Annotated in this window: 184 protein-coding genes, 5 pseudogenes and 2 riboswitches (1 of these 191 cut by a window edge); of the genes and pseudogenes, 36 read left to right on the top strand and 153 right to left on the bottom strand. The window is 44.8% G+C overall.

Annotated features, from left to right (window positions below):
• Nucleotides 1-116: 116 nt before the first annotated feature.
• Nucleotides 117-1,031, bottom strand: coding sequence for an arginase family protein (locus tag AC3ITG_RS15565; protein WP_489254294.1), 915 nt, complete (start codon nt 1,029-1,031; stop codon nt 117-119).
• 105 nt (nt 1,032-1,136) lie between these two features.
• Here AC3ITG_RS15565 and AC3ITG_RS15560 point away from each other — a divergent pair, with 105 nt between their 5' ends.
• Nucleotides 1,137-1,499, top strand: a complete 363-nt coding sequence (locus AC3ITG_RS15560) for a winged helix-turn-helix transcriptional regulator (protein WP_489254293.1) — start codon at nt 1,137-1,139, stop codon at nt 1,497-1,499.
• Between the two features lie 40 nt (nt 1,500-1,539).
• Nucleotides 1,540-1,875 (top strand): winged helix-turn-helix transcriptional regulator, encoded by a 336-nt coding sequence (locus AC3ITG_RS15555; protein WP_489254292.1) that lies wholly within the window; start codon nt 1,540-1,542, stop codon nt 1,873-1,875.
• Between the two features lie 80 nt (nt 1,876-1,955).
• Here the strand turns inward: AC3ITG_RS15555 and AC3ITG_RS15550 are convergent, their stop codons facing one another.
• The 5 genes from AC3ITG_RS15550 to AC3ITG_RS15530 all read right to left on the bottom strand — a co-directional run bounded on the left by AC3ITG_RS15550 (nt 1,956) and on the right by AC3ITG_RS15530 (nt 7,724).
• Nucleotides 1,956-3,398, bottom strand: a complete 1,443-nt coding sequence (locus tag AC3ITG_RS15550; protein ID WP_489254291.1) for a hypothetical protein — start codon at nt 3,396-3,398, stop codon at nt 1,956-1,958.
• 342 nt (nt 3,399-3,740) lie between these two features.
• Complete coding sequence (locus AC3ITG_RS15545; RefSeq protein WP_489254290.1) at nt 3,741-4,580, bottom strand: formylglycine-generating enzyme family protein; 840 nt, start codon at nt 4,578-4,580, stop codon at nt 3,741-3,743.
• Between the two features lie 203 nt (nt 4,581-4,783).
• The gene (locus AC3ITG_RS15540) at nt 4,784-5,419 is read right to left on the bottom strand and encodes a glycoside hydrolase family 11 protein (RefSeq protein ID WP_489254289.1); all 636 of its coding nucleotides are present in this window, start codon (nt 5,417-5,419) and stop codon (nt 4,784-4,786) included.
• Nucleotides 5,420-5,737: 318 nt separating this feature from the next.
• Nucleotides 5,738-7,210, bottom strand: a complete 1,473-nt coding sequence (locus AC3ITG_RS15535) for a DUF4179 domain-containing protein (protein WP_489254288.1) — start codon at nt 7,208-7,210, stop codon at nt 5,738-5,740.
• Nucleotides 7,197-7,724 carry a sigma-70 family RNA polymerase sigma factor gene (locus tag AC3ITG_RS15530; protein WP_413378747.1) on the bottom strand — a complete coding sequence of 176 codons (528 nt, stop codon included), beginning with the start codon at nt 7,722-7,724 and terminating at the stop codon, nt 7,197-7,199. The genes AC3ITG_RS15535 and AC3ITG_RS15530 overlap by 14 nt, the downstream gene beginning before the upstream one ends.
• Before the next feature lie 165 nt (nt 7,725-7,889).
• Between AC3ITG_RS15530 and AC3ITG_RS15525 the strand changes: the two genes are divergently transcribed.
• From AC3ITG_RS15525 to AC3ITG_RS15515, 3 genes are all read left to right on the top strand, one after another.
• Nucleotides 7,890-8,552: an MBL fold metallo-hydrolase gene (locus AC3ITG_RS15525; RefSeq protein WP_489254287.1), complete on the top strand. Its 663-nt coding sequence runs from the start codon at nt 7,890-7,892 to the stop codon at nt 8,550-8,552.
• Between the two features lie 248 nt (nt 8,553-8,800).
• Nucleotides 8,801-9,706, top strand: coding sequence for an ArsR/SmtB family transcription factor (locus AC3ITG_RS15520; protein WP_489254286.1), 906 nt, complete (start codon nt 8,801-8,803; stop codon nt 9,704-9,706).
• A 39-nt stretch (nt 9,707-9,745) separates the two neighbouring features.
• Nucleotides 9,746-11,008 (top strand): MFS transporter, encoded by a 1,263-nt coding sequence (locus AC3ITG_RS15515; protein ID WP_489254285.1) that lies wholly within the window; start codon nt 9,746-9,748, stop codon nt 11,006-11,008.
• Between the two features lie 170 nt (nt 11,009-11,178).
• Here the strand turns inward: AC3ITG_RS15515 and AC3ITG_RS15510 are convergent, their stop codons facing one another.
• The 3 genes from AC3ITG_RS15510 to AC3ITG_RS15500 are packed head-to-tail and all read right to left on the bottom strand — an operon-like array spanning nt 11,179 to nt 12,759.
• Nucleotides 11,179-11,664 (bottom strand): nitroreductase family protein, encoded by a 486-nt coding sequence (locus tag AC3ITG_RS15510; protein ID WP_489254284.1) that lies wholly within the window; start codon nt 11,662-11,664, stop codon nt 11,179-11,181.
• 16 nt (nt 11,665-11,680) lie between these two features.
• On the bottom strand, nt 11,681-12,265 hold the full coding sequence (locus AC3ITG_RS15505) for a nitroreductase family protein (RefSeq protein WP_489254283.1): 585 nt from the start codon (nt 12,263-12,265) through the stop codon (nt 11,681-11,683).
• Nucleotides 12,262-12,759, bottom strand: a complete 498-nt coding sequence (locus tag AC3ITG_RS15500; RefSeq protein ID WP_489254282.1) for a MarR family transcriptional regulator — start codon at nt 12,757-12,759, stop codon at nt 12,262-12,264. The genes AC3ITG_RS15505 and AC3ITG_RS15500 overlap by 4 nt, the downstream gene beginning before the upstream one ends.
• 241 nt (nt 12,760-13,000) lie before the next feature.
• A riboswitch (ZMP/ZTP riboswitch) is annotated at nt 13,001-13,082 on the top strand.
• Nucleotides 13,083-13,133: 51 nt separating this feature from the next.
• Between AC3ITG_RS15500 and AC3ITG_RS15495 the strand changes: the two genes are divergently transcribed.
• From AC3ITG_RS15495 to AC3ITG_RS15480, 4 genes are all read left to right on the top strand, one after another.
• On the top strand, nt 13,134-13,985 hold the full coding sequence (locus AC3ITG_RS15495) for a bifunctional 5,10-methylenetetrahydrofolate dehydrogenase/5,10-methenyltetrahydrofolate cyclohydrolase (RefSeq protein ID WP_489254281.1): 852 nt from the start codon (nt 13,134-13,136) through the stop codon (nt 13,983-13,985).
• Nucleotides 13,986-14,152: 167 nt separating this feature from the next.
• Nucleotides 14,153-14,920: a DUF817 domain-containing protein gene (locus AC3ITG_RS15490; RefSeq protein WP_489254280.1), complete on the top strand. Its 768-nt coding sequence runs from the start codon at nt 14,153-14,155 to the stop codon at nt 14,918-14,920.
• A gap of 13 nt (nt 14,921-14,933) precedes the next feature.
• A complete protein-coding gene (locus AC3ITG_RS15485; RefSeq protein WP_489254279.1) occupies nt 14,934-15,746 on the top strand; it encodes an undecaprenyl-diphosphate phosphatase in 813 nt (270 codons plus the stop codon).
• Between the two features lie 136 nt (nt 15,747-15,882).
• Nucleotides 15,883-17,210, top strand: a protein-coding gene (locus AC3ITG_RS15480) for an IS3 family transposase (protein ID WP_489252704.1) whose coding sequence is annotated in 2 segments (ribosomal slippage) — nt 15,883-16,252 and nt 16,252-17,210 — 1,329 coding nt in all. Because the reading frame shifts where the segments join, the coding sequence is not laid out codon by codon here.
• Between the two features lie 115 nt (nt 17,211-17,325).
• On the opposite strand, the gene AC3ITG_RS15475 is transcribed toward AC3ITG_RS15480, so the two are convergent.
• The 15 genes and pseudogenes from AC3ITG_RS15475 to AC3ITG_RS15405 form a co-directional block, all read right to left on the bottom strand.
• The gene (locus tag AC3ITG_RS15475; protein ID WP_413378729.1) at nt 17,326-18,027 is read right to left on the bottom strand and encodes a hypothetical protein; all 702 of its coding nucleotides are present in this window, start codon (nt 18,025-18,027) and stop codon (nt 17,326-17,328) included.
• 34 nt (nt 18,028-18,061) lie between these two features.
• Nucleotides 18,062-18,511 (bottom strand): annotated as a pseudogene (locus AC3ITG_RS15470) (hypothetical protein); the annotation flags it as partial.
• 362 nt (nt 18,512-18,873) lie between these two features.
• Nucleotides 18,874-19,548, bottom strand: coding sequence for a bacillithiol biosynthesis deacetylase BshB2 (gene bshB2 / locus AC3ITG_RS15465; protein WP_053781932.1), 675 nt, complete (start codon nt 19,546-19,548; stop codon nt 18,874-18,876).
• Nucleotides 19,549-19,571: 23 nt separating this feature from the next.
• Entirely contained in the window at nt 19,572-19,916 is a 345-nt protein-coding gene (locus tag AC3ITG_RS15460) for a YojF family protein (RefSeq protein WP_024631702.1), read from the bottom strand.
• A gap of 101 nt (nt 19,917-20,017) precedes the next feature.
• Nucleotides 20,018-20,935, bottom strand: a complete 918-nt coding sequence (locus AC3ITG_RS15455) for a deoxyribonuclease IV (protein ID WP_489254278.1) — start codon at nt 20,933-20,935, stop codon at nt 20,018-20,020.
• Between the two features lie 218 nt (nt 20,936-21,153).
• Nucleotides 21,154-23,625, bottom strand: a complete 2,472-nt coding sequence (locus tag AC3ITG_RS15450) for a family 43 glycosylhydrolase (protein ID WP_489254277.1) — start codon at nt 23,623-23,625, stop codon at nt 21,154-21,156.
• A 261-nt stretch (nt 23,626-23,886) separates the two neighbouring features.
• The gene (locus AC3ITG_RS15445) at nt 23,887-25,215 is read right to left on the bottom strand and encodes a family 43 glycosylhydrolase (RefSeq protein ID WP_489254276.1); all 1,329 of its coding nucleotides are present in this window, start codon (nt 25,213-25,215) and stop codon (nt 23,887-23,889) included.
• 52 nt (nt 25,216-25,267) lie between these two features.
• Nucleotides 25,268-26,959, bottom strand: a complete 1,692-nt coding sequence (locus AC3ITG_RS15440) for a carbohydrate-binding protein (protein ID WP_489254275.1) — start codon at nt 26,957-26,959, stop codon at nt 25,268-25,270.
• Between the two features lie 33 nt (nt 26,960-26,992).
• Nucleotides 26,993-27,835 carry an NAD-dependent epimerase/dehydratase family protein gene (locus AC3ITG_RS15435; protein ID WP_489254274.1) on the bottom strand — a complete coding sequence of 281 codons (843 nt, stop codon included), beginning with the start codon at nt 27,833-27,835 and terminating at the stop codon, nt 26,993-26,995.
• 34 nt (nt 27,836-27,869) lie between these two features.
• Entirely contained in the window at nt 27,870-29,093 is a 1,224-nt protein-coding gene (locus AC3ITG_RS15430; RefSeq protein WP_413378714.1) for an enolase C-terminal domain-like protein, read from the bottom strand.
• A gap of 45 nt (nt 29,094-29,138) precedes the next feature.
• Entirely contained in the window at nt 29,139-34,694 is a 5,556-nt protein-coding gene (locus AC3ITG_RS15425; RefSeq protein ID WP_489254273.1) for a glycosyl hydrolase family 28-related protein, read from the bottom strand.
• 123 nt (nt 34,695-34,817) lie between these two features.
• Entirely contained in the window at nt 34,818-37,577 is a 2,760-nt protein-coding gene (locus AC3ITG_RS15420) for an alpha-mannosidase (RefSeq protein ID WP_489254272.1), read from the bottom strand.
• A 39-nt stretch (nt 37,578-37,616) separates the two neighbouring features.
• Nucleotides 37,617-38,435 (bottom strand): carbohydrate ABC transporter permease, encoded by an 819-nt coding sequence (locus tag AC3ITG_RS15415; RefSeq protein WP_062319098.1) that lies wholly within the window; start codon nt 38,433-38,435, stop codon nt 37,617-37,619.
• A gap of 12 nt (nt 38,436-38,447) precedes the next feature.
• Complete coding sequence (locus tag AC3ITG_RS15410; RefSeq protein WP_024631712.1) at nt 38,448-39,341, bottom strand: carbohydrate ABC transporter permease; 894 nt, start codon at nt 39,339-39,341, stop codon at nt 38,448-38,450.
• A 71-nt stretch (nt 39,342-39,412) separates the two neighbouring features.
• The gene (locus AC3ITG_RS15405) at nt 39,413-40,792 is read right to left on the bottom strand and encodes an ABC transporter substrate-binding protein (RefSeq protein ID WP_076288522.1); all 1,380 of its coding nucleotides are present in this window, start codon (nt 40,790-40,792) and stop codon (nt 39,413-39,415) included.
• A gap of 407 nt (nt 40,793-41,199) precedes the next feature.
• Between AC3ITG_RS15405 and AC3ITG_RS15400 the strand changes: the two genes are divergently transcribed.
• Entirely contained in the window at nt 41,200-42,315 is a 1,116-nt protein-coding gene (locus AC3ITG_RS15400; protein WP_489254271.1) for a GntR family transcriptional regulator, read from the top strand.
• A gap of 155 nt (nt 42,316-42,470) precedes the next feature.
• On the opposite strand, the gene AC3ITG_RS15395 is transcribed toward AC3ITG_RS15400, so the two are convergent.
• The 4 genes from AC3ITG_RS15395 to AC3ITG_RS15380 all read right to left on the bottom strand — a co-directional run bounded on the left by AC3ITG_RS15395 (nt 42,471) and on the right by AC3ITG_RS15380 (nt 46,693).
• The gene (locus AC3ITG_RS15395; protein WP_489254270.1) at nt 42,471-43,385 is read right to left on the bottom strand and encodes a poly(ethylene terephthalate) hydrolase family protein; all 915 of its coding nucleotides are present in this window, start codon (nt 43,383-43,385) and stop codon (nt 42,471-42,473) included.
• Between the two features lie 248 nt (nt 43,386-43,633).
• On the bottom strand, nt 43,634-44,467 hold the full coding sequence (locus AC3ITG_RS15390; protein WP_413378701.1) for a carbohydrate ABC transporter permease: 834 nt from the start codon (nt 44,465-44,467) through the stop codon (nt 43,634-43,636).
• The gene (locus tag AC3ITG_RS15385) at nt 44,464-45,336 is read right to left on the bottom strand and encodes a carbohydrate ABC transporter permease (protein WP_489254269.1); all 873 of its coding nucleotides are present in this window, start codon (nt 45,334-45,336) and stop codon (nt 44,464-44,466) included. The genes AC3ITG_RS15390 and AC3ITG_RS15385 overlap by 4 nt, the downstream gene beginning before the upstream one ends.
• A 67-nt stretch (nt 45,337-45,403) precedes the next feature.
• The gene (locus AC3ITG_RS15380) at nt 45,404-46,693 is read right to left on the bottom strand and encodes an ABC transporter substrate-binding protein (protein WP_489254268.1); all 1,290 of its coding nucleotides are present in this window, start codon (nt 46,691-46,693) and stop codon (nt 45,404-45,406) included.
• Between the two features lie 252 nt (nt 46,694-46,945).
• On the opposite strand from AC3ITG_RS15380, the gene AC3ITG_RS15375 reads away from it, so the two are divergent.
• Together AC3ITG_RS15375 and AC3ITG_RS15370 are read left to right on the top strand one after the other, a co-directional pair.
• Complete coding sequence (locus tag AC3ITG_RS15375; RefSeq protein WP_489254267.1) at nt 46,946-48,694, top strand: sensor histidine kinase; 1,749 nt, start codon at nt 46,946-46,948, stop codon at nt 48,692-48,694.
• A 23-nt stretch (nt 48,695-48,717) separates the two neighbouring features.
• Nucleotides 48,718-49,953: a response regulator transcription factor gene (locus tag AC3ITG_RS15370; RefSeq protein ID WP_489254266.1), complete on the top strand. Its 1,236-nt coding sequence runs from the start codon at nt 48,718-48,720 to the stop codon at nt 49,951-49,953.
• Between the two features lie 44 nt (nt 49,954-49,997).
• Here the strand turns inward: AC3ITG_RS15370 and AC3ITG_RS15365 are convergent, their stop codons facing one another.
• The 10 genes and pseudogenes from AC3ITG_RS15365 to AC3ITG_RS15320 form a co-directional block, all read right to left on the bottom strand.
• Nucleotides 49,998-54,662, bottom strand: coding sequence for a X2-like carbohydrate binding domain-containing protein (locus AC3ITG_RS15365; protein WP_489254265.1), 4,665 nt, complete (start codon nt 54,660-54,662; stop codon nt 49,998-50,000).
• Between the two features lie 362 nt (nt 54,663-55,024).
• Nucleotides 55,025-56,056, bottom strand: coding sequence for a phosphotransferase enzyme family protein (locus AC3ITG_RS15360; RefSeq protein WP_489254264.1), 1,032 nt, complete (start codon nt 56,054-56,056; stop codon nt 55,025-55,027).
• Nucleotides 56,057-56,240: 184 nt separating this feature from the next.
• Nucleotides 56,241-57,464 carry an RNA polymerase sigma factor gene (locus AC3ITG_RS15355; RefSeq protein WP_489254263.1) on the bottom strand — a complete coding sequence of 408 codons (1,224 nt, stop codon included), beginning with the start codon at nt 57,462-57,464 and terminating at the stop codon, nt 56,241-56,243.
• 207 nt (nt 57,465-57,671) lie between these two features.
• Entirely contained in the window at nt 57,672-59,078 is a 1,407-nt protein-coding gene (locus tag AC3ITG_RS15350) for an outer membrane protein assembly factor BamB family protein (RefSeq protein ID WP_489254262.1), read from the bottom strand.
• Nucleotides 59,079-59,259: 181 nt separating this feature from the next.
• Nucleotides 59,260-59,808 (bottom strand): NADPH-dependent FMN reductase, encoded by a 549-nt coding sequence (locus tag AC3ITG_RS15345; protein WP_489254261.1) that lies wholly within the window; start codon nt 59,806-59,808, stop codon nt 59,260-59,262.
• Nucleotides 59,809-60,012: 204 nt separating this feature from the next.
• Nucleotides 60,013-60,903, bottom strand: a complete 891-nt coding sequence (gene murB / locus AC3ITG_RS15340) for a UDP-N-acetylmuramate dehydrogenase (RefSeq protein WP_489254260.1) — start codon at nt 60,901-60,903, stop codon at nt 60,013-60,015.
• Nucleotides 60,904-61,016: 113 nt separating this feature from the next.
• A complete protein-coding gene (locus tag AC3ITG_RS15335) occupies nt 61,017-61,373 on the bottom strand; it encodes a HesB/IscA family protein (protein WP_489254259.1) in 357 nt (118 codons plus the stop codon).
• A 45-nt stretch (nt 61,374-61,418) separates the two neighbouring features.
• The gene (locus tag AC3ITG_RS15330) at nt 61,419-61,757 is read right to left on the bottom strand and encodes a hypothetical protein (protein WP_413378675.1); all 339 of its coding nucleotides are present in this window, start codon (nt 61,755-61,757) and stop codon (nt 61,419-61,421) included.
• Between the two features lie 50 nt (nt 61,758-61,807).
• A complete protein-coding gene (locus AC3ITG_RS15325) occupies nt 61,808-62,113 on the bottom strand; it encodes a winged helix-turn-helix transcriptional regulator (RefSeq protein WP_072732816.1) in 306 nt (101 codons plus the stop codon).
• A 33-nt stretch (nt 62,114-62,146) separates the two neighbouring features.
• Nucleotides 62,147-63,479, bottom strand: a pseudogene (locus AC3ITG_RS15320) (MFS transporter).
• A gap of 238 nt (nt 63,480-63,717) precedes the next feature.
• Here AC3ITG_RS15320 and AC3ITG_RS15315 point away from each other — a divergent pair.
• On the top strand, nt 63,718-64,380 hold the full coding sequence (locus AC3ITG_RS15315) for a helix-turn-helix transcriptional regulator (RefSeq protein ID WP_489254258.1): 663 nt from the start codon (nt 63,718-63,720) through the stop codon (nt 64,378-64,380).
• Nucleotides 64,381-64,496: 116 nt separating this feature from the next.
• Here AC3ITG_RS15315 and AC3ITG_RS15310 read toward each other — a convergent pair whose 3' ends face one another.
• From AC3ITG_RS15310 to AC3ITG_RS15295, 4 genes are all read right to left on the bottom strand, one after another.
• Nucleotides 64,497-65,291, bottom strand: a complete 795-nt coding sequence (locus tag AC3ITG_RS15310) for an SDR family NAD(P)-dependent oxidoreductase (RefSeq protein WP_489254257.1) — start codon at nt 65,289-65,291, stop codon at nt 64,497-64,499.
• A gap of 168 nt (nt 65,292-65,459) precedes the next feature.
• A complete protein-coding gene (locus AC3ITG_RS15305) occupies nt 65,460-66,509 on the bottom strand; it encodes a helix-turn-helix transcriptional regulator (RefSeq protein ID WP_489254256.1) in 1,050 nt (349 codons plus the stop codon).
• 161 nt (nt 66,510-66,670) lie between these two features.
• Nucleotides 66,671-70,306: an S-layer homology domain-containing protein gene (locus AC3ITG_RS15300; protein WP_489254255.1), complete on the bottom strand. Its 3,636-nt coding sequence runs from the start codon at nt 70,304-70,306 to the stop codon at nt 66,671-66,673.
• 237 nt (nt 70,307-70,543) lie between these two features.
• On the bottom strand, nt 70,544-70,732 hold the full coding sequence (locus tag AC3ITG_RS15295; RefSeq protein ID WP_489254254.1) for a hypothetical protein: 189 nt from the start codon (nt 70,730-70,732) through the stop codon (nt 70,544-70,546).
• 297 nt (nt 70,733-71,029) lie between these two features.
• Here AC3ITG_RS15295 and AC3ITG_RS15290 point away from each other — a divergent pair, with 297 nt between their 5' ends.
• Nucleotides 71,030-71,833: a MurR/RpiR family transcriptional regulator gene (locus tag AC3ITG_RS15290; RefSeq protein ID WP_489254253.1), complete on the top strand. Its 804-nt coding sequence runs from the start codon at nt 71,030-71,032 to the stop codon at nt 71,831-71,833.
• Nucleotides 71,834-71,882: 49 nt separating this feature from the next.
• Here the strand turns inward: AC3ITG_RS15290 and AC3ITG_RS15285 are convergent, their stop codons facing one another.
• The 5 genes from AC3ITG_RS15285 to AC3ITG_RS15265 form a co-directional block, all read right to left on the bottom strand.
• Entirely contained in the window at nt 71,883-72,596 is a 714-nt protein-coding gene (locus AC3ITG_RS15285; protein WP_489254252.1) for an N-acetylmannosamine-6-phosphate 2-epimerase, read from the bottom strand.
• A 5-nt stretch (nt 72,597-72,601) separates the two neighbouring features.
• Nucleotides 72,602-74,176 (bottom strand): glucose-specific PTS transporter subunit IIBC, encoded by a 1,575-nt coding sequence (gene ptsG / locus AC3ITG_RS15280; protein WP_489254251.1) that lies wholly within the window; start codon nt 74,174-74,176, stop codon nt 72,602-72,604.
• A gap of 263 nt (nt 74,177-74,439) precedes the next feature.
• Nucleotides 74,440-74,793 (bottom strand): hypothetical protein, encoded by a 354-nt coding sequence (locus tag AC3ITG_RS15275; RefSeq protein WP_489254250.1) that lies wholly within the window; start codon nt 74,791-74,793, stop codon nt 74,440-74,442.
• Between the two features lie 91 nt (nt 74,794-74,884).
• Nucleotides 74,885-75,073, bottom strand: a complete 189-nt coding sequence (locus tag AC3ITG_RS15270) for a hypothetical protein (protein ID WP_489254249.1) — start codon at nt 75,071-75,073, stop codon at nt 74,885-74,887.
• Between the two features lie 167 nt (nt 75,074-75,240).
• Nucleotides 75,241-76,389: a GntR family transcriptional regulator gene (locus AC3ITG_RS15265; protein ID WP_489254248.1), complete on the bottom strand. Its 1,149-nt coding sequence runs from the start codon at nt 76,387-76,389 to the stop codon at nt 75,241-75,243.
• Between the two features lie 306 nt (nt 76,390-76,695).
• Between AC3ITG_RS15265 and AC3ITG_RS15260 the strand changes: the two genes are divergently transcribed.
• A complete protein-coding gene (locus AC3ITG_RS15260) occupies nt 76,696-78,750 on the top strand; it encodes a GxGYxYP domain-containing protein (protein WP_489254247.1) in 2,055 nt (684 codons plus the stop codon).
• Between the two features lie 96 nt (nt 78,751-78,846).
• Here the strand turns inward: AC3ITG_RS15260 and AC3ITG_RS15255 are convergent.
• The 11 genes and pseudogenes from AC3ITG_RS15255 to AC3ITG_RS15205 form a co-directional block, all read right to left on the bottom strand.
• Nucleotides 78,847-80,129, bottom strand: a pseudogene (locus AC3ITG_RS15255) (glycoside hydrolase family 125 protein).
• A gap of 163 nt (nt 80,130-80,292) precedes the next feature.
• Nucleotides 80,293-81,441 (bottom strand): glycoside hydrolase family 76 protein, encoded by a 1,149-nt coding sequence (locus AC3ITG_RS15250; RefSeq protein ID WP_489254246.1) that lies wholly within the window; start codon nt 81,439-81,441, stop codon nt 80,293-80,295.
• A 149-nt stretch (nt 81,442-81,590) separates the two neighbouring features.
• Nucleotides 81,591-82,478 (bottom strand): carbohydrate ABC transporter permease, encoded by an 888-nt coding sequence (locus tag AC3ITG_RS15245; protein WP_163754563.1) that lies wholly within the window; start codon nt 82,476-82,478, stop codon nt 81,591-81,593.
• A 10-nt stretch (nt 82,479-82,488) separates the two neighbouring features.
• Nucleotides 82,489-83,430 carry an ABC transporter permease gene (locus AC3ITG_RS15240; protein ID WP_163754780.1) on the bottom strand — a complete coding sequence of 314 codons (942 nt, stop codon included), beginning with the start codon at nt 83,428-83,430 and terminating at the stop codon, nt 82,489-82,491.
• A 112-nt stretch (nt 83,431-83,542) separates the two neighbouring features.
• Nucleotides 83,543-85,180: an extracellular solute-binding protein gene (locus tag AC3ITG_RS15235; protein WP_489254245.1), complete on the bottom strand. Its 1,638-nt coding sequence runs from the start codon at nt 85,178-85,180 to the stop codon at nt 83,543-83,545.
• A gap of 217 nt (nt 85,181-85,397) precedes the next feature.
• On the bottom strand, nt 85,398-87,050 hold the full coding sequence (locus AC3ITG_RS15230; protein WP_489254244.1) for a sensor histidine kinase: 1,653 nt from the start codon (nt 87,048-87,050) through the stop codon (nt 85,398-85,400).
• Nucleotides 87,019-87,774, bottom strand: coding sequence for a response regulator transcription factor (locus tag AC3ITG_RS15225; RefSeq protein WP_413378639.1), 756 nt, complete (start codon nt 87,772-87,774; stop codon nt 87,019-87,021). The genes AC3ITG_RS15230 and AC3ITG_RS15225 overlap by 32 nt, the downstream gene beginning before the upstream one ends.
• 224 nt (nt 87,775-87,998) lie before the next feature.
• Entirely contained in the window at nt 87,999-88,880 is an 882-nt protein-coding gene (locus tag AC3ITG_RS15220) for a carbohydrate ABC transporter permease (RefSeq protein ID WP_413378637.1), read from the bottom strand.
• Between the two features lie 15 nt (nt 88,881-88,895).
• Complete coding sequence (locus tag AC3ITG_RS15215) at nt 88,896-89,786, bottom strand: carbohydrate ABC transporter permease (protein ID WP_413378635.1); 891 nt, start codon at nt 89,784-89,786, stop codon at nt 88,896-88,898.
• 52 nt (nt 89,787-89,838) lie between these two features.
• Nucleotides 89,839-91,113 (bottom strand): ABC transporter substrate-binding protein, encoded by a 1,275-nt coding sequence (locus AC3ITG_RS15210; RefSeq protein WP_489254243.1) that lies wholly within the window; start codon nt 91,111-91,113, stop codon nt 89,839-89,841.
• A gap of 85 nt (nt 91,114-91,198) precedes the next feature.
• Complete coding sequence (locus tag AC3ITG_RS15205) at nt 91,199-92,077, bottom strand: AraC family transcriptional regulator (RefSeq protein ID WP_413378629.1); 879 nt, start codon at nt 92,075-92,077, stop codon at nt 91,199-91,201.
• A 653-nt stretch (nt 92,078-92,730) separates the two neighbouring features.
• On the opposite strand from AC3ITG_RS15205, the gene metE reads away from it, so the two are divergent.
• Nucleotides 92,731-95,022, top strand: a complete 2,292-nt coding sequence (metE, locus tag AC3ITG_RS15200; protein ID WP_489254242.1) for a 5-methyltetrahydropteroyltriglutamate--homocysteine S-methyltransferase — start codon at nt 92,731-92,733, stop codon at nt 95,020-95,022.
• 78 nt (nt 95,023-95,100) lie between these two features.
• On the opposite strand, the gene AC3ITG_RS15195 is transcribed toward metE, so the two are convergent.
• From AC3ITG_RS15195 to AC3ITG_RS15125, 15 genes and pseudogenes are all read right to left on the bottom strand, one after another.
• Complete coding sequence (locus tag AC3ITG_RS15195; RefSeq protein WP_489254241.1) at nt 95,101-95,313, bottom strand: alpha/beta hydrolase fold domain-containing protein; 213 nt, start codon at nt 95,311-95,313, stop codon at nt 95,101-95,103.
• The gene (locus AC3ITG_RS15190; RefSeq protein WP_489254471.1) at nt 95,277-95,819 is read right to left on the bottom strand and encodes an alpha/beta hydrolase fold domain-containing protein; all 543 of its coding nucleotides are present in this window, start codon (nt 95,817-95,819) and stop codon (nt 95,277-95,279) included. Before AC3ITG_RS15190 ends, AC3ITG_RS15195 begins: the two co-directional genes overlap by 37 nt.
• Nucleotides 95,820-96,111: 292 nt before the next feature.
• Nucleotides 96,112-96,726, bottom strand: coding sequence for a TetR/AcrR family transcriptional regulator (locus AC3ITG_RS15185; protein WP_489254240.1), 615 nt, complete (start codon nt 96,724-96,726; stop codon nt 96,112-96,114).
• A gap of 138 nt (nt 96,727-96,864) precedes the next feature.
• Complete coding sequence (vanG, locus tag AC3ITG_RS15180) at nt 96,865-97,917, bottom strand: D-alanine--D-serine ligase VanG (protein WP_489254239.1); 1,053 nt, start codon at nt 97,915-97,917, stop codon at nt 96,865-96,867.
• Nucleotides 97,918-97,971: 54 nt separating this feature from the next.
• Nucleotides 97,972-98,778 carry a D-alanyl-D-alanine carboxypeptidase family protein gene (locus AC3ITG_RS15175; protein ID WP_489254238.1) on the bottom strand — a complete coding sequence of 269 codons (807 nt, stop codon included), beginning with the start codon at nt 98,776-98,778 and terminating at the stop codon, nt 97,972-97,974.
• A complete protein-coding gene (gene alr / locus AC3ITG_RS15170) occupies nt 98,744-99,898 on the bottom strand; it encodes an alanine racemase (RefSeq protein WP_489254237.1) in 1,155 nt (384 codons plus the stop codon). Before alr ends, AC3ITG_RS15175 begins: the two co-directional genes overlap by 35 nt.
• A 252-nt stretch (nt 99,899-100,150) precedes the next feature.
• Nucleotides 100,151-101,002: a hypothetical protein gene (locus AC3ITG_RS15165; RefSeq protein WP_489254236.1), complete on the bottom strand. Its 852-nt coding sequence runs from the start codon at nt 101,000-101,002 to the stop codon at nt 100,151-100,153.
• Nucleotides 100,999-101,505 carry a sigma-70 family RNA polymerase sigma factor gene (locus tag AC3ITG_RS15160; RefSeq protein ID WP_489254235.1) on the bottom strand — a complete coding sequence of 169 codons (507 nt, stop codon included), beginning with the start codon at nt 101,503-101,505 and terminating at the stop codon, nt 100,999-101,001. The genes AC3ITG_RS15165 and AC3ITG_RS15160 overlap by 4 nt, the downstream gene beginning before the upstream one ends.
• A gap of 254 nt (nt 101,506-101,759) precedes the next feature.
• A complete protein-coding gene (locus tag AC3ITG_RS15155; protein WP_489254234.1) occupies nt 101,760-103,121 on the bottom strand; it encodes an LLM class flavin-dependent oxidoreductase in 1,362 nt (453 codons plus the stop codon).
• Nucleotides 103,122-103,153: 32 nt separating this feature from the next.
• Nucleotides 103,154-103,966 carry an ABC transporter permease gene (locus tag AC3ITG_RS15150; RefSeq protein WP_489254233.1) on the bottom strand — a complete coding sequence of 271 codons (813 nt, stop codon included), beginning with the start codon at nt 103,964-103,966 and terminating at the stop codon, nt 103,154-103,156.
• The gene (locus tag AC3ITG_RS15145) at nt 103,963-104,808 is read right to left on the bottom strand and encodes an ABC transporter permease (RefSeq protein ID WP_413379657.1); all 846 of its coding nucleotides are present in this window, start codon (nt 104,806-104,808) and stop codon (nt 103,963-103,965) included. Before AC3ITG_RS15145 ends, AC3ITG_RS15150 begins: the two co-directional genes overlap by 4 nt.
• Nucleotides 104,809-104,850: 42 nt before the next feature.
• Nucleotides 104,851-105,861 (bottom strand): aliphatic sulfonate ABC transporter substrate-binding protein, encoded by a 1,011-nt coding sequence (locus tag AC3ITG_RS15140; protein ID WP_489254232.1) that lies wholly within the window; start codon nt 105,859-105,861, stop codon nt 104,851-104,853.
• A gap of 54 nt (nt 105,862-105,915) precedes the next feature.
• Nucleotides 105,916-106,692, bottom strand: coding sequence for an ABC transporter ATP-binding protein (locus AC3ITG_RS15135; RefSeq protein WP_489254231.1), 777 nt, complete (start codon nt 106,690-106,692; stop codon nt 105,916-105,918).
• 182 nt (nt 106,693-106,874) lie between these two features.
• The gene (locus AC3ITG_RS15130) at nt 106,875-107,549 is read right to left on the bottom strand and encodes a TetR/AcrR family transcriptional regulator (RefSeq protein WP_489254230.1); all 675 of its coding nucleotides are present in this window, start codon (nt 107,547-107,549) and stop codon (nt 106,875-106,877) included.
• A gap of 50 nt (nt 107,550-107,599) precedes the next feature.
• Nucleotides 107,600-108,834, bottom strand: a pseudogene (locus AC3ITG_RS15125) (aminopeptidase).
• Nucleotides 108,835-109,132: 298 nt separating this feature from the next.
• Here AC3ITG_RS15125 and AC3ITG_RS15120 point away from each other — a divergent pair.
• Together AC3ITG_RS15120 and AC3ITG_RS15115 are read left to right on the top strand one after the other, a co-directional pair.
• Nucleotides 109,133-109,273, top strand: coding sequence for a hypothetical protein (locus AC3ITG_RS15120; protein ID WP_157258453.1), 141 nt, complete (start codon nt 109,133-109,135; stop codon nt 109,271-109,273).
• 230 nt (nt 109,274-109,503) lie between these two features.
• Nucleotides 109,504-110,778: a stalk domain-containing protein gene (locus tag AC3ITG_RS15115; protein ID WP_489254229.1), complete on the top strand. Its 1,275-nt coding sequence runs from the start codon at nt 109,504-109,506 to the stop codon at nt 110,776-110,778.
• A gap of 106 nt (nt 110,779-110,884) precedes the next feature.
• Here the strand turns inward: AC3ITG_RS15115 and AC3ITG_RS15110 are convergent, their stop codons facing one another.
• The 9 genes from AC3ITG_RS15110 to AC3ITG_RS15070 all read right to left on the bottom strand — a co-directional run bounded on the left by AC3ITG_RS15110 (nt 110,885) and on the right by AC3ITG_RS15070 (nt 120,725).
• Complete coding sequence (locus AC3ITG_RS15110) at nt 110,885-111,385, bottom strand: GNAT family N-acetyltransferase (protein ID WP_413378597.1); 501 nt, start codon at nt 111,383-111,385, stop codon at nt 110,885-110,887.
• A gap of 213 nt (nt 111,386-111,598) precedes the next feature.
• On the bottom strand, nt 111,599-111,907 hold the full coding sequence (locus AC3ITG_RS15105; protein WP_413378595.1) for a hypothetical protein: 309 nt from the start codon (nt 111,905-111,907) through the stop codon (nt 111,599-111,601).
• 15 nt (nt 111,908-111,922) lie between these two features.
• Nucleotides 111,923-113,107: an aminotransferase-like domain-containing protein gene (locus AC3ITG_RS15100; protein WP_489254228.1), complete on the bottom strand. Its 1,185-nt coding sequence runs from the start codon at nt 113,105-113,107 to the stop codon at nt 111,923-111,925.
• A 191-nt stretch (nt 113,108-113,298) separates the two neighbouring features.
• Complete coding sequence (locus AC3ITG_RS15095) at nt 113,299-114,453, bottom strand: NAD(P)/FAD-dependent oxidoreductase (RefSeq protein ID WP_489254227.1); 1,155 nt, start codon at nt 114,451-114,453, stop codon at nt 113,299-113,301.
• 57 nt (nt 114,454-114,510) lie between these two features.
• Nucleotides 114,511-115,236: a methyltransferase domain-containing protein gene (locus AC3ITG_RS15090; RefSeq protein ID WP_489254226.1), complete on the bottom strand. Its 726-nt coding sequence runs from the start codon at nt 115,234-115,236 to the stop codon at nt 114,511-114,513.
• A 280-nt stretch (nt 115,237-115,516) separates the two neighbouring features.
• Complete coding sequence (locus AC3ITG_RS15085) at nt 115,517-116,497, bottom strand: aldo/keto reductase (RefSeq protein WP_489254225.1); 981 nt, start codon at nt 116,495-116,497, stop codon at nt 115,517-115,519.
• 727 nt (nt 116,498-117,224) lie between these two features.
• A complete protein-coding gene (locus AC3ITG_RS15080; RefSeq protein WP_413378585.1) occupies nt 117,225-118,319 on the bottom strand; it encodes a Ger(x)C family spore germination protein in 1,095 nt (364 codons plus the stop codon).
• Nucleotides 118,316-119,386, bottom strand: a complete 1,071-nt coding sequence (locus AC3ITG_RS15075; RefSeq protein WP_413378583.1) for a GerAB/ArcD/ProY family transporter — start codon at nt 119,384-119,386, stop codon at nt 118,316-118,318. The genes AC3ITG_RS15080 and AC3ITG_RS15075 overlap by 4 nt, the downstream gene beginning before the upstream one ends.
• The gene (locus AC3ITG_RS15070) at nt 119,379-120,725 is read right to left on the bottom strand and encodes a spore germination protein (RefSeq protein ID WP_413378581.1); all 1,347 of its coding nucleotides are present in this window, start codon (nt 120,723-120,725) and stop codon (nt 119,379-119,381) included. Before AC3ITG_RS15070 ends, AC3ITG_RS15075 begins: the two co-directional genes overlap by 8 nt.
• A gap of 205 nt (nt 120,726-120,930) precedes the next feature.
• Here AC3ITG_RS15070 and AC3ITG_RS15065 point away from each other — a divergent pair, with 205 nt between their 5' ends.
• The gene (locus tag AC3ITG_RS15065) at nt 120,931-121,404 is read left to right on the top strand and encodes a MarR family transcriptional regulator (protein WP_489254224.1); all 474 of its coding nucleotides are present in this window, start codon (nt 120,931-120,933) and stop codon (nt 121,402-121,404) included.
• Between the two features lie 154 nt (nt 121,405-121,558).
• Complete coding sequence (locus tag AC3ITG_RS15060) at nt 121,559-122,800, top strand: MFS transporter (protein ID WP_489254223.1); 1,242 nt, start codon at nt 121,559-121,561, stop codon at nt 122,798-122,800.
• A 123-nt stretch (nt 122,801-122,923) separates the two neighbouring features.
• Here AC3ITG_RS15060 and AC3ITG_RS15055 read toward each other — a convergent pair whose 3' ends face one another.
• The 7 genes from AC3ITG_RS15055 to AC3ITG_RS15025 form a co-directional block, all read right to left on the bottom strand.
• Complete coding sequence (locus AC3ITG_RS15055; RefSeq protein WP_489254470.1) at nt 122,924-124,948, bottom strand: alpha-L-arabinofuranosidase C-terminal domain-containing protein; 2,025 nt, start codon at nt 124,946-124,948, stop codon at nt 122,924-122,926.
• Nucleotides 124,949-124,981: 33 nt separating this feature from the next.
• The gene (locus AC3ITG_RS15050; protein WP_489254222.1) at nt 124,982-125,875 is read right to left on the bottom strand and encodes a carbohydrate ABC transporter permease; all 894 of its coding nucleotides are present in this window, start codon (nt 125,873-125,875) and stop codon (nt 124,982-124,984) included.
• 15 nt (nt 125,876-125,890) lie between these two features.
• Nucleotides 125,891-126,853, bottom strand: a complete 963-nt coding sequence (locus AC3ITG_RS15045) for an ABC transporter permease (protein ID WP_489254221.1) — start codon at nt 126,851-126,853, stop codon at nt 125,891-125,893.
• 33 nt (nt 126,854-126,886) lie between these two features.
• Nucleotides 126,887-128,455: a type 2 periplasmic-binding domain-containing protein gene (locus AC3ITG_RS15040; RefSeq protein ID WP_489254220.1), complete on the bottom strand. Its 1,569-nt coding sequence runs from the start codon at nt 128,453-128,455 to the stop codon at nt 126,887-126,889.
• Between the two features lie 158 nt (nt 128,456-128,613).
• Nucleotides 128,614-130,305 (bottom strand): response regulator, encoded by a 1,692-nt coding sequence (locus tag AC3ITG_RS15035; protein ID WP_489254219.1) that lies wholly within the window; start codon nt 130,303-130,305, stop codon nt 128,614-128,616.
• Nucleotides 130,306-130,308: 3 nt separating this feature from the next.
• Entirely contained in the window at nt 130,309-132,108 is a 1,800-nt protein-coding gene (locus AC3ITG_RS15030; protein WP_489254218.1) for a sensor histidine kinase, read from the bottom strand.
• A 75-nt stretch (nt 132,109-132,183) separates the two neighbouring features.
• Nucleotides 132,184-133,038 (bottom strand): AraC family transcriptional regulator, encoded by an 855-nt coding sequence (locus AC3ITG_RS15025; protein WP_413378564.1) that lies wholly within the window; start codon nt 133,036-133,038, stop codon nt 132,184-132,186.
• Nucleotides 133,039-133,161: 123 nt separating this feature from the next.
• Between AC3ITG_RS15025 and AC3ITG_RS15020 the strand changes: the two genes are divergently transcribed.
• Genes AC3ITG_RS15020 through AC3ITG_RS15010 form a run of 3 tightly spaced genes read left to right on the top strand, consistent with a single transcriptional unit; the run spans nt 133,162 to nt 135,901 of the window.
• Entirely contained in the window at nt 133,162-134,700 is a 1,539-nt protein-coding gene (locus tag AC3ITG_RS15020) for a sulfatase family protein (RefSeq protein ID WP_489254217.1), read from the top strand.
• Nucleotides 134,693-135,346: a chromate transporter gene (locus AC3ITG_RS15015; protein ID WP_489254216.1), complete on the top strand. Its 654-nt coding sequence runs from the start codon at nt 134,693-134,695 to the stop codon at nt 135,344-135,346. The genes AC3ITG_RS15020 and AC3ITG_RS15015 overlap by 8 nt, the downstream gene beginning before the upstream one ends.
• Before the next feature lie 24 nt (nt 135,347-135,370).
• Nucleotides 135,371-135,901, top strand: a complete 531-nt coding sequence (locus AC3ITG_RS15010) for a chromate transporter (protein ID WP_489254215.1) — start codon at nt 135,371-135,373, stop codon at nt 135,899-135,901.
• A 103-nt stretch (nt 135,902-136,004) separates the two neighbouring features.
• Here the strand turns inward: AC3ITG_RS15010 and AC3ITG_RS15005 are convergent, their stop codons facing one another.
• The 9 genes from AC3ITG_RS15005 to AC3ITG_RS14965 all read right to left on the bottom strand — a co-directional run bounded on the left by AC3ITG_RS15005 (nt 136,005) and on the right by AC3ITG_RS14965 (nt 147,278).
• Nucleotides 136,005-137,015: an aldose 1-epimerase gene (locus AC3ITG_RS15005; RefSeq protein WP_489254214.1), complete on the bottom strand. Its 1,011-nt coding sequence runs from the start codon at nt 137,013-137,015 to the stop codon at nt 136,005-136,007.
• Nucleotides 137,016-137,027: 12 nt separating this feature from the next.
• Nucleotides 137,028-138,812, bottom strand: coding sequence for a glycoside hydrolase family 2 protein (locus tag AC3ITG_RS15000; protein ID WP_489254213.1), 1,785 nt, complete (start codon nt 138,810-138,812; stop codon nt 137,028-137,030).
• Between the two features lie 17 nt (nt 138,813-138,829).
• Nucleotides 138,830-140,596, bottom strand: coding sequence for a glycoside hydrolase family 2 protein (locus AC3ITG_RS14995; protein WP_489254212.1), 1,767 nt, complete (start codon nt 140,594-140,596; stop codon nt 138,830-138,832).
• A gap of 50 nt (nt 140,597-140,646) precedes the next feature.
• Entirely contained in the window at nt 140,647-141,453 is an 807-nt protein-coding gene (locus AC3ITG_RS14990) for a carbohydrate ABC transporter permease (protein ID WP_413378550.1), read from the bottom strand.
• Nucleotides 141,453-142,343, bottom strand: coding sequence for a carbohydrate ABC transporter permease (locus AC3ITG_RS14985; RefSeq protein ID WP_413378548.1), 891 nt, complete (start codon nt 142,341-142,343; stop codon nt 141,453-141,455). Before AC3ITG_RS14985 ends, AC3ITG_RS14990 begins: the two co-directional genes overlap by 1 nt.
• 87 nt (nt 142,344-142,430) lie before the next feature.
• A complete protein-coding gene (locus AC3ITG_RS14980; RefSeq protein ID WP_489254211.1) occupies nt 142,431-143,723 on the bottom strand; it encodes an ABC transporter substrate-binding protein in 1,293 nt (430 codons plus the stop codon).
• 198 nt (nt 143,724-143,921) lie between these two features.
• Nucleotides 143,922-144,851, bottom strand: coding sequence for an ArsR/SmtB family transcription factor (locus tag AC3ITG_RS14975; RefSeq protein WP_489254210.1), 930 nt, complete (start codon nt 144,849-144,851; stop codon nt 143,922-143,924).
• A gap of 547 nt (nt 144,852-145,398) precedes the next feature.
• On the bottom strand, nt 145,399-146,661 hold the full coding sequence (locus AC3ITG_RS14970) for a cytochrome P450 family protein (protein ID WP_489254209.1): 1,263 nt from the start codon (nt 146,659-146,661) through the stop codon (nt 145,399-145,401).
• A gap of 35 nt (nt 146,662-146,696) precedes the next feature.
• Complete coding sequence (locus AC3ITG_RS14965; RefSeq protein ID WP_489254208.1) at nt 146,697-147,278, bottom strand: cysteine hydrolase family protein; 582 nt, start codon at nt 147,276-147,278, stop codon at nt 146,697-146,699.
• 129 nt (nt 147,279-147,407) lie between these two features.
• Between AC3ITG_RS14965 and AC3ITG_RS14960 the strand changes: the two genes are divergently transcribed.
• Nucleotides 147,408-148,004 (top strand): TetR/AcrR family transcriptional regulator, encoded by a 597-nt coding sequence (locus AC3ITG_RS14960; RefSeq protein ID WP_489254207.1) that lies wholly within the window; start codon nt 147,408-147,410, stop codon nt 148,002-148,004.
• Between the two features lie 92 nt (nt 148,005-148,096).
• On the opposite strand, the gene AC3ITG_RS14955 is transcribed toward AC3ITG_RS14960, so the two are convergent.
• Entirely contained in the window at nt 148,097-148,567 is a 471-nt protein-coding gene (locus AC3ITG_RS14955) for a GNAT family N-acetyltransferase (protein ID WP_076288448.1), read from the bottom strand.
• Nucleotides 148,568-148,653: 86 nt separating this feature from the next.
• Nucleotides 148,654-149,829, bottom strand: a complete 1,176-nt coding sequence (locus tag AC3ITG_RS14950) for an MFS transporter (RefSeq protein WP_489254206.1) — start codon at nt 149,827-149,829, stop codon at nt 148,654-148,656.
• Nucleotides 149,830-150,033: 204 nt separating this feature from the next.
• Between AC3ITG_RS14950 and AC3ITG_RS14945 the strand changes: the two genes are divergently transcribed.
• Entirely contained in the window at nt 150,034-150,582 is a 549-nt protein-coding gene (locus AC3ITG_RS14945) for a TetR/AcrR family transcriptional regulator (RefSeq protein ID WP_489254205.1), read from the top strand.
• 157 nt (nt 150,583-150,739) lie between these two features.
• On the opposite strand, the gene AC3ITG_RS14940 is transcribed toward AC3ITG_RS14945, so the two are convergent.
• The 9 genes and pseudogenes from AC3ITG_RS14940 to AC3ITG_RS14900 form a co-directional block, all read right to left on the bottom strand.
• Nucleotides 150,740-151,090 (bottom strand): MmcQ/YjbR family DNA-binding protein, encoded by a 351-nt coding sequence (locus AC3ITG_RS14940; protein ID WP_489254204.1) that lies wholly within the window; start codon nt 151,088-151,090, stop codon nt 150,740-150,742.
• Nucleotides 151,091-151,214: 124 nt separating this feature from the next.
• Nucleotides 151,215-151,991 (bottom strand): class I SAM-dependent methyltransferase, encoded by a 777-nt coding sequence (locus AC3ITG_RS14935; RefSeq protein ID WP_489254203.1) that lies wholly within the window; start codon nt 151,989-151,991, stop codon nt 151,215-151,217.
• A gap of 198 nt (nt 151,992-152,189) precedes the next feature.
• The gene (locus tag AC3ITG_RS14930; RefSeq protein ID WP_413378527.1) at nt 152,190-152,519 is read right to left on the bottom strand and encodes an antibiotic biosynthesis monooxygenase; all 330 of its coding nucleotides are present in this window, start codon (nt 152,517-152,519) and stop codon (nt 152,190-152,192) included.
• Nucleotides 152,520-152,695: 176 nt separating this feature from the next.
• The gene (locus AC3ITG_RS14925; protein ID WP_413378525.1) at nt 152,696-154,075 is read right to left on the bottom strand and encodes a DEAD/DEAH box helicase; all 1,380 of its coding nucleotides are present in this window, start codon (nt 154,073-154,075) and stop codon (nt 152,696-152,698) included.
• Between the two features lie 131 nt (nt 154,076-154,206).
• Complete coding sequence (locus tag AC3ITG_RS14920) at nt 154,207-154,521, bottom strand: DMT family transporter (RefSeq protein WP_413025997.1); 315 nt, start codon at nt 154,519-154,521, stop codon at nt 154,207-154,209.
• Nucleotides 154,518-154,859 carry a DMT family transporter gene (locus AC3ITG_RS14915; protein ID WP_063565132.1) on the bottom strand — a complete coding sequence of 114 codons (342 nt, stop codon included), beginning with the start codon at nt 154,857-154,859 and terminating at the stop codon, nt 154,518-154,520. Before AC3ITG_RS14915 ends, AC3ITG_RS14920 begins: the two co-directional genes overlap by 4 nt.
• A gap of 97 nt (nt 154,860-154,956) precedes the next feature.
• Nucleotides 154,957-155,057: riboswitch (guanidine-I (ykkC/yxkD leader) on the bottom strand.
• A 76-nt stretch (nt 155,058-155,133) separates the two neighbouring features.
• A pseudogene (locus tag AC3ITG_RS14910) lies at nt 155,134-156,110 on the bottom strand (aldo/keto reductase).
• Nucleotides 156,111-156,369: 259 nt separating this feature from the next.
• Entirely contained in the window at nt 156,370-157,356 is a 987-nt protein-coding gene (locus tag AC3ITG_RS14905; RefSeq protein WP_489254469.1) for an aldo/keto reductase, read from the bottom strand.
• 85 nt (nt 157,357-157,441) lie between these two features.
• Nucleotides 157,442-158,029: an NAD(P)H-binding protein gene (locus tag AC3ITG_RS14900; RefSeq protein WP_489254202.1), complete on the bottom strand. Its 588-nt coding sequence runs from the start codon at nt 158,027-158,029 to the stop codon at nt 157,442-157,444.
• Between the two features lie 244 nt (nt 158,030-158,273).
• Here AC3ITG_RS14900 and AC3ITG_RS14895 point away from each other — a divergent pair, with 244 nt between their 5' ends.
• Both AC3ITG_RS14895 and AC3ITG_RS14890 read left to right on the top strand, forming a co-directional pair.
• The gene (locus AC3ITG_RS14895) at nt 158,274-159,191 is read left to right on the top strand and encodes an AraC family transcriptional regulator (protein WP_413378514.1); all 918 of its coding nucleotides are present in this window, start codon (nt 158,274-158,276) and stop codon (nt 159,189-159,191) included.
• A 182-nt stretch (nt 159,192-159,373) separates the two neighbouring features.
• Entirely contained in the window at nt 159,374-159,832 is a 459-nt protein-coding gene (locus AC3ITG_RS14890; protein ID WP_192266975.1) for an OsmC family protein, read from the top strand.
• Nucleotides 159,833-159,933: 101 nt separating this feature from the next.
• On the opposite strand, the gene AC3ITG_RS14885 is transcribed toward AC3ITG_RS14890, so the two are convergent.
• Together AC3ITG_RS14885 and AC3ITG_RS14880 are read right to left on the bottom strand one after the other, a co-directional pair.
• On the bottom strand, nt 159,934-161,169 hold the full coding sequence (locus AC3ITG_RS14885) for an S-layer homology domain-containing protein (RefSeq protein ID WP_489254201.1): 1,236 nt from the start codon (nt 161,167-161,169) through the stop codon (nt 159,934-159,936).
• Between the two features lie 229 nt (nt 161,170-161,398).
• Nucleotides 161,399-162,910, bottom strand: coding sequence for a glycoside hydrolase family 30 protein (locus AC3ITG_RS14880; protein ID WP_489254200.1), 1,512 nt, complete (start codon nt 162,908-162,910; stop codon nt 161,399-161,401).
• Between the two features lie 353 nt (nt 162,911-163,263).
• Here AC3ITG_RS14880 and shc point away from each other — a divergent pair, with 353 nt between their 5' ends.
• Complete coding sequence (shc, locus tag AC3ITG_RS14875; protein ID WP_489254199.1) at nt 163,264-165,159, top strand: squalene--hopene cyclase; 1,896 nt, start codon at nt 163,264-163,266, stop codon at nt 165,157-165,159.
• Nucleotides 165,160-165,284: 125 nt separating this feature from the next.
• On the opposite strand, the gene AC3ITG_RS14870 is transcribed toward shc, so the two are convergent.
• Nucleotides 165,285-168,629, bottom strand: a complete 3,345-nt coding sequence (locus AC3ITG_RS14870) for a discoidin domain-containing protein (RefSeq protein WP_489254468.1) — start codon at nt 168,627-168,629, stop codon at nt 165,285-165,287.
• A gap of 619 nt (nt 168,630-169,248) precedes the next feature.
• A complete protein-coding gene (locus AC3ITG_RS14865; RefSeq protein ID WP_489254198.1) occupies nt 169,249-170,304 on the bottom strand; it encodes a YeiH family protein in 1,056 nt (351 codons plus the stop codon).
• Nucleotides 170,305-170,486: 182 nt separating this feature from the next.
• Between AC3ITG_RS14865 and AC3ITG_RS14860 the strand changes: the two genes are divergently transcribed.
• On the top strand, nt 170,487-171,380 hold the full coding sequence (locus AC3ITG_RS14860) for a LysR family transcriptional regulator (protein ID WP_489254197.1): 894 nt from the start codon (nt 170,487-170,489) through the stop codon (nt 171,378-171,380).
• 29 nt (nt 171,381-171,409) lie between these two features.
• On the opposite strand, the gene AC3ITG_RS14855 is transcribed toward AC3ITG_RS14860, so the two are convergent.
• From AC3ITG_RS14855 to AC3ITG_RS14770, 18 genes are all read right to left on the bottom strand, one after another.
• The gene (locus tag AC3ITG_RS14855) at nt 171,410-173,032 is read right to left on the bottom strand and encodes a glycoside hydrolase family 13 protein (protein WP_489254196.1); all 1,623 of its coding nucleotides are present in this window, start codon (nt 173,030-173,032) and stop codon (nt 171,410-171,412) included.
• A 59-nt stretch (nt 173,033-173,091) separates the two neighbouring features.
• Nucleotides 173,092-173,985 (bottom strand): carbohydrate ABC transporter permease, encoded by an 894-nt coding sequence (locus AC3ITG_RS14850; RefSeq protein WP_113054902.1) that lies wholly within the window; start codon nt 173,983-173,985, stop codon nt 173,092-173,094.
• A 13-nt stretch (nt 173,986-173,998) separates the two neighbouring features.
• Complete coding sequence (locus AC3ITG_RS14845; protein ID WP_063565144.1) at nt 173,999-174,913, bottom strand: ABC transporter permease; 915 nt, start codon at nt 174,911-174,913, stop codon at nt 173,999-174,001.
• Between the two features lie 61 nt (nt 174,914-174,974).
• Complete coding sequence (locus AC3ITG_RS14840; RefSeq protein WP_163752918.1) at nt 174,975-176,711, bottom strand: extracellular solute-binding protein; 1,737 nt, start codon at nt 176,709-176,711, stop codon at nt 174,975-174,977.
• Between the two features lie 333 nt (nt 176,712-177,044).
• Nucleotides 177,045-178,703: an extracellular solute-binding protein gene (locus AC3ITG_RS14835; protein WP_489254195.1), complete on the bottom strand. Its 1,659-nt coding sequence runs from the start codon at nt 178,701-178,703 to the stop codon at nt 177,045-177,047.
• A gap of 49 nt (nt 178,704-178,752) precedes the next feature.
• Nucleotides 178,753-180,159: a response regulator transcription factor gene (locus AC3ITG_RS14830; protein WP_163752919.1), complete on the bottom strand. Its 1,407-nt coding sequence runs from the start codon at nt 180,157-180,159 to the stop codon at nt 178,753-178,755.
• A complete protein-coding gene (locus tag AC3ITG_RS14825) occupies nt 180,156-181,868 on the bottom strand; it encodes a sensor histidine kinase (RefSeq protein WP_449009013.1) in 1,713 nt (570 codons plus the stop codon). Before AC3ITG_RS14825 ends, AC3ITG_RS14830 begins: the two co-directional genes overlap by 4 nt.
• A gap of 158 nt (nt 181,869-182,026) precedes the next feature.
• On the bottom strand, nt 182,027-182,149 hold the full coding sequence (locus AC3ITG_RS14820; protein ID WP_079697598.1) for a sporulation protein YjcZ: 123 nt from the start codon (nt 182,147-182,149) through the stop codon (nt 182,027-182,029).
• 134 nt (nt 182,150-182,283) lie between these two features.
• On the bottom strand, nt 182,284-183,126 hold the full coding sequence (locus AC3ITG_RS14815; RefSeq protein ID WP_413378488.1) for a DUF427 domain-containing protein: 843 nt from the start codon (nt 183,124-183,126) through the stop codon (nt 182,284-182,286).
• A gap of 1 nt (nt 183,127) precedes the next feature.
• The gene (locus tag AC3ITG_RS14810) at nt 183,128-183,955 is read right to left on the bottom strand and encodes a DUF427 domain-containing protein (protein ID WP_489254194.1); all 828 of its coding nucleotides are present in this window, start codon (nt 183,953-183,955) and stop codon (nt 183,128-183,130) included.
• 35 nt (nt 183,956-183,990) lie between these two features.
• The gene (locus tag AC3ITG_RS14805; RefSeq protein WP_489254193.1) at nt 183,991-185,535 is read right to left on the bottom strand and encodes an HAL/PAL/TAL family ammonia-lyase; all 1,545 of its coding nucleotides are present in this window, start codon (nt 185,533-185,535) and stop codon (nt 183,991-183,993) included.
• Nucleotides 185,528-186,634: a thiohydantoin desulfurase gene (gene ertC, locus AC3ITG_RS14800; RefSeq protein ID WP_489254192.1), complete on the bottom strand. Its 1,107-nt coding sequence runs from the start codon at nt 186,632-186,634 to the stop codon at nt 185,528-185,530. Before ertC ends, AC3ITG_RS14805 begins: the two co-directional genes overlap by 8 nt.
• A 45-nt stretch (nt 186,635-186,679) precedes the next feature.
• Entirely contained in the window at nt 186,680-188,356 is a 1,677-nt protein-coding gene (gene ertB / locus AC3ITG_RS14795) for a thiourocanate hydratase (RefSeq protein WP_489254191.1), read from the bottom strand.
• Nucleotides 188,357-188,417: 61 nt separating this feature from the next.
• A complete protein-coding gene (locus AC3ITG_RS14790; RefSeq protein ID WP_489254190.1) occupies nt 188,418-189,779 on the bottom strand; it encodes an LLM class flavin-dependent oxidoreductase in 1,362 nt (453 codons plus the stop codon).
• A gap of 74 nt (nt 189,780-189,853) precedes the next feature.
• Nucleotides 189,854-190,792, bottom strand: coding sequence for an ABC transporter substrate-binding protein (locus AC3ITG_RS14785; RefSeq protein WP_489254189.1), 939 nt, complete (start codon nt 190,790-190,792; stop codon nt 189,854-189,856).
• A gap of 29 nt (nt 190,793-190,821) precedes the next feature.
• Nucleotides 190,822-191,472: an ABC transporter permease gene (locus AC3ITG_RS14780; RefSeq protein WP_489254188.1), complete on the bottom strand. Its 651-nt coding sequence runs from the start codon at nt 191,470-191,472 to the stop codon at nt 190,822-190,824.
• The gene (locus AC3ITG_RS14775) at nt 191,469-192,608 is read right to left on the bottom strand and encodes an ABC transporter ATP-binding protein (protein WP_489254187.1); all 1,140 of its coding nucleotides are present in this window, start codon (nt 192,606-192,608) and stop codon (nt 191,469-191,471) included. The genes AC3ITG_RS14780 and AC3ITG_RS14775 overlap by 4 nt, the downstream gene beginning before the upstream one ends.
• 297 nt (nt 192,609-192,905) lie before the next feature.
• Nucleotides 192,906-193,652: an IclR family transcriptional regulator gene (locus tag AC3ITG_RS14770; RefSeq protein WP_489254186.1), complete on the bottom strand. Its 747-nt coding sequence runs from the start codon at nt 193,650-193,652 to the stop codon at nt 192,906-192,908.
• 146 nt (nt 193,653-193,798) lie between these two features.
• Between AC3ITG_RS14770 and AC3ITG_RS14765 the strand changes: the two genes are divergently transcribed.
• The gene (locus AC3ITG_RS14765) at nt 193,799-195,325 is read left to right on the top strand and encodes a multicopper oxidase family protein (protein ID WP_489254185.1); all 1,527 of its coding nucleotides are present in this window, start codon (nt 193,799-193,801) and stop codon (nt 195,323-195,325) included.
• 153 nt (nt 195,326-195,478) lie between these two features.
• On the opposite strand, the gene AC3ITG_RS14760 is transcribed toward AC3ITG_RS14765, so the two are convergent.
• From AC3ITG_RS14760 to AC3ITG_RS14740, 5 genes are read right to left on the bottom strand one after another with little or no spacing between them, the layout of a single operon-like run.
• A complete protein-coding gene (locus AC3ITG_RS14760) occupies nt 195,479-196,867 on the bottom strand; it encodes an MGH1-like glycoside hydrolase domain-containing protein (RefSeq protein WP_489254184.1) in 1,389 nt (462 codons plus the stop codon).
• Nucleotides 196,868-196,895: 28 nt separating this feature from the next.
• Nucleotides 196,896-197,747, bottom strand: a complete 852-nt coding sequence (locus AC3ITG_RS14755; protein WP_489254183.1) for a carbohydrate ABC transporter permease — start codon at nt 197,745-197,747, stop codon at nt 196,896-196,898.
• On the bottom strand, nt 197,725-198,783 hold the full coding sequence (locus AC3ITG_RS14750) for a carbohydrate ABC transporter permease (RefSeq protein WP_413378464.1): 1,059 nt from the start codon (nt 198,781-198,783) through the stop codon (nt 197,725-197,727). Before AC3ITG_RS14750 ends, AC3ITG_RS14755 begins: the two co-directional genes overlap by 23 nt.
• Nucleotides 198,784-198,795: 12 nt before the next feature.
• Complete coding sequence (locus AC3ITG_RS14745) at nt 198,796-200,046, bottom strand: ABC transporter substrate-binding protein (protein WP_489254182.1); 1,251 nt, start codon at nt 200,044-200,046, stop codon at nt 198,796-198,798.
• Between the two features lie 35 nt (nt 200,047-200,081).
• Complete coding sequence (locus tag AC3ITG_RS14740; protein WP_489254181.1) at nt 200,082-201,137, bottom strand: LacI family DNA-binding transcriptional regulator; 1,056 nt, start codon at nt 201,135-201,137, stop codon at nt 200,082-200,084.
• Between the two features lie 317 nt (nt 201,138-201,454).
• Between AC3ITG_RS14740 and AC3ITG_RS14735 the strand changes: the two genes are divergently transcribed.
• The 3 genes from AC3ITG_RS14735 to AC3ITG_RS14725 all read left to right on the top strand — a co-directional run bounded on the left by AC3ITG_RS14735 (nt 201,455) and on the right by AC3ITG_RS14725 (nt 205,405).
• Nucleotides 201,455-203,242 (top strand): glycoside hydrolase family 36 protein, encoded by a 1,788-nt coding sequence (locus AC3ITG_RS14735; protein WP_489254180.1) that lies wholly within the window; start codon nt 201,455-201,457, stop codon nt 203,240-203,242.
• A gap of 271 nt (nt 203,243-203,513) precedes the next feature.
• Nucleotides 203,514-203,999, top strand: coding sequence for a CcdC protein domain-containing protein (locus AC3ITG_RS14730; protein WP_489254179.1), 486 nt, complete (start codon nt 203,514-203,516; stop codon nt 203,997-203,999).
• A 224-nt stretch (nt 204,000-204,223) separates the two neighbouring features.
• Nucleotides 204,224-205,405 carry a multidrug effflux MFS transporter gene (locus AC3ITG_RS14725; protein WP_489254178.1) on the top strand — a complete coding sequence of 394 codons (1,182 nt, stop codon included), beginning with the start codon at nt 204,224-204,226 and terminating at the stop codon, nt 205,403-205,405.
• 163 nt (nt 205,406-205,568) lie between these two features.
• Here AC3ITG_RS14725 and AC3ITG_RS14720 read toward each other — a convergent pair whose 3' ends face one another.
• Nucleotides 205,569-206,738, bottom strand: coding sequence for an MFS transporter (locus AC3ITG_RS14720; protein WP_489254177.1), 1,170 nt, complete (start codon nt 206,736-206,738; stop codon nt 205,569-205,571).
• Nucleotides 206,739-206,828: 90 nt separating this feature from the next.
• Entirely contained in the window at nt 206,829-207,419 is a 591-nt protein-coding gene (locus AC3ITG_RS14715; protein ID WP_413378450.1) for a TetR/AcrR family transcriptional regulator, read from the bottom strand.
• Between the two features lie 145 nt (nt 207,420-207,564).
• Here AC3ITG_RS14715 and AC3ITG_RS14710 point away from each other — a divergent pair, with 145 nt between their 5' ends.
• The gene (locus tag AC3ITG_RS14710) at nt 207,565-208,221 is read left to right on the top strand and encodes an NADPH-dependent F420 reductase (RefSeq protein ID WP_489254176.1); all 657 of its coding nucleotides are present in this window, start codon (nt 207,565-207,567) and stop codon (nt 208,219-208,221) included.
• Between the two features lie 74 nt (nt 208,222-208,295).
• On the opposite strand, the gene AC3ITG_RS14705 is transcribed toward AC3ITG_RS14710, so the two are convergent.
• A complete protein-coding gene (locus AC3ITG_RS14705) occupies nt 208,296-209,174 on the bottom strand; it encodes an AraC family transcriptional regulator (protein ID WP_413378446.1) in 879 nt (292 codons plus the stop codon).
• Between the two features lie 135 nt (nt 209,175-209,309).
• Here AC3ITG_RS14705 and AC3ITG_RS14700 point away from each other — a divergent pair, with 135 nt between their 5' ends.
• Nucleotides 209,310-211,286, top strand: coding sequence for an alpha-amylase family protein (locus AC3ITG_RS14700; protein ID WP_489254175.1), 1,977 nt, complete (start codon nt 209,310-209,312; stop codon nt 211,284-211,286).
• A 113-nt stretch (nt 211,287-211,399) separates the two neighbouring features.
• Here the strand turns inward: AC3ITG_RS14700 and AC3ITG_RS14695 are convergent, their stop codons facing one another.
• The 4 genes from AC3ITG_RS14695 to AC3ITG_RS14680 form a co-directional block, all read right to left on the bottom strand.
• Nucleotides 211,400-212,458, bottom strand: a complete 1,059-nt coding sequence (locus tag AC3ITG_RS14695) for a threonine aldolase family protein (RefSeq protein ID WP_489254174.1) — start codon at nt 212,456-212,458, stop codon at nt 211,400-211,402.
• Nucleotides 212,455-212,889, bottom strand: a complete 435-nt coding sequence (locus AC3ITG_RS14690; RefSeq protein ID WP_231952523.1) for a MarR family winged helix-turn-helix transcriptional regulator — start codon at nt 212,887-212,889, stop codon at nt 212,455-212,457. The genes AC3ITG_RS14695 and AC3ITG_RS14690 overlap by 4 nt, the downstream gene beginning before the upstream one ends.
• 201 nt (nt 212,890-213,090) lie before the next feature.
• Nucleotides 213,091-214,809 carry an ABC transporter ATP-binding protein gene (locus tag AC3ITG_RS14685; protein WP_489254173.1) on the bottom strand — a complete coding sequence of 573 codons (1,719 nt, stop codon included), beginning with the start codon at nt 214,807-214,809 and terminating at the stop codon, nt 213,091-213,093.
• Between the two features lie 2 nt (nt 214,810-214,811).
• Nucleotides 214,812-215,180 (bottom strand): hypothetical protein, encoded by a 369-nt coding sequence (locus AC3ITG_RS14680; protein ID WP_489254172.1) that lies wholly within the window; start codon nt 215,178-215,180, stop codon nt 214,812-214,814.
• 198 nt (nt 215,181-215,378) lie between these two features.
• On the opposite strand from AC3ITG_RS14680, the gene AC3ITG_RS14675 reads away from it, so the two are divergent.
• On the top strand, nt 215,379-217,478 hold the full coding sequence (locus AC3ITG_RS14675) for a serine hydrolase domain-containing protein (RefSeq protein ID WP_489254171.1): 2,100 nt from the start codon (nt 215,379-215,381) through the stop codon (nt 217,476-217,478).
• Between the two features lie 103 nt (nt 217,479-217,581).
• Here the strand turns inward: AC3ITG_RS14675 and AC3ITG_RS14670 are convergent, their stop codons facing one another.
• The 10 genes from AC3ITG_RS14670 to AC3ITG_RS14625 all read right to left on the bottom strand — a co-directional run.
• A complete protein-coding gene (locus AC3ITG_RS14670; protein WP_489254170.1) occupies nt 217,582-218,523 on the bottom strand; it encodes an alpha/beta hydrolase in 942 nt (313 codons plus the stop codon).
• A 57-nt stretch (nt 218,524-218,580) separates the two neighbouring features.
• Nucleotides 218,581-220,704: a serine hydrolase domain-containing protein gene (locus AC3ITG_RS14665; RefSeq protein ID WP_489254169.1), complete on the bottom strand. Its 2,124-nt coding sequence runs from the start codon at nt 220,702-220,704 to the stop codon at nt 218,581-218,583.
• A 220-nt stretch (nt 220,705-220,924) separates the two neighbouring features.
• Nucleotides 220,925-223,015, bottom strand: a complete 2,091-nt coding sequence (locus tag AC3ITG_RS14660; RefSeq protein WP_489254168.1) for a serine hydrolase domain-containing protein — start codon at nt 223,013-223,015, stop codon at nt 220,925-220,927.
• A 34-nt stretch (nt 223,016-223,049) separates the two neighbouring features.
• On the bottom strand, nt 223,050-224,504 hold the full coding sequence (locus AC3ITG_RS14655) for an alpha/beta hydrolase family protein (RefSeq protein WP_489254167.1): 1,455 nt from the start codon (nt 224,502-224,504) through the stop codon (nt 223,050-223,052).
• A 130-nt stretch (nt 224,505-224,634) separates the two neighbouring features.
• A complete protein-coding gene (locus AC3ITG_RS14650; RefSeq protein WP_489254166.1) occupies nt 224,635-225,615 on the bottom strand; it encodes an alpha/beta fold hydrolase in 981 nt (326 codons plus the stop codon).
• Nucleotides 225,616-225,745: 130 nt separating this feature from the next.
• Complete coding sequence (locus AC3ITG_RS14645) at nt 225,746-226,732, bottom strand: alpha/beta fold hydrolase (protein ID WP_489254165.1); 987 nt, start codon at nt 226,730-226,732, stop codon at nt 225,746-225,748.
• A gap of 222 nt (nt 226,733-226,954) precedes the next feature.
• Nucleotides 226,955-228,322 (bottom strand): sensor histidine kinase, encoded by a 1,368-nt coding sequence (locus AC3ITG_RS14640; RefSeq protein WP_489254164.1) that lies wholly within the window; start codon nt 228,320-228,322, stop codon nt 226,955-226,957.
• Nucleotides 228,319-228,993: a response regulator transcription factor gene (locus AC3ITG_RS14635; protein ID WP_094938571.1), complete on the bottom strand. Its 675-nt coding sequence runs from the start codon at nt 228,991-228,993 to the stop codon at nt 228,319-228,321. The genes AC3ITG_RS14640 and AC3ITG_RS14635 overlap by 4 nt, the downstream gene beginning before the upstream one ends.
• A gap of 89 nt (nt 228,994-229,082) precedes the next feature.
• Nucleotides 229,083-229,826: a hypothetical protein gene (locus tag AC3ITG_RS14630; RefSeq protein ID WP_489254163.1), complete on the bottom strand. Its 744-nt coding sequence runs from the start codon at nt 229,824-229,826 to the stop codon at nt 229,083-229,085.
• A 141-nt stretch (nt 229,827-229,967) separates the two neighbouring features.
• Nucleotides 229,968-230,686, bottom strand: the 3' portion of a protein-coding gene (locus AC3ITG_RS14625) for a sensor histidine kinase (RefSeq protein WP_489254162.1). The gene runs 355 nt beyond the window's last position; only the last 719 of its 1,074 coding nucleotides appear in the window; the start codon falls outside the window, past its right edge; the stop codon is at nt 229,968-229,970.

Here is a 230,686-nt window from a genome sequence, read left to right as displayed (position 1 = left end):
GAGGCAAGCAATAAGAAATATAACCAAAAGGAGCCGAAGTAATATACGGCCCTTTTTTGCTTCGGTGAGATAAATCAGTTATTGTTCAACGATGATTGCCACTCGTATATGTTATTTTATTTATTTAAAATAGGTATTTCCCCCAGTAGGTTCTTCAAGTTAATTGAATCCCATGGCATATGCTCAGTTATACCCAATCCCACGACATCTGTTTCTTCGGACAGTTCTTTGAGCAGATGAAGGAGCTGAGGGATTTGCAAGCTTCCTGCAGGAGAGAAAGTATAAGGTCCTTCAGGATTCGCGAATAATAACGAGCGAAAAGCCTTAGGATCAAGCACATCTAGATCCAGATGAATAGCCAGGTGCTTAATACCGCTTTCTTTGATCCACTCTTTGATGGATTCTGTACTTTTCGTTAATTCTTCGGCTCCGGCAGTTTTAATGCCAAGTCTTTGAATCATTTCTGTATCTGATTCTGCAGTCGTTATACCTAATCGTTCAAACGCTTCTGAGATTAATTCGCTTTCCTGTTCTGTAGGTGTTGCCAACCCTGCGATAAAGACATTTTCAGGTTTTAGAGGGATTTTTACATGTTTTGCAAACTCTTCATCCCCTTCTCCCAAAAGATTGCCCAGAGGTAGCGTATGTCCGTTATCATAACCCACGTAACCAACCAAATCACTGTGCGCGTCGATCCAGATCAAGCCTAATTCTCCATTATATCGTTCATTTAAATAGGCAAACGGAGCTTGTTCGACCAAGCAGTCCCCACCAAACATGACGATGCGGTCAGGCTTGTGAGCATGAATAATATGCTGGGCTGCTTCCAATTGTTCAATGAGCTGTTTTCTCCCATTTACACCATTCTCGTTTTCCAGTGGAGTTCCATCATATGCTTGTACAGGAACTTGAATCAGTGGTTGATCATTATCAGGAGCCAGCCAGGCAAGCAGTTCCGCCCCAAAAGAGTAGTTAGGGTTATTTCCCCCTTGCCATTGTGGCATTAACAGACGTATTGTTTTTTGATTCATGTTTTTCTCTCCTTTACTTCAAAGTAAGGTTAGTATAAACTGAACGCAAATCAAAAAGTAGTACGCACTATTATGACAGGTACTACCCGAAAGGATAGCATAAATATGAGCATGGCTGAATATCAAGGTAAGGTTAAACATATTCAAGATACGCCTTTTGGCTATACATTGTCTGTCATTGGCGGCAAATGGAAAATGGTCATCATTTATCTTTTGGCAGAAAACCAACCTGTACGCTTTAATGAACTGAAAAGACAAATTGGAGCGATTACGTTTAAAACACTGAGTTCACAACTAAAAGAATTGGAAGCGGATGGTATGGTCGAACGCAAAGAGTATCCTCAAGTCCCTCCTAAAGTGGAGTACAGTCTGACCGATAAAGCGGAAACGTTATTGCCCGTTCTGGAAGGTTTATGTGAGTGGGGTGTACAAAATCAAGGTGAAAGAGGTGTGTCGGAGGATGATTAACTTTAGAAATAAAACCTATCGCTGTACCTCGGAAATTGTCATGAGCTTACTTAGCGGTAAATGGAAAATTTCTATACTCAATCACTTAACTAAAGGTCCCATTCGGTTTAATGAGCTACAGCGACTTCTTCCTGACGCAACCCAACGCATGATTACGATGCAGCTCAGAATGCTTGAAAGTGACGGTCTGATTATTCGCAAGGTCTATCCGGTTGCACCGCCAAAAGTAGAATATTATTTGTCCGATCTGGGCGAGGAACTGGCCCCCATGCTACAGATGTTGTGCAAGTTTGGCACGACTTATATCGAGAAATTCCCCGACGAAGTATCTTGCGACAATAATGACTCTCGCTGCGACATCGCTAATGTAAATTAAAATAGTCGTAATTAGACGGCAGCAGCTCTGTACGAATACGCTGCCGCCGTCATATCATCTGTCACAAATGGTTTAAGGCATTACAACACCAGAAATTGCGTTCCATACCCCTTGCCCGAAACCAAAGCTGTTTCCAGCTCCTCTTGATCTCCTTTGTCCAATAACACCACATTTTCGGGATACAGCTTGCCTAACAAAGCCCATTGTACAAGTTCATTTCCGCCTGTTGAAATGACATGGACTCCATTATCCGTATTTGTCACCAATCCGGAATGCGACAGAATGTCTGCTACCTGATGAATGCTGGTCGATGTTCGCTTCACAGTAGCATCCTTGGAATGGTTGTTCTTTTCAGGCCGATATGAAAATCGATGTCCCCTGAAGAGCTGACCGAGATCCACACTAGATTCTACACTAGTTGATACATGACCTTCCCTCTCCAGTCTGAAACGCAAGGTCGTTCGATCTGAATCTGTATTCTGAAGCAACCGAGCGATGGATGGAAGATCACTGTGATCTTCTGAAATGTGAAAGTGATCCTTGCTGCCAAGTATACCCGTTCCTGCTTCGTCGCGTGGTGCAGCATAATAATCGTCATATTCATATTCGAAAGAGATGGCAACTATATCTTTTGTATCTTCAGTCTCAATGGTTTGTACCGAATGCCACTTCAGAAGATAACGTGCAGCCGTACCAGCCGACTCTCCCAAGCCAGCTGGCAACACGGTTCCCAAAGGATATTGAAAGCCATAACCTGCAGAGGTCAAACCCGAGCTAAGCACACTCTGTGCATATTGAACAATCGCCTTGTGAGTTAATTCCTTCCCGAGCAATTGAGTTAAAAAGACCTTACGGGCAGGCTCCAGAAAACGTAATCCCTTGAATTGCGTGTGTTCCTTGACTTCAAACGGTACTTGTTCCCAATTGGAAAAAGGAAGTAATGCATCCCGCAGCAAAACAAATTGGTGCAAGTATTCATTATATAACTGCATAACTCTTGGTCCCCCATCTGGACCCCAAACCTGAGCAATAGCTTCCGGTATCAGGGTATGACCGTAGCAATGGCTTCTAAATTCCAGCTCTCCAAGGGTTTTCGATCCATATTGCGCCAGTGCCTTCTTATCAGAATTAATCTCTCGTGCCCAGAGAACCAATTGTTCACCAATGCGTGCCGCCTGTGCTGTAAGTTCAACACCCGCTTTATCCTTCAAAGCCAACGGTCCAAGCGGTAGTGATGAAAGATCACCGGAGATCGCCAAATTGGCCTGAAGGCTGTCCAATAACACCGAAGGATTACCATCTATCGGTTCGCCAAGCTGAACCAGTATGGCCTCAAGCAATTTATCCAGCTCTATGACGACCTCTTTTGCTCTATATATTCCGTCGGGCAATTTCCAATCCAAAGCCGCATTCTCGCCTGGTCCAATCGAGTCTTGTGGATATGTGCCAATGAGAGTCTCTACATCTATTGCGTTTCCCCATACGATCCGTTTATCTTTCAAGTGAAGTTGATACTCTGGCATTTTTCCCACCCCTTCAGTACGATTTTTATATTGAATGACAATTCAACATGCCGTTCGAATGTTAGATTATCAGGTTCTCTAATCGTTGAATAGTACGCACTTTTTTGTATGATCCGATCATTTTTGTGTCGTAGGATACTTTTTGATCCTGCAAAATAAAGGTTCAAATTGTACGACAATGCATCAAGTTTCCGATCCTGTGCACTAGAATGAAATACAAGCATTTCAAAAAGAGATGCCCTGGCTAATCTACATTAGCGTGGGCATCTCTTTTTGTTCAACGACCTACTTTACAGCTTATGAGGCCGTCTTAAACTATTTGGGTACTTTACAACGTTTCGACTATTCTCCGCGAACAACACGAAAACCCTGATCCGGACCAAAACCATTTGCATCGAATTTGCCTCGAAAAGCGATCTCGTTATTGTTAACACCGCCGATCCAGCCCCCGCCCTTCACAACCCGAAATGAAGCAATTTGGCTCTCAGCATCGCTGTACCAGTCCCAGCACCATTCTCGTACATTGCCAGACATATCGTAAATTCCAAGCTCGTTGGGCTTTTGGGTACCAATCCATTTGGTTTTGGTTTTGTTGCTCTCTATGGCAGGCCAGTTCCAGTCTCCAGTTAAGATTTTGTCCCCGGCGTTCTTCCAATACCATGCGACTTCGTCGGCGTTGTTGCTGCCGCTGTATGTGTAATTCTTGCTCTCCTGACCTCCACTTGCGGCATATTCCCATTCCGCTTCTGTAGGCAGTCGGTAACCGTTAGCTCCCTCATTAATCGTTACTGTCCATTTTATATTATCGTTATCATTCTTATTATTCAGGTCTTGGGTATCCTTATCTATGTTGTAATGAGGCTTCAAGCCCTCTTGTATACTACTTTGATTGCAATACTCTACCGCGTCATACCAACTCACCATTTCTACCGGTAATTGATCTCCTTTGAATCCAGAGGGGTTATTTCCCATGATATCTTCCCACTCTTTTTGAGTTACCTCATATTTCCCGATATAAAAGTTCGACAGGGTCGCATTTCTTCCAGCAAAATTGGACTTGTTGTTCTTAAACGTACCACCTCGCACGAATACAAGGTTATCCTTCGGTTCGGGTTTATCCTGCGAACAAGCACTAATCACTAGCATTGTTGCTATTAAAAAGAACATTACTAGCTTTCTCATTGAACAATCTCCTTTAAGCTTATGGGAAAATGATTGGCTATGATACCTGTCTTTCACATCCGGCAACGTCGAAGACCGTTTGTCTGACTGAAACGGCCTTCAACATATCCGGACTGTTGGTAGAACTGAGGAAAAGGCATTGAGCCAGTCCCTAATGTATAAAAATCTGTTTTACTTTCATTAAACGAATCACCGTGGTTTGCTTACCACACCGTTACGTTGGAACTTCCGCTACTTTGATATCCTTCTGTCGCTAACACCTGGTATGACCAGCTGCTACCCAGATTCATTCCTTTGCTTGCCCATGCGTTCACATGGTTGCTGAATGTAATAGCAGAGTTAACCCCAGTCGCTCTCTTCGACTGCCTTACGCTCCAGTACTGGGCAAAGGTTTGTGTGCCGTCAATAGAAGGTGCGTTGTATCGCATTGTTGTATAGATGTCATAGGTTCCTCCGTCACTGGTGACGGTACCTTGAAGCGTTCCCGTTGGTCGATACGTGCCCCAGCTATCTACGACGTAATATTCAATGAGTGCATTTCTTGTCCACCCGTAAAGTGTCAAATATCCATTACCGGATGGAGACCAAACCCCAGCATTATAGTTAATTGTCCGGTTTGGAGATCCGACATTCCAGCCTTTACCGACAACAAAATTACCGCTATTTTGCCATGTCACACTGTAATTTCCACCTGATCCATTCACGGCATTGACCGTGCCGCCGCCATCGGTCCAATTTTGCCAATAATCTGTCGCTGCACTTGAGGTTGCTGCAAACACGCCAAAACTCATGGAAGCCGCAAGAATGACCGTCAACATTTTTTTACTAAATTTAAACATACTCTACCTCCCAATATGATTATATTTGCCCGTTCTACTGTTTTCGTCTGATTCTCGGTTGAAGTTCTCAATTACCATTTGATTCAATTCTTTTTTTTACTTTTACCTCCTTTATGACTAAATTATAGAATGATAGCGGTTACATATAAACCTGACAAACTAAAGATTAATCTCTAATATGTTTAGATTTATGTCTCCTCTCCTTCTAAAAATCGACCTGTACCTACAAGAAAACAATATGCAAAAAGCCGCCCAGAAGGGCGGCAGAGAAAGTAATAATGAGGGTATTAGTGGTCGATAGACCACACATTTAAAAAATCATTTTAGCAATACAGACCAGTCAGGGTCTTTGTACCTTTTATCTACAACTCGTCTTACCAGGATAAGTTCCTCCGGGATGTGGTCTAACCCCGTGATCCGGAATTCATAAGGCTGCTGCGTATCGCGATTTCCCATACTAATAAATCCCTCTCTCCAATTATCAGTAAGCGTATTTTTTAAGGTTGAGACCCCCCTCTTACTAACGTCATACTGCTTGCCTGCTGAATCGTATGCTTTCCATTCTTCATTGTTTATTTCATTATCCATTTCCCCGTAGAACGATACGGCCGTTTCATATGTGGCATCAGGGTTTTGTGAGTCCTCAAGCGACGTCCCAACCAACTCTATGCGATCTGTTAATATTTTAAAAGATTTGGGTTCTATCAGCTCCGATGGGCTAAAGGAAATTTTGCTGCCGTCTATTTCGGCGACCGAGTAACCATCCAAAATAAAACGATACGGTTCATGCTCTGGCAAGTACTTGAAAATATAACTCCAACGAATCTTCCCGTCTCCAATGACTGCATAATCAGTAGACATCAGACTAACCATGTCACCATTCTTTCTCGAATTTACCGAATGAATTTCTTCATTCTCTATGGTTTCAAAGTGAAAGCTCAACATCTGCTTTTCCCATAAATCATCGGGTGACCTTGCCATTGCAGCATCATTAAGTTCAGTCTCCAGTTCAAAACGGACTCCTTGCACCATTCTTGTTAACCTCTTTAAAGTGACAGTCATTCCGTGTGGCGTTGAGTAGCTACCTGACAATTCTTCTATTTTCGTTTGCTGGTTAGCCTCTCTCATATCTATATCAAAGCTAAAGTTCCAATCTCCTTTAACAGAAGGCTCGTTCCTGTTGCCAAGCGTCCCAATATTCCCTTCTATTGTAATCTTGTCTGTTTGCAATGGCTCATTGAAGAAAGCAACCATATAATAAAAATCATTTGTGTACCCCATATCGTACATGGTGTCTAATTCTTTACCGTTAGCATCTTTGATTGTAATGTTGTTCAGATCTCCAAGGAGTAACTTATCGCGATCGTGCTTACCTTTTTTATCAAAGAGTTGAAGAGCCATCGTCACTCGTGTAGGATCTGCAACAGCTTCATCAATTACCAGCGTATAACCTTTGTCCTTTACTTTGATATGAGGATTATGCACTAGTCCCAATTCTTGTGCCCGCAAAAGTCCAATATCTGGGTTATCCTTAGCAAATAAAGACCGGATCATCTCACCAAATGTTGGCACGGAATAAATCGAAACCGCTCCTAGGATGAAAAAGAGTGCTATAACTGCTGCTACCCATCTCCATCGTTTATGAGGATATCTCTTTTTTACATTCTGCTCAGAAATGGAGGAAAGTGCGTTCTCCATAGCAAGTTGTACTGTATCAGGAATGATCAGGTCTTTTCTTTTAGTATTAAATAATTGCTTGAGCTCACCGTCAACCGGATCATGAAAATTCATATTTGCCCTCTCCTTCCCCTAGAACGAGCTCGGATAATTGTCGTCTGGCCCTGAATAATCTTGACTTTACTGTTCCTTCAGAAACTTCAAGCACTCTAGATATTTCCTTGACCGATAAATCCTCGATATAAAAAAGTGTCACGATGGTTTGAAGCTGTTCCTCCAATTCGTCAATTACCTCAAACAGCTCAATTTGTTCAAAATCCCCCTTATATGATGTCTTTCTCATATCATAAGGGACAAGGGATACTCGCTTTTTTTTCTTAATAATCCGATTACACTCATTGATTAAAATCCGGATAATCCAAGTTTTAAAATAAGTGGGCTCTTTCAGTGTATGTACATTAGAAAAAGCTTTGGCAATGGTCTCCTGTATCGCATCTGCACAATCTTCATCCGTTTTAACAATTGATCTTCCTATAACAAATAGGCTTTGTTGAACAGCACGTATTAAAAATACAAAAGCTTCCTTATCTCCTTGTCTTGCAAGTTCTGCTTTTTCTGATAAATCCACCAATGCTCCCCCTTTCCTCTCATTCCTTCTATTCATTAGATCATCCTATACTCGGTTTGGTTCACAGGAAAACACAAATCTATTTTCCAATTCTACCCCGTATCTTTTTACGAAGTTGATTCGTTTACAAAGAGATACTATTTCTTTCTACGGAGGACTAATATTATGGAAATTTCAAAGGGAGTCGAAATGCTCCATCTGGACTATCATGGGAATGTGATACACCCTATTCTTTTAAAGGGTCAAGAAATGACTATTCTAATAGACACTGGTTTTCCAGGTCAATATGAGGATTTACGTGTGGCAATGGATAAAGTTGGCGTCTCGTTAGACAAACTAAAGGCGGTGATTTTGACCCATCAGGATGTCGATCATATAGGGAATCTACCGGAGATTTTGCAGACGCATGGTAACGCTATTAAAGTATATGCACACGAACTGGATAAGCCGTACATCCAAGGGGAACTGCCTCTTATAAAAGATGGTCACCTGGAGAATCCGCCAAAGGGCACAGTGAACCATACCCTAATAGATGGTCAGGAACTACCGTTTTGCGGCGGAATTCGCGTTATTCACACGCCTGGGCATACACCTGGTCATATCAGTCTTTATTTGAAGGAAAGTAAAACTCTCATTGCCGGGGATTCAATGTACAGTGTAGACGGTATGCTTGGGGGAATTCACGCCCCGACTACACCGGATATGAACGCAGCAAAACTCTCGTTAAGAAAGTATGCAGATCTCGACATTACATCTGTCGTTTGTTACCACGGGGGATTGAGTGATGTCAATGTGAAAGATCAGATAGCAGCACTCATCCAAGATTAAAGTTTCAATATACACTTTTGGAGAGTATCATTCGGTTATTCTAAAACCAGTCTGCTCATTTTGCTGTCAGTATAAATCATAAAGACGATTCTTCAGGTGCTCGCCACCCGTGGAACGTCTTTTTTCGTTGAAGAGAATAAGTAAATCATTGGACATTTTTGTTGCAAACCCATAATTGTTCGTATACAATAAAACAAATTAGTTGTTCTATAAATATAGAACAAGAAAGACGAGGGAAAATTCGAGCTATGAACTACAAAGTGGAAGTTGATTTCGCACCCATTTATGAATGTGTAAGTAGCCTGACGGTTTTCATGAGCAAACAGAATCATAATGCTCTGGATGCTGGAAAACTATGGGTCAGAGAAGTGCAAGATCGGTTCGCACCTGCCAAACTGCAACAAATGCGGGAGACGATGAAACTTGTAGATGATTTTAGCCTTGCACCTTATATTTGGAGTTGTCCTGGTGAACGCTCAGTGAGTGGTTTTTTGGATTGGCTTGAAGACCTAACCACAGGCCAGCTATATGACATCGCTGCTAATGTGAAGTTGTCCGTTCCCTCCAATCTCCCGGAACTGCGAAGCCGGACATCCGAAGCGCTTCGTGAATGGAATACCCACTATTTCAGCCAAATTGATTCGTCGATTATCGAAGGTCTCGCCTTAGAAGCTGAAACCAGACAGTCCAGTCTGAACGGAACCAATGACCTAGTGGTCTATGAGGAGGCAACGGAAGGTATGCGTCTATACCCCACCCCTCTGCTCAAACAAGTGATTCTAATCCCTCAATATCATGCTCGTCCCTTTGTCACCTCAGCCATCTTTGATGAAGTGATCTTCACCAGTTACTCTGCCGATATTCTCCCACCAGCAACGGGCCGTCCTGAACATCGGTTGTTGCGCCTAACACGAGCATTGTCCGACGAGACCAGATTATACATCCTCCGTCTGTTGGCTGGAAGGCAGTTAACATTCACTGAGATCGTTAGCGAGGTTAAACTTTCTAAGAGCACAGTACACTACCACCTGATTTCATTGAGGGCAGCGGGGCTTGTCATCGTGCATTATAATCAGAAAACTACCTCTTACAGCTTGCGTCTGGAAGCACTCAACAAGCTTTCGGAACAGATTTCAGCTTATATTGAAGAATGATGATAGTGCCCTTTAACTTACGCACACGGAGGAACATCCATGCTTAAGCGCAGTTATTATGGTTTACTAGCTACTGTCACTCTGAGTTCATTTGGTGACGTATTTGGTCTTCTGGCTATGGAATGGCTTGTCTATGAAATAACCGCATCTAAGATGGCCATGGGTGCGATGGCACTAAGCTTTAGCATTCCAGAAGTGGCCATTCGGTTGCTCGGCTCGCCGTTATCCGATCGGTTACACCGAGGGCGGTTCATGGCAGTCCTTGCTTCTGTTAGGTTGCTTGCTCTCTTATTACCGCTGAGTCTGGGACTCGCAGGCCACTTGCAATTATGGCACCTTTTTCTGGCCGCAGGACTAAGCGGGGCATGTTCTGCCCTGTTCATGCCCACCGCAATGGCAATTGTTCCGGGAGTATCAGATGAACGCAAACTGGTGCGTGCATTCGCGGTAATCGACGGCTGCCGTAATGCAGCTGCTTTGTTGGGCCCAGCCTTAGCCGGAGCTCTTACTGCCGCCGCCGGGGCGTTGCCAACGCTTGGCATCAACGCCGTTTGTTACACCGCCGCCATTGCCACGTTACTCTATCTGCCCACAATGCAGAAGCCAGTAGCAGCTAAGGCGTCCTTTTCAATTAAGGCTTATCTCAGAGATATTCACGAAGGTTTCTCCTTTTATCGTAGTTTCCCGGCCATGCTCTCGATTATGGGAATGGTTTCGATCAGCAACATGTCTTCTGTAGCGATCTGGACGATGATGATTCCTTTTGTTCGTGAAGTGTTAGATCGGGATGCCGCTGCAATGGGCACACTCACCACTGCTTCTGCATGTGGAACATTAGTAGGACTATTGATCATCTCGTGGATGGGTGAAATCAAAAGACGACGGACAGTCATGCTGTGCAGCCTAGCCGCCATTGGGCTTTTTAACGCCTTACTGGGCCTATTCCCGAGTTACCCGTTTGCACTCGTTGCCTTATGTGCCGCTGGTGCAGCAGGACCTTTCTTTGGTTCTCTCAGTTCATCTTTACATGGCACACTTGTCCCCGGACCCCTGCAAGGCCGAGTTAACTCAATACGGTTCCTCATTGGTGGCGGACTGCAGCCTGTAGGTGCTTTTGTAGGTGCAGCGGTTGCAGAACTATATGGTATTCCTTTTTTATTCTTGTCTTTGGGTCTGCTCCCCTTGCTTTGTTCGGCCGCCGCAGCTTTCCTTCCAAACCTGAAGAATTTAGATGGTGATTTATCTACTTTACAGAATAGAACACAAATTAATTCTCATAACAAGGAAATTAACACATTATAGGAACATCATTTTTTTTAAAGAGGTGAATCTCTGGATTAGTTGTGTGTATCCGCTTTAGCTGATTTTTAATCTGCCAATCGGATACATACCGCATAAAAAAAGAACGACAATCCCTGCTAAGGTTTTGTCGTTCCTCTTTCAATTGAAATCTCTTCCCTACATCTTACAAGCTACAGCAGTTCGAACTGAAGCTGAGGCTCAGCTATCTCAGCTTTCCCTTCCGGCTGTTCGGCGCCATATCCCAATTCTAGTACCGCAGCAATCCGCTCGTTGCCCAGTACGCCAAGAGTTTCAGTACGACTCCTGTCATACATCCAGTCATGCAACGTGCTGCGCACACCCAGGCCCTGTTCATGGGCAAGCAAACGAAAATTTTGGATCAGACAGCAGACTGCTGCAAAGTCCTCTTCCCGCTTATGATGATCCGCCTCTTCCTTCACCAAGACCAGAAGATAGGCTGGAGCGTGCTCCTGCAATCCCTGCATGAGTTTCCCATTACGGTTATCGGCAAAAATAAATCGCCACGGCTCACGAAGTCCATCATTTGGCGCCCACACGGCGTGATTGAGCAATTCAAGGATTAGCTCCTGCGATACCGGTCGATCCAAAAAATCTTTTGGACTGTGTATGCCTCCTTGCAGATCGGACAATTCCATTTTTACATCCTCCCCTCTACGTAGTCTGACCCTGAAATACAGTCCACTTTTGCTCAGCTGGTGTTCTTTTCCGGCTTCTTGGCGCTTTGTCGTAATATCCCATATGAAGAATGCCAACAAATCTTTCATCCTCACGCAGTCCAATTCCTTTGAAAAAGCCTTTATTCTGAATCATGGACTCTGTATCCCACAGCATTCCTAACCCTTGTTCCCATCCCAGCAGTTGGAAGCTCTGCATCACCCCGCAGGCTGCCGCATAATTGCGGTCATTGGTCAGACGATCCGGTCCTACAGTCGACATAACAATGACGTGAGCAGGAATATCGGTAAACCTCTTTTTAAACACATCCAGCAGTTTTCCCGGAATCAACTTGCCGAGCTTGCTCTGCGACATCTGTTCCAGCATGCAGTCAACCAACCGTTTGCGTGCTTCGGGAGTTCCGGCATAAACAACACGCCATGAGCCAGCTTCAACAGTTGGTTGAAGCCGTGTGGCCTTGTGCAGCAATTCAACCACCAACTCCTGTTCCACCGGTGTAGAATTACATTTACGAATACTTCTGCGTTCCCTGATCAATTCTGCCAGACTCAAGTGTTTCACTCTCCTTCAGTTTTTCTGGATTCCATATCCATGCTGCTGTCTTGAAGAAATTGATGTATTATTTTCAGCTCCGGTTCCGAATATTTGTCCAAAGAACGATAGAACCGTTCAGCCTCAAGTACATGTAAACGTTCATGCAGTTCAAAGATCTTTTTGCCTTGCGGTGACAACCGGAAATAGCTCTCCTTCTTGTTGTCATTCATTTTCGTACGTTTGACGAATCCTTCCTCCAGCAGTTTGTTGCCGATCTTGGTAATACTTGCTTTGGACAAATTCATCGCCTCAGCAATACCCGTGTTGTTAATAGGCTCATGCTTGCCAATGCAATCTATCATATGAACCGCGGTCAAATGCTGAGGGATTTTGTCCATGCTTTCCCGCTGGGCGATACTTAGAAAATGTTCAATTTCCGTATCTTTGTGATTCTCGTATACATGTAAAAACCGAATAAATTGGTCATACAGTAACTGTTTTGTTCGATCGTTTGAATCCATTCAGCTATCGCTCCTTATTTACTTATAAACAATAAAAAACCCTTAAATGATCAGTTTTGTTCACTAATTAAACATTAAATGATTTACTAGTTAACAATATATCACGAGTGATAACAGTTATCAACTATATAACGAAGATTGGGGCTACCAGGGAAACTAATAACCCATACAAATCAAAGAGAGATCCATTAACTATTGAACAATTCTGCTTTTTCAAGTACTATCAATCTAAACAATTTAAACGATCATATGTAACTGGCGAACACGGTGAACCGTGAGGGAGCATATGGTTTTGTAATAAGCCGTACGCCTGGGCAGAGGTAAGGAATATTTATTTCCTTGCCTCTTTTTTATGTTGAAAGGGCGATGTGAAAATGAGTACTGACAAACTGATCTTGAATGGACAAACGGTAGCGGATTTTATGAAGGAAGACATGGCCTCGAAGGTTGCCATTCTTAAGGAAAAAGGCATTCAGCCTAGTCTCGCTACAATTCTCGTCGGAGATGATCCTTCTTCAGCGACCTATGTGCGGATGAAAGGAAATGCTTGTGCTCGTTTAGGCATGCATTCCATTAAGGTCGTTCTTTCTGCGGATACCACCACGGATGAATTGATTCAAGAAATTAACAAGCTAAATGATGACCCTTCCGTACACGGTATTTTGCTTCAGCACCCTGTCCCGAATCATATCGATGAAAGAGCAGCTTTTGATGCCATTAGTATCGAGAAGGACGTTGACGGTGTAACGACCCTCGGTTTTGCACTTAATGCTTTTGGAGACGCAGAATTCCCTTCCTGTACACCACAGGCTATTATGCGAATTCTGGATTTCTACAATATTCAGATCGAGGGCAAACATGCGGTTGTCATCGGAAGAAGTCCAATTCTGGGCAAGCCTGTCTCAGCCATGCTGCTAAACCGGAATGCAACGGTGACGACTTGCCACTCCAAAACCGTGAATCTGGAGGAAATTGTGAAGCTTGGCGATATCATAATTGCAGCCGTGGGCAAACCGCTCTTTGTTAAAGGCGACTGGATTAAACCAGGTGCTGTCGTTATTGATGCAGGTTATAACAAAGGCAACGTCGGAGATGTGGACTACGAAGCTTGCTTTGTTCCTTCTTCAGCAATTACACCTGTACCGGGCGGTGTTGGTCCTGTAACGATTGCGACGCTCATCGAACATACGATTAAATCTGCCTACAAGCTATCTGAAAATGCATAAATGGATTAGCCAAAAAACAAGGTCCCTCCAGTTGACGAGGGGCCTTATTTGTCTTCGAATAAGCTCGAATTGAAAATAAGAAAATATATATATCTTTTTTTCTCTTTTTACAAACGGACCATATCTATATTATTATGAACAAGGCTTAGGAAGGAGATAAACATAACTTGAAACCTTTAGTACAGTTCCTGCATTTCGGTTATCATCAGGCGATGAGTTGCATTTTTCCTGTGGCGATCTTTGGAACGTTGGCCCTTTCTAGCGTAATTCAGATACCCTTTCTTTATCGCTATGATGCCATTCTGCTTGTATTATTAGCAGTACAATACCTTATGCACCGGAGCGGATTGGAAACACGTGATGAAATCAAAGTCATATGTATATTTCACGTGATTGGGTTGGTACTGGAGATGTATAAGGTATGGATGGGTTCCTGGTCATACCCTGAGCCTGGGTATACCAAGCTCTTTGGTGTCCCCCTTTATAGCGGATTTATGTATGCAAGTGTAGCAAGTTTTATGTGTCAAATATGGCGCAGATTGCGTATGGACATGACGGGCTGGCCTGGGTTTGCATCTTCAGTTCTGTTAGGTGGAGCTATCTATATCAACTTTTTCACACATCATTTTATTCCCGATTTTCGTTGGTGGTTGACCGCTCTTGTATTTATTGTTTTTCGAAAAACATGGATTATCTATCGGGTACGATTAACTACCTATCGAATGCCGTTAACACTCGCTTTTATCATCGTAGGTTTTTTCATCTGGACCGCTGAAAATATAGCTACATTTTTTAACGGCTGGAAATACCCTGACCAGCATGACTCCTGGCAACTGGTCAGTTTTAGCAAGATCAGTTCGTGGTTCCTTTTGGTGATTATTAGTGTCATCATTGTTGCCCAACTGAAATATGTCAAAGCCAATCGAAAATCATGAGTAGGAGGATACAATGGAAGACTTTATTTTGTGGTTGAAATATGTGTTATTAGGTATCGTACAAGGGGCTACAGAGCCTATTCCGGTTTCTTCAAGCGGACATTTGATTATCGTTCAACGATTGCTTGGCATGGAGCAGAACGGATTATCCTTTGAAATTTTGACGAACACCGCCTCACTGATTGCCATTATGTTTATCTTTCGGGAAGATATCAAAAAAATTATTGTAGGAGGCTGGCGGTTCCTAGTCTCTCGCAATGCGGAGTACAGAGCAGATTTTATGTTTTGTCTATACATAATCATTGGTACCCTCCCTGCTGCGATCGGGGCTGTGCTATTCAAGGATAAAATTGAAGAAATATTCACTTCTGTTTATACGGTTGCGATTAGTTTACTGATCACAGGAATTGCGCTGTGGCTCATTCGAAACCTTCGCGGGCGCAAAAGAGATGGAGATTTGTCTGCGAAAGACGCAGTACTGGTGGGTCTGGCTCAAGCGGTGGCTCTTATTCCGGGAATAAGCCGCTCAGGTGCAACAGTCATTGCATCTATTGCTGTCGGGATGAAACAAGAAACAGCGTTGAAATTTTCCTTTATGCTCTACATTCCGATTAGCATCGGCGGGGTAATTTTAGGTGCATCTGACATCGTAACCGATCCGCACCGCGCGCAGTTGGCTATACCTTACATTTTAGCGTTCATTACGACCCTTATCGTAACCTACTTTTCAATGAGATGGTTCATGGGAATTATGGCTAGAGGGAACTTGATTTACTTTTCATACTATTGCTTCGTAGTCGGAATTCTTTTACTTATTTTTTTGTAAACCGGAATTTCCTTGTAACGTATAAGGGAACAACCCCTAAACTAAAATGTACCCTATAAGATGGACACTTTAAAAAAGGTCATCTTGTAGGGTCTTTTTGTGTACAATGAATAAAAAACGAGCGGTGGTCAAGCGGATGTCAAAGAAATGCTTTACAACTCAAGAGCAAGATCAGTTAAGAAGAAATCCCTATGTGAAAAATGTCAGCGCTAAAGCTATTACGTACACGGATGCGTTCAAAGAACGATTTATTCAAGAATACAGTCAAGGTACGCTTCCCCGTGAGATTTTTCAGGAAGCAGGCTTTCCCATTGACGTCTTGGGTGCAACCCGAATTCGAAAGGCTTCCAATCGATGGCGTGCGGCTTTTCAAGAACAAGGACCTGCTGGATTAACAGACGGTAGAATACACGCTTCAGGCCGTTCTCTGACCCGTGAATTAAGTCTTGAAGAAAAATATGCCCGTTTGGAAGCGAAAATGAAATGGCTTGAAGCGGAGAATGAATTCTTAAAAAAGCTCGATCAACTCGAAAGGCAGATGAGAAAAAAGAAATCCAACTAAGTACGCGGCAAAAATTCGAACTGATTCAACAGATGATGCATACATACCCTTTCCAACGCAAGGTGCATGTTCTTTGTGAAATTGCTGGAGTTTCACGTTCGGGCTATTACCAATATTGTAGCGAAGATGCCAGGTTACATCGTCAAAATCAGGAACAAGACGATCAGAAAGTGAAAGCGATCGTTCTGAAAGCCTACCATTACCGTGGAAGAAAGAAAGGCGCCCGTCAAATCAAAATGACGCTGGAGCACCAATATGGAGTCATATACAATCTCAAGCGAATTCGTCGTGTCATGCAAAAGTACAACATCGTTTGTCCGATTCGAAAAGCTAATCCCGCACGTCGTATGGCCAAAGCGACCCAAGAGCATCGAACCTGTCCTAACACGTTAAATCGAGCTTTTAAGCAAGGGATTGCAGGCAAGGTACTATTAACGGACATCACGTATTTAACTTATGGGAAAAATAAGCGAGCCTACTTATCGACCATTAAAGATGCTGAAACGAATGAGATTTTAGCTTATGAAGTCTCTGCTTCACTCGGTTTGGACATTGCGATTGAGACGTTGAATCAACTCAAAAAGCATCGTCACCTCACCTCAGATGCGTTGATTCATTCAGATCAAGGATTTCACTATACGAACCCAAAGTTCCAAAAGATTGTGAAGAATATGGGGCTGGGACAATCCATGTCGCGTCGAGGAAACTGTTGGGATAACGCTCCACAAGAATCATTTTTTGGGCATTTTAAAGATGAAACGAACTTTAAAACGTGTATGACCTTGGAAGAGGTCAAGCAAGAAGTGAAAAGCTACATGATTTATTACAATCATTATCGAGGTCAATGGAACTTAAACAAGCTGCCGCCTGCACGATACAGACAGCAGCTTGAAGTTGCCTAACCTTTTTAAATTGTCCTTTACAAGGGGTACATTTTAAACAATGGGTTGTTCCCTTTTTATTGTATTCCAAACTTGGCTATCCCTACCCTACTCACAGGTTCCGTACGAACACTCATTAACGTTCTCCCAGAACCATGGAACCCATGCCATTCGGATCATCAATTTGTTTATGGGTTACGAGCTCTCCTTTATCGTTGAATCCCTTCATTTCATACGGGATAGTTGCAGATGAGGGCAAGTATACAAACCAGATTATGCTTTCCGGTCCCACCTCAACCAGCTTGGCTTCGGTAACTACTGGTTTCTCATCCCCCTCGAACTCGACAGTTACACGCTGAATAGCCGGGTCTAATATATGTCCAAACAGCATAGGGAAAGGTGTCGATATATGACTCAATCCAGGTATGCTCATATAATCCATTGCAGACGTGAACTGAGATGATTCACCGATGGAATATCCGCCACCCCATGCCCACTTCCATCCTAATATTATTTTCCGAGCATACTCCATCTGAAGATTGCTGTTATTTTCCTGACCCGTTTTTTGTTTAAACAAAATTATGCCGCCGTCTACCGGTTCTTGATGAATGATTTGTAATGAATCATCATTATTTCTAAACTTCTGGATCGCTTCTTCAGCAGTTTTTCCTATAGGAATATGCATGGTTTCACTCATTCCCATTGCTTTGGACATGCGCCGATCGGCTAGTCCGCCAGGTCTGTCATTAACATAAACAAATGCGATGCACGTTATGAGCAAAAGTAAAATGACTATCGCAGTAATTCGAATGAATTGTTTGCTTCGCATTTTTGGCATTACGATGTCCACTCACTCCTTAAGATGATGATGACTATTCGTCCTGAACCGTGGATAAAGACACAAGGACCGGACCAGCGAAATCAGAGGCTTCGTCACCTTTGGGATTGTGAAGACGGAATAAAAAAACGTCACCTTTTTCTGATTTCCAGACCATATAATCGTTTATCCCTTTTTCAGATGAAGCTTGAAGATAAAGCTCAGCAAAACCAAGCGGGTGCTCAATCAACTCGCCACTATAATCAGTCACCGCGCTGAATTTTTCCAATTCTTCTCGCCCCGCTGTCTCAAGCTTTTTCAAATCATAATCAGAGGGCAGCGGTTCAATATCCACATAGTAGTCCGGATTGCTTGTCAGCGACAAGCGGCCTTTGGCAGCATCAAAAGAAAACTTCTCGAACACGTACAATGTAAAACCCTCTCCTTGATGCAAGGTTGCCGTTTGTGATGAATTCCCCTCCCCTGTCATCAAATCAAAACTTTCTGTTTGCGGTCGTGTCGTTTCAGATGTTTCTACATTCTCTGTGGTGGGAGCTGTAACCGACTCATTTGTTGGTGCTCACGGTTCAGAGGTTGCAGGCGGCTCTGTTTCTCCAGAGCAAGCTGTAATTGCAAGAAACATAACGAATATCGGGATTTTAATAAAAACAGAACGAAGTTCTTTCAATTGTATCACTCCTTACGAGTTTAATGGTCAATATGTTATTACCCATGGAAGCGCATAGAAACCATACGCTCTCCCCTTCCCACTCCATTCACCACCTGAACAATATGGTATGTCTAAAACAAAAAAAAGTCGCCATAATGGCGACTTTTTACGCAAATTAGATTCTACAGATTGTAAAATCAATCGAACTTATAGGTCCAAAATGCTTCTCTTCCAAACCGATTTCGGATTTGTTCATCATCCATTTCCCGCTTGCCGACAAGTTCCGGCGCTTGGAATTGTGAACGGTGAGCTCGAATCGACGCCATTTTCTTGGCAAGGAACCCGCTCACATCTTCAATCACATCCGCTTTCCCGATGCTCTCTTCGTGATTGTTCGAGAATGCGCAGCAGTACACAATAGGTCTTTCCTCTGCGGGCAATCGACCAATCGTTCGCGTAACTGCGGCTCCGGTTGCATCATGATCGGGATGCACACTATATCCCGGATAGAAAGTAATGACCAGTGATGGGTTAAGCTCCTTGATCAGCGCCAAGATGTGGCCATCTAGCAGCTCAGGGTCTTCAAACTCGATCATTTTATCATGAAAACCCAGCATCCTTAAGTCTTGAATACCAATCGCATTGGAGGACTCTATGAGTTCATCCTTACGGATTATTGGCAAGGTGACCCGGTTGGCAAATGGAGGGATGCCCATATTACGTCCCATCTCCCCTAGAGTCAGGCAAGCATAAGTGACTTGAGCACCGCCTTCTATGTACTTCGCCAACGTTCCCGAAGCAGTGAATGCTTCATCATCGGGATGGGGAAACACAACTAAAATGCGCTGATGTTCAATCTGTTTGTTATTCATGCTTATTTGATCCTCCGCTTTCATCAGAACAATTCCCGACTAAGTTGTAAAGCTACAACCAGCTTTCCTTGACTATCGTGACCAGCCAGAATGAGTCGTTCTTGTTCCAGCTCGTCAATGTGTGTAAGTCCCTCAGCGTATATCCAGCCGTGAGTGGTCTTTAAGCCAACTCGGTATGGGCCCGTGCCCGAGATAGATCCTTGCGTATATCGTATGACCGCATTGGAAATGAATGCCGACCCCGGGTGCCTGGTGCTATCGAAGTGACTGGCGTAAGCACCTGACGTGAGTTCGAGGTGTAAATATAGGTCCTGATCGAGAAGTTGATTGATCCGGTGTTGGATGTCTTGAGGCTCTATTGGCTGCATGGCGGCCTCCTTTTTAGTAAAAAGTAACGTTCTACATCCATTTTAACATATGTCCCGTGAGAATAAACATGGAATGAGTGAGCGAATATTTGTAATACTCTCTATTTACTGTTTTCTAAAGAATCCTCTTCCTTCTGCACGGGTTCAGAGCACTCTCTTCTTAACAGGGCAATTTCATGTCGATAAGGTGCACTTTTATATTTTATTTTGCCAATCGACGGCGTCTCAAGCAGTTTCGGAAGTGACACGAGTTCGGGATGATGTACGATATAATCCAAAGCCTGAAGTCCGATATGTCCGTGCCCGATGTTCTCATGGCGATCTTTCCTCGATCCCCGCACATTCTTAGAATCATTGATATGCAGTACTTTTAATCGATCAAGGCCAATTACCTTGTTAAACTGCTCAAGTACCCCATCAAAATTATGAACAATATCGTATCCGGCATCATGAACATGACAAGTATCCAGACATATGGAAATCCGTTCATTCCGTTGCACGCCATCGACAATCTGTGCCAGTTCTTCAAAGCTTGTTCCGCACTCTGTTCCCTTTCCGGCCATCGTCTCCAACGAAATCTGTACCTCCGGGTGATTATCGTCTTGTAATACTTCGTTTAATCCCCGGATTATTTGTCGAATACCGATGTCCAATCCAGCGTTTACGTGGGCCCCAGGGTGAAGAACAAGCTGATTTGATCCAAGCGATGCCGTTCGTTCGATCTCATCCCGTAGAAATTGTACGCTAAAATCAAACACCTCTCGCTTGTAACTATTGGCCAGATTTATCAGAAATGGAGCATGCACAACTATATTGGAAATGCCCTGATGCTTCATATGCAATTGTCCTGCTTCTATATTATATTGCGAAATAGGTTTTCGTTTCGAATTCTGCGGTGCGCCGGTATACATCAGAAAAGTAGATGCGCCGTAAGAAGCAGCTTCTTTACTAGCCTGGAGAAGCATCTCTTTTCCTCCAAAGGATACATGCGATCCAATTAGCAGATCACTACTTTTCATTACCAACCACCCTCTCCTGTCGAATCCATTATTCAATTATCAATGAAATGGGTTGGATTGGCTAATGGGAAATGACGGTGGTGAAGGAGATCAGAGGAAGGCACCACTGGGTTATAATAGCTTATATCGTTTAAGGCAAAAAAGCCGCCAATTGGCGGCTTGATATGCATTTCAGTTCTCGTTACAACCATTTTCATTCTCAACGCTTAGCTTCCGGTTCAAGGAGTAACCGATACGTTATCGAAATGCGTATGCTTGTTTGCCGTTCTAACACCGATTTTGCCATGCGTGAACGGATTCAAGCTGTTGTCGGTATAATCGATCTTCGGAGTGACCATATCATCCACATAAACTTTGATGTTTGTACCATTAACGGCAACTTTCATATGATACCAGGTATTGGTGGAATATGACTGCGCGTTGCTCTTGAGGAGCGCCCAATTATAATTCATCTTGCCCAGACTGACTCCGCTTGTGGTCAGATAGGCGTAATATCCTTGTAAAGCATCATAATTGTTTTGGCCTCGCTCAGTGCCGTGGGATGGATTGGACACTCTGACAAGCAAGCCCCCATCTCCCCCCGAGTCAATCATCTTGATATCTGCCTCGACCGTATAATCCGCCCATCCCGAATCCCCAAATGTAGATTTGGCAGGTCCGGTGCTCGCTGCACTGTATTCTCCGTTCTCCACCGCCCAGGTTCCTTCAAACCGGGTCCATCCATTGTCATCGCCGTCGTTAAAATTATCGCTTACGCTTGTCACATCAACATTTTTCTGAAACGTCATTCTTGAGAAATCGGCCTCACCTGTTACGAACTCAACCTTTAATTCCCGTTGTCCGGCGTTTAAATAGACCTTTTTCTTCGATATGTTTTTCCAATTATCCCATCCGCCCGTATTAGGTACATTGACGATACCCGTTAAGTCGGTCGCACCATCCCACACTCGGATCTGAGCCCCGTCCAACGAGGTAGCCATGCGAAAATCAATATCGTAATATCCACTTGACTCTACGTTTACTTTGTATTTATACCATTCTCCAGTCTGATTCCAGCCTAAGTTGAACAGTCCATCGTTATTCAGGCGAATATCCCCGGCATCGGTCCGATAAGCCCCGCCCAGGTTCCCGGCCGTTGTATCGTGATAAGCGACACCTTCGCCTCCTTTCATATAATGAACTGCCTCGATTGTGCCTGGAATCGGTTTGGAGGCATTCCATGCGCTGCTTCCGTTCACATCGTTGTTAAAAGCAGTATAGCCGAAGTCCGCATGCGTATCCTCTGTCAGAACACCAATTTTGCCTGCTCCTACATTGGCGGTACGCGTTGCTTTGAACATACCATCTACGTAGTATTTAAACGTTGATCCCGATTTTTCTATCCGTATGTTATGCCATTTCGAATAATTGAAGTCGGCAGGCAGATCGAATGTTTGCCAAGCCTGATCCACTCCGTTAATTCGGAAAAATGTCTCAAGTCTTTTGTTTTTCGAACTAATCAGCGCAACACCGTAATTGTTCTCATTCGTATAGGAGAATGTAGCGCCGTATCTCGGATTGGTGGACGTCCCCCGATTCATTTCCTTCATGTTAAATTCAGCCGTATAATCGGATGCGCTGCTCGAAGCGGTAACTTGTTTATACCAAGTTGAGCTGCCCATTGAATTTTGCCACATGAGTTCCTGATTGTAGATGCCCCAATTACCACCGTTCACGTTGGACCAATTGCTCCCGATTGCAGAACGATCGAAGTAATCATAGAAAACAGGCATTTCTGGATTGGGTTGATCCGTTGAAGTCGGACCTTGCACGATCATCTTGTCGTTGTTCCATACAATTCGGTCCATGTTCAGATGCCGTAGAGGTCCAATTATTCCGTTACCTTCCAAATTATGATACATCATATAGTGAGTGTCCAGATTAGGTCCTGTTACTACGGTATTGTGTCCCAATCCCACGGTTGGGCCCTCTGTACGAATCAATACCGGGTTTGTGCTATCAGTAACATAACCTGACCTCGGACCTGTGGTGCTAACTGCTACATCCACCCGATATCCTTTACTAAATACGTGGTTACCTGTATAGGTCATATAGTATTTTCCATTTCGTTTGAAGACGGTTGAACCCTCAGTCCAGCCTCCCATCCCCACTCCTGTTGACGCACTCACTCCGATCTCAGTCGGACTGCTCATCGGTGCTGCATCTATGCGGCCCTGTGCGGCGTGATAGAAGCTGAACGAGCCATCATCGTCAATGAATACATTACCGTCAATCGACTTTCCAAGGTTGCCAGTTACTACATTGAAGGGTCCGGTAGGACTTGTGCTGCTCAGCACGTAATGACCTTTTCCGGCAGGTGATGTATACATGTAGAACATGCCATTCCAGTAAACGACTTCAGGAGCATAAGCTCCGTGCGTAATAGGATCTGTTGCAGCTAATCCACGGTACGACCAATTCACCAGGTCTTTGGAGCTCCAGACTTTGACACCGTCGTCCGTATCTCTTGTGCTTACATACAGGTAATAATATCCATTAAATTTCAATACATAGGGGTCCCCGAGTCCATATTGTCCCCATTCATCCGGTAACGTTTGCGGATTTTGATAGGCTTTGGCAGGGAGTGGCACCGACGAAACCATTAATAAAATAACCAACAGCGTGAACATGAATCGACGACTCTTCCTCACATGATTTCCTCCTAGTCTGTTTTTTGTTACCGCTTACAAATACATCAAGGTTCTCTACGTGCGCTTCTGTCTTACATCTGGTGTTGAAATCTAGCATAAAGTAAGCAGTTACAAATAGAAATAACATTTCGTTGTCATTTATTTGGCATTTTGTTGGAAAAAAGTGCTTATCTTTTTTTAGAACTCACTCGTTCATATAAACAAGAAAAAACCTCAGGAAAACTCTCCTGAGGTTTAGACGTATATCCCGTTTCTTACGTATTAATCCAACAGCGGGATAACGGTGAGGCATAAAAGATTGATCTCTCCATGTCCACCTGAAATTTTGATTGTGTTAACATTGCCTGGCTCCAAAGGAACGGTGATATTTGTGATCCCGTTAAATTCTTGCAAACCGCCAGTGGATAACGCATTCAGCAAGGAATAGTCCTGGTCATTAATCGTCAGATGCAATTTGGCTAGTCGTTCGCCTGTGGCATAATGAAGCTCAACTGATGCTCTTCCGCCTTCGCCTCCATCTATATTTTTAAACAAGGCGAAAGCTTCTGAGGATTGAAGATTCCCGACCACGGTTTGCCCGGATTGCAATTCCCTGATTTCAGCTCCACCAAAGACCTGGCTGGCTGCGCCCGCATAAACCTTCCGTTGCTGGACAGGAACTGGGGCTGGACCGACGGAGGACACACCTTCCCTTGTCTGAACCACAGGCTTGATGGAACCATCTTCATCGAACTCCAGATAGTCGATACATACGCTGCGCAGCGTACCTTCTCCAGAGATCGCTTGATTGTGATAAAAAAGATACCATTGCCCATTGAATTTCACTACAGAACCATGGGTAGTGGAACAGCCGGTCGGCTCCAGGAAGATGCCTCGGTACGTCCATGGACCAAGCGGATTCTCGCTTGTTGCGTATCTCATACGGTTGTTATTTTCCAAATTATCCGCATAGGTAAGGTAATAAAGATTGTTTCTTTTGAATACCCAGGCCGCCTCGTGAAAATCCTCGAGACCTTGCATTTCTGTCATACCGTTTTCCAGAGACATCATATCTTCATTGAGCTTACCTCCTAGACAGACACTGCCGCCACCATAATAGATATAGGTGCTGTTGTCATCGTCTACAAGTACACACGGGTCAATTAGTGCAAACCCGCCAAGTCCCTCGATATACCCTTGATCCGTAAAGCCATGCGCTGGGTTGCGACTGGTGGCAACCCCAATTTTCCAGGAATCGTTCCAGTTCGAATCACTTGGATGCGGATAATAGAAGTAATATGTCCCATTCTTGTATGCACAGTCAGGCGCCCACATGAAGCCGCCCTCCGGTCTGCCCCAGGAAACGTCGTCCGAACGGAGTATTTCCCCTTCGTCCAACCAGTGAACCATATCCTCCGAGGAGAAAACATGATATCTGTCCATGAGATCACAGCCTCGGGCTGGGTCCATGTCATGAGAAGCGTAAATATAAATTTTACCGTCATTCCATACATGTGCCGAAGGGTCTGCTGTGTATATGGATGTAATTACTGGATTCATGGATGTAGTCTTTTGGCGTGTGGTTTCAAAGTCAATATCATTAGTAGTCATTTTAAATCCTCCTGAACGTATACTTACTTGTTAAAATCATGCCCTTTGGGCTCTATTGATGACTCGTTGGATGGTTTGCAGTCACTGGAATCTGGTTTTTGAACATGCGATTGATATCCCCTGCAAGTCGGAGATAAAAGTCCGAAGATACGGCAACACCGTCGGCATCCAGCGTCAGAAAATATTGATTGGTTGGAATCATGGAGCTGTTCTCTGCCATCTTGGCAATAGCTGTGCCTTCATCGTACTCGTCAAACATTGCGATATATCCAGTATTAATGCCGATGCTCTTCAGATTGTAGGCCTGCCTCCACATGAAGTCACCATGCAGACGCGGATTTTCGTTTCTTGGGCCACCGGTCATGTTCGACCAGGCCGAACCCGGCCAGATAACTGGCTGATAGTCAATTCCATTCTGCTGGGTGAAGGTCAGGTCGGGCTGAAGTTGATTGCTTTTGAAGCTGTCCGCTTGCTGAATATTGCCGAAGCGTGCAACGGACCAAGGCGAGATCATATCTAACGACTTGTAGACATTCATAAAGTCAGATCGGGAGTCGTTGTTACCTGTTCTCCAATACGTAGGCACACCGCCGATGACATAGATCCCCTGGTTTTTGAACCAACCGATCAAATCGGCCGACTCTGCTGCAGTACCCGGCCGATCCGTGAAGCCAATACCCCAGATACAAACAACCATTTTGCCGTTCTGCTTCGCATAAGCTGAAGATGATGGAAGGTGCATATTGTTCACGACATTAGTCGACCAGTCATGCTTGACTGCCTGTACCCAATTGCTCGTATTCATTCCCGTAATGTCATACATGACATAGAACTTGCGATTATAGGATTCCGCGGCATTCTTAACCTTGACGGCCACGCTGTCCCGGTTGCTTTTCCAGTTGTTAGGTGTGTCACTCTCATCTGCGCCGAACCGTTGCAATGCTGCACCGTCGATATTGTAGGTTTGCATCCACTCAAAATGTTTGTTGACCGTCTCCTGATCGTATGAGGAGAACAGTTTGGCAGGAGAACCATTGCCGAGGTTCGCCAAACTTGTCTGATACAGCTTGGAATATTCGCGAAGGTCTGGATACAACTCGAAATTCTCGTTGCCATTTGCTGATGGTGCACTGCTATTTTTGGACCAGTGCACCCAGCCCCCGTTCGGTGAACCGTCTCCGGCTGCGTTGAACCAGCCTTGATATCCGGCATACAGTTTGCCTACGACATCGCCTCCGCTACCTGCGGCGGATGCACTGAACTTGAACCAGAGTAGATTGAACAAATTTCCGGTTCCGCCAGTGAATTTAAGATAGACCGTGTGTACACCAGTGGCACCACTGATCGACCCGGAATTGGTTTGCCAGGATTGCCACCCGCCCGTACTTGGAACAGCAACAGTTCCCGCGAGTGTCCCGTTTAGGCTATCCAGACGGACCTCAATGGTACCGCCACTGTTATTGCTTGCAGCTCTCACGTCGATTGAATTGGCACCGCTGCCAAAATCCACATTGTTGAATACAATGTAATCGCCGTTGTCGATAAATGCGACATTTTGCCCGCCCTCGCTGGAACTTTCCAGCTGGACTCCAGATTGACTATTGTAACTGGAAGCCTGCGTTTGATTAAACGCGGAAGCTGCCGATACGATGGAAGGAGAAATAGACAAACACAACGTAAGAATCAATAATGCCGCACTTGCAAAAGCCAAAACCCTCTTGTTTTTTTGCATGAAATTTAGCATAGTATCCCCCTATTCATTTTAGTTGCGTGTGAACTACTCCTGTTCTTCATCCGTCCACGAATGCCTCGGTCCCCAGGATAGAACTTCTTTTACCATTCCATTACTGACAATTGCTTCTCGATTAGAGAAACGTGTCCGTAGATCTTTTACATCGGGATAAAAGGTGGCGAGCAAGTCTGTCGTTTGGCGATCGCTTAACGTATCATTAGCGGTAACATTAACATGAACAGCCCCATCATAATCGGCGTGCAGAGCAGCCAAACAAGCATCCACGGCATCCCTGATATCAATGTAACTCCACAATATGTGCTTGAACGTTTCCGCCTTCGCAATAGCCAGATGTCTGTACTCTCCCGGTCCCACAATCATTGAAAAACGGAGGGAAATCACCTGCATCCCACTTCTCCGATGAAACATCTCTGCAGTGAGCTCATTAACGATCTTGGACAGGCCGTAACATTCCTGCGGCTGTTGCGGATGCTGTTCATCCACCGGGAAATAATCGGGAGAGAAGGGGGTGTTGGCCCAGGCAAATCCGTAGGATGATTCGCTAGAGCCCATGACCACCTTTTTTATACCCAGCAAAGAGGCTGCTTCCAGCACATGGTATCCGGAAAGTGTATTATTAGCGAAAATGTAGCTGTGAGGGTAGTGAAGCGGCGCAGGAATCGCGGCCAGATGGATGATCGCATCCACTCCGGCAAGCGCTCCCACGACTTGACCATAATCGTTCAGATCGACAATGATCTGTCTGCAACGGACCCGGTCAGACAGGTGTTTATCCAGCGATACGACATCATGACCCTGTAATTGCAGCTTCTCAATGACCTGTGAACCCAGCTTTCCGCCTCCGCCTGTAACTGCAATAGTCTTCATTCCTTTATCTCTCCTGTCTGTTCTTGTCACTTCGTTATGGTCGCACCAATGTCCCATCCGCTTTACGGTCCAGAGGATACGGCCGATGATATTTGTTGGGATCCCACGAGTCGTTAAGTAATGATTTGGCCTTCACTTCATCCAATTCAATGCCCAGTCCCGGTTTGTTGGAAGGATATAGATATCCGCCCTCTCTGACGATATGTCCTGGGAAAGCCTCCAACTCATGAGGTTTAAAATGATTGATTTCCTGGATACCAAAGTTCCACAGGGCCATATCCAGATGGACAGCAGCTGCCTGGTTAACGGGATCATTCTCCCCACCCTCCTGCCAGGCTGTTCGTACTCCGTAGGCTTCGCCCAGCGTAGCGATCTTGCGGCAAGCGCTGATTCCGCCTGCTTTCGATACCCGAACTCTAATGAAATCGATCAACTTCTCTTGAATCAAATCGGTCCACTCCTGAGGATTAACAAATAATTCTCCTACTGCCTGCGGCGTAGCACTCTGTTGACGAAGCTGTCGATACCATCCGATCTGTTCCGGAGCAAGTGCATCTTCCAGAAAGAAAAGATGATAAGGCTCAAGTCGCTTCGACAGCTGAATGGCATGAATTGGAGACAAATGTTCATGCACATCATGGGTAAACTGAATCCCATTACCAAATTCCAAGCGCAACTTCTCGAACATGTCAGGGATGGCATGCAGATACGCATGTTCATCGAATACAGGACCGCTGCTCCAGGGCTCGCGCGGCAAATTCGCGTCCTTGCCGCTGACAAATCCCCCGCCACCGTAGCCTCCCATCTGCACTCGAATGACCGTGTATCCTTCTTCCATAAAACGAGATACATCTTCTTTCAGCTCGCTGATATCAGCACCTCCGGCATGGCCGTAACAGGGAACTGCCGAACGGCAGGCCCCTCCTAACAATTGATATACCGGCAGATTCGCTTCCTTGCCCTTGATATCCCACAGGGCCATGTCAATTCCACCAATGGCCGTGTTAAGCATTGCCCCATTTCTCCAATATCCGCTCATATGCATGAGATGCCACAAATCTTCAATTTGGGATGCATCCCTTCCCATAAGTAATGGTGCCAGCAGTTGTTCTATGACCTGTACCACCGCTTCGGGATTATAAAGATCGGAAGCAGAACCCAATCCGTAAAGACCATCCTGATCCGTCGAAATCTTCACAATTGTCCAGCTTCCGTCGTGTCTTGTACGTAGGCATTCTATCCGTGTAATTTTAGCCATGCGTTCACTCTCCTCATTTGCTCCATTGTGATCATACTAGTGGATTTAAGGCAAACGGTTGTATAAACGATACAGCAACACTGCGGTCTCAGCACGTGTAAGTGTAGCTTCCGGATGGAAGCTGTCATTACTACCTTCCATAATTGTTGATCTGGTTAACGAATCAATCGCATCACGGGCATATGCCTTAATCAAATGAGTATCTTTATAGTCATCCAGACTGGATTCACCTTCAGGAAGAGGCTGCATCCCGATAACTTGCATAGCTCGGTAGATCATAACCGCTGCTTCTTCCCGGGTAATTGGAGACGCTGGCGAGAATAGATCGGCGCCTGCCCCTTGAATGATGCCCAGCGTTCTTGCGGTATTCACGGACTGTTCGTAATAAACATGCTCAGGTACATCCGCGAAGCGTTCCACCTTGGTTCCCTGATCAGTTTGTAATTCTAAGGCATTGGTAAGCAGGGTTACGAAATCCGCTCGGCGGATCATGGATCGAGGCTGATATTCTGCCTTTGACATTCCACGAATAACCCCTTTGGACACTAGAACTTCGATGGCATGGCGGGCCCATGATAGCTGCTGTATATCCTGGAATGTTTGATTATCCTGAGTAATTGCATAAACTCCGTTTTGCCGTGTTTTGAAAATCATTTGTTCCGATTTTTTATTGAATTTCCCATTTGGAATGGAGATCATTTGCCCGTCTTCCGCTATAAGTTGTACTGCAAGTTTTTCCGGGTCCAGCAGTTCAGTTACATTAGGCTGATAAGGTAAACTTACTGTGATTGGCGTAATGGAATTTTGCCATGTAACGGATTTGCCATCCGATATCACAGATAATGAAATCGCAGGCCGCTCTCCTAAATCTGATTTCATCTTGGCATTCCAAGTGCTTCGGTCAGCCTTGCTTAACACCAAGGTACTACGCTCTCCAATCGTTCCTTGGGTATTGGCCAGCAAATTGCTCGGAACCAGCAGCACTCCCCCTGCTGTTCGAATCTCCAGCCAATGGGTAGATGGTGTTTCCTGCAAAAAGCTCGATGGAAGTGTCAAAGCGTATCCTTCAGCACCATCCACGGACTCGATGTCCACAATCAGCTTCTTTTTCCCGTCCTGATCAGGGGTGATGCGATTGAATGCATCCTCCATCATCTTGTTGGTGAGCTCGGCTGTTGCCAATGCAGCAGCTTTATCCAGCTTGGGCTGTAGCTGCATTGTAGCACCAGGAGCGGCAGGTGTTGCTTCATTCTTCCCTCCAGTCGTAGAGCCCCCTCCAGCACTTGGCTCCGAACCAGAACCCGAGCCTGGATGTGGATTGGGTCCCTCGGGATTCGGATTGGAACCTGATGTAAGAGCAGCGAGTCTCACGAGTAATGAGGACTTCAACGTGCCGCCCGGTAGCAGATTAACGAAGTTGGTTGCTGTATCTATAGAGGTAACATCTTTCTTTTGCTCCGCAATACGAACACTCGCCTCAGCCGATTGCTCCAACAATGTCACATAATCACCCGTAAGCAGATACAAGTTTCCGAATAATCGCGCATCTTTACTTGTACCGATCCCTCCATTAAACTCCATAAAGCCTGATCGTCCTTCGCCATCGTTTTCATTGACAAGCAATGCAAAACCGATAGGTTTGTCAGCTTGGAACGAATATCCTTCCTGATGAAGTGCTGCAAAAGGCAGCGTAATTTGATAATGAGTAATATGGGTCGTCTCGTCCCGGGTAATGTTTGCTGAAGCGGATTCCAATAATCCTGTAGCAACACCTTCTGGAGCTCTCCATCTCCATTTCGTGATGACACCTTCCTGATTCAGTGCAAAACCAAGCTCATTCACCTGTTTGCTGGCCGCACCATCCTCTTTGCCAAGGTCAATACCGAGCTGTAAACTGTCTCCTTGCCATATATCGCCATTAGTATTGGATTGATGGTGAATATCGTCCTTGACGTCCACCTTGAGAACCAAATTTTCCGCATCCCAACTTGCTTTAGCTTGAATGCTGAGGTCATTCGGACCTCCCCAGCTTCCACCGACGCTGTTGTAATGCTCCGGACTGGAAACCTCAATGAATGGCAGCGTTCCAACAGCATCTTTTTGTGCCGCAAAGGATTGTGACAGCTTGACTGAAGTCTCATAACGGAACCCGCTCTCAAGCGTTACTCTGAATTTGAGCAAGTCACTTGATATATAGGGAAGCGCCACTTCCATGCTTTTTCCAATGCCCAGCCCTTCAAATCGCACTGGCTTAAACATCGCATGATACACACTCGGCTCAATCAGTTCGATCTGCCCTTTAAGCAAAGCCGCACCTGCAACATTAGTCAAAGTCAGCGTGCTTCCAAGTTCACCTGGTCTGGATGGATCATACCCAAGCTGGTTCAGTTTGAGTGCCAAAGGAAACAGATTGGTACCCGTCACTTTTCCAGGAGGTGCCTCATTCTCAATCTGAAAACCGCCATTAAACAGGTTGTTGGATATCACCATCTTCTCTACGTTTGGACCTGCAACCACATGATTCGTACGAGGCTGTTGAACATAGGAATTGTAGAGGGTAATATCACCACCGATTGCGTTAATACCGATTTCACCAACGTTCGTGAAGTTTCCCTGCTGTATGCGGATATCTCCTCCATGAATATCAAAGGACCTTGTTGTATCTCCCCACATGGACGTATTGAAGAACACCGCTTTAGAGCCAAAGTCTGGCCCAACCTCCACGTACACCTTGTCTGTTGTACTCATGGAAACAAGCTCTGTGTTGATAAACGAAAGACCTGCTGTTCCCGCATGTTGCAATACGGCTCCCTTTTTGCTGCCATCGGTGCCATGACCAATAACGACAGCTTCGGGTCCTCTTCCATTCTGTTCTTCAAAATGAATACCGTACTTTGAACCGTATACGAATGTATTGAAAATAACCTGATTGGTGACATCCCCAATACGGAAGGCGTCCAGATTCTCTTTTTGATAATTCCAAATTTGATTAAATTCTTCATCATTCGATGGATGATTCGGATAATTGTTCCGTCCATAGTAATGCGGATTGAACTGCACATTCCGCATATATCCTCCGTCTGACCCGCCACCAAGATATATGCCTTCCTTGAGCGGTGATCCCGCTACATAATCGATATAATGACCACTTGTATCATGGGTGCCGAAGTCAACAGCCTGATAGGGATTAACCAAGGTTGTATCGATTAGGTATACATTCTTCCCTTGACCTTGCACAGTCCAGGCATAAGGCTTCACCGGATTGGCATCAGACCATGTTTGTTGATCGTAATAGACAGATAATCCGCGTAATCCTGCTGCTTCCTCTAGCTGAATGAAGGCATCGGCATCCGGAGCATTTTCTCCATAGTTCGTAAAAATAACGGTTCCATTCCCGATCGTATGATGAGGTACATCATAATTGCCCCGCAGTTCTACTGCAGTCGGGACCACCAAAGCCTGCTCAACGCGGTATATGCCAGCCGGCATATAGACCGTACCTCCACCTGCCGCTTCGGCATCATTCAATGCCTGTTGTATTGCTTGGGATGAATCCGTGTTCCCTGTGTTATCAGCCAAGTAGGGCTGGCTCACTATGTTAAACAATTCGCGTGTACCCGGCTTGGGCTGCACAGCAATATCCACTGAAGGAACGTCAGGGATGGCTTCCAACATCAAACCTTCTTCCTGATGGATATTCAGTTCCGCCGAGGTACTTTCATCGTTCACCGCAAGGTTGCCTTCGTGTCCGGAATGTATGGCATTGATTGTTGCCACATCTCCCTGAAGAAGCAGGTGCCGATCCGGCTTTGCGAAGGTAGAACTGCCCAGTATAAGCGAACCACTTTTGGCAACAATGGCATAATCTCCGCTTCCTTCACCCCAATTCTCGAAAGAGCTGCTCTCAAAGGACAATGTTCCACGCCCTTCATTCACAACCCCATGTTTGGGCTCCCCGCCCACCGTAACACTGTTAAACTGGGCAATGGAGTGAAAGCCTTCAGTTGCATAAATGGCAACAGGATTCGGACCAGCACTCGCTTCGAATTGACTGTCCGTTACCAGCAATCCATAATCATTGACGCCTTCAATCTTTAGCGCTACGTTGCAGTCGTCGATCTGGATTTTGTACAGCTGCGCATTGGCTGTTTCAAGGCTTCCTGTTCTTGTCGTGATTCGTATCCCTGTCTTATAACCCGAGATATGAATATTCGACATATACTCCCAATCCGAGCGCCCCATTACGATACCTTCTGATTGCTGTATCATATATTCACGCAGTTGAGATTGCTCAGGTGCTCCTGGCAAACCTGAGTTAGCCCATACATCCGGGGACAGGTGAAGCTCTTCCAGTCTCCCAATGTCTGTTGTGAAATCCAGAAAAATACCGGTTTTCAGTGTGGTACCATATACATCCTTCACGTAATGAAGTTCGTTCCATTCCGGGCCAATCTTAATCCCCTGGTACGCATTGACGAGTGTTACATTTTTCACCGTGGCACTGTCACCTGGAAGTTGTTCCATCGTCCATGGATAAGCCACCGGGTTATTCATATTCTGTTCCGGATACCAGATCGACAAATGTGTTACCCCACTGGAAGGCTCCATCTTTATGAAGCTGTTCCCGTTAGCTTGACCTTTGCCGCTGTATACAGCAAGGATCGTTCCTTTGACTAGCCCGTCATGCTCTTCGGGATTCCCCCAATCTCCGCGAAGCGTAACGCCTGTCGGAATAACCAGCTCTCCGGTTAATTTATAGGTTCCGGATGGCACGAACACAACTCCGCCGCCTTGATTTCCGGCTATTGCAAGGGCTTCTTTGAAAGCTTGAGTATCGTCCGAGACACCATCCCCTATTGCTCCATAATCGGTTACGCTCCGATCTGCAATGACGATATCTGATGTAGGGAATTCCGGATCATAGACCTTGGTCTGAGTACCCGCCTGCTGCTGAGGTTGCTTATGGACAGTTACTTTCGCCAGATGAAGTTCCGGATTGTTGGCTGGTGCCCCTGCGCCGCTAACCCCGATTCGGAAATCCGCATCATGGGTGCGGTTACCGAAATTGGCATCGCTGAGCTTGAAGGTATGTTTCTTCCAGGTTCCCGTATTTTCATACCGGAACAAAGGAGCATCTTTGAAATTGGATTGCTTCGAATCGTATTGCAGAGACATCGCTCCACTATCGCTATCGTAATATTCAACAGTGACGAACACGTCCTGATCGGTATTTTCAAACAAATATTCATCCGCAACATTAAAGTAAAAATACAGGATGTTATCGGCTGAATTTGTTGGATTCACCGTCTGGTTGGTTTTCCAATATCCCTTGCCGTCAGACGTCCCCACTTGAAGTCCTGCTGGAGGTCCATCGCCGGGACGAGCAGTTATGCCCTGCTGCACAGGAGTTTCCCCCAACGTAATACTTACTGAGTCAGGTGACACATCATTTAGATGGACTTCTCCCTGTTCAGTACTATCTTCCCTCTCTGCTGCCGCGTGTGTGGTTGCTGGTGTGATGTATAGCCCTGAACAAAACATGACAATAGTCAACAGCATTGAAATGGTACACCTGGCACCTAACCATAATCGTTTGTTCACAATCGTACCTCCCATTAACTTGATCATGTAATCAAGCTGCACGAAAACAGGGTTGTCGTATGTGGAACATGATGCATCCGTTTTCAATCCGCAGCAGTGGAGAGAACTCCAAGACTGAATTGTTTATATTAAACGTGTTGTGGGTTGAATGCCGATCGTCTGAATTTTTGCCGATCCCACATTCAAAACATAACTTCCCTCATCCGCTACCTTCATGGCTTCACCTTGATCTTCAACAATTGTACTTTCGTATACTTCCTTAGCCTCAAACGAAGGCGTTACCTTCAGTGAAGTCGTCTCCGATGATACATTGAACACCCTGAACAGCATGTCATCATTTGCCTCGCCCCGTTTAAGCGCACTAAAAGCGAGATGATCACCCTCCCATTGCAAAAACTCGTGGGTAGCGGGTAACGTTCCACCATGTAACCCTGTCTGTTGAACGGTCCAGGGAACCGGGAACTGATACGCCTGCACATAAGCATCGGACTTAATAACATCCAGATCATGTGAGATGAGCTCCATTTCCAGAATGTGCTGTCCGAGACATTGGGCCTCCGGCGTCGCAAATACTCCCCAATCCCCAAGCTCGCGTACCCCACGCAGCAGTGTCACAGCAATGGTATTCTGATTAGCCAATACTTCGTACTCATTAAGACCTTTATTCGCAATCGTCAGCCCTTCACGACCATTGCTGATACTGACAAATGCATTTTGATGCTGCGCATTGCTGGGATTTCTCCATTCTGCTTCCGGCTGTATCGGGCGTTGCGCCAGTTCGTAAATAGAGTCAACGGTAACATGACTTGCTTCGAGTCCCGTTTGGAACAACATGCGGATACGATGATCCTGAACCGTGTTATCGATATAGCTTTTAATGCCAACCGAACGTCCCGTTTTTTCAAGGATTAGCTCTGTACGAATACTCACTTCTCTAGTTTCGTCCAGCCGCCGGGATTTCCGGTAACGAAATGGAACCATGGAACGGATCTCTTCATCCAGCAGTTCATCTGCGCCTATCGGGAGCTCCCAGTTATGCACGATCTCATAAACAGCTTTCAGTGGTGTATGATGTACCAGCTTAATCTGGGCAGGCAGCCCCTGCGTAGTTAACGGAGCTTCCTGATCCGGTTGTCTGTACATATACTCATTTCCGATATCCCCCGTATCCTCATAAATGCCAAGCCCTGCATAATTACGACCGTTTACTTTATCCAACATGGTAAACGATCCATCCCCCGCAATCTCGATCCGCACGTAATCGTTCTCCATCACTTGCTCTTCTGTAACAAGTTCAGTGGTAGTCAGTTCGCTAAGCGCACTCTCTCCAGAAACACTCTTAGGTACAAGAGCAAAAGTATGATATCCAAAACCCGAGATGTTCTGGACATGAAGCTCTACATCCACTTGATATGCCCAGTAAGGTTGACGGAATCGATTATCCGGCAAATCATATCCAAATGTCGGTCCAACGGGTGTAATAACGGCTTCCACTTGCTTGCCTTCCGCGTTCATTACAACCCAATCGTTTGAGTCAAAGGTTTCATATTCGCGCTTAAATTCCTGATACTTTTCATGCGGAGGCTGGTGGTCAAAGTACCGTCGCTCAACATCCATTCTAGTTACAATCACATTGGATCGACGATGTCCCGAAGTGTTAAACACTACAAAAGGCAACGCACAATCTGCGTCAAAGCCTGATGTATCAACGGATTCGGCTATTGTACGAGCACTCTGAACGGATATGGCTTCAGCCACTTCTTGCGATTTGGCAAACCGGGTCATCATCTCCCTGTGGACTTCGTCAACACTGCACCCGCAGATACTGTCATGGGGATGATTCTTCAGTAACGTCTTCCAGGCATATAACAGCTCATGCCGTGGATAAATGCCTGTGGACAGAGAGGCCATGACTGCCAGCGGCTCAGCCACTTTTTCCAGCAACGTCTGGCTTTTTACATTTTGCTGTTTGATATACACCCTTGCTGAAGCAGTATTTACAAGTGTGATCCAGCCGTCGGTCCATTGGCTTCGAAGTTCACCGCGAATGACGTCCAAGGATTGTGGTTTCGCTTTTTGTAAAGCCTGAATGTACTCGGGAAAGCTGGAATGACGAAACGTCACATTTGGCATAATCTCGGTGGCTGTTTTTAACGCTTGCGTCAGATCCTTCTGGAGCGGCTGATGATCACATCCGTTCATGAACAGGAGTTCCGAACTTGAAGCAAACTCTTCTGCTGCAGCCAGCTTCTCGGCCCAGTAAGCTTTTGCCTTCTCCGGTTCCACCGGAATTTCCATGCCATTGTTGTACCAATTGGCGAACAAGATCGCCAGTACACGAGTACCATCGGGTGATTCCCAATACATCTCCGAGTATTTCGAGGTATGTTCGTTGCCAGACTGAATTTCGTTATTGAATCCAACTGGCTTCACTCCACGTCCATATACAGCTACCTCAATGCCCGCCTGACTAATGAGCTGCGGTGCCTGGCCCATATTGCCGAAGGAATCCGGGAAATATCCGATTTTCGCATATCCTCCCATTTGTTCAGAGGCTTGAATACCAATTAACAGATTGCGTGCATTGGCTTCACTGCTGACGAGGAATTCATCTTGAAGGATATACCATGGACCAACGATCAGCTTGCCATCTTCAATTAACTTGCGGACCTGGTTCGACCTGTGCGGCATGATTTCCAGGTAATCCTCCAGTACAATAAACTGCCCATCCAGATGGAAATTCGTAAATTCTGGGTCATTTTCAAACGTCTCGATTAAATCCTCCATAAGCTGAACAAGCAACATTCGGTGCTTCTCGAAGGATAGATACCACTCCCTGTCCCAGTGAGAATGTGCGACAATATGCGCGGTTTTTGTAGTCATTCATTTCATTCCAATCTTGTATGATTTAGTTGTTGTGTATTACATTTTCACTGAACCTACGGTCATGCCCTTGACATACATCTTCTGCATGAACGGGAAGGCAAGCAGGATTGGAATGACCGTAATCAAAGCCCCTGCCATGAGTTCATTCCATTTCTTGAATGAAGATGAATCCAGATACATGAGTCCCATCGGTAACGTAAACATATCCCGGCTATCCACGATGATCATCGGCCACAAAATATTGTTCCAGCTTCCGATAAAGTTCAGAATCGCAATGGTTCCGATGGCTGGCAACGCCAATGGCAGATAGATTCTGTAGTAGATTTTGAAATTGTTGCATCCATCCAGTACGGCGCTCTCGTATAACTCATGTGAGATTGTGCGGAAGTAACTGGTGAATAGGAAAATGGCGAAGGGCGCAGCACCATTAATCATGGGCAGAATCATGCCAATATACGTGTTTTGCAGCCCCAGATTGGTCATGTTGATATATAGCGGAATCAATGTGGTTACACCTGGAACGAGCAGCAAGGCAATAAACGTGTAGTAGATAAACTTTTTGCCCCGATAGACAAATTTGGCAAACGAATAGGCCATCATGGTATAGATGAGAATAACGCCTATAATCACGACTGCACTTACGATCACGCTGTTGATGAAAAACTGATAGAAGTTCAATTTGTTCCATACGTCACCAAATGTGGACCACAATGGTGCAGCTTGTGGAAACGGACTCTGTGGATTGGCTAGTGCATCCTGTGATGTCTTCAGCGAAGTGCCGATCATCCAGACAAAAGGATACAGGCAGGTCAATCCGTACAAGATTAGAATGATATGCTTAATATATTTGACCATGTGCTCCTCCTTTTAGATGTCTGCCTTGAATGAGCGAATACTGAATATAGCAATGGCACCTGTAATCAGAAATGATACCCATCCGATAGCGCTGGCCAGACCATAATCATTGTTTAGAAAAGCTGTACGGTACACGAGCGTACCAATAACCTCCGAACTGCCAGCCGGTCCGCCGCCTGTCATGATGAACACATTCTCAAAGGCCTGAAAGGCTCCGTTCACCATCTGAATGACGGCAATAAGCGTGATTGGCTTCAGTAACGGCCAGGTAATTTTCAATATCATGGTTGTTTTCTTGGCACCATCCACACTTGCTGCTTCATACAGTGTCGGATCAATGGAAGTCAGACCAGCGTAGTACAGAATCAGCGTTCCAGGCAGACCGCCCCAGATTGATGTCAAAATAATACCGAGTAAAGAAGTAGACGAACTCCCCAGCATTCCACCAGGTACAGCAAGGAAATCCAAGCCCATCCATAAGAAGAGTGAGTTGAATGCTCCACTAGGTTCAAACAAACCTTTCCATACATAAAAGATAGCTACGCCAGATGCGATCATCGGCAGAAAATAAATCGTCCGGTACCAAGTAGCTGCCTTCGTATTTTGCAGCACAAATGCCAGCACAAGTGCGATTGGAACGACGACCACAACCTGTGAAACCGCAATAATCAAATTGTGCAGAACGGCATTATAGAAATTCCGGGTTACGATCGGATCATCACCGAGCAGGAACTGACGAAAATTCGCCAGACCTTCAAACCTTGCGGTGGAAAAATCGATCCCGGACCAGTTATAAAAGCTGAGCATGATCGAGAATCCGACCGAATACACGCCGATGGCAAGAAACAAAAGCACGCCAGGCAGTAAAAAGAGATACGGCATCCACTTATTTCGACTTTTTATCATGATCAATCACCTTTTGCTCTCAATTTGGCAATCGACAGCCCCTTACGGGGCTTGCCAATTGCTTTGGTGTTCTAGTTCCCGCTCGCTTTCAGACTTTCCATGGTGTCGTCGAACTTCTTGGCGACTTGTTCAGCAGTCATCTTTTTCTCGATCATGGATTGCATGGACTGAGCATACACTTCCCACTCTTTGTGCTTGCCACGATACGTATTGATTGCTGGTGAAGCTTGACTGTAAGGACCAGGTTCGGCAGCGAATGCATCTGAAATTGATTTCAGGTTCGGGTCCAGATCATTTGCACGATCGCCCAGATTCAGCGCAGGTACTGTATACGCCGCATTAGCAAAAGCAACAGCAGCATCCGGATCACCGGTCAGGAATTTAATGAAATCGAGCGCTTCAGCCTTGTTCTGCGAATCTTTATTTACTGACAACATCGTTAACGTGAATGGATCAGTCGTCCAGCTGTTAATTTTCGATCCTTCAAGCGGCGGTACCGGGAAGGTGAAAATATCGTCAGGACTCATTCCCATAGCCAGCAGCGTAGACATTGTGAAGGAACCACCGAGATCGAAAGCGGCTTTGCCAGCAGCAAACGCCTGGTCTGCTCCATCAATATCCGTTGACAAAATTCCCGGCATAAGCAGATCTTTGTTTGCCAGAGTTTCCATCGCTTTCACTACCGGCAGATTTGAAGGGTCGCTTAGTTTGGACTTTCTTTCGAGTAGATCGATATAGCCTTGAGGTTCGTTCAGCATGATGGACAGTGCCGAACCGGCCCAGTTCTCCCACAGATCAGGCAGCTTTGCACCAAACACAAGCCCAGGAGTACCTGTTTTCTCTTTGACAGTCTCCATCATTGTGACGAATTCTTCCCACGTTTTGGGCGCTTCCGCTGTCAGCCCTGCTTCTTCGATCAGCTTCTTGTTTCCATAGAAAGTAAAGAATCCTCCGATATCGAGCGGCAGCCCGTAGAACTGGCCAGTCTTCAGTGACTTTTGAATTGTGGTGGCATTCTTGTCTTCTTTCCAGGAATCAACCTGACTCTGTGTAACAATGATCGGGTCCATTGCAGCACTGTAGTAGCTGTTCAACAGATCATCACTCACTTCACCAGACAGCTCGAGCACCGAGTTCTCGATGGAATCGCCTGCCGTTGCCCACCAGTTCACGATATCCGGCAAATTTTTGGAGTTGGCTGCTGCCTGGAATTTTTGGCGATACGTATCATCCGGTGTAAAGGTCTCGAGTTTGACTTTGATTCCTGTTTTCTCCTCATACAATTTCGCGGCTGCTTCAATTCCTGGCGTGTAAGCAACCTTCCACGTCCACATCGTCAGCTCTTTACTCGCTTTGGGTTCCGTTCCCCCGGACTGGGCATCACCGCAAGCGCTTACAATGAGTGAGAAAACAGTTAACAAAGTAACGATCATGCCTGCTCTTTTTTTCATCCCGTAACCACCCTTATCTTTAATTTTGGTTCGTTTCTGGCTTAATGAATATTCCACGACAACAAATTGGCGTTAAAAACCGCTGCACCCCCTTTTTCAATTAAGGAACCATTGAGACAAAATTTGTGACATAGATAAGATTTTGAAGGCTCGTTGGAAACGCTTTATCCAACCAACTTTAAAAACAATATAAACAACATACTTTTACTTGTAAATGTTTATTTTTAGATACAACTTAACAGAACGTATTTCGAATAAATTGTTTATACATAAGGTTTTTTTATCATATTTGTTCGTAAATTAAATCTTCTTGTCTTACTCACTTGATATTGATTTTTAGCACTTGTATATGTTGTATTAATATAATATATTTAGAACGAACTAATAGTGAATGGAGATAAAATGCGATGGTGAGAACCTTCAAGCCAATGTACAAGAAAATCGAGACATATATCATTGACCAGATTCGAAGCGGAAATTGGAAACCGGGCAGCCGAATCCCTTCCGAAAATGAACTGGCTGAACAATTCAGTGTGAGCCGTATCACGGTGAAAAATGCCCTTACTGCTCTGGTCGATAAAGGAGTTGTCTACCGACTTCAAGGCAAAGGCACCTTTGTTAACGATCACAGCCCGGAGGAAATTCGTAACATTACTTCAGCGGTAAAAGAGCAACTCACAGCACCAACAATCGGGTTCCTTCTCCCCCGTCTCGACAATCGGTTCACCGCCAATCTACTGAGCGGAATTGAGGACACCCTTTCAGAGAATGGCTATCAATTGTTATTTGCCAAGACAAATGATTCACAAGAGACGGAGATTCTCAAAATTCAGGAAATGAAACAGGCAGGCGTCAGAGGACTAATTATCTATCCCGTTGAGGGTGAGCACTATAACAATGAGATTCTTGCGCTTACGCTAAATCGCTTCCCACTTGTCCTTCTGGACCGCAATCTAAAAGGGGTGGAGACCAACTCCATCAGCTCGGACAACCATGAGGCAGCTATTCAGGCGGTTAAGCATCTTCATGAGCTTGGGCACAGTCGAATTGGCTTTATTTCCACTCTTGCTGAGGGTACATCAAGTATTGAGGACAGATTGCATGGGTATGAGAAGGCCTTGGAGGAGCGTCATATTCTGATTGATCGCAGTATACAGATGACACGCCTGGCCATGAGTGACAGCAATGAAGAGGTTATCATGATGATTCAGAAGTTTTTACAGGCAAATCCGCAGATGACGGCCCTTCTGTCCTCCAATTTCAGCCCTCATGTTATTCAAGCGGCGATGCAGATGGGGATCTCTGTACCCGAAGATTTATCTGTCGTGTTCTTCGATGATGTGGAATTTCCGGAGTTCTGTATCATTCCGCCCACGGCTGTTCTCCAGCAGGAACTTGAACTCGGGCGAGAAGCTGGCAGAGTCATCCTGAAGCAAGTTGAGAATCCAAGCAGTGAGTACCTTCAGGTTAAGTTACCCACGATGCTTATTCCCAGACAGTCAACAGCAAAGGCGAAATCATAGCTACCGTTACTTTTGGTGTTCAACAGGATGCCTTTACTGAAAACGTTTATAGTGGCATTAAATAACGCCATTTCAATGCCTCAAAATGTTTTCACGTAATTACGAAGAAGGACCCTTCCATTTCAGAAGGGTCCTTCGATTTATGTGAACCATGACTATTGTAAATTTGCGGAAGTAACATCCTTCCAATGTTTATTCATTCCTATTTCAGCATGCTTTCCAACAAAGGCCATTCTTGCCTCCGAATCATTCATTAATTGATATCTCATCCAAGCTGTCAAATAACCTCTATGCTGTCCTCCATCCTGCTCTATAGCTGTATGTGCAGCGCCCTTAGCCATGGCCATTAAGACCGGAAGATCCGAGTTGGTATTATTCAAGGCCAACTTGTTGGAGTCTGACGGGGAGATGATGAAATCTCGGGTCCCCCCTATAACAAAAAATGGAACCTTCAGCGCTGATGTATCATACACGTCCTCTGGATCACAATATTTCAGCTCAGGCAGAGCAATTGATACAACCGTTTTGATGAGAGCCCCGTTTTCAAAATTCGTATGAGCGTTAATTACACCCGTTGATCCCTGCGAATGCCCTGCCGCACCGACCCGATCTTTTTGAATCCTGTGATAGAACGGGCTGGCCGTCGCTTCATTTTCACTAAGTATATATTGAATCGCAGCCATAATTTCTTTTCCTGTACCCGTGGTTTGGCTATATGTATCAATGACAATAAATCCCCAACCGGCCAGGTGTCTTAACAACTGATCATAATTGTCAGGTAATGCCCCAGTTCCGTTGCCCCAAGCGATGAGCGGGTGCAAGACATCCGTTGATTGCGGAGAATAAATCCTGTAGAGCTTCTCCCCTTGTTCGTCCTTGATCTCCAGCATGTCTACCTTGTACGTGCCGGGTAGAGCATATTTCTCTTCAACACTTCCGGTTTCGAAGGTAGCCGACACCGAATTTACAAGGATGAAGGATAGTACGCAAAATGCAGCCATCAAAATGAAGACAACACCTGTCATCCATAGAAACCACTTGCTTCGAATTACTCTTTTCACTTGTCGCATACAATCTCCTCTCACATTGAAGCGGGATATTCGTAGGTAAAACATACCACAGGTATAACGGCTTTTGTTTAGAGATATTTTTTTTTACATCAACCTTTCCGCATTCATAAGAAAACACCCGCGAATACGGGTGTCTCAATTGATATGAATCCGTGTGAACTCCTTAACAATTTCAAATTGTTCGCATCATAGCATCAGAGCAACTGCGCCAAGTTACCGTTGCGAAATGCAGGTTCGATACGACACGATTATCCCTTAACCGAGCCTTCCGTAAGACCAGAGATAAATTGTCGTTGCATAAATAAATAGAGTAGAAATATAGGTGCAGAAGCCAGTACAACGAGCGCAAAAATGTCCTCCCAGTTTGTGCTGTACTGCCCCACTGCCTGAAAGATCCCTGTCGTTACGGTGTAGCTTTTGGTGGAACCCAGAATAATGACAGGGTTAATAAAGTCATTCCAAATCCATAGGCACAGAAAGATTACAGCAGAAGCTGTAGCAGGTCGCAGTAATGGGAATATGATTCTCCAAAAAATGGTCAACTGGCTGGCACCGTCCATTTTCGCTGATTCATCGAGCTCTTTGGACAATGTACGGATAAAGCCCACAAATATAAATACAGTAAAGGGGACATAAAACCCAATATTATAGAGAATCAATCCCTGTGGTGTAAACATCAGCCCCAGCTTCGACAGCACTTGAACAAGTGGAATTAATATAACCTGAGGTGGAATCATTAAGCCTGACAGAAGAAGCAAATAACATACAGATAAGAATCGATTGTTCACACGCGCAAAGACGAAGGACATCATTGAACATAAAAAGATGAGAAGCACAACCGAGACGGAAGTAATCATAATCGACGTCCAGTAGGCTTTGAAAATATTAAAAGAAGGTGTCACTGCCGAGCGAATAAAATTATCAAAGGTCATGTTGCTCAGCGGGAAAGAAAACGGGTTGGATAATATATCTGCTTTTTTCTTAAATGCATTGACGACTGCGATATAAAATGGCACTAACAATACAAGTGATAATGGGATCAGAAATACATGTCTGATATATTGCGAGAGATTATTCTTCATAGCAGCCTCTCCTCTCTTCTACGTAAATAAACGGTTAGAGAAACAGCCAGAATACTTACGATAACGAGCATATATACGGCAAGGCTAGCAGAGTAACTCAGACGGTTGGCATTCAAACCAATCTTGACCACTTGATAGGCGATCGTTTCGGTTGCTCCTGCCGGTCCACCATATGTAAGAACCGCGACACGGTCATATTCTCGCATGGAGCCAGTAAACATAAATATGATGCTCATTGTAAAGGCCGGTGCCAGCATTGGAAACGTAATATGCCTAAACTGCTGCCATCTGTTCGCGCCATCTATTTTCACTGCCTCATACAAGCTTGACGAAATAGATTGGAGACCTGCCAAATAAATAACAATAACAAAGCCCGTAGACTGCCAAATTGCAAGAAAGGTAATGGTCAACACAGCCAAGTTCGGATTACCAAAGAACTCGATGCGTTCAACTCCTATCCTTTCCAGTAGGTTATTCAACAACCCGTTATAGCTTAAAATGCTCTTCCATATGAAGCCGACGGATACGGTACTTAACAGCAGCGGAAAGAAAAAGATTGATCTATAGAAATTTGTCATCCGCCCTTTTTTATTCAAAAGCACCGCAAAGCCAATTCCGAGTATATTGACAACTGTTGTTGCAACAATAGTGATAAATAAGGTGACGACCAACGCCCGTCCAAATGCTTTGTCATGAAAGGCTTCAATATAATTACTTAGTCCGGCAAACTGATAGGATGGACTAACGCCATCCCAGTTATAAAATGAATAATAGACTAGCAGAATAATCGGAATAAACAGAAAACAGAAGTAGATAATAATGCCTGGTGAAAACATTAAGGTATACGACCATCGATCATTTTTATTCAAACGTATCACCGCCAGATTAGCTTAATGGTGTCTTTTTAGAGACATTTGTCTGTCCCTTTTCACAATTTTATTTGTTATTTTTGTCCCAATACTCATCAAGTGTTTTCATATTATTCTCTACGTCTGTATCACCGAGCAAAATACTTTGCGCTACTTTATTGTATTGGTCCTGGATGCCTGCCACCGGTACTTTACCAACTTTATTGTTCATATGGCCAACCATTGGGGGATTGTTAAGAAGCAGCTCATAAATTTCAGTTTGCAATGGGGACATATCCCATTTCAGCGGTACCTTCAAATTGGAGAAGAGTGCATCTGCTTGCAAATAGCCTTTGTGAGCTTCAGGATCAAGCATCATGAATTTGGCGAATTTGAGTGCTTCTTCCGGGTGATTGCTATTTTTGGCTACTGCATAACCGCCTGCATTCTCGCCACCAAGCAAATATTGTGTCCCATCCTTGGTAGGGGTTGCAAAGACACCTACTTCAAAATCTTTGTCTGCAGTTGCCTCAGCTGCACTGAACCATGATCCCATTGGATACATCGCTCCCTTGCCCTTTAAGAACTCCTGCTCAGCTGCCGTGTAATCGATGCTTAAAGCGCCTTTATTAAAGTAGCCCTTTTTCACCAAATCGGTGTAATAACTTGCGCTCTCAATCCAGTCCGCATCCGTAAACTTCACTTTATTATCGAAGCGATCAGCGTACCAGTTCCTATTTTCTTTGTATATGTTTGAAGATGTCATAACCGAGAAGGTAAATCCGGCGGTCCAATCCCCTGCTGTTAGAATTGGTGTAATATTTTTGGCTTTTAGCTTCTCGGCAGCAGTTTCCAGCTCCGCCCAAGTTTTAGGTGTAGCTTCAATGCCTGCCTCGTCGAACAGCTTCTTATTGTAGAAGATCAATGATTGCGGCTGTCTAATCGCAGAAATATTGTACAGTTTGCCGTCTATCATCTCCGCTTCATAGTTGTTAATGTTTTTAATATCATCATCAATCGGTACTTCAAGCAACGCGTCTGCGTCTACGAACATTTGGATCGTGGCGTTCTGGACAACGTCAGGAAAATCTCCGGATGCCAGCAATGCTTTCAAATAGCTGTCAGGTGAGCCCTCATTTGCAGGGGGCTGAATACGCTTTACTTTGATACCAGGGTTCTCGCTCTCAAATCGTTGAATCAATTGATCATAGTAGTCGACTGTCAGGTTCGGTGTCACCCAGGATTGAAAGACGATTTCTATGTCCTTGCCAGCTTCTTTGTTCGTTTGGTTTCCTTCGCTCCCCTCACTGCCGCTACAAGCAGCCAATACCGTGCCCAGTATGAGGAGTGTCATGCACATGGTAAACCATTTTTTCATTTCGCCCACCTCTTCAGTTCAATTAGTAACTTCAAAATCTATTATAGGAATGTTTGAATTAAAGGAGCTACAGCATAAATTTTACTTTAGCTAGAACAATTAAACTTCTTTTTTGCATTAGAAATGAAATGAATCCTGACGGTAGTTGCGACAGCAAAAACCAAACTTTTACTGGAAAAACTATATCTATGTTGACAGCGCTTTAATGGAGTACATAAAATGACATTAAACGAACATCAAAGGGGTCGCTGGATGCCAATAGTTTCCTTTTACCGCAAATGGATTGGCCGATACATATTTCGCAAACTTAATATTGCGATTGGCACAGCCCTGCTTCTTGTATTCTTGCTGTTAGGCATGGCTATTTATAATAACTTCTATTCTATTCTGGAGAAAAAAGAGATCGAGATGCTTTCCATTCGTACCGAAAAGTTAAAAATCCAACTCGTCGATATGATTGAGCGGTTTCAGTATGATACATTAAGCATCTATCAAGGTATGGGAAGCAACATGCAGACCAGTGTATCCGAGATGTTTCTACCCGGTAACATTCCTACTGACATGGAGGATCGGGAAGCGATAACCCAGCAAAATTATATCAAAAACGTATTGACGCATATGCTGTCGCGCAATCCCTACACTTCGGCAGTTTTATTGTATCGGCTGCAAGATGGACAACTGTTCATTGAATCGCAGCAGCAAAAATACCGTATTAATGAAGCATTTGCTTTACAGCCATTTTTTGAAACTTTTCCAAAAGCGTATCAACACCCCTATTTTGGAAGTTCGGATGAATTGCTAACACCTGCGGAACACATCCTTTATATTGCTAATCCAATTTATAATCCACTTCGTATTCGTCCCGAGGATGTATACGGCTACCAACTTGCTGTCTTGAACACAGGGGTTATTACAAACGAATTTGATTCCCAGAACTCGGATTATCGGCTCATTATCAAGCAAAGAAACAATTTGCTGTTGGACAGCAAACCAAATGAACCATTTGATCTAAGTACATCTACTGATTTGATTTCTCGGATCACAATTGACAAGAACCATCTCGAAATTATCGGTATTAGCTCCAAGTCTAATATAGAGAGCAAGCTAGCCAACACCATGATACGTATCCTCATCACACTTGGCATAAGCTGGTTGGTCTGCATCATGATAATTCATATCATCCAGCGGCTGATCGTCGGACGCTTTAATCAGATGAGCAAACATTTCAAGAAGGTGCAGCGCAATCCCTTCACCACTCTGATGCCAGTGAACGGAGACGATGAAATCAGTGATCTGATTATGCGCTTCAACCGGATGACAGAGGAATTGCAAAATCATATCAATCAAGTGTATGTAGCAGAAATTAGAAAGCGAGATGCCGAGTTTATCGCATTAAAGACACAGATTCACCCTCATTTCCTGTACAATACGTTGGAATCACTGCGAATGCAGGCCGTCATCAGCGAGCAACCTTTTCTGGCAGAAAAAATATACCATCTGGGACTGCTATACCGCTGGATGCTGCAGCCGACTGATGACCTCATCTCGGTGCAGGAGGAACTGGCACATACGAACTACTATCTGGAGCTGCTAATGCTTGGCAAGTCCAACCGCATTGAACTGAGAGTGATCTCCGAGCTAAATCTTGAAAATTGCTTCATGCTCAAATTCACATTGCAACCTGTTATCGAAAATGCGATCCAGCATGGGAGGCTGGAGCAATATGATGAACCAATCATTTCAATCGAAATTAAGAAAGAAACCAATCTGCTTACGATTGAAATTTGCAATAACGGTCAATGTATAACTGCAGAAGATTACAGCCGATTGCAGGAGCTGCTGCAAACGCCAAATACTTTCCCTGACCAGCATCTTGGACTAAAGAATATACATGAGAGGATCAAGCATTATTACGGCAATGAATATGGTTTGTCTTTACCTGAGATGCAACAGGATACCGAATTGTTCCGTCTTATCATGATTTTCCCACATAAACGCTAGCAAGCTTCTTAAGGAGGTACTCTATGACCACTCTATTAATTGTTGATGATGATCAATTTATTAGAGAAGGCTTGAAACGGCTAATCAATTGGAAAGCGCTTAATATCGATGTGAAACTCGAGGCTGGAGGCTCTTATGAAGCGCTTGAGCTTATGGAACTCCATAAACCACATATCGTGCTTACTGACATTCGCATGCCTAAGGGTAACGGTCTGCATCTGATTGAGCAGATCCGATTGAGAAAATGGAAAACCTTTATCGTTGTCTTGAGTGGTTACAATGAATATGCATATGTAAGGCAAGCAATGAAGTTCCAGGTGGAAGATTACTTGCTCAAGCCTATTGATGCCTCCGAGCTGACCCAGATTATCGTTTCTTGTACCGAACGTGTTGAGGGGCAATTCATTGCCGAGCAAATGCAGAGAGAATCATTCCAACTATTAAAAAATAACATTCTCCTTCGCTGGGCACAAAATCGGATTCAAAACGATCAGCTCCGGGAGAAGCTGAAATTTTTGCAGCTACCACTTCTCATGAATGAAAACTACCAAATATGTCTTATTGACTGGAGCAATCTGCAGGAAGGTGAGCTATCCCATATGGAGGAACAATTCCGCTCCTTTGCCATCCTCAATAGCATGGAAGAAGCACTTCATGAAACTGGACGTGGTATCACTTTCCTGAATGAACAAAGACAAATCATTGTCTTATTCGCAGATGAAGGCACTGAAACAGAGAAATTCAACATAATTAACCAGCGTTGGATGGATGATATTGCCCAGCGGTACGGAGAGATATTAAAAACACCCTGGAACAATTATTTCGGCAAGGTGATCACCCTCCCCCAACAATTACATGAGTCTTACAGCGAAGCGCTAGCAAGCTGTAATCATGTAGTGTTGGATGATGCGGGGCAAGATGCTGGTATCCTGTCCCAGAATCCTATTACGAGGAAAGTAGAAAGTTACATACTCAAAAACTATAGTGAGGAATTGTCCTTACAGTTGCTGTCGATGCGCTTCAACGTAAATAATGTCTATCTCGGCAGATTGTTCAAGGAAGAGACGGGACAATACTTCAACGATTATCTCAATCGTATACGGCTAGGTAATGCCAAAAAAATGCTGGTATCAACAGCACTAAAAGCATCGGAGATTGCTAACGCAGTCGGGTTTCTGGATCCCAACTATTTCTTCCGCAAATTTAAACAAGTGCACGGCATCTCTCCCTCAGACTATCGTATGTCTGAAAAAAAATAGGCCGCCCTTTTGCTTTGTGGGCGGCCTATTTTTTATTTTCCCAATCACTGATCTATAGACATCAGCTTAATAATAATGGTAATCACTTCGGCTCTAGTCGCTAATGCATTCGGCATAAATTTGTTCCCTGAACTTCCCTTCAAAATGTCTGCTTCTTTCAAAGCGAATACCGAGCTCTTTGCCCATGCCGGTATGTCGTTATCGTCTGCGAAACCCGTCGTCTCCACATCTGCAATCTTCACTTTACCAGCCCTGGCGACCATAACCGCCAGTTCCGCACGTGAAACGCTCGCGGATGGACGGAAACTTCCGTCTTTATACCCGTTCACGATACCTGCCTGGACAGCTTGAGCAACAGCTTGCTGTGCCCACGAACCGATCTTACCAGCATCGGTAAAACTTAGTTCACTTTCGCTATCAGCGAGCTTTAACGCCTTCATTAGCATAACTGTAAACTCCGCACGCGTAACCGTGCTGTTTGGTTTAAAGGTGCCATTATTATAACCATTAACGATGCCTAACTTCGCTGCTTTATAGATATTGGCTTCCGCCCAATGATTAGCAACATCCGAAAACGTAGGAACGACTACACCATTCTCCCCACCCGCTTCACCATCGGACTTACCCTCTGTGTTTCCATTATTACCGTTATTTTCGTTACCAGATTTAGTGGTGCTCTCAGTCCCCCCATTATTTGGGTTACCGGCACTGTTCCCGTTCCCACTGCCATGGTTACCACCACTATTACCGCCATTGTTGCCAGTACCCTGGGTGTTCATTACTTTCACTTCGAGCTTAGCATCATTTCCTTGGTCAAATACTAGGGTGAGCGTCGCTGTACCTATCCCTAAGGAAGCTAAATAGGATTTGTGCACAGTCAGTTTCTCACCTGCAAAGGTGTAATCACTACTCAAATTCAACAATTGGTTTCCATTGTTCACACTTTTCAATACATTGCCGTTTAATTGAACATTAGTCACGACGTCTTGCTGTTGTGAAGGATTTTTGTCGAACGTAACTGCAACGGGATTAATAGTTGCATCGGTTACAGTAGTTTCCTTTACGGTGTATACGCTAAATTCGTGTACGCTTGCTCCATTCCCACTCGAATCTGTAATATTCAATCGTACATACCGTGTTTCGGCATCTTTACGATCTTCATTAACTTGTTCTGTGGTCGCAACGCTTGTTTTGTCCACATATTTAGTCCAGTTGAAGCCGTCAATGGAGTACTCGATGTTGTATTTGTAGCCAGAACTTAATTCGAATATCGTTTTTGTGCCTGATATTGAATACACATCGCCTAGATCGACTTTCAACCATTGAGAAGTAGTCAGGCCTTCCTGCTGAGCCCATCTGGTGTCTGGATCACCATCTACTGTGAACAATGGATCTTTACTTTGCGATGAAGCAACGACCGCTTTGCTCAGGGCAATATTGATTTCTTCACCACTTACATCCGTTACATTTAACTCAAGCAAGCTATTTTCACCCGAGCTAAATTCAAATGTCAGGTGGTTCTTGCCCTCACCCAGCTTTGTTAGATAATCACGATGAATCGTTACCTTATTCCCTGCAACGGTATAATCTGTGTCAGGCTTCAAGTGTAAAGAACGATTCTTAATGCCTGTGAGCGTATTCCCCTGAAGATTCATTTCAACAATTATATCGTCTTGTTTGTTCGGGTGCTTGTTGAAAGCAGCTGTTGCAAGATTTATAGATGAGTTTGATCCTACGGGTACACCATATACACTAAATTCATAAATACTTGGCCCCATACTATAAAGAGCCTTTATCCTCATGTATCTGGAGATAATCTCACTCGAATGGTGATCTTGATACGTCTGTTTCGTCGTTTCACTCTCTGTCCGATCGGCATAGGTTTGCCAGTTTTGCCCGTCCATAGAGTACTCAATTTTGTATTTATACCCACTGGACAATTCAAACATGGTCGTAACAGATTTAATGGCATACACACCCTGCAAATCGACCATCAGCCAGCCTTCGGTGTGCCAGAGACCTTCCTGCTGCGCCCACCTTGTCCTCGGATTGCCATCAACAGCCAAGGCAGGGTCTAAACTCTGCGAAGAAGCCGTCGCCGGCTTGTTCAGTGAAATTACTGTTGCGCCGTCATTTTCCATAACGGTTACCTTGAACACAGGGTCTACACCTGTAGCAAAATCAAACGTGAGGTGGTTCTCTCCGATTGGCAATGTGTCCAGATACGCCTTTTGAATAATCACTTGATCCCAGAACAACTTATAATCCCGGTCTGCAACCAAGTACGTATCACCAAGCTTGATGCCATTGAGCGTCCCACCGTTGAAAATCATTTTCACACGAATGTCATCTTGCTTGGTTGGATTTTTTTCAAAAGTGGCTCCATTGATTTTAAGTAACGAGTTTGATTCCGGGAGCGTTGTGCCTTCTCCAGGGAAAACGCTTAATTCATAGATACTTCCTCCCCAATCATGTGTCATCGTAATTTTAATATAACGGGCCTCTACAGCTTTTAGATCAAGATTCGTCTGCTGGGTAGTTACATTCGCTGTCTTGTTTACGTACATATCCCATACATCACCATCGGTGGAGTATTCAATTTTGTACGTGTAACCATTTTCAAGTTCGAACATGGTACTTGTAGATGCAATAGGGTAAACGTCCCCGAGATCTACCATCAGCCATTGCGGGTCTGCTCTTCCTTCCTCCTGCGCCCATCTCGTAGTCGGATCGCCATCAACCGCAAATGCCGGATCTTTACTCTGTGAAGAAGCTGTTACAGGCTTCATTAAAGCAAGATTGGTCGGTTCTTTCGGTGCCGGAAGCGGTTCTTTACCCGGGCCAGCAGCTGCCATAATGTCCAATGCTTCCTGTGGCCAATTCGATCCCGCAACTTCCACATTTCCATATGCGGTGTTTGAAGCATTATTGTTGCCAAAATCAACATTGTAATAATTGTATCTGAAAATATTATCGTGATCTGACCCTGAAAAAGCATGCTCAGTGTTGTCAATTACATTTTGTTCAACCATGCGGTAGCTGGTCCTGCCATCCAGATATACACCCATAATGTGGTTCCAGGCAGCGTATTTCCCTTGCCGCATATTTTTGATGTAGTTATGGTAGATATTTGATTTGCCATCCATTCGGCCCAAGGTATAGATGCCTGCTCCATCCTGAATCAGTTTGACAGAATCATGGAGATAGTTGTTATGCACCTGATTGTTCGTCATGCCATGATCCAAGTCAGACCAGTTCCAGCCAATGCTAATCGCAGAATATGGTAGATTGCTTATCTCGTTATTTGCAATAGTCATATGCTGCGGTAACATTGCTCCGATCCCCACCATATCACCGTAGTCCAGGGCAACACGATCAATCGTGTTATGTGTAATGCTATCGTGCTGGCTTTGACCATCAGGTAGCGTATACGAAGGGTTCTGACCTTCATCGTCATCCCATAGATCGCCTACGATTCCCATAGCTATTCCTCCGCCAGCGTTTTGGGTAAAGGTGTTCCAGGTTATATCGGTGTGTTCTGTTCCTTCATAACCCATAATACCCCAGCTACCTGCGTGCTGGAATGTGTTACGTGCAATCCTAATGTCGCCCGAATATTTTAATTCCAGCATCGCATTGGCTGCAGTATAACGCGCTGTATTGCGAATTTCTGTGTTATTACCTCCAGTAACCGACTGATACCTGAACCCGGCCTGAACATCTACATATCCGTAGCTTGAAGGCGCGAGCCAATTGCTGTGTTTGAAGGTAAGTCCGGAAAATTCCAGATTGCGAACCTTACTATCTTCAGTCCCTTCAATCTTTACAATAGTCTCTAGCCTAGGTGCAATGATGCGCGTCGTATTCATCGTTTCATTGCTTCTCGGTTTGTAATATACCGTTTGATCATCGGTATCAAGAAACCATTCTCCCTCTGCATCCAACAAGGATAAAGCGTTTTCAAAAAAGAATGGTGAATTTCCCTGGCCATGATGATTATAAGAAAACCCGCTTTCCGGGAATTTAAAATCAATCTGACCCGTTGTGGTATTAATCGTATCAATTCTTCCGCGCACCTGGCTCCAACTTTGCAGCACGACCATCTCAGCATTGGTGCCGTTTAGTATATTCCCCCATTCACGTGCATCCTCACCTATCACATAAGGATATTCCCCGTTTTTGGCTCTGAAATATGGACCCTGGAGATCTGCGTCTGCCTCGGTAAGATTCGGTTGCCGCGCCCTTATACCCCGATCTTCACCGATGTATAACTGTCTGAAATTCCAATTCACCCCTGTTCTTTTGTAAATGTTTTTTTCAGTATCGTATAATTCCCACCCATCACTAATATCCACACCTCCGCTGATGACAGGTTTTGCTCCTGTATCCGCTGTGTAAATAATGTTGTAGCCATTGCTTCCAGAATCCTCACTGTTAAAAACCAAGGTGTCATCTAACATGTATTCACCATCCTGCAAATACACATAGATATCCTCTGTCATGGCACCGTTAATTCCACGTACCGCTTGCTTTACCTTTTCAATTGTCCTGAATGGCGATTCCGCAGTCCCAGCATTGTCGTCATTTCCTTCATGCGATACATAAAAGTTATGCGAACTAGCTGCATGAATCGGTTTCATCGTACCTGGCATGATCAAACTGGTTACTGTCATCAAAATAGCAGTAATTAATGCCAGCCTACTCTTCATAAACATTCCTCCTTTGACCTTTGCGTTTTTTGTCTTCCCTCCCTCATTATCAAATAATCTTTATCCATCATCTACAGCAAAAACTCTACTTTTAAGTAGAAAAATTATACTACTTTGCAGTAGAGTGAACTTTAATGACGTGCCAAAATAAGGGAAGCCGTTAATTTTGAATTAAACATTCTATATAAATTGAACTAAACATTTACACGATAACGGAGAGGACAGAAATAACCTGAAGAAGCGGAGCGTTCGCCTTTATCCCCGGATTTTCCCCTTTAAATAAGGGAATCAAAAAATCTGGGGATAACAGCGATCGGAAGGTTGTTCTGTCATCGGAGTGGCAAGTGTAAATATTCTTTAGTTCAATTTATATAGGTGACTTCCTGTACTTCTATCCCATTGAAAAGAAATGGAGCATTCATTAAATATTCTCTGATACACGCTTGTGCGTACGGCTGCTCATCTATTAATCGTGATGTTTCTCTCGGGTCGGATGAGTGGTGGCTGTAATTCTCAATCATGCACATGATAAAGAAACTTTCCAGAACCTCAACATAATCTGTTGGCAGTGTCCTTACACTTTCATAACCTCTGATGAACTCCAAACGTTGTGCGGGGAAAAGCCCTAATATTGTGTTTGCTATATCGTAAAGATAATATCCGTAGCCACATCGGCCAAAATCAATTGGATTAGGTTGTTCATCGTTGAATACGATGTTGCCAATATGTAAATCTCCGTGGATGATTCCGTAATGCTGTGGATTCTGATCCAAGTCTGCAAGTTGGGACAATATTTTATGGGATGCTTTCAGATACGTCTTCCATGCCTGAACGGATAAAAACCTTGTGTAATAACGTCTCAGTTTGGTCATATCCACTTTAAAACTCTCTTCGCCCCATGTGGGCCGAGCAAAATCAAGAGATGGTACAAAACGGGCAGTTGCTTCATGGAGCTTTGCGGCCATAGAGCCCATACGGTATGCACAACGTTCATTAACCTCATTTCCATCCATATGCTCTCCGTCCACCCAATTCATCATCGTGACATCAAAGTACTGTCCCTCTTCTTCTGTGTCCATGGACAAAACATACGAGCCGCCGCGGCTCGCCACACCCTGAGGTACGTGGAGATCATCGGATGTGCCCAATGATTGAAGCAAAGTAAGTTCTGAACGGATAGCCTCTTTACTTAGCCGATTGGAATGAATGCGAAGCAAATAGCTTTTCGATGGAGCTGTATCGATTTTGTACGTGATGGTATCTGACAACTGAATAAAATGTATACAATCCCATGCTAATTCATACTGATCTAATGCCCTTAGACAAACACTTCTTGCCTGAACGAGCAAACATTGAAGTTCTTCATGTGTCCCATTTTGAAAAAAAGTCATCATTGTCCTCCTCGTTCATCATCCGCAAGTGAATCCAGATGTACAACGAATTATACAGAACAGACCATTGGAGGCGTATATAACAAACGATTATAAAACATCTTTTACATACGAGGTTGTTCACGAAGGGCATTTCCAACACAAAAAAGCCCGGTTCATCACCGGGCCTACAATCAACAGTATAAGGTTATATTTTTATATACTTCACCCATTGCTCATGCAGTTCAGTCTCACTACATTGAAAGATCCCTTCAAAATCTTGAGGACTGCGGATTAGTTTGTTCAATGCATCTACTCCGTATCGCTCAACCACAAATTCCACCATCATATAAGAGAACTGAAAACCTTTCATCGTTTCAAAATCCCACGTATCGTTATTTAATTCATCAAAAGATGGAATCGAATGATTGCGTATGCTATCTTCCGTTGATCCTTTAATGAAATCTTGGGACATCTGTTTCGCCTCATATCCACCAATGCCCTGTCTGATCCATTTGGGAGCTGCAGGATTAATATCGCTGATTAGCCACATGGCGAACAAGTGGACTGTGCCTTTCAGAATGGATTGATACGTATGCTCCGGTCCCGGCTCCAATGGAGAGACAATTTTCAGAGTACGCCCTTCATATGTGCCCATAAACCAATTCGGGGCATCTGTTTCGCCGACAGCTTGATGGAACGTTGGCAGATCAGGATAAATTTCAATAACCACCTTTTGTGATGGATGATGTTTATATTTGGTCGACACTCGTTCAACACTATTGTTGAGCTCATCGAACAAATCTTGATGCACTTTCTTCGTACGATCATTCATATCTTGGTTTTCACCTTTATTTACAATGAAAATCAGGTCTTGAATAGACATGATGGCAATATCCCCCCACTCTTTCAGTTCTTTTCTTAATTTCTCCAAAGCCCGGTACAGTCTGTTCTTTACTGCGCTTTCCCGTCGTCCAACAATCTTGGATATTTCGGGCAAGGTGCAGTCAACGAAAAAGCGTAATGCAATAATTTCCTGATCAATCTCATCCAGCTTTTGTAACGCAGAGCCAATATCAATTCGAATATCAACATGTTTCGTAAATTCAAGAGAGATCGATTGCGATTCATAAGCTGTAAAATCATAAGGAGATTCTTTTTGTCGCGATAACCTGCGATATTCGTTCTTCACCGTGTTCTGAGCAATCTTAAAGATCCAGGTGAATAAATTAGAGCTTCCTTTAAAGTTGTGAATATTTTCGACTGCTTTCAAAAATACCTGTTGGGTCAAATCATCTGCAACCAACGGGTTCAATTTCAGTGAGAAGTATTTGCTGATTCGTTGACGATATTGCTCATACGTGTTCTCAAAGATAGCGATGCTTTCCTGTTCATCCGGATAAACAGGTTTCTTGTCATGAGCTCCTGACATGGTGGGGAACCTCCTCTTGATTTACATTTAATTAGACACCGGAGGAAGCAAAAAAGCCACGCATGAGGAAAAATAATTTTTGGCTACTTCACCTCTTTAATACGAATTCTGCTAACTTTTGAAGATGAAAAATAAACAAAGGTAGCCGATCGCACTGACCAGCTACCTCTGTTCTTTTCTTTTATGGAAACACAACTTAGTCTTTGCTTATCTCAGCGATGCGGGCAGCTTTACACCGAGGAGTTTACCCTCCGCCTGTATTATGATCATACCGTCTGTCTTCAGCGTCGCTTCGTGTAAATCGGCCCCGGTGGTTACCCGAAAGACGGGTGTAGCAGTCAACATATTAATCCCGAACATTGTTCCGTTACGCTGCGTCCGGTACATTCCTTTGCCGTACACGCTAATCTGAGCAACAGGTGCATTGCCATACCACTTGATTTCCTGTCCATTCACCAGCTTGATGCCCGCTAGTTCTCCAGTTGTTTCATTTTTGTATATCAGCCTTTCTTGCACGATACCAAGCGACTGCCCATTTTCTTTATAAAAAGGGCGCTGATAAGTCCGAAGCGGATCCGCATTAGCTGTATATTTGTCAAAGTTGTATTCCGCTACCCGATCTCTTTGTTCAATGTATAACTTTCCATTGCTTGCAAATACACCCCCATACCCATAGTCATACGGTGGATCACCATTCATTTTCCAGTTGTATTCAAGGCTCCCCTTTTGTACGCCAGTCTTGAGGTTATAGGCATTCACACTCACTTTACGTTCCGGTTTTGATTGATATTCTGTCAGTTTGGAAGAATGATAATCAACCGAATACACGAGACCGTCTTTAATTTGAAGTGCTTCTCCTTGACCGAAATCGTCCCACAACTTTTTGCCTGTCTTCTTGTCATATGCATTTAGTTGGATGGACGTAAGTGCCCCCTGTACATAAAAGGTTCGAAGCACGACGCCATTAGATTCCTCCAGGTAGTCGGTACCGTTTCCTTCACCAAGCGGCTCGTCAGCCCTCAACTTCAGCTTGCCCGTCTTCATATCAAATGCAAATGTTGTACTTCCTTGGATAATATAAAGGGTATCACCCGTTGGAACTAACATTTCTGTACGATACCGTGTATCGATCCATGTGGATGAGCCTGATTGCCATATCGCTTTTCCTGTCTTCGCGTTCAAAGCATAAGGCTTATGATCCCCAGTGAGACCGTAAATGACGTTATTATGATAAACAACATAAGGTGTTAATCCTTTTCCGTAAGACCATAGCCGTTTGCCTGTCTTTGCATCCAATGAGATCAGTTTGCTATCAGCGAAAGTGAATACCTTCCCCTCTTCTGCTACTGCCTGATGACCAATATAAGGTTCGTTCATATTCAAATAATTGTCCACTTGTGCAGTCCAGGAAGGCTTAAGTTCGGGTACCGATATCCCCATATAGGAATACCAGTTGCGTACCGAAACATCAGGTGCGTCTGCATGTGCCTGAGACAGAATTACGGCGTTCCCCCCCAGAGTAAGAAGCCCGACAGCTGTAAAGCTTGCGACGATACATCGGAATAGTTGACCTTTCAAATTCGTAAACTGCTGATTCTTTTTCGTTTTGAGCATAATACCCTCCATTGTAATGGTTTCTACATTAGTTACCTTAATAGATGTGTATTTCTAGAGAGCTGTCGTACCTATAATCTTTATGAATATAACGCATTGAATTGCTTAATAGTTACACTCTTGTTAAACGATTCAAATTGATTTCAAAACAAAAAAGCCGCCAAATTGGCGACTCCTAATTTCAGTGGGATGAAGCTTTTAATTGAGTCTGCATGAAGACCAGCTCCTCAGCCAACTTCTCCAGACGACTTAGTGCTTCAGTATCCTTAATGTTATTCTCAGCATCAAAATGATCACTATTCAGATATACATAGCTTGGGGCGACATAAGAGCGGAAAAAGCCGGCAATCGGTTTTAATTGATTTTCCACTACCAAATAATGCTGATAGGTGCCACCGGTTGCTATAAAACCCATCACTTTATTGTAAATGCTCTGCACAGGCAGAAGGTCGAATACATTTTTCAGTACACCTGTCAGAGAGGATTGATATATTGGTGTGCCGATCACGTAAAAGTCAGCATCAATCAATTTTTGGACCACCAACTGGGTGTCTTCATTGTAATCCTCCAATTTGCGACCATCGCAAAATTCGATCCTTTTATAATCTCTTAAATCTATGAGTTCAACTTCAATTTCTGGATGATTATTTTTTACGAATTGGAGTACAGCATCCACACCCACTGGTGTCTTTGATCCAATCAGTGACCCGGATAATCCGATTAATTTCACAACATTAACCTCCTATGATTTCTTCTTCATCATCAAACTATTCCATGGTTTCCAACGCACATTCCTTCATCACATGAAGCATACTGCCTAGGGTGATTTTTTCTAACTGCTGCATTAACTGTTGTTCACTTTCTATGAAAATGCTTGCGAGCTGAATATCTACCTCTGCTGGACGACAACACTTAGCTCACTGTTCATAGCAGCCTACTCTCCCAAAATAATGACTTCCGTCTCCAATTCAATATTAAATTGATCACGTACTGTTTTTTTAATTAATTTGATTAATTCTAAGTAATCCTCGGCAGTGGCGTCATCTGCATTAATGATAAAACCAGCATGCTTCTTGGAAATTTCCGCTCCCCCAATGCGAGTGCCTTGTAAGTTGCATTCTTGAATGAGCTTTCCAACATAATGTCCCTCTGGACGTTTGAATACACTTCCGCAAGAGGGAAATTCAAGTGGTTGTTTGGATTCACGTTTAAACGTTAAATCCTGCATGGTACTGGAGATGACATCCTTGTTCCCTGGTTTAAGCTTAAATTCGACTTCAAGTATGATGTATTGATCCGTTCGGAAGATACTGTTTCGATAACCAAGCTGCATGTCATCTCGGACCATGTTAAGCAATTCTCCATTTTTAGTAACTACTAGCGCTCGCTCAACGACCTCATCCATCTGACCACCATAAGCTCCCGCATTCATATATAAAGCGCCACCTGTACTTCCGGGTATTCCACATGCAAACTCCAGACCTGTTAAGCTGTTATGCAAAGCAGTATGTGACACATCAATAATGTTGGAACCGCTCTGCGCGACAATCTTGTCACCATAGACGTTAATCTGATCGAATTGGCTTAAAGAGAGCGTTATTCCGCGTACACCTTGATCTTTGATAATGACATTTGATCCTTTTCCAATGACCGTCAGAGGTATTTGATATGTTTTTGCAATGTTAACCGCGTTAACAATTTCTTCTTTCGTTGTAGGATGGATAAGTATGTCTGCTTTACCACCCAGTTTTATATACGTGTGGTCTTTTAATGGCTCATTCCATTTCAATTTTTCCAAAGGTATGTGATTTTCAAAAATATTCATGACATTCTCTCCCTGAGTTGAAAAGACATGATTGCACGATCGGCGAATAGAAAGCTCCTTCATTGTATGTTTAATATGAGATATTGGTTGAAAATATTCCGTCATCCTGACAATTAATCACATTTTTTGACCTCACCACGGTAATTCGCCATTCGGAAGCTGGCCCCGCATCCACATGAAACTTTTGCATTAGGGTTATTCATGGTAAATCCCCCTAACATTCCACTTTCTTCGTAATCAATCTCAATTCCTTCAATATATGGAACCGTATTGGTGTGAACCAATATACGAAATACACCTTTATCTAATAAGATATCCCCTTCTGACTGCTGTTCATCTACGATAAGGGTATAGGATAGACCACTGCATCCCCCCTCATCCACCCCGACCCGAAGGAAAGAACTCTGGGTATCCGCACTTACCAGGATTTCAACGATTTTTTCTGCTGCTGCTTCACTGACCTGAATCATTGTTATACCTCCTTGGAACGTATTTTTTGGCTAACCTGTTGTTTTTCAAACACAGCCCATTAAAATCTTAATGATTTCTTCAGGACTCGTATATGCATTAAAATAACGGCAACCTGTTGATTGCAGATGGATAGGAATATCCATAAGTTCCAGCGACCCGCTATACAATATCACTCGATATTTCTCGGGAAATTGTTCTATAAGCAGCTCGATATTGTCCACATTCATATCTACGATGATCACAGAATTATCCGGAAGTTGATCCATGTTACCGATCACATCACGAGTAGCGTCCAGTACATGTAACGACGGCTCGGTTTGAATCAACAAACTCAAACTTTTAACAATGTGATGCGTATCTGATAGGATTAACACATGGTTCATTCAGAAAACCTCCGGATAAAATGATGGCAATCGCAGGATATTCCTTTGCGCTAATTCATGTTTGTAGTAAACCATTCCATCAAACAGGGTATGAAAGCAGCTAGAGCGGCCCCTTTGGGTGTAAGTTCATACATGATCTGTATGGGATGTGTTAGGGCTTTTCTCTTCACCAACTGATCATTCTGAAGATCTTTTAATCGTTTGGAGAGGATCGCTTCTGAGATGGAAGGCACATTTTCGTAAATTTCGCTGAATTTCTTAGGACCTTGCGAAAGAGTACATAGGATATGGATCGTCCATTTCGTTCCGATAATACGATAGGCTGTGAAAAGTTTCTCGGTATCCGAAGTCAACATCGCATGAACACACCTTCCTTTGCTTACCCCCGTTTATTTGTTTTTCAAGCCTAACGATTGCAGTCCCGTTCTTATTTGGTCTGTTACTGGTGCAATTCGAGTACTGGCAATCAAGCTCAAGACAATCAACAACAGATGAAAGCCCATCGTTACGATTAATCCTGATTGCAATGACATCCCGCCAGCTTGACACACCACCAGGATGGAACCACCGATCCCGATGACTACGCCCGGTGTAAATGAATCTGCAAATTGCAGATTTGCCGAGGTTTTGCCAACGGCGCCCTCTCCTGTTTGGGAAAACGCCACAACACCGCTAATCGGATGCGCTAATCCAATGCCTATTCCAGCTATGATCTGGCCAATAACCGCTACGGTAACGGTCACAACAGGAACCCAAAATACGATGGTAATTCCGATGGCAAGCAGGAGAACACCCACAATAATTCGTGTATGACGTCCACGACCCTGATCTGCTGAGTCCCAACGCCCTTGCAAGTAAGCAATGACACACCAGCTCAGTGCAGCACTTGCTACAATTAAACCGGCCTGAGAAGGTGTAATGCCTTTCACCTCGATTAAAGCCAATACCAAGAAATTTTGTGTACTGGTATAAGCAGCGAAGAACAGTCCACGCGTAGCGAGTATAGCGGGCATACCTCTTCGCAAAGCAAGGGTTCCCTCCGGCAGCAGTTTGCGCAGTGGGTATACCATCAGTACTCCCCCGATAAGGACGATAACAAATCCAATAATTGACGGAAGCTTGCCAAGTCCCACTAATAAAGTTCCCGTACCTATCGTTAATAGCAGTGCCATCCAAGTAGCGGCAGATCCATTCTCCCCTTGTGCAGGCTGTGATTTTAATTTCGTAAAGGCAGGTAAGCTAAGGAGCGCTGAAACCAACAGGATCGGTAGAATCCCCCAGAACACAAAGCGCCATGACCACTGATCTGCAATAAGGCCTGCAACGTATGGACCAAGCATGGACGGAAGAACGTAGGCTGTACCGAATGCTCCCAGTATTTTGGCGCGTAATTCGTCAGGATAACTTAAGGAAATGGCCGTGTACACGCAAGTCATCATAGCTCCGGCACCCAAACCCTGCATGGCCCGTGACGCGATCATGGTATACATATTCTCCTGCAGTTGCGGCTGCGACCAGCCCGACAATAAACAATAGAAGTGCGAGAGTAAATGGTACTGCTGGTCCCCTTCTATCAATAATCCGACCAACAACCAAGGTTCCGATAATCTGTGCAAGCAGATATGTACTGAATATCCAGCCAAACAGGTTAAGACCCTTCAGGTCTCCAGCAATGGAAGGAGCAATTGTCGTTACCGACAAACCTTCAAATCCAACAGCCATCACTGACAATATAATTCCTATAGATAATGCAAAATAACGCGGACTGAAAATACTTTTGAGAATGGGACGACATGATATGTGACCTCCAAGAGAATTTTATGTATACACCGTATCCGGATACTTAGTAAACATTTTACTTTACAAAGTTTAAACTACAGTTCGCCTTTGACTTTGTCAATGTTTTTGTTTAAAATGTATGAAATAATGAAGATTCAGTTGCTTAAAAAGGAGGTTCACCATGAGCCGGGATCAAACGAAAAAGGATGCCTCAACCAGTACCCGAAAAGCAATCATTAACCTGCTTAAGCAGCAAGGTGGAATGGATGTTGTGGCACTCTCCTCCCAATTTGCGTTATCTGGAATGGCTATCAGGCAGCACTTAAATGCGCTTAAAGAAGAAGGATTGGTTACTTTCGAAGAAGAGGCTCGTCCCATGGGTCGACCAACCAAGCTATGGAGATTAACCCCCGCTGCTGATCGTTTTTTTCCTAGTGGATATTCGGAGTTATCCGTCAGTCTGATCAATTCCATGAAAGAAGCTTTCGGGAATGAAGGGCTGGACAAGCTACTGAATGTGCGGAATAAGAACATGCAAGAGCAATATCTACAGTACATTGGTGATGCATCCGGCGTGAAGGAAAGGCTGGAGAAACTGGCTGAAATTCGAACAAATGAAGGATATATGGCCGAGGTTAAGGATCAAGGCGATGGTAGCCTGTTGTTTATAGAGAAGCATTGTCCAATCTGTGAAGCTGCAGCAGTATGTACCGGGTTATGTAAGAATGAATTGCATTTATTCAAAACGGTTCTGGGGGATCAAGTTCATATTGAACGTGGAGAGTATATTATGGCAGGAGGAAGAAACTGCATATATACGGTTAGAGAACATCATTCATTGTAAGTCATTCCGAACAGTTTGAGCCCATTTACTCACAGATGCTGCTTATGGATATATAAAAACGAAAAATGAACCTTGGGCTTAGCTCAAGGTTCTTTACGTTCAGTTGTATAGTAAGTTTAGAAGATGGTTGGCACCATTCCCCCATCCATACGGATTGGAGAACCTTTGAATGCCGATGCATACGGACTGCATACAAATGTGGCCAATCTGCCTATCTCAACAGGCTTGATAAATCGTTGGATTTCGGATTGAGGCAGGTTTTTCTGCATAAAATCCTTCTCTTTTTCTAAAAAAGTCATTGATTCATCAGGGTAGATGCTCTCAATGATTTGTTGCACATTTTCAGAAAGGGTTGGTCCTGGCATGATTGTATTGACGGTTACTTCTGTTCCTATCGTTAATTTCGATAAACTTTTGGACAACGATAATAACATGGATTTGGTCATGCAATACTGAGGCATTTGTCCTGAAGGCATGATGGCTTCTTCACTCGCAATAAAGATAATGCGGCCATACTCATTTTTCAACATTTTAGGCATGTAAAATTTGGACAATGCATTTGCAGCGAGCACATTCGTACGGAAGTATTTCTCCCAAACCTCATCGCTGATATCCTCATATTGCATCATTTCATAAATCCCCATATTGTTCACTAGGATATCAATTTGGGGGTATTTTTCAAATAAGGCTTCTCTTTGACCTATATCCACCAGATCACCTGTAGCTTTTTGAGGCGAGGTAGCAGGGAAATCGGACTTCATTTCATGAACCGTGTGCTCAACCTCTGCATCATTCCTTCCATTGATGAGCACATTAACCCCTTCTTTGGCAAGTTCAATGGCAATGGCTTTCCCTATCCCCTTCGTCGATCCTGTAACCAAAGCTGTTTTACCGTATAAACCCATATCCATATCACATTACTCCTTTTATTGTCTTGTAGCGGCAAGCTGATTCGTTATCATGTTATAAACAGTCTTGTGCTCCGGATAGGATTTATATTACCTTGTCTACCTCGCCCAGTAACTAGCGTGTTGCGCCAAAGTTCTTGCATAACACGCCAAATTATACAAAGCATTCAATTAATGAAGAGTTGTTGATTCTGACGGTCCTTCGGATAGCGAATTCGCGCCTAAATATTCCGTACGCCAATTCGTTGGCGTTTCTCCTTCCCATGAACGAAAGGCTCGGTAGAACGAGTTCTGGTCTTCATATCCAATCAAGAAAGCTACTTCTTTAATGTCCAGTGTAGGGTCGGCCAAGTAGGCTCGTGCCTGCTCATGTCTGGCTTGCCTCAATAGATGCTTGAAGCTTGTATTCTCGTCTGTAAGCCGGCGCTGCAAGGTCCGATCGCTCATACCCAATTCCTTGGCAACGACCTCAATGTCGGGGCGACCTCCTGTGAGACTGCGTTTCATAATCCATTTGACCATCTCTGTAATAGAACGACTGCCCTGTTGTTCATCCAGCGATCGGTCCAGGGCGGGAGTAAGGATCTCCAGTAACTCTTCGTTGTATGAAAGAAACGGACGGTCCACATCTTTACGATGTAAGGTGAGCCGGTTACATGTTGCACCAATCCGAATTGGGCAGCCGAAATAAGTCTCAAGGGTGCGGACATCGCCCATGGTATGCGAAAATTCGACAAGCCGCGCAGTCAAAGGTTGACCTGTTCCCCGGCGCCCAAGTTCGAGGAGAAATGCCAGAGTGACTCCAACCAGCAATGGCGGACCTGGTTGTTCGTTAGTCAACCATTCCAGTTCGATTGAACATTCATCGCCCTCCTCAGTAATACGCAAGCTTTCAGGGGGACAAAGTTGTTTGTAGCGAGCCATTCGATGTAGTGCATCACGGTAGTCACGTGCGTGGTAAGTCGCTAAGACACTTGGCGGGTATTTCCCTGTTTCAAAGACGGTTGCAAGCTTGATGATTCCTTCGGCAGTGTCACCGACGAGATCGGAATATGCCTGCCAGATCGCAAAATATTGAGCGGTCGTAACAGCTGGTTCAGTTATAATCGTGAGCGGCAGTTGTGCTTTGCGAGTTACATCGTGGGCGGCAATCCCTAATTGATGCAAGCCTGTCCAAAACCCTGCCGGGAATTTAATACGCTCAGAGGTGTGGGACTTCATAGATACCCTCCTTCTTGGAGTCTTTGTTGCTTAATGATTCATCCACTGTACAGGGACTCTGATTCTTTTGCAATGTCTCTAATATTTCCCGGTCTCCAGAATAAAACAAGAAACCAATGCGGGAACGTTCCGCATTGGTTTCTTGGAAATTAGGTCTAGCGTTATTTCGATTGTTCAAGAAGCCCAACAATAAGTGTAACTGCTTCAGCACGGGTAGCTGTCTGCATCGGAGCAAATCGATTGCCACCTACACCGCCCACCAGACCTGCTTCCACGGCAGAAGCTACATAGGATACTGCCCATGTAGGGACATCCTTTGCATCTTTGAAATCCAGTTTCGCATTGGCATTCGTTTGAATTCCGCCAGCGCGTGCAATCATAGTTACCATCTCCGCACGGCTCAGCGTCTTGCTAGGGCCGAACGAGCCATTTTCGTAACCATTGACAATGCCAGCGGATGCAGCTGCTGTACTATAAGGCTTCGCCCATGAAGGAATCTTGTTATCATCCGTATAGCGAATACTCTCGCTTACGGTATTCAGATTCAAGGCACGGCCCAGCATCGTAATGAACTCGGCACGTGTGACTTTCTGATTCGGACGGAAGGTCTGATCGCCATAGCCATTCACGAATCCAGCCGCCAGGGCTTTGTCAATTGCAGATTTTGCCCAGTGTCCGGCTGTATCTTTCAACGCTGGCGCAGCGCCTCCGCTTCCGTTATTGCCTGATCCAGTACCCGGCTCGTTGCCGGAATCAGTTCCGCTGCCAGTACCGCTGTTCGAACCGTTACCGGTTGTTGTATCGCCACCGGTTCCTGAGGAGCCATTACTGCTGCCGGACCCATTACCTGAGCCTGAACCCGAGCCGGGATTCGATGTTCCCGGATTGGACGTTCCTGGTCCCGGATTCGATGGTTCTGTCTTCTTCACGATACCGAACTGATCAACAATGAACGGGGCTGCTCCATTTTGATTTTGGTCAATTTCATACGTTACAGCTGTCAGTTTGCTGCCGTCAATCGTAATGCCCACAAAATTCTGTACCTGACTGCGCATTGGACGACGGTTGTCATTCGGATCAGGGCCATATTTGGCTGCATGATTCTCCTCTGCCAGTTCAAAAAGATTGTAATAAGCATCACCGAGACTTGTGCTCGGATTTTTGTAATACACTTTTGGACCAGCTGTTGCCGGAATAAGATAGATCGTGCCATCCGGATTCACAGAGTACTCGATTTTCTGTCCATTTTGCATCTCCGTGATCCTTTCTGGCTGACGCGCTTTCCCCTTCTGATCGATCGGTTTTGTGCGGGCATAGATGTGGTCATGTCCCTGGAGCACAAAATCAATGCCAAGCTCCGCCATGATCGGTGCAATTTTGGTACGTACACCGTTTGCTCCCATGATGTCGGAATCCGTTGCGTGATTTGACGTCGTGTACGGTCCCTTGTGAATGTTGACGATTATCCACTGAGATCCATTCTTCTTGGCAGCCTGAACATCTTTCTTCAACCACTCGACTTGCTCTAATGAGAAGTTGTCATACTCGTCCGAATCCTCATTGGAGTTCAACACAACAAAATGCGCATTGCTGTAATCATAAGAATAGTAAGCTCCCGTCTCCGTAGCGGAATTCACCGGTGACTGGATGTTGAAATGATCGATAAACGCATAATTTTCGTCCTCGTGGTTCCCTGCGGATGGAACGATGGTTGTATTTAAGAGGCTTTCCTGCGAATGCCCAAGCAGCCAGTTCCACTGTTCCTCTTTCACACCATTATCGACGATATCCCCGTTATGAACGACAAATTGTGCATCCGGTACTGTAGCCAATGCTTTGGCCAATGTCTCAGAGGACAGAATTGCCTCATCCTCTTCCTTCGCTTGTGTATCCGCCAGATCAATAAAAGTGAATTTGCCTTTTTCCGGTGCTGTACGGAAGGTACCTGTCTCGCTCCATACTTGCTGGGAAGCATCCCCTACACGGAAATAATAGGTCGTATTGGCTTTCAGATCTGTCACTTCTGCTTTGTGCATCAGTTCTGTAGGAGCATTCGAAGGCTGTGCAGAGCGCCCTTGAACCGATTTGGCTTGCGTGAAATCAGGTGCTGCAGATGTTTTCTCCACAACCTGAAGGTCGCTATTCGTTACTTGATCGGAAGTGTACCACGTGAACCCCTTGCTCTTGGTAGGATCTCCATGGAACGTTACCGTTACCTTGTTTACCTGTTCTGGAACAGGAACTGTATCCGATTCCTTGATGATTCCGAAAGTATCCACGATAAATGGCTCTGCATTATTATTTTGGTCAATCTCATACGTTACGGCGGACAGCTTGTCTCCGTCAATAGTCAATGAAACGAAGTTTTGGACCTGACCTCTGGCTGCGCTCGTGGTGTCGCCATATTGCCGTGCGTGGTTTTCTTCCGCACGCTCGAACAAGCTGAAGTACGCTTCACCAAGTTCTGGTTTTACGTTTTTGAAGTATACTTTGGCCCCGGCGGTAGCGGGAATCATATAAATGGTTCCATCCGGTTTGACCGAGTACTCGATACTCTGTCCATTGAAGGTCTCCGTTATTTTGGACACATCTTCAGCGGTACCATCGCTCTTGATCGGCTTCGTCCGTGCATAGATATGGTCATGTCCCTGAAGGACCAGATCAATCCCCAGTTCGTTCATGAGCGGGGCGATTTTTTTTCGTTCACCGTTTGTACCAATAATGTCGCTATCGGTGGCGTGATTGGATGTCGTGTATGGACCTTTATGGATATTAACGATAATCCACTTGGCTCCTGCGGCTTTTGCTTCCGCTACATCCTGCTTCATCCATGCGACTTGCTCATTCGAGAAGTTGGCGTACTCCGTTGAATTCTCGTTGGAGTTCAATACGATAAAATGGGCTTTACTGTAATTATAAGAATAATATGCGCCTGTTTCCGTTGCAGCGCCGTCTGGCTGCTTCACATTAAAATGATCGTAGAATGCATAATTTTTATTCTCATGATTGCCAGCAGATGGTGCAATGGTCGTGTTCATGAGACTGGCTTGCGAATGACCAAGCAGCCAATTCCATTCTTGTTCTGAAGTGCCATTCTCTACAACGTCACCGTTATGGACGACAAATTCAGCATTTGGAACAGTTGCGAGTGCTTTGGACAGAGTTGATCCAGACAGGATCGCCTCATCCTCTTCCTTCGCTTGTGTATCCGTCAAGTCAATAAAGGTAAATGCTCCGTCAACCGGAGCCGTTTTGAACGTTCCAACCTCACTCCATATGCCCAGATCCTGATCACCAACACGGAAAGAATAAGAAGTGTCAGGGGAAAGGCCTGTCGCTTCCGCCTTATGCACCATTTCTCCTGGGGAGTTGGAAGCTACGGTTGCACGCCCATTGAAACTTTGGGCCTGACTGAAGTCGGCAACTCCTTCTTGGTTCGGCACCACTTGAACAGTGCTCTGTGCAGATGCAAGAGGAGTATACCAAGTGAAGCCTTTGCTACTTGTTGCATCTCCATAGAAGGTAACCGTTACTTTGCTGATATCCAGCGATGGCGCATTAGCCAAGGCTTTAAGCTCCATGTCAAAATACAGGTCAGAGCTGCTGTCGCTCTGTTGATGTACTTCAACCGCAATTTCGTTTGAGCCTTCATGCAAATTGGCTTTCATTGGCTCAGTCAGGTCGATATTCTCATACATTACCGGCAAGTCCTTATTTGAGGTTGCTTGGGTGGAGTACCCAATCTCTCCATCCGGCATGCCAAAGCGAATGACTTCCACACCATTCACATAGATCACTGCACCGTCATCAATACCGAATGTGCCGAGAATTTGCCCGTAATCGTCAATTTGATCTTTGTTAACGGTTAGGTTTGTCCGGAAATAGGTTGTGCGAGGTTTATTTTTTTTGTCCTGACCGTAGTTGACTTCCGTTTTGAGTGATCCAAAATAGGAAGTGCTTACGCCATTACCGTTGTCTTTGTAACCAAATGGAGCCTGTCCCGAATTCCAGGACGAATCATCGTATGAAGCACGCTATTCCGATTGTAGATCCTGACCCTGATCGAAATAATGCCAATTGGCATTACGCTCTAACAGCATCTCAGGCTCCGACAATGATGCGGCTTGGGCTGAATTAACTCCCCCAAATCCCGCAAGCCATCCGAATACTAAAGCAATCGATAACAGGATGGATAACATCTTTTTGTAGAGGTGACTGATCATAATTCTCTCCTTTGTATGTATGATTGGTTGGCTTATGTAAATCCAAACAGGCCTAGCATAACAAGAGAAGATCAGCATCCGGTTAGCGGGAAGTAAAACTTATGTAAACTCTTACATTTATTTGACTTATAATATGGATAAGGTTTTTAGTTAACATAATAATTAATATGGTTTTTGCTCCTATTTGGATAAAATAAACAGACTATTTTTAAAGGTTTGATGAATTGGCTTTTAGGAAGTAGACTAATGAGGATAGACTATACAAAAGTTAACATGTTCTGGGAAAGGGGAATCATAATGTCATCCAGTGTCATCGACATGCTGCAGCTTGAATATCAACGTTTTTCAGTGAAAGAAAAGGAAATAGCTGATTATGTGATGCGCAATAAAACATCCATTAATAATATTAATATTAGGGATCTGGCTGCTTACACCAATGCTTCCATGTCAACCATTACTCGATTTTGTAAAAAAGTAGGTTGTTCTACCTTTGTAGATTTTAAAATTCGACTTAACCGTGAAGTGGATCAACCCCGCAATCAAACGGATTTCTTTATAAGAACACAGCAGATCCACAATGATATCATCAACGCAACCGCGGAAATGCTGGATACCGACAGAATCGAACAAGTGGTCCAGTACATAAAAAAAGCTCGCAGAATCTATGTCTATGGTTTGGGAAGTTCAGGTTTATCTGCTTTGGAGTTCAAATACAGACTAATGCGGATGGATATCGTCATTGATGCGGTGACCGATTCACACATGATGATTATGAGTGCTTCTCTTTTGGGGGAAGATGATCTGGTCATTGGTTTATCCAATTCAGGACGAACATTAGAAGTCAGTGATGCCTTAAACGCGGCCAAAAAAAGAGGAAGCAAAGTTGTTGGAATTACTAATTTTGATCACACACCCCTGTCTGAAGTCTCGGATTTGTGCATTTTCACACCGGATATCGGGCGAACCGGAGATGTGAACTTCATCAATAGCCAGTTGGCTATCATTTACATCCTGGATGTGATTTCACTTCTATTACTTGAGGATGAACATTTACTTAGTGCGCGGCAGCAAACGTTAAAAGCTCTTTATTCTGCTGAATAACAAAACAGCCAACATGATTCGTTGGCTGGTTGTTGTTTCCTCCTTTTTATTAGACAGAAGGAGAAGGCTTTTTCAATTTTGCAATTTCAGAGACAAAACGTTCCGTTATTTGTTGAGGACGCGTAATGGCTCCTCCAACAACAACACAATAGACTCCAGCTTCCAGACACGTTGCTGCCATCTCCGGTGTCATGATATTCCCTTCCGCAACGACAGGCGTTTGTACGCTAGTTAGAATTTCTTTCAAGGCTGCAAATTGATTATCATACAGCTTAAGCCCTGCTGTCTCCTCTGTATAGCCGACCAATGTGGAGGAGATCAGGTCAAAACCAAGTCGTTCTGCATTGACGGCTTCCTCTTTGGTTGAAATATCCCCCATTAATAGAAGTTGAGGATGTTTGGTGCGAATTTCATGTACGAATTCATCCAATGATTTACCGTCCGGCCGTGCACGCAAAGTTGCATCAACCGCAACAATCTCTGCATGGACCTCGGCAAGCTCATCCACTTCCAAGATCGTTGGTGTAATAAATACGGGATTGGTTTCGTAGTTTCTTTTCACAATACCTATGACGGGAAGATCAACCTGTTCCTTGATCTCTTTCACATCTGCCGCAGTATTCGCCCGAATACCGATCGCTCCCCCCTCTTTTGCTGCGATTGCCATGCGTCCCATAATCAGCGAACTATGAAGTGGCTCGTGCTCCAAAGCCTGACATGATACAACGAGACCGCCTTGTAAACCTAATTTATCTAAATTCATTGCAATTACTCCGTTTCCATAATTTCTTCGATTTCATTTTTGATCACGGTAACCTGAGGGCCATAAATAACCTGCACTCCGTTACCGACAAGTACTACCCCTTTGGCTCCAGTAGCTGTAAGTGCATCCTTTTGAACCTTCTCGATATCCTTCACGGATACGCGAAGCCGCGTTGCACAGCAATCCAATTCGTTAATATTGTCTGCACCGCCAAGTCCATTCAGAATAGCGATGGAACGTTCTTCACCTTTCGTTGATACGGGTGTATTGGAGTGCTGACTTGGCGTTTTGGCGTCTGGCTCCGATGTTACCTCTTCCTCACGTCCCGAAGTTTTTAAGTTGAGCTTAACGATCAAGATTCGGAAGGTGAAGTAATAAAGGAAGAACCAGACCACACCGATGATGGGAACAATAATCCAGTTCGTTTTGGCATTACCCTGAAGTACCCCGAATAAGATAAAGTCGATTAATCCACCTGAAAAAGTCTGACCGATTGTAATCTCAAAAATATGTGAAAGCATAAATGCCAAACCATCAAATACGGCGTGAATGACATACAGGATTGGAGCAACAAACAGGAATGAGAATTCCAGAGGCTCCGTAATTCCTGTTAGGAACGAAGTGAGTGCCGCAGACAACATCAATCCGCCAACTATTTTCTTACGTTCAGGCTTGGCCGTATGATAAATAGCGAGGGCCGCACCGAGCAAACCAAACATCATTGTGATAAAACGTCCTGACATAAATCGGGATGTTCCCGAGAAGAACTTCTCGGTTGCAGGGTCTCCCAGTTGAGCAAAGAAAATATTCTGTGTTCCTTCGTAAACTTTTCCCGCAACCTCCATTGTTCCTCCAACTCCCGTCTGCCAGAAAGGCAGATAAAAGATGTGGTGCAAGCCAAGTGGACCCAGCATCCGTAAAACAAATCCGTAAAACAGTGTTCCGATATAGCCTGTTCTATCGACCAAACTGCCAAGCTGTGCTATGCCGAGCTGGACGGTTGGCCAGATCAGGAACAAAGCAATACCAATAAAGATGGCCGCAAAAGATGAAACGATAGGAATGAAACGTGAACCTCCAAAGAATCCTAAGAATTGAGGAAGTTCTATTTTGTTGTACCGATTATGAAGCCATGCGGTAACCAATCCGACGACGATGCCTCCGAGTACACCGGTTTGCAGCGTTTGGATTCCGAGTACCATGCCTTGACCGGCACTAGCCAAATGATCTGCGGCAAGTTTCCCCGAATTGACCAGCATCGCATTGATCGATGCATTCATGACCAGATAGGCCAGTCCTGCTGCCAAACCTGCTGTACCTTTGTCCGCCCTGGCAAGTCCGACGGCTACACCAATGGCAAAGATCAAAGCCAGATTATCAAACACAATACTTCCTGCACTGCTCATAACCGTAAACACTTGCTGTAACCAAGTGATTTGCAAAAATGGATACGAGTTAATCGTATTGGCGTTGGACAAGGCCCCTCCAATCCCCAGTAATAGACCCGCCGCTGGTAAAACAGCAATAGGAAGCATAAACGATTTACCAAACTTCTGAGCCTTCTCAAAATATTGCTTCACAGTGATATCCACCTCTCTAAAACTATTTTCATTTACATATTAATTATGAAAATGGTTTTCGTCAACATAAATTTAAATCGCTTTCATAACGTGTGAGGTCTGAATCATTTGATGAATAACATGGTTCAAATATAATTATTTCCAGCTTAGCTAAGCTCAGTCTTTTTTGTTCAATGCAAAAAAAAGCCGCCAATATGGCGACTTTATTGTGTTCATATTCTTCCCCGACGATTCCAAACCCTAGACCTGAATCGTGCATTATTTTAAATTTTAGTTACAAGTTTTACCGACCCATTCATGCCCGAAGGTAGTGATGACTTTCCGTATAGATTCTCCAGTGTATTAGCCACATGAATGTCGATTACATTATTACCTCGCACCATATAAGACGTGACATTCCAAACCCCAGTTACTTGTTCGGATTCCACGGTTAATGTTGTCTGATCTTCTATAGCAAATGAACCAATCAGATAAGCAGGAAAGGAAATGGCTGGCATAGGCTTCAGCAATGAAACTGTGAGAACTTCGAGTTCATTCTCGCCCTTCACCAGGTTATTTGTAATGTCCACACCAGCGTAATGAATATCTTGCCACAGTGATGGCCAGAGTGCTTTCAACCGTACTCCATTAACAAAGATTTCAACATTACGTCTGCGTTGGAGGAAACCAATATGCGATGGAATTTTTTGCTCCATCCAGATAGCTGTTCTAGGTCCCCCAAGCAACTCCTGTCATCAAATGGACCACATATCCTTTTTCTTTCCACCTCAGAATGCGTTCCTGCATCGACTCATCAATCCCGTAAACCATCACAAAGTCAGTCTGCAGATCATAATCGGGATGGTAAGCAGCAGATTCTTGAAATCCGGTACGCTCTTCCTTTCGATCTCTCGCCATCTTCTTAACCTCCCCAGCTCGTATTTGATTTGGGTTGCAATGTATGACTATCCATCATTTTCTAGACTATAATATATGATATGAATATATTCAATATGTTTTTTATACAAACATAAAAAAAACCTTCTCCGCTTCTCTCCGGAAAAGGTTTTCTTTTCTTGTGAAAATTAAGCTTGAGGAACCGTTCCGGTGGTTTGACGTACGACCAGTTCGGGTTCAATCAGCATTTTGCTATAACTTTTCGCTTCCCCATGACCACGTAATACTTCAAGTAATTTAGCAGCCGCCCGATACCCCATATCCCGCTCAAATTGCTTAACATGGGTAAATATACTGAATTCCTCCACGATTGAGGTGGGATCATCGAAGCTTACAATCGATACATCTTCAGGCACTCGAAGCCCTGCTTGCTTGGCCATTTGATAGATTTGCACACCTAACCTGCCGTTAAGCGAAACATAGGCTGTGACCATCCGGTTTTGGATATATCGATACAAAGGGTGGGCTTCCGCTTCCTTAAGTTCAGTTAGCGGTTGGAAATCCGTGATCATATGAGCGGGATTGATTAACGCGCCTTTGCCTTTTAAAGCCTCAATATAACCTTCAATCCGCTCCTGAACCGTAACTGTCTGAAGGGGAGAATCCGAGCAAATAGCGATATCCCTGTGTCCCAGCTCCCATAGATGCTCCACAGCTAGCCTTGTGCCCCGTCTGCCATCTGCCGCAATATAATGTGTCTCGACCCCTGGCAAATAACGGTCCATCAGTACAAAAGGAAAACCCGAGAGCTTCATGCCGAGGATCTCCTCGTTGTAGTTCTCTTCATCCACAGGAAAGATTAATAGACCTTCTGCCCCAAGCGCCTTCATTTCCTTGATGACATCCTTCTCTTTATCCACCTTGCCATGCGTAAACATGATCATGCTGCGATATCCTTCGTCACGCAAGGCTTGCTCAATTCCCTCAACGAGCCGGATGGCAAAATAATCATGGATGGAGGGCACAATGATGCCAATCATTCCTGTAGACAGTGTCCCCTCTCTGCCTTTCATTGAGTTCGCTTGCGTTGAGGTCATAGAAGCACTATCCGCTTCTTCAGCTACAAAACTGCCTTTCCCCGGCACACGCGCAATTAACTTTTCATTTGCTAATCCGGTCAAGGCATTGGCAACTGTAATTTTACTGACCTGAAACTGATCCATCAGTTCCTTCTCTGTCGGTATGCGATCACCGGGTTTCATATTTTCTTGAGTTATGACATGTCTGATATAGTCCTGGATTTGTTGATACAGTGGAATTCGATCATTTGTACTCATTTTGATCACATCACCAATTCATTCATAATATTTGAGATATATAATATATCCTTTCACCTGCAAGTGCAATAAACAAGCTGAGCTTATCTGCAGTTGCAAAGAACATCTCCTTGATATCATCGCATTTAATATGCCTGATTTCCAGGAATAATGGGAAGTTTTGTCGAACCCCTTGTAAAATTATATATGAATATATTTAATATGTGTTGGATAGAGATGTGTGGATTGGCTTTTGACCAAAAAAGGAGGGTGGGTATTACGAAGGCACAGCTCTAATTCTTGACAATAACAAGGAGTGAATTCGCCATGGCTCGTAGGTTCACGATGCTCTGTTTAGCACTCATATGCGCTTTTTCATTAACCGCCGGCGCTGCTTCAGCTTCGGAAACGGATGTACAGACAGCCAAACCTGATGGGTCCAAACACCGTGAACTGCCAAGTTTCAAAAAACCGAAACATTTGGATGCAGCCGACATCTATGATGCGCCAGGTGACATCAAATTGTTGCTGGGAACATTACAGGGAATCGTTAACAGAGAGCAACCCCGAATTTATCTGATTGAGTCCCAGGAAGAAGGAAAATTGACCTGGCTTAAGGACATCAAGGTGCCTTACACGCTTCATCAGGATTATTGGGAAGTGTTCTCTGCTTATCGCGACGAAGTCAAAGGCATGGTTGTATATGATCCCCAAGTACCTGATACGATCAACGTAGCAACCACGCTCGCAGGACTGAAGAATGTTGTGGTTGCCAGTCCCGAGTTAGCAGTCAAATTGTCCAAAGCCCCTTACAAATTGAAGATTGTGGATGACCTGCGGGGTAAATTCAATAGTCGGATAGATGCCTATACCTGGCAATATGAGAATCTGTGGAAGAAAACGAACCACCAGATGTTAATTGGACTTGATCCGGATACAACGATTCGCATCCCTTCCGGGATGCCTGAATCCTTTGTTACGATAACGGAGGAAAAACAACAGATTCGAGATGCAAGCAACCGTGATACGTATTCCCTAGATCTTTCTACACTCTTGGGAAAATCTTCAGTATATCTCCGATTTGATGACGCCTTTACTCAAGATGGCTGGGGACCGGCTGTACATGAGGTTACGGTTAAGGCGGATGGAAAAGAGATCGCTAACTTCATCGCAGGAACACCGGAAGAAGAACAATTCCTCTATGACAGACAGAATTCCAAGGTTGCTGAAGGAGAAGGCGGCCACCGTTTCGCCGATAATGGCAATTATTTTGTTTATGAATTCAGTCCTCCTGCAGGTACTCAGAACCTGACGGCTGAAGTGGACATGTGGAATCAGTATAAAGTATCCGCGGGTAATATCCGCCCTCTCTCCGCTGAGCAACGGGAGCCCTATGCATATTTAAGGGATTATGCAGTCGCTAATAAAGCGATGGTATTCTGGTTGGATTCCAATGTGCCTGAGCAAAAAGCACTCTTCGAGAAGATCATGTCTGACGTAAAACCGGGAACTCCTTACCTTGGCTGGTTTAGCAATGATGTCGAAGGTGAGTTCAGCTCCGTTGAGATCGCATCTCGATATGGTGTCTATGTTCTCGCTGCCGATTGGTTCAGCAACCTGACTGTTTTCTCGGGAACTAAGCCGAAACTCACCCCGGTGAAAAAATCTCCGCGACCTGCGTTGGAGAACAAAATCTATGTAACGTATACCTTTACGGAAGGCGATAATTTTCAGTATAACCAGCATCGCATGCGTGTGATGTGGGATGATCCGGCTAGGGGTAAGGTTCCGATTAACTGGACTTCAAGCCCGCTTCTCTACGAAGGTGCACCAGCAATATTGAATTATTATGTGAACACAGCAACTCCGAATGATCTGCTGATCGCAGGACCGTCCGGTGCAGGATACTTCTATCCGGGGGCATGGCCCGACTCAAGCTTCCGGCAATTTTTGCAGCAAACCGAAAAATATATGAAAAAGACCGGCATGACCATTCCTTATGTTTTGAACCGTGTAGACAGTGAGAATGTACCTCTCACGCCATTTAAAGCCAAGGCTTACGCGCAGGATTATAATGCACCCGGCTTATTCATCAGCTATGAAGACAACTACGGTGTGGAAATCGTTGACGATAGCCTGCCCGTATCCACAATTCGTGGAATAAGTACGGTGCAGGACGGATTACAGGTGCTGAATGAAGCGAAAGCGAATTGGGATGGCAAGTCCCCGTTGTTCGTTTCTCTTGGATTGCTTGCATGGAGTACGACCCCATCCGATGCACTGGCGATCACTGAAGAACTCGGAACAGAATTCAAGGTCGTTCGTGCTGATGACTATTTCTCCTTAATCCGAGAAAGTTACCACTTACCTGTTAGCAAGTAATAACCTTACTTATAATGAATCTGCAGACGCATAAAAGCATCGTACCCCTGATATATGGGGTACGATGCTTTTTTCGGATGAAACCACACCACTGATTTACCGTTTAACAGTGACACCGGAACATAACAGCACCAGTTCACAAAACATCATATTAGCCCAGGAAAACCAAGGGCGAGTAAATTCCTCCGGTCGATCCACATGAAATCCCTCATGCATAAATCCGGTTCCTCCGTCTGTTGCAAGCAGCAGCTCCAGAAGACGCTGCTGTACTGCAGTATCCTTTGCGGTCATGCCTTGCATCGCCAGCGCAATATGCCAGATGTATTGATCCGGTGTATGAGGACTACCAATGCCAGATGCCGCCGCCCCCCGGTAGAAGTACGGATTGCGCTCACTCAGAATAAATTGCCGTGTATTCACATAGACCGGATCATCTGCATTTGAATAACCCAGGTAAGGAATGGATAGCAAGCTGGGAACATTGGCGTCGTCCATCAGATTGGTCGAGCCAAGCCCATCCACTTCGTATGCATAAATGGAACCGCATTGATCATCCTCTACCACACCATACTGGTGAATACCCGCATTAATCTGTGTGGCAAGGTTCTCTGCCGCTTCTGCAAGCTCCTCATCCATTAGAATCTCCTAGCAATTTCTGTGACATATCGGAGTACAACCACTGCGAACATATTTGAAGGTACCAGATAACCGTACGTACAGGCATCATCACTCGGTCTGAAACCGGACCAGGTCATACCGGTATATCCCGTTTCCGACCCTCTGCCGTCTCGAATAAGGGTATCTGATGGCGGGCAATTGCTGCGCTCAAAAGTATAAGCGGAGTCCGTCTCATGTCGCTGCTCTCTCTTCCACAACTCGATAATCTGCCTTACACCTGCGCGGAATGTTTCATCCAAATGATCAATCCTGCCGGAATTCTTCCACAACAGATAACTGAGCTGGATCGGATAACATAGTGAGTCAATCTCGTATTTACGCTCCCAAATCCACAGGCTCATGTCGGTGGCATCATTCTGATGTCCTTTACCGTCGGCCAATTCATTGAAAGCATTCGCATAAGGATCTTGCAAAATATAATCAAATTGACGTCGTACCACGCCTTGAATCATGTCCCCGATCTCCGGGTCCTCTGATAGGACCAGGAAAGGTCTTACTTGTGCTGCAGAATCGCGCAGCCACATGGCGGGTATATCGCCCGTAATAACAAAAGTTGAACCGTCCTCCATGCGCTTTAAGGTGGTGTTCCAGGTGTTAGCCAAGCATTGCTCTAACATGTCTGCTGTACGCTCCGATTGCTTTTCCCGCACTATTTCCGTCAAACGTCTCATTGCTTCTGGGAGTTCTGTAATTGAATGCATTTTACGTACCCCTCTCATTGCGAAATATGATGAAAATCCCGTTCCCTATGATGGAATTACAGTCTCATAAAACAGCACCGCATGATCTTTCTCTTGGAAAGACTCATGCAGGTGCTGACCTCTAATAATTACTATCCTATTAACCTATCTTCCACTCAAACGGCTACTTTTTCACTGGTTTTTCCGGTTTACCTAGCTTATCCGCTTTGCCTGCTTCCAGCTTTGCAGCTCCTTCCAGCAGAAATACGCCGCTGAGCTGAGCGGTAAGGTCGAGTGGGTTCTGGGCTGATTTGCCCCAAGCCTGACCGAATAATCCAGTTTCCCGGCTGCCTTTCAGTAAGGCATCGGCATTGCGATAGACTGCCTTTTTCAGGCTCTTGTTATGCCCGATTTCGTACAACTCAACCATGTAGCGGATCAGTATGCCTTTGAACAACGCACCGTCCCCGTCCCCATCCTCTTTAAATATGCCAGTCTTCTCATCCGTTAAGGTCTTCAAAGAACCTGCTGCCGTTTTCTCGGCATCTTTCAAATACGTCTTCTTCCCTGTTATCCGGTAGAGTTCAACACCCGCTCCGATAAACGTGCCTTGATTGTACGTGAAGATCCATGCTTCATTCACATCCAGTGTGCCATCCTCCTTCAGCACCAAACCATCCGCTACCAGGCCCGTTTGCGGATTAACCAGATGTTGTTTCTCCCAATCATATATTTTTTTGGCCCATTCCAGATCCCGCGCATCGCCAAAACGTTCATACAGCCTTGCAGCCAAGATGGCGGCAGGCCCGTTGGAGCACGCATTTCGGTTATAACGCTGATCCTTTTTCCAAGCCATACCGCCAAGCTCATCTTCCCACCAGGCGGTCTTGATGTCATCCCACAACTCTAGTACGTATCCCTTCATCTCTTCACTGCCTGTTGCATCATACAGACGAAGCCCGGCGAGCGCGAGCCATTCCATATCATCGTAGAATTCATTGTGAAGTGAACCGTTGCGTGCAATGATACTGCGAACGAGTTCTTCTGCATCCTCAGTGTAGGCCTTGTCCCCTGTACGTTCGTATCCGTCCACCAATGCATCTACCGCATGAGCCTTCCACCAGTAATTCAAGGCATGTTCACCTTCTGGTGCTGATGGATAAGCATTATTCATCATTTTTGATGCATCGTTCCAGTAGTATTCATGCAGTTTCTCTTGTGACCACTGCGCCTGATCGGCATAGCGATTCTTGCCGCCGCTTGTTGCCCCCATGGTGGTGACCAGAATAATGCTGAGTACCAGCGTGAGGCTCACCATTTTCCTTTTGCTCATCAGATCCCTTCCCTTCTCCAGTCGACGTATAACTAACAGTTCACTCGTAAAGCAGTGTCAATCCCTTGCTCCAGCTCTGTTCGCGCCTTTCCCCTTCACCCCCTTCCACATTTCGCAGGCAGAACGGCTAATGATGCTGATAGCCAGAACTATTCCTTCACGGCCCCCAGAACGATTCCGTGGATTAGATAACGTTGCAGAAAAGGATAAATCAGCAGAATGGGAATCATGGACACCAGAATTTTGGCAGAATTCAACGTCGTATTGGAGATTTTGTTAAACTGCTGCAGCTGTTCGACTGAAAGATTCTGCATCTGATCCCGTGTGAGGCTGAGCTGCTGCAGATAGGTCTGGAGCGGTATTTTGGAGCTGTCGTTAATCAGAATGATTCCGTCAAAGAAATTGTTCCAGTGCCCGACAATGACAAACAGCATGATCGTTGCCAGGCTCGGCATGGAAATGGGGATGAAAATTTTGAGCAGAATTTTAAGCGGACTGGCACCGTCAATGAATGCGGCCTCCTCCAATTCCTTTGGAATTCCCTTGAAGAAGTTCATGAGGAGAATTACATTAAAGACAGGAACTGCCCCCGGCAAAACTAGCGCCCAAATACTGTTGATCAATCCCAACTTGCTGATGACCATATACCAGGGTACGATTCCGCCGCTGAACAGCATTGTAAACACAATAATCCACATATATGTGTTTCTCGATCTGAATTGTGTGACGCTTCGTGACAACGGATAGGCCATGAGAATAGTCAAAAACATATTGATTGCTCCTCCAAGCACCACCCGCTCGACCGAGATCAGAAAAGCCTTCCAAAACTTCGTATCATTCAGAATCTGGCCATACGATGAGAAATTCAGCTCCACTGGAAAAAAATAGACGCGCCCTGCATTAACAGCCGTACTGCTGCTGACGGACACCATAATGGTATTGACAATCGGCGCCAAGGACATGAACGTAATCAGAATTAACGCAAACATAATCAACAGGCGGGATAGCCTGGAGCCGAGTGATTTGGATTGAATCATGCTAACCCTCCTAGAAAATTCTGTACCCCGCATACCTCGAAGCCAGTCTGTAGGAAATCACGATCAGAACAAAGCTGATCACCGATTTCATCAGTCCAATCGCTGTTGCAAAGGAATATTGCATGTTGATCAGACCCATACGGTACACAAAAGTATCGATAATATCGCCCGTTTCATATACCAGCGGATTATACAGGTTAAACACCTGATCAAAACCCGCATTCAGTACATTACCAAGACTCAGCGTACCCAGCAGGATAATCGTCGGGAACATACCCGGCAGCGTGATATTCAGCGTCTGTTTCCAACGACTTGCGCCGTCCATTGCGGCAGATTCGTACAATGCAGGATTAATTGCCGTTAATGCAGCCAGATAGACTATCGTCCCATAGCCAAATTCCTTCCACGTATCCGTCACAATGAGCAGCGGCCTGAACCAGTCATTACTTGCCAAGAACATAATTCGCTCCAGTCCGAGAAACTCAAGGAAGTTGTTCACCATGCCATCGAAGGAAAAGATCATGGTCAGCATCGTGCCCAGAACTACCCAGGACATAAAATGCGGCAAATAGACGATGGTTTGAATCGTACTCTTGAATACTTTCAGACGCACCTCATTTAACAGCAGAGCGAATACGATGGGTACAATCAACCCTAGAGCAATCTTTCCAACTGCGATGACCAATGTATTAATGAAAATCTGCTTCGCGTCCGGGAGTTGAAACATATACGTGAAATTGGATATCCCTGCCCATTTGGACCCGAATATTCCTTTGGCAGGAATGAACTTTTGGAATGCCATCACAACCCCGAACATCGGTACAATTGAGAAAATGAACAGCATGATCATGCCAGGCAGCAGCATAAAATGATAGGTCATTTCATCAAAAGTTTTACGTTTCTTTTTCCTCCCGTAACGCACTTCCCGCTCTTGATTAACGGTTGTTTCCATTTGAGCCATTGTCCTTTCCACCTCCATCATGTGCCTAATTGGACAGGCTTTATCGGCGAAAGCCCGTGCGAAAGTCCACGATTAGGCTTCCGCACCTAAGCTCACGCAATCGTCATCTTTTGCTCATCTCGTTAACTTCTTCTGTAATCTCATCGCCACCCGTACGTTTCCAAGTGTCGACAAACTTATCGAATTCATCTACAGGCGCTTCCCCCATAATGATCTTGAGCATGGTTTCCTCTTCTAGCTTCTGCAGATTCGCCCACTTCAGCTTCATCGTCTCAGTTGTTCCATAAAAGCCTGCGGTGATCACTTCCAGGTTCGGATTGTTCGCCTCACGCTGCCCTTCGATCCGGGAGAGGTATTCACCGTAGGTGTTTGCATCAATCGCATTTCCTTTCTCTTTGAATTCCTGATAGGCCTTGAAAGAAACCACTCGGTCTTCCTGAACAGCAGAAGCATCACCTGCCTCATCTGCTTTGATCAGATCATCGTAATAACGCTTGAGTACATCATCATAATCCACTTGCATCGGAATCTGGGTAGGATCATTATTCCAGCGGCTTGCATCGGTCAGCAACTCGTCAAGATGCTCTTTCTTGTAATTGATTGCGTCTTCCGTTAAGGAGTACAGAAAATCCGTTGTTAAATTGACTGATTTCATGATCGCTTCAGGATGCGCAAAGTCCTTCTTCACAACGACGATGCCGCCGCCCACCGGATCTTGCCGGATCGTCTTGAACTTGCCATTCTCATCTACTGGTGCAGATACGGCAACCCAGACTGCTTCAGGATCTTGTTTAATGGAATCCTTGTAGTTGGTGTAGCCGATCCACCATGGATTAAATACCATTCCTGCCTGTCCGTTGATAACTAGGGCTTCCTTCTCTTCGTTCGACCGGACAGCAAACTGTTTATCAATCAAACCTTCTTTATACATGGCGCTCAGTTCTGTCAGCGCTTGTTTTACTTCAGGCTGAACAGATCCATATTCAACCTGACCGTCTTTCTGTATCCAGTTCATGGGAAAGGCACCGTGCGCAGCAAAGATTGGCGTAAAGTTCATCGCATTCGAATCCATGACCATGCCTACCGTCTTGCCTGTTCCCGAGACATCCTTCTCTACAAATGTTCTCGCCAGATTCCATACATCCTCGACAGATTCCGGCAGCTTCGCGCCTACTTTATCCACCCAGTCCTTCCGGACCCACAGCAATTGATGCTGGTTTCCGATATTCGTCATAGGCAGACCCATGATCTTACCGTCCACCTTTACCTGATTCAACAGCAAATCTCCGTAGGAACCATAGATATTTTTAACACCCTCGGATGCTGTCTTCTCGTATACCTCTGTCATGTCGGCAATGAGATCGTTATCCACCAGTTGATTAAATATTTCACGGCTGACAAGCATTACATCCGGCAGGTCGCCTGTCGTCATCGAGAGTGACAGCTTCTGATCCATATCATCTGTTTCCCAAGCTACCTTGGCCTTGACATTCACCCGGTCTTCTACATAGCGTGTAGCCAGATTGTTTTCAATGGTATCGCCTGCAGGCAGGTTGTTCACATGATTGGTATTTCGACCAATCGTAAATTCCACGGGTGTCTCATATTTACCATAAGGTTCATAGTCCTGCTCTGAAATTTGCGGTTGTGCGCTCTCGTTATTGCCTCCGGTACAGCCACTGATTACAGCCAACATCATGCTTCCGATCAGCAGCGTAGCCATCTTACTGCGCTTCTTCATCCTGTCATCCCCTTTATCTGATTTGCTTTTGATAACCAAATTGTATGCGTTTTCATAATTGGCGTATATGCCACATTTTTCGGATATGTAACACTTTTTTTATGACCTCCAATTTACTTTATTTCTCTGTAAAAAAAATTTATAACAGTAACAAATAGCGGTTGCCACAGCAACCGCTTTAGTACTAACGCTATGTTTTTAATATAATTACACGCAATCATGTGGCAGGAAGGACGATTGACACTTCCGTTCCGCTGCCTGGCTCACTATGAATAACAAGTCCGTAACCCCGACCATAATACAGCTTAATTCGGTCATTAACGTTCCGAACACCACATCCGCCGTTCTCTCCTGTTAACAACCCTGCGGTCTGTACAGGCGTCATGCCAACACCATTATCACGAACGGTTAATTTAATCCCCTCTTCCACCCGGTTAACCCCAATGTGAATGTGGCAATCGGATGCATCTGCTTCCACAAAACCATGCTTAATGGCATTCTCCACAATTGGCTGCAAAATAAAATGAATCACCTCGGTATGTAATACCTCGTCATTGATATGGTAATCCACATCAAATCGACCATCGTTCATGATGAGCTGCAAATCCAGATACGCCTTAATATGCTGTACCTCAGCCTCAATGGTGGCCATATTCTTCCCCTGGTTTAGTGTTGTTCTATAGAAACGGGCTAATGCGGATACCATATAACTCGTTTCTATATCTGCCCTTTTCTCGGCCCTCCAGCGTATAAATGAAAGTGTATTATACAGGAAGTGAGGGTTGATCTGACTAATCAACTTGTTATACTCACTTTCCTTCTTTGCAATTTCGGCGTGATACACCTGGGAGATCAGGCTGTTGATCCTTGTCAGCATTTTACCGATACCGTTAGTCAACTCACCAAATTCATCCCTGGATGAACTTCGGATAATTACATCCAGATTGTTCCGCTCCACCTTGTCCACTTTGTTCTTGATATGGATAATTCTTTGCGTAAAGTTATTAGAAATGACATAAATGAGCAGGAAGGTAATAATCAGGCTGAGGATGATGACAAACAGCGTAATTTGAAAAATACTCATTGCATTGGCGTACGCATTGGTATTCAGCAGATTATAGTGAATCGTCCAGCCGTTGTTGGCGAGCGGGCGACTTAGACGCAGATCACCAGACTTCCCAACCTTCGATTCTGCGGCCACAGCAGCACGCTCGTGGTTTTCCTGGAATATCACATGCTGCTTCGCGTCCTCAATATGAACAGCTACATGTTCCGACAGATTGTCCAGATCTGCAAAGATGCTATCATGCTGAATGGAGATCACCATAAAATTGCTGTCTTTTGGGTTGCTGATCAGTTCCTGAACGAGAAAAAGCTTCTCCCCATCCACAATCCAGCGCCTGCCTCGAAATCCGTCATACCAAGCCTTACTCTTGAGATCCCCAATTGGCAAAATATTATTGCGGATTCCCAATAACTCCCCGGATGTATAAAAGGTAATGCCTTCAATATCATCGTCCATCAGCCGGATGTTCGAGATCAATGGCTCCAGAATGTCCCGGAAATCCAGGTACATATTATAATAATTTTCCTCGTAGTCTTTCGTAAATATTTGCGATAAGTCCCGATTAAGCACCATGAACTCACTTAGCGTATTGTAGCGATTAATCTTATAATCCATAATGTTGGCCACCTGCTCCAGACTCGCTTCAGCTTCGCTCCGCAACTCCTTCATTTGAATACGGTAGGACTGTATGAAGGAGAGCAGTCCCAGCAGAAGGATCGGAATGAGTGCAATCACCAAATGGGATAACAGCAGCTTGTTTCGGAACCTGATATCATTGAATTTGCTCTTGATCCATCCGATCATGAAGCACCCCGCACTCTCTGAACTGTAACGGACTGACGCCGAACCTGTTTCTGAACAGCTTCGCAAAATAAGAATGATTGTCGATGCCAACGGCCCCTGCAATATCATTGATTTTCATATTCGAATGAGCGAGCAGATGGCTTGCGCGCCGCAAACGGTAATCGGTCAAATATTTCGAGAAGTTCTCCCCAGTCTCTTTTTTAAACAAAATGCTCAAATACCCTGGAGATAGATAAACATCGTGGGCTGCCTCGGATAATGAAATATCTCTCTGATGGTTATCCTTCACATAATCCTTCACCTGTCGAATGACCTTCGATTCCACGGATTCCGGTTCGGGACCTCCGGCATGAGCACGGATCTGCGTAATATCTTCCATCACCTGTAGAAACTCTTCCCTGACCAGTGGCTTGAGCAAATAATTAACTACACCCAGCCGAATTGCACTGCGGGCATATTCAAATTCATCATAACCGCTGCAGATGACAATCTTTATATTCTGCTGCGTTTTCCTGGCTTGTTTGCTAAGCTCTAGTCCATCCATGAGAGGCATTTTGACGTCGGTGATGAGGATATCAATTGCGTTCTGAACCAGAATTCGCTCTGCGCTCTTCCCGTTCTCGGCTTCCAATACTTGAAAGGGAAAGCCGTAGTGAGAGATCAAATCCTTAATGCCTTCTCTTTGTACGCACTCATCGTCAACAACAAGAACATTAAACATCATGACATCTCCTTTGCAAGTGAAAGTGAAGGAAAAGATACGGCGGTATATTTTTTTCCATGGTATGCCAGTCATATCGTAGTATATCATAGATTTTGGAAAGGCTTTCAAAATGGTATTCCGCCACTTTTCAAGCATCGATGTCCGTGATTTAAGTGCCAGCGACATAGAAATATCATGTAAAACAACAAAAAGCCGCCAAAAAGGCGACTATTTCCGTACACATGCTATCCTTTAACCGCACCTAATGCAACGCTGCCTATAATTTGTCTGGAGAATATCGCAAAAACAATGATAATAGGCAAGATCGAGATCGCAACACCCAAATACAACAGTCCGTAATCCATTCCATAATATCCTTGCACCAGCGCAACGAGTACCGGAAGCGGGTATTTATCCAGGGAGAAGAACAGGACCAGCGGCGTGAGAAAATTATTCCACGAACCGATAAAGGTGAATATGCCAAGGGCCGAGATGGCCGGGCCCAGAATGGGCAAGACAATCTGATTGAACGTACGGAACTCCCCTGCACTATCTACACGTGCAGATTCAATAATTTCGTCTGGAATACTGCTTTCCATAAATTGTTTGATAAAAAATACATTAAATGCATTCGCCGCTGCAGGCAAAATGATCGCTGCATAGCTGTCCAGCAAGCCTAACGTACTGAACAGACGATACATCCCGATCAGTGCGAGCTGCCCAGGCACCATCATGGTAGCAAGCAAAAACAGGAATAGCCAGTTGCGTCCTTTGAATTTGAACTTGGCGAAGCCATATGCCGTCAGGGAACCGATATACAAGGATAGCACCGTAGACGTTCCGGCAATGAAAAAGCTGTTGGCAAACCCGCGCCAGATATTGATTTTGGAAGCCATGTTCGTATAATTATCCAACAGGAAGGGTCCGGGCAGAAACGTAAATGTCGATGCAATCGTTGCATTATTATGTGTAGAATAGATGAGCATGAGATAAAATGGAATGATACAGATCACGGCAAGGCTAATCAAACACAGATAAATAATGACTTTGCCCAGTGTCAGACGCCTCGCAGAATCGTATTGCTGTAGAATGACTTTTTGTTGTTCGACTGGTTTGACGGTTTGCATTTCATTTCCCCCTCCCTATGCACGGCTCTTGCGCTTCGTCATCATGAAGGATACGACCGATAGCAGGATAATGATGATGAACAGACAGAATGCAATCGCCGCCCCATAACCAAAACGTGTACTTTGGAATGCCACATTATACAGATACATAATACTCGTCATGGCTGCACGATCCGGACCACCCGTTCCATTCGTCAATGTAAACGGCTGATCGAAAATCTGAATACCCCCAATAATGGACGTGATCATCTGAAACAGAATGATTGGGCGGAGCATTGGAACGATGATATGAATGAAAATATGTTTCTTTTTCGCCCCATCCATTTGAGCGGCTTCCTGCAGAGCGGGATCAATACCCTGAAGCCCTGCCAGATAGATGACCATGGAGTAACCAAAGTATTGAAAGAACAGGATGGATGAAACGATCAATCGCATAAACCAGGGATCATTTTTCCAGTTAATTGGATCATCGATGATTCCAACTTGAACCAAAAAATGATTTAAACCGCCAGATTGCCAATCAAAGATCAGACTTACAAGCAGACCCAATGATGCAGCGGTAACGATGTTGGGAAAGAAATAAACTGCTCTGAAAATATCTCTTCCCTTAAGTAACTTGTCGTTGAGAATAAAGGCGAGTACAAGCGAAACGGTAAGTTGTGGGACTACAGAGACACCCCAGATAAAAAGAGTATTAAATAACGTCTTGTAGAACAAAGGATCTTGCAGAACAGCAATATAGTTACCCATTCCGACGAAGTCCGGCGTAGTAATCCCATCAAAGTTGGTGAAGCTGATATAGAGAGAATACAGAATGGGGTATAGCCCAAAAATGGCGAAAAGAATGAAAAACGGAGCAATGAAATAGTATCCGTAATGGTCTTTGCGGATTGACTTGGCAAACATAATTTGTACCCCCAGTCATCGGATGATTAAAAGGCATTCGCTTACTTCTAAGCTAATCCACTTCCAGCTCCGGAAATCTCAATTTGACATCACGATTGATTCGTTTTACGGCTTCTTCTTTGGTCTGAATGTCATTATTGAGATACAACTGGAGTACATTTTTGAAGATATCATTGTTAATGATTGAATCATATTTGGTTCGCTCATATACAGGAACCTGCTTGGCTGCTTCCGAGAAAAACTCAAAATGCTTCTGCCCTCCCAAATATGCTGAAGATACGGAGCCCGCAAGCTGATCATTAACGACCATGTTGCTTGTGAAATAGTCCTGTTCCTTCGCCAGCCCAGACAGAAAATCATGATTAAAGTTATAAAACTCAATAAACTTCCAGGCCAGACCCTTTTTGTCACTTTTGCTGTACATCGCAATATAAGTTCCACCGGCACTAAAAGCGGATGGCCCCGGCGCGAGACCCCACAATCCTTCGGTATCCGGAGCGTTCGCCTTAAAGGTGTATTGCAACGCCCAGGTTGCTCCCGGATAGAACATTACTTGGCCTTTTTGCATCGAAGCGGCATATCCGGCGCTACCATCATCCAACTCTGCAAGCACATGCCGCTGACGGGCTTCACGAACAAGGTCAAGCACCTTCATATAGGTGGGATCGATGACTAACTTCCCATCCTTAACCCAAGGGATACCATCATATGAATTGGATATCGCATTCCAGTTGGCAAGAGCATGAACTTTATTTCCACTTCGCTTCTCTACCTTCTCTCCAATCTCGAATATCTTCTCCCATGTATCAATTTGCGGTGCTACCTTCTCCGGATCATCCGTACCCAAATATTCTTTGGCCAAATCTCTCCGATAATAAATGCCTCCAGGCGTTCCCTGATAACCGATCGCTCTAACATTTCCTTCGCTATCCTTCTCATTGGCCTGCACAAAAGCATATTGCTCTGTAATTAGTTCATTGGCGTTATACGGTGCCTCCGATAAATTCTCCAGGTAAGGCACATCAATCAGCTCTCTTATATTTGCATTCTCGATCATAAACACATCCGGAGCCTTAGACGTTGTCTGTAGTGCAGACTTAAGCTTGGTGATGTAGAAATTGCCCGGAATATTGACAAAGTTCACCTTAATGTCAGGATATTTCTCCTCGAATTTCTCAATGGCATAACCCGCTTCATCCGTAAAACTCCAGATGGTGATCTCCTCCTGCTTGGACTGGTTGGCTCCACTTGGCTGGCAGCTGGACACCATTATCACTGCACTTACCAGTGCAATCATGGAGATATATTTAAGCTTAAACTTCTTCATGGGCCCCCTCCTTCAAAAAGGAAACGCTTACAATTTATTAGAGTATATGGATTTTGGAGAAGGCTTTCTCCCCAAATATTGTGAATCATCCTTCATATGTTGTGATATTTGTACGATGCTTCTTACGAAATTCAGACGGAGTGCAGTCATTATATTTTTTGAAAAGTCGGTTGTATGAGTTCACATTGTTGAATCCATGACCAATGGCAATATCCAGAATGGATTCTTCCCGAAACAGTAGGGCCCACTCCGATTTGATTATTCGAAAATGATTCAGGTATTCCATCAGTGTGATTCCTTTAATTTCTTTAAACAATTTACATACGTGAAACTTGCTGAATTTAATGTGCTCCGCGACCTGATCCAATTTGATGGGTTCAGCATAGTGCTCCTCCAGGTATTCACAGACCGATTCGAGAAATTCAAATTTTTTGGAAGGTGTACATGGCCATCCTGAAGTTAATTCCTCGGTAATCGGTGCCTTTGTGCGCAGCATATGAACGATGAGATCATATAATCTGGCAACCATTAACCAGCGATATCCCGCCTGTTGATCTTTCTCTTCATTTACTAAGGCATCTATATATTTCCCAAGATTTTTCTCATTACAAGGGTTGGACGGGATGACCGTCGTTTTATTGAAAAGCTCACCGAGATCATGGGTTTCTTTTTCGCTTGTGAAGCTTCCCGTTAATAATTCCAGCCGAAACAGGATAATGGTTAAATGATCTGTACCTGGCAAGAAACAGTGAATGTCTCCCGGTTTAATAAGCAGCACGTCTCCATGTTCAAGGTCAACTACATGGTTATTGACGCCAATTCTCGCGCTTTTCCCATTGACTACAACCAATTCAACCTCTTCATGCCAGTGTGCGGCAAAGTTAAACTGTTCCTCGGTATGAATTACCTTGATTGGAAAACCTCCTGTCATATGACCTGTTTCAAGAAAAGTAGGTACACCCATCAAATCACCCTTTCCACATTTTCCAGTTCAACAATGATCTATATAAATTGAACTAAAGAATATTTACACTTGCCACTCCGATAACAGAACAACCTTCCGATCGCTGTTATCCCCAGATTTTTTGGATTCCCTTTTTCAAAGGGGAAAATCCGGGGATAAAGGCGAGGTGTATGCTTCCGATGCAGCTTTCTTTCAGAAAGCTTTTAGCTCCGCTTCTTCAGGTTATTTCTGTCCTCTACGTTCTCCTGTAAATGTTTAGTTCAATTCATCTAGTTATCATTATTATGCATCAAGTATAGTTGTCCCTTCTAATCGAGATAAAAAAACGATTGGACAAACGAAAAGAGCTCCCCAACATTTGTTAAGGAGCCTCTATTATGAGCCTATCTTCTTTACAACCGGCAGCGCACATGCACGCCATCATAAGTCAAATGAAGAAAATCGGATTCTTTATTGCCACGACCTCTCCCTTCCTAAATCAAACGTCATTATAGACTAACACGTTCCAGTAACACAGCCTCTATCGACAGTGGTGTTCTAAACATTTGGGGTTATAGCTATAGGCTATAGCTAGATATAACTTAATGGAATTACATTATAACTCCGGATATGTGATAACTTTTTGGTAACATATTGTAGAGGAGTTTTACGTCATGGCAAAAAGCAGTGTATTGGGATATCCACGAATTGGTGCGGATCGGGAATGGAAGAAAGCCTTGGAGGCATTCTGGTCAGGCAAGCTCGAAGAAACAGAATTCCAAGCAAGATTGCAGGAGATTCGGTTAGATCACCTGCGCAAGCAGCAAGAAAAAGGCATCGATCTTATTCCTGTCAATGATTTCAGTTACTATGATCACATTCTGGATACTGCCGTTATGTTCGGAATTGTTCCAAAACGGTTTGCATATGACGGTGGCGCTGTACCTTTGTCCGTCTATTACGGAATTGCTCGGGGAACAAAAGATGCAGCAGCAAGTGAAATGACAAAATGGTTTAACACGAACTATCACTATATCGTGCCTGAACTGGACGGTGCTTCCCCTGCTCTTACGGAAAATAAACCCCTTATTGCTTATCGTGAAGCCAAAGAGAAGCTCGGTATTGAAGGCAAACCGGTTCTTGTAGGACCGTTGACCTTCCTGAAGCTGTCCAAAGGATATGATAAATCCGAAACAAACGCTTGGCTGGACCGTCTGCTTCCGCTCTATGTACAAGTGCTCCAGGAGCTTGCAAACGAAGGTGTTCAGTGGGTACAGATTGACGAGCCAATCCTCGTTACCAAAACAAGTGATGCTGACCTACAGTTGCTGAACAAAATTTATGAGACGTTTGCTGCTGCTGTACCAGGTCTGAACATTATGCTGCAAACCTATTTTGAATCCGTAGAGAACTATAGCAACATTGTTGCCCTACCGGTTCAAGGTATCGGACTTGATTTTGTACACGGAGCTACTGGTAACATTCAGTCCATTCAAGCGTCCGGTTTCCCAGCGGATAAAGTTTTGGGTGCTGGGGTTATTGACGGCCGCGGAATCTGGAAAGCCTCTTTGCCAGGAAAACTGAAGCTGTTGGATGAACTGGCTGAACTCGTAACACCTGAACGTTTATTCGTGCAATCCTCATGCAGCTTGCTTCATGTTCCGGTAACGACAGAGCGTGAAACTAAACTCACATCCGAACTAAAAAATGCTCTGGCATTTGCAGATGAAAAGTTGGACGAGATCGTTCTTCTGACGAAAGCATTGTCTTCAAGAAACGCTGAAATCATCGCTGAAATTGAAAATTCCGATCGTACGATCCAGGCTCTCCAGCAATCCGAAGAGCGCAATCGTGTTGCTGTTCAAGAAGCCGTGGCATCACTCAGCGTTCAACAGCCGGAACGTTCCCATCCGTTTGCCGAGCGTCATATCGCGCAGCAGGACAAATGGAAATTGCCACTTTTCCCAACAACGACCATCGGCAGCTTCCCACAATCGGCAGAAGTACGTAAAGCACGTCAATTGTGGCGTAAGGGTGAGTTAAACAATGAGCAGTATGCGGCCTTCATCCGGGATCAAATTGATATCTGGATCAAAATTCAGGAAGAGATCGAGATCGATGTTCTCGTACATGGTGAGTTTGAGCGTACCGACATGGTAGAGTTCTTTGGCGAAAAACTTGCAGGGTTTGCCTTCACACAATTTGGATGGGTACAATCATACGGTTCCCGTTGCGTAAAACCACCAATTATTTTCGGAGACGTTGCATTTACCGGAGAAATGACCGTTGAAGAAACCAAATACGCACAGTCCCAGACACAACGTCCTGTAAAAGGTATGCTTACTGGACCGATCACTATCATGAACTGGTCATTTGTGCGTGAAGACATCCCGCGCGAGCATATCGCATATCAATTGGCGTATGCACTGAGACAAGAAGTCGAAGCGTTGGAACAAGCAGGTATTGGCATGATCCAGGTCGATGAGCCAGCAGTTCGCGAAGGACTGCCGTTGAAGGAAAACGAGCAAGCCGATTATCTGGCTTGGGCTGTCAAAGCTTTCCGTATTTCCACTTGCACGGTTCAAGATACGACTCAAATTCACACACATATGTGCTATTGCGAATTCCATGACATGATCGATTCCATCGAAGCGATGGATGCCGATGTTATTTCGATCGAGACATCCCGCAGTCACGGTGAACTGATTCACAGCTTTGAGTTGAACACTTATAAACTGGGCATTGGACTTGGCGTATACGATATCCATAGCCCACGTGTTCCAAGTGTGGATGAAATGACGAGCATGATTGAACGCGCCTTGCGTGTATTGGACCCTAAATTGTTCTGGATTAATCCGGATTGCGGTCTCAAAACTCGTGGACTCGAAGAAACCGTTGCTTCCTTGCGCAACATGGTTGATGCAACCAAGATTGCTCGTGAAAAGCACGTTGCAGCAACGGTTTAAGTTGAATAGATAAAGAATTCAAGAATTCGTTTATAAAAGGCGGACATTCCTATGTTATGGAATGTCCGCCTTTTATTATCATCTTTTCGCTGTTTGCTCAGCAAAATAATGATCCACTGCATATTTAAATGATTGAATAAAAACTGAAACTGCCTTTTTACTCACTTCTGCATTGGGTTGAATGATATCAAAGCCATGAAAGCAGCCTTTGTAGAGCTCAAAATCGACATGTACACCTGCTTTTCTTAAGTTTTCTACATACTGAATCGTTTCGTCTCGAAACGGTTCCAAATCACCAACAAAAGTGACTGTCGGAGGAAGATTGCTGTAATCGGTAGCTCGGCAGCAGCCGCATAAGGAGGTACATCCTTCCCTGCCAATTCGCCAAGATACAATTTCCAAGCCCAAAGATTATAATCAGAGTTCCAAATTGGGGCATTATTGTCCTTAGCGGATTCTGTAATCATTCTGTCATCGATCATGGGATACAGCGGCATTTGAAATGCAATGTTCACTTCTCCCTTATCTCTGGCGTAGAGAGTAAGTGCAGCGGTTAAACCCCCTCCAGCGCTTTCTCCGCCTACCATGAGCTGATCCTCTCTAATCCCAAGTTCCTTCACATGGCTTTTCATCCATAAAAGGGTATCATAACAATCATTTAAAGCTGCTGGATAGGGAGCATCAATCGATAATTGATAATCCGGTGCAACGACTATACAATTCCCTGCATCAATTAATTTTTTGTAGGTTGCCCCGAATTGCTCCGGGTTTCCCATCGCATATCCCCCTCCATGTATCCAAAGAACACCTGGCGCTTTTCCTTGGGGATGTAGAGGTTTATAAATTCGAACACGTATCTTGGAACCATCACTTGTACGTGGTATCCACTCTTCACTACACTGTAAACCGTCGATGTCTTTCCCCGCTGTCGCATTCGATCTTTTTTTTGATTTTCCTCATCGAGTTAAGCCACTTTTCTTCATGAGAAGATTTCATTAATAAATCAATAAGTTTACCTTTCACTCTTAATTGTTTATCAATCATTTTAGTTGTAACTCTCATCGTGTTCCCCATCCTTTCGGGAGTTTTCTAAAATCCGGTTCGCAAGTAGTTGAACATGTCATCCAAATATTGATCCAACGTCATCTCCCCAGGAGAATCCGTTGTTGCTTGCCCTGGAAGTAGCACGTTGATACTTCCGTCGAATATCGCGAGGACAGCACCGTATACAGCCCCCGAAAGAAGATGGGAGTATCCTTGGGGATACCGTCCCTGGGATAAATCGGTTAATGTTTCCTGAGCCGTAGCTTGCAAACGAGAGAGCACGCTGAGAAGATAGGGTTCGAGCGTCGGGTACTGTTTGGAAAGCGATACGAGTTGACGCATTTTAGAAACATACTCTGCAGTTAGTGATCTCTTTATCAATACATATAAAGTATCCAACGGCAGTATGTTTTGTTGTGTAATTTCATTTAATGGCTCTTCATCGTAATGATCTGTTGTAAGTATTGCCGCCATGGCTATCGCTTCTTCTTTGCAGGAGAAATGATTGGCGAACGTTTTTCTGGAGTATCCGGCCCTTTGAACGAGATCATCGATAATGAATCCATCCAATCCCCGCTCAACCGCAAGTTCAAACGCTGAGCTGGACAGCGCTTTGGTGGTTGCCTCTCTTTTGATATCGCGCAAGCTTGGTTTATTCATCACTAAATGACGCACGCCCTTCTCTTACAATAGATTATGTCTTCATTCCTTCATGATAATATTATTACCCATTGTGTATTGTTACACAATGGGTAATCAAATATTTCTTTTTCAGTTTTATGTTCCATTCAACCGCTCTCAGTTCTCATCAATGGCGAGCTCTATGAGCTGGTTAAGAATATTTGCATAAGTCATGCCGCTAGCTTGGAGCATGTTAGGATAGCGGGAATTCGATGTGAAACCAGGTATCGTGTTGACTTCATTGAACACAATTCTTCCGTCAGTGGTCAGGAACATATCTACTCGCGCAAACCCTCTACACCCAAGCGTTTTATAAATAGTCAGAGCGCTCTCTTTAACCTTCATTTCAGTGTCATCATCAATGCGGGCTGGCAAGTGAATCTTCGAACTGATCAAGGAGTACTTTTCCGAGAAGTCAAAAAAGTGCCCCTGTAGTTCAATCTCATCAATTACGCCAATCATGGGATCAGAATTGCCCAATACAGCACATCCCACTTCAAAACCATTAATATTTTGCTCAATGACAACTTTGCTGTCGTGTATGAAGGCGTGTTCAATTCCGGTAATCAACTCTTGCATATTGTTCACCTTCGATATGCCTAATGACGATCCTGATCTAGCCGGCTTAACAAAGAGTGGGAAACCCAGTGCTTCTATTGCTGATAGCACTTCTTCCATCCGTTCACTCCTATGTATTGTAAGGGAACGCGGCGTATCTATGCCTGCTGCCTGCACCAGTTTATGAGCCAGTTCCTTGTCCATACATAACGCAGAGGATAACATGCCACATCCAACAAACGGTATGCCCGACAGTTCCAATAATCCTTGCAAGGTTCCATCCTCACCGTATTTGCCGTGAAGCACTGGAAATACAACATCAATCGTTGTTACATGATATTCTGTATGAACAAGCTCAATGAGTCCTTTGACTTCTCTGCTCGGTGAGAAAAAGGATGGGATACAACTCGGATGCAAATGCCATCGATCATTGCGAATATCCTCAACCGTTCCACTATATCTGAGCCAAGAACCTTGCTGTGTAATTCCAATTAACACAAGATTGTATTTTTCGGTATCCAGATTTTCAATCACTGAAGCGGCTGAGCTCAAAGATACGTTATACTCACCTGAACATCCGCCAAACAATACCGCAATCGACTTCTTCTGCATCGTAAAATCCTCCTAAAATGTGATATGAATCTAAATCATCCTTATTGCTATAATTTAATTTTTGGAGAAGGTCGTAACAATGAACCCTTCACGATTCGTTCCCGATATGCGATAAGAATCACAACTCAAGATCGGGATATGGCTAGATGTCCCTTTATCCGTGGGAACATAATATATCTGGATTGTCATGTCCTTTTCTTTAATCGTAAGCTGCTCTCCAGAGTACCGATATTGCTGTACAAAATCGATGTACTCCTCTAAACATAGATTGTTTTCTTCCATGATTTTGGAATGGGGATATCCTACATATCTAAAATGCCAGGGCTCATAAGCAATACGAGTGATTGATTCTTTTTCTTGTTTATATCGAAGGATAAAACCGAATTGTATGGCATGTTGTCTGAAGGACTTGTAAATGCCCGTGTCCGGAAAGGAAGGAGCAATAAAATCGATATTCGATTCCAATTTACCCACATCGATAGCCAACCCCGTTTGGTGTTCACTATGGTCAGGCAAGGCTACGTATTTGGAAGTATATTCCGAACCCTGTTCTATCAAACAATCTTGATAGATCTGGACTTGATCTTCTTTTGTTCGATATGCGCTGACGGCGACAATTTCATCCGTCCCCCCACAAGCTTTAAGCAGAGCATGAAATTGATTGAAACACTGCTTCTCCAGAAGCATCTCCTTATTTAACTTCTTTATTGAAGGCAAGGAATCCAATGACTCTAGTTGATTGACTTGTACTTGCCTTCTGATTGGGTTTTGATCATTTATTAACACTAAGTGCCCTTGAAATATTTCTTCGTTACTTACGCTAATTTCAATATGTTTTTGTTCGAGTTTCCGTGATTTCATGATGAACTTCCCCACCTTCTTTATAAATTCGTAACACTCTGTCCGTGATGGAACTCGTTATTTCTTGAGATACACCACCGATATGATTGGCCAGTGCTTGAATCGGAATTTCCCGCTCACCTGAATAGCCAATGAAGGTCACCTTTGATCCTTCCGGAAAATACATCGGAAGCTTGACCATCAATTGATCCATGGAGATTTTCCCTATAATTTCTGCACGATACCCTTCCACCAACACCTCTGTATTTTGCATTCTCTGCGACCATCCATCGGCATAGCCGATAGGCACTGTTCCGATCCATTGATCTGAGTCTGTTTGATAAGCATTGTTGTAGCCCACATATTCGCCTTTTTTTAATCCTTTCGTTTGCAATAATCTACTGTGTAAACTGAATGCTGGCTTTAGTTGGATGTTAGGTACTAGTTTTTCCGGATAAAAGCCATAGATTGCAGCTCCTATTCGAGCCATATCCATGCACAATTCCGGGAATCGAAGTGCTGCCACACTTCCCGCACAGTGATAATGATTGATTGGAATCCGTGACATACTGCTCCACTCTTTCATTTCCAGGAAGCGTTGAATCTGAAGCTGTAGATAACGGTTGTCTGCCTCACCTGCTGTCGCGAAATGGGTATAGAAACCGTCGACTACTACATCTGGTGCTCTGAGCCACGGAACCATTTCAAGCCACTCTTCTTTCGTGCGTATACCGATTCTCCCAAGTCCAGTATCCATTTTCACATGCACAGATAACCTATGCGGGGTATGAACAGGCTTGTATTTTCTCATCTCATGAAACCAAGACGCTTGTGTAACGGTAAGCATCAAATCATGTTCCAGAGCCAAAGGTACAAGTTCAGGACGAATCGGAGTCAAAATAAGAATCGGTTGTCTTAAGCCCGCATTCCTTAGACGGATGGCTTCTTCAATGAAGGCACACGCTAAATAATCCGCGCCTGCCTCTACTGCTTCTTTGGCCGTCTCGATATCTCCATGGCCGTATGCATTTGCTTTAACAACTGCCATTAGTTTGGTCGAACGTGGTAGAAATTTGCGGATCTCTATGACATTCTCGCGAATTTGCGTTAGATCTATTTCAGCCCAAGTATCTCGGTACATCCGAATGATCTCCTCAACCGAATAGATGGCTTGTTTTTACTTACTATTTTCAGTAGATCCGCATATGCACTTTTCATTGTTTGGCCTCCTAAAGGTGTGAATGTAGTGCGTTGAATTGTTTTAAGTGTATATTAGGGCTACTTCAGCTCCTATCGATCAAACTTACACAAAACTGACAACGATGTAAGATTACAGATTTGCAGATCTCATAGTTACAACAAAAAAAGCCTGCGCTAGGGCAGGCTTCTTCCATTATTGAGGATTTTCATTACTCATCCAGCTGTCGACATGCAGTGGTTCACTGTAGTCCTCCCGGTCAGTAAATTCTTTCAGGTGTTTCTCTGCATCTGCACGGTTATCGAAGGCACCCATAACGACGGTGAATTTCCCATTTTGGGTATGCACAACGCTGCTGCCATCGGCAGAATACTGTTCAGCCAACATGGCCAGTGCTTCGCCCTGCTCCATGTCTTCGCTACGGACAAAGAAAAGTTCATGCGATTGCGTTGACTTCCCGTCGGAAGAAAGCTTCAACTGAATATATCCAGGCTGCTGATACTCTGACACGGAATAATCCACATCATCTTTAAGTTCAACCACAAAGCCAATCGCGGAATCATCCAAAATGATATTTTGATAGACATCTTTTACATTCTTAAGTGCTTTAATATCCTTTTCCAGCTTGTCATAATCCAGATGACGCACCCCGTTGAAGGTGAAGATCAGGCGATTCGGACCTTCTTTGTGATCCACAGTGTAGGATGGAGCAGAATTGATCTGCTCACCATCGATCTGAAAATGGATGTTTAGTGTATCCGATTCTTTGGTCGTTGTAACCGATACACCATCTGTGCGCTCCCCGCCACCACCAACTTGCAGAATCTTGACGACAGAACCTATAACAGGTACGTCGGATAAAGCCTTGGCTACACCTGGTACGTTAGCTGTTATCATCACCGCAGCACAAGCAGCAACCAGGGATGAACTACGCCAGATCATCATTTTTCTTCGCTTTTGGTTTCGTGCACGCTGACGGGCTTGCTGAATAACTCCGGAAAGGCCGGATGGAATATTGATCTGTTCATATCGTTCTTTTCCTGTCATGTAAAATCAACCTCTTCCTTGGTCAGATGTTTTTTGAGTTTGTTTAAGATCTTATAGAACCTGGTCTTCACCGTGCTTTCCGGCAGGGAGAGTACCTCCGCCATATCCTTGAATCGCTGATCCTGGAAAAATTTCAAAACGATAAATGCCCTATCTTCGGGATGCAGGTGATCAAGTGCTTCGTATAAATCCCATTGCTCTTCAAGCCCCATGGAACTCTCTTCGGCTGCAAACGGTATTGTACTGTCTTCCATATACGTGTATTTCTTCTTTCGTCTGATGTGATCCAGAGAACAGTTGATGACGATCCGGGTCATCCAGGTTTCAAAATAATCAGGACTCTTCACTTTTTCATAAGATAGAAAACCTTTAAAAGAGGCTTCGGATATAATTTCCAATGCTTCCTGTTCATTTTTTACATAAGAGAACGCGAAGCGATAAAGCTTTTCTTTACATGCCTCCAGACGTTCACTGAACTGCTGTTCAGTTAGTGCTGTACTCACCTTGCTCAGTTTGTCCACCCCCGTTGCGACTGTATATTTTGATTATTGCCGCATTTTTAATAAAGCTTACTTTGTATGTTGTTTCGCATGTTAGACAGCTGAGAGTCGAAAATAGTTTTAAAGAAGATGAATTTTTTTATCTGGGAACAAGAACTTATATCGTCCCAAACGAAAAAAGCCGCCAATAGGCGACTTCTTTTCTCTTTCTTCATTAGGAAGACCAGCAATTGAAAATCAGACTGAAACAGGTGTTTTCATATTGTTATGGAGGTCTTATCTACCGATTTCTCTTTTTGAAAATGACTTATACCCGGGCGATCCAGCCCAAGATGATCACGAAGCGTTCTGCCCGTATAATCCGTGCGGAAGAGCCCCCGTGCTTGAAGAATCGGAACAACATGATCCACAAATTCATTCAAATCTCCCGGCAGAACAGGTGGCATGATGTTAAATCCATCGCAACCATATTCTTCAAACCATTGTTGCATCAAATCAGCCAGTTGTTCGTAGGTCCCGACAAACTGCATGTGCCCTCTTGCCCCTATCAGTCTCCGACCCAGTTCAAGAATGGACAGCTTATCTTGTCGGGCCATGTCCATAATCAGCTGTACCCGGCTTTTCATTCCATTGGAAGCTTCCACGGGATCTGGAATGTCAGGCAGCTGGCCTTCGACAGGATATTCGGAAAGGTCAAACTTAAGCATCCCGGATAACATACCTACTGCCGCTGCCGGAGGAATCAACTCCTGCAGCTCTTCATATTTTCGCTGAGCTTCCTCCTCCGTCTTACCCAAAATCGGTGATAAACCAGGCATTATTTTCATGCTGCCTTGTTCGCGTCCATATAGAGCGAGTTTGGATTTGACGTTATTGTAGAACTCTTTCGCAGCATTCAGAGATTGTTGGGCCGTGAAAATCACTTCACCGTAGTTGGCAGCAAAATCCTGTCCCGGTTCGGATGATCCGGCTTGGATGAGTACAGGGTATCCTTGCGGCGAACGAGGTACATTGATCGTACCTTGGGTGGAATACCACTGCCCTTTATATGAAACTTCCTTTAATTTAGATGGGTCCGCAAATAGTCCAGCCTGCCGATCCACAATTAATGATTGATCTTCCCAACTATCCCAGAGCAGAGTGGCTACTTCGACAAATTCCCGCGCCATTTTATATCGAAGCCCATGCTCAGGATGCTCTGTTCGTCCATAGTTATTTGCTTCAACATCCAATTGGGAGGTCACGATGTTCCATCCAGCGCGTCCTTCACTGATATGGTCCAATGTGGCAAATTTTCGAGCTACGTTATACGGCTCGTTATAGGTAGTCGACACCGTGGCGGTCAAACCCAGCTTTTCCGTATCTGTAGCCAATGCGGACAGGAGCGTTAGCGGGTCCAGCATCCCTGCTGCCGATTGATCAGCGCCCATTACATAGAGAAGATCAGCCAGAAACATCATATCAAACTTCCCACGTTCAGCCGTCTGTGCGATGGATCGGTAAAATTTATAATCAAAAATCTGTTCAGCTCCTGAATCCGAGCGGCGCCAGCCATAGTGATGATGACCTGTATAATAAATGAATGCCCCTAGATGAAGCTGCTCTTGTCTAGTCCCCATATATATCTTCCCTTCTTGATTCCATTTTTGGATTATCCCTTGAACGTATCTCGCCAGCGGAGCCATCTGTCTTCAAGCAGCCGGACAGCCGAATCCGAGAGCTTGCCTACAACCGCAAAGACTACAATACCGACAAATACAATATCCGTTTGTGAGTATGCACGGGCATCCTGTATCATGTAGCCGACGCCTGCACTGGTTCCCATCATTTCAGCAACAACAAGGACTAGCCACGCCGCGCCCAGAGACAGTCTCACTCCAAGCAGAATATTAGGAAGTGCCGCAGGGATAACGAGCTTGCCAAGTAGCTCCCATCTTGAATACTGGTAAATCCGGGAGACTTCAATCAGCTTCATATCAACATTTCGTATACCGAGAAATGTATTCACATAAACAGGAAAAAACGCGCCTAGCGAGATCATTAAAATTTTCGAAAACTCTCCTACACCAAACCATAAAATGAATAATGGAATGAGGGAAAGGAGCGGGATCATCCGCAGCATTTGTAATGAGGGGTCAAGTGTGCGCTCCGCCAATTTCCCAAGCCCTGTGGATAGACCAAGCATGAGCCCCGCAGCTGTTCCGAGCAGAAAACCCAAGCCGGCTCGATAGGAGCTGATCCCGAGGTGTTCCAGCAACTCGCCGTTCAAGATTAGACGAAGGAACTGCTCTGCAATCTTGGAAGGGGCAGGTAGCATCGTCGCTGAAACCAGTTGAAGGGCAGAAGCCAATTCCCAGATGAGGAGAATAACCAACGGAATAATCCACCCGTGAAGACGACCCGGAATCCTGATCAGCCAGTCTCCTGCTCGTTCAGTTTGTTTACCAATCTCCAGCTTGCTCATTTTGCTTCTTCTCCTTTAAAACCGTCTTGCCACCGTAGCGCTCTCGCTTCCAGAAGCTTAATGATGGAATCCGACAGTTTGCCCACGACAGCAAAAACAATGATTCCCACAAACACTACGGTGGTGAGTGAGAACGATCTAGCATCATTGATCAGGTATCCCAAGCCTGCACTAGAACCCATCAATTCGGCAACGACCAGACCCAACCAGGCGACACTGACGGATAAACGTATCCCCAGAAAGATATTCGGCAGAGATGCTGGAAGAATTAACTTCGTGATCATCTGCCATTTGCTGAATTGCAGCACCTTTCCTACATCAAATAGCTTGCTGTCAACGGATCGGATACCCAGAAAAGTATTAACATACAGCGGAAAGAAAGCGCCTTTGGCTATCAGCAGCAATTTCGAAGTTTCACCGAAACCGAACCACAAAATGAACAAGGGGGCAATGGCCAAGTGAGGCAGCGTCCGCAGCATTTGAAAGGAGGGGTCCAGCAGTCGCTCTGTCTTGTAAGAAAATCCGACCCATAACCCCATCGTGAGACCAAGACCGCCTCCGATTAGAAAACCAAGCAGAGCTCTCCACGTCGATATTCCCAAATGCTTCACAAGTTCACCCGTCTCCGTCATGCTGACAAGCTCTTTCCATATGCTGCTTGGCGTTGGAAGCAGAACCGGGTTCAAATATCCCATAGCCCCGGCTACCTCCCACACGATTAACAGAGCCACCGGAACGATAAGCCCTAGTACCATATTGCTAGCTCTTAAGTAAAGTTTTCGCCTCTTAACCGAGTTCTTCTTTTGAATTAAAGGCGGAATAACCGCCTTTTCCGCACGCATTTGCATGTAGTGAACGCCTCTCTTCTATAGGGGTCATTATGTTTATTTCAGTGGATCCTTGAGAGCTGCGTCGATATATTGATTGTCCGTTATAGTTTTGATCACAACCTGATTTCGAATGTTCTTCATTCGGTATTGGAAATCCGCTGTTTGCTGCATTTCATCTACAATGTTTTCATTAACTGACGTGTTAATCATGCGGGAACGTTCGAATGTCCCACTAATAACACTGGCAGGAACGTTACGTTCAGCTGCATATCTGTCGATCGCTTCGGTTTCATGCTCGCTTTCCCACTTCAATGCTTTATTAACTACCTTCAAGTACAGAGTCACAAGCTCTGGATGCTCCTCTGCAAAATCAGATCCCGCGATCGTAAACGAAGGGGACAATACGCCAAGCTGCTCTCCGTCGGACAACACCTTTCCTTTTCCCGTTAAGGTATTGAGAGTAATGTAAGGGTCCCATGTCGCCCAGGCATCCACACTGCCGGTTTCAAACGCAGACTGTGTCTCGTCTGGCTGTAGCTGAATGATTTCAAAATCTTTATCCGTTAGACCGGACTTCTCCAAACCACGGTATAGAAAGTTATATGCATTGCTTCCTTTTGTAACGGCAATCTTCTTGCCTTTCAGGTCACTAAGGGACTGGGCGGTACTACCGGCAGGTACAATAATTGCAACGTTATTTTTTCCGTCCAGAACTTGCGATACGATTTTAAAAGGAATATTCGCAGCTTGTGCTGCGATAATTGGCATGTTCCCCAGGCTGGCGATATCCAGCTTATTGGAAGCAATAGCCTCTGTCATGGGCGGTCCACTCTGAAACTCTATCCATTCCACTTTGGCTCCTGTTTTTTCAAATTCTTGTTCAAACCATTTTTCTTCGCGTGCTTTACCGAATAAGCCACCACTTCCCTGAATCCCGATTTTGACGGTTACATTTTGGCTCGTGCCTGAACCACTTGCGTTATCATTTGAGTTTTTTGATGCACAAGCCATTGTCAACAGAGACAACGCGAGCACCATAACAAGAACTAGATGAGATTTTTTCATATAAACCACTCTCCCTTTAATATGCTGTACATTCTTCTTATACTATGGACAACGCTATATACCGCCGCCTACGTCATATAAAGGCTCATCGACTTTTTCGAACTCATTTAATACCAGTCTCCGCATCTCCTGAAATGCACTGCCTGATCTTTTTCGGGGAAAAGGTAAGTCAATCGAAAGAATACTCCGAATATGACCTGGACGCGGATTCATAATGACGACTCGTTCCCCTAGGAAGACGGCTTCATCGAGATCATGGGTTACAAACAGCATTGTTGTTCCATTGCGTTGCCAAATATCAAGCAGTACTTCCTGCAAATGAGACCGAGTAAATGCGTCGAGCGCTCCAAAAGGCTCATCCAGCAACAATACATCCGGGTTACGCAGCAAAGCTCTGGCAATGGCGACGCGCTGTGCCATACCTCCCGACAATTCACGAGGGTATGATTTTTCAAACCCTTTTAAACGGACGAGTTCAATCAGTTCCTCCACCTTTCGGCGGACATTCGGATCTCTAAGAGAGAGATTGGCTGCAATGTTTTTCTCCACCGTTAACCACGGAAACAGCCGGGGCTCCTGAAAAATGAATCCTTTCTCTATGCTGGGGCCTTTAATAGGTTTACCGTTGAGCAAGACGGTTCCCGTATACTGCGTATCTAAGCCAGCCACAATTTTAAGCAAAGTGCTTTTCCCGCATCCGCTCGGACCAATGATGGTTACTAATTCCCCTTTTCGAACGTTGAGCTGAATGTTGTTTAGTGCGATGATTTCACCAACAGGGGCGACAAACGTTTTGTTCAGGTCGCTGATCATAAGCATATCCGCAGACATTAAAGACACCCTTTCGCATTTAATCAATAATACTTACATGTTTACTTGGTTTTGAGACAAAAAAAAGAGATTTACCCCTTTCCACTGCGAATAAAGCGGGGCAGTGTAAATCTCTACGGTTGCAAATCAACAAAGTGAATTTCGATTCGTTTTGTTATACGATATATTATCAATACCATTTCTTACCTGTCAAACATTTTTTTATTTATGTAACTTAAATCGTTATTCCCCTCAAATAGACCAGCGGTTGATACCACTGTTTCTGGTTCCATAAAAAGTCGAACAATTTTTTGGGGATCAATATCTACTTGTATTTCATAACCGGGAGCGAGCTGCAAGGTCAGACCTTGAATCAGACTTACAAAATAAAACGCAAGTTGTCGAGTATCTCCTTGTATGATGCCGCCCGACTCCTGTCCTTGGCGAAAAATCTCTGCCAAAGGTTCCAAATTGTCAGTAAATCTCTGGGTTGCAGCTTGTTTTATTTCAGTGCTGACGGCATGATTTGTTCGTATACTTTGGAGCATGATGGTGAAGGCCCAGTTACTCTCGTTTGATAACCACCCTTTGCTAATCTCGAATAGTTTTTCACGAGGATCTATATCCATGTCTGCTATTTGTGCAATAGTCCTCCCATACATCGTTTGTCCTCGGCGCAGAACCTCACTGAAAATTTCGTCCTTCGATGTAAAGTAGGTATAGATATTGCCTACGCTAAGTTTTGCTTCCTTGGCGATATCTTTAATATTGGTTGAATCAATCCCACGTTTCGCCATGGTTTGTAATGCTGAATTTAAGATATGCTCAATGCGTACCTTTCTCATTTGTTGGTCCTTCAGAATGTTTCTGGGTGACATTTGAATCCTCCTCCGTTTTATTACCAATTATTGATCTATGATTATTAATTCTACACCCAGTTACCGTTACGAAACACAGGTTCCAAGCCTCCATTTGAAAGTTCTCCGTCAATGTCCATATTAGCCGATCCAATCATAAAATCGACATGAATAAGGCTTGAGTTCACACCGTTTGCCGCCTTTTCCGATTCAGTCATCTCGTTCCCTCCCTCAAGACAGAACGGATAAGCATTACCGATCGCGAGATGGTTGGATGCATTTTCGTCAAAGAGAGAGTTGTAAAAAACAAGCCCTGATTCCGAAATCGGAGAATGATGGGGCACCAACGCAATCTCGCCCAGATAGGCCGCGCCTTCGTCAATGCTAATTAATCTTTTTAGCACCTCAAGCCCTTGCGTTGCTTGAATATTAATAATTTTCCCGTTTTCAAACGTCAAGGAGAAATATCGATTAGATATCCTTCATAACTTAGCGGCTTAGTACTGCGAACCGTGCCGTTCACCCCCTGCTTTAACGGGACAGTCCATACTTCTTCTGACGGAATGTTTGCCAAAAATGAAACACCCTTTTCGTTGATGTTATCCGCATCACTTACCCAGATATGTTTAGGCGACAGTTCTATCCGCAGATCCGTACCGGGTCCACGGTATCGAAGTGCTCGATACTTTTTACGATTAAGCTGCTCTGTCTTGTTTCTAAGCAGTTGAAGATGTGTCTTCCATGACTCAACGGGATCAGCCGAATTAATCCTCGTAACGTTAAAGATAGCTTCCCACATCGTATCGATCAAATGCTCTTCGGCAACATCAGGAAACACCTTGGCAGCCCAATCCGTTGATGGAACCGTAACTATAGACCAACTGATCTTGTTGGACATCCCGTAGCTGCGAAATTTGGCTAATGCCTTACCTTTGGATGCATTCAAATTCAATATCCGCTGTGGATCTATTCCCTGCAGAAGATCGGGATTGGGCGCAGTGATCGTCAGGAAAGCTGCATTATTTTCGGCAAAAGTCTCCCAACCTGCTGCCCGGAACGCCGGATATTCGTGGAACACTGAGTCCGGCGCAAGTTCATACTTTAAACGCGTAATCTCATCGTCGCTCCACTCGATATAAACATCATGAGCGCCGGCCTCATAAGCATTTTTTACAACTAATCGAACAAACGGAGCAGCCGATATTGGCGCGGTTATGACAAGCGTTTGACCCCTCTGAACATGAACACCAACGTTGACCACAAGTGCTGCGTAACGCTGTAATTTTTCATGAAAGTCCACTAGCATCTCCTCCTCCTGACTAAAATTAATATCGCTGGTTTATTTATTACTCTTCATAATATCATTCGTTAATATTCCAGCCTATGATTTACTACCCTGCCAATATAAATCCTTCGCACCAAATAGAAAATCAGAAGTTTCTGTCCGAAGGGACAACTGTTGCTCCGCCCATTTAATCCAACAATTAGGCGTATACATAAGTATACAGAGCATGATTAACATATGTTGAAATAAAATTGATTTTCGGGGTGACGTCGTGGCTAAAGGCAAAAGAAATAACCTGATGAACGAGGAGCTAACTTCCTTGGAATTAGCTAAAATCGGACTAACGTTAAACGTGATCGGGGATATACTTGGTTATTTCTCGATCCTCAAAGCGGAGGAAGAAGCAGCGAATCTGGCTGCCGATACGAATAAAATGGGTAATACCACAGCTGTAAAATGAGCATTCAACTTCCTCTGATTTCATTCCCTTTAAAAATAAAAAAATGGAAATGCGATTATGCGCAAAGAAACCGAAATTGTACGAATTTCCGTTTCTTTGCGTATTTACTTTAACCCATCATATCTTGTAATTGGAACTCTATGAAAATTTTGCTATACTATTTTATGCTAGATCACCGTCAAGATGAGATGCCATTCTACTATATTTGATGAGTTGGAGGAATTCAAAATATGTTACATACACGAATAGGAAAGACTGCTGCTGCCACTATTCTTGCTATATCTTTACTCGGAACCACTGCAAACCTTAATGATGCCTATGCCGCACCCGCCATTTCGGTCTTGCTGGATGATGTTCCTCTGAAATTCGATGCAGCCCCACTGATTGATAAAGGTGTTACCTATGTCCCTTTCCGAACTGTTGGCGAAGCTCTGGGAATTAGCATTACTTGGAATAGCAAGGCGCAAACCGTGAAAGCCATTGGAAATGTGAAAGGTCAGGCGACGGAAGTCCTGCTTCAAGTGGGAAGCACCACAGCAACCGTCAATGGAGAAAAGGTTAAGCTCGCAGCGCCACCCGTTCAGCGGGAAGGTCGTGTGCTTATTCCACTCAGTTCGTTCAGTAGTCAGTTCGGTGTTAATGTAGGCTGGAACCAGTCAACTCGTACCGTCTCTCTTGTTTCACCTCAACGTGAAATGCATTTGAGAGCCTTCTATGCGCTGCAATCCTATAAGGAAATCGATTTGGTACCATCCATGAACTCCGTCGCTTTTGGCTGGAGTCGCATCGATCGCGAAGGTCAATTTACGCTTCAAGGTAATGAGTATCAAATTCCTGCTGCTGCCGGTGACGTTACACCTCAATCCATCGTTGCTGATGCAGCAAATCAGAGTATTAAACCGTATCTTATGGTTTATTCTTTGGATGGAAACGGAGAACTGACCAAGGTGCTGAGTGACAGCAGCATGCGCCAGAAGTCCATTGAGGGCATAACTGCTGCCATAGCTGAGAATGGTTTTGGAGGCGTTGTTCTTGATTTTGAAGGACTGGGTTTTAAGCTGGACGCTGTAGAGCAACAGAAGCTGCTGAACAATTACGTCAAGCAATTGAAGGATTACTTGCCTAAAGACATCGCTCTATCTTTGGCCGTCCCCCCATTAAATAGTGCATATAAAGGTTATGATTACAAAACACTCGCTTCGCTGGCAGATGACATCATCATTATGGCTTATCAATATAATCCTGTTGGAACCAAATCGCAGGTCCCTGAGCCGAACAGTCTTGTGGATCAGGCCATCCAACTTGCGCTAGATGCTGGCGTATCCAAGCAAAAGCTTCTGCTCGGTATCAGCTTAAATAGTGAAACCTCATCCTCCATAGATGATAAACTGGGTCTTGCCAAGCGATATGATCTCAAAGGAGCTGCCTTCTGGCGCCTTGGATTATTCCGTACCTACAATAATCAGATGGAAGACGCTGTACATGCCTCTGTTATAAAAGAGTAAAGAAATTTCGATATTCTTGACCCCATTGGCATTTCACACACAAAAAAACGAACCGAAATCTCTGGATGCTGACAAGAGATTTCGGTTCGTTTGTTATAGATGATATCTATGCGTTCAATGAGGAGTGTTCGTTTCTGTGGGTTGCACTGAGTACCAGATCTTTTTGATAGGCAAGTACTCGATCCCAGTCCCCGTGAAAAATCGGTATCCGATAGTACCCAACTCTTTCATAAAGGGCAGCCGCCTCAGGCTGCTTGGGGCCAGTCTGCAGCTTCAGATTGGTGTAGCCGAATTCGAGCGCAAGACGTTCTGCTTCGGCCAGAATGGCTTGGGCCACTCCCTTACGACGGAAATCCGAACGTGTGTACATACGCTTGACCTCCACAGATGTATCATCAAGGGGCCTGATGGCTCCGCAGCCTACCGGATATCCATCCAAACGCGCGACAATAAAGGCTGCTCGCGGTGTCTCCACGTCGGATGGCTGAAATCCCGCCGTCCCATCGCCGCCATATAACAATCCCAGTTCTTCACTTAGCTCCTTGATTAAAAGTTCCGAATCCTCGCTTCGTATATCTTCGGCAGCAGCAAGTACGATCGACGACATTGCGTAAAACCCCTTTCCCTCATTGGATTTATTGGATTTTGTGATTTATATAAATTATCACGAACAGGTCCTTAGCGTCAATTCCCCATCGATTGAATATTTCAATAAGCAAACTGACGAATAGATTCACAGCAAAAAAGTCGCCAAATTGGCGACTTTTCCGACACTTATATGGTTACAATTGGACGGATGCATTTGATTCCAAGTCTCTGCTTACCCTTCAACCACATCGGCTCGCAAATCCGTTGCAACCTCAATCATTTGCGGAACGACAGCTTCATTGACAATGGCAACATACAGATCTCCCATATACAAACGAAATGGAATCTGAAGGTTCTCATACGTCCACATGAAGAAATCCCCATCGATGGACATGACGCTCTCCGGTCCCTGGACGGTAAGAACAGGCGAGTACGTAAAGCCCGGTTTGGACGCAAAATACTGTTTGCATTCTTCCAAGGAGATGGATTGCTCCTCGTTATTTTCTTGCATGGATCGAGTGATCCGAAAACGTTGATTCATGAAATGTGCCTCCAATTAGAATTTGTGCAGAACCTGTCCCAAAATTTCGATGCCCTTCACAATTTGCTCATCGGAAGGTGTTGAGAAATTAAGTCTGATCGCATTGCAGGGTTCGTTCTCATCGACGAGAAAAGCAGTTCCCGGAACAACAGCTACGCCTTCCGCAGCGGCTGTTTTGGCATAATCCAGCATCGGAATATGAGCCGGCAGATCACACCAGAGGAACAGCCCTCCATCCGGTTGAGTAAAGGTAATGGACTCACCCATATGCTCCTGCAGCTTGTCAATCATCAAGGCAGACTTCCTGCGATAAATCGCACGGATACTGCTGATATGCTCTGCATAGTTATACTCAGTCATGAACTTATGTGCCAGAATCTGCGGCAGCATGGCTGTATGTACATCTTCTCCCTGTTTGGCAACAACCATCTTCTGAACAACCTCGGAAGGAGCCAGAACATAACCAACACGCAGGCCAGCCGACAGAATCTTGGAGAAGGAGCCTACGTAAATTACCAGACCTTCATCATCCATCGACTTAATCGTCGCTACATCTTCTCCGCGAAACCGAAGTTCTCCGTATGGGTTATCTTCCAGGATCATGACTCCATACTTCTTGGCAAGATCATAGATTGCCTTGCGTTTCTCCAGGCTGGTGGTAAAACCTGTAGGGTTTTGGAAACTCGGAATGACATAAATCAGCTTTACATTCTGCTCGGTTTGCAGGGCATGCTCCAGCTTCCCGATATCCATACCGTCCGTCTCCATCGGAACGCCGACCAGGTTTGCACCTGAAGCCCTGAAAGAGTTCAGTGAGCCGATAAAGCTCGGGCTCTCACAGATAATCGTATCCCCTTCATTACAGAATACTTTACAAGCGAGTTCAATTCCTTGCTGTGCTCCAGATACGATGAATAGTTCATCCGATGCTTTACCCGTGTCAAAGCCTGTCTTCAGATGTGTAGTCAATGTATTACGCAGCGGCGCATAGCCTTCGGTAATTCCATATTGCAATGCTGTTACCGGGTCTTGTTCCAGAATCGATTGAGTGAAAGTGCGAATCGCCTCAATAGGGAAAGTCTCCGGAGCGGGATTTCCCGCAGAGAACGGAATTACATTTTGACCCGAAGAAGCCTTTAGGATCTCACGAATGATGGATGGCTGCAATGCAGCAATCCGGTTGGAAAATGAATAGTTCATCTTAAAATAATGCCTCCCGAATTCAAGTCTGACTCTTGTCTCTATAACTACAATTAGATTCTATTATACGAGTATTTGGCAGATTTCTAAACGGTCTCGTCAAAATTGGCAGAGAAAAAACAAAAAGAGGCTGACATAAGCCGCCCCATGTTCCTATGGATTTTATTTTTTGGATGTCACTTTGCTGCCATCTATGATCGATGGACTAGATTGATTTCCGATAACCGTGTTGCCTTCACCAGATAAGTCGCCAGACCAGGGACCATGCGGGCCAAACCAGGATAGAATTTGTTCGTTTTGGCAAAAGCCAGCTTCTGAATTCTTCGTGCACGCCGGAGCAGTCGGGAGAATTCAAGATTGGCTTCTCTCGAATACTCTTGCTGCCACTGCGTAAAGCTGATCTTCCTTTGAAGATACCTGTCAGTCCATTCAGCACACAGCAGTGAGGAACGAAGTGCAATGGACATTCCGTCACCACACAGGGGAGGTATCATCAGCATCGCATCACCAATATGAGGATATTGGGACCACGGTTCAGGAACATTGGATAGATGGAGTGGTGCAATTGAGACCTGTGTTCCTGGGACTGGGGTTCCCTCGGCAAGCCTCGCTGCCAATCTTTCGTTGGTTAGGGATGCAGCCTGCAGAATATCCTTCACAGACTTGCCGCTTCCCCGCACCGTATCAAGGGTCAGCAATGCAGCTACATTTGCGATACCATCCTCAATCGGCGAAACACCGACATACCCTCCCTTGCAAAAATACAACTCAACCCGTGGCGGGATGGTGATTCCCCGATAATGCGATTTGACACCAACATATGCTGTTTTATCCCGCATCTTGGCTGGCGAGGTCATCCCGCGCGGCTTCTTCGAGCCATAGGCTCCAATAACGGTTTTTGCTCTATACTGAATCCGCTCATTTCCTTGTTTGGCTTCGACTTCATAGCTATAATCATCTAACTGCTGAATGTTAGTTATCGTTGCCCTCGTAACGATTTCAACGCCTGCGGCTGTAGCCTGCTCGTGTAAAATCCGATCCAGTTCATATCGGCTAATGCCATAGGCCAATCCTGGCAAAGGAGCTTCGATCTCCCCGCGCTGAGGCATAATGATCTTGGCATGATCCAGGGTGCTCGGCTTTATCTCTTGTTCACAAAGCTGGATACCCAGGTAATCGAGCATTTCCGTTGTCTCAGGCGACATAAATTCACCGCATGTTTTGTGACGTGGAAATTCCTGCCGATCCAGCAGCAGTGTCCGATGCCCTTGCCTCGCAAGCTGCAACGCGCAGGTACTGCCCGCAATTCCCGCTCCGATGACTATGACATCCATTGGTTTAGACACGTAAGAACACCCGCCTTTCTTTGTCCTTTATGATAACTGCCTATTGATGAAATGATGCTATGATAACGTCCCATGATGGGGTATCACGACGGAATAGCGGAACAACGGCTTCCATTCATAGGTCAGCGTGTCATGGTTCAACTGCTGCTTCAATTCCCGCCAATCCCTTCCCGTGAAGCCTTTTGCAACAGACAGAGGTCCATCATGACGAATATACCGATTGCGAGAGATCATTCGAGTGGTTATCCATACGGCTGCATAGGATATGGGATGCCGATGGATATCGTTAATGACAACACCATATTTGGAGGCACGCAGCATATGCGAGACCATCTCCACGAGTTGCTTTCCTTCAAAATGATGGACAAATTGCGAGCCGGTCACGATGTCTGCTGAGGCATCCGGCAATTCCCTGACATCGGCACGTCGAACCTTGATTCTCGGTTCATTCCGGAAAAGGGTTCTCGCTTCCTCACATGCCTCCTCTGTCAGATCGACCAGAGTAATCTCAAGCTTAACTCCCTTCTGGTCCGCCCAGCGCAATAACTTCTGGTTTACATCACCTGAACCTGCTCCTACATCAAGAAGGGTCAGCGTAGTTGGACTGCCAATCGCTTTCCATAACTTCTCCACACCTGCACGGGTTGGAGCGGGAGCCGCAAATATTTTGTTCAGCCGTCTCAAATGTTTGAGCGCTTCGCTCAATTCTTCTCCCCCTATGGAGAAATCGTCCATCAACTCATCTTCCCTTGCCCGTACGGATAGTGTTCTAAAGAAGGACATGATCCCGCTCCTTTACAGCTATATATTGTGAATGATTTTCTCCAATTAACAATTATCCCCTTAACCAAGCCTTATAATCGTAAGCACTGCGATATGTTATTTTACGAAGACTTCCCCCATCTCAGAATGCTTAATTCCATTACACCCTAAAGCGAATAAATTCGATGCTGCATCGCCAGATAAAAACATAAAGAAGCCGCCAATTAGGCGACTTCTGTTTGTATATGTGATGAACCTGTTACTTTACGTTGGTTCCATCTTCCTTTTCCAATCATTTTGATTATTGATGACCAACAATTCGATAAGGCACATAGGGTTCTTCCAATGATGCTATTTCTTCGGGTGTCAGCTTAATTGAAAGAGCGGCCACACCATCCTCAAGATGCGATATTTTGGTAGCGCCAATAATGGGAGCTGTGACTGGTTCCTTTTGCAGTAACCAGGCAAGGGCGATTTGTACACGAGGAACCCCATGCTTCTCCGCAATCGCGGCAACCTGATCAATGATCAATCGGTCGGTAACTGCAGTCGCATCATATTTTTGCTTTGCAATCTGATCGGTTTCGGAACGATGTGTTTTTTCCTGAGGGTCCCTTGTCAATCGGCCTCCCGCAAGCGGACTATACGGAATCACACCGATTTTCTCAGCTTTGCAGAGGGGAAGCATCTCTCTCTCTTCTTCGCGGTAGATAAGATTGTAGTGATCCTGCATGGATACAAAGCGGGTCCACCCATTTTGCTCGGCTACATGTAAAGCTTTCAAAAACTGCCATGCGTACATCGCAGAAGCGCCTATGTATCTTACCTTCCCTGCTTTGACCACATCATGTAAGGCTTCCATTGTCTCTTCAATGGGTGTAGTGTAATCCCAACGATGAATCTGATACAAATCCACATAATCTGTTTCCAGCCGCTTCAGGCTTTTATCTATCTCACTCATGATGGCTTTACGGGAAAGTCCGGCACCATTTGGGCCTTGGTGCATACGACCATTGATCTTCGTTGCGAGCACAATTTCATCTCGATTAGCATAGTCACGTAAGGTGCGCCCAATCACTTCCTCGCTGGTTCCGGCTGAATATACATTCGCTGTATCAAAAAAATTGATCCCTAGATCCAGCGCCTTTTTAATAATGGGACGACTGTTCTCTTCATTAATGACCCATTGATGGCCTCCAGGAACTGCTGTACCAAACCCCATACAACCTAGGCACAGACGGGACACATCCATACCTGTATTTCCAAGCTTCACATAATCCATTTGCGTGTTCCTCGCTTTCCAATGGTTGTTGTTACCTTTGCAATAGCTCTGATACCTGAATATGGTGTACACGGAAGAATAATTAGTCATGTGTATAGTATTAAGCATGAGAAATAATCTCGCAATTCACAATTGGCTGTAAAACGTGCATTAGTAAACAACACGATCGGAAATGTTCATTATTCGGGAAGCAAGATGATGAATAATGAACATTTCCCTTTTGTGTATGTCACTTAAGGTTGCTTAAAGTTACTTAGCCTACATGCTCCCACCACGTTTCCCACTAAACTGGCTAAACCATATATAAATAACACGATACTCAATGTTTTTCCCGAAATATGAGTGATGGAGCCCAGATACTCTGCGATGTAACTATTCACACTTTCCGTTGACGAAGCCATAAGGATAACAGCAGCGATGGCTAGCCAGGTCTTGCCTCTATTTAAGGTACGCCAAATACCATTCCCGTGATTACCTCCAAGCATTATTTCAGATACCGCTTTGGGAGCTTCTTCCCTGCTTACGGGTGTCGAAGCTACGGTCAAAGCCAATGAACAATAAAAAGGATGTAAAAACCCGGAATAATGCGAGCCACGAGGGCAACAGTGAACGTGCAATGATGGAAATAATATTACATGAAAAAAAATTTTATAAAAAAGTCGCCACCAGGGCGACTTCATAACGGTATAGCATTTTCCTCGCTTATAGCGGAGTAAACAATGCTAAGCTATTTTTTTAACATTTGCCCCTGACTATCATTATCGTTGGCATTTTCTTTAAAATAAATTTCGTTTAGTACGTTGACACGAACGTTGATCTTTTGCTCCAACTTCGGAAACCATTTGGATTTCCATTCCTTTATTTTTTCCTCAGACATCTTTGGACGGAATATCATGCCTATCCCCAGTACATCCGATTTTAAGGAATGAATCTTTCTCACGGTTTCATTGAATTGTCTGCTCAGTTGTTCCTTCATTTCTTTCTCAATCACCACATTGCCTTTTCCTTCAGGGCTTTCCGTAATCACCACATTGAGAAGAATATCCGTGAGGATGGATGGCCCGTTCTCCGACCAAGAGGTCTTGTGTTTGATTTTGGTATCTTGAATAAGAACACTTGTGTTCTGTGCAACTTCAATGGTTCCTCCCGAATATTTCCCTTTAAATAAATTAAACAAAAGCGTTTCTTCCTTATTCAGCGTTCCTACCATGCGGTCATCCCGCATGACGGCCGTGCCTTTAAAGGTGAATAAAGTTCGATCGCCGTTTTTGAGCATTGGGATGGCCATGTCTTCCGTATATGAATTTTGGTTTTGATAGGCTTCCCATATTCGGACGATGGATTGATTGGGCGTCCACCCGGCATCCTGGCTAAAAAAGTCGTAGGAAGAAATTTCAGGCGTTGGCGAGATTTGATGATACATCGTCTTCTCAAAATCACCGTTAATAACCCCTACCAGGCCCTTGATGGAGATATCGTTCGCTCTCACAGCAAAATTGATGATGTTATCTATCCCCTGCTCTGCGACCTGTCTGTCGATTAACAACAACCTCAGATGTACCAATTCGATGCTTTTTTCGGAATCCGTACGAATCAAATCAATGGCTTTACTGATCGATTTCGCCTCTTTGTCAAGAATTTGGGTTTTGCCTGATGCATCGGGTATTTGGAGAATGATCCTGTATTTCTCCGTCTTCCCTTTCCCCACGCCCATGACAACAGGCAGATATTGTTTGTTAATATCCTTTGTATCCCAACATCCCGGAAGTAACATCATCATAGAAAGAGCTACAATCAGAGTCCTTATGGTGCGCATGTTCATGTACTCACCTTCTTTCGCTGCCATTGTGCCGCGAGGAATACAATGATCGGAAAACCGATAACGCTATAAACGCAAAAGAAAGAATTCAGGTACAGGTATGAATTCAAAGCGTTGACATCCGGTATCATGAGACTAATCATGTACAAGGAGAAGCACACTACGGAAAGAATCCATAACCGATTGATTTTCGGCATAAATAGCTGATGCAGCAGGGATACCAGAATCCAGAGTAAAACGGAAACCTTCAAAACACCCAGCGCACTGGAAGCCACCACGTAAAAGCTTGGAAGCCAGTCAAATACAACCCACTCCAGATCAATGGTGTCTGATGCCATAAGCATGGGATATTGCAAATGGATTACCGTTTCCTGTCCGAATACAAGAAGCGGAACGTATACAGATCCCAATGCAAACACAAATATGATACCAACCGCTGCTGCTGCTTTGCCAAAACTAAGCCGTTGCTTGGAGGGAATCATGCCAAGGAATAAAAAACCGGCTGAAATTACCGTACATACATAGAAATCCGAATGGGAGAAAAATGACATTCCACTATCCCAAATCGGAAAAATGTAGCTGATTCTGAAATTCTGGATGCTGATCATCATGGAGAAAAAAATGAATGGCATCAAGAGAATACACAATCCGATGCTAGCCCGGATCATTACGCCCAGTCCCTTCCAAACAGCATAGAAGCAGAGAATGATAAAAAGAGCCGATGTTGCTGCTGGCGGTGTTCTCTGTAATAATACGGCTTTAATTTCGACTGACTGAAAGTACATAAGCAATAGCAGCTCAATATATAGGAAAATCATCATCGGCAGAACGATCAGTCTCGTTACCCATTTGCCCAGTGAATCATTACAGATGTCCACCACTGTTTTCCCTGGAAACTGCGACAACGCTTTTAAGTACAACCATAGAACCAGTAACTCTGCCAAAAAGAGGATCGTTATGGGTTCCCAGTGTCCTTTTGAAGTCGCAGATATGATGCGTTCAGGGAAGATGGCAAAGATCGAAGCGAGGTGAAGCAGAACAAACATGGTAAGAATCTGGGCTTTATTCATCCGGAGCCTTTCCTTTCACACTTAAACTTAAGTAGGGAACGGAGAAAGTATTCAACGAGGCAAAATACAGTATAATCCAAATCATCGCAGCCTCAAGACCCCATATTCCGAAAAAGGAACTGATGAGCATGACAACATATTTGTACATTCGTATGCCCGTCGTGTTCATATAGCCTGCCAATACAAAATTGGCAATTGCCGAGGCAACCAGAATAATAATTAATAGATTGCTGACGAGTTTGGCCTGAACAATGGCTTGTCCCAACAGAATACCGCCAATCATGGTTATGGTGGGTCCGATATTCTTGGGAAGTCGAATGGTGGCTTCGATAATCATCTCCAAAAGCAGCATAACCAGCAGCATTTCGATCAACGAAGGATACGGAACCCCTTCCCTGCTCTTGGCTACCGTGATGGCTAACTGGATTCGCAACAGTTCCGGATTCACCGAATTCAGCACAATATACATACCTGGAAGCGTAACGGCCAAAAGTGCGCCAATTGCCCGTACGGTTCGTAAAAACACTTGAAACAAATACGGGTAGTTAACGTCCAGCGTTGTTGACCATAGATCCGTTATGATGGCTGGAAAAGCAAAGGCAAACGAAAATTGATCAATCAAAATAACCACTTTTCCGTTCATCAGATTCTGTACCATTTCCCCAGGTAGCTCCGAAGAGATATACGTTGGTGTTATTGAGAATTTCGAATGCCCCAGTATACTGAGCAGGTCCCTTACCGTAGTCAATTCCTTGTCCTTATTTTGTTCCAGCTTATCCCGAATAGACGCGATGACCTTAGCTTGGGCAACTCCCTCCAAATACACCATGGCAATTTTCTTGGTAGACCGGGTCCCTGTCTCTCGTCGTTCAATAACCAACTCATCGGAAATCATCTTTTTCCGTAGCAAACCGATGTTTTTATTAATATCTTCTGTAAAAGCATCGTACGCAGATTGAAGGGGATTCTCACTCTCCGGTGCACTGACAGAACGCGAAATGTCAGTATGCTCCGGTTCCATGACAGCTGCCGTCCCTTCTGTGCTGAACAGAACAAGCTTTCCATGCAAAAGATGGCCGCATATCTCGTCCATTGACAAGGCGGCCTCTTCTTCAAATGGCCTGAACATATTTTGAAATGATCCGTTCTTATTTCCACTCGCCGCCTGGTTAACTGCAGACAATGTTGTTGGAAGATCGACAAGAGTCTCCATGTAATACGCTCTGAATTCCTGATCGGCGATAACCACGTTCTTGCTTAAGAAATCCGAGCTCTTTTTGAAATGCTCATAGAGTTGCTTTTCTATATCGTGAAGATCCTGTTCATGGATTCGCTGCAAATTTTACCACCTCTTCTGAAGTAGTATGTCGTTAAGAAAAAAGTTTATTCAGAAATCAACCTTGATTTACACTGTAATTTAGAAGCTTTTGACTCTCTTTTTCACGTATAGTTTCATTCCTGAAATAAATTATTTTGATATTTTTGAACTGGAAACCAAAATTTAATATAATATTGTAATGCACCAACGGGTGGGAGGATAGGCCATGAACAAAGAAGAACAGGTCTTACTGGGTTTCAGGGACTTATATAACAAGCTGGTTTGGCTTAATAAAGATAAGATGGAAGAAAGTCTTAAGGGTTATAAGCCCTCTGAAGTACATTGCATCGAATACATTGAAAAAAATGTAGATTCCAATGTGACTAAACTTGCGGATTCCTTTTATATGACTCGCGGTGCGATAAGTAAATTAACGAAGAAGCTCATAGAAAAAGGCCTTATTGAAAGCTACCAGAAATCAGATAACAAGAAAGAAATCTATTTTAGGCTTACGGAACAAGGGAAAGTCATTTATCAAATCCATGAGGACCTGCACAACGAGTTTCAAGAGCGAGATAAAGCCGTATTTGAGCAGGTAACCGACGAGCAATTTAAAAGTATGCTTAACTTCGTGGACAAGTATAATCGACATTTGGATGCAGAAATAAAGAAACTGGGTGTAAATCTGAAGTCGGAATAAATTTGAATAATGAAAGTTAAATTAAATGCAGCTGGGCTCTTTTGAGAACAGCTGCATTTTTATTGTTATTATTTTGTTGACAAGGAAACAAAGCAGTTGTACGCTATTAATGTTTCCAAGGAAATAAAATCACGACATTTGAGGGGAGAATTGAATGTTTAAATTTCGATCACGATCACATCATATACAGAACACAGAACAAACCATAGACAAACACGCTTTACTATTCGGTCTGATCTCTGTGTTTCTTTGTGGAATAGGATTCAGTATCATCGCACCTGTTGTCCCATTCCTGGTACAGCCTTATATAAGCAATCCGGGACAACAAGCTATCGTTGTTACGCTCCTGACCTCTGTTTATGCCTTCTGCGTATTTTTTGCGGCCCCCGTGCTTGGAGCTCTGAGCGACAAATATGGCCGCCGTCCATTGCTCCTGGTATGCCTTTTGGGTTCCGCAATCGGATATTTGGTTTTCGGCATAGGTGGAGCTCTATGGGTACTCTTTGCGGGGCGTATAATTGAGGGTATAACAGGCGGAAGCATAGGCACAATCTTCGCATATTTCGCGGACATCATCCCACCGGAACAGAGAACCAAATACTTTGGATGGGTAAGTGCGGTTGTAGGTGTAGGCACCGTCATTGGACCGACTGTAGGCGGATTACTCGCCAAGATTGATTATTCTGCACCCATGTATTTTGGAGCAATCATAACTTTAGTGAATGTTATATATGGATTCTTTTTTATGCCTGAGAGTCTTGACAAGAAACACAGACTGAAAGAAATTACGCTTGTAAGACTTAATCCATTCATACAACTTGCAAACTTGCTTTCCATGAAAAACTTAAACAGACTACTTATCTCAGCCTTTTTACTTTGGATACCCAACGGATCTTTACAGGCCGTCTTTTCACAATTTTCAATGGATACTTTCAATTGGAAGCCTGCAATAATTGGACTTATGTTCTCGATTATGGGTGTCCAGGACATCATCTCACAAGGTTTCATCATGCCCAAGCTTCTGAAAAGACTTAGTGATAAACAGATAGCCATTCTTGGAATGATTTCAGAGATTATAGGCTACAGTCTGATCGCACTATCTACTTTGTTCTCATTCTATCCATTGTTTATCGTGGGCATGTTTATCTTTGGTTTTGGTGATTCGATCTTCGGGCCTTCCTTCAATGGCATGCTCTCCAAGTCTGTCGATTCTAGTGAACAAGGAAGGATTCAAGGGGGTAGCCAATCTATTCAGGCGTTAGCTAGAATGATTGGTCCTATCATTGGAGGTCAAATCTATGTATCATTTGGTCATGCCGCACCCGCTGTGATGGGCATGATCCTTATAGCAGCGGCAATACCTGTTTTGTATAAGCGAACGCAAGTAACTATTTAAAATGCCTGCTTCCATTGGGCAAGTATCGGAATCATGGTGGTCGATACACCATCTAGAACAGATAATAGGGATTCAGAACTTAGGTACAAGTTCTGAATCCCTATTTGTCTACACCCCAGGATGTCAAATCAATTGGTCTGCCTTTCCAAACTCCAGTACATAGATGGATGAAGGATGTAATACGTAACCACGCTGCCAATCCTCGGTCAAAACACTCCGTTCTGTGCACTTGATATGATTGGGTTGAAACACGGAGTTGATGTTATTGTGCGAATCGCTGGTAATCTCATATAAGGTTCCCTCTTCGCTCGCATGGAAAGCTTGTAAATCCAGCTCAATCGATACTTCCTCCAAGCTTCGGTTCACAACAAACAAGGTGACCCTGCTGCCATCAGCATTCGTTCCGGCCACAACATCCAGATCGGGGAGTGCATCCAGCTCTACAGGCGTTCTTTTGTTAGAAGCTACAGAGAATGTTCCACATTCGGCTTCGACAGGTAGGATATGATGAATATCCCGATTCGCGTAAAGCTTTAATACTTCATAGGTTGGAGTTCCATAGATCGTGAGCGGGTGTCCACTCCATCCAGCCTGCTTGCCCCGATATTGATCGGCATAGAAATCCCCGACACGGATGCATCCCCCGAGCCAACCATTGACCAGATCGGAGAAACTGCCGATGTGCACGCTATCGCTGCAACGAATCATTTCATTCAGATTGGCTGCATTCGCCACGGCGGCTCCAAGGGTGTGTTCGTCTGGCAGTCCTTTTCGCACAGTGTTTGGATAGTACATCGTGTTATATTCGGTGATGGCCAGCTTTACATGCTGATGTTTGATGTCGGAATGGATGACCTCCATTGTCTGGCGTATATAATGCCGGGTCCACTCGGGATAACTAGCCATTGCTTTATACCGATCCTCAGCCGGCGTATCCCGATTCATGCCAAAGGGACCGTAGCCATGATACAAATGTAACGTTAGATAATCGATATGCTCCCCTGCCAGGGCAAGCACGGTTTTATTCCAATCCTGCTCGTAATGTCCACAGGCCAGCAGTACAATGGAAGGATCTGCTTCCTTCATCGTTTTTGCAAACTGTACGGTCCGCTCCGCAAATTGTTCCGCAGAGCAAGCACCAACTTGCCATTGCCCCCAAACCTCGTTGCCGATCTCCCAATACTTGACATGATATGGTTCCGGCGATCCATTCTTCGCCCGAAGAGCACCCATTGGGGTATCCACACTTCCATTACAATATTCAATCCATTGGGCGGCCTCTTCAGGTGTACCCGATCCATCGTTCACGCAAATCAGAGGTTCCACTTGCAGTTCGTGGCAAAAACGGATAAATTCATCCGTTCCGAAATACTTGCTGGTCCATCCTCCCCATGCCTCGTTGTACATGACTGGTCTCTCCAGAACCGGCCCGATGCCATGCTCCCAGTGATAGGCGCTAATGTAGTTACCTGCGAGTCTCATCATGCCTGCGTTTAGCGCTCTGGTCATCTCTATCACTTCATGTTTTACTAGGGCAATATGATCAATAGGCAATAAAGACACATGATCAAGCCAGAGCATTCCCGTAGAGACGTGATCGATCCATCTTGGATGCTCCGCCGGAATATACACCCGAACCTCTGCATCGGGACAAGCACGTAAGATCGTCAGCCGTCCTTCATACTCCCGCCAGTTATGGCTGTCCAATTCGACTTTCAACTGACCGAGCACTTCTTCCGTACGTCTATCGACTGCTTCCACCATCAAATACTGGAGTTCGATGGAAGCTCGCGCAACTATACGGATGGTGTAATCCATTGGCCCTTTCAGTGCGGACCTCTGCGCAATCCCGGCGTACGCTTCATCATCACTTAAGATTCGAATACGCTGAGCGCGACCCGAATGTCTGAGGGCCGGGGCTTCCATCGCATATTGAGTATTTCTCCCGTTGGTGTGGGCATGCCAGTTCCCCGATACGGAAGTCCTTGATTCAGCCTCGCTTTCAAAATCCATATCCTTCAATGGAAATGCAAGCATCGCTTCCATATGATCCCGGATATCTTCCACAAAATGCCCAAACAAATAAGGGTTGACCGTATGCTCACTTGCACGACTACAATCTATACTAATTCTGGCGTTTGATTTCAACATAACTCCTCCATTATTGAGGTTGACATGGATTTAACCTTTAATTGATCCAATCATGACCCCTTTAACAAAATGGCGCTGCACAAAAGGATACATCAACAGTACAGGCAAACTAGAGACGATAATCACCGCATATTTGATGCTCTCCGCGAGCAGGATTTTGTCTTCCAATCCAAGGCTGCCGTCCACGGCATCGGACTGGCTGATCAGCAGAATTTCGCGCAGTACCAACTGAAGCGGATGCAGATTTTCGTTACGAATATAGATGAGCGCGTTAAAAAATGAATTCCAGTGGCCTACGGCATAGAACAGCACCATCACGGCTAGGATCGGCTTGGACAGGGGCAAAATAATGCTCCAGAGCAGCCGCCAATTGGAGCACCCATCCATATGGGCAGCTTCCTGCAGCTCCCATGGAATACTCGACTGGAAATACGTTCTCATCACGATCAGATTGTACGTGGCGATCGCGCCGGGTATAATCAGAGCCCACATCGTATCCACCATGCCCAAATTTTTGATCAATAGATACGTTGGAATTAATCCGCCACTGAAAAACATCGTTAGCGTGATAAACACCATGATTACATTACGTCCAGGAAGGTCAGGTCTGGAAAGGGGGTATGCAGCCAACACGGTCATGATAATGTTAATCACAGTGCCGACGACCGTATAAAATATCGTATTACGGTACCCCAGCCAAATCTTCTCGTTGTGCAAAATATTCGTGTAGGCGTCCAACGTCAGTCCTTTGGGCAGTAACCAGACTTCTCCGTTCAATACTTTCGTGGGATCACTGAACGAAGCACTCACGATAAAAATCAGCGGGTACAGCACAGCGATGATAATGATCGAGGCTATGATGTATATGATTACATCGAAAATCCGTTCATTGGAACTGGCTTGTAATGTCGCCTGCTTGGACATAGGATCTTGCCTCCTTTACCATAAGCTCGTCTCAGACGTTTTGCGCGCAATCCGATTGACCAGTAAAAGTAACAGCAGATTAATGATTGAATTAAAAAGCCCGATAGCAGCTGTATAGCTGTATTCTCCCTTGAGGATACCTGTCGTATAGACAAACGTTGAAATGACGTCGCTCGATTCCAGATTGAGATTGTTTTGCATCAGCAAAATTTTCTCAAACCCTACGTTCATGAAATGACCGATATCCAAAATGAGCAAAATGATTACGACAGGAGCGATGCCGGGTAGCGAAATATGCCAAATGCGCCGCAGCCTTGATGCTCCATCCATCTTGGCAGCTTCATACAGATGCGGGTTCACTCCGCTCAAGGCTGCAATATAGATGATGGATTGCCAGCCCATGTTCTGCCATATATTCGAACTGATAAAAATGGTTTTGAACCAACCTGCTTCCTCAAGAAAACGGATCGGTGTACCTCCGAATGCCTCAATCAGCAGATTGACAGGACCCGTATGGGGCGAGAGAAACACATTCAGTATGCCAACGATAACGACCACTGAAATAAAGTGGGGGATATACGTAATATTTTGCAGCCACTTGCTGAAGGTTTTATTGCGAATTTCATTAATAATTAGTGCCAGTAGAATCGGAATCGGAAAGGCAATCAATAAGGAGAACAAGTTAATCGATAATGTATTCCATAGAAGTCTCCAGAAATAATAGGAATCAAAAAATCGTTCGAAGTGCCCAAAGCCTTCCCAGTTGCTGCCCAGAATCCCTTTAGCCGGATTGAAATTCTTGAACGCAATTTGCAGTCCATACAACGGGGCATAGTGGAATACCACATACCAAGTGACTGGCAGAAGCAGCATAAGGTACAGGTCTAATCTTTTGCCCATTTGCCTTAACAGTCCTGAACTCTTTTTCGGATGGCTTCGTGGCATCGTAATCGTTGTATCGGTTTTGACGCTTTTCATAGGCAACTGCTCCTCATCCATGATGTTTCAGCATTATTTCTGCATCTTGTCAAAGGCATCCTGATACAACTTCTCCAGTTCCTCAACTCTCATCTTTTTGAGCGTGGTCTGGAATTGCTCCCACTTGTCAAAACCGATTGCACCCACAATAAATTTTGTACTCTGTTCTTCGTAATATTTATCAATATCATTTCGCAGAATGTTGACTTCCTGGGCGGTTTGCTCATCAAACATCGGAGCCGCATAGCGGACTTTTGGCATGAACGGATCGAGCTTTTGCTGCGCCTCCTGCACCTGAGGTGGATTGATAAAAGAAGCAACCTGTTCACTGATGAGATGTGGCGCGCCTCCGCCGGCATAAGGTGTAATCTTGGCCTGGTTACTGATTTCCTTCAAGAAGTCCTCTTTATAGTAAGGAATACCATCCTTCATCTCGTAATGCTCGCCTTCTCTTCCGAATCGGAGCAGGGTAGAACCCTCGTCACCGTAGAAATAATCAATCCAACGCATCGTGACTTCCGGATATTTATTGACAGATGTAATTGCAAAGGCTCCAAAATCTCTGGCGATTGGCAGAGCCTGACTCTGCAATCGGTCACCTTGCGGACCTTCCAGTGGGGCGATACCGGTATATTGATCTTTTATCGACAAAAAGTTATTGTTCGTCTGGTCAAAGAAAAAGCCTGTATTGCCCGATCCCTGCTTGGCAAGATATTGCGCTTCCGTGTGTGAAAATATTTCCTGATCCAGAAGCTTTTCCTTATACAGCTTGTTTAAGTACATCAGCATTTCTTTATTCTGGTCACTGCCCATCCAGATACTTACTTTGTTATTTTCAATATTAATGTTATAGCCGAGCTGTGAATCCAATCCGAATGATCCGCTCATCGCGTTAACCACAGCCAATCCAACACGAGCTGTCATCGGAAGTTCATCCTGTTTGCCGTTTCCATTCGGATCATCATCACGGAAGGCAAGCAACACGTTGTAAAGTTCTTCGGTGGTCTCCGGCACTTTCAGATTCAGCTTGTCCAGCCACATCTGATTGATCCATTTCTTATCCGTACGCGCCGCACTTAGCGTAACAATACCCGGAATCGTATAAATGTGGCCCTCTGGTGTAGTAATGCCTGAGCGAATTTCGGGATATTGTTCCATTAATTTCTTCAAATTCGGAGCATATTCATCGATAAGGCCTTCCAGTGGAATCAATTGGCCGGCAGAGCCATAGCGGATGGCTTCAAGCGGGGAAATACCTGAACGGAACAGGGCATCCGGCAGTTCATTCGAAGCAAACAACAGATTTTTTTTCTCCTGAAAACCATCCGTCTGCGCTTCAATGAATTCCACCTTCACATGGCTTAATTTCTCGTAATCCTGGAAAACCGGCATTTCCTTGAAAGGGCCATTTACGGGTGCAATTCGGGTAAACATCTTGAGATTCACCGGTTCGTCCACAATCGGAAACCCGGTCGTATGAACGTCATTCTTCGAAACCTCTGGTGAAGCTTCGTTATTGCTTCCACCGGAATTGCATCCAGCCAGCATCAAACTGGAAGCGATCATCATCATGATCATATTTCTTCCCCAGCGTTTGCGCATAAAGTTGTGCCCCCCACAATTCTTTATCACCAACGTGATTTGTAAGCGTTCACGGTTGGTGTGTGCTCATTATAATTCACCGGGCATGGAAGGTAATTACAATAATATGACCCTTTACTCCACATATTTTACGAGTTTTTAGTTCTGCTCTTATCTGCCTAGTTTCCCAAGTGCAAAGACGGGAGTTTCGTGTCGTTCTTCCTTTTTCCTGGATTGCTCAAATACGCTTGTGGTGTTAAACCTGTTATTTCTTTGAATACTTTAAAAAAATAGTTATGCGTCGTAAATCCCACTTGCATGCTTATTTCTTTGATCGAATATCGGCCACTGTCCAGCAGCTTGCAGCCTGCATCAATCCGAATCTGATTCAGATATTCCGAAAAAGTTCGTTGCGTCTCCTCCTTGAATATTCTGCTTAAGTAGGAGGCATTCAGACCGATTACGTTTGCCGCAAGCTCCAATGTGACATATCCCGGATACCTCTCCAGAATGAAATGGATCGTCTGCGTGACATGGCGAGAATAGGACCCGATTACACGATGTTGATTCAGCAAATGAAACAGGCTGGAGAAGAAGGATTGCAAGCCTTGCTCCAATTCTCTTACATTTTTCATCCGCCCAAGCTCGCTTCTTGATGGCAGATTAGCTACCGCTGGATCTGTGGAAGGCAAGCAGGTCCTCCATGCTTTATCACCCGTTTGCATGAGCTCGCTGACAATCATCTGAACCGTATGTGAATGGATAGGCAAGTAGTCTATCGAAGCAATAATGGAGGAAATCAATTGATGCACGCCTTGCTCGTCAAACCTTTCTATGGATAACAGAAGCTGCTTGTGCTCCTCAATGGTCAGTGAAACTCGCTGACTTTGATCGTTTTCATGTGAATGCTTGTCGGAACATGGAGTTTCAATTTGGAGGGTATGACTTCTGAACGTTTTCACAGACGAAGATCCATCGAGTTCGTATTCCGCTGAGCAGTAACTGGAGGCCAGCTGTGACAGACTGGTGCATATAGGTCCTACTGCGGTTACACTTTGCAGATTCAGGAACAGTTCCAATGCATGCTGAATCTTCCGCAGTTGGCCGTCTACCTCACGCTGCATGATGTGCTCGCTTCGTTCCCTGAAAGAAAACACGATAACAAATCGCCCTTCCTCAACGTACACCGCTGTCCGCTCATGGATATCACCCAGGCTCTGCTGCATCATATCGACGACCTGCTGAACCAGACCATTGGTCCTCACATCACTGTATGACTCTGTCAGCAGCAGGAATGGAACAATCTGTAAAGCTGCTGTTGCATATCTGGACGCATGTGGATACAGATTGTCTTTCTGGGAAAAGTCTTCAAACCCGTACGTTGTTTTCGTCTGTCTTTGGAGCAAATACAGCAAATAATCGCGCATAACCTCGGGACTCACTTTCTCGGCTATGGCGCTCTCGGCGACCTGTTTCTCACGCAACCGATCTTCCTGCTGCAATTCCGATACGGCTTTATTCAAGATGTTGAGCAGTGTTGACTCGTCCAATCGATGCTTGAGCAAATAATCAATGGAGCCATTGTTCAGGCAATCCCGCACATAGTCATAATCGTCATAGCTGCTAAGCATAATCGTCTTAACCCATGGAAAACGTTCATTAATTGCCCGATTGAGCTCTACACCGTTCATTTCAGGCATATCTACATCAATAATGACAATATGCGGTGGCGACTGCTCAATCATCGTTAAAGCGATTAACCCATTATGCGCCTGACCGCATAATTCAAATCCATAGTCAGCCCAGTCCAATAACGTCCATAGATTATGGCGTACTAACGGTTCATCATCGACGAGTAACACCTGAAACATGGCTTATATCACCTCTCGTTTGGTATTTTCCATACTTTTCTCCAGTTTGGGGAGCCGAATTTCAGCTTTAGTGTACAACCCCGGTTCACTGCACAAATAGACACCATACGAGTCGCCGTACGTTCGAACGATTCGTTCGTGTACATTACGTACACCCATTCCACTAAAACGTGATGTTTCTCCGTTTGTACCCGTACCTTTCAGTAAATACTCCCGTTGCTTCTCCGTGATCCCCTTTCCGTTGTCCACCACATCAATATTGAGATTGTTTCCTTCTTCATACACCCGTATCAACACGAATCCATCCTGTTCGAGCGGTCCGATTCCATGAATAATTGCGTTTTCAACCAGGGGCTGCAGCATCAGCTTCAACACCCGGCAATCCAGCAATACGTCATCCTCAATTTCGGTAATCATACGAATCGGCTTCATATATCTGTACTTCATGATGGAGATGTAGTGCTCAACATATGCCAATTCTTCACGCACCGTAAGAAATTCGCTTGAATTACCGAGGACACTTCGCATGAGCTCAATCAACGATCCCGAGACCGCTTCAATGTTCGGCACTCCGTTCAGCCTGGCCAGATACTTGATCGTATTGAGCGAATTATATAAAAAATGAGGATGGATTTGTGCTTGGAGCGCAGTTAGCTCAGCTTCCCGCTTTTCTTTCTCACTGACGCGGATTCCTTCGAGCAGACCTTTCAATTCTTCCACCATACCGTTAAAGACATGGTACAGCTGTCCTGTCTCATCTTCACTTTTAATCTCATTTTGGGGAAGTGTCAGATTTCCGTCCTTCACCAACATCATCAGTGATTTTAGTTTTCGGATATTCAGGGTAATTCGGGAAGAGACTTGAAGTGAAACGATCAGTACAACGACAAACACGATAATGGACACCTCTGCCAGCAGTTTGCGCAGCTTCACCGATTCGGTCAGAAGAGAATCCATCGGAACCAAAGAAATAGTACTCCACCCAGTATAGTCGGATTGACGGCAAACGACGATATATTCTTTTCCATCAATATACCGCCTGACCGCTTCACCATCCGTTTTAAATTGCTGATTGATCTCCTTAATTTGCTGGTAAGATGGAGTAAGAGATGAGGTAGCTCGGGTTTCATAGACGAATTGATTTCCCTTGTCCAGTACATAGATCATGCTATCTGTAGTCGGCCTCACGTCGTATGTTTTCTGAATAAACTCATAATTCAGGTCCACTATGACAACTCCAATGGACGCACGGTTATAACGAATCTCCCGACCAATGGTGATTGCATCTGACACTCCTGTCTGCTTGAAATACGCGTGCCTTGATCCATTTTGCAGCATGTAATTCATCATTGGTGTACCCAAGATGGTCCTGTCCAGCCAAGGTCCACCTGAGAAAAACACCTTCCCGTTCAGGCCCACCACAGCTATCCGTGAAATGTAAGCCTTATAATCGATCAGGGACGATAGAAATTCATCCATCCGCTTCTGCTCCTGAAACCACTCATAACTGATTTCCTCATTCGGACTGAGCAAAGTGTCAATAACCGTGTTTTTGTTAGTCACCACGACAGTATTCAGACGGTCGATCTCTTCCAGCATCATGTTCAATGATTCATCTGCCTGCCTTATGCTGTCCGAAACCGACGTAATGGCATTTTGCGTAATCGTCTCACGCATGCTCATATAAACAATGACCGTAATCAAAATAATGGATACTAGCGTAACGGCAATAAAAGCGATAAAAATTTTACCTTGAATGCTGCGTTTCGGTGAAATCCATCTCTGCAATGTAGAGAGCTTCATTGTGGGAGTCTCCTTTTTCAAGATCCAATCGAAAAAAGTACGCGTTCTCCGTACCGGACATCCGTTTGTTCAGGATCAGCTTGAGGTTCTCCGCATCATGATTGGAGGTACTTTGTAATAAATTTTGAATGCTCTGGTAAATGAATATAGATTCGGATAACCCAGCGACAAAGCAATCTCCGTAACGGTAGCATCCGTATCCTTTAGAAGTTGTTTGGCCTTATCCATTCGTATTCTCTGCATGAATTTTAACGGGGGCAGACCAACCTGAGTGGTGAACATGTTGGAGAAGTACGAACGATGTACCCCTGCGAAGTCGGCGACCTGCTGCACGGAAATGCCCTCTGTTGCATGTAATTCCATGTAATCCATGCATTCATGGATCCAGCCCGCCAGTTCTGTAGGCTGTGCGTAGTTGGTGTCTGGAACAAGACTAGCCAACAATCCATATAGCAACCCATGTAACTCCAGCGATACTGCTGGCTTCCACCGTTCCACACATGCCAATGCATGAATCAGACGTTCCGACGTTTCCTGAACCTGTGGAGATAACATCTGCTTGCCGAACGGACTTTCCGGAGTCAAGCCAGCGAGCTCCAGTAATGGCTTCACTTTAACCCCATCCAATGCCAGCCAGTTCATTTGCAGCGGAGATTCCGAGGGAAGCATGTGATAGTAATAGGTTCTGCCGGGAAAGAGACAAAACAGATCATTCTTCTGCAGGTCCACTCGCTTGCCATCAAACTCAAACCTGACCATACCTTCATGCACAAAATGAAGACTGTAACACTCGATACGTTTGGGACCAACCCGGTAATTGGATTTGGCTATACTTCGCCCTGCCCGGACAGGCCAGATGTGTTCCTCTTTATCCAAATAACCTGGCTTATAGTAGATGAATTCTGCATACTCGTATTCATATTCCTGCATCGTAGGGAGTTCCCTCCTTCTCCTATTTTGTTTGATCATAACAAAATGACAATAAAAATATAACACCGGGCTATTTTTATAACTCGTTTTTTTCAATATCATCTTACTAGGAGGCGATTACACTTGTCGAGAACACCTAACATTTTGCTAATTACTAGTGACCAGCAGCACTGGAACACGATCGGAGCTTTTCAGTCTGAAATCTCCACACCCAATCTGGACCGGCTCGCCCGGCAAGGAACAACGTTTGATCGGGCATATTGCCCGAACCCTACCTGCACCCCTAGCCGAGCTTCCATTATTACAGGCATGTACCCCAGTCAGCATGGGGCCTGGACGTTAGGCACAAAACTGCTTGAAGACCGTCATACCGTCGGGGACAGTTTCAAGGAGGCAGGCTACCGCACTGCCCTAGTAGGTAAAGCACATTTTCAGCCTTTGAAATCTACGGAGGAATACCCGTCGGCAGAAGCGTATCCAATCCTGCAGGATTTGGAGTACTGGAGACATTTCCACGGGCCGTTTTACGGTTTTGACCACGTTGAGTTAACACGTAATCATACGAATGAAGCGCATGTCGGTCAGCATTACGCGCTATGGCTGGAAGAACAGGGATGTACGAACTGGAGGGATTACTTCCTTCCCCCAACTGGGACGATGGACCCTTCCGTAACCTATACGTGGCCAATTCCTGAGAAATATCACTACAACACCTGGATAGCCGAACGAACCAACTCCCTTTTGGAGCAATACACCCATGCTGATGATCCATTTTTTCTATGGGCCAGCTTTTTCGACCCGCATCCGGAATATCTGGTACCGGAACCTTGGGATTCGATGTATGACCCGGATGATCTGACGATTCCGTCGATAACACCTGGAGAGCATGATCGTAACCCACCACATTTTCAACTGACCCAGGAGGAGAATCCGAATTTTGAGCATCTGGTTGAAACCGGCTTCGGCATTCACGGCTACCGTTCGCATCATTATTATGAATATGGCGACAAATCCCGGTTAACGGCGTATGACAAGAAAAAACTGGTCGGCGTGTATTACGGAATGATCAGCATGATGGATAAATATATTGGCAAAATTCTCGATAAACTGGATGAGTTGGGTATTGCAGACGATACAATCGTCGTTTTCACAACCGATCATGGTCATTTCTTCGGGCAGCATGGTCTTCAGGCCAAGGGTGGATTCCATTACGAAGATCTTATCAAAATCCCATTTATCGTAAGATATCCCGGTGAGGTGCCTGCTGCGAAAAAATCAAATGCCATACAATCGCTGGTCGATTTGGCTCCGACCTTTTTGTCCCTATGCAACATTCCAATTCCGCACGCCATGACGGGCATGGATCAAAAGAAAGTTTGGCTTGGCGCCAAGGAAGCCGTTCGTAATCACGCTATCTGCGAATTTCGACACGAACCCACGACGATTCATCAAAAAACGTATGTCGAACAGCGTTATAAAATCACCGTCTATTACAATCAAACCTATGGTGAACTTTTCGATCTCGAAAAGGATCCTGATGAACGCTTTAACTTGTGGAACGAACCTGAGTACACCCATCTGAAGGCAGATCTTCTGCTCAAGTATATCTGGGCCGAGCTTGGCAAAGAGTCCATGCCAATGCCTCGAATTCATCATGCCTGATGGAAAGGATGGGGGTAGTATCAAGAACCTGAAAGAACAATTTATGTTACTGACCGAGCTCTTCTGGACTTTCTTTTGCATCGGCCCTTCCACCTTTGGAGGCGGATATGCGATGCTGCCAATTATTGAACGCGAAGTGGTGAACAAGAAAAAATGGATGCAAGAGGACGAGATTGGTGAGCTTATATCGCTTGCCGGCTCGGCTCCCGGAGGAGTTGGCGTCAATGCCGCTGCGATGATCGGACACCGCCAGGCAGGAATTGCGGGTGCTGTGTCTGCCGTCATCGGCGTGACATGTCCCACGTTTCTGATTGTGATCCTGATTAGCGTGTTCGCCATCCTATTTCGTAACCAACCCAAAGTTGAAGCCGCTTTAAAAGGAATGAACGGTGGCATTATTGCACTAATTAGCATGGCAGCTTATCGAACGGCTAGGTATTCCATCTTAGATACAACAACAGCGATAGCTGCCATTGTGACCGTAGCTGTGCTGTTGTTTGCAGGTATCCATCCCCTCTATCTTATTATTTCGGGATTGATAAGCGGCATGGCCGTGATTCGGATCAAGAAACAACTGGGTCTTCAAGTGAAAATGGAGAAGAAGTCTGTAACAGGCAGCTACCCGGAACTGGAATATTACATTTAAGAAAGACGAATCGGAGCGATTGAGATGTACTGGGACCTGTTCATGATGTTTATACGTGTAGGCCTCGTTTCATTTGGTGGCGGCTATGCCGTTATTCCGATCATTCAACACGAGGTAACGGAAAAAGGATGGCTGACAAGCGCAGAATTCCAACAAACCGTAGCGCTGGCCGGTATGGCGCCCGGCTCGATTGCAACCAATGCCGCAACCTTGATTGGTTATCGGACGGCAGGTTATATAGGAGCAGCTGTCTCTACTGCAGGTATGATTTTGCCTTCACTCGTCGTAATTGTACTACTCTCTGCCTTATTTTATCGGATTCACGACAATTCATGGGTAAAGTCCTCTTTATATGGCTTGCGCCCCGTAACGACGGGACTCATTATCTATGCTGCCATTCATTTTGGTTATCCAAGTGAAGACGCAGGAATAAGCTGGGTATGGATCGGGACACTGCTTATTAGCGGAGTTTGTTTATTTCTCCTGCTCAAGTACAAGCTTCATCCCCTTCTGATTCTCACTGTTGCTGGAGCAGCAGGCATTATCTTATTTTAAATTCAGTGTGGCGATGACAGGCAGAAGTCAGTGCCTTCAATGGTTTTAAAAGGAGCAGCGATCACAGCATTAGCTGTCCTGGCTGCTCCCCTCATCTTTATTTTTACGAATGACGCAGATATAATCTGCTCGTTTCTTCCCAGATCTCTCCCGGCTGCAAACTAAATAATCCAGCTTCCTCGGCCTGCATATCCAGATTTGGCGCATTCACGAGATTAATCTGCGGTTCGGGGCAGAAAAACCCTTCTTCCGCATTATTGTTCCATATCATCCATTGTTTATAGGAAGTTCCCACATCGTAGATAAGTGTCATTCCATTCTTCGTATCCTGAAGCTCCATCCGGTTCCTCCCATTTTTCGGTACAGCAGTGTAATGGTTATCCATTTCTGCAAAGAACGGATATACCCCTGAGTCACGCATTTGCTCTTCCGCTGGAACCAGTGGCTGAAAATGTGTCGTTGGCAACATCCGTTCATCCAGCTCCCATCTGTCTCCGATGGTTAGCTTGAGGCTGTAATCCCTTGCCGAGCCATCTGCGGTAAATGGCGCGTTGATGGAAGTATGAAAAGCCAACAGACACGGCATGCAGGTTGCTCCATGATTTCGAATCCTGACATGCTGCATGAGTCCATCACTGCTCAGCGAGTAGCGCAATGTAATGCTGAATTGAAAAGGAAAGGATACGTATACCGGATGAGTTTCATCAACGATAATGGACACCGAGACATAGCTTTCCTTCTCGGTATATCCATACTCATCCAAAACCCATGGTGTATTATACAAAAATCCGTGCAAATGATTGCCAGTTGCTTCTTCATTCACCGGAAGCTGAAGTGTCTCCCCGTTCCACGCAAACCGTCCGTCCTCATAGCGATTCGGCGGAAACAGAACGGGGATTCCATGAATCATGGGTCTTGCCTTGAATGATTCCATCTCTTCCGGTGACGGTTCATGAAGGAAGCGAAGCCCTCGCTCAAGATCACGATAAGCGACCAGATTACCACCTATCTCCGGCAGCATAACAGCCTCACTGGAACCAAAGCGAAGGTAAATGGCCTTTTCCCCTTGAAAGTCGCCTTCCCAGGACCTACTTGTCTCCTTTGTGTTCAACATGCGTTCCCCTCCTTATTCGCCAGCGGACGATGGATAATGTCCTTCAATAATGGCCCGAATCTGTTCTATCGGCATCTTGGGCTGTCTGTCATACGTCAGCAGACCGTTAATCTCCTGTTCCACGTCCGTCAGCTGGGTGTAACAAAATCCTTCTACTACTGGAGAATCCAATAGTGGCTGTACTACGGCATGCAATCGCTGTGCAAAATCTTCGTCATTTTTCGCTCCGGAGTAACCCCAGCCTTCCCAGTCACTTTTCTTATACCCGATTCCACCGAATTCGGTAATTAAAATGGGCTGTCCTTCATAACGATAGTTACCCACGCTCAGCTTTCGACTGCCCGGAAGGGCGTTTACCGCATTTTCACGAGTGCGATAGCGTTCCTCCAGAACCTCTCTTCTCCATTCATAATCATGGATGTTATACAAGTCGGTCTGAACCATCTCCCAGCCATCATTGGAAATGACCGGACGGGTAGAATCCAGTGACTTGGTCAAATAATACATCGACAAGGCGTGATACTGCTGCTCCTTGCTGGTCAGGATGTTAGGAACACCCCAGCTTTCATTAAGAGGTACCCAGACCACAACACATGGATGGTTGTAGTCCCTTTCCAGCGCCTCCTGCCACTCCCGTGTTACCTGGGCGACGTATTGTTCAGAGAACTCGTAAGCATTCGCCATCTCTCCCCATACCAGCAGTCCCAGCTTATCACACCAGTACAGGTATCTCGGATCTTCAATCTTCTGGTGTTTTCTGGCGCCGTTAAATCCCATTTCTTTCGTTAATTCCACATCACGCCGGATGGCCTCGTCACTTGGCGGAGTCAGATTTCCATCCGGGAAGTACCCTTGATCCAGAACGAGCTTCATATAATAAGGACGGTTATTCAGAAACAGCTTGCCCTGTTCAATGGAAATTTTGCGCATGCCGAAATAGCTATCGACCTCATCGACGGGCACACCATCCACCAATACAATGAAATGAATGTCATACAAATTGGGCTGCTCTGGTGACCACAGCCTGCCAAGGCCATGCTCGTTAAAGGTGTGAAGCCCGATAGTACGAGTCTCTGTCATGCCGCTAATTCGATATTCATCCTCAGACAGCTGCTCTCCTTGATAGGCAATTTGTACACGTAGTCTGATATCTTGTGCTTCCCAATCCCTTGGTTCTGTTTGTTTCCCTTGAAGATAAGCCGTAACTTCGATTTCGTTGCGATCGACATCGGGAGTCAGGCGCACCTTCTGTAGATGAACGGGTGCAACAGCTTCCAACCACACCGATTGCCATATTCCAGTAGTGCGGGTATAGAAAATTTGGGCAGATTGCTCCTGCCAGAACTGCTTCCCTCGTGGTAACGTTACATCCCTGCTATAATCAATCGCTTGTACGGTCAGAACATTGTTTCCTTCGAGCAAAGAATCCGTAATATCGGCATGAAAAGGGGTGTGTCCCCCTTCATGCCGAACCACAAGCTGTCCATTGACCCAGACAGAGGCTTCATAGTCCACGGCTCCGAAATGCAGCAGCAGACGTTTGCCAGTGAAGTTCTCAGGAATGTCAAAGGTCCGTTTGTACCATACATTATCGTGAAAATTCGGATCTGCAATGCCACTCAGTTGACTTTGAAAAGCAAATGGCACCTGGATTCGGCGGCTGAATGCTTGCTTGCCCTCACTCCAGTTTTCCGAACGCCCCTTGTTATCATCATCGAATTCAAATTCCCATTCCCCATTCAAACTCAGCCAATCTTTACGTACAAATTGAGGCCTTGGATAATCCTGTCGCAGCATGATGTTCAGCTCTCCTGTCACCCCAGATTGATCTTACGGATCACTTCCAGTGGCACTTTCGGTTTACGGTCTTCCGTCAACAGACCATTAATCTCCTGCTGCACATCGGTGACCTGTGTATAACAATAGCCCGAGATATAGGGAATGGCTTTGATCGCTTCGGTGATGGAACGGAAACGTTCAATAAAGGCTTCAACCGAGTCCACCTGATTGCCATAACCCCAGCCTTTATCCGATTGGAAAGCAATACCGCCGAATTCACTGATGATAATGGGTTGTCCTTTATAGTGGTAACCTTCAGCAAAAGCAAACTTCCATCGATTGGAAGCAATCTTGTTATATACGATCAAGTCCTTATCCTGATACCGTTCCAGAAAAGCTTCTCCCGTCTCAACATAATCATGGATTGTCAAAATATCCGATACCGTATGCTCCCATCCGTCGTTGGTAATGACCGGACGATACGGATCAATGGCTTTGGTCAGATGGTAAATGGATTGCGTGAATTGCTGCTGCCTTACCTCGTGACCAATCGTCGGTATTCCCCACGATTCATTAAATGGCACCCAGGTAATGATGCTGGGATGATTGTATTGCTGGGGTACAATTTCAAGCCATTCTTTGGTGAATCGGTTCACTGCCTCATCATTAAACTCGAAGGTAGCTGCCATCTCTGACCAGACCAACATGCCTTTTACATCACACCAATACAAGAAGCGTGGATCTTCCAGTTTCATATGTTTACGGATTCCGTTATATCCCATCTCGGCAATTTTATCGATATCCTCAATCAGTGCTTCCACTGAAGGTGGGGTCAAATGGCTCTCCGTCCAATAGCCCTGATCCAGAATCATTCTTTGGTACAACGGAGCATTATTCAGCAGAATCTGCCCATTTTCAATCGATATTTTTCGCATACCAAAATAGGAATGAACCCGGTCGATTTCTTTCTCATCTTCGTACATCACAAACTCGATATCGTACAGGTTCGGTGAGTCCGGTGACCATAACGACTGTTTCCACGGCCCGCCAGCTTCATGTTTGACACTGGCTTCCACGGTCATCCAGGGTCTGTCTGGAGATAGGCTAATGGTTTGCACATGCTGACCCTTCAGCTCAATCCGTGTCTCCAAACGCAAGTTGTTCTTGCCTTCGATCCCATTCAATTGAAAGTCCAAACGAATCATATGACGATCGATGTCCGGTGTCATCTTGACCGCTTCAACCCTTGCTTCACTCACATGCTCCAGCCAGACACTTTTCCATATCCCGGTAGTTTGCACATAAAAACATTCAAAATTGTCATCCACCCAGCGTTGTTTCCCCCGAGGCTGCATCGCGTTCTGACTGTCTTCTACTTCAAGAACAATGTTGTTTTCCGAGCCGTAAGTGATATAAGGGGTAATGTCGAATGAAAACGCTGCGTACCCTCCTTCATGTTCACCAACAACCGTTCCGTTCACCCAACATTTTGCGCGATAATCCACTCCCTGAAAATGCAGAATGCTCCGCTTTCCTTTTGCTTCCTGGGGAATCTGAACACTTCTGCGGTACCAGACCAGAGGATGAAATGTCTCGATTCCGATACCGCTCGCTTTGGTCTCATACGTGAAGGGAACCTTGATTTTCGTCCCTTCCGGAAACTGATTCTGGTCGTACCAATGCTCGCTTTCACCCGCCTGATTGTCATCAAAACTAAAATCCCATTCTCCATTCAAATCCAACCACTCATTCCGTACAAATTGCGGTCTTGGATAATCCTTGTTGTAAAATTTAGTTGTCATCTTGTTCTCTCCGATCTCCTCTGTATTTGGCTCATAGGCCTAAAAAAGTGTTAACCCTTAATACCGGACATGCTGATGCCTTTAACAATCTGTTTCTCAAAAATGATAAACAATATAATGATGGGAACAGAAGCCACTGCATTGATAACCATCGGTTTGACGTAATCTTCTGAATACTGACCCATTAGCGTTGGGATACCCATTGGCAACGTAAACAGATTATCATCGGTTATGGAAAGGAATGGCCATAGGAAATTGTTCCATGAACCAATAAACGTTAGGATTGCCATGGAAGCCATCGCTGGCCGGGTCAGCGGCAGCACAATGCTGGTGAAAATCCGCCAAAAGCCCCCACCGTCAATTTGCACGCTCTCCAACAGATCATTTGGAATACCATCGAAAAAGCTTTTGAGTACAATGACTGCTACAGGCGAAGCCAACGCAGGAATGATTAATCCACTGTATGAATTCAGCAAATGCAAATCTTTGGCTACCTGATAAAGCGGAATAATGGTAGCTTCACCAGGAATCAGCAACCCGCCAAGAATGAAGAAGAAAATAAATGTACGGAAACGAAACGGTACTTTGGACAGGGCAAATCCGGCCATGGCAGCGAAAATAACAGTCAACACGGTCACAACCACCGCGACAAACAAACTGTTAACCACCCACTGTGACAGCTTTGTCGTTGTCAGAATTTCGTTATAGACAGCAAGTGAGTATGGAGGTTTAAACCAGTCCAGGACTGTAATAATCTTCATACCTTCTTCTTTGATGGAGACCATCAGCATCCACACAAGTGGGGCCGCAAACATAACCGCCATCAACGCAGATCCTATGCGATACAGCCATTTCATCAGTTTCCCGCCCCTTTCCGGTTATTCATCCAGTATTGCAGCGCCGACAGCACCAGCAGGATAACGAATAAAATATAGGACATCGTTGCTGCATAACCCAGGTTGTTGTTCTTGAATCCGGTCTGATAGATCAACTGAATAATCGGACGTGTCTGATCCAGCGGTCCGCCGCCAGTAATGACGTAAATTTGCATAAAGACCTTGTATGAAGCAATAATCTGCAGCATGGTTATGGTTTTGGTCAATGGATTCAGATAAGGAAGAATAATTCTCCAAAATATTTGAGTATCACTCGCACCATCCAGTCTTGCCGCTTCATAAATCTCATCCGGTATTTCCTGCATGGCGGAAAGATACAAAATAAAGTTAAAACCGACCGTCCACCACAAGGTAATTACGGTAATAACGACCCAGGCGAGCCCGGTTTCTGTCAGCCAGAAAATTTCGGAATTTTGAGGCAATAACCTGACAAGATGCAGGACGGAATTGACGAATCCCGTATAAGGCTGAAATACGAATAAACCCAGATAAGCTGCGACGGCGACGGAGAGTACGCTTGGTATAAAGAAGATGATGCGGTAGAACTTTTGCAAAGACGATTTTCGGTTGGCAATCAAAGCTAGCAGAATCGCGAGTATAATCATGGTCGGTGTGCTCAAGAAAACAAAAAAGGTTGAATGCCAGATCGCTTCCCAAACCTCTCTGTCCTGAAGAACCTTTCGGAAGTTATCCAGGCCAACAAAATCCATTTTCTTGATCAGCGTCCATTTGTAGAAGGTCATCTCCACACCTTTAATCATGGGCCAGATCGTAAATAAACCATAAACAATTAAGAATGGAAGCAGAAATACCAGTGCCTGCAAATCCGCCCTCATTTTTCTGATCTTCATATGCGTCTCCCCTTTGATTGGCACGCAAGCCGGCGATTTCTTGTCTAGAAATGGTGATTACGCAGGCTTGCGCGACCCGTCTTCCTTCTATTCGCTTAGTATTTTCTGAATGGCTGTCTCCATGTTGTTCATGGCATCTGCCGGGGTCATTTTGTTCATCCATACTTCATTCAAAAATTTAAAGGCAGCTTCATCGCGGATTTGTGCATTTTTGGTGGAATGTTTGCTGAATTTAACTACACTTGCAACTTCGGAATAATCACTGCGGTATGGCAGATCCTTGAATTCCTGTTTTTCCAGGACGGATGGCTTGGATGGAATATGTCCGGCTTTCGCCCAGACCTGACCATTATCAGCAACCCAGTCGGCGAAGATCATGGCTGCTTTACGTTTAGCCGGGTCCTCATCCTTAGTCAGTGGCAAAACAATGGTATGGGAATCTCCCCATGTTGCTTCTTTGTCGTAGAATTTCGGAATCGGCATAGCTCCAAACTCAAGTCCTTTGGTGGATTCCCACGTTCCTGTCGTCCAGACCCCTGTCATGATAATAGCGGCTGTTCCACTTTGAAAATTTTTATAAAAGTCCGGATCATTCTTCTTGATATAGCCTTCGGTATAAAGCTTCTGGATATAGTCAGCGGCTTTAATGCCTTTCTCTTTATCAATGGCTGCGGACTTCAGATCATCCGACACCACGTCGTTACCACCCAACTGGGAGTAAAGGGACCACCACAAGCGGTAAGGGTCATCATTATTATTGGACAATGCAAACGGAGTCGTTTTGGCAGGCAGCTTCTCTTTTAAAGTCTTAAGGAAACTTACAAACCCGTCAGCAGATTGCTCCAAGATCGGTTTCCCGTCTTCACCAAGCAAACCTGCATCTTTTAAAAGTTTCTTGTTGTAGAACATGATAAAGGGATGTGTGTCAATGGGGACCGCATAATGTTGACCTTCTACGGTAACCGCATCCAAGAGATTCTGGTTATAGGTGCTCCAATCCACACCTGCATCCGTAGCAGGAGTATCAAGCTCTGTGACTACCCCCTGATTAATCAGATCAGGCAGCCTGGAGGAATGAGAGATCCCAATATCGGGTCCATTACCATTACCAACAGCAGTAACGAGCTTCGTATAATACTCGCCCCATGCCAATTTGGTATTCTTCACTTCAATTTCCGGGTGGGTTTTGTTGAATTCATCGACTAATGTCTGCATGTTTGCGCCATCACCACCATCGAACAGTGTCCAGAAGGACAATGTCACTTTTCCATCACCGGAGCCACTATCCCCATCCACGTTACTGCCTCCGCTACATGCACTTAAAACGGTTGAGAATGAGAGCAATAATGTCAGTGCTAACCAGCCGATCTTTTTTTTCATGCGAGTATCCCCTTTACTCTAATTTGTAGATACAAACGATATAATTGTTTTATTACATTATTACTGTATCTATAGGGGATTATATAAGGGTAATCCTTTCTTGTCAACGCTTTCAAACACATTTAGTGTAATTATAAAATAAAAAAAGGCCTTAGTTACATAATATCTGCAACCGAGGCCTTTCTTCCTCATCCCATTCTAATGAATGGCATAATGTATAGTCATTTTGATATTTTGGTCATAATCTCCAAATTGTCGCCCAAAGAGATTTACACCTCCTTGATGAACCGCATCCGGCTTAATACCGATCCGAACCCTTAACTTGTGGCTGTTATGGAGGTTAAGCTGAGCCAGATCAACTGCTGAAATTTTCTCCATATCCAGCGTCGTCTTATTTTTGTCCACTCGCCATGTCTTTAATAAACCATACTGTGTTGACCATTCAAACCACCAAGCCGGGTTGAGCTTTCCGCGCCGATCGCCAAAGTCACCTGGACATGTCCACATGCCAATTTCCACACCGTTAATCCATACGGAGATATCGGAAGGCCAGTTATGGTCATAGTTTGGCGCTTCAGAACACATTTCCATGGACAGTTCCAGCGATTCGATTACCGCCTCTGCCGGAATCTCCAGTGGCATCAAATATTCGACATAGCCCTTACGAAACCACATAATCTGCGCTCCTACATGCTTCGGATGATAAAAGCTGGCGGGCTCATCCTCACGAATGATCATGCCCTCGCCATTCGCCATGCCACAGGTTGGTGACACTTCACAATCACTATAATGACCAATAGGCATATCCACTTCGTATACCTGAATATCGCCTTTGGGAATTGCTTTCTCCAGATTAAGAGCAATATGAATATCATCGTAATTGCGGCTGCATACCTTCATTGCCCCGCGAGAGGCAGGCAACAGTTCCGTATTAATCAGCCTTGCAGCTTCCAAAACCTTGATGTTGCTAGCTACCGTGGATACTGGAAGTTTGAGAGCTTCCGCGATTTCTACTATATTCAGGTTTTGGGAGATCAATAGTCGGAGAATATCCACTCTGGATCGGGTCGATAAAGCATGCGTGACCATGACCAGCTCATTCGGATTATCAAAACTCAGCTCAAGCATTGTATCACCACCTCTTATGTATTTATGGAACAGGAAATTTAAACGTAAAGTTTAATTCAGTCGATAATATTGTAACAAATCATTTATTTTGTATCAAATTACTTTTTACTTCATCATTCTTCTTCGTTTTTCATACAATTTCCGGTTAATGTGCGCAAAGCAATATCGGTAAACTAACTAAAATGCCAATAACCCCTGTAGAAATGATCGTTATCCACACTAACGTTGTCATGCTTAAGTTTCCTTGATAAATATGGATACTGATGAGCGCAGCATAGATCAGTAGTACGATGCCAATGCTTATCTTGGAAAATGATTTCGTCATACACCTCCTTCGACGCCCCCCCCTATATCAACAAGATAAGACCATGTCAGAGATTATTTCGTGTTTTCCCCAATCAGATCCTGCAAATAGATACTGGAATTGTTGATTTTACCTATCGTCATGAAACTTATAGCCTAACCCAAAAAATCCGCCAAACATGGCGGATTTTTTGGGTATATATTTTTCTGCTTGCCAATAGAAGCTTAGCTCTAACTCTTGCTGCTAAAATGCGACAGGTAATGCAGCCAAGCTCTGCGAACTTAGCGCCAAATGCCACTCAATGTTTTCCCGAGGAACATTAAGTCGCAGATTAGGCATGCGTTTTAACAATGTTGTAAAGGCGATATCTCCCTCCACACGAGCAAGTGGAGCCCCCAAGCAGGAATGAATGCCATGACCAAAAGCCAGATGACGATTAATATGACGTGCAACATCCAGGTCCTCTGACTGTTCAAATTGAAGTTCATCCCGATTGGCTGATTTCAGCACGGGGATGACCATATCTCCCTTTTTGATCTGTTGTCCTGCCAGCTCTATATCCTGAGTCGCAAAACGAGGTCCGGCAATGGTTGCAGGCCCGTTAAAACGCAGCAATTCCTCAACAGCAGAAGGTGCCAGACTAAGATCAGCCTTAAGCTTCTCCAATTGTTCAGGATGATCCAATAACATCATTGCACCCGTAGCAATCAGATTGGATGTCGTCTCATGGCCAGCAAAGATCAATAACGTAATCATGGATAGCAGTTCTGGTTCACTGAGTCTATCGCCCTCTTCTTCTATAGCAATCAATTGGCTGATCAAATCATCTGCAGGATGTTTGCGTTTCTCAGCTACCAGTTGTGCAGTATAGTCACCGAAAGCTTTGAGATGCTCCTCCACTCCCGGTTCACGCACTCCGAGGCCCAGACCGTGTGCAATCGCGGAGGACCAGGTCTGGATCTGAGGGCGATCTGCTTTAGGTACTCCCAGCATATCGGAAATCACATGAATCGGTAAGGGAAAGGCGTAGTCCTTGACCAAGTCCATCTCACCCTGGGATTGAACCTGATCCAGTAATTCATCAGCGATCTGCTGCACACGTGGACGAAGACTTTCCATATATTTGGGGGTAAAGGCTTTGGAGACCAGTCGACGTAATCTTCGATGATCAGGATCATCTACAGAGAGCATTGATTTTCCGGTAAAGAACGTTGGAGGAGCATCTGGATCTACGTTTTCCACATAGGCTTTCAGAATATTCTCATTGCCGTCGATGGAGAGTGGGTCTACCGTGAAGTGGGCATGATCTTTAAGTACCTGTGACGCTTCTTCCATTCGTGTGACCAACCACTGCCCGCGATCTGTACCACCCATTGGCAAGGATACTGGAATAACAGGACCTGTTTCACGCAATTGCTTGATCAGTGAAAACGGATTTTCACCACTATCCCCACTAAACAGGCCCAGCGCTGCTTTTTGTGAAACATTAAGATCTAACTCACTCATAATTACCATCCCTTCGCTTCGACCATTTTATTGGTTTACATTAATGAATTTATCCAATCATCTACAACCAGCACATCAGCTTGTTTGGGGAATACGCTCTCTACGAGAACTCGATGAACTTCAGGGTCCCTATCCAGACAAGCATCAGAAAGTACAGTCAGCGCGTAATCCTTATCCGCCGCCTCACACAAGGTAGACAGCACTACTCCACTTATTGCGATACCGCTAAGAATAAGTGTATTAATGCCCTGGGATTGAAGAAGGGCTTCCAGGTTGCTTCCTGAGAATCCACTGACGCGGAACTTGTCCACAATGAGCTCTCCTGGAAGCGGCTGTACCGATTCGTGAATGTCCATTGCCATTTTCATCGCCGGATTGGCTGCGTTCTCTCCACCACGGCTCGACTTTTTTCCAAACAACTTGTTACGCTCACTAATTGGAGGGGAATCCTGGCGATGACCAACCTTCACAAAAATCACAGGTACGTTATGTCTGCGAGCTGCTTCTAACGCTTTCTGAAAAGGGAACAGTGCATCCTCGTGCTTCGCATATTGCGATACAATGATGTTCTGCATATCCATGACCAGAAGTGCAGATTGGTTATGATGACTCTCCATGGGTTGCACATCCCTCTCGTTTTGATTAAGATTAAAGGGAGAACTCTCCGCTTAACCTCTTCTTGATATTAAACGGAGGGTTCTCCCCTTGTCAAATTTTGGACGTCGAAGGATAGGAAGTGACAGACAGTGGATAAAACCAATACAACCTCTCGTTCGGAGCGACGGGATGCTGCCGAGAATCGCCAACGTATCTTGAATATGGCTAGCAAATTATTCGAGCTGCACGGCGTGGAGCGGGTCAGCATGAATCAGATCGCTTCCGAAGCGCAGATTGGAGCGGGTACCTTATACCGCCGATACCGCAATAAAAGTGAGTTATGTATGGACTTGATCAAAGATAACGCAGCGCTGTTCTTCGATGATGTGGAGATATATGTGCAGGAGAACGCACAGCATCTACCATCTGAGCGATTACGGGGACTGCTGACGTTGTTTATCCAGTTTAGAGAGAAAAATGCGGAGCTGCTCTCGGGCATCGAGAATGCAGTATATCAAGGATCAGAGTCCAGAACCTCAAGTCCTCTTTATGACCAATTGCATCAACAGCTATTTGGATTATTCGAAGAGATGGCAACAGAGAGCGACGAATCGCAGGCCATCAGCTTGTTCAAAACGGACATGCTTCTGACTGCCATGAGTAATGATTCGTATCTGTTTCAAAAAAACGTACGCGGCAACTCTCCCGACCGCATCGTGGAGCAGCTCTGTTTGACGTTTCTTTAACATATAGGGATACATGAAAATGCAAAAAAAGCCTAATTCATCGTCGGCAATCTGCCGCTTGAACTAGGCTTTTTTGAGCATGAGGTATGAATTTATAATGTTTTGATATACCATGCATCACAAGCAAAATGCTCCGTTGCATTTAACGGTTCGTCTAATGGAATAAAACCGTTCTTGATATAGAACTTGTTGGCTGCGACCATGTTGTTAAGCGTCTCAAGATAACATTGTTCATAGTGTTCTTTGGCAAAATCAAGGGAAATCTGAAGCAATTCATATGAGATTCCGGTGCCTCGTGCTTCTTTTAATGCATACATCTTCTGCAATTCACAAATATGTGAAAATCCCTCCACGGGTCCGATACCGCAGCCAGCTACAACGGTTGAGTTATGCTCAACCACCCAATACCTGGAGCCCTCGCGTTGATAAAGATGATAAAAATCGCCCAGATTCGGATCAGCCCACGCCGTTCCTGACTTATTGGCCCCGAATTCGATCAAACAACTTCGAATCAGAGACTCTACTTCTTGATTATCTTTTTCTTCTATCTCTCTAATGAACATGCAGTAAGCCTCCGCATCATGAAATAATTGCTGCTCTTAACTGCACAAATTATACTACAAATCTGATTCAACACACTACAATTCAACTACAGTGAAACGGAATCACTCGTTTTGGCAGGCAACGTCTGCTTGATTTTCAACAACCGTCTTACGTAGATCATGAAAAGCAGAAAAGAAACCATGACCGACAAGGCACTGACCATAAACAATATGTGATAGCTCATGTATTCAGAGACCAGACCCAAGACCATCGCACCCAATCCGATACCGAGATCGGTCGCCGTCGAAAAGAAGGCATTGGCCGCCCCTTTCCGATCCTCGGGTGCGAGGCGAAGCGTTATTGCCTGAAGGGCTGGCTGAGCGGAACCGAAGCCGATCCCGTACAGAACCGCTGAAGCGAGCACGCCAAGCAAACTGGTTGCAAAGCTCAGCACAATCAAAGCAATAATCGTAATGATAAGAGCCGGGACAATAACTGCTGTCTCTCCTTTCTTATCGGACAGCTTTCCGGCAATGGGCCGGGATAGCGCAAGTGTCGCGGCGTAGACCAGAAAGAATGTGCCGGAATTGACTTTGATCTGCTCCGCAAATAAAGGTACAAATGTAGTAATTCCCCCATATGCAATGAAAAGAAAAAAGATTGGCGCCATAACAGGCAAGACTGATTTTTCGAAGATTTGAATTTTCTTCCTGTCCGTATGGGGTTGAAATGGCATTTTCGCTCCCAGCGTCAAAAGCAGGGCCACGACGGACAAACCAACAGCAAAGAGAAACATCGTCTGATATGATGTGCCCTGCATAATCCCCAGACCAATCATGGGGCCAACCGCCATTGCCAGCGTCATAGAGGTACTAAACCACCCCATACCTTCCCCGCGCCGAGCGGATGGAATCATGTCTGTCACGGCTGTCATCATGGAAGTCGTGGATACAGCCCAGCTCATTCCATGCACGATACGAAGTCCGATCAGCATGATGATTCCACCAACCCAGTTGTACATGTACATCGCCAATATGAACAAAAGCAAACCCCCGATCATAAACGGACGTCTACCGAATCGATCCAGGAGTCCACCGACAAAAGGACGAAGGATGACGGAAGATAACATTAAAGCTCCCATGGCCAAGCCCACCTGTTTTTCATTGCCACCCATCTCTTTAATGAAAAGCGGCAGTGTGGGATACAGCATATAAAATGCAGTAAATAAAAAAAGCAAACCCAGCGTCATCAGAATAAATGACTTCGTCCATAAGCGTTGCATTATTCATCCTCCCCACTCTAGTTATGATATCTATGTTTTGGCCTGTCTTTGTATAAAAACAAATATTGATATATTAATGAACATCTGTTAATAATTATAGACAGAATAAGAAAGCTTACCATTGTTAATTGAATGCGTTTCGTTAATTAGTGAACATTAAACATAAAATTGTTTATTATCTATAGAAAGTTTGGTGAGAATCACATGACCAAAGTGGATCGAAGAATTCGAAAATCACAAGAAGCCATCAAAGCAGCAGTAATTGAATTGATGTCAGAAAAAAATTTCGATGATATTACCCTACAGGATATCTCCGATAGAGCGGACGTTAGCAGAGGCACCATTTATCTTCACTACGTAGATAAGTATGATCTGTTGGACAAGCTTATTGACGGGCATATCAAAGAATTAAGTGAAATTTGTCATTCGGTTGCTGACTTGGAATGGAAAGAATCCATCATTCCCTGGTTTACCTATTTGGAACAGAATTACTTGTTCTTCTCGACGATGATGGCCAGTAAAGGAGCGGTACAATTCCGCAACCGGCTGGTTGAGTTTCTTAATGAGGATTTCAAGGAGGAAGTACACTTATCTCAGGCCAGAAAATCCGGGTTAAGTGAGGATATCATTCTCCAATATGTAGTCATGTCTTATGTAGGGGTTGTTGAGTGGTGGATCAAGAACGAAATGCCCCATTCACCTGAGGTCATGTCTGAGCAATTAGGAGAATTAATCAAAATGAATTTGGGATAACGTACAATAATGTGCACGTAACCAAAATAGCGGTAGTCTCAGGATACGAAGTTAACACCCTGGGACTACCGCTATTACTTTTTCGAACAAAGCTGATTTTCTGCAATTGGCGCCGACCACCTGCTGTCTGAATTGTTGTTGCATGCGGCCTAATTACTTACGATATGGATTCCAAAAGACTCTTGGAGAGAGTTTTGACAACCAAATCGTATGAATGGTCAATCATGACAAAGATATCCTGCTCTGACAAGGAACCATCTAGAATAATGGTATTCCAATGCTTTTTGTTCATATGATACCCCGGTTGAACGGATTCATGCTGCTCTCTCAGGTTTTCCGCAATGATCGGATCACATTTTAAGTTCAGGCGAACGTTATCTGCCTTGTCCTCAAACATAAGCGCAAACATTTTCCCTGCTATTTTAATAACAACCGGATCGGGTCCGAAGGGATAATCCTTCGTTGCACCTTTTTTCTTCAAACAGTACTCTATAATCTTATCCATCAATTCAGTATCTCTCCTTTGCACAGAAGACAAACTATCCCTACCCAATCTAATGATACCGAATGTACGTTTGCATGTAAATATCAAGCATTTAATCTGATTAGCCAGTAATGCAGGAATTATATTCTCAGACAGGTTCCTTTATCGCTACGATACGTAACCGGGTTGTGTCGAGAAACCATTGACCTTCCCGCTCAAAGTGGGGCTTAACCTCAGTCACAATGGCTTGATAGATTGATTCCATGTCTGCGGAGGAAACGTCCTTAAAGAAATAATCAGCAAAACTGTTTAGCCAATTCCGAAGCCCTTCTTCCCCTTTGAGCGGAGCAGGCTTGTCAAAATGCTGAGCGAATGTGACACGGAAACCGTTCTGCTCCAGCAGGGTGGCGTATTCACCAAGAGTGGGATGATACCAGGGATTCCGTCCTGCCCATGTATAGCCATGCTCCTCCAGAGCCTGCTTCATAGCAGTGGTCAAAATGGCGACATTTCCGCTTCCGGCAAATTCAGCCACGAATCGTCCACCTTCGCGCAGGGCCAACCAGATGGATCGTGTCAAAGCCGCTGGATTATTGATCCAATGTATAGCTGCATGCGAGAATACAGCGTCAAAGGGTATATTTGTCCGATATTGAGAAGCGTCTTTCACCTGAACATTCAGGTCAGGGTACTTCTGTTGGGCAAGCTTCACCATTCTCTCCGATAGATCGATACCTGTCGGTATCCCTCCGGCAGCTGCGATCTTGGCTGTCAAATCTCCGTTGCCACTGCCGATATCCAGAATACGCTCCCCGGTTTGCGGCTGCAATAAAGACAGGACATCCACTCCCAGATTAGATAAGAAATCCGTTGAATGGATGTATGGTACTGAAGTGTGCTCGTTTTTGAATTGTTCACCAGACATGGCTCAACCTCCTTTATAGATCTTAGATATCTATAATAACTTTAATGGTTAAAACCTGTCAACTTGCGTTCTTAACTACGTATTATAGTATTTATAATGAACCTCTATAAGAAAATGATGCGACACAGCTTCTATGGACATACAAACAAAAAAACCTTTCCCATGAGAAATCATGAGATAGGTTTTTCATCATTCGAATTAAGCATTCGATACTCTAGCTGTCTTCACTTTCTGTACCTCGTACATATTCACCGTAGTGCTAATCAGATACTCGGGTTTCTCCTGTCCTCTTTTTTCCTTATGACCTTTAATATGCACATCACTCTTCTCCCAATTCTTCCATGCTTCTTCTGATTCCCAACGAATCAGCACCATCACTTCTTCGTGTTCTTTACTCTTTTTGTTAACCATTACACTGAAATCAATCAGTCCCGACATTTCCTCTACAGGGCTAGGGGCACTGAAACGTTCCACCAGTTTATGACTGTGGCCCTTTTCGACTACCATAACGCGAGTTTGAATGAACATGAATTACGCCTCCTGATTTCCTCAAGTCACTGCTTGGATACAATGGCCTTGTGACATTTTTTTAAGTTTTCTCTCTATCATTCTATTCTTATTGAAAATGATTATCAATATCGCATCGATTTTGTGTTCATAAAAAAACCTCCTCCACGAAATGGAGAAGGCGTTTTGATCGTTTTTTAAAGAGCTTTATTCACTTTGCTGCTCTTTGGTTTACTGTGACTTGTACTATTGTGGTTTGGTTTACTGCTATTTGGCTTACTACTGTTTGGCTTACTGTGATTAGCTTTACCGCTCTTTTTAAACCACTCGGACTTGGGTTTGCGAGCGGGATTCGCTTTTGACTTCGCAGGTTTATCGGCTGCAGATTTATGGGGTGCAGACTTCGATGTTTGGTTCGATTTTACAAAAGCAGGCACACTTGTCATCGGATATGGATGATTTTTCACCTCAGGAATGGTCTTCTTGATTACTTTCTCGATATCCTTCAGGAACGGAAGCTCTTCCTTTTCACAAAAGGAAATCGCCATTCCGCTATGCCCTGCTCTGCCCGTACGGCCAATTCGGTGGACATACGTTTCTGGAATATTAGGAAGGTTGAAGTTGATTACATGTGACAGCTCTTCAACATCAATACCCCTTGCCGCTATATCCGTCGCCACCAGCACTCGTGTAACGCCGCTTTTAAAATTATTCAAGGCTCTTTGACGCTCATTTTGAGATTTGTTGCCATGAATGGCCTGAGCCGTAATATTCACTTTGGACAAATCACGAGTTACACGGTCAGCTCCACGCTTTGTACGAGTGAATACCAGTGCCGAAACAATGGACTTATCCTGCAAGATATGATTCAACAGACTCTGTTTTTTTCCATTTTCCAATAAATACACAGACTGTTCAATTCGATCCACTGTGGAGGATACGGGCGTAATTTCTACTTTTACCGGATCAACTAGCAGCGTTTTTACCATTTTTGTAATTTCCGGAGGCATTGTAGCTGAGAAGAACAACGTCTGTTTCTTGCTCGGCATCTTCGCGATGATTCGTTTCACATCATGAATGAAGCCCATATCCAACATGCGGTCTGCTTCATCAAGAACCAGTATTTGCACATGTTTAAGATCAATACGCTTTTGATTGACCAAGTCAATCAGTCTACCAGGCGTTGCAATAATAATATCTGCACCTTGATTGAGCGCACGCTCCTGGACTTTCTGTGAAACGCCACCAACGATTGCGGCACAACGAATATCGGTAAAACGGCTATATGCCTTAATATTATCTGAAATCTGAATCGCAAGTTCTCTTGTTGGTGTTAAAATCAATGAGCGAATATGACGTGCGGCTTTGGGGCCGTTTGAATTTTCGCTTAATAACTGAATGATAGGCACAGAAAATGCTGCCGTCTTCCCTGTCCCTGTTTGCGCACAGCCTAGCAAATCTCTGCCTGCCAATACGGCTGGAATCGCCTGTTCCTGTATAGGTGTCGGGGCAGTATAGTTTGCTTTGCTCAAGCCTTCCAAAATTGCGGGTATAATATTCAAGTCTTTAAATGTCATTAGGTCTCCTTAATTTACGCAACAAATATTCATTTGACGTATATCTCATTTCAAAACGTAACACATAAGGATAACATTAAAAAGCACTTCTGTATATTATATTTTGAAAATTCAGTCCCGATACCGTTTCATTAACTCACCAATTTCAACCCTACTGCTGATCCAAGCACCATGGCAATAAACAGAATTCTTAACGCATTTCGAGGTTCTCCATAAAATATCATGCCGAGAATAGCTCCCCCGGAAGCGCCGATTCCCGTCCATACGGCATATGCCGTCCCCATCGGAAGAGTCTTCATCGCAAACGATAGGAATAAAAAGCTTAGCCCAAAACCCGCAACCAACAGTATGATTGACATCAGGTTACGATCTTTGTGCAATTTATTAATCATCAGAACCCCAATCATTTCAAAGACACCTGCCAAAATAAGATATACCCAGTTCATGATTCATGTACCTCCTTTGTTTTTCCTTTGCTGAGCATTTTAAGACCGATTACGCCCAATAAAAGAACCCCAATGAGCAGCATTTTCCCAGATTGAATCGCCGCATCAAACAATATAATCTCTGCCAGTACAGTTCCTGCTGTACCCAGTCCAACGAATACCGCATATACCGTCCCTACATCAAGTGAACGGGAAGCCGCAATCATCAAGGTGAAGCTAACAATAATGGCAATCAGTGTAGCCCCCCACTCCAGAAAACCACTGGCATGTTTCAATCCAATGACCCAACCGACTTCAAATAAAGCTGCAATAACGACGGACAACCATGTTTTGTTCATTTCTGTCACACTCCTTATCAAATTTTGCTACGTGTATTATTAGTTACATGAAGCCAAAATAAAAAAGCCCGGGAAATAAACTGCATTTAAGCAGTTCATCTCCCAGGCTTTTGTCCCTCCGTGACACAACCAATAGGCTGTGAGTTTTCTCTCGGACCAGACCGACACAACTGTCGCGGAACCCTAGAAAACATTTGAATATTTTGATGTGACTCCAATTATACACAATTCTTTTTGATTGGCAACCCTTTTTCGCTACTAGGCTAGAGGGAACTTACATGCCGTATATTTTGTGTGGTACGTAGTATTCCTCCAAGTTTGCAATCTCCTGCGCATCTAGCTTCACGGACAAGGCTGCAAGGCATCCTCCAGATGATGTTCTTTCGTTGCCCCCACAATTGGTGCGGTGACACCTTCTTTTTGCAATACCCATGCCAGTGCAACGGTTGCTCTGGAAACACCTCGTTTGTTCGCAATATCAGCGACAGTCTCCACAATTTTACGATCGGCATCAACCATTCCCGCAGCAAGTCGGTCTCCTGCTTCGTCGTTCGATGAACGGGCTGTCTTCTCATCCCAATCCCGAGTAAGACGCCCTTTGGCAAGAGGACTCCATGGAATTACACCCACTCCCTCTTCACGACAGAGAGGCAGCATTTCCCGCTCTTCTTCCCGATACATGAGATTCAACAGATTCTGCATGGAGACAAATGGGGTCCAGCCATTGCGTTCCGCCGTATGCTGAGCCTTCATAAACTGCCAGGCGTACATTGAAGAAGCTCCAATATATCGGGCTTTACCCGCCTTAACAACATCATGAAGGGCCTCCATCGTTTCTTCAATTGGAGTACTGCTGTCCCATCGATGGATCTGATACAGATCCACATAATCGGTCCCTAGGCGCTTCAAGCTGTTATCAATCTCATTCATAATGGCTTTTCTCGACAAACCTGCACCATTCGGCCCCGGCTTCATGCGGAAGTAAACCTTTGTTGCAATAACAACCTCATCACGACGAGCAAAATCCTTCAAAGCACGACCCACAATTTCTTCGCTTGTACCATCCGAATAGACGTTGGCTGTATCAAAGAAGTTAATACCCAAGTCCAGCGCTTTTTGGATAAAAGGACGACTCTCTTCTTCGTTCAGCGACCATGGGGCGATCCCGCGTTCAGGGACTCCATAGCTCATGCAACCAAGACATAATCTCGAAACGTCCAGCCCGGTACGGCCCAACTTCACATATTCCATGTTCATACACTCCTTTAATTAGGTTGGGAAAAGATGTTAGCCTTTGATGGGTTACTTCTGGTGTCCTTACGTTTCTGTCGTTCCAAAGGACATGCATCTGAAGTTAATTTTATCCAATAACTGAGATACAATTCTTTGAAAATCGGATTTTCTTCCCTTTTGATCTGGGACTCCAATCTCTCGATTACAATTTGCTTCACTTGCTTCAATAACCACTTACTCAACCTTTTCACCCAGCTTTCTGGCATACTATAATGGATCAGAGACCCGTTCTTTTCTCCAACTCCTCTGTATATCTCGAACCCATCAGGGTAATTTTTGTAGCCGCATCATTAATGCTCTGTACATCTTCGGGTGTAAGTTCAATGTCCGCCGCACCCATATTTTCTTTGAGACGACTCGACTTGCGCGTTCCTGGGATCGGTACAATCCAAGGTTTCTGGGCCAGCAACCAAGCAAGTGCGATTTGTGCAGGGCTGGCTTGAATCTTCTCCGCCTTCTCTTTCAACAGATCAACCAGCACTTGATTGGCCTCGAGCGCCTCTGGAGTGAAACGTGGCAGAATATTACGCAAATCCCCCTGATCAAAAGTCGTTTTCGCATTAAAACTTCCCGTGAGATACCCTTTACCCAAAGGACTAAAAGGGACAAAACCAATACCGAGCTCCTCAAGCGCTGGAATCAGTTCTTCTTCCGGACGTCTCCACCATAAGGAATATTCGCTCTGAACAGCAGCGACCAGCTGCACGGCATGCGCACGTCGAATCGTGTTCACGCCAGCTTCCGATAGCCCCCAATGCTTCACTTTACCTTCTCGAATCAGATCCTGCACGGCTCCAGCAACCTCTTCAATCGGCACATCCGGATCAACACGGTGCTGGTAAAACAAATCAATCGCCTCGATCTTAAGTCGCTTAAGAGACTCTTCGGCAACTTTCCTGATCTGCTCGGGACGGCTATTCATCCCGCTCTGTTTGCCACCTTGAATGTCGAATCCGAACTTCGTCGCTATGACAACCTGATCGCGTACAGGAGAAAGTGCTTCGCCGACGAGTTCTTCATTGATATATGGACCATAGACTTCGGCGGTATCAAAGAAAGTTACACCGCGTTCAACAGCTTCCCGTATGACCGCGATCATCTCCGTTTTGTCCGAAGCCGGACCATACCCGTAGCTCATTCCCATACAACCAAGCCCAATTGCCGAAACTTCCAACCCGCTATTTCCCAGTGTTCGTTTTTGCATCATATAACTTCCTTTCTTCATTCAAATGATGTGAATGTGAACTAACGTACATGAATTTATTATCTCCATTTAGGAGTACACTGAATTAATGGGGTTTACTTACACCAAGACTGCGACGTATTTCCAGCTCTGGTGACTCTGTCAGCTTAACAACCAAAGCGGCCACGCTTTTGCAGGATACTTCGCTGCCTTTGAATAGCTGGCCTTTCTGGGTTATTTCATAATCGATCTCGTTTGCTCTGGTAAACCACGCTGGCCGTAAGATTGTATAGTCTAGATCTGAAGCTTCAACAATGGAAGCAGCTTTACGATAAGGGTCCAATATGCTGCTGTACTTCTGTCCAGGCACTTCATCGTAGATGCCCATGGAACTGATAAAAATTAGTCGTTTCACTCCTGCAGATTTCATCGTTTCCACGATGGTTCTGGCGTACTGTTCCAGATCACCTGCAAGATTGACATAGACAACGTCCACGCCATTCATGGCGTCTTTCAATTTGACTTGATCCATCACGTCACCGTCGATCACACGCGCACGATTCGAATCGATATTTCCGAGCCTGCTGGATTTCCGCAAATAGAGTGTTAGCCTGACATCGGTTTCCTTGAGAAACAAGTCTATCGCCTCACGGGCGATTTGACCGTTGGCACCCAAAATTAATACATGACTCATTTCCATACCTCCTTTTGTTCAGGATAAAGTTGCTATTCTCGTAGAGGTACTACAGCTATGCTGTCTGATTGCCTTTTCGTGTCCCCTTGCTTGATTCTGCGAGCCTAATATTATTATGCCGAACTGAAGGAGCGAAGCGGTATATCATTTGTCTTAATTGATTGCCTGATCCTATCAGGTCCACTTTTGTCTAAGGTCGTTAAGTCTTATAATGAAGCAAGAACAACTCGCAAGGAGGATATGTATGTCCGATAACGCAGTTCAGCAGAAACAGGAACTCACCGAACTAATTAAGCGTCACTCCCTTCATAACAGCTCCAAGGAAACGGAAATCCCTTCCTTGTATGTCTATCAGCATTCCAGCATAAGCGAGCCTGCTTACCGGGTTTACAAGCCTTCATTTTGTGTTATCGTTCAAGGCTTGAAAGAAATCTTGCTGGCACAGGAAAGATTCGAATACGGACCATCCAATTATCTGATTGCTTCCATGAACCTGCCGGTGATTGGTCAGATTATAAAAGCATCCACTGATACGCCTTACCTGAGTCTGAAGCTTGAGTTTACACAGAACCAGATTCTTGAAGTACTGAATGATTGTAATATTAAGGTCACCTCTAAAGAAAACGCCAGACGCGCCCTATTTGTTGGACAGATGGAGCCCTCCATTCAAGATGCTGTACTTCGATTGGTTCGGCTGCTGGATACGCCGGGAGAAATCCCGTTCCTCGCCCCACTCTATACGCGGGAAATTCTGTATCGGCTTTTGCAGGGACCTTATGGAGCTGAACTGGCCCAGATTGCAGTGGAAGGCAGCAGCAGTTACCGGATTAGGGAAGCCATTGAGCATATTGTTCGACATTGGGAGCAACCTTTTCGAATCGAAGATCTTGCAGAGACAGCCAACATGAGTGTGTCCTCATTCCATCGACATTTCAAAGAAATTACCGCCATGAGCCCACTTCAGTTTCAGAAGCAGCTAAGGCTTCAGGAAGCACGTCGACTCCTCATGGCTGAGTCAGCTGATGCTGCGGATGTAGCCTTCCGGGTTGGTTACGAGAGTGCGTCCCAATTCAGCCGGGAGTACTCCCGCATGTTCGGCGCACCGCCGAGGGCAGATATCAAACGTTTGAAGGAAAAATATGATCATGTTATGAGTGAATAAGTACATCGGCTGAGAAGTTGAAATGTTAGAGAAATGGATAGCCATTAGGCTATCCATTTCTTAATTTAAAGAGTGAATATCTAATTCTATTCCCATCCTTATATTGACAGCTTGTGATTCATGGAACTATAATCCATACTAAACCAAGTTATATACAATGTTTTATAAAGGAGAGGTATCGGATGGCTAATGTTCAGACTTTCAAAGCTACTGCCCATCTACAAGATGGGGTTAAAGTGATCACCAAAGCAAGACAATTCGAACTGATCATCGATGAGCCAACAAACCTCGGGGGTACGGACACGGGAATGAATCCTGTAGAAGCTTTACTTGCCTCCCTTGGCGCATGTCAATCCATTGTGGCCCGGGTTTATGCCTCCAAATTCGATGTGGTACTTGATGATTTCAGAGTTGATGTTGAAGGTGATCTGGATCTTGACGGATTTTTTAACCGATCTGATGTACGTCCCGGTTATTCTGATATTCGATACACGTTTTATATTAAAACCAGCTCATCTGAAGAAAAAGTTGAATCATTTGTACAATTTCTGGAGAGCAAATGCCCTGTAGGTGATACGATTTCCAACCCGGTGAATACCAAGCTCAATCGCGTCATTATCGAAAATGGTATTTCGTTGTAACAAAACGAATGAACCAGATACAAAAAGATACAAAGAATACAAAAAGGCTGCTTCCCAACAAGTTAAACTTGCTGGAGAGCAGCCTTTCTGAATTCTTGGATTTATTTTGTCAATTGTTTTGTTAATAGAATAGTTCTTTCTATGAGTGTAGCGGCTTCTGCGCGAGTTGTATTCCCTTTCGGTTTCAATGTTCCGTCTGGATAGCCGTTAACGAGCCCATTGGTAATGGCCGCAGCAAGTGCTGAACGAGCCCAACCAGAAATTTCAGCGCCATCAGAGAAGCTGATATTACTGTCTGAATCAGCAAGCTGCGCTGCACGAACGACCATTGTCGCAATTTGCTCGCGGGTCACCAGTTCATCTGGACCAAAGGTGTTATCACTATTACCGTCTCCAGTTATGGTCACTTCGATCTGATCTCCGTTCGCATTGGCTTCAGCAGTGAATCCTGCCGGGAGGCCCAGCACACTGGAGTCATCGGATGACCATGGTCCCTGCTTAACTAAGCCTCCAAATGCATTTAACGTAATCTTGTTATGTACAGGATCTACGCTCGAAGCCGATTGCATCTCTAACCTTTGATTACTCTCCAGAATGACATAGGCGGAAGTTGTGCTTGAATTGCGAGCCTTCGCGCCTTTGACCTTCTCAAAGTCATTTCCGTTATTCCGAGTGTCCCAGTTGTTTCCGTGATTAGGGAACGCTGCTGTAGTAGTGCTTTTCTCCGGATTTAGCGGATCATACACCAAACGTTGCATGGTGCTCTGCTTGCCCGCTTCCGGCGCCGGACTCCCCCAATAAGCGTCAGCACTATATCCAACAAAATCAATTACATGTTCCTGTAAAACATCTGCCGTTGGATCGTTAGCTGTCAACAGTTGTGTCGTATTTAACAAAACCAGCTTTCCGCTGTTGTTGCCTAATTTGAATGAAGCTTCAGTGGCATCCGGCTGTGGAAGCTGCTCTCCGACGTTGCCGTTGCTGCCAAGCGCAATCAGATAATAGCCATATGCCGGAATCTGGGCAGTCGTTGTACCTAGCTGAGCTACTTTCCAATTATTCTTTTGGGTATCCGCAAATTGTATGGACCAGTCGTTCAGCGAAACAGGTTCTGCTGTCGGATTATATAGTTCTACAAAGTCGTTGCCGTACACGTCGAGTACGTCGTCTTTCTTTCCTCCATAAAAATGGCTGATCACCACGTTTTTCGCCAAATTGCTGGTGTTAAGGTTTTCTGATGTTGCAGCATGTCCGATTCCTGCAAATGTCCAGAATGATTGGATAACCATTACTGCTACAAGGATCATCGCTACCCAGCGTTGATTGATGTCTTTCAAGTTGTCTAACCCCTCTCCCATATAAAAGCTCAGGCTAGTATATCAACCCAATGTAAGAGGACAGTTAAACTAAGAAATCATAATATCAAAATTGTAAAATCCTTGAATATGTAAAAATCACAACAAATGTATACGATGGATGATCTTTAAATAAAAACAAATTAAAAGAGCCGCGACTGCTCGCGGCCCCTAGTTTGTTGGATGCGGGAATCTGAATTCCTGCTACCCCTTAAGAAACATTTCCATACCATTTATACGTCATGGCGGACTTGCCTGGAATGGTGACAACGAAGCTTTGACTGCCCCATTGGATCTTCACATTTTTCGACGAACTGGAAGAGTTGTAGGCAACTACGACTTTGGAACCGTCCGGATTGCGGAAAGCCACATTTTTGACTTCAGATCCGGTGTTGCTGTCAATGCGGTATGCATTTGGTACTACAAATTTACTAAAGTGACCCAGCAAATAATATTGTTTGTGATATGTGACATTATTCTCAGGAGCATCATTACGGTTGTCTGAGTTGCGGATTGTAATCATGCCTTTGTTAGTGTTGTTCGGTGAAAGCAATGCTGGACCGTCTTTTTGATCCAGGGCAGCATTCCAGAGAATGATCGATTTGGACCAGTTTCTCGTAATATTAATGAACTCGTTCATCATATTATCGAAACCCGATGAGGTACCGTTCTGCGGATCATTCCAGTTGCCGAAACCACCCTCCGTGAACCAAACTTCCTTGTCCGGGTGACTGTTATGCATGGAGGTCATTGTCGATCCGTCCCCACTGTCATAATGGTGGAATGCGCTGCCGGATACGTAGCTGCCCTTGCCTGCGTTCTTCAGATTCGTAATGACCTGGTTCGGGAAGTTCCAGTCCAGAAAGTTATGATCGAATGCAATAATCTTGGTGTTGATTCCGGCATTGCGGAGTGTTGGTCCAAGATAATCGCCGATAAAGCCCGTCTGATCCTGTACATTCATACCCATGGAAGGATAATGGGAGGGCTCGTACATTGGCTCGTTTTGCAACGTAACAGCATAGATGGGTACACCTTCAGCCTGGTAGGCTTCAATGTATTTTTTGAAATAATTCGCATATGTTCCGTAGTGTTCTGCTTTCAGTTTGCCGCCATTCAGATTGTTGGAATACTTCATCCAGGCAGGCGCACTCCATGGGGAACCCATTACTTTGATATTGGGATTCTTAGCGATTGCCGCTTTGACCATGGGCAGTATGTAAGTCTTGTCCCGGTCGATTGTAAATTGGTTGAGTGAAGTATCATTTGGCGTATCGGCATAAGTGTAGGCGGCCCAAGCAAAATCGGAGCTTCCGATCGGCTGTCTCAATAAGCTAAGCCCAATGCCTGTGTTGCCAAACAGCCTCTCCATTACTTCCGCGCGCTTATTGTTATCCAGCTTGTAGTTCATGAGCCATGCGGACGCATCCGTTAATGACACTCCAAAACCATCCATCTGCTGATACGTTTGGTTTTCGTTGACCGTAATGGTAACATCGGCATTGCCTGAGTTGCTGCTGAAGTTTTTTGATGCAATCTTGGTGAGTCTGGCATCTGTTCTAAGCCCCACTGCCGGTTCGGAATTGGGATCTGAAGTTGAAATCCATACCTCTACCTGTTCACCCGCTGCATGCGCAGTCTTGGGCATATATGAACTATATGAACCCGCCGTTACCAGAAAAGTGGACAGCAACACTAACGCACTCTTTTTCCATATCTTCATCAACATATCTCCTTTGATTTATTATAATTTGAACAGCCAAATATCAAATACACAAAATGAAATCGATTTCATTTTCGAATACATAAAGTCCGTTTTTCAGTTATTGCATGTTATAGTACTTACACCTCCTTTTTGAAGGGTATCGGAGAAAGATATAGATCAAAATCTTGTAAGCGTTAACAAAGATATTTATACACTTTATTGGAAAAAATTTCAATAGTAAAATTCATTTTATTATTTAAAATTGTAGAAAACCCTGAAATGAACTGGATTTCACGCTCATTCTGCTCCTCATTTCCCCCTGATTGCCATCATATAATACAAAAATGACGTACTCTGGAGGTATCCGCGGAATGAGCCATGTACTGAGCGCAATTGATGAGGAAATAAGTCGGATGACGACTTCCTTGCTTCAACAGCAGCAACAAGACGGTTCCTGGCATTTTTGTTTTGAGAACGGTACGGTAATTGATGCTTATGTCATCATTCTCTTTCGGATATTGGAAGTTCCGAATGAAGCGTTGATCCGGGAATTGCACGATCGTATCCTTAACGAACAGCAACAGGATGGATGCTGGAGATTGTACACCGATGAAGAGGATGGAAATTTATCCGCATCGGTTGAAGCGTACTACGCCCTGCTCTACTCCGGGTACAGCCAGAGTACGGACGAGCCAATCCAGCGGGCCAAACAGTATATTCACTCCAAAGGAGGTATTGGAAAAGTTAGCAGCATTTTGACCAAAGCCATACTTGCCGCTACCGGACAAATAAAATGGCCTTTATCCATCTCTATGATCCCCCTGGAGATACTGATGTTCCCTACCTATTTTCCCATCAACTATTTTGAATTTTCCGGTTATTCCAGAGTTCACCTCACTCCCATGCTCGTTATGGCAGACTTGCGCTTCGCCCTCACAGTACCCCATGCTCCCGATCTGTCTGATCTGACCGACTTACGAAATGTTGAAGATGAGTCAACTACCCGGGGATATCAGGAAATGCAGGACGACATTCTAAGCGGGAGAAGCCGACTGCTCGGTAACCCTCGCCACATCCACGACACTGCAAGAACGAAGGCGGAACAGTTTATGATAGAGCGGATTGAGTCTGATGGCACATTATACAGCTATGCCAGTAGTACGATTCTCATGATCTTTGCCCTATTGGCCCTAAAATACGATAAGCAGCATCCCCTGATTACAAAAGCCATAACCGGACTCACGGCAATGCAGTGCCGTTCTTCTGGAGGTAAAACAACGATTCAAAACTCCCCATCTACCGTGTGGGATACGGCCTTAATCACCTACGCATTGCAGGAGGCTTCCATTACCGATGACCATAAGGCTATTCAACGTGCGGCCACCTATTTACTCTCCCGTCAGCAAGATAAAACAGCCGACTGGAGCATCCATAATCCGAATACAGTCCCTGGAGGATGGGGATTTTCGGAGTCGAATACGATCAATCCAGACGTGGATGATACAACAGCAGTTTTACGGGCTATCCGAAGCTTGTCTACTACTCTTCCAACATTTCAGGAATCCTGGAATCGCGGGCTGAATTGGGTTCTGTCCATGCAAAATAAAGACGGCGGCTGGCCGGCATTTGAAAAAAATACGAACAAGGAGATGCTCACCTGGCTCGCTATTGATGGTGCCAAATCTGCGGCTACAGACCCTTCAGAAGCTGACCTGACGGGACGTACCCTGGAGTATCTCGGTAACTTTGCCGGGCTTGATACCAGACATGAATGGATCAAACGTGGAACGAAATGGCTCATTCGAAAGCAGGAGAAAGATGGCTCATGGTACGGAAGATGGGGCGTATGTTATATCTACGGTACCTGGGCAGCATTAACCGGTCTTACGGCAGTTGGGCTACCTGCAGGCCATGATACAGTTCAAAAAGGAGCGCAGTGGCTCTTAAGCATCCAGAACTCCGACGGTGGCTGGGGAGAATCATGTCAAAGTGACCGACTCCTGCACTATGTGCCATTAGGGGAAAGCACCCCCTCCCAAACCGCCTGGGCACTTGACGCGCTCATTGCAGTCCAACCCAAACCCACACCTGAGATGAATCAAGGCATTCTAATGCTTATTGCATCGATGCACGAAAACGATTGGAGAACCACTTATCCAACAGGAGCTGGTCTTCCCGGGAACTTCTATTCCCACTATCATAGTTATACATATATTTGGCCTCTTCTCACATTTAGTCACTACAGAAGCAAATATGGGGCATCTTAAAAACTTACTTTGCGCGGCTATTTTTTTCAATATTTCAGATCCGGATCAATGTTCACCCATACTTACTCTACTTAACATAAAAAGCAGGAAGCTCGTTGAGCTCCCTGTTTTTGTTTGAAATAAATTTATTGAATGATCAAATTAAAGCCATTTTGAATCTGATTCACATTAGGGTTGGCAATATTGCTGGTTGTCAGATTATTGAATGTGGCAGAGCCATTTCCGGTATAGGTGTAAATTGCTGCACCTTTATGCGGGGTTGTGAACCGCGACGTCTCAATTCCGTCCAGACCGGTACCATTAATGTTGATGTTGTTAAACACAATGTTCTGGAAACCACCACCATATCCGAATTGAACGGCACTGCGCTGCGTATTGAGGATATCAATATTGGTAAACGTTACGTTCTTGATGGAATCGTTGGAAGCTTCAAGATCAATGGCTCCGCGTTCACCATTGTACAGATCTTTGCTTGTGCCGCTGTTAATGATCGTTGTATCGGAGAACAGAATACCTGTGTTATTTTGGAAATGGTATCCAGGGAAAACGGTGTTCATCCGGATCGCCGAACCGCCAACCGTGTCAACAATCAGGTTGTTGGTTGCTTTATGTCCGCTACCACCAAAGAATGCAATGCCTGCTGCGCGCCAGTTATTCTCAATCGTGTTGAACGAGAATGTGTTGTTCACACCGGCAGGCGCACCATTCACGTTGCTGGTCCATACGGCCAGACCATCATCACCATTGTTGCGGACGCTGCTGTTGCGTACAGTCGAATTGCTCGTTCCTTGGGCAAAGTTGACACCGTCGGCAAGGTTATTCCGAATGCGACTGTTCTCGATCACTAGGCCATCGGCAATGATTGCAGGTGTGTGGGCGTAATCCCCTACCCAGAAACCACATTCAAAGTGCTCAACCCATACGTTGCTAACCTTTGAATTTTTACCGAAATTGTCCATAAAGCCTTTGTAAACTGCATTCTCGTTATAGCGCGAACGCAGCATGGAATTCATATAAATATTGCTGAAATCCAGCTTGCCCTGTACACGGAAAGAAATCCCGCCTGAGGCTGCATTAGGGTTGGTAAACTGAATGTTTGTATGCCAGATGCCTGCACCTACAATGGTGAGGTTGTTAATCATATTCGTCGGCGTACCAATTTTCCACATATTGCCCAGATGGAACGTGCCCTCAGGGATATATAGAGTCTTGCCTGTGGATACCGCGGATTGGACTGCCGCTTCGAATGCGGCAAGGTCATCTTTTCCATCATTTGCAATCGCACCGAAATCGGTTACAGAGACGGAGTTAGCCGGGCGTGGGATCACAGCCTGAACGGGTTCGATTTCGAGGAAATCCACACCGTATTCCAGGTTATCTCCATTGTTTTTCTGAATACGAATGGTGTCTCCAGCTTTTAGAGGTGTATCCAGTTTCCAGTGCACTTCATCAAAACGGAACAACGGACGTCCTGCACTTGGCGTATCCCCCGGATGATCGCTGGAGAAATACTGCCAGTTGTAGTAAGAGGTCAAAGGAACCGTTTTGGCCTTGGAACCGTTAACATACACGTCAAGCGCGCCGTCAAGACCCATGCCATCTGCGGAATCCGGCATCGTGAATCGCATGGTTACACCTGCGCCTCCCTCCCCTTGTCTAACCGTCCATTGTGCATACGAACCGTTGGAAGGAAGAGCGATATAGCGCTGGCCAGAGGCTTCTGAAGCCGTCAGAGCCTGATCAAAGGTCGGTGCGGATTTCAGTGTGGCACTGCCACCACGCGTAGCATCATCCGTATCATACCGGGTATAAGGCATGCTTGCACCACGGGCTGAATATACGTTCAAACCTGTTGTAACGACGTTATTCGTTTGTTTGACCGGAGCTTCATTGTTGTCCACTGCTACGGTAGTTGTCACATTGTAGTTACCGGTTGCAGCAGTCCAGGTACCTACATTGACATTGACCGAAGCTCCAGGTGCTAATGTACCGGTATAGGAACCACTATACGTCTGAAGTGTTGCTCCGGCAGCGTTCTTGAGAACCACTGTAACTCCGTGTGCACCACCTGCGGAGGCCATATTTCCTTGATTTTTCAGATTAACTGTAAATGTTACTGTACTGTTTGCTGTAGGGGTTCCAGGACTCCAAGAGACCGTGCCTACCAGATCAGAACTTGTAATCGGTGCAACCACCAAAGAAGAGGTGTGTGTGTAACTGTTGTTTCCTTCATTCTCTTCGATGATCTGGTTATTCTCATCTACCTTGGCACTGAGCGTATATGATGCAGCTGCTTTATTGCCAGCATTAAGCGAGACCGTAGTCGAAGCCCCTGCTTGCAAAGCAGCTACTGGGGAGGAACCCGCCAGTTCATTGTTTAGATAGAAGTTGACGCTAGAAGCTAGAGAAGCGGCAGAACCAATGTTTTTGACGATTGCATTAAGGGTGATGGCATTGTTCTCCACTGGAGACGATGGAGACCAGGACATACCTGTAATCGTCAGATCAGGATTGGGTGCAGGTGTGCCGAATACCTGAAATTCAGCAATTTGCCCGGCAGGAGCGCCCGAGTTCGTGGTAATGTTCAGTTGTAGACGTTTAACCGTTGCTGTAACGGGAATGGTCACCGTGTTACCGGAAGCCGGGTTGAATGTATATGATTGGGCGGAAACCAGATTGCTGAAGGTGGTTGTATCCTGGTTATGTCCAAGCACTTGAATGGTCTGTGTTCGGGTGCTCCAGACCGGATCCGGGTTCAGTTTAAGTACAATGGATGTAATCTTATGATTGGAGCCGAGATCCAACGTCAATGAGCTTGGATTGCTGCCCCCTTCCCAGTACGAATTGATATTGTTATCGTTTGCATTCGCAGCTACGAAGGATAAAGTGCTGGACGATGCAGTAATCGACTTGCCAATGGCGATATTGCTTCCCTCTGTAGGGATGATTGGGGGATCCACAGGATCGGGGTCAGGTAGCGTTGGTCCCTCACTGCCTGGGCCGTAAATTTCAAATGTCGACAGTTGAGCTGCCGGCCACTCGGAATTGCCCGTTACGCTTAAGCGAACGTACCTTGTCTCCACAGCAGGAACATCGATGTTAACCGAATTCTCCCCAACCGATGGATTAAATACATAATCCGCAGAACCTACGATATCTGTGAACGATGAACCGTTCGTACTGCCTTGCACGGTTATCGTTTGGGTTCTCTTTTCCCACACTGTCGGAATCTTCAATACAATTTGGTCAATGTTGGTGTTGGTGCCAAGATCCACTTGAATCCATTGGGGGAACTCACTATTGGTACTTTCCCAATAGGTTGCTTGGTTATTGTCAATCACATTGGTCGGACTGTATGTTTGGTTGTACCCGCTCGCGGTAACCTGTTTGCCCTGTGCCAGGTCCGGTCTTTCGGCTGCTGATGCAGGAGATGGAAATCCGACAGTCAGGAATACGTTCGAGATCAGCATCGTTAATACGAGTGACCATACAATGTACTTGTTGCGCAAATTCAATTCCTCCTCAGGTTATTAGCAAAATGGTTTTTCAAAGAAAATGGACGGTTGATCTGCCTAATTCTTTCGCTGCGCCGATCATCACCCCCTTATCAAAGTACAAGACAAAAAAATAGCATACGCATACAACAACATGGATTACACGACAGTAATGCGTGGTCGCTACTTACCTTGAGGAGTTTCTTGGATAAACTGATTTGCTTTTCTGCTTGGATTTGTCATCTCTGGAATAGATTAAGTATAAACCGCTTCCAATTCTCCTTATCGGACCCCTAGAGACGGTATTCGGACTTCTGATGTTCCTTTTTGGATGTTTACGAGCAGCCTTAAGGCTTGCGAGCAGAAAATACATCGTTATCCAGACTTTCCTGTGTGCATTTCGGACTTTTGAACCAAAACAGGAAAATATTTATATTTTTTCAAGCGATGGAATTATACTATTCCTTTCGTGTTCGTTCTGGATCTGATGACCAGCTTCTTTCAAACAATAAAAAGCACGCATTGATCCACTTAGGGTCAATGCGTGCTTTTTATTAAATTCATGCAGTGGAGTACCTAATTTTGGACACACGACCTAGTTCAGGCCAAAGCTACAAACGAGCATGAAGCCTAGAATGGACAACACAATAGAGCCCAGCAATCCTGCCAAAAAAGGTTTCTTGCCCAGACGACGGAAGGTTGCAATATCCACACCCAACCCCAATCCAGCCATGGCCATCGCGAGCAGCATATAGGAGAGAACCAGAAGTCCCGAGATCAACTCTTGCGGAATAATACCCAGCGTGTTTAAACCACTCATAGCCAGAAATCCGAAAATGAACCAGGGTACTGGCAATTCACGCCACCGGATTCCTTTAGATGATTTTTGCTCTCCCCCACGCGCCTGTCGTCCACTCCACAAGCCAATGATCAGCGCAATGGGCACCAGCATGGCGACCCGGGTTAGCTTCACGATGACTGCCATATCCAGTGCCACTTGCCCTCCAGGTGCAGCCCCAGCGATGACGTGTGCCACTTCATGCAGTGTGGCCCCTGTGAATAGGCCATATCCATTCGCACTTAAACCCAACACCGGGTATAGCAATGTATAGGCTAAAGTGAAAATTGTGCCGAGTATCGCTACTGTGGCCGCACCTACTGCCGTTTCTTCATCTTTGGCCTTGATCTGTGGCGCAATCGCAACCACTGCCGCTGCACCGCAGATGGCTGTACCACAAGCAGTCAGCAGCCCTATTCGTTTGTCGATCTTTAACCACTTGCTCAGTCCGTAGACAACAAAAATCGTGACAACAACATTGATTGCCGCTAGCGCAACGACTTTGTATCCTGCATGGACAATATCCATAAGGTTCAGCTTCAAACCCAGCAGGATGATGCCGAACCGCAGCAATCGTTTTCCCGAAAAAGATATCCCTGATTGCGCGGTCAGTGGAACGCCACGCACCGCCCGGTACAAGATGCCAAGCAGAATTGCAATAACGAGTTGACCCATGATATTTAAGAGCGGCAGATAACCCAGCAGCTTGGCGATAAACGAGAGTAATAAAGTCAGTCCGATCCCCTGCAGAAATCCCCTTTTCCTAACTACTTTTATGTTTTTTACGAATCTCAATTGTGTCTGTAAAATCATAGCTCTACACTTCCTTATGGGATAAAGTATATCCCCACTATAGAAGCAGACAGGAAGGAAGTGAAATATGAATCTGCGATCTTAATCATTATAAAAACTTATGATTGGTTAGGTATCTTATGCTAAAATGAGCTCAATAGGCTTATAACTATAAAATAACACTATTCAAATGAGGAATTCTAATGATAACTGATGCGTTAAAAGTCTTCGTTACCGTTGTAGAACAAAGCCATTTCTCCAAGGCTGCAGAACTGCTGAACCTGTCCCAACCGGGGGTGAGCCTGCATATCAAAAATTTGGAGAATGAGCTGGGAGCCAAGTTGCTGCATCGTTCTCCAAAGCAAGTGTCCCTGACTGAAGCGGGGGCAATCCTCTATAGACATGCCAAAGTCATTCAGGCCCGCTACGATGAAGCGCGGCAGGAGATTCAGATGCTGCGGGATGAAGTGACCGGAAGCATTCAGATCGGGGCAAGCTTCACCATCGGTGAATATATTTTGCCTAAGAAGCTGGCAGAATTCGCATCACAGTATCCGCAGGTCAACATTCAGGTTACGATTGGCAATACCCAGGAGATTCTGTCTGCGGTTAGGGGAAATCAGCTGGATATCGGATTTGTGGAGGGTGAAGCGCAAGCCTCGGCAGACCTTGACGTTATCCCTTACATGAAGGATGAGATGATCGTAGTAGCTCCTTCCGGTCACCCCCTCTCCGGTTCCATCGTGGTAGAGCAGAATATGCTTCAGGATCAGGTCTGGGTTCTTCGTGAGTTGGGTTCGGGAACACGCGCGTTTAGCGATCATTTTATGGAAGAGACTACGATCCGCCCTAAGCGGTCTTATGTCTTCACTAGCAGTCAGGGTGTGAAGGAAGCTGTTGCTGCGGGACTCGGAATTGCAATGGTATCCAGATGGATTGTTCATAAGGAGCTGGCAACCGGGGAAGTTGAAGAATTGCGAATTAGACAGTTGCATCTTGAACGCAGCTTCTCCATCATTCGTCTCATCGAGCATTCACATTCCATGGCGCTTGATGTTTTCTTGCAAAAGCTTCTTTTCGTCAAAAAAGAGGGTTGATGGCTATTCGCCATTAACCCTCTTTTGAACTACACAAGCAGATACATTCTTGCTTCATAAGGACGAAGTGTGTTCTCTGAAACAACGTCCGAATAGTTACTAATTAATAAACTTTTATCCCCTGCAAATTCGCTTGCAAGCTGGAATGGAACAACTTTGCCATAGAAGTTGCACAGGACTAGCAATTTGGTATCACCAAGTGTTCGTGTGTAAGCGAAGAGGTTGGTGTCTTCCGGATACAACAGTTCATAATCCCCATAGATGATCACTTCATGCTCTTTTCGCAGCTGAATCAGTGTTTTATAGTAATGGTAAATTGAATCTGGATCATGTATAGATTCTTCCGCATTAATCTCCGTGTAATTCGGATTTACCAAAATCCATGGTTTGCCTTCCGTAAAACCAGCATTTTCGGAAGCATCCCATTGCATCGGCGTACGTGCGTTATCCCGGCCTTTTGCATAAATGGATTCCATCACTTCTTCCTCAGGATACCCATTCTCGACCCGTTCCTTATACAGATTCAGCAACTCAATATCACGGTATTCTTCAATAGGATAACGTACATTCGTCATGCCTAACTCTTCACCCTGATACACATATGGCGTACCTTGCATGCCATGAAGAAGAGTAGCCAGCATTTTGGCAGACTGTACACGATATTCCCCGTCATTTCCCCAACGGGACACGATCCGCGGAAGGTCATGGTTGTTCCAGAACAAGCTGTTCCAGGCTTCTCCCTTCAGCTCGGTCTGCCATTTGGACAACACTTTCTTTAATTGAAGCAGATCCAGCGGCTGGAGATCCCACTTGCCTTTCCCCTCCTGCTCATCCAGACTAATATGTTCAAATTGGAAGACCATGGATAGTTCACTGCCGTCCGGGTTGCTATAAAGCTTGGCACTTTCGGGCGTTGCTCCCCAGGTTTCTCCGACGGTTAGCAGATCACCCTTTTGGAATGTCTCTTTACTGAGTTCACGCATATATTGGTGCAAATTTGGCCCATTGCCTGTAACTTTGAGGTCAGGCTGCTTGCCAATCAGATCGATAACATCAAGACGGAACCCGCCTACGCCTTTATCCATCCACCATTGAATCATATCGTATATCTCCTGCCGTACCTTGGGGTTCTCCCAGTTAAGATCCGGTTGTTTAACAGAGAAAAGATGCAAATAATACTGTCCCAGCTCGGGAACCCATTCCCAGGCTGATCCACCAAACGTTGAACCTAAATCGTTCGGCGGTGTTCCTTCCATACCATCTCTCCACACATAATAATCGTGGTATGGATTATCCTTACTTTTCCGAGCTTCCTTAAACCAGGGGTGCTCGTCGGATGAGTGGTTAAGCACCAGATCCATGATAATTCGGATGTCCCGCTTGCCTGCCTCCTGAATCAGCAATTCCATATCTTCAAGCGAACCAAACATCGGATCGATATCCTGGTAATCCGAAATGTCATACCCGTTGTCATCTTGCGGCGATTTGCACACTGGTGACAGCCAGATCGCACCGATGCCAAGATCCTTCAAATAATCGAGTCGGGATAATATACCTTTCAGATCCCCGACTCCATCACCATTGCTATCTTGAAAGCTGCGGGGATAAATTTGATATACAACAATTTCTTTCCACCAATTTTTATTTCCCATAACGCACCACCTTTCTCTTGAACCAGATTCTGCTCATCCAATTCCCGTTTCATTCACTATTATTCTTTTACCGACCCCACAACAATTCCGGTTACAAAGTATTTTTGCAGCAGCGGGTAGATCAGCAGCAGCGGAATGACAGCCACTACGATTTTGGCTGCATTTAGATTTTTGTTCGAAATCTCAGTTAGATTGCTGAGCTGAGCAGAGTTCGTGCCGGATTGAAGAAGCTCCGCGATATTCACGTTAAGAGACTGAATATAGGTCATTAGCGGATAATTGCTAACTTTGGTCATATAGATCAATCCACTGAAGAAATCATTCCACGTGCCCACGATACTGAACAGGGATACGGTCGCCAGCGCAGGAATAGACACGGGCACATACACTTTGAACAGGACCTGCAATGCATTTGCCCCGTCGATGAATGCCGCTTCTTCAAGTGCTTTCGGCACTGCGGCGAAGAAGTTCATCACAAGGATGACACTGAATATCGGAACAGCACCTGGCAGTACAAGCGACCAAATCGTATTGAGCATATCCAGGTTTTTGATCAACAGATAACTAGGGATCATGCCCCCACTGAATAACATGGCAAAAATCATGATATTCATATATATATTTCTGCCCTTAAACTCCCTTTTCGATTTGGACAGCGGGTAAGCCATCAAAACAATAAGAATCATGTTGAGCACTAGAGATAGAGCCACACGTAGAACGGAAATGCCAAAGGATCGCCAGAACTGCGCATCATCAATAATTTTCGAATAAGCGGCTGTTGTAAACTTAACGGGTAACAGACCTACGGCATTGGCCGATACGGCCTCACTGCTGCTGAATGAAATCGCAACGATATTCCATAATGGAAGGAGGCAGATCAAAGCCAGCAATATAACGATGGCGTAGATGACAAACCGGCCCATTCGGTCTTTCAGGCTTGCGGAATAAGACACAAGTTTCGCCTCCTTAGAATATTTTTCTGTCGGTGTATTTTTTGGCCAATTCATTGGCGGACAATAATAGAACAATACCGATCACTGACTTGAACAACCCAACAGCTGTACCAAAACTATACTGTCTGCCAACGAGACCAATCCGGTATACATAGGTATCCAGAATATCGCCCGACTCATAGACAACCGGGTTATACAGATTGTAGATTTGATCGAAGCCTGCGCTCAAAATATTGGTCAGACTCATAACCCCCATTAGCAGGATAATAGGGAGCATACCCGGTAATGTAATATGCCAGACTTTTCTCCACCAGCTCGCTCCATCTATCCCTGACGCTTCATAGAGGCCGGGATCAATCGAGGTAATTGCAGCCAAATAAACGATGGAGCTATAACCGAATTCCTTCCATACGTCCGTCCCGATAATCAGCGGCTGGAACCAGGTGTTGCTTCCGAGAAAATTAATATTTTCCAAGCCGAAAAAGGCTAAAATCTGATTTACACTTCCATCCAGGCTGAACATGTTAACAACCACGGAGGCCAGAACGACCCAAGACAAAAAGTGAGGCAGATATACAATGGTCTGCACGGATTTTTTAACAAATTTAAAGCGGATTTCGTTTAATAAAATGGAAAAAATGATGGCCATCAGGGTGCCAAGTAGAATCTTGGCGATGGCAATCACCAACGTATTACTGATTACTTGGCCGATGTCCGGCAGCTTGAACATATAAATAAAATGCTTGAGCCCAACAAACTCGGAGCCAAACATACCTTTGGCTGGTACGTAATCCTGAAACGCCGTAATGACACCAACCATTGGAATGTAGCTGAATACCAGCAAAAATAAAATGCCTGGCAGCATCATCATATGATACATGGCACCTGTGCCCAAGCGGTTTCTTGCTTTATATTTTTCCTGCTTCATGGATGAACCCCTTTCCTGAAGAAAGGCTGCTTAGCGCAGCCCATCAGCAGTGTTAGCTTAATTATTTTTGGGATGTGGTCTCGGCTTCGATCTCCTGGATCACTTGGTCTCCGCCTTGTTTCTTCCAATTGGTGACGAATGTTTCGAAGTAATCCAGCGGTTCTGCACCCGTTATGATTTTGATGAAAGATTCCTGTTCCATTTTGGTCAGGTTAGCCCACGTCTGTTTCATGCTTGGTGTAGTTCCGGAGAACGCTGGCGTCATCCAGTTGAATTTGCCTTCTTGTGTCAACTTATCGATCAGCCCCACTCCGTTCATACGTGAGTGATATTTCGACCAAGCTGTTACATCATCCGTATCCTGGTCTTTCAAGTACGTTTGGATACTGCCAATATTGTTCTTCGATTCCGTTGTACGGACCTGATCCAAACCGATCTCGCCTTTAATTCCACGAACAACGTCGGAGTAATCATCCAACAGGGATGTTGCCGAGTTGACTTCAATATTAAAAGGTCTGGTTGAACCGTCTACGCCGCTTTCCAAATACTTAGCTGCCTCTGGCATGGTAGTTGCGACATCTTTGTCATTTGCCAATTTATCGTAGAACAGATTAATAATTTTAATCGCGAGTTCCGGGTGTTCATAACCTTTTCTCACAACGATAAACTGACCGGATGGATTGGCATGTGCCACGTTTACCTTACCGTCTGCATCCTCCAACGTATAAGCCGTGAATTTTGCATGTTTATCCATCTGTTTCACACTGCTCAGTCCCCAGTCTGGAATGTGCCACGGTCCAAAAGCAATTCCGCTCTGACCATTGGTGTACAGTGCAGTGATATCGTCAAATGTACGGGTTCCAAATTGCGGGTCAATGATACCTCTCTTGAACCAGTCGGCCATAACACCCAACATCTTCTTGGTTTCCTCTGTAGTCGAACCATAAATGATGCTGCCGTCTTCACCCTTCATCCAATATTGAGGATACGCGCCTTCGGTTGAAGCAACACCCAGCATGGTATAGGCAGAACCGTTATAGTCCGTCGTATTCAGGGTGTTCACAAAAGGAATGCCCACTGGTTTCCCAGTTTGCCCAGGATCTTTTTTCAGGAACTCTTCTGCTGTTTTCTCTACATCTTCCAGCTTGATGGCACCGTCTCCGTCAGCATCGAGTTTGATTCCCAGCACATCCAACCAATCCTGACGAACCCAAACCATAGTTGGTGCGGAGTCCAGAGAGGTCGCTGGAAGGCCCATCAGTCGGCCATCAATCGTGGCATTGTCCAGTGCACGACCATCGTAGGAGTCGTAAATTTGCTTGATATTATCGGTGGCATATTGTTTGTATACTTCCGTCAGATCTTCAATCAGATCATTATCAACCAGTTCTTTAAGTTCATCCTTGGAATCGACACGCATCATATCGGGCAACTCCCCGGAAGCGATTGCAAGAGAGACCTGACGACTGTAATCTTCACCATTAGCCTCAAATTGGTCCTTAATTTGTGCGTTAAACGATTCTTTAACCAGACGGGTATACGCATTGTTCTCATATGTATCTCCAGCCGGCAATTTCGGGTTCGCCGTCGTAACACGCCCCATCGTTACCGTCACTTCGTCTTTATAAGCACTGAACGGATCTCCAGGTGTTACCTCATATTGACCTGCATCCTCAGCAGTCGGCGGATTGGAGGATCCCCCACAGGCTGCAAGGACGGAAACCATCAATGCGGACATGGACAGCACAGCCAGTCGTTTCGTCAACAGTTTGCTTTTTATTGACCAATTATTTCTCATCAAATTCAACTCCCCTTCGTTCTGATTATTTCTCTATCATGTTGTTTGCGCTTTCATTATAAAACTTGGAGAAGCTTAATCGAGATAGGGATTAAACGCTAGTTTGGATAGAGAAATGTATACAGTTTTCGCTCGGATCAACGATCAACATGAAGGTTGTGAACATTTATCTCACCTACTGACTTACATTTGTCTATCCTCGTTAATAAGTTAGGGTACCACAGCTAGTGTGGCACAAAGAAAAACCGGCAAACTCCTTAAACAGGAGTCTACCGGCTATGAATGATCGAATTGAGTAAAAAGCGTGGGGATTCACGCAGATATGTTAGCATTTCAGCGTTGATTTTGTGAAGCAGTCACTTCAGCAGTCACTTGGTCGCCTCCCTGTTCTTTCCACTCTTGTACAAATTGATCGAATGAATCGATCGGTGCAGCGCCTAAAATAATTTTCAAAAACGTATCATGTTCCAGCTTGGACAGTTTGCTCCACAATCTCTCCACCGCAGGCGTTCGTTTATAGGTAAGGCTTCGAACTTTATGGATATTCGGATCAAAGAAGTTTCTTCCACCCACGAGCAGTGAATAACCACGCATAAAGTTCTCGTTGTGCTGATCCCAATACGAAATGCCAAGTTGATCATAAGGCTTTAGCTTGGTTTGTTTTATCGTCGAAACTGTATTTTCCAGCAGCTTATATTCGGACTTGTCCTTAAAATCAGCTGGGGTTTTGGTTCCGGCCAGAATCTCCTGCACGGCTTTGGATTCAAATCGTGCTTCATCTGCTGGAGCAAAGAAATTGCGGCTGAGCATAAAACTGGTACCATACTTGAACTCATCACGGAGGTATAGATTGTTTATCTTGATGATCGCTTCGGGATGAGCATACCCTTTGCGAACCACCAGGAAAGAACTTGAGGGATTATCCACCTTCACACGAAATGCTCCGTATGCATCCAGTGGGAGCGCGTAAGCCTGCCAATTCGCCTTGGGATCATTCAGCCAAGCGCTTGGGAGCGGCCAGTAGCCTGCAAAGAAACCTTGAAAGAACATCCCCGCCTGCCCGCTAATGACGGTTTCCTCAGGTTCTTTGCGAATACCCAGATCTGGATCAAGGAGACCTTTGGCATACATATCACGAAGTCTGACCAAGGCGTTCCTTGTCTCTGGTAGAATCGAACCGTATACAGGTTTTCCATCTTTTTCGAGCCAATATCCAGGGAAAGCTCCATAAGCTGCGAAGATTGGCGTTAGATCAAAAGCAAAAGCGCTGTTGTTGAAATCGTTAAACAGACTTGTGCTTGAGGCAAGCCCGATCGTATCCCGTTTTCCGTTTCCATCCGGGTCCTGCTCCACAAAGGCCTTCGCGATAGCTTCCAATTCGTCCACTGTTTTTGGTGGTTTTAATCCAAGACGATCCAGCCAGTCCTGCCTGATCCAGAGCATACTGAAGTCCTCCGCCGTTACAGACGGAACAGCCATCATTTTCCCTTCAAAGGTCACTTGTTCCAGAGCCAATCCATTGGTGCTGTCGATAATTTTTTTCATCTCAGGTGAAGCGCTGCTTGCATATGCCTTGGTCAGATCTTCAATTTCTCCCGCTTTGACCATCTCATTCAACTGAACTTGATTAACGATCATCGCATCAGGCAAATCATTGCTGGCAATAGCCAGATCTATTTTCTGTCCAAAATTCTCCTTAGATACCTGCCACATGACCTCGACGTCAATGTTGAGGTTTTGCTTAATCATCGTTTTCCACATATTCTTTTCTAATGTCTCTCCTTCGGAGAGATCCGTACCTGTGGGGTCAACCACATATCCCAACCGGATGGAAACGGGATGTTCATATTTACCGAATGGCTCGGTGGCAGCTGTGTCAGGAGCGGTTGTCGTTGGACCAATTGGCGATTCCCGAAAGTATGAAATACTGAAAAATACGATACCTGCAATCAAGCTGACGACAACAACACACACAGCCATCTTCTTGATCATTGCTTTCCCTTCTTTCACCGGATTGTCAGTCGGTTGTGTGGAGCGCACACTATTTGTCCGCTCTGCCTAACTGCCGATATTCACTAGGCAGCACGCCTGTCAGTTCGCGAAAGATTCGGCTGAAATATTTCTCATCCGTATAACCCACCCGCTCTGCAATCCAGAAAATCGTGTTGTTTGTGTTCAATAAATACTCTTTAGACTTCTCCATTCGTATATATCGGGAATAATCATTAAAGGTTTTTCCCATGATGTCCTTGAAGCATTGGCTGAAATAGCTGCGGCTAATGTTGAGTTGCTGGGACAGCCCTGAAGCTGTAAATGCCTGATCCAAATCATTCTGCATAATCATCACGGCTTTTTTCACTCCATCTATCATTTCCTGAGAATAAGAAACCTGTTCATCCGCTTTTCGAATACTCTCAGAGGTCTGCTTGATCCACTGTTCCACTTCGTACCAGGATTGAAAAGAATGGATCATTGAGATTCTGCCCAGTGTAGTCTGTGCGAAAAGATGGTTCCACTCCATGACCAGGGAGTACAGTAATCCCATCAGCTGCCCTTTTTGCAGCCTTAGAGATTTAAACTCTTCAACAAGCTGATTATAATAATTATCGTTATGCGTCCACGGAGATAGAAACCAACTTCGCTTAATACGATCCATGTCCTCATCCCGAGGTTCTGTTGGAGCTGTATCTTCTTCATTCATGGAAACGGCAATAACCGGATCTTGGGGTTCATACGCATAAAATAAGGACGTTTCTGTATAGTTTATAATCCAGTTTTGAATTTGCGACCATGTCCGTTCCTGTACTTCAGACAACACCAGTAGCGCACCTTGAGGAACTTGATCCAAATATCCCTTCAATCTATCAAATAGCTGATCCTCTCCACCCTGAGGTACCGCCCACATCCAGCTGTTCCGTTCTACTTCAAATTGGACCTCGTCTGAACCGGATTCGAATCCAATGGGCCAGATCTGGCCAGATTTTCGGTCCAGTGAAACAAGTGCATACACTTTACGATAATGGACGTTGATTTCACCTAGCTGCGGCAACTTTCGTCTTGTATTCGTGAGCTCACCAATCCGGGTATGTATTCGATTCAGTACATGTTCGAATTGTTCCTTCTCAAGCTGAACTTTGGCTATATAGTCGATCGCTCCCAGCCGAAGCGCTTCCTGGATATAATCAAAATCCTGATGAAGAGTAAGCACGACAATATGAAGTTCCGGGTATAGCTGCCTTGCAGCGCGCATCAGTTCAATGCCTGACATCACGGGCATCGCAAGATCCGTTAGCATCAGATCCACCGAGTTGGATTCCAGAAAATCCAGCGCCTTAGCCCCGTTACTTGCTTCTCCAACAACCTCCATGCCGAAATCGTTCCACGGCATTGCGGAGCTTATTCCTTTTCGTACCAATTTATCATCATCCACAATCAATACCTTAATCATGCCGAGATATCTTCTCCTTTGATCGGAAGTATAAGCAATATGCTTGTGCCAGTTCCCAGTTCACTCTCAATCACCAGTTGAGCTTGATCCCCGTATTGTGCTTGTAACATGCGGTGAACATAATTGAGCCCGATGCCCATCCCTACTTTTTGATGATCTGCTACACGATTGTTCAGAAGTCTTTCAATCGCTTCCTCCGTCATGCCAGCTCCATTATCCTGAATCATAATGTTCAGCGTTTCTTTGCGTGTTACTTCAATTTGAATAAAACCTTCGTCGCTCAGTCCATGGTAAAGTGAGTTTTCAACCAGTGGCTGTAGAATAAAACGAGGTACAGGTATTTGAAGCACTTGTTCATCAGCCGAAATACGCACATCAAATTCAAAATCATAGCGGATTTGCTGCAGGATCAAGTACTGTCTAAGCGCGTCAATTTCCTCTTCCATTGTGGAAACCTGTCCTAATTTACCCAAATTGTAATACAACAGCTTATTCAGGGACTGCACCAGCTTGTCAATCTCCCCTTGTCCATTCATTACCGCCAGCCAGTGGACCGTATCCAGCGTATTCATCAAAAAATGAGGATTGATCTGGTACAGCAGCTTCTCCACTTCAAGGTCTGCACGAATTTTCTCTTTCTGCTGCACCTCTTTGAAGAGGTCACCGATTTGATGCTGCATATTCGAGAATTCGCCTAACAGAAAATCAAATTCTGGAATCTGCGTGCGGGTCTGACTGCCTGCCGTTTGTGGATTTTGAGACATGCCGTTGATCTCCGAATGGAACAGACCGAGGGGTTTATAAACCATCTTCCACAGCAGCCAAGCCAGAAATACCGTAAAGCCCAGGAAAAATAAAGCGACCAGTAATATTTGAAGCAACCACTGGTTTTTCTCCTGTTGATACTTGGCCTGCGAGATCACCGACACAACGCTCCAGTTCTGAGTGGAACCCTGTCTGAACCAATGATAATCGCGAGCTATTCCGTCGGATGCTGCACCATTCGAAAAGCTGGAGAAATTCTCCCCGACTCTCATCGCTTCCGGAATCTCACTATACACAATATTCCCCTCTCCATCGAGGATCAAGTGGGATAAATCTCCTTTGTACTGATTGTAACCCAATATATCCTGTGCAAGGTGAAAACCGGATTCAACGTAAATATAAACATCGTCCCTCTGGGGTAATTTTACCTTCCGCATGGCGGATAAAACGAGCTGATCATCAAACCGGTTCATACTGACATGAGGACCATAGTAGGTAATCCCATATGCTTTGGAGAGCACAGGCAAAGATTCGGGTGCAAAACGATCCTTTATAGGAAAGTTTCCAAACTGTGTGGAGCCATCCTTCTGAAAATAATACAATGTCAAACCGATATTCGGGTTGGTAAAAGTTACGACATTTAATTCGCTCTTTAGTTCATCCCGAGTTTCAATCAATTCAAATATATTGGAGGACGGCTTTAACACCTCATCCAACTTTTTGCCTAATGTTCCACTGTAGGATAATTGCTGAGTAACATGATTCAGGTTGGTAATCGAATTCTCCAGTGAGGAAGTCACTTGCTGTAAATTGCTCCGAATGCCATCATCGATCTTGTTCGCAAAAATGGAATCAATGGTGTAGTAGGAAATCGCAACTATACTAATGAAGGGAATAAACGCACTGAGAAAAAACAGTAAAAAGATTCTTTTTTTAAGTGTCATTCCAACCTATTCTCCTTAACTTCATCCATTCTATGTTGAATGCATAACTCCATAATTATAGATTGATAATTCAATATGTCAAACGCTTTCAAATTGTGATCATGACAAAAAGACTCTACCAGCGTTATGCCGGTAGAGCCCTCCAAAGAGCGTAAGAATTAAACCAGGAAAGCTTTAGAGATGATGACCAACAAGATGAACAGAACAAGGATTGCTCCGATGGATGTGAAACCACCGTATCCACCAAGACCTCCAACATTTCCATATCCTACTTCACTCATGTAATCTCCTCCTCTTTTGTGTTATGTCATAAGGTATTCAAATCGTTGTGTATTGACAAGGCTTTTGAGGCAATCATCAAAAAAAAGGGCTCTATCCGCTTATGCAGCAGACAGAGTCCCCCATCACACACTCATCATTGTCTTCTGACAGTTACTTCAGTTTCATTAAAGAATTCAAGTGCAGAATAGTACCATTTTGGTTTGGGCTGTAACTCGCCATCCACATAGACATCGACTTGCTCATTATAAAACGACATCAATCCAGCAATCTTTGGAATTTCGGGAATTGGATTTAGATAACTCCACACGATATTCTCATAGGTCTGTCCATTGAGGACAGCCGTCCAGTAGGATGCATCACCTTTATAAGGGCAGGATGTCTGCTTGTCATTTGCGGTAAGCACATTCTGATCCACGTCTTCTACCGGAAGATAATAGCGAACGGGAACTCCCGTTTCAAATACGATCACCGGGCGGCGGCTATCTGCAAGCTTGATGCCATCAAGAACGATCTGAACATGGCGGGAACTTTGGATCGCATCAACGCGCTTGTATGGGTCACGCGGGTGGACGAAGATCTGCTCTTCTTCTTCATACCAGGCGTCCACCTTGTTCCAATAGAAAGCCACAAAACCTTTGATCGACTCGATGTCCTTAAGTGGATTCTCATAACCCCAGACTGCATTTTCAGAAATACGCTCACCCACTTGAATGGTCCAGTAAGAAGCATCCCCTTTAATAGGGCAGTGGGTCTGCAACTCAGTCTTCACCAGAAATTGTTGCGTCACATCTTCTTGTGGAAAATAATATACCGGTAACTTGCCACGCTCATGAAGTGTAATAACACGTGTGCTGTCCGCAATAGTCTCACCAGCAAACGTGACGTGAACCCGGCGTGGATTTAGATCTGCCTTCAACATTAGTTTATCTTCCTGACGCAGAGAGCAGGCAATAGATGAATCCAGATGATTTACCATTTCACTTTATCCCCCATCCTATATTGCGGTAAGGAAGGCGATCATCAGCAGATAGGGACCACTTTACCCCATCCACATAGAGCGCATCCACAGACTCATGGTAAAAGCATAACAGTCCTTCAACTTCATGAACTTCTGGTAATGGGTCCTTATAGCTCCAAACAAGATTATTGTATTCTCTTCCATTAACTGAAGCAGTCCAATAGCTGGCTATCCCTTTATAAGGGCAAGTTGTGGTTAAATCAACTGGCTTCAACAAATCAAGGCGCACATCCTCCTGATGAAGATAATAACGCGGGGTCAATCCTGTTTCATATAGAATCACAGGTCGCTTGCTATCAGCAACAATTACTCCATCTAACTCGATTTGAACATGACGTGAGGCCGGAATCGCATCCACCCTGGAAAACGGGTCCCGCGCATGAACGAATACTTCTTCCTCTTCCTCATACCAGGCATCTACTTTTTTCCATGAAAAAGAATAATGATCCTGCAAAGAGACCTCTTCCTGTTGCGCACCCGAATAGCTCCATACCGCATTCTCTACCGTACGTCCACCACTGCTAATATGCCAAAACAATTGATTTCCTTTATACGGATCATTCACCAGCTTTTCTGAAGGTTTGAATACGTCAAGGTTCACATCTTTCTTCGGAAAATAATAAACGGGCAGTCTTCCTGTTTCGGTAACAACGAGAACTTCCTTGCTGTCTGCGATAAACTCTCCGTCAAATTTTACGCGAATCCACTTTGGACTGACCTCCGCACGAATTTGCCAGCCCTCTTGGGAATGGTCCCGTAAAGACCACTGGGGATCAACATGTGCCATTGTACTTCCTCCTCTTTCCATCATTATTGAGAGAATTAATTCATCTTCCCACGAACTGCTTTCAGCCATTTCCCTTCCTTAAGCAGAAGGTAGGCACGCTCTATATCTATGGTTTGATTACGGTCTTCTGACAAAAAAGGAACCTCGGAACGCAACAGTTCATAACCTGCTCTTGTCCCCTCACCTAGAGTCATATCCATACGCAGATCAGTAGCTTGAGCAGCATGGAGCGCTTCAATCGCCAAAATATAAGTAACACGATCAACAATCTCTCTTACCTTGCTTACAACGTAAGGAGAATTGGCAGCATGATCCTCCATGTCTCCCGCCAGTGAGAAATAATCAGATGAAACGGGATTACTCAAATGACGAATTTCTGCATCCAGTGAGGTTGCTGTTTTCTGAACCGTGCAGAAACCGACGGAGCGGCTCGGATCAGCCGTCAAGAAGCGGCTTAACCCTGTAAAGTCCGGGTCACCCAGCTTGATCATGCGATAGCATGAACTTTTGGATACATGATGCAGCGCACTTCCAAGCATCTCGAAGCCTAGTGTCCATGTTATGGGGTCATAATTGGCGCAGGATAAGATTCTTCGCTCTTCCGTCAGCACACAGGGGTTATCGTCCGAGCTATTGAGATGAACTTCAAGCTGCTGGCGCGCATAGGCATAAGCATCTCTTGCCGCTCCATGAATCTGGCAAGCGTCACGGAAGCTCAGCGGGTCTTGCAGCGAATCAGGATTAAAACCATTCCAGAGTCCGCTGCCACGCAGACTACGCCGGACCATAGCCAGGCTCTTTAACTGCCCTGGAAAAGGACGCTTGAGATGAACCGCTTCATCCAACGGACTAATATTACCCCGAATGGCTTCCAAAGACAGCGCGTATACAGAGTCTGCGGTATCCAGTAACTCTTCGATGTCGAAGAGCGCCAGTGCTCCGTTTCCGGCTGAGAGAGCATTGGAACTGACGATAGCCAGACCGTCCTTGGGGCCAAGGCGCAGGGGTTCCAATCCCATTGCCATTAACGCATCGCTCGCTGGTATACGATTGCCTGCCATGTGCACTTCACCTTTACCAATCATGGCCAGACCGATATGCGAAATCGAGGTAATATCCGCCGCACCCACAGATCCGCGAAGCGGGAGAACCGGGTGAATACCCATATTGAGAAAATCTGCATAACGTTTGGCAATATCGGGCTGAGCACCGGTAGCTCCTGCAAGCAGGCTATTGAGCCGGGCAAGCATCACAGCACGAACGACATCTTCTGTAGCCTCTGGCTTCACCCCAGCACTATGAGATAACAATAAATTCCGGTTATAATCTTCAAAATAATCATCTCCGATGACCTTGTCCTTATTCCAGCCTACTCCACGATTCAGTCCATAGACAGGAACGCCTTCTGCAGCTAGTTCATAAATTACTTTACGTGCAGTGACTAGTCGTTCCCAGGCTTCATCGGCGATCACTACGGATCTCTGCGAACGAGCTACTCTCTCCACATCCTCAATGGTCATGCGGCTTCCGTCCAATACAATTTGGTTCGAGCTGAGCGAGAGAATGCTCTCCTCAAGCATAGATTGTTTTCTCCTTGTCAAAAGCAAAACTCTGCAAATCGATGCCCAGCATTTCTTCCACCTCGGGATATACGCTGGGATCCTTTACACTGGAGCTCAGTGGTACCTTGGATTTATCAATGGCGAAGACCGCTATTTCCATACCCTCTTCAACATCTCCCACACTCACAGGCAGACCCTTCTTCAGGTCAAACGTAGTAATTACGTCCGGGAATGTGGTCAGGCGTGTACCTTCATCGTCCTCGACAGCCATATATTCATTCATCACATGAAGCGTAAGCCTACGGTTGGGGATGGATACTTCGATCGTACCCACATCGAAAGCACCTGAATAACGAACATTTTTTGTCGTCACTGTCCCTCTGCCGAGGATTCTTCCATTGGTTTTGTGTACCACAGCCTCTAGCACCGCTTCTGGTCCCTCCGGCTCTGCCTGCATAATGACACGGCCCAACTCAATCGCTATCGAGATGCCACCGATCGCAGCATGCTTCTTAATATGTTTGATTGGGAGCGGGTGCCGTGCGGCGGCAATAAACCCACCCGCCATGTCCGAAGCAGTACGCAGTATATTGGAGGTCCGTGCCGGAGTTCCCTTAACCACAAGTTCCATGTAGCTGCCAATCTCTGGTTTGCCGCCAGCCACTGCCTGTATCGTCTCGTAATCAATAGAAGACGCGAGGCCAAGTGATCCCATCTTGCCTGTCGGATGTGCGCGGATATCTCCAGTAGCATCAATAACAGCAAGACCAAGGGCTGCTGCCGGCAGCCAACCGTTAATGGTACTGGACATGCCATTCTGCGGAGTCATGACCCCGGCTATTTTGCCATCATAGTTTTCAATGATTAGCTGAACAGCCTTAATGTAGTCCTTTCCAAGCATTTGCCAGTCTCGTCCGGCAGGTGCCCCGATTGCGGTACATGTCAATATAATGGCGTCATCCGGCAGTTCATCTACCGACAGGAGCTTCGGTCGTCCGATGCTCAGTGCCGCGTGTCCGATCTCCAGTCCATGATCCACCCAGCCTCCGCCGCCGCTGGCAAATACAGAGCCGCCTTTGACAGCAGCGTTTACATCATCTCTTGTTAATTCCCGCATAAAATCTCCTCCTGGATGAAATTTCTGTTGGACCATTTCCCGATGTTATTTCACAGTGGATGAAATGGTTTCATATTGATGGGTATCAATTCGGGCAATTCCCTTTGCTTTAACCTCGGCCAACGATTGCTCATAACCGGCATCCGCATAGCGGAGTACGCCAAGACCAGTATCATTGTCAAGCGCTGTACGAAGACGTACATCACTTGCCTCTGATCCGTCGGCTACAATGGTGACTCCCGCACTTGTCATATAACCGGAATAGCCCCCTCCGCCGGAATGAATCGCCACCAGATCAGCCATGGAAGAACAATTGAGCATGGCATTCAACAACGGCCAGTCGGAAATCGCATCGCTTCCGTCTTTCATCCGCTCGGTCATAATGTTGGGATGAGCCATAGCAGCTGCATCCAGATGATCCCGGGAGAAGGCGACTGGTCCTGCAAGTTTTCCTTCTCGAACCAATTGGTTAACCGAGAGTGCCAGCTTGCTGCGGTCTTTATGCCCAAACCAGCCTATACGGGCCGGCAATCCCTCAAACGGCACATACGTATTCGCGAGTTTGATCCAATTGGACACGATGTCATTATCACTAAATTCTTTCAGGATATAATCGTCAATGATTCGTATATCCTCTGCCTCGCCGCTAAGAGCAATCCAGCGGAAAGGTCCGATAGCCCGCGCAAAAAGGGGACGAAGAAAAGCTTCCGTAAAAATATCGATCTCAAAAGCATTCGTAACTCCATATTGCACTGCCTGTGAACGGATATTGTTGCCATTGTCAAAAACGACCGCTCCCCGTTGTTTGAATTCCAACATCGCCTTTACTTCATTCGCGATTGAAGCTCCAGCAGCAGCCTGAAGCTCAGTCGGATGCTCTTGTCGTGCCACACCAGCGGATGCAGGTGAGTAGCCGCTTGGGATATATCCGTATAACAAATCATGTGCAGATGTTTGGTCAGTCACAATATCCGGCTGGACACCCCTCCGAAGTAGTTCTGGATAGACATCCGCAGCATTTCCGAGCAGTCCAACGGACAGGCTTGTGCCGCTGCTTACAGCTTCATTAATCCATAGCAATGCTTCATCCAGGCTATCTGTCTTTCGCTGTAAATAACCGGCATCGATTCGTTTGTCTATTCTCTCCTCCGCAACCTCTACACAAAGGATTGCCGCATTAGCCATATAACCCGCTAAAGGCTGCGCGCCCCCCATACCGCCCAATCCAGCGGTTAGAATGAAACGTCCTCTCAAATCTCCGCCGAAGTGTAGCCTTGCGATACTTTGGAAGATTTCATAGGTTCCCTGTATGACACCCTGTGATCCGATGTATTGCCAAGCAGCCGCAGTAAGGCCGCCCCAAATGATCAGTCCTTTATCTTGCAACTCATAGAAATTCTCACTGGTTGCCCATCGGCCGACCAGATTGCAGTTAGCCATCACGACTAGTGGTGCTTGCCGATGGGTTCTGAATACACCAATCGGTTTGCCTGACTGAATGACCAGTGTTTCGTCTTCCTCCAATTGCTTTAGGGTATCGACAATTGCCAGATAGGAAGGCCAGTTACGGGCGGCCTTTCCAAGGGAGGCATAGACGATCAGCTCCTTCTGGTTCTCGCCGTTCTCGAGCACGTTCTCCAGCATGCGCAGCAACGCTTCCTGACGCCAGCCTTTGCATCGCAGCACGCCACCTCGTTCAGCAACAATCCTTTTCACAGTCACTCCTCGCTTTCGGTCTCCTGCTATATCATTACATTGGAGTTATTTGTACTTCCTCGTTGAGTTATCTTTCTGCCGTTCCTAAAGTAATCTTTTCTTGTGAATAGCGGTTTTCTGGTTTGCTGAGTCCAAAATGGTCCCTTAGTGTAGTGCCTTCATATTCTAGGCGCAACAAACCTCTGCGCTGAAGAATGGGCACTACCTCTGCTACAAAATCATCCAGAGCACCAGGCAGGTGAGTAAAGGCAATATTGAATCCATCCGCTGCACCATTGTTGAACCATTCCTCAATATGATCGGCAATCTGCTCGGGAGTTCCGGCAAAAGCCCGTTTGCTTACTATCCGTTTGGCAAGCTGGATCAGCGTCAAATCTTCCTCCTTGAGGATACGTCGGATACGTTGTAAACCGCTTTTACTCTGATTAAAGCCTTCTTCTTCAGGCAGGAAAGGCAGCGGTTCATGCAGCGGATAGCCAGAAACGTCCACCCCGATATAATGTGAAAGCAAGTCCAACGCAAGTCGGTCTGGAGTAAGATTCTCGACAATAGCAAGCTGCTCCGCCGCCTCTTCGGCAGTAGCCCCAATAATGGGCATCAAGGCAGGCAATATCTTGATTTCATCGGGAGAACGGCCATATTTAGCAAGCCTTCCCTTGATGTCTTCATACAGTGCTTTCCCTTCTGAGAATGTGCCACCAGGGGCAAATACAATTTCTGCCGTTGCCGCGGCTACCTCTTTACCGGCTTCCGAAGCTCCGGCTTGGATCAAAACAGGATACCCTTGTGGCGGACGGGAGATATTGAGGGGTCCTTTTACTTTAAAATGAGTACCTTCGTAATCCAGATTGTGCAGCTTGTTCTTGTCTGCAAAATACCCACTTTCCTTGTCGAACAGCAATGCATCCTCTTCCCAGCTGTCCCAAAGCCCCTGCGTTGCCTCTACAAATTCTTTCGCACGTTCATATCGCAGCTCATGCTGCAGATGGCGTTCCTTACCGAAGTTCCGGGCCTCTTCGTCCGTCTGAGACGTCACAATATTCCACGCGGCTCGCCCGCCACTGAAATGATCCAGCGTCGCCAGCTTCCGGGCAATATGATACGGATCGTTATAGGTCGTCGATATGGTCGCCGCCAAACCAATATGGGACGTTACCGCCGCCAGTGCGGAAAGTAGTGTGAACGGCTCCGGCCGAATGCTATTGGCATGGCTAATACCCGATTCGAATCGGTCCCAGACATACAGTTCATCGGCGTAGAAGAACATGTCAAATCTTCCACGCTCCGCCGTCTGCGCAATTCTTTTGTAATAATTGAAATCAAGAAGTCCCTCTGCTTCAGACCCAGGATGTCTCCAACTTGAAATATGCTCACCCGCCGGAAAAAACATCATTGCCCCCAGCGCAAGCTGACGATTATCATTACTCACAATGCATCACCCTCTCTTATTACTCGTTGTTAGACAACGCAATTGCTATTGATCATTGATCCCTCATGAAAAACTCACTTGATTAGTCCCTGCGCTTTCAGCCAGTCCCGCGCTACATCAAGTGCCGGCTTTTGATCCTGCTCCACCTCTGCATTCAACTTTTGCATTGCCTTCTCATCCAGTTTTCCTGCCAACTTGTTGAGGACTTCTTTCAACTCCGGATGTTCATCCAGCGTCTGCTCACGAACCACTGGAAATGCATCATACGGAATAAACACATGCTTGTCATCCTCCAAGGCTACGAGGTCATTCGCCAGGATTTGGCTGTCCGTTGAATACGAGAGCTTCACATCAATCAGCTTTTGCTTTATCGCCTGATACTGCAAGGAAGGGTCCTGAATGGATTTCGTCTCCTTGAACTTTGGTTTGTATATGCTCTCTACATAAGGCCAGGCATCTGGGCGATTCAGAAACTCCTCACTGGCTCCAAAAACCAGTTCACCTGATTTCTCAGCAAGTTGAGAAGCTGTCTTCAGCCCATACTTCTCAGCGGTTTCTCTACGTACTGTAAAGACATAGGTATTGTTGAACCCTAGGGGGTCTAGCGCTATCAATTTGTTCTTTTCCTTGAGTTGGGTTACGACTGTTTTAAATGCTTTATCTGCATCAAATTCTGGGTCCAGCTTCAAAATATTGATCAAGGCCGTCCCGCTGTACTCTACATAGGCATCCACATCTCCTGAGTCAATGGCATTCCAGAGCAGTGTGTTGTCCAGCTTCTTAATCTCTGTCTTCAGCTTCGTGTCATTCTCAACCAAGAGTTTGAAGGCGTTGGCCAAAATATCCGACTCTGCGAATCCTTTTGTGGCCAGTACGATGGTATCGTTGCGCCCGGACGCATTGGAATTCGAGCACCCCGCTGCTATCAGCACGGTCGTCAACACCAGCCCAAAGGTGATAAGCAGCCTGCCTCCTTTGATTACACTCCATCTTTTTTTGTTTGTGGTTGTCATGATTGCTTCCCCTCTCCCTAAGTAAAAGCTTAAAATTTATTCAAATGCCGCAAACCTTTCGGGGTGAGCGCCCTGTTAAGCAGCAGCAAAATGAAGTTAACGGAGATTACCAGCAGCGAGACGGGGATAGCCCCTTCCATAATGGTAACCGTGTTGATCATGGCAATGCCTCTTGTGATGATGTCTCCCAGGCCTCCTGCGGCAATATAGGTCGCAATTGTCGTAAGGCTGATCGTTTGCACCGCGACGAGCCTTACGCCGGCCATGATGACACTGCGCGCAATCGGAAGCTGAATCATCTTCATCATCTGCCATTTGGTCATGCCCATTCCGGTTCCTGCCTCAATCAGAGAAGGATGAACACCATTAATGCCGACATAGGTGTTCTGGAGCATTGGAAGCACGGCATATAAGGTTAATGCAATAATGGCGGGTGTTGTGCCGATACCTACCAGCGGAATCATGAATCCGAACAAGGCCAAACTTGGGATGGTCTGGATGGCAGAAACTACAGTAATGATTGTATTTGCCATCCGCTTGCGGCTGGTCAGATAAATACCAAGGGGGATTGCAATAATTCCCGCCATGAGGACGGAAATGAGGGACAGATACATGTGCTCTCCCATTTTCTCAACGATCATCGGCCAGTCAGCAGCTAACGTATCCCATACATGGTTCATGCGCTGGTCTCCTCTCGGTGAAAGTGTCTCCCAATGGCTTCAATAACACCTGAGCGGGTTACCGTACCGATTAATCGGTTCTGATCATCCACGACAGGCAATATTCGTTGACTTTGCATCAGTTCGAACACATCAGAAATTGGTGTGTTCTCAAAGAGGGCGGGAGTCCCATTTTTCACAATATCGCCGACCTTCATTTTGCTGTCCTGCTGCAGATGTTCACTGATTTCTTCAATTCCTACAATACCCAGCAGCTCTCCCCAATTCCCGGTCACAGCAAGGGCATCAGCCTGATTCAAACGCAAGAGATCAAGTGCCTCTACGATTGTTGAGATATTACTTATCGAGAGACCGTCAATCATAATATGCTGTGCCATCCCACTTGGAAAAGAAGGACGAAACCTCTCCTGACCGATGAATTCGATCACAAAGTCGTTTGCCGGATGAGCCAGCAGCTCCGCAGGTGTACTGTTCTGAATTACCTCACCCTCCTTCAGTAGAATAATCCGATCAGCGATCTTCAGCGCTTCTTCAATGTCGTGGGTGACAAAAATTATCGTTTTATGCAGCCGCTGATTCAGCTGGATCAGTTCTTTTTGAAGCTGGACCCGGCTGATGGGATCAAGTGCGCTAAAAGGTTCGTCCATTAAAATAATGGAAGGGTCTGACGCCAGTGCACGAGCTACACCGATCCGTTGTTGCTGCCCTCCACTAAGCTCATGGGGATAACGTTTGCTGTATTGTTCAGCTGGGAGACCGATCAGGTTCAGTAATAGATCAACTCTCTCTTTTCGTTCTTCCTTTTTTGCTCCCTTAAGCCTCGGAACAATGCCAATATTCTCTTCTATGGTCATATGTGGAAACAAGCCAATTTGTTGAATCACATATCCGATATCGCGTCGGAGTTGGACTGCATCTGCAGCTCCTACATCTCGCCCTTCGACAAGAACTCTTCCCTGATTCGGCTCCTCAAGACGGTTGATCATTTTGAGCAGTGTAGTTTTGCCGCAACCCGATGGCCCAATAATTGTTACAATCTGTCCTTTCGGTACCTTAAGATTAAAATCATGTAGCACACTGCCGGAGCCATAATCTTTATTTACATGTTGGAACTCAACTGCCACTGCTTCAGTCATCGTTCTTCCTCTCCCTTCAAAGTAGAGTAAACTAATTTGTTAACTCGGATAAAAAATAAATTTTTTTGCATCCTTCAGTCATCATTTAACTAATATTGCGAATTCTTTCTAAAAAAGAAGAAGGCCTTGTTTCTCGCCAATTGGCGAAAAACAAGACCTCCAATGTTATGGTCAGTCATTTATTATTAACATGCGATAATTAAATTTCTTATTCCAATAATATTACCAAGAACATTCTTTTGTCAATCATTAATTCCACTATTTCTATCGGGATTAATCGTGATAGATGATTTTTTTCTATCCCCCTCCAAGTAGATTGGAGAGATGTTTGGACGATTCCATAACGCTATCAATCATTTCGGGTATTCTCTCTTTCGTCCCACGAAATAAGGGACCCGCAATAGACAAGCTTGCCACGACAAGACCATGACTATCCAATACCGGTGCTCCAATCGCGAATACATCGGGATCATATTCTCCTTCAGTACAAGCGAAGCCCTGTTCCTTGACAGCTTTCAAGCTATCAATCAATTCTGATCGGTTCCGATCGTTTGTAATATTCGCTAGTACCTTCTCAATCGTCTTCTCATTTTCAAAAGCCAGTATACTTTTTCCAGAAGCGCCTTGATGTAAAGGCAAACGTCTACCGTTCTCTATTACAAATTGAATAAGACCTCGACCTTTCACATGTTGAATGCATACAGCATCATTTCCAGTTCTGACGAACAATAACGAAGTTTCCTGTGTAGACTCCATCAGATTGATCATAATAGGCAATGCAAGTGATAATAACTCACGATGAATCTGTTGGTTCAAACTACGAGCTAAATCCAGAATACGCAAACCAAGTCCGATCTGATTCTTGCCCCTACGCTCCACAATCCCGTTCTTTTCAAGAGTTTGCAAAAAACGGTAAGTTGAGCTCTCCGGGATGTTGACCTTTTCCGCAATCTCACTAACCGATAATGTTCCATTCGCCTCAGATAACGCAAATAAAATATCCAAAGCCCTTCCAAGAGTGTTTGTTCCACTTTTCCGATCCAAAGCGACGCTCCCTTTCATTGAAATCATCCGTTTCTTTTATCATATAGTGAAAGATTGCGGAAATCACTATATAACTAACATAATGAACAAGTTCAAGATCATAAAATTACATAGTGATCCTAACCATAGGGAGGCTCCCAATTCTTATGCCTGAAAAGATAAAACTGCAAAAATTCGTGGATGAACTGCCTATTCCAAACACATTATCTCCTAAGAAGCGAAGCAGTAATAGTTCTTATTACGAAGTGACTATGAAGGAGTTTTCTCAGAAGCTGCATAGAGACTTGGGACCAACCCGTTTATGGGGTTATGACGGAACATTTCCAGGTCCTACGTTTGAAGTGATGAAGAATGAAACCGTGTTTGTTAAATGGATGAACGACCTGCCCAATAAGCACTTTCTTCCCGTTGATACTACGATTCATGGTTCGGAAATAACTGTTCCAGAGGGTAGGAGCGTTGTGCATTTACACGGAGGAAGAACGCCAGCTCATAGTGATGGCTACCCCGAAGCTTGGTTTACGAGAAATTTTGAGCAAACGGGGCCTTTGTTTGAACGAGAGGTTTATACGTATCCAAATATTGAACGAGCTACAATGTTATGGTATCACGATCATACAGTAGGAATTACAAGATTGAACGTCTACGCAGGACTCGCGGGATTTTATTTCATTCGAGACCAAAATGAACAATCCCTTAATCTTCCGAAAGGAAAATATGAAATCCCTCTACTCATTGTGGACCGATCATTCAATCCGGACGGATCTCTATACTACCCCAATAAACCGGATCAAAACGATGCAAACTTGCCTCATCCTTCCCTTGTTCCTCCTTTTGATGCGGATACCATTCTGATAAACGGCAAGGTTTATCCATTTTTGGAGGTAGAACCAAGAAAATACCGCTTTCGGATTTTAAACGCATCCAATAGTCGAATCCTTACATTAAAAATGGAATCCAATCAACCATTTTATCAACTTGGAACCGATAGCGGCTTTCTTGAGACAACAATAAGAATAAACGAATTTGTACTTTTAAGTGCCGAGCGTATAGATGTGATCATTGATTTTTCTCAATATTATGGTCAAACTATTATTCTCAAAAATGTCACCAAGAGTGCGTCCCCTGAAACAATAGATATCATGCAATTCAGAATAAGTGTCCCATTAAAAAGTATAGATACCAGCTCACTTCCATTTTATTTAGAAGCATTCGAACGACTCCCAAAAAGTATGGCAAAGAGAACAAGATATTTAACACTTGTCAGAGTGAAGGATCAATATGGTCGCTCCTTAAATCTATTAGATGGAAAAATGTGGATGGATCGAATTTCCGAAAGAATTGAAGTAAATACGATTGAAATCTGGCGTATCATCAATATCATTGATGATGATCCTCACCCCATTCATATTCATTTGGTTGATTTTCAAATTCTTGATCGTCAACCTTTTGATGTTTCTCATTTTCAGAAAACCGGAAAACTTATTTTCACAGGCCCCCCCACTCCTCCTAATCCGTATGAAATGGGATTAAAAGATACTGTAGCAACTCCCTTCGGTTATGTTACAACGATCATTGCTCGTTTCGGCCCCTTTACCGGACGTTATGTATGGCATTGTCACATGCTTGAGCATGAAGACTACGAAATGATGCGACCGTTTGATATTTTTTAGCGCACTCCAGCACTGCAATGAATGAATGGACATATCCCCCAAAAAATTACTAAAAAAAAGAGATATGTACCTCCAAAAAATGAGGCACATATCTCTAGTAAGCATTTTATGACTCTCTGTCACATGGCACAAGTATGCTAGAGATCTTGAATATTAACCTTCCTGCGCAATGGAAACACGGTGTATCTCATCTTCAGCCACTTTTATTGAAATAAAGCTGATCTGTTCTCCACCTTCGTTTGTTTCCTGTTTGGCAGCAACGGCTATGCCGTTGTGGTATAACGTCTCGGTATTTACAGGAAAAGCAGCCTTCCAGACAAAAGGTTTTCCAGATTGCAGCGTCACTTCACTCTCTGTATTCCCAGTATGTTTAATCATAATGTTCCGATCAAGGATAGGGATATTACCCATTTCCGCCCATTCCAGTGAATGTGTAAGTCTTGGCAAGGTGCTGATTACGGATGCTCCGTTTCCCTTAATTCCCATCAATCCGGAGGCCATGGAACCTATCACGCAATAAGATACCTCAGGGTAATCCCGTCGCTCCAATGATGGATTTACCAGCTCTTTCAATTCACTAAAGGCTTCTTCATTTTGGCCGTACTGATAAAAAATATCCGGCAGGTAAGTCTTTCCTTCAACGTTAGCAACACGATTGATCTTGACATCCTCAAGCGCCTTATGCAATTTCTCCGGGTCACTGACCGACCCGTAATAGAGAGGGAGAAATGTCCCTTCTGCATTATAGCCTGTTAGGAAAGAATGGTCTTGCAGCTTGGCGCCGAAGAAGCGCCCCTCCTCCTCGTTCCACCATTCTTGCTCATAACGCCGTTTCAAGTCTTGCGCCTTGGTAGCATACACTTCCGCTATCTCCGTTTGTCCCCTGAGACTGGCCAGATGGACAAATGCACGGTAACCGGCAATTTGAGCAGCGATCATATCACCACCCATCAAAGGCTGATGTCCAGCTTCGTTGAATGTAGCCAGGCCCCTGCGTCCGTATTCGGGATAATATTCCAATACTCCATCTCCGTCTTTGTCCCAGGTACTTGTATATTCATTTAACGTTAAATTGAAGAAGTCCAGTAACTTACTGTTATTTAAATAATAAGTATCGCCCGTCCATAAGTATTGACGCAAGCTGGCGTCAATAATGTCGAAATTTGCCGGGAGATTATACCAAAAATCCTCATCGCTTTCATAATCGACTGGGGCAGGAACATTGTCCCTATTGATCTCCCAGTAAGTACACCAGTCACGCGACTCAGCAATATTTTCGGCAAAATGCATGATCATATTCTTGGTGTGGAGACGAAGTCCAAGAACAGCAGCTCCGGTGCTATGGTGCATGACATCACGGATGCAGAATGCCTCTCTGGCTGGAAGAGCGGCTTCGTACCATAGCCCGACGGGATCTTCACCAAAGTGGGCATATTCCAGCGCCTGCCGTTTGGCCCAAACAAAACCTTCATTCAACTCCTTATCGGAAGATTGAAAAGTTACAGCACCAGCTTGGGATTCTATTTCTCTCTCATAAGACATGACAAAGTCACTCCTGTCCTTTTTCGGTTTAACTTTCCTTGGAACCTGAGAAGGTCAGACCTTCCATAAATGCTTTTTGCGCGGTGAAGAATAATAGGATACACGGCAAAGTGATTACAACAGCCGCTGCCATTAGCAAGTTGGTATCTGTGGCATAAGTACCCTGAAACCCCGCGAGACCGAGCGTGAGTGTCTTCCATTTGTCACTGTTAATATAAATAAGCGGTCCCATGAAGTTGTTCCAGGAGCCCATAAAGACCATGACCCCAACCGCCATCAGAGCTGGTTTGGACAGTGGTAGGAAAATCTTCCACCAAATTTTAAAATAACCGCAGCCGTCGATGATCGCTGCTTCCTCCAATGCGACGGGTAGCCGGGAATAGAACTGACGTAGCAAAAAGATATAGAACGCCGATCCAAAGAAGGCTGGAACGATCAGCGGGTAAAGCGTATCCAGCATGCCCAGATTCTTGAACAGAATGAATTGCGGAATCATCGTAACCTCGCCTGGCAACAGCATGGTTGACAACACCAGTACGAACAATATCCCGCTTCCCCTCACCTTCAAACGGGCAAAGGCATAACCCACAATAGATGAAGAAAGAACCGTACCAATGATAGGGAACACCGTTGTAATCACAGTATTGATTAGATAACGACCAAACGGGAACGCGGTAAGCGCCTTCGCATAATTATCCCAGCGCCAGTTATCAGGCCATATGCTCATCCCGGAAACTGCGACCTCCTCCAGACTCCTTAGAGAGGCAGAAACCATCCAGAGAAAGGGATACAGGAACATAACGGCTCCGATCAGCAGCAATATATAGCCCAGCCAATGAACCTTTTTGTGAGCAGATTTACGCTCTTTTTTTACGGACACGTCGCTTCCTCCTTCCGGTTTGCTCTGTTTCGTAATAAACCCATAAAGCACTGCTGCGGAATACGAGCGCAGTGAACAGGAGGATAATCACAAAGAGTACCCAGGCTAACGCCGAACCGTAGCCCATTTTGAACCACATAAAGGCATTTTGATATAGATAGTAGGCATAAAATAACAACGAATTATCCGGTCCACCGTTAACCATGAAACCTTGGGTAAAGGTCTGGAATGCCCCAATCATACTTGTAACTGTGTTGAAAAATAAAATCGGTGAAATCTGTGGTAGCGTCACATGCCAGGCTTTTCTTGCCGCCGTTGCTCCATCAATCTCAGCCGCCTCATACAGGCTTTGTGGAATATCCGAAAGACCGGCCAGATAGATAATCATATTGCCTCCAACCGTCCAAAGACTCATGATAATGACTGCAGGCATTGACCATTCTGGACTGGAGAACCAGCCGGGGCCTTCGATACCTATCAAACGCAATAATGAATTGACCAGACCGACATTCGGGTTAAAGATCCAGATAAACAACACCATTTGTGCAACACCCTGCACGAGCGTTGGCAAATAATAGATGGTACGGAAAAAATAGATCCCGCGTAGCTTCAAATTCATCAGCAAGGCAATCGCTAAAGAGAGAATGACCTGCAAGGGTACACTTACGAGTGTGTAATAGAAGGTCACGGACAGCGATTTATAAAACATAGTATCCTTGAACAGCATGCGGTAGTTGTCCAAACCGATCCATTTCGGGTCGCTGACGACCTCCCATTTGTTGAAGCTGATATAGAATGAGAAAATCATCGGACCTACCGTAAATAACAGAAAGCCAATAATCCAGACTGAGACGAACAAATAAAAACTTGCTGTTTTGGTATGGATAATCCTCTTTTTCACAAGAACTCTGGTAATGGTAAAAATAATAGCGAATACTAGCACGATAACGGTCAGAAAAGGGAGAAGAGGCAACACAGCTGCCGGTGCCCCTATTCCTTCATAGAAATTGTAGATCCCTTCTATTATTCCATTCATAGTTTGCTCCCGTTAGTTTTGTTGTAAAATCTTGTTTATCTTCTCTGCCACCTGCGGGAATACTTCCTTCACATCCTTGTTTCCAATTCCGATTGGTGTCGTATCGTCGATAGCTTTCATCTCGTTGTTGATTTCATTCGTACCCTTCTGGGCTTCTTGTGTATGCTGCTTCTCGGCGGCAAGTACGAAGGCTTTCAGGTTCTTGTCGGGGGAAACCGTTTCAAACGCACTTGTTGCACTGGAAATAACCGGAACCCCATAGGCATTCTTGTTTCCTCCGATGATTTTTTGCACTTCTTCGTTTTGTGTAAGATGATTAATGAAAGTTTCGGCGGCTTCAACATTCTTGCTGTCTTTGCTTAGAGCCAGCCCGTTAACTTCTTTGGAACCGCCGTTCCCTGGGAAAGGAACAATATCCCATTTGAATTTCTGCACATCAGCCATTTGTGGCAAATACCAAGGACCGAAGTCGGTGAACATGCCGATTCTTCCTCCCAAATACCAGTTCATCATGCTTTGTCCCTGCTTCTCACTATCGTTCGGCACAATGCCGGCTTGTTTGCTAGAGACAATATACTCGGCAGCGGCTATGACTTCTGGTGAATCTAGTGCCGACTTACTCAGATCATCGCTGTAAAATTGACCACCGAACGCATAAATCCAGTTACCGAGCCACAGCGGTTCTGAACCAAAAATCTTTGTTGCCCCTTCTCCAGATGTGAGATTCTTTGCGATGTCATTGAATTGTTCAACCGTCATCGGTTCAGTCTTGCTTGGAAGCGGAATGTTATTTTTCTCAAAAAGATCGACGTTAATCGCCATAACCTTAGGCTTGATAATAAATGGTGCTGCATAGGCTTTGCCATCCACACTCATGGAATCGACGAGGGAAGGCGAACTGAAGAGCGATTCATCCAACTTCAATTCTTGGAAAGCGTTTGCAAAACCAGGCAAATCCCCTCCTGAGATCAGCATGACATCAGGAGTCGTCCCTCCAGCAATCATCGTCTGTAGCTTGGTAAGATAATCCTTCTGAATCCACTGGCTCTCAACCTGAATGTCAGGGTAATTTGTCTCGAAGTTATCAATGGCCTGCTTGATCGCATCAGCTTCTGACTGAGCTCCCCAGAAGGCAAATGTTATTTTCCCCTTGTCTTTCGTCCCACTCTGACTTTCCGACGAGTTCCCTTCATTTCCAGAACACGCCGACAATGCAATTACAACAAGTAGAGATAAAATAATCAAAGACCATTTTTTCATCATTTTTCCCCCTATTGAATTGAATATTTAAATAAAGGTCAACCTTCCGCGTTCCCTATGGACCTGACTTCCGCACCGCAGCTACTTCTAATAATCAGCTTCGACGGAATCACGATCTTTAACGGCACTTCTCTGCCACCGATCCGTTCGAGCAGCATTTTTACCGCGCTCTGGCCCATTTGTTCAGTGTAGATTTTCACCGTGGTTAACGGCGGATTGGCGTAAGAAGCCATTTCAATATCATCGATGCCGACCATTGCGATATCTTTCGGAACCTTTAAACCGGCTTCCTTTAATGCCCTCCCAGCAGCTATCGCCATGGGGTCGGAACCAATCAGGAAAGCTTCCGGTAAATCCTGCTTATCAATCACTTCCTTCATGAGTTGATACCCGGTAGACATGGAGAAATTATTACCGATATGGACATGCTCAGGCAGGTACAGATTTTTCTGCTTCATATAAGATTCAAAACTGCTTTGCCGCTGATCCACTGAATCTATACCGGAGTTGGAACCAAAACGATTGATGAAATCGCGTGAGCTGATCAGGCCAATTTTTGTATAGCCAAGTCCGGTAAGATGATCCAAAGCCATCCGAGTTACCTTGTCAAAATCGACGACGACGGAATCAAAGCGGTCCTCATCCGGCGAATAGTCGACAAAAACAATGTTATGTATTCGGCTGAAGTACAAATTGTATGGATCGAATTCGAACTTGCCAATCACTATAAGGCCATCAAGCCCTGACAGGCTTTCATACGAATCATGGTTCACCCAGCGAATAGTCCGAGTAATGTGAAGCCCCAGCAGATTGAATTCTTTCTCGATTTGCAGCCTTATTGTGAGGTAATACGGGTCCTCCGACTCAAATTGCTCCGAACAGAAAGTCACCAATCCAATTTTATAATCTTTCAACTGCGCCGCTTGATTGGTATGACGACGCTGGATTACTTTATATTGCAGCTGTTCTGCAGCAGAAAGAATTTTTCTTCTTGTTTCCTCCAATACCGATAAGGAAGGATCCCCGTTCAGTACACGCGAAACTGTAGATGGAGAAACACCCGCCAGACTTGCAATATCACGAATAGTTGGCACTACTAATCACCTTTTCACTTCATATTTGGGAAACACCCCTCACAATCATTTTATAGTTTTGCCAAGCGCTTGCCAATCACATTGTGTTTTGTTTACTAAACATTAGCAAACTAATGCGTGGATTCAATATAACAGAGATCAAATCGTTTGACAACACCTTATTGTCATCGCTTACATATATTTTTCATACTACAAAATGGTATTTATATTTTGTTTTACGTTTATTTATTTTATTTGTTTACTAAACTTTTTGTAAATATTATACTCTAAACAAGGTATTATTAGTCCATTATCTATTTCTACAAGCAGGAGGTATTATGAAAACATTAATCAACTACGATTGTCCCACTGTAATTATTAACAGTAACAGCACCTTATTTGACAGCTTTACCAACATCGAAACCATTACGGAGAACCTTTTTCTGGTCCATATCCGGTTAACAGCTGTGAAAAAAGAACAGCCGCCAGTGTGCCGGATCGAGTGGTCTATTCCCGCCGTAGACATCCACTCTTTATGGCATCCGGGAACAGACCGCAATAAAGCCCTTCAAGTGGATTGGGGCGATGGTTTCCAGTCCAAAAGCACTTCTCTCGCGCCTGTGGCCTCTTTATATAATCTAGAGGGGCGAAATCGAATGACCTTCGCTTTTACTGATGCATTGAACAACGTGTCGATAAAAGCCGGTATCCATGAAGAGGATTCCACCTTCCTATGCTCTGTTACCCTGTTTGAAGAAGCAATGCCGAAACTGGACCATTACGAAGCCACGCTCCGAATCGACCGAAGGAATATTCCCTTCTATAATGCGCTGGAAGAGGTAACCGAGTGGTGGGAGAGCCTTCCCGGCTATGAACCCGCCGCAGTTCCTGATGTGGCCCTCGGCCCCATGTACTCCACGTGGTATTCCTATCATCAGAAACTGACCGCTGCCGAATTGGAGGAACAATGCAGACTTGCTAAGGAACTTGGCTGTGACACCATTATCGTTGATGATGGCTGGCAGACGGACGACAACAACCGGGGTTATGCGTATACCGGGGACTGGGAAGTCTATGCGGGCAAGATTCCGGACATGAAAGCTCATGTGGATACCGTACATCGGCTGGGCATGAAATATATGCTATGGTACTCCGTGCCATTTGTAGGGAAGCGCAGCAAGGTATGGAGCAAGTTCGAGAATAAACTATTGCGGGTAGATGAGAAGCTGAATGCGGGAGTGCTGGACCCACGGTACCCGGATGTCCGGGAATACCTGATCAACACCTATGAACAGGCCGTATCCGGGTGGGATATCGACGGTCTGAAGCTGGATTTCGTGGATAGCTTCAGACTGAGCCCGGATCAGAAGGAGGGAACGGCGGAAGGACGGGATTATGAATCAGTGCCTGAAGCGGTGGACCGCCTGCTCTCCGATGTTATGGAGCGACTGAGAGCCATCAAGCCGGATATTCTCATCGAATTCCGCCAAACGTACATCGGTCCGCTAATGCGAAAATACGGCAACATGTTCCGGGCCAACGATTGCCCGAACGACTCCATCCAAAATCGCATCCGCACGCTCGACCTGCGACTTTTGTCGGGGAATACAGCCGTCCATTCCGACATGATTATGTTTAACCCTAAAGAATCGGTCGAAAGCGCAGCCATGCAGCTGATCAACGTTCTCTTCTCCGTGCCTCAAATCTCTGTTCGTCTCGATGAGATTGGAGAAACGTACGCTGGAATGATCCGCTTTTGGCTCTCCTTCTGTAAGGAGAATAGTGACATTCTGCTGAAAGGTAAGTTAGTTCCGGAACAACCCGAGCTACTTTACCCACTTGTCAGTGCTCAAAGAGCAGGTACGAAAATTGTCGCTGTTTACGCTAATATTGTTGTCCCAATGGACGCTACCTATGACCGATTCATTGTAGCCAACGGCACTTATAACGAACAAGTAGTTGTGCGTTGCCACCATCAGGGTCGTTACGATCTAACTGTAAAAAATTGCTGCGGTCAAGTTGTTCTACTTCGTCAAATTGAGCTTCAGGACGGTTTGTACGAGCTGCCCATCGCAAGAGCTGGTCTAGTAATTTTACAGCGTATAGATGATTCAGGAGAGATATGAGCAGATCATTCAATAGCAGACAGGTGCCTTCCGTGGTCATAGCCCTGTCACATAGACAATAAATAAGGCATTTAATAAAGCGGCGACTTTTTCCCGGAATTCAATTGGGGAGAGGTCGCCCTATTTGTTTTGGAAACGTTCCATGTTGTAAAACAAATCTTTGTGGGAAGATGACAAAAGTCACCTTAAACGAATTACTTTGTACACTGATATAAATTTTAAATATCCTCGATACTTAGGTTACACAAAAAAAACAGACGAGGTGCTTACCATGAATCCAATATCTTTAACAATCTCATTATTAATTGTCGTACTTATTTTGAGGGGCGTTATCCAAGGAAGCAAGAAACCATTGCACGAATCTGGCCGAAAATTATTAATTCCGATCCTTTATATCTCTACATCTTTGTTTGAGTTGTTCGACCCAATGTTGGTGCTTACATCTGGCAGAATGATCAGTTCAATCGCTATAGGTGCAATTCTGTCGATCCCATTAATTCTGGTGACGCAATTCGAGCGGAAATCGGATGGCAATATGTATTATAAAAGAAACGTATCCCTTTATGTTTTAATTATTGTTATCTTCTCGATCCGATTCTTTGACTTCATGTTCATCTCAGGTATTGATCCCAAGACTCTTGGATTCCTGAATAATGTAGTCGCCTTATCCTATATCGCCATTTGGCGAATAGCTAGCTTCATTAAATTTCATAATTCCAAGTCTAGTACGTTCAGAGCTTGGGACAAAACAGCTTAATCGTACGATTAGCCAGAGCTGGTTGACTTGCCATATCAAGCATGTTAACCTAGGCCGAGTATTAACAATGATTGACAAACCCTCCTACTCTTATAATGATGAAAGGTAATTCAACAAATGATGATTTATAGTCGTCTCGCCATCATGATGCCCCCCTTTCCCTAGCTAGGCTCATATTCTTGTTGTCATAACAGAGTATAAGCTTGTAGGAGGGCTAATATATTATGAAGAAATATGCAGTACCATCTTTGCTTTTAATGATTGTTCTTGTCGCTTTTCCACAAATCAGTGAGACCATCTACACTCCATCGCTACCAGATATCGCAGCAGCACTTGGTGTATCTAATAGTTCTGTACAATTCACGTTAAGCATCTATTTTATAGGATTTGCCTTGGGCGTTTTCTGCTGGGGCTGGCTGTCCGACTTGATTGGTCGTAGACCTGCAATGCTGGGCGGTCTCATCGTATATGGGATCGGAAGCTTGATGTGCTTTTATTCGGAATCAATTCAATGGCTTCTCGTCGGCCGTTTCGTACAGGCTTTCGGTGCCGCAACTGGCTCGATTATCACCCAAACCATGCTTCGCGAAAGTGTATCGGGAGATCGAAGACATGCGATGTTTGCGCAAATCTCTGCTGTCATTGCATTTACGCCGGCAGTTGGACCACTTATTGGTGGTTGGATTGATCAGGCCCTTGGTTTCAGATGGGTATTCTTGGCGTTAGTACTGATGAGCGTGTTGTTGTTCATATATGCTTTTCTTAAACTGCCGGAGACAACGAACGTTGCTTTACGATCCAAGGTGGCTATACTTCCGGTCGTTAAAAAGATGCTCGCTATGCCGCGGGTAATGGTGTTTGGGGTATTGATCGGAGGTATTAACGGAGTTTTATTTAGTTATTATGCCGAAGCTCCCTTCATCTTCATAGAACACTTTGATCTGTCGCCTGGCGTTTATGGTTTTCTGGGCATTATTGTGGCCTTGGCATCGGTGGTCGGTGCAATGATCTCCAAAAGATTATTAACCGTTTACGCACCGGAAAAGATCATTCGATTGGGTTGTCTGGTTATGACCAGCGGAGCTCTGCTCCTAACCCTTGGAAGCAGCGTGTCTCTGGTGCCCAATCTTTTGCAGATCATCTGCATGTTAACAGCCATGTTTGTTCTGTTAATTGGCGCAGGTATTGCTTTGCCCAATTGTCTAAGTCTTGCCCTTGTTCATTTTCAAGATGTAATTGGCACAGCAGGTGCTATATTCAGCTTAGGCTACTACTTGCTGGTAAGCCTTACGACATGGGGAATGGGTGCTCTGCATAACGGTTCATTGCTGATGATGCCTTTATATTTTCTAATCATTAGCGGCGTAATGTGGTTGCTTGGCAAAAGATTTATCTCAGAAGAATAATCTATTAGGATAATTCATTAGGATCATAAATAATACGAAGAAATGTCAAGGGGCACATTTCAAAAAAATAGAAGCAGTCCAGTACTTTTATCGTATCTGGGCTGCTTTTATTCATATTGTTGAACACCATGTTCTGAAAGCCAATCGGCTTATCGAACGCTTTTTAATGCTTTATATCCATATCTACACCCTTAACTTTGAAGATTCCACGCATATACGGAAGCAGCGAAATTACACCCACCAAAGCCAACACAACCCCGACCCAGATCGGCGCAACCAGACCATATCCGGCACTAATGGCCAAGCCACCCACAGAAGACCCTACCACTACACCAAAGGTGACGATCGCGGTGTGAACGGTGTTCACCATCAGACCACTTCCTCCCGTACGTATCACTCGCGCGACCATAGGCGGGTTCATTGGAACTCCGGCCAACCCGATGATGATTACGGCAGGAATAACCACGGCAGCTGTATGTACACCAATGGCGAATGTCAGAAGACCAATCGTCAAGAGAACAAGCCCTATCGTTAGAATCAGCATAGTGTATCGGTCCGCCAGTCGACCAGTAATCAGATTACCAACAACCGTAGCAGCTCCATACACAACAAACAATAGTGGCACCGCGGACGTTGAAAAGCCCGTCAACTCTGTAAAAATTGGAGCAAAGTAGCTGAATGCTGCAAATGCGGCTCCTATAATAAGAAAACTTGTCAGGTAAGCCGCCCAGAGCTTACGATTGCGAAAAGATTTCATTTCATGGCGCAGGCTAGTTGGCTCCGGTCTGGATAATACGGGGATCAACCGCAATGCGGTTACTCCTGAGAGTAGAACAAGAATGGCGACCGCCCAAAAACTGAAACGCCAGCCAAAAGCATCAGCCACCCACGTTGCAGCAGGTGTACCCAAAACTGTGGCGATCATAAGACCACCGAAGATAATTGATACCGCCCGTCCCCGCTGGTTTTCCTCTACGAGCGAAGCAGAGATCGAGATTGATACGCCAAAAGCAGCCGAGGAAGCAACACCTGCTATGATGCGTGAGGCCATCATAACCTCATAGCTACCTGCGATCGCGCCAAGCAACTGTCCAGCGAGAAACACACCGGTTAGCATAATAAACGCTTTTTTCCTAGGCATATTCAGCAGAGCAGCGGTTAGTAAGGGACCTCCCACGACCATCCCCGCTGAAAAGGCTGTAATCAAATATCCTACTTGCGAGACAGATACTCCAAACTCCCCCGCAAGTGTATTCATCATTCCAGCTACCATAAATTCTGAGGTAGTCATGCAAAAAATAGCTAAGCTAAGCACATAGATTGCCAATGGCATCTTCAATTCCCCTTTTCATATGAGTTATAAAATCACACTATTGTAATGATCGGTACAAAACTAATGCAAAAAAAGTGCCGGATTACCCGGCTAGTAAATAGCTGCCAATGTACCTTCTACAATACTTTTTGCCAGATCACGGTTCTGTGAAGAGCTGTTAAGCACGCGAAGTCCGTAATAGCTGCTTAGAAACAGACTTGCCAGCTCTTTGGCTGGTCTCCCTGAAGTAATCTCTCCTGTCTGGGAACCCTGCTCCATCAGATCACAAAGTGCATCCTCCAAAAATCCGATATGACGTGTTACCACTTGCTCAACCATAGGATCAACCCTTGCCCGTTCCATTGCTGCATTAATTAGGAGACAGCCTCTTCGCCCCGATTCCGAAAAATCCTCCTGTATACCCCACTCCAGCAGGCCGCGTAATCTTTCTTTCAACGGTAAGGAGCTCTGTAAAATCTCGCTTTGCTCCCGTATTCCTTCCTCATGATAACGCTGGAGTACCTTTTCGTATAAATCATGTTTGCTGCCAAACGCATTATATAAACTGCCCTTCCCGAGACCGGTCTGTTTACATAGATCCTCAGTAGAACACCCTTCGTAACCGTTCAGCCAAAAAGCATCCATGGCTGCGTCAATCACAGCCGTATCCTTAAATTCTCTTGGTCTTCCACCTCTGGTCACTTCATTTCCTCCCTTCTCAACGAAATAATAAATCTTAGTATAGGTAATTTGTAACGTTCAGTCAAGAAGTTGTTTACAGCTCTATTGTTCTCTGTTACAGTGAAGATGTCATACCATATTAAATCGGGAAAGGAAGTCGGAATAAATGAAAATCGCAATTATTGGAACGGGAAATATCGGTGGTAATCTCACCCGTCGTCTCGCCAAACTTGGTCATGAGGTCTCGATTGCTAACTCACGCGGTCCTCATACCTTGACGGATTTAGCTGAAGAGACAGGCGCAAAACCACTTGAAGTAACGGAAGTCGCCCATGGAGCCGAGCTGGTCATTGTAACGATTCCACAAAAGAATATTCCGGATCTCCCTGATGGTATCTTAGACCAAATTGCATCTGGTGCTGCCATTATTGACACCGGGAACTATTACCCCCGTCAGCGTGACGGCTTTATTGCTGAGATCGAAGGTGGCTTACCTGAAAGCCGATGGGTCGAGCAATACTTGAAACATCCTGTTAACAAAGCCTTTAATGGTATTTCCGCTATAAATCTGCTTGAACGCGGACTGCCTGCCGGTTCACCGGATCGACTTGCTCTGCCGGTAGCTGGTGATGATCCTGATACAAAGAAAATTGTGCTTCAACTTGTCGAGGAGTTGGGATTTGATGCCATAGACGCCGGCGGATTGGACGAATCCTGGCGCCAACAACCGGGGACTCCCAGTTACCAGGAACATGGAGCGGATAGTCTTCGGCAGGCCTTATCGAATGCTAGTCCTGTACGAAGCGAGGACTTTAAAGCTTGAGCATTTGAAATTCCGGGACATTGAATAAGTCATCATCCACCGCCCTTTCGGGCGGTTTTTTTGTTTGATCATATCTATTCCATGAAATACAACTGATGCTTCTTGCGGTACTCTCCAGGCGTAAGGGAAGTTTGACGTTTGAATAACCTTGTAAAATAGTTATGGTCCTGCAGTCCACACAACTCGCCGATACGCTTCAGTGGAAGCTCAGAATGTGCCAATAACCGCTTGGCCTTCTCCATTTGCAGGTGATGCCTGTATTGAAGCGGGCTCATCCCCGTATACTGCTTCAGGCAGCGGGCTAGGTAATCAAAATGATAAAGCAGATCACGCTCCATCTGTCCTGAATCAAACGGCTGCTCTAGGCGTTGACCAAGATAAGTCGCCACCTTCTCGCTTAGAAAATAGGAACGAGCCTGCGGGCTGTTCTGTCTCATTCCCTTCTGTAATTGCAGCAGGAATTGGCCTAACAGAACATGCAGCTCGAAGGAACGCTGACGGGTGAGTACATGGTGCAGCTCAAGCATTTCTTTCATTATCGGCTCCAGGTTACGTAAATCCACCGCGGCGAATTTGGGAATTTCAATGACTCCAGGAGGAGCCTCAATATCCTGGTCTGTTTGCTGAAGCAAGGGCTGCTCCCAAGTCGTCTTTTCTTTCAATATCATCTTTGGGACAGAGGGAAGCTGGAAATGAATCCAGTATACCTCCGTCTGCACGTCCGTTGGTCTATACCCACGGTGTTCTTTGCCAGGTTCAAGAACCAGCATCATGCCTTCCGCAATCTCGTAACGGAGGCCATCTTCCTCCATGTATAGCGCTCCTTTGGCGCAAATAATAAGATCGAACACATCAAAGCAACGCTGGGCATGTTGCATTCCCGGCTGCCATTCGGTGTGCCCAATTGCTGCTAACAGCGGGAACGGCGGAACTTGAAGTTCAAGTACAAGCATGAGATCCCTCCTTTGTTCAAAATGTAGAGAATGTGCTATATATAGTCGTAATTGTCAGCTGTATCGAAGCGGATGATCGATTAGAGTGGTAGATATAATATGATTCTATCATTTAATGACCAGGGGGAAGCAAGCATGAAATTTCGTCAGGTTCATCTCGATTTTCATACGTCAGAAGCCATTGAAGGCATTGGCCGTGATTTTTCGAAGCAGCAATTTCAGGAGATGCTCAAAACTGGGTATGTCGATTCCATCACCATATTCTCCAAGTGCCATCATGGCTGGGCCTATCACCCAACTACCGCCAATCAAATGCATCCACATCTGAATTTCGATCTTCTGGGTGCCCAGATTGAGGCTGCTCATGAGATTGGCGTGAAGACACCTGTCTATCTCTCCGCTGGCCTGGATGAGCGACTCGCACGCAAACATCCACAATGGCTCATCCGCAATCAGCAGGAGCAAATCAGTTGGACAGCCGACTTTATGACGCCAGGATATCATCAATTTTGCATGAACACCCCTTATCTTGACGTTCTCACCCTACAGGTCGAGGAAGTCGTAAAGAAATATGATGTGGACGGCATCTTCCTCGATATCGTTGGTGTTCGGGAATGTTATTGTCAATATTGTGTTGCCGAGATTCGCTCACAGGGCTCCGATCCACGAAACATTCAAGATATGAGAAAACTGTGGGAACAGACCTACGCTCGTTATGCTAATCGAATGAATGAGACTGTGCACGCAGTGAAACCCGGATTACCAGTGTTCCACAACAGCAGTCACGTCGACCGTGGGCGGCGGGATCTCGCCCATGTGAATACCCATCTGGAGTTGGAATCGCTACCAACGGGCGGCTGGGGGTACGACCACTTCCCGCTCTCTGCACGTTATGCGCAGACACTGGGCATGGATTTCCTCGGCATGACCGGAAAATTCCATACCTCCTGGGGTGAATTCGGTGGATACAAGCATCCCAATGCGCTGCGTTATGAAACTGCACTGAGCCTTGCGAACGGAGCGCGTTGCTCCATCGGAGATCAGCTGCATCCGGGTGGTCAGATGGATATTGCCACGTATTCGTTGATTGGGGAAGCTTACCGTGAGGTAGAAGCGAAGGAAGAATGGTGCCGAGATACTACCGCTAAGGCAGATATCGCGTTGCTATCGGTGGAGGCAACCTTATGGGAAGCCGGAGGCGACCCTCATCTCCAGCACAGCCACCATGATACCGGTGCTGTAAGAGTTTTGCTGGAAGGCCACTATCTCTTCGATGTGGTAGATCTACAGGCTGATCTGTCCAAATATAAAGTTGTTATTTTGCCGGATGCCATTAGCATTACAGAGTCAATCAAAACCAAACTGACAGCATTTCTTGCCGGGGGCGGCAAAATTCTCGCCACTGGCCGTTCCGGACTCTCACCGGATGGTACGGGCTTTGAATTCGATTTGGGTGTAGAATATCAGGATGTTTCCCCATTCCGTCCCTCCTATTTCCGTCCGAATTTCGAGCTTCCTTCGCTGCGTACAGCCTCTTTCGTCATGTACACCGAAGGACAGAACACAGTGCCCACGACAGACGGCATCGTACTTGGCAGTAAGGAAAATTCATATTTTAACCGTGACTTGTTCACGTTCTGCTCTCACCAGCATACCCCTTCTGATCTGCAGGAATCGGGAACTGGCATGGCTGAAGGTCAGGATGGAATCTATATCGCGTGGAATGTTTTTGAAGATTATGCGACGAAGGGAAGCTTGGCTGTCAAGGAAATCATCTGTTACGCGTTGGACCGTTTACTGAGTAACAACAAGTCGCTGATAACCAACCTACCTGCCCAAGGGGTTACCACGCTGCAGATTCAGAAGAACTCGAACCGTTGGGTGAATCATCTACTGTATGCCTCTCCAGTACGTAGAGGACAAGGTGTGGAAGTTATCGAGGATATCCCTCCACTTATCAATACAGAGGTGACGGTTGCGGCTGCCGAACAAGTACAAGATGTGTATCTGGCGCCACAGAACCTTAGTCTCCCATTCAGTCAGGTGAACGGCCTTGTGACCTACACGATACCGGAGTGGTCCTGTCATCAAATGGTCGTGATTCAATTTTAGAAGTACATTCATGGAACATTTAGCAGTAAACAAAAAAAAGAAGTCGCCATTAACATGGCGACTTCTTCTTTGGCGTTTTACTCCGCCGATGTACTATCTTTAGGGATTAATGATTACACACAAGCTTTCAATTTGTTCAGAGCATGGGAAATATCACGAATCAGTGAGTCCACATTTTCCCGCTGGGTTGCCCAACTGGTACAAAAACGAACGACGCTGTGTGTATCGGACACCTTTTCCCAGAATGTGAACGAGTAACGGCTGCGTAAATCCTGAAGCAGATCATCTGGCAGAATCGGAAATTGCTGATTGGTTGGTGAATCATATAGGAAAGTAATACCTTGCTCCACAAGCGAATCATGAATCAACATGGCCATGTCCACCGCATGCTGGGAAATTTCAAGATACAGACCATCTTCAAACAGCGTTTCAAACTGAATGCCCAGCAATCTGCCTTTGGCAAGCAGGCCGCCTTTTTGTTTGATCATATAACGAAAATCTGGCTTAAGCTTGTCATTCAGGATGACTACCGCTTCTCCCATCAATGCTCCGATCTTGGTTCCGCCAATATAGAATACATCACATAGGCGGGCGAGATCAGCGAGAGTCATATCACAATTTCGGGAAGCAAGAGCATACCCAAGACGTGCCCCATCAATAAAGAACGGGAGACCACACTGTTGGCTTACATTAAACAATGCTTGCAGCTCTGCCTTGCTGTACATCGTACCGTTCTCAGTTGGCTGGGATATGTAAACCATTCCGGGCTGGACACAATGTTCAGGTGCTGCATCATTCCAATGGGCATCATAGACGGCTTTGACCTGATCTGACGTGATCTTCCCATCCTCGCTTGGTACCGTGATCACTTTGTGACCTGTGGCTTCGATCGCTCCCGTCTCATGGACCGCGATGTGTCCCGAAGTCGCTGCAATCACGCCTTGGTACGGACGCAAAATGGAGGCGATAACCGTTGTATTGGTCTGTGTACCCCCAACCAAAAAATGTACATCCGCCTGTTCATTTTCACAAGCTTGTCGAATAAGACTTCTCGCCCGATCACAATGGGCATCTTTACCGTAACCGCTCGTTTGTTCCATGTTCGTTGAAATCAGTCTTTGCAAAATACGCTCATGCGCGCCTTCGCTGTAATCACATTCAAATCGTATCATCGTCTTGTCTCTCCTGCTCTTTTGTTCAACTTATCCTGAATATTCATCATTGAAGCGTAAACTTCTCTGATCTCTTCCTCATCCAAACCTTGCATTAACTTCACAATCTGCTGATCTGAACGTTCATTCAACTCACCGTAAAGCTCCTGACCCTTCTCGGTCAGGCGAATCAAACTAACCCGGCTGTCAGCGGCCGAATCTACTTTCATCAGCAGCCCTTCTCGGGTCAGTTTACTTACAATTCGGCTCATGTAGCTGCGATCAATGGTCAGTGTATCCACCAAATTGTTCGCAATGCTCTCCCCTTGAATGCCAATTTCAATAATGACCCTTGCTTCGGCGAAGGAGTATCCCGTTCCTAGGATATGTTTATCGAGTACACCGAGTATATTGGTATAAAAACGGTTAAAACGCCGCATTTCAGTCAACATATCTGCATTTATTTGCTGAGAGTCGATGTCAAACCCTCCCTTTTAGTGGACATTGTCAACATTATAATAATCAGTTTAGTGGACGTTGTCAACAATATATAATATTGATGAACTTTATAGTTCAAATGAATGTCACTTTATTGAAAAACAAAAAAAACAAAAAAAACAAACCGCGCAAATGCACGGTTTGTTTTTTGGCTATTAAGAATGGCTGTATTGCACCTGGTGAAGTCTGCTGTATATGCCTCCGGCAGCGACCAGTTCTTCATGGTTACCCTGCTCTGCAATGCCATCCGCATTGACTACCAGGATGCGATCTGCATTTTTAATGGTTGTCAGTCGGTGTGCAATAACAAGGGTTGTTCTGCCCACTGACAGTTCCGCCAAGGACTTCTGGATTAATGCTTCGGTTTCAGTATCCAGAGCGGACGTTGCTTCGTCCAAGATGAGGATCGGTGGATTTTTCAGGAACATGCGAGCAATGGACAAGCGCTGTTTCTGACCTCCGGAAAGTTTGACACCACGCTCACCAATGATCGTATCGATCCCTTCTGGCAAAGTAAGAAGCAACTCTTCCAAAGATGCACGACGGGCTGCATCCCAGATTTGCTCGTCTGTTGCCGTTAAATCGCCATAAGCGATATTTTCCTTAATTGTGCCTGAGAAAAGAAATACATCCTGTTGAACAATACCGATATGTCTGCGCAATGATTCCAGCTGGACCTCACGAATATCAACTCCATCAACGGTGATCCGACCTTCCTCTACTTCATAGAATCGTGGAAGCAGACTGCAAATGGTCGTTTTACCTGCACCGGAAGGACCCACAAATGCAACGGTTTCCCCTGGATTGATGGACAAACTGATATTATTCAGAATACGTCGATTTTCCTCATAACCGAATGAGACATTTTCGAAGCGAATATCTCCACGGACGCTTTTTAGCTCAACGGCATTTTTCGCATCAGCGATTTCCGGTTCAGTATCAATGATTTCCAGATAACGCTTGAATCCTGCAATGCCCTTAGGATAACTTTCGATTACGGCGTTAATTTTCTCAATCGGACGGAAGAAGATGTTGGATAACAGCAGGAATGCCATGAAATCACCCATATCAATTCTGCCATCGATAAAGAACCAAGCACCGCTGATCATAACGAACACGGTAACCAGACGCATCATCATATAGCTGACCGATATACTCTTCGCCATCGTTTTATAGGCAAGCAGCTTTGTTTTGCGGAAGTTCTCGTTGTCTACGGAAAAAAGTTTTTTCTCATGTTCTTCGTTTGCGAACGATTGTACGACACGAATGCCGCCTACGTTATCTTCAATACGGGAATTGAAATTGCCCACATCACCGAAGAGACGCCGATAAGTCTTCGTCATGCGCCCGCCAAACACGATAATAACCCAGGCCATGATAGGGATAATGATAAAGGTAAGCAGTGCGAGTTCTAAATTAATATTCGCCATGAGCCAGAATGATCCAATTAGAGTCATAATCGCGATGAATACATCCTCAGGTCCATGGTGAGCAACCTCGCCAATATCGTTAAGGTCATTGGTAAGGTGACCGATCAGATGACCCGTCTTGCGATTATCGAAAAACCGAAAAGACAGCTTTTGCAAATGAGCAAACATCTTTGCACGCATGTTGGTCTCAATGTTAATGCCAAGCATATGTCCCCAGTAGGTCACGACATAATTCAAGACGGTATTCAGTGCATAGATCGACAGCAATACAATACATGCGAGGATAATGAGCGGCCAATCTTGACCTGGCAGCAATTCATTAATGAACTTGCTTACAGCAAGTGGAAATGCCAGCTCTAGTAAACCAGCTATTACTGCACAACCAAAATCAATTAAAAACAGTTTTTTGTAAGGACGATAATACGAGAAAAAGCGACGAACCATTCTTATTCACTCTCCAGATCCTGATTAGGGCTTTCTTCTTCATTTTGCAATTCAAAAAGTTGGATGTATTCATCAATGACCTGATCAATGGCTTTCAGCTCACCACTTATCATCTGATGAATATTACGGAACTCCTCCTGACCAAGCTGTCTGGCCAACGTAGCTCTTCGATTCTGCATTTGTTCCAAAAAGACTAGAATTCTCCCACGACGAAACGTTTGTGCCCCATTACCCCGTTTTCCGTGATGCTCTCCATGCCCTCTCCCACGTCTGGAACGTTCACCTTGTTGCTCATCTTCCCCACGACCGTGTCTGGATCGCTCTCCATGGCGATCAGGTTGTTCGTTCACATTTATATGTCTTTCTCTCATTTGTGAAACACCTCCATTTTTGTATACATCCGTATACAAATTGTTTTATGTATACGATTGTATACGCAAGGGATTTTTCTGTCAACCCGTATTTTTCCATTTTACTCTGGGTCAATTCATATTCAGTTCACCGTACTAGAGTACACTAACTTACGTACCACCACAGAGATCCCCAATCCACAGATAAGACAGGAGAAGATGAGATTGACACTGAAAAAACGAACTTCATTCGCTGCCGTAACCCTGGTGTTAACGATGTTAGCCCCAATGTCTGCTCTCGCCGCGCCGGCAACCAGTAATAGCAGTAACCTTACCTATGATGTGACCCAAAAAGCGGTGATGGAGAAGGCCAAGCTCCTTACCGAAACATATGGTACAACAAGTGTGCAGTACGCACTCATGGATGAGGGAGAGATCGTAATCTCCGGACAAGTAGGCAAAAACGACCCGGAGAACCGTATCCCCCTTTCTTCTAATACAATGTATGGCATCGGTTCAACTAGTAAAATGGTGCTTACCGCCGCTGTGATGAAGCTGGTTGATGAAGGCAAGATTGATTTGGATGTGCCGGTTGTGAACTATATCCCGGATTTCAAGATGAAGGACAAGCGTTACACACAAATTACACCTCAGATGCTGCTGAATCATTCATCCGGGATTCTCGGAACCTCAAGCGGTAGTGCCATACTGTATGGGGACAATGATACCTATGCACATGATACATTTTTGGATCAATTGGCAGAGCAAAATTTGAAGGCAGATCCGGGAGCCTACTCGGTGTATAGTAACGATAGCTTTACTTTAGCTGAAATTCTAGTGGAGAAGGTCAGCGGCATGAGCTTCAGCCATTTCATCCAACAGAATTTCACCGAACCCTTGGGCATGAGCCACACCAAAACGCCGCAGGATCTGGTTGACCCTGACCAAATGGCAGTAACTTATTCGCAGCTGAATAAGGAACAACTTCCACTGGAGAACACGAACATGATTGGCTCTGGAGGCATTTACTCTACTGCCGAAGACCTCGTCAAATTTTCGCAAATCTTTACGGGAGAATTCAAAGGTATTCTTTCCAGTGAGTCGGCAAAAGCGATGACGCAGGAAGAATACAAAAGTGGCCTGTGGCCAGAGGACAGCGATTCATCTATTTCGTACGGGTTAGGTTGGGATAGTGTGAACTTGTTCCCATTTAGCGAATACGGCATCAAGGCAGTTACCAAAGGCGGGAATACGATTGCCTATCATTCGTCATTAATTGTGCTTCCGGAATACAACATGGCTGCAGCCGTTACCTCCTCAGGTGGATCAAGCACAACCGACCAATTGATTGCGAGCGAACTGTTGCTTAGCGCACTTGAGGAAAAAGATATTATTAAAGAACGGAAGCCGGAAAAATCGTTTGGCGTACCTGTAGAAACAACCATGCCGAAGGAACTAACGCAGTATGCAGGCATTTATGGGGCTGTCGGCAGCTCATTATTGAAGTTGGAAGTGAATGATGAAGGGCAATTAACGATGTCTCTGCTATTGTCGCCGAACAGTACGGAACAAAAGTATACGTATACCTCAGATGGCTCTTTCGTGAACGAGCAAGGTACAGAAAAGTTGAAATTCGCCCAAGGGGATAACGGTAATACATACTTGTGGTCCCGTTCGTATCAGTCTGTGGCAGGGCTTGGACAGATCGCCTCCTCGGAATACAAGGCAGAAAAGCTCGAAACCAATACATTACCCGAAGATGTAACAGCCGCTTGGCAGAAGCGTGAAGGCAACATTTATTACCTGGTGAATGAAAAATACACCTCAACGGTATATGACAGTGCAACGCCGATCATCCCTATTCATATGTTCGATGAGGCACCAGGGTATGTGTATACTAATAAAATTATTGATGCAAATTCGGCCGTGAACCAACTGCAAATTCCAGGCTTGGCTGGGCGTGATACGATGGAGTATAAGTTCTTCGAGAAAGACGGCGTGGAATACGTCTCAGCAGGAGGAAAGGTCTACGTTAGTCAAGAACTTGTGAGACCACTCTATTCAGGGAAACAATCGAAGACAACGATTCAAACGAATGGTTATGCGACATGGTACTCGATACCGGCAGCAGCCGCAGGTAAAGTGATGACAGTGAAGATGCCTTCGAAAGGTGCTTTCACTGTATATGACCAGACGGGTATTAGTACGAATCATACCGTGGTTAGTGGTGAAAATGAAGTTACATTACCTGAAAACGGTACGATTGTATTTGCTGGTGAAGCTGGTTCAAGGTTCGAAATTTCGTTAACAAATCAATAATAATGAGCATGGAAAATACGCCCGTTCCACGGTGTTCTACTGGGGAACGGGCGTTTCATTCTTTCTGAAATCAATTCTGAAAGGTACTACGTTTGTTCTAAGTTTATTTTACTTCGTTCATAAACTTCCTGAAGTTTTCGGCTATTTCTTTGGATCGGGTATGGTGTAAATAATGTCCACCTTCGAAAGTCATCACTTTTCCATGTACAGAATTTTTGACTTGCTCTTCATGCAAAGGTATCCAACCTTCCGTTTCGGTATCATTCGCTTGTAAAAAGAAAATGACAGGCAGATCTTTGGGGAAGGTCAAGTTTTCAGCAGCTTTGAAATTGGGATCAATATTTTCGCCTTCACTTAAGTTGTTCGGATTAAACGTATTTTTGAGTGAGAGCATTCTAATCTGTTCTCTGGTTTCATCATCAACGGCTGGTGCAACCAGTTGGTCTGGGGCCAGTTTCATTAACAATCGGTAGAACCCTGATTTTTTGAGCAGTTTGTACACATCTGTTGGGAATGGATCATCTGTTCCACCCTGTGTTGGAACACTGCTATCAATCCCAACAAAAGCATTTACTTCGTTTGGATATTTGTTCACATAATCCAGTCCGTAGATTCCTGAAATGGAATGACCCATCAGTGTGTAATGAGTAACATTAAGCTGCTGTAAAGCTTCATGAATTTCACTAACCATATTTTCAGTGGTACGCTCTTTTTCAGTTACGTCACTTAATCCATAACCGAAAGGCTCAATGACAACGACTTTGTAAAATGGTGATAGCTCATCGATTAGCGGTTTAAAATCGAGTGCTGAGGCAGGTGTTCCGTACCCCGGAAGCAATACCACGGTTTCTTCACCTTTTCCTTGGATCAACACATTCATGTTTTTCCCGTCAACCGCTACTGACTGACCATAGGCTTTTATTTTCCCTTCCTCCGATTTGTTGCTAAATACATTTACAATAAAAACAGTGGCAATAAATAATGCAAAAGCGATAACTATGGCACCGAATATTTTGAGCAAAATGATAAATATTTTTTTCATCATGATGGTTCTCTCCTGTTGAGTTCGTTTATTGTACAGCCATTTGAAACTCCATTCATTTTACTTCTTTAATGAAATTTCAAATCGGGAGCCAACCTCACCTGCAAATACAATACGGCCGTTTTCTGGTAAGACAACTTCATTCTTACCGCTGACCACGGTGTAATTAATACAAATTCCCGTCTGGTCGTATACGGCAAAGGCGCTATTTGCGGGTATTTTCACCGTCATGACTTTTCCTTTCGCAGTCGCTGGTACCGAGAACCATTTAGCATATCCATCTGCTTGAATGGTTGTTGCGGATTGTTTACCCGGATAGATGGGTTTTACAAGTTCCTCACTGGCGTATAAATAACCCAAAGCTGTAAGATACTCTCCTCCGTTCTTTTGGGAGAAATGAATGTCCATCGTATCACGTCCGGCAGTACCAGGAATTTGCAAAGGATTGGCTGCTTCGTTAGCTCCAATAATCTTATTATTGGACATATACCCTGGATTCTCTTTATTCATATGAATAGGCAGGATCGATGAAGCATTGAGATAGACCATTGATGTGTATTTCTCATTCACTAGATAATATTTTTTACCATCGCGCTTTGCCCATGCGGCGTTAATCTCCTTGGATAATTTATTGGCTTCAAGCTTCTCCGCATTATATTCTGAGAAAGCCAGCTGTCCGAGTCCTGGAACAGATATATAAGATCGTGACCACAAGTAGGTTTTCCCATTTTTCTCCACAATGAATTTCAACTTGTCTGTACCTTCGTTGTTAACAAAAGTACCATCTGCTGTATAGGTGTATTCTTGAGCCGGATTACTCGGAGCTGTAAGTGAAGATACAGTCATTTGTCCAGTCGTATTTATGTTGATCTTCATAACCGAATTATTACCGCCATATATACCTGCATACTTGGATATTCCTTTAGGCATATCTGCCTTCACGGGTACGCCAAATGATTTTTCCGACTTCCGTTCTGTAATAATGTCCTTTTCCTCAAGTGCGCTGAGCAATAATTCATTGGCAATGAAATGATTGGTTAAGCTTGACCCGCCTGAAGAGATAACGGCTGCAGCCATGTTGTATTCCGGAAGTACCACTAATGAAGACTGATAAGATAACGTATCTCCTCCTTTCATAACTGCCTTAATGCCGTATTCGTTGAATGGGAACAAGTTCACACTATCCCACCCTAACCCGTAAGACATGAGCGTATCGCTATCCTCTGGCCACATGCCTCTTTTATACTCTTCTTGGGCCATGGCTTCTACCGACTTACTGGAAAGAATGCCATTGACCTCTCCCGTGAAGATTCTCGAAAATTTAACCAGATCTTCAGCGGTGGAATACAGACCTCCAGTAGCGATGATATTATAATTCTCTTTTGGAAGTTGCCCCTCATAAAAAGGGGAATAGATTCCCGCCATTTCTGCCGGATCCACCACATCCTGTGGTGTTTTGGTATGGTTCATATCCAAAGGCTCCGTAAAATACTTGTGTATAAATGCGGTATAACCGATGCCGCTAACTCTCTCAACCAGAATCTCGGCTAACGTAAAGCCATCGTTGCTGTAGACTGAGAATGCGCCGGGATCTGCCTTCAGGTTTTGATTCGCCAATTGATCGAGAAACGTATCATGTGAATACGTGTCATTATCCCCATACAATGTGGCATTGCTGAATGAGCCGCCCAGAAGACCGGAGGAATGATTCAGCAACATACGGGGTGTGATCTGTTTGTATCGGTTATCTTTCATTTTAAAGTCAGGCATATAGTTCACAACAGGCACATCCAAATCGATCTTGCCTTCGTCAACCAGCTTCATTACAGCGGCTGTAAGCATCATTTTGCTGGTTGAACCAATGCCAAAGATCGTGTTCGAAGTAAGAGGCACCTTGTCGTTTATATCGTTCTTGCCCGTTTGACCGGACACTACAATCTCTCCACCATCGATGAGCGCATATTGCAGACTCGTCGTACCGTACGTCTCGGTCAGTAATTTGGCTTTTTCGATCACGGTTTTCTTCGTTTTCTCATACGTAAGGTTGCTGTTGTTATTCATGGCAGCCGGTGCGGCAATTGCAGATAGTGGGGCTAACATGGTTAACACTAGCGTTAAAGCTGCAATTGAAGTTCGTTTTTTGACTGTTCTCTTGACCACTCTCATTTTCTCTTGTTGTATCATTTGCATCTTCTCCTGTCAGTATCTCTTTATTTATTAGAGTATCTTAGCTTGGTTCTAAAATAAGCTTAACCAATATAAATGTACTCCTCGTGACGTCTATATGAACCGAGTATGAACAGGCAAAATAATTCGAGTACATGATGATTTACGATCCTTGATCCTTTTTTCGGCATAAAAATATCCCCTCTAAGTAGACACTTAAAGGGGATAATGACTTCGTCTATTTCAATGAAATTTCAAATTTGGAATTAACCTCACCTGCAAATACAATACGGCCGTTTTCTGGTAAGACAACCTCATTCTTACCGCTGACCACGGTGTGATTAATACAAACACCATTCTGATCATATACGGCAAAGGCGCCATTTGCAGGCATTTTCACCGTCATGACTTTTCCTTTCACATTTGCTGGTACCGAAAACCATTTAGCATATCCATCTGCTTGAATCATTGTTACAGATTGTTTACCCGAATAGAGTGGTTGTACAAGTTCCTCACTGGCGAATATGCTACCTACCGCTGTGATGTACTCTACTCCGTTCTTTTTAGAGAAATAAATTTCCTTTGTATCACGTCCAGCCATGCCAGGGATTTGCAGCTCCGTGACTGCTTCGTTTGCTCCAACAACCTTATTATTGGACATATACCCTGGTGTCTCTTTATTAGAATGAATAGGGATGATTGGTGATGAATTGAGATAAACCGTTGATGTATATTTCTGATTTACCACGTAATATCTTTTACCTTTACGCTTTTCCCACGAGGCGGTAACATCCTGAGATAATTCATTGGCTTCCAGCTTCTCCGCTGTATATTCTGAGAAAGCCAACTGCCCAAGTCCTGGCAAGGATATATAAGATCGAGACCACAGATAAGTACTTCCATTCTGCTCCGTAACGAATTTCAACTTTTCTGTGCCTTTATCGTTAACAAAAGTACCATCCGCTGTATATGTGTATTTTTGAGCCGAATCACTCGGAGCTGCGAGTGTGGATAGAGTCATTTGTCCAGCATGATTCATTTCGATCTTCTTAACCAAATTATTGGCGCCATACATACCTGCATACGTGGATATTTCTTTAGGTATATCTGCCTTCACTGGTACCCCAAATGATTTTTCCGGCTTCCGTTCTGTAATAATGCCCTTTTCCTCAAGTGCGCTGAGTAATAATTCACTCGCAATGAACTGATCTTTTGCACTTGTCCCACCTGATGAGGTAACGGCTGCTGCCAGATTGTATTCCGGCAGTACGATTAATGATGAGTGATACGATATGGTATCTCCACCTTTCGTAACGGCCTTGATGTCGTATTCACTGAATGGGAACAAGTTCACACTATCCCACCCTAGCCCGTAAGATATAGACGTATCGCTATCCTCCGGCCACATGCCTCTTTTGTATTCTTCTTGCTCCATGGCTTCTACCGACTTACTGGAAAGAATGCCTTCGACCTCTCCCGTGAATATTTGTGAAAATTTCACAAGATCTTCAGCGGTAGAGTAAATGCCTCCAGTAGCGATGATATTATTATTCTCTTGTGGAAGCTGGCCTTCATACAAAGGAGAATAGATTCCCGCCATCGCTACCGGATCAACCACATCCTGTGGTGTTTTGGTATGTTTCATGTCCAGGGGCTCTGTAATATATTTGTGTATAAATGCAGTAAAGCTCATGCCGCTAACACGTTCAACCATAATCTCAGCTAACGTAAAACCGTCGTTACAATATACGGAGTATTCTCCTGGATCGGCTTTTAGGTTTTGATTCGCCAATTGATCAAGAAACGTATCATGTGAATACGTGTCATTATCCCCGTACAATGTGGCATTGCTTCCGGAGCTGCCCAGTAGACCGGAGGAATGATTCAACAGCATGCGCGGTGTGATTTGTTTGTAGCGATTATCTTTCATTTTAAAATCCGGGATATAGTTCACAACAGGCACATCCAAATCAATCTTGCCATCGTCAACCAGCTTCATTACAGCAGTTGTAAGTACCATTTTACTGGTTGAACCGATGCCATAGATCGTGTTCGAAGTAAGAGGCACCTTGTTATTGATATCGTTTTTGCCCGTTTGACCGGACACCACAATCTCTCCACCATCGATTAATGCATATTGCACACTGGTCGTACCGTACGTCTCGGTAAGGATTTTGGCTTTCTCCGCTACTGTTTTCTTGGTTGGTTCATACGAAAAATTGCTTCTGTTATCGGCAGTTGGTGCGGCCATTACTGACATCGGAGCTAACATCGTTAACACCAGGGTTAACGCAGCGATTGAAGTTCGTTTTCCCTTTTGTCGTCCCATTCACATCATCTCCTGATTTTAATATTTTGGTTGATTAGAGTTCTTTTGGATCTATAAACTTCACTTCTGGATACAAGTCGCTCGGTCCCTGAATCAGATTTCCACCCGTTCCTTTCAATTGCTTGTTAAAGAAATCGAGTACATATTGATTTACGATGCTTGATCCTCTTTTACCATTGATGTCTCCTGTGATCCCGGACATTTTAATCAGCTCCGAATAGAATTGAAGGTCCGTGAAATTGAAGTGCTGGGTTCCTTCTACATAAACCACACTTCCCCCCTGATTGATAACATTTTTCATAATGTGCAGCTCATCTGAAAGAGATTTAGTTACTTCGTCATCCGAATTTCTATCCATTTCAAAATTGGCTAACCAGTCTTCAAAACTTCCCGATCGGATGAACATAAACGGCTTGTTTATATCATCTCTATTTTCCACTTCATATAGTGACCCATCCATATTAACCCCGGCCTTGATTCTCTGATCTAAATACGTTGCATTAAACGCGGTTGCACCCCCAAAAGAATGACCCATCGCGCCGATGTTATCTAGATCGATTTTTCCTTTAAACTGACTTTCGATTGCACCTGAATTCAGCTTTTCGATTTGATCGATTACAAACTCCACGTCTTCCGTCCATATATTCCCTGTTTTTGTACGTTCGTCTAGTGTAGTCGTACTTTTTTTATAATCCGTTACACGGCCGTCTGGAAAAAGGGTAGCAAAGGTGCTATACGTATGATCGATGGTGACCACGATAAAACCATGACTGGCCAGATTCTCGGCCTGTGATGCATGTAGAACTCTACTGGTTCCCATACCATGAGATAGTAGTACCACAGGATAAGGACTTGTAGAAGGTAATATTTCTACATTTTCATAAGAGTTGGTTTGACTATACTTCAAGTAGTCGAGCACAAATTCGGGCAGTTTTAAAGAAGTTGAGAAGCTCTGAATATACTTTTTGAACATTTCTTTATTATTTGGAAACAGCGTGTCACGCTTGTGGTTATTGCTGTTTTCAGTAGGGTACCAGACTTGAACCATTAGTTCCCTCTTATCGCTCTGATCTTCAGTTAAGACTTCAGCTCTATTCTGGTCTGTAAAATGAAATGTTTGAGTACCCACTTTCTCTGGACCATCCGGCTTCGGTAAATTAAAGACAGGTAGGTATACAGACAAGGCAGTAGAAACAACCAGCAGAATGACGATTAGGGAAGATAAACTATATTTCAAGAACTTCCCTATTTTTAGATTCACCATCTTTTCGGAATGTCTGAATAAAACGATGAGTATGAATAGAGCCGTCATGATATATACCAAAAGCAACTGCCATCTGTATCCCTCAACAAACAATTGAACTAATAATATAACGCTACTTCCTATACCCAAACCCAAGCCTATTTTCTTTGCACTTCTTTTAATAAACAATAGATCTACCAGTAAAGCGAAACAGGATAAAACTAAAAGTATTTCAAATAATCTCATTTGAATTCCTCTCTTTCATCACGGACATCGGCCGAATTGGACTTACTATGGAAAAACCGTCCCACAGGACGGCTTTTCATATTTCATTTATACACATCTGTGAAATCACGTGTAGACTTATACAGGATATTTACTTCGCTTCGTTCATGAATGCTCTAAAGTCTTCAGCTATTTCTTTAAATAACGTATGGTGTAAATAATGTTCGCCATCCATTGTTATTACTTTTCCATGTACCGAATCTTTGATCTGCCCTTCATGCAAAGGTATCCAACCTTTTACACCTTCATTATTCGCTTGAATAAAGAGAAGAAGTGGAAGGTCTTTAGGGAAGGTTAAGCCTTGGGCCCCTTTGAAATTGGAAGAAATATGGTCCATCTCATTTAACATCGTGGAACTATTCGAGTTTTTATTCGACAGCATTTTCATCTGCTCTACAGTGTGCTCATCAAATGGGAGTCCAGCATAAGGATCACCACCAAATTTGACCACTAATCTTTGGAGACCTGATTTTTTAAGGAATCCGAACATTGTTGTAGGCAATTTGGCATCCATACCCGGTTGTGTTGAAACACTGCTATCGATTCCGACAAATGCCGTCACCTCGTTTGGATATTTGTTCACATAATCAATGCCGTAAATGCCTGCAATGGAGTGGCCCATGAGGATATACTCGTTAATGTTAAGCTGTTGTAAAGCTTCATGAACTTCACTTACGATATTTTCTGCCGTTCTTTCTTTTTCAGTTCCATCACTTAATCCATAACCGAAAGGTTCAACCGCCACAACCTTGTAATATGGAGACAGTTCATCGATGAGCAGCTTAAAATCAAGCGCTGGTGCAGCCGTTCCATAGCCTGGCAGAAGCACGATCGTTTCCTTGCCTTCGCCTTGAATTAACACATTCATATTTTTCCCGTCTACAGATACGTGCTGGCCGTATGTCTCTATCTTTTTCGCCTCTGAATTGGTACTGATCACATTCGTGATATAAACAATACCTAGAAACAGAACAATGACGATTACGATTGCTCCTAGTACTTTAAGTATATTGTTTCTTACCTTTTTGGCCCTCGAGCCATTCTTCGCTTTCTTTTCCTCTGGTTGTGTCACTCTCATCTTCTCCTGTCTTGAACTGTTTGTTCGGCTTTCTTCTGTGCTGCTGATGTAATCTTAACCAATGAAAATGTACTCCCCGTGACGTCAATATGAACTGAATATGAACAAGTAAATAAATTAATATTTACTGGGACGTCATAAATCCTCTGAATTTTTCAGCAATTTCTTTGGCATGGGAACGATACAAATAATGATTTGCCTCTAGCAGTACCACTTCACCATGTACAGAATCCTTTATTAACTTCTCGTGCTCAGGGATCCACCTGTCTGTTGCAGGATGATTCTTTTGAATAAAGAAAAGCACAGGGAGATTTACAGGGAACGTTAGTTGTTCAGCTGCTTTAAAATTGGAATACATGCTTTCTGCCTCATTTAATTGAGTGGTATTATACATATTTTTGTTTATCAGAATTTTCAATTGTTCTTTAGTTTGTTCATCATAAGGTAGTCCATCATAGGGATCAGCCCCCAATTTCAATTGCAATCTGCCAAAACCGAATTCTCGCAGTATTTTAAGCGGTCTAGTCATGGAAGAATCAATCTTTTTTTCACTCAGCGCTGGAGCACTGCTATCCAGTCCGACAAATGCACGTACTTCATTTGGATATTTGTTCACATAATCCAGGCTATAGATTCCCGATATGGAATGACCCATCAAGATATAGCGATCAATATGGAGACTCTGTAAAGCTTCATGAATCTCACTTACGATATTTGCCGTACTGCGTTCCTTTTCGGTCTGATCGCTCAATCCGTAACCAAAAGGCTCAACCACAACCACTTTATAATATGGAGTCAGCTCTGAGATAAGCGGCTTAAAATCTAGTGCTGGTGCGGCCGTTCCGTAACCGGGTAGAATCACAACGGTTTCATCGCCTTCACCCTGAATGGAGACGTTCATCTGTTTCCCATCTACAGACACATGCTGTCCATACGTTTCCATTCTTTTTTGCTCCGAATGACTACTGAATTTGTTTACGCTATACACGATGGCCACAAAAAGTAGGATGGCTATAACGATTGCACCTAATACTTTAAGCAAAATGTTTAACACTTTTCTTGTTCTGGTTCCACCCCACTGTTTCTTCTCTGTTTCTTGTGTCACACTCATCTGCTCCTGTCCTCATCTGTTTACTGGCCGTAACAAGCCGTTAATACAAGCCTAACCAACTAAAATGTCCTCATCATGACGACAATATGAACGGAGTATGAACTAACAAAAAAAAGGCCACGTTTCACATGCGAGGGAACTTGCATGTGAAACGTGGCCTGAAAATATGGTTTAGACAATCGGATGAACATTCTACACATCCACCTTATCCTGTAAGCTTAACTATTCCGTTGGTGGAGTGATGGGCAACGTGACAATAAAGGTCGTTCCCTGACCAGGTTCACTTTCCACTCGGATGTCCCCTTGATGAAGCGATACAATCTGTTTAACGATAGCAAGTCCCATACCACTGCCGTCATACTTGCGACTGTGAGAACGATCCGACTTGAAAAATCGTTCGAATATGCGCTTCTGGTCTTCAAGGGGGATACCGATACCTGTGTCGGAGATTCGAATAGTCACGTTCTTGATATCCTGCTTGGTGCTGACGTGAATTACGCCGCCATCCTTGGAAAATTTAATACCGTTGCTGAGAATATTCGTCCATACCTGGTTCAGCTGGTCGTGATCAGCCAAGACTTTAACTGCTTGGAGATCGAGCTCAAAGTGAATGTTGCGAGCAGACCATTGTGGCTGGAGAGTTACAATGACCCGCCTGATCTGTTCATCCAGGCTAAGTGTGCTAAGTCGTGGTTGCTGTGATTGCGATTCAAGCATACTCAGCTTGAGCAGATTATCGCTCATTTTGGACATCCGCTTCGCCTCGGCGATGATAATCTCAAGATATCGGCTTCGTTCTTGCTCTGAGAGGTTTACTTGTTTCAGTGCTTGAGCATAACCGGATATCGAAGTCAGCGGAGATTGAACCTCGTGTGACACATTCGTTACGAATTCCCTGCGCATCTGCTCCAACTGCTGCAAATCATGCATCATTTCTTCGAAACTGCGCGCCAGTGTGCCCAGTTCTCCGGTTTGCTTGATATTCAGCTTGACGTTGAAATCTCCAGCAGCGATCCGCTTCGTTGCTTTTGTCAGTTTTTTGATCGGTCTAACCAAAAATATGGAAGCAATCAGAATGATAATACTTCCTGCAATCAATGAACAGGTTGCAAAGATCGAAGCCCATTGGACGACAAACAAGGAAGAAGGTGGAGCGAGCGTCTCAAAAAACATTGCTTTCGCTCCCATTTCCGTTTTCACCGGCAAACCTAGTAGAACTGTTGCAATACCGTTCGGATTGTCCTGGACTACGCCTCCATCTAACACTTTCTTTAGTTGCTCTTTCGTCACCGTGGCCGATTTATGTCCGTTAAGCTTTCCATACGACTGGAACTGACCCGTTGCATCGTAAATTCGAATATGATATGAATTCAGTAGCTTCATTCCACTCACGAACGATTCTGCTTCACTTAATGGAAGGGTCTTGTAAATCTGCACGACATCTTGGCCGAAGTTACGTATGTTAATTTGAGCATTTTCATTCAATTGATCTTCGAATATCATCGTGGACATAAAAAAAGAAATGACTGTGCCGGCGATGACGGAGACCAGAAATGTCAGGACCACACGGATATATAACGATCTAATCATTCGTAAACCTCAAGCCGGTACCCCAGACCTCGCACCGTTTCGATCCGAAAATCGGGTGTTGTTGCGAATCGTTCACGCAGGCGTTTAATATGTACGTCTATCGTTCGATCATCACCGGCGTAATCAATACCCCAAATTTGATCGATCAATTGCTCACGTGTATAGACTTGTCCGGGTGTTCCAGCGAGTTTATAGAGCAATTCGAACTCCTTCAGCGGCAACGTAAGCGACTCTGTTCCGCTTGTCACCTTGTAGGTTTGTCGATCCAGGATGACGTTGCCGAAATGGATCGTCTGCGTGGAGCCGATTTTGTACCGTTTCAGTAATGCTCGAACACGAGCCGTGAGCTCCAACGGATCGAACGGTTTCGTCAGATAATCATCGGTTCCCAGTTCGAATCCCTTCACTTTCTCCCAGGTCTCCCCTCTCGCCGTCAGCATGAGCAACGGAAGATCAGGATTGGCTCTTCGTAGCTCCTTGCATAACGTCCAACCATCCATGATAGGCATCATGATATCAAGCACAACAAGATCGACATGTGTTGAGCCGTAAACGGTCAGTGCCTCCTTGCCATCCGCAGCTTCAGCCGTTTCAAATCCGTCATTTCTCAAAAATAAACAGACGAGTTCACGAATGTTCGGATCATCGTCAGCAACTAGTATTGTAGGCATTTGTTTCCTCTTTTCCTGTTTCCATGTCATGTAGTCGTAATCATTATACTATTATTGAATTTGTAAAAAGCAAGAAGCACGTAAGAAATTTAATCACGCCATCCCCTCAGAATGCTCTGCATCCCCGACTTGTTATGAAGAAACTGTTTCACACGAGAGCCATTGGCACCAGATGGATGAGGGAATCCCCATAAAATCTTCCCTTCATCTACCCGATGTTCATCAAGCAATTGATGTAGTACAGCCTCCACCGACTTTCCTAATGGAATAATCAGAGGATGCTTTAACTGTTCCAATTCAGGCAGAAATGACTCAAGTACAGCTCGATACAAAAATTCACTTTGAGGAATGGAAGGCTGATGTCCATTGTAATTTTGCTTATTCACCAAGACTGGATATCGAATCAGAGAAGTTGTATGTAACAATGTACAATCTGCTTCAAATAACCTTTGCACATGGGGCACACTTACATATTCATGCAAGCCGATTTCCTGGAGCATTAGAATCAAATTGGTACGCATGGAGCCGGCCATTCTTGCCGCTATTTTGGCTTCTTTACAGGCTTGCTCATATGATTTGTGTGCTTTCAAAGCCTGGATAGCCGTTCTATAAGCAATCTCCATCTGCTGCCAACCTGGTGTGATGCCCACAAGCATGACTTTTGCGGAAGGATTGATATATTCATTATGTGGAGAATAGAACATCTCCACCTCTCCTGAAGAGCTTAATTTCAGATCATTCATCAGCAGCTCTGCTTTGGAGTACTTTGGTTGTAACGGGTATGAATTCATCACATCAATCAGACGCTGTTGTTGAGTGGGAGATATCAGCATATTGCTCACTCCTTCCGGCATTATGTATTGGCTACCCTGCAGATTATCGCTTATATACCTTATTTTGTACAATAACAGCCTAATTAATTGAGATAAAAAGGGTAATTGACGGACAACGTCCATCAATTACCCTTTTTATTATTATGAATGGACCGGTAGTTGTACAGTAAATGTCGCACCTTCTCCCAACTCACTGAACACAGAGACAGTGCCATCATGCATCTCCACAATTTTATGCACGATGGAAAGGCCGAGCCCACTGCCGCCCAAGGCACGTGTACGGGATTGATCCGCTTTGTAGAACCGTTCAAATATACGAAGTTGATCCTGCTTTGTGATTCCGGGTCCACTGTCAGTAATACGTACACTGACCTTGCCTTCAGTTTGTGTAAGGAAAACATCAATTTTACCGCCTTCTGGCGTGAACTTGATTGCATTATGAATCAGGTTGATCCACAACTGAATCATCAAGTCCTCATCAGCAAAGATTTCAACTTCTTCCAGCTCTACATTCATATCAATTTTTTTGTCATCCCATTGGGGTTCGCAGGCCAGAACCAGGGTCACCAGCTGCCGATCCAATCGGTAAGATGTTTTATGAGATGCGTGATCGGATGAATCCAGAACGGCGAGTTTCATTAAATTATCACTCAGTCTGGACAAACGAACACATTCCGTCTCAATGATCGTCAGATACTTTTCCCGTTTCTCCTGGTCCATATCTTTATTTTTCAGCGCTCTGGCGAAGCCACTGATTGACGTGAGCGGTGATCCGATCTCATGTGATACATTGGAGATGAATTCCTGACGCAGATCTTCCATCACTTTGAGATTTGCCGCCATGTCATTGATGCTTTCAA

It is taken from the genome of Paenibacillus sp. GL_099_B (assembly GCF_057835695.1).
The sequence above is the reverse complement of the archived record's forward strand: the minus strand, read 5'-3'. Positions and strand labels throughout refer to the sequence as shown.

What these genes read in the sequence shown, in the direction of transcription:
- AC3ITG_RS15565 (WP_489254294.1), bottom strand. Translation starts at nt 1,031, where the DNA reads ATGAATCAAAAAACAATACGTCTGTTAATGCCACAATGGCAAGGGGGA.
- AC3ITG_RS15560 (WP_489254293.1), top strand. Translation starts at nt 1,137, where the DNA reads ATGAGCATGGCTGAATATCAAGGTAAGGTTAAACATATTCAAGATACG.
- AC3ITG_RS15555 (WP_489254292.1), top strand. Translation starts at nt 1,540, where the DNA reads ATGAGCTTACTTAGCGGTAAATGGAAAATTTCTATACTCAATCACTTA.
- AC3ITG_RS15550 (WP_489254291.1), bottom strand. Translation starts at nt 3,398, where the DNA reads ATGCCAGAGTATCAACTTCACTTGAAAGATAAACGGATCGTATGGGGA.
- AC3ITG_RS15545 (WP_489254290.1), bottom strand. Translation starts at nt 4,580, where the DNA reads ATGAGAAAGCTAGTAATGTTCTTTTTAATAGCAACAATGCTAGTGATT.
- AC3ITG_RS15540 (WP_489254289.1), bottom strand. Translation starts at nt 5,419, where the DNA reads ATGTTTAAATTTAGTAAAAAAATGTTGACGGTCATTCTTGCGGCTTCC.
- AC3ITG_RS15535 (WP_489254288.1), bottom strand. Translation starts at nt 7,210, where the DNA reads ATGAATTTTCATGATCCGGTTGACGGTGAGCTCAAGCAATTATTTAAT.
- AC3ITG_RS15525 (WP_489254287.1), top strand. Translation starts at nt 7,890, where the DNA reads ATGGAAATTTCAAAGGGAGTCGAAATGCTCCATCTGGACTATCATGGG.
- AC3ITG_RS15520 (WP_489254286.1), top strand. Translation starts at nt 8,801, where the DNA reads ATGAACTACAAAGTGGAAGTTGATTTCGCACCCATTTATGAATGTGTA.
- AC3ITG_RS15515 (WP_489254285.1), top strand. Translation starts at nt 9,746, where the DNA reads ATGCTTAAGCGCAGTTATTATGGTTTACTAGCTACTGTCACTCTGAGT.
- AC3ITG_RS15510 (WP_489254284.1), bottom strand. Translation starts at nt 11,664, where the DNA reads ATGGAATTGTCCGATCTGCAAGGAGGCATACACAGTCCAAAAGATTTT.
- AC3ITG_RS15500 (WP_489254282.1), bottom strand. Translation starts at nt 12,759, where the DNA reads ATGGATTCAAACGATCGAACAAAACAGTTACTGTATGACCAATTTATT.
- AC3ITG_RS15495 (WP_489254281.1), top strand. Translation starts at nt 13,134, where the DNA reads ATGAGTACTGACAAACTGATCTTGAATGGACAAACGGTAGCGGATTTT.
- AC3ITG_RS15485 (WP_489254279.1), top strand. Translation starts at nt 14,934, where the DNA reads ATGGAAGACTTTATTTTGTGGTTGAAATATGTGTTATTAGGTATCGTA.
- AC3ITG_RS15475 (WP_413378729.1), bottom strand. Translation starts at nt 18,027, where the DNA reads ATGCCAAAAATGCGAAGCAAACAATTCATTCGAATTACTGCGATAGTC.
- bshB2 (WP_053781932.1), bottom strand. Translation starts at nt 19,548, where the DNA reads ATGAATAACAAACAGATTGAACATCAGCGCATTTTAGTTGTGTTTCCC.
- AC3ITG_RS15460 (WP_024631702.1), bottom strand. Translation starts at nt 19,916, where the DNA reads ATGCAGCCAATAGAGCCTCAAGACATCCAACACCGGATCAATCAACTT.
- AC3ITG_RS15455 (WP_489254278.1), bottom strand. Translation starts at nt 20,935, where the DNA reads ATGAAAAGTAGTGATCTGCTAATTGGATCGCATGTATCCTTTGGAGGA.
- AC3ITG_RS15445 (WP_489254276.1), bottom strand. Translation starts at nt 25,215, where the DNA reads ATGACTACTAATGATATTGACTTTGAAACCACACGCCAAAAGACTACA.
- AC3ITG_RS15440 (WP_489254275.1), bottom strand. Translation starts at nt 26,959, where the DNA reads ATGCTAAATTTCATGCAAAAAAACAAGAGGGTTTTGGCTTTTGCAAGT.
- AC3ITG_RS15435 (WP_489254274.1), bottom strand. Translation starts at nt 27,835, where the DNA reads ATGAAGACTATTGCAGTTACAGGCGGAGGCGGAAAGCTGGGTTCACAG.
- AC3ITG_RS15430 (WP_413378714.1), bottom strand. Translation starts at nt 29,093, where the DNA reads ATGGCTAAAATTACACGGATAGAATGCCTACGTACAAGACACGACGGA.
- AC3ITG_RS15420 (WP_489254272.1), bottom strand. Translation starts at nt 37,577, where the DNA reads ATGACTACAAAAACCGCGCATATTGTCGCACATTCTCACTGGGACAGG.
- AC3ITG_RS15415 (WP_062319098.1), bottom strand. Translation starts at nt 38,435, where the DNA reads ATGGTCAAATATATTAAGCATATCATTCTAATCTTGTACGGATTGACC.
- AC3ITG_RS15410 (WP_024631712.1), bottom strand. Translation starts at nt 39,341, where the DNA reads ATGATAAAAAGTCGAAATAAGTGGATGCCGTATCTCTTTTTACTGCCT.
- AC3ITG_RS15405 (WP_076288522.1), bottom strand. Translation starts at nt 40,792, where the DNA reads ATGAAAAAAAGAGCAGGCATGATCGTTACTTTGTTAACTGTTTTCTCA.
- AC3ITG_RS15400 (WP_489254271.1), top strand. Translation starts at nt 41,200, where the DNA reads ATGGTGAGAACCTTCAAGCCAATGTACAAGAAAATCGAGACATATATC.
- AC3ITG_RS15395 (WP_489254270.1), bottom strand. Translation starts at nt 43,385, where the DNA reads ATGCGACAAGTGAAAAGAGTAATTCGAAGCAAGTGGTTTCTATGGATG.
- AC3ITG_RS15390 (WP_413378701.1), bottom strand. Translation starts at nt 44,467, where the DNA reads ATGAAGAATAATCTCTCGCAATATATCAGACATGTATTTCTGATCCCA.
- AC3ITG_RS15380 (WP_489254268.1), bottom strand. Translation starts at nt 46,693, where the DNA reads ATGAAAAAATGGTTTACCATGTGCATGACACTCCTCATACTGGGCACG.
- AC3ITG_RS15375 (WP_489254267.1), top strand. Translation starts at nt 46,946, where the DNA reads ATGCCAATAGTTTCCTTTTACCGCAAATGGATTGGCCGATACATATTT.
- AC3ITG_RS15370 (WP_489254266.1), top strand. Translation starts at nt 48,718, where the DNA reads ATGACCACTCTATTAATTGTTGATGATGATCAATTTATTAGAGAAGGC.
- AC3ITG_RS15365 (WP_489254265.1), bottom strand. Translation starts at nt 54,662, where the DNA reads ATGAAGAGTAGGCTGGCATTAATTACTGCTATTTTGATGACAGTAACC.
- AC3ITG_RS15360 (WP_489254264.1), bottom strand. Translation starts at nt 56,056, where the DNA reads ATGATGACTTTTTTTCAAAATGGGACACATGAAGAACTTCAATGTTTG.
- AC3ITG_RS15355 (WP_489254263.1), bottom strand. Translation starts at nt 57,464, where the DNA reads ATGTCAGGAGCTCATGACAAGAAACCTGTTTATCCGGATGAACAGGAA.
- AC3ITG_RS15350 (WP_489254262.1), bottom strand. Translation starts at nt 59,078, where the DNA reads ATGCTCAAAACGAAAAAGAATCAGCAGTTTACGAATTTGAAAGGTCAA.
- murB (WP_489254260.1), bottom strand. Translation starts at nt 60,903, where the DNA reads ATGAATATTTTTGAAAATCACATACCTTTGGAAAAATTGAAATGGAAT.
- AC3ITG_RS15335 (WP_489254259.1), bottom strand. Translation starts at nt 61,373, where the DNA reads ATGATTCAGGTCAGTGAAGCAGCAGCAGAAAAAATCGTTGAAATCCTG.
- AC3ITG_RS15330 (WP_413378675.1), bottom strand. Translation starts at nt 61,757, where the DNA reads ATGAACCATGTGTTAATCCTATCAGATACGCATCACATTGTTAAAAGT.
- AC3ITG_RS15325 (WP_072732816.1), bottom strand. Translation starts at nt 62,113, where the DNA reads ATGTTGACTTCGGATACCGAGAAACTTTTCACAGCCTATCGTATTATC.
- AC3ITG_RS15315 (WP_489254258.1), top strand. Translation starts at nt 63,718, where the DNA reads ATGAGCCGGGATCAAACGAAAAAGGATGCCTCAACCAGTACCCGAAAA.
- AC3ITG_RS15310 (WP_489254257.1), bottom strand. Translation starts at nt 65,291, where the DNA reads ATGGATATGGGTTTATACGGTAAAACAGCTTTGGTTACAGGATCGACG.
- AC3ITG_RS15305 (WP_489254256.1), bottom strand. Translation starts at nt 66,509, where the DNA reads ATGAAGTCCCACACCTCTGAGCGTATTAAATTCCCGGCAGGGTTTTGG.
- AC3ITG_RS15295 (WP_489254254.1), bottom strand. Translation starts at nt 70,732, where the DNA reads ATGATCAGTCACCTCTACAAAAAGATGTTATCCATCCTGTTATCGATT.
- AC3ITG_RS15290 (WP_489254253.1), top strand. Translation starts at nt 71,030, where the DNA reads ATGTCATCCAGTGTCATCGACATGCTGCAGCTTGAATATCAACGTTTT.
- AC3ITG_RS15285 (WP_489254252.1), bottom strand. Translation starts at nt 72,596, where the DNA reads ATGAATTTAGATAAATTAGGTTTACAAGGCGGTCTCGTTGTATCATGT.
- AC3ITG_RS15270 (WP_489254249.1), bottom strand. Translation starts at nt 75,073, where the DNA reads ATGGCGAGAGATCGAAAGGAAGAGCGTACCGGATTTCAAGAATCTGCT.
- AC3ITG_RS15265 (WP_489254248.1), bottom strand. Translation starts at nt 76,389, where the DNA reads ATGAGTACAAATGATCGAATTCCACTGTATCAACAAATCCAGGACTAT.
- AC3ITG_RS15260 (WP_489254247.1), top strand. Translation starts at nt 76,696, where the DNA reads ATGGCTCGTAGGTTCACGATGCTCTGTTTAGCACTCATATGCGCTTTT.
- AC3ITG_RS15250 (WP_489254246.1), bottom strand. Translation starts at nt 81,441, where the DNA reads ATGAGCAAAAGGAAAATGGTGAGCCTCACGCTGGTACTCAGCATTATT.
- AC3ITG_RS15245 (WP_163754563.1), bottom strand. Translation starts at nt 82,478, where the DNA reads ATGATTCAATCCAAATCACTCGGCTCCAGGCTATCCCGCCTGTTGATT.
- AC3ITG_RS15240 (WP_163754780.1), bottom strand. Translation starts at nt 83,430, where the DNA reads ATGGAAACAACCGTTAATCAAGAGCGGGAAGTGCGTTACGGGAGGAAA.
- AC3ITG_RS15235 (WP_489254245.1), bottom strand. Translation starts at nt 85,180, where the DNA reads ATGAAGAAGCGCAGTAAGATGGCTACGCTGCTGATCGGAAGCATGATG.
- AC3ITG_RS15230 (WP_489254244.1), bottom strand. Translation starts at nt 87,050, where the DNA reads ATGATCGGATGGATCAAGAGCAAATTCAATGATATCAGGTTCCGAAAC.
- AC3ITG_RS15225 (WP_413378639.1), bottom strand. Translation starts at nt 87,774, where the DNA reads ATGATGTTTAATGTTCTTGTTGTTGACGATGAGTGCGTACAAAGAGAA.
- AC3ITG_RS15220 (WP_413378637.1), bottom strand. Translation starts at nt 88,880, where the DNA reads ATGCAAACCGTCAAACCAGTCGAACAACAAAAAGTCATTCTACAGCAA.
- AC3ITG_RS15215 (WP_413378635.1), bottom strand. Translation starts at nt 89,786, where the DNA reads ATGTTTGCCAAGTCAATCCGCAAAGACCATTACGGATACTATTTCATT.
- AC3ITG_RS15210 (WP_489254243.1), bottom strand. Translation starts at nt 91,113, where the DNA reads ATGAAGAAGTTTAAGCTTAAATATATCTCCATGATTGCACTGGTAAGT.
- AC3ITG_RS15205 (WP_413378629.1), bottom strand. Translation starts at nt 92,077, where the DNA reads ATGGGTGTACCTACTTTTCTTGAAACAGGTCATATGACAGGAGGTTTT.
- metE (WP_489254242.1), top strand. Translation starts at nt 92,731, where the DNA reads ATGGCAAAAAGCAGTGTATTGGGATATCCACGAATTGGTGCGGATCGG.
- AC3ITG_RS15185 (WP_489254240.1), bottom strand. Translation starts at nt 96,726, where the DNA reads ATGAATAAACCAAGCTTGCGCGATATCAAAAGAGAGGCAACCACCAAA.
- vanG (WP_489254239.1), bottom strand. Translation starts at nt 97,917, where the DNA reads ATGCAGAAGAAGTCGATTGCGGTATTGTTTGGCGGATGTTCAGGTGAG.
- AC3ITG_RS15175 (WP_489254238.1), bottom strand. Translation starts at nt 98,778, where the DNA reads ATGAAATCACGGAAACTCGAACAAAAACATATTGAAATTAGCGTAAGT.
- alr (WP_489254237.1), bottom strand. Translation starts at nt 99,898, where the DNA reads ATGTACCGAGATACTTGGGCTGAAATAGATCTAACGCAAATTCGCGAG.
- AC3ITG_RS15165 (WP_489254236.1), bottom strand. Translation starts at nt 101,002, where the DNA reads ATGACAGGAAAAGAACGATATGAACAGATCAATATTCCATCCGGCCTT.
- AC3ITG_RS15155 (WP_489254234.1), bottom strand. Translation starts at nt 103,121, where the DNA reads ATGGGGACTAGACAAGAGCAGCTTCATCTAGGGGCATTCATTTATTAT.
- AC3ITG_RS15150 (WP_489254233.1), bottom strand. Translation starts at nt 103,966, where the DNA reads ATGAGCAAGCTGGAGATTGGTAAACAAACTGAACGAGCAGGAGACTGG.
- AC3ITG_RS15145 (WP_413379657.1), bottom strand. Translation starts at nt 104,808, where the DNA reads ATGCGTGCGGAAAAGGCGGTTATTCCGCCTTTAATTCAAAAGAAGAAC.
- AC3ITG_RS15140 (WP_489254232.1), bottom strand. Translation starts at nt 105,861, where the DNA reads ATGAAAAAATCTCATCTAGTTCTTGTTATGGTGCTCGCGTTGTCTCTG.
- AC3ITG_RS15135 (WP_489254231.1), bottom strand. Translation starts at nt 106,692, where the DNA reads ATGTCTGCGGATATGCTTATGATCAGCGACCTGAACAAAACGTTTGTC.
- AC3ITG_RS15130 (WP_489254230.1), bottom strand. Translation starts at nt 107,549, where the DNA reads ATGTCACCCAGAAACATTCTGAAGGACCAACAAATGAGAAAGGTACGC.
- AC3ITG_RS15115 (WP_489254229.1), top strand. Translation starts at nt 109,504, where the DNA reads ATGTTACATACACGAATAGGAAAGACTGCTGCTGCCACTATTCTTGCT.
- AC3ITG_RS15110 (WP_413378597.1), bottom strand. Translation starts at nt 111,385, where the DNA reads ATGTCGTCGATCGTACTTGCTGCTGCCGAAGATATACGAAGCGAGGAT.
- AC3ITG_RS15105 (WP_413378595.1), bottom strand. Translation starts at nt 111,907, where the DNA reads ATGAATCAACGTTTTCGGATCACTCGATCCATGCAAGAAAATAACGAG.
- AC3ITG_RS15100 (WP_489254228.1), bottom strand. Translation starts at nt 113,107, where the DNA reads ATGAACTATTCATTTTCCAACCGGATTGCTGCATTGCAGCCATCCATC.
- AC3ITG_RS15090 (WP_489254226.1), bottom strand. Translation starts at nt 115,236, where the DNA reads ATGTCCTTCTTTAGAACACTATCCGTACGGGCAAGGGAAGATGAGTTG.
- AC3ITG_RS15085 (WP_489254225.1), bottom strand. Translation starts at nt 116,497, where the DNA reads ATGGATTATGTGAAGCTTGGAAATACAGGTATGGATGTGTCCCGTCTG.
- AC3ITG_RS15080 (WP_413378585.1), bottom strand. Translation starts at nt 118,319, where the DNA reads ATGAACATGCGCACCATAAGGACTCTGATTGTAGCTCTTTCTATGATG.
- AC3ITG_RS15075 (WP_413378583.1), bottom strand. Translation starts at nt 119,386, where the DNA reads ATGAATAAAGCCCAGATTCTTACCATGTTTGTTCTGCTTCACCTCGCT.
- AC3ITG_RS15065 (WP_489254224.1), top strand. Translation starts at nt 120,931, where the DNA reads ATGAACAAAGAAGAACAGGTCTTACTGGGTTTCAGGGACTTATATAAC.
- AC3ITG_RS15060 (WP_489254223.1), top strand. Translation starts at nt 121,559, where the DNA reads ATGTTTAAATTTCGATCACGATCACATCATATACAGAACACAGAACAA.
- AC3ITG_RS15050 (WP_489254222.1), bottom strand. Translation starts at nt 125,875, where the DNA reads ATGTCCAAGCAGGCGACATTACAAGCCAGTTCCAATGAACGGATTTTC.
- AC3ITG_RS15045 (WP_489254221.1), bottom strand. Translation starts at nt 126,853, where the DNA reads ATGAAAAGCGTCAAAACCGATACAACGATTACGATGCCACGAAGCCAT.
- AC3ITG_RS15040 (WP_489254220.1), bottom strand. Translation starts at nt 128,455, where the DNA reads ATGCGCAAACGCTGGGGAAGAAATATGATCATGATGATGATCGCTTCC.
- AC3ITG_RS15035 (WP_489254219.1), bottom strand. Translation starts at nt 130,305, where the DNA reads ATGTTTCAGGTGTTACTCGTCGATGATGAACCGTTAGTACGCCATAAT.
- AC3ITG_RS15030 (WP_489254218.1), bottom strand. Translation starts at nt 132,108, where the DNA reads ATGAAGCTCTCTACATTGCAGAGATGGATTTCACCGAAACGCAGCATT.
- AC3ITG_RS15025 (WP_413378564.1), bottom strand. Translation starts at nt 133,038, where the DNA reads ATGCAGGAATATGAATACGAGTATGCAGAATTCATCTACTATAAGCCA.
- AC3ITG_RS15015 (WP_489254216.1), top strand. Translation starts at nt 134,693, where the DNA reads ATGCCTGATGGAAAGGATGGGGGTAGTATCAAGAACCTGAAAGAACAA.
- AC3ITG_RS15010 (WP_489254215.1), top strand. Translation starts at nt 135,371, where the DNA reads ATGTACTGGGACCTGTTCATGATGTTTATACGTGTAGGCCTCGTTTCA.
- AC3ITG_RS15005 (WP_489254214.1), bottom strand. Translation starts at nt 137,015, where the DNA reads ATGTTGAACACAAAGGAGACAAGTAGGTCCTGGGAAGGCGACTTTCAA.
- AC3ITG_RS15000 (WP_489254213.1), bottom strand. Translation starts at nt 138,812, where the DNA reads ATGCTGCGACAGGATTATCCAAGGCCTCAATTTGTACGTAAAGATTGG.
- AC3ITG_RS14995 (WP_489254212.1), bottom strand. Translation starts at nt 140,596, where the DNA reads ATGACAACTAAATTTTACAACAAGGATTATCCAAGACCGCAATTTGTA.
- AC3ITG_RS14990 (WP_413378550.1), bottom strand. Translation starts at nt 141,453, where the DNA reads ATGAAATGGCTGTATCGCATAGGATCTGCGTTGATGGCGGTTATGTTT.
- AC3ITG_RS14985 (WP_413378548.1), bottom strand. Translation starts at nt 142,343, where the DNA reads ATGAAGATCAGAAAAATGAGGGCGGATTTGCAGGCACTGGTATTTCTG.
- AC3ITG_RS14980 (WP_489254211.1), bottom strand. Translation starts at nt 143,723, where the DNA reads ATGAAAAAAAAGATCGGCTGGTTAGCACTGACATTATTGCTCTCATTC.
- AC3ITG_RS14975 (WP_489254210.1), bottom strand. Translation starts at nt 144,851, where the DNA reads ATGCTTGAGCTGAGTTTTGATAATCCGAATGAGCTGGTCATGGTCACG.
- AC3ITG_RS14970 (WP_489254209.1), bottom strand. Translation starts at nt 146,661, where the DNA reads ATGAGTGAGTTAGATCTTAATGTTTCACAAAAAGCAGCGCTGGGCCTG.
- AC3ITG_RS14965 (WP_489254208.1), bottom strand. Translation starts at nt 147,278, where the DNA reads ATGGAGAGTCATCATAACCAATCTGCACTTCTGGTCATGGATATGCAG.
- AC3ITG_RS14955 (WP_076288448.1), bottom strand. Translation starts at nt 148,567, where the DNA reads ATGTTCATTAGAGAGATAGAAGAAAAAGATAATCAAGAAGTAGAGTCT.
- AC3ITG_RS14950 (WP_489254206.1), bottom strand. Translation starts at nt 149,829, where the DNA reads ATGCAACGCTTATGGACGAAGTCATTTATTCTGATGACGCTGGGTTTG.
- AC3ITG_RS14945 (WP_489254205.1), top strand. Translation starts at nt 150,034, where the DNA reads ATGACCAAAGTGGATCGAAGAATTCGAAAATCACAAGAAGCCATCAAA.
- AC3ITG_RS14935 (WP_489254203.1), bottom strand. Translation starts at nt 151,991, where the DNA reads ATGTCTGGTGAACAATTCAAAAACGAGCACACTTCAGTACCATACATC.
- AC3ITG_RS14930 (WP_413378527.1), bottom strand. Translation starts at nt 152,519, where the DNA reads ATGTTCATTCAAACTCGCGTTATGGTAGTCGAAAAGGGCCACAGTCAT.
- AC3ITG_RS14925 (WP_413378525.1), bottom strand. Translation starts at nt 154,075, where the DNA reads ATGACATTTAAAGACTTGAATATTATACCCGCAATTTTGGAAGGCTTG.
- AC3ITG_RS14920 (WP_413025997.1), bottom strand. Translation starts at nt 154,521, where the DNA reads ATGAACTGGGTATATCTTATTTTGGCAGGTGTCTTTGAAATGATTGGG.
- AC3ITG_RS14915 (WP_063565132.1), bottom strand. Translation starts at nt 154,859, where the DNA reads ATGAACAAAACATGGTTGTCCGTCGTTATTGCAGCTTTATTTGAAGTC.
- AC3ITG_RS14905 (WP_489254469.1), bottom strand. Translation starts at nt 157,356, where the DNA reads ATGCAAAAACGAACACTGGGAAATAGCGGGTTGGAAGTTTCGGCAATT.
- AC3ITG_RS14900 (WP_489254202.1), bottom strand. Translation starts at nt 158,029, where the DNA reads ATGAGTCATGTATTAATTTTGGGTGCCAACGGTCAAATCGCCCGTGAG.
- AC3ITG_RS14895 (WP_413378514.1), top strand. Translation starts at nt 158,274, where the DNA reads ATGTCCGATAACGCAGTTCAGCAGAAACAGGAACTCACCGAACTAATT.
- AC3ITG_RS14890 (WP_192266975.1), top strand. Translation starts at nt 159,374, where the DNA reads ATGGCTAATGTTCAGACTTTCAAAGCTACTGCCCATCTACAAGATGGG.
- AC3ITG_RS14880 (WP_489254200.1), bottom strand. Translation starts at nt 162,910, where the DNA reads ATGAAGATATGGAAAAAGAGTGCGTTAGTGTTGCTGTCCACTTTTCTG.
- shc (WP_489254199.1), top strand. Translation starts at nt 163,264, where the DNA reads ATGAGCCATGTACTGAGCGCAATTGATGAGGAAATAAGTCGGATGACG.
- AC3ITG_RS14870 (WP_489254468.1), bottom strand. Translation starts at nt 168,629, where the DNA reads ATGCTGATCTCGAACGTATTCCTGACTGTCGGATTTCCATCTCCTGCA.
- AC3ITG_RS14865 (WP_489254198.1), bottom strand. Translation starts at nt 170,304, where the DNA reads ATGATTTTACAGACACAATTGAGATTCGTAAAAAACATAAAAGTAGTT.
- AC3ITG_RS14860 (WP_489254197.1), top strand. Translation starts at nt 170,487, where the DNA reads ATGATAACTGATGCGTTAAAAGTCTTCGTTACCGTTGTAGAACAAAGC.
- AC3ITG_RS14855 (WP_489254196.1), bottom strand. Translation starts at nt 173,032, where the DNA reads ATGGGAAATAAAAATTGGTGGAAAGAAATTGTTGTATATCAAATTTAT.
- AC3ITG_RS14845 (WP_063565144.1), bottom strand. Translation starts at nt 174,913, where the DNA reads ATGAAGCAGGAAAAATATAAAGCAAGAAACCGCTTGGGCACAGGTGCC.
- AC3ITG_RS14840 (WP_163752918.1), bottom strand. Translation starts at nt 176,711, where the DNA reads ATGAGAAATAATTGGTCAATAAAAAGCAAACTGTTGACGAAACGACTG.
- AC3ITG_RS14835 (WP_489254195.1), bottom strand. Translation starts at nt 178,703, where the DNA reads ATGATCAAGAAGATGGCTGTGTGTGTTGTTGTCGTCAGCTTGATTGCA.
- AC3ITG_RS14830 (WP_163752919.1), bottom strand. Translation starts at nt 180,159, where the DNA reads ATGATTAAGGTATTGATTGTGGATGATGATAAATTGGTACGAAAAGGA.
- AC3ITG_RS14825 (WP_449009013.1), bottom strand. Translation starts at nt 181,868, where the DNA reads ATGACACTTAAAAAAAGAATCTTTTTACTGTTTTTTCTCAGTGCGTTT.
- AC3ITG_RS14820 (WP_079697598.1), bottom strand. Translation starts at nt 182,149, where the DNA reads ATGAGTGAAGTAGGATATGGAAATGTTGGAGGTCTTGGTGGATACGGT.
- AC3ITG_RS14815 (WP_413378488.1), bottom strand. Translation starts at nt 183,126, where the DNA reads ATGGTAAATCATCTGGATTCATCTATTGCCTGCTCTCTGCGTCAGGAA.
- AC3ITG_RS14810 (WP_489254194.1), bottom strand. Translation starts at nt 183,955, where the DNA reads ATGGCACATGTTGATCCCCAGTGGTCTTTACGGGACCATTCCCAAGAG.
- AC3ITG_RS14805 (WP_489254193.1), bottom strand. Translation starts at nt 185,535, where the DNA reads ATGCTTGAGGAGAGCATTCTCTCGCTCAGCTCGAACCAAATTGTATTG.
- ertC (WP_489254192.1), bottom strand. Translation starts at nt 186,634, where the DNA reads ATGCGGGAATTAACAAGAGATGATGTAAACGCTGCTGTCAAAGGCGGC.
- AC3ITG_RS14785 (WP_489254189.1), bottom strand. Translation starts at nt 190,792, where the DNA reads ATGACAACCACAAACAAAAAAAGATGGAGTGTAATCAAAGGAGGCAGG.
- AC3ITG_RS14780 (WP_489254188.1), bottom strand. Translation starts at nt 191,472, where the DNA reads ATGAACCATGTATGGGATACGTTAGCTGCTGACTGGCCGATGATCGTT.
- AC3ITG_RS14775 (WP_489254187.1), bottom strand. Translation starts at nt 192,608, where the DNA reads ATGACTGAAGCAGTGGCAGTTGAGTTCCAACATGTAAATAAAGATTAT.
- AC3ITG_RS14765 (WP_489254185.1), top strand. Translation starts at nt 193,799, where the DNA reads ATGCCTGAAAAGATAAAACTGCAAAAATTCGTGGATGAACTGCCTATT.
- AC3ITG_RS14760 (WP_489254184.1), bottom strand. Translation starts at nt 196,867, where the DNA reads ATGTCTTATGAGAGAGAAATAGAATCCCAAGCTGGTGCTGTAACTTTT.
- AC3ITG_RS14750 (WP_413378464.1), bottom strand. Translation starts at nt 198,783, where the DNA reads ATGAATGGAATAATAGAAGGGATCTACAATTTCTATGAAGGAATAGGG.
- AC3ITG_RS14745 (WP_489254182.1), bottom strand. Translation starts at nt 200,046, where the DNA reads ATGATGAAAAAATGGTCTTTGATTATTTTATCTCTACTTGTTGTAATT.
- AC3ITG_RS14735 (WP_489254180.1), top strand. Translation starts at nt 201,455, where the DNA reads ATGAAAACATTAATCAACTACGATTGTCCCACTGTAATTATTAACAGT.
- AC3ITG_RS14730 (WP_489254179.1), top strand. Translation starts at nt 203,514, where the DNA reads ATGAATCCAATATCTTTAACAATCTCATTATTAATTGTCGTACTTATT.
- AC3ITG_RS14725 (WP_489254178.1), top strand. Translation starts at nt 204,224, where the DNA reads ATGAAGAAATATGCAGTACCATCTTTGCTTTTAATGATTGTTCTTGTC.
- AC3ITG_RS14720 (WP_489254177.1), bottom strand. Translation starts at nt 206,738, where the DNA reads ATGCCATTGGCAATCTATGTGCTTAGCTTAGCTATTTTTTGCATGACT.
- AC3ITG_RS14710 (WP_489254176.1), top strand. Translation starts at nt 207,565, where the DNA reads ATGAAAATCGCAATTATTGGAACGGGAAATATCGGTGGTAATCTCACC.
- AC3ITG_RS14705 (WP_413378446.1), bottom strand. Translation starts at nt 209,174, where the DNA reads ATGCTTGTACTTGAACTTCAAGTTCCGCCGTTCCCGCTGTTAGCAGCA.
- AC3ITG_RS14700 (WP_489254175.1), top strand. Translation starts at nt 209,310, where the DNA reads ATGAAATTTCGTCAGGTTCATCTCGATTTTCATACGTCAGAAGCCATT.
- AC3ITG_RS14695 (WP_489254174.1), bottom strand. Translation starts at nt 212,458, where the DNA reads ATGATACGATTTGAATGTGATTACAGCGAAGGCGCGCATGAGCGTATT.
- AC3ITG_RS14690 (WP_231952523.1), bottom strand. Translation starts at nt 212,889, where the DNA reads ATGTTGACTGAAATGCGGCGTTTTAACCGTTTTTATACCAATATACTC.
- AC3ITG_RS14685 (WP_489254173.1), bottom strand. Translation starts at nt 214,809, where the DNA reads ATGGTTCGTCGCTTTTTCTCGTATTATCGTCCTTACAAAAAACTGTTT.
- AC3ITG_RS14680 (WP_489254172.1), bottom strand. Translation starts at nt 215,180, where the DNA reads ATGAGAGAAAGACATATAAATGTGAACGAACAACCTGATCGCCATGGA.
- AC3ITG_RS14675 (WP_489254171.1), top strand. Translation starts at nt 215,379, where the DNA reads ATGAGATTGACACTGAAAAAACGAACTTCATTCGCTGCCGTAACCCTG.
- AC3ITG_RS14670 (WP_489254170.1), bottom strand. Translation starts at nt 218,523, where the DNA reads ATGATGAAAAAAATATTTATCATTTTGCTCAAAATATTCGGTGCCATA.
- AC3ITG_RS14665 (WP_489254169.1), bottom strand. Translation starts at nt 220,704, where the DNA reads ATGATACAACAAGAGAAAATGAGAGTGGTCAAGAGAACAGTCAAAAAA.
- AC3ITG_RS14660 (WP_489254168.1), bottom strand. Translation starts at nt 223,015, where the DNA reads ATGGGACGACAAAAGGGAAAACGAACTTCAATCGCTGCGTTAACCCTG.
- AC3ITG_RS14655 (WP_489254167.1), bottom strand. Translation starts at nt 224,504, where the DNA reads ATGAGATTATTTGAAATACTTTTAGTTTTATCCTGTTTCGCTTTACTG.
- AC3ITG_RS14645 (WP_489254165.1), bottom strand. Translation starts at nt 226,732, where the DNA reads ATGAGTGTGACACAAGAAACAGAGAAGAAACAGTGGGGTGGAACCAGA.
- AC3ITG_RS14640 (WP_489254164.1), bottom strand. Translation starts at nt 228,322, where the DNA reads ATGATTAGATCGTTATATATCCGTGTGGTCCTGACATTTCTGGTCTCC.
- AC3ITG_RS14635 (WP_094938571.1), bottom strand. Translation starts at nt 228,993, where the DNA reads ATGCCTACAATACTAGTTGCTGACGATGATCCGAACATTCGTGAACTC.
- AC3ITG_RS14630 (WP_489254163.1), bottom strand. Translation starts at nt 229,826, where the DNA reads ATGCTGATATCTCCCACTCAACAACAGCGTCTGATTGATGTGATGAAT.